At 50.5% G+C, this 207,153-nt stretch carries 185 protein-coding genes, 4 tRNA genes and 12 pseudogenes; 132 read left to right on the top strand and 69 right to left on the bottom strand.

Translation table 11 applies throughout. The features are described from left to right. The first annotated feature begins 83 nt into the window (after window positions 1-83). The 26 genes and pseudogenes from ABVN44_RS08695 to ABVN44_RS08570 all read left to right on the top strand — a co-directional run bounded on the left by ABVN44_RS08695 (window position 84) and on the right by ABVN44_RS08570 (window position 19,068). On the top strand, window positions 84-569 hold the full coding sequence (locus tag ABVN44_RS08695; protein ID WP_000929174.1) for a phage terminase small subunit P27 family: 486 nt from the start codon (window positions 84-86) through the stop codon (window positions 567-569). Between the two features lie 13 nt (window positions 570-582). Next, on the top strand, window positions 583-2,316 hold the full coding sequence (locus ABVN44_RS08690; RefSeq protein WP_000088161.1) for a terminase large subunit: 1,734 nt from the start codon (window positions 583-585) through the stop codon (window positions 2,314-2,316). 11 nt (window positions 2,317-2,327) lie between these two features. Next, the gene (gene ymfR, locus ABVN44_RS08685; RefSeq protein ID WP_000605606.1) at window positions 2,328-2,510 is read left to right on the top strand and encodes a protein YmfR; all 183 of its coding nucleotides are present in this window, start codon (window positions 2,328-2,330) and stop codon (window positions 2,508-2,510) included. Continuing rightward, the gene (locus tag ABVN44_RS08680) at window positions 2,510-3,751 is read left to right on the top strand and encodes a phage portal protein (protein ID WP_001514795.1); all 1,242 of its coding nucleotides are present in this window, start codon (window positions 2,510-2,512) and stop codon (window positions 3,749-3,751) included. The genes ymfR and ABVN44_RS08680 overlap by 1 nt, the downstream gene beginning before the upstream one ends. Further along, complete coding sequence (locus ABVN44_RS08675; protein ID WP_022630979.1) at window positions 3,729-4,388, top strand: HK97 family phage prohead protease; 660 nt, start codon at window positions 3,729-3,731, stop codon at window positions 4,386-4,388. Before ABVN44_RS08680 ends, ABVN44_RS08675 begins: the two co-directional genes overlap by 23 nt. A 14-nt stretch (window positions 4,389-4,402) precedes the next feature. Continuing rightward, complete coding sequence (locus ABVN44_RS08670) at window positions 4,403-5,608, top strand: phage major capsid protein (RefSeq protein WP_000257507.1); 1,206 nt, start codon at window positions 4,403-4,405, stop codon at window positions 5,606-5,608. 49 nt (window positions 5,609-5,657) lie between these two features. Beyond that, a pseudogene (locus tag ABVN44_RS08665) lies at window positions 5,658-5,857 on the top strand (hypothetical protein). Between the two features lie 2 nt (window positions 5,858-5,859). Beyond that, complete coding sequence (locus ABVN44_RS08660) at window positions 5,860-6,183, top strand: head-tail connector protein (protein ID WP_000927719.1); 324 nt, start codon at window positions 5,860-5,862, stop codon at window positions 6,181-6,183. Further along, window positions 6,180-6,590, top strand: coding sequence for a phage head closure protein (locus tag ABVN44_RS08655; RefSeq protein ID WP_000702388.1), 411 nt, complete (start codon window positions 6,180-6,182; stop codon window positions 6,588-6,590). Before ABVN44_RS08660 ends, ABVN44_RS08655 begins: the two co-directional genes overlap by 4 nt. After that, window positions 6,565-7,071, top strand: coding sequence for a hypothetical protein (locus tag ABVN44_RS08650; protein ID WP_022630978.1), 507 nt, complete (start codon window positions 6,565-6,567; stop codon window positions 7,069-7,071). The genes ABVN44_RS08655 and ABVN44_RS08650 overlap by 26 nt, the downstream gene beginning before the upstream one ends. Beyond that, window positions 7,068-7,628 (top strand): hypothetical protein, encoded by a 561-nt coding sequence (locus ABVN44_RS08645; RefSeq protein WP_000779279.1) that lies wholly within the window; start codon window positions 7,068-7,070, stop codon window positions 7,626-7,628. The genes ABVN44_RS08650 and ABVN44_RS08645 overlap by 4 nt, the downstream gene beginning before the upstream one ends. Before the next feature lie 8 nt (window positions 7,629-7,636). Beyond that, window positions 7,637-7,807, top strand: coding sequence for a DUF2635 domain-containing protein (locus ABVN44_RS08640; RefSeq protein WP_000497751.1), 171 nt, complete (start codon window positions 7,637-7,639; stop codon window positions 7,805-7,807). After that, on the top strand, window positions 7,791-9,287 hold the full coding sequence (locus ABVN44_RS08635; RefSeq protein ID WP_022630977.1) for a phage tail sheath subtilisin-like domain-containing protein: 1,497 nt from the start codon (window positions 7,791-7,793) through the stop codon (window positions 9,285-9,287). The genes ABVN44_RS08640 and ABVN44_RS08635 overlap by 17 nt, the downstream gene beginning before the upstream one ends. Continuing rightward, on the top strand, window positions 9,287-9,643 hold the full coding sequence (locus ABVN44_RS08630) for a phage tail tube protein (RefSeq protein WP_000090998.1): 357 nt from the start codon (window positions 9,287-9,289) through the stop codon (window positions 9,641-9,643). The genes ABVN44_RS08635 and ABVN44_RS08630 overlap by 1 nt, the downstream gene beginning before the upstream one ends. Continuing rightward, on the top strand, window positions 9,643-9,912 hold the full coding sequence (locus ABVN44_RS08625; protein ID WP_000661047.1) for a phage tail assembly protein: 270 nt from the start codon (window positions 9,643-9,645) through the stop codon (window positions 9,910-9,912). The genes ABVN44_RS08630 and ABVN44_RS08625 overlap by 1 nt, the downstream gene beginning before the upstream one ends. Before the next feature lie 141 nt (window positions 9,913-10,053). Continuing rightward, on the top strand, window positions 10,054-11,886 hold the full coding sequence (locus ABVN44_RS08620; protein ID WP_022630976.1) for a phage tail tape measure protein: 1,833 nt from the start codon (window positions 10,054-10,056) through the stop codon (window positions 11,884-11,886). 99 nt (window positions 11,887-11,985) lie between these two features. After that, window positions 11,986-12,480: a hypothetical protein gene (locus tag ABVN44_RS08615; RefSeq protein ID WP_001219112.1), complete on the top strand. Its 495-nt coding sequence runs from the start codon at window positions 11,986-11,988 to the stop codon at window positions 12,478-12,480. A 90-nt stretch (window positions 12,481-12,570) separates the two neighbouring features. Beyond that, a complete protein-coding gene (locus ABVN44_RS08610; RefSeq protein ID WP_000219913.1) occupies window positions 12,571-13,899 on the top strand; it encodes a DNA circularization protein in 1,329 nt (442 codons plus the stop codon). Then, complete coding sequence (locus ABVN44_RS08605) at window positions 13,896-14,975, top strand: phage baseplate assembly protein (RefSeq protein ID WP_000999499.1); 1,080 nt, start codon at window positions 13,896-13,898, stop codon at window positions 14,973-14,975. Before ABVN44_RS08610 ends, ABVN44_RS08605 begins: the two co-directional genes overlap by 4 nt. Continuing rightward, the gene (locus ABVN44_RS08600) at window positions 14,975-15,523 is read left to right on the top strand and encodes a phage baseplate assembly protein V (protein WP_022630975.1); all 549 of its coding nucleotides are present in this window, start codon (window positions 14,975-14,977) and stop codon (window positions 15,521-15,523) included. Before ABVN44_RS08605 ends, ABVN44_RS08600 begins: the two co-directional genes overlap by 1 nt. Further along, window positions 15,523-15,948 (top strand): phage GP46 family protein, encoded by a 426-nt coding sequence (locus ABVN44_RS08595; RefSeq protein ID WP_000424732.1) that lies wholly within the window; start codon window positions 15,523-15,525, stop codon window positions 15,946-15,948. Before ABVN44_RS08600 ends, ABVN44_RS08595 begins: the two co-directional genes overlap by 1 nt. Then, the gene (locus ABVN44_RS08590) at window positions 15,935-16,993 is read left to right on the top strand and encodes a baseplate J/gp47 family protein (RefSeq protein ID WP_022630974.1); all 1,059 of its coding nucleotides are present in this window, start codon (window positions 15,935-15,937) and stop codon (window positions 16,991-16,993) included. Before ABVN44_RS08595 ends, ABVN44_RS08590 begins: the two co-directional genes overlap by 14 nt. Next, a complete protein-coding gene (locus ABVN44_RS08585) occupies window positions 16,984-17,568 on the top strand; it encodes a YmfQ family protein (protein WP_000383548.1) in 585 nt (194 codons plus the stop codon). The genes ABVN44_RS08590 and ABVN44_RS08585 overlap by 10 nt, the downstream gene beginning before the upstream one ends. A 3-nt stretch (window positions 17,569-17,571) precedes the next feature. After that, a pseudogene (locus tag ABVN44_RS08580) lies at window positions 17,572-17,961 on the top strand (hypothetical protein); the annotation flags it as partial. A 189-nt stretch (window positions 17,962-18,150) separates the two neighbouring features. Continuing rightward, the gene (locus ABVN44_RS08575) at window positions 18,151-18,654 is read left to right on the top strand and encodes a phage tail protein (RefSeq protein ID WP_371047609.1); all 504 of its coding nucleotides are present in this window, start codon (window positions 18,151-18,153) and stop codon (window positions 18,652-18,654) included. A 6-nt stretch (window positions 18,655-18,660) separates the two neighbouring features. After that, on the top strand, window positions 18,661-19,068 hold the full coding sequence (locus tag ABVN44_RS08570) for a tail fiber assembly protein (protein WP_000006335.1): 408 nt from the start codon (window positions 18,661-18,663) through the stop codon (window positions 19,066-19,068). A gap of 196 nt (window positions 19,069-19,264) precedes the next feature. Here the strand turns inward: ABVN44_RS08570 and sopE are convergent, their stop codons facing one another. Next, window positions 19,265-19,987 carry an SPI-1 type III secretion system guanine nucleotide exchange factor SopE gene (gene sopE / locus ABVN44_RS08565; RefSeq protein ID WP_000161707.1) on the bottom strand — a complete coding sequence of 241 codons (723 nt, stop codon included), beginning with the start codon at window positions 19,985-19,987 and terminating at the stop codon, window positions 19,265-19,267. A gap of 210 nt (window positions 19,988-20,197) precedes the next feature. Here sopE and ABVN44_RS08560 point away from each other — a divergent pair. After that, window positions 20,198-20,290 (top strand): annotated as a pseudogene (locus tag ABVN44_RS08560) (DNA-invertase); the annotation flags it as partial. Window position 20,291: 1 nt separating this feature from the next. On the opposite strand, the pseudogene ABVN44_RS08555 reads toward ABVN44_RS08560, so the two are convergent. After that, window positions 20,292-20,423: pseudogene (locus tag ABVN44_RS08555) on the bottom strand (phage tail protein); the annotation flags it as partial. A gap of 88 nt (window positions 20,424-20,511) precedes the next feature. Between ABVN44_RS08555 and ABVN44_RS08550 the strand changes: the two are divergent. Continuing rightward, window positions 20,512-21,075, top strand: coding sequence for a recombinase family protein (locus ABVN44_RS08550; protein WP_000639149.1), 564 nt, complete (start codon window positions 20,512-20,514; stop codon window positions 21,073-21,075). A 143-nt stretch (window positions 21,076-21,218) separates the two neighbouring features. Here ABVN44_RS08550 and ABVN44_RS08545 read toward each other — a convergent pair whose 3' ends face one another. After that, window positions 21,219-21,467, bottom strand: coding sequence for a DinI-like family protein (locus ABVN44_RS08545; protein WP_001217553.1), 249 nt, complete (start codon window positions 21,465-21,467; stop codon window positions 21,219-21,221). Between the two features lie 61 nt (window positions 21,468-21,528). Further along, window positions 21,529-22,626, bottom strand: a complete 1,098-nt coding sequence (locus ABVN44_RS08540) for a site-specific integrase (protein WP_000332264.1) — start codon at window positions 22,624-22,626, stop codon at window positions 21,529-21,531. A gap of 88 nt (window positions 22,627-22,714) precedes the next feature. Here ABVN44_RS08540 and dusA point away from each other — a divergent pair, with 88 nt between their 5' ends. Together dusA and pspG are read left to right on the top strand one after the other, a co-directional pair. Beyond that, entirely contained in the window at window positions 22,715-23,752 is a 1,038-nt protein-coding gene (dusA, locus tag ABVN44_RS08535; RefSeq protein WP_048349013.1) for a tRNA dihydrouridine(20/20a) synthase DusA, read from the top strand. 167 nt (window positions 23,753-23,919) lie between these two features. Then, window positions 23,920-24,162, top strand: coding sequence for an envelope stress response protein PspG (gene pspG, locus ABVN44_RS08530; RefSeq protein ID WP_000891414.1), 243 nt, complete (start codon window positions 23,920-23,922; stop codon window positions 24,160-24,162). Window positions 24,163-24,336: 174 nt separating this feature from the next. On the opposite strand, the gene ABVN44_RS08525 is transcribed toward pspG, so the two are convergent. Continuing rightward, window positions 24,337-25,320, bottom strand: coding sequence for a quinone oxidoreductase (locus ABVN44_RS08525; RefSeq protein WP_000235555.1), 984 nt, complete (start codon window positions 25,318-25,320; stop codon window positions 24,337-24,339). 64 nt (window positions 25,321-25,384) lie between these two features. Here ABVN44_RS08525 and dnaB point away from each other — a divergent pair, with 64 nt between their 5' ends. The 6 genes from dnaB (at window position 25,385) to ABVN44_RS08495 (ending at window position 31,094) form a co-directional block, all read left to right on the top strand. After that, window positions 25,385-26,800 carry a replicative DNA helicase gene (dnaB, locus tag ABVN44_RS08520; protein WP_000918353.1) on the top strand — a complete coding sequence of 472 codons (1,416 nt, stop codon included), beginning with the start codon at window positions 25,385-25,387 and terminating at the stop codon, window positions 26,798-26,800. Between the two features lie 31 nt (window positions 26,801-26,831). Further along, entirely contained in the window at window positions 26,832-27,911 is a 1,080-nt protein-coding gene (gene alr / locus ABVN44_RS08515) for an alanine racemase (protein ID WP_001147296.1), read from the top strand. Between the two features lie 185 nt (window positions 27,912-28,096). Further along, window positions 28,097-29,290 carry an aromatic amino acid transaminase gene (tyrB, locus tag ABVN44_RS08510; protein ID WP_023231878.1) on the top strand — a complete coding sequence of 398 codons (1,194 nt, stop codon included), beginning with the start codon at window positions 28,097-28,099 and terminating at the stop codon, window positions 29,288-29,290. A gap of 186 nt (window positions 29,291-29,476) precedes the next feature. Continuing rightward, window positions 29,477-30,190, top strand: coding sequence for an acid phosphatase AphA (gene aphA / locus ABVN44_RS08505; protein WP_000724435.1), 714 nt, complete (start codon window positions 29,477-29,479; stop codon window positions 30,188-30,190). A gap of 128 nt (window positions 30,191-30,318) precedes the next feature. Next, a complete protein-coding gene (locus tag ABVN44_RS08500) occupies window positions 30,319-30,735 on the top strand; it encodes a secondary thiamine-phosphate synthase enzyme YjbQ (protein ID WP_000270392.1) in 417 nt (138 codons plus the stop codon). 2 nt (window positions 30,736-30,737) lie between these two features. Further along, entirely contained in the window at window positions 30,738-31,094 is a 357-nt protein-coding gene (locus ABVN44_RS08495) for an MmcQ/YjbR family DNA-binding protein (protein ID WP_000155665.1), read from the top strand. Here the strand turns inward: ABVN44_RS08495 and ABVN44_RS08490 are convergent, their stop codons facing one another. From ABVN44_RS08490 to uvrA, 3 genes are all read right to left on the bottom strand, one after another. Then, window positions 31,095-31,433 carry a hypothetical protein gene (locus ABVN44_RS08490; RefSeq protein WP_000146588.1) on the bottom strand — a complete coding sequence of 113 codons (339 nt, stop codon included), beginning with the start codon at window positions 31,431-31,433 and terminating at the stop codon, window positions 31,095-31,097. Beyond that, window positions 31,420-31,875 (bottom strand): hypothetical protein, encoded by a 456-nt coding sequence (locus tag ABVN44_RS08485; RefSeq protein WP_000432194.1) that lies wholly within the window; start codon window positions 31,873-31,875, stop codon window positions 31,420-31,422. Before ABVN44_RS08485 ends, ABVN44_RS08490 begins: the two co-directional genes overlap by 14 nt. Before the next feature lie 131 nt (window positions 31,876-32,006). After that, entirely contained in the window at window positions 32,007-34,832 is a 2,826-nt protein-coding gene (gene uvrA / locus ABVN44_RS08480; RefSeq protein ID WP_000357725.1) for an excinuclease ABC subunit UvrA, read from the bottom strand. Window positions 34,833-35,079: 247 nt separating this feature from the next. Here uvrA and ssb1 point away from each other — a divergent pair, with 247 nt between their 5' ends. From ssb1 to siiF, 7 genes are all read left to right on the top strand, one after another. After that, window positions 35,080-35,610, top strand: a complete 531-nt coding sequence (ssb1, locus tag ABVN44_RS08475; RefSeq protein WP_000168322.1) for a single-stranded DNA-binding protein SSB1 — start codon at window positions 35,080-35,082, stop codon at window positions 35,608-35,610. Between the two features lie 1,038 nt (window positions 35,611-36,648). After that, entirely contained in the window at window positions 36,649-37,281 is a 633-nt protein-coding gene (siiA, locus tag ABVN44_RS08470; RefSeq protein WP_000389243.1) for an SPI-4 type I secretion system auxiliary protein SiiA, read from the top strand. Further along, window positions 37,278-38,666 carry a MotA/TolQ/ExbB proton channel family protein gene (locus ABVN44_RS08465; protein ID WP_052908361.1) on the top strand — a complete coding sequence of 463 codons (1,389 nt, stop codon included), beginning with the start codon at window positions 37,278-37,280 and terminating at the stop codon, window positions 38,664-38,666. The genes siiA and ABVN44_RS08465 overlap by 4 nt, the downstream gene beginning before the upstream one ends. Beyond that, window positions 38,656-39,975 (top strand): SPI-4 type I secretion system protein SiiC, encoded by a 1,320-nt coding sequence (siiC, locus tag ABVN44_RS08460; RefSeq protein ID WP_001747443.1) that lies wholly within the window; start codon window positions 38,656-38,658, stop codon window positions 39,973-39,975. Before ABVN44_RS08465 ends, siiC begins: the two co-directional genes overlap by 11 nt. Next, window positions 39,972-41,249, top strand: a complete 1,278-nt coding sequence (siiD, locus tag ABVN44_RS08455; RefSeq protein ID WP_001081935.1) for an SPI-4 type I secretion system protein SiiD — start codon at window positions 39,972-39,974, stop codon at window positions 41,247-41,249. Before siiC ends, siiD begins: the two co-directional genes overlap by 4 nt. 16 nt (window positions 41,250-41,265) lie before the next feature. Further along, window positions 41,266-57,951, top strand: coding sequence for a non-fimbrial adhesin SiiE (siiE, locus tag ABVN44_RS08450; RefSeq protein ID WP_052908362.1), 16,686 nt, complete (start codon window positions 41,266-41,268; stop codon window positions 57,949-57,951). 39 nt (window positions 57,952-57,990) lie between these two features. Then, window positions 57,991-60,057 (top strand): SPI-4 type I secretion system protein SiiF, encoded by a 2,067-nt coding sequence (siiF, locus tag ABVN44_RS08445; protein ID WP_000358571.1) that lies wholly within the window; start codon window positions 57,991-57,993, stop codon window positions 60,055-60,057. A gap of 277 nt (window positions 60,058-60,334) precedes the next feature. Here siiF and ABVN44_RS08440 read toward each other — a convergent pair whose 3' ends face one another. Further along, the gene (locus ABVN44_RS08440; protein WP_000719058.1) at window positions 60,335-60,616 is read right to left on the bottom strand and encodes a YjcB family protein; all 282 of its coding nucleotides are present in this window, start codon (window positions 60,614-60,616) and stop codon (window positions 60,335-60,337) included. Window positions 60,617-61,178: 562 nt separating this feature from the next. Here ABVN44_RS08440 and ABVN44_RS08435 point away from each other — a divergent pair. Then, entirely contained in the window at window positions 61,179-62,780 is a 1,602-nt protein-coding gene (locus ABVN44_RS08435; RefSeq protein WP_023231875.1) for an EAL domain-containing protein, read from the top strand. Here ABVN44_RS08435 and soxS read toward each other — a convergent pair. Beyond that, window positions 62,768-63,091, bottom strand: coding sequence for a superoxide response transcriptional regulator SoxS (gene soxS / locus ABVN44_RS08430; RefSeq protein WP_000019483.1), 324 nt, complete (start codon window positions 63,089-63,091; stop codon window positions 62,768-62,770). The genes ABVN44_RS08435 and soxS overlap by 13 nt on opposite strands. Window positions 63,092-63,177: 86 nt before the next feature. Here soxS and soxR point away from each other — a divergent pair, with 86 nt between their 5' ends. The 4 genes from soxR (at window position 63,178) to ABVN44_RS08410 (ending at window position 68,090) form a co-directional block, all read left to right on the top strand. After that, window positions 63,178-63,636 carry a redox-sensitive transcriptional activator SoxR gene (gene soxR / locus ABVN44_RS08425; protein WP_129339487.1) on the top strand — a complete coding sequence of 153 codons (459 nt, stop codon included), beginning with the start codon at window positions 63,178-63,180 and terminating at the stop codon, window positions 63,634-63,636. 292 nt (window positions 63,637-63,928) lie between these two features. After that, window positions 63,929-64,597 (top strand): glutathione S-transferase family protein, encoded by a 669-nt coding sequence (locus tag ABVN44_RS08420; protein ID WP_001651253.1) that lies wholly within the window; start codon window positions 63,929-63,931, stop codon window positions 64,595-64,597. A 347-nt stretch (window positions 64,598-64,944) separates the two neighbouring features. Further along, the gene (gene ghxP, locus ABVN44_RS08415) at window positions 64,945-66,294 is read left to right on the top strand and encodes a guanine/hypoxanthine transporter GhxP (protein ID WP_000106907.1); all 1,350 of its coding nucleotides are present in this window, start codon (window positions 64,945-64,947) and stop codon (window positions 66,292-66,294) included. Between the two features lie 149 nt (window positions 66,295-66,443). Continuing rightward, entirely contained in the window at window positions 66,444-68,090 is a 1,647-nt protein-coding gene (locus ABVN44_RS08410; RefSeq protein WP_001536604.1) for a Na+/H+ antiporter, read from the top strand. 94 nt (window positions 68,091-68,184) lie between these two features. On the opposite strand, the gene ABVN44_RS08405 is transcribed toward ABVN44_RS08410, so the two are convergent. Beyond that, window positions 68,185-69,072 (bottom strand): LysR family transcriptional regulator, encoded by an 888-nt coding sequence (locus tag ABVN44_RS08405; protein ID WP_000354962.1) that lies wholly within the window; start codon window positions 69,070-69,072, stop codon window positions 68,185-68,187. Window positions 69,073-69,175: 103 nt separating this feature from the next. Between ABVN44_RS08405 and ABVN44_RS08400 the strand changes: the two genes are divergently transcribed. Together ABVN44_RS08400 and ABVN44_RS08395 are read left to right on the top strand one after the other, a co-directional pair. Beyond that, a complete protein-coding gene (locus ABVN44_RS08400) occupies window positions 69,176-69,586 on the top strand; it encodes a CidA/LrgA family protein (RefSeq protein WP_000257347.1) in 411 nt (136 codons plus the stop codon). Continuing rightward, entirely contained in the window at window positions 69,579-70,268 is a 690-nt protein-coding gene (locus ABVN44_RS08395) for an LrgB family protein (RefSeq protein ID WP_001067096.1), read from the top strand. The genes ABVN44_RS08400 and ABVN44_RS08395 overlap by 8 nt, the downstream gene beginning before the upstream one ends. Window positions 70,269-70,306: 38 nt before the next feature. On the opposite strand, the gene actP is transcribed toward ABVN44_RS08395, so the two are convergent. From actP to acs, 3 genes are all read right to left on the bottom strand, one after another. After that, window positions 70,307-71,956, bottom strand: coding sequence for a cation/acetate symporter ActP (gene actP / locus ABVN44_RS08390; RefSeq protein WP_000832536.1), 1,650 nt, complete (start codon window positions 71,954-71,956; stop codon window positions 70,307-70,309). Next, window positions 71,953-72,267: a DUF485 domain-containing protein gene (locus ABVN44_RS08385; protein ID WP_000999620.1), complete on the bottom strand. Its 315-nt coding sequence runs from the start codon at window positions 72,265-72,267 to the stop codon at window positions 71,953-71,955. The genes actP and ABVN44_RS08385 overlap by 4 nt, the downstream gene beginning before the upstream one ends. Window positions 72,268-72,512: 245 nt before the next feature. Beyond that, window positions 72,513-74,471, bottom strand: a complete 1,959-nt coding sequence (acs, locus tag ABVN44_RS08380) for an acetate--CoA ligase (RefSeq protein ID WP_000083877.1) — start codon at window positions 74,469-74,471, stop codon at window positions 72,513-72,515. A gap of 431 nt (window positions 74,472-74,902) precedes the next feature. Between acs and nrfA the strand changes: the two genes are divergently transcribed. The 7 genes from nrfA to gltP all read left to right on the top strand — a co-directional run bounded on the left by nrfA (window position 74,903) and on the right by gltP (window position 83,125). Continuing rightward, window positions 74,903-76,339, top strand: a complete 1,437-nt coding sequence (nrfA, locus tag ABVN44_RS08375) for an ammonia-forming nitrite reductase cytochrome c552 subunit (RefSeq protein ID WP_000101771.1) — start codon at window positions 74,903-74,905, stop codon at window positions 76,337-76,339. Window positions 76,340-76,450: 111 nt separating this feature from the next. Further along, window positions 76,451-77,017, top strand: a complete 567-nt coding sequence (nrfB, locus tag ABVN44_RS08370; RefSeq protein ID WP_023231874.1) for a cytochrome c nitrite reductase pentaheme subunit — start codon at window positions 76,451-76,453, stop codon at window positions 77,015-77,017. Beyond that, a complete protein-coding gene (nrfC, locus tag ABVN44_RS08365) occupies window positions 77,014-77,685 on the top strand; it encodes a cytochrome c nitrite reductase Fe-S protein (protein WP_023231873.1) in 672 nt (223 codons plus the stop codon). Before nrfB ends, nrfC begins: the two co-directional genes overlap by 4 nt. Next, window positions 77,682-78,638, top strand: coding sequence for a cytochrome c nitrite reductase subunit NrfD (gene nrfD, locus ABVN44_RS08360; protein ID WP_023231872.1), 957 nt, complete (start codon window positions 77,682-77,684; stop codon window positions 78,636-78,638). The genes nrfC and nrfD overlap by 4 nt, the downstream gene beginning before the upstream one ends. Then, a complete protein-coding gene (gene nrfEF, locus ABVN44_RS08355) occupies window positions 78,631-80,853 on the top strand; it encodes a heme lyase NrfEFG subunit NrfEF (RefSeq protein WP_023231871.1) in 2,223 nt (740 codons plus the stop codon). Before nrfD ends, nrfEF begins: the two co-directional genes overlap by 8 nt. Further along, entirely contained in the window at window positions 80,850-81,470 is a 621-nt protein-coding gene (gene nrfG, locus ABVN44_RS08350; protein WP_393954257.1) for a heme lyase NrfEFG subunit NrfG, read from the top strand. The genes nrfEF and nrfG overlap by 4 nt, the downstream gene beginning before the upstream one ends. A 344-nt stretch (window positions 81,471-81,814) precedes the next feature. Then, on the top strand, window positions 81,815-83,125 hold the full coding sequence (gene gltP, locus ABVN44_RS08345) for a glutamate/aspartate:proton symporter GltP (protein ID WP_000793278.1): 1,311 nt from the start codon (window positions 81,815-81,817) through the stop codon (window positions 83,123-83,125). Between the two features lie 157 nt (window positions 83,126-83,282). On the opposite strand, the gene yjcO is transcribed toward gltP, so the two are convergent. The 6 genes from yjcO to ABVN44_RS08315 all read right to left on the bottom strand — a co-directional run bounded on the left by yjcO (window position 83,283) and on the right by ABVN44_RS08315 (window position 89,301). After that, window positions 83,283-83,972: a Sel1 family TPR-like repeat protein YjcO gene (yjcO, locus tag ABVN44_RS08340; RefSeq protein WP_000771448.1), complete on the bottom strand. Its 690-nt coding sequence runs from the start codon at window positions 83,970-83,972 to the stop codon at window positions 83,283-83,285. A 176-nt stretch (window positions 83,973-84,148) separates the two neighbouring features. After that, on the bottom strand, window positions 84,149-86,296 hold the full coding sequence (fdhF, locus tag ABVN44_RS08335; RefSeq protein ID WP_077248396.1) for a formate dehydrogenase subunit alpha: 2,148 nt from the start codon (window positions 86,294-86,296) through the stop codon (window positions 84,149-84,151). A 354-nt stretch (window positions 86,297-86,650) separates the two neighbouring features. Continuing rightward, the gene (gene lpxO, locus ABVN44_RS08330) at window positions 86,651-87,559 is read right to left on the bottom strand and encodes a lipid A hydroxylase LpxO (RefSeq protein WP_000457033.1); all 909 of its coding nucleotides are present in this window, start codon (window positions 87,557-87,559) and stop codon (window positions 86,651-86,653) included. Window positions 87,560-87,816: 257 nt separating this feature from the next. Then, window positions 87,817-88,251, bottom strand: a complete 435-nt coding sequence (phnO, locus tag ABVN44_RS08325; protein WP_001549776.1) for an aminoalkylphosphonate N-acetyltransferase — start codon at window positions 88,249-88,251, stop codon at window positions 87,817-87,819. A 151-nt stretch (window positions 88,252-88,402) separates the two neighbouring features. Beyond that, window positions 88,403-88,846 (bottom strand): VOC family metalloprotein YjdN, encoded by a 444-nt coding sequence (yjdN, locus tag ABVN44_RS08320; RefSeq protein ID WP_023231869.1) that lies wholly within the window; start codon window positions 88,844-88,846, stop codon window positions 88,403-88,405. A 119-nt stretch (window positions 88,847-88,965) separates the two neighbouring features. Next, the gene (locus ABVN44_RS08315; protein WP_000056482.1) at window positions 88,966-89,301 is read right to left on the bottom strand and encodes a zinc ribbon domain-containing protein YjdM; all 336 of its coding nucleotides are present in this window, start codon (window positions 89,299-89,301) and stop codon (window positions 88,966-88,968) included. Window positions 89,302-89,768: 467 nt separating this feature from the next. Here ABVN44_RS08315 and proP point away from each other — a divergent pair, with 467 nt between their 5' ends. Beyond that, a complete protein-coding gene (proP, locus tag ABVN44_RS08310; protein ID WP_000919710.1) occupies window positions 89,769-91,271 on the top strand; it encodes a glycine betaine/L-proline transporter ProP in 1,503 nt (500 codons plus the stop codon). Between the two features lie 69 nt (window positions 91,272-91,340). Then, window positions 91,341-91,430: an LpxT activity modulator PmrR gene (gene pmrR, locus ABVN44_RS08305; RefSeq protein ID WP_000844399.1), complete on the top strand. Its 90-nt coding sequence runs from the start codon at window positions 91,341-91,343 to the stop codon at window positions 91,428-91,430. 7 nt (window positions 91,431-91,437) lie between these two features. Here the strand turns inward: pmrR and pmrB are convergent, their stop codons facing one another. The 7 genes from pmrB to melR form a co-directional block, all read right to left on the bottom strand. Then, window positions 91,438-92,508 carry a two-component system sensor histidine kinase PmrB gene (pmrB, locus tag ABVN44_RS08300; protein WP_001212189.1) on the bottom strand — a complete coding sequence of 357 codons (1,071 nt, stop codon included), beginning with the start codon at window positions 92,506-92,508 and terminating at the stop codon, window positions 91,438-91,440. A gap of 9 nt (window positions 92,509-92,517) precedes the next feature. Next, window positions 92,518-93,186, bottom strand: a complete 669-nt coding sequence (gene pmrA / locus ABVN44_RS08295) for a two-component system response regulator PmrA (protein ID WP_000697899.1) — start codon at window positions 93,184-93,186, stop codon at window positions 92,518-92,520. Continuing rightward, window positions 93,183-94,826 carry a phosphoethanolamine transferase EptA gene (gene eptA, locus ABVN44_RS08290; protein WP_001534544.1) on the bottom strand — a complete coding sequence of 548 codons (1,644 nt, stop codon included), beginning with the start codon at window positions 94,824-94,826 and terminating at the stop codon, window positions 93,183-93,185. Before eptA ends, pmrA begins: the two co-directional genes overlap by 4 nt. Window positions 94,827-94,959: 133 nt before the next feature. Further along, window positions 94,960-96,297 (bottom strand): arginine/agmatine antiporter, encoded by a 1,338-nt coding sequence (gene adiC / locus ABVN44_RS08285; RefSeq protein ID WP_000093130.1) that lies wholly within the window; start codon window positions 96,295-96,297, stop codon window positions 94,960-94,962. A 139-nt stretch (window positions 96,298-96,436) separates the two neighbouring features. Continuing rightward, a complete protein-coding gene (locus ABVN44_RS08280) occupies window positions 96,437-97,198 on the bottom strand; it encodes an AraC family transcriptional regulator (RefSeq protein WP_001217083.1) in 762 nt (253 codons plus the stop codon). 297 nt (window positions 97,199-97,495) lie between these two features. Next, window positions 97,496-99,763 (bottom strand): arginine decarboxylase, encoded by a 2,268-nt coding sequence (gene adiA / locus ABVN44_RS08275; protein WP_001538051.1) that lies wholly within the window; start codon window positions 99,761-99,763, stop codon window positions 97,496-97,498. Between the two features lie 232 nt (window positions 99,764-99,995). Beyond that, window positions 99,996-100,928 carry a transcriptional regulator MelR gene (gene melR, locus ABVN44_RS08270; RefSeq protein WP_000106992.1) on the bottom strand — a complete coding sequence of 311 codons (933 nt, stop codon included), beginning with the start codon at window positions 100,926-100,928 and terminating at the stop codon, window positions 99,996-99,998. Between the two features lie 268 nt (window positions 100,929-101,196). Here melR and melA point away from each other — a divergent pair, with 268 nt between their 5' ends. Next, complete coding sequence (gene melA / locus ABVN44_RS08265; protein ID WP_077248397.1) at window positions 101,197-102,552, top strand: alpha-galactosidase; 1,356 nt, start codon at window positions 101,197-101,199, stop codon at window positions 102,550-102,552. Window positions 102,553-102,635: 83 nt separating this feature from the next. Beyond that, the gene (melB, locus tag ABVN44_RS08260) at window positions 102,636-104,066 is read left to right on the top strand and encodes a melibiose:sodium transporter MelB (RefSeq protein WP_000028070.1); all 1,431 of its coding nucleotides are present in this window, start codon (window positions 102,636-102,638) and stop codon (window positions 104,064-104,066) included. A 97-nt stretch (window positions 104,067-104,163) separates the two neighbouring features. Here the strand turns inward: melB and fumA are convergent, their stop codons facing one another. From fumA to ABVN44_RS08235, 5 genes are all read right to left on the bottom strand, one after another. Continuing rightward, window positions 104,164-105,810 carry a class I fumarate hydratase FumA gene (gene fumA, locus ABVN44_RS08255; protein WP_000037196.1) on the bottom strand — a complete coding sequence of 549 codons (1,647 nt, stop codon included), beginning with the start codon at window positions 105,808-105,810 and terminating at the stop codon, window positions 104,164-104,166. 95 nt (window positions 105,811-105,905) lie between these two features. Beyond that, on the bottom strand, window positions 105,906-107,246 hold the full coding sequence (dcuB, locus tag ABVN44_RS08250; protein WP_000899149.1) for an anaerobic C4-dicarboxylate transporter DcuB: 1,341 nt from the start codon (window positions 107,244-107,246) through the stop codon (window positions 105,906-105,908). Between the two features lie 146 nt (window positions 107,247-107,392). Further along, window positions 107,393-107,659: a hypothetical protein gene (locus ABVN44_RS08245; protein ID WP_001530565.1), complete on the bottom strand. Its 267-nt coding sequence runs from the start codon at window positions 107,657-107,659 to the stop codon at window positions 107,393-107,395. A 316-nt stretch (window positions 107,660-107,975) separates the two neighbouring features. Beyond that, on the bottom strand, window positions 107,976-108,695 hold the full coding sequence (dcuR, locus tag ABVN44_RS08240; RefSeq protein ID WP_000611307.1) for a two-component system response regulator DcuR: 720 nt from the start codon (window positions 108,693-108,695) through the stop codon (window positions 107,976-107,978). Next, window positions 108,692-110,323, bottom strand: coding sequence for a sensor histidine kinase (locus tag ABVN44_RS08235; RefSeq protein ID WP_023137205.1), 1,632 nt, complete (start codon window positions 110,321-110,323; stop codon window positions 108,692-108,694). The genes dcuR and ABVN44_RS08235 overlap by 4 nt, the downstream gene beginning before the upstream one ends. A gap of 374 nt (window positions 110,324-110,697) precedes the next feature. Here ABVN44_RS08235 and ABVN44_RS08230 point away from each other — a divergent pair, with 374 nt between their 5' ends. From ABVN44_RS08230 to ABVN44_RS08215, 4 genes are all read left to right on the top strand, one after another. Next, window positions 110,698-113,127 carry a DMSO/selenate family reductase complex A subunit gene (locus tag ABVN44_RS08230; RefSeq protein ID WP_023231680.1) on the top strand — a complete coding sequence of 810 codons (2,430 nt, stop codon included), beginning with the start codon at window positions 110,698-110,700 and terminating at the stop codon, window positions 113,125-113,127. Between the two features lie 13 nt (window positions 113,128-113,140). After that, complete coding sequence (locus ABVN44_RS08225) at window positions 113,141-113,767, top strand: DMSO/selenate family reductase complex B subunit (RefSeq protein ID WP_023231679.1); 627 nt, start codon at window positions 113,141-113,143, stop codon at window positions 113,765-113,767. Further along, window positions 113,760-114,533: a DmsC/YnfH family molybdoenzyme membrane anchor subunit gene (locus tag ABVN44_RS08220; RefSeq protein ID WP_020839691.1), complete on the top strand. Its 774-nt coding sequence runs from the start codon at window positions 113,760-113,762 to the stop codon at window positions 114,531-114,533. The genes ABVN44_RS08225 and ABVN44_RS08220 overlap by 8 nt, the downstream gene beginning before the upstream one ends. Before the next feature lie 74 nt (window positions 114,534-114,607). Further along, the gene (locus ABVN44_RS08215) at window positions 114,608-115,201 is read left to right on the top strand and encodes a molecular chaperone (protein WP_001584224.1); all 594 of its coding nucleotides are present in this window, start codon (window positions 114,608-114,610) and stop codon (window positions 115,199-115,201) included. Between the two features lie 83 nt (window positions 115,202-115,284). Here ABVN44_RS08215 and ABVN44_RS08210 read toward each other — a convergent pair whose 3' ends face one another. Next, the gene (locus tag ABVN44_RS08210; protein ID WP_023231678.1) at window positions 115,285-116,685 is read right to left on the bottom strand and encodes a DUF1996 domain-containing protein; all 1,401 of its coding nucleotides are present in this window, start codon (window positions 116,683-116,685) and stop codon (window positions 115,285-115,287) included. Window positions 116,686-116,988: 303 nt separating this feature from the next. Here ABVN44_RS08210 and ABVN44_RS08205 point away from each other — a divergent pair, with 303 nt between their 5' ends. Next, on the top strand, window positions 116,989-117,894 hold the full coding sequence (locus tag ABVN44_RS08205; protein WP_023231677.1) for an SdiA-regulated domain-containing protein: 906 nt from the start codon (window positions 116,989-116,991) through the stop codon (window positions 117,892-117,894). A gap of 294 nt (window positions 117,895-118,188) precedes the next feature. Here the strand turns inward: ABVN44_RS08205 and ABVN44_RS08200 are convergent. Both ABVN44_RS08200 and ABVN44_RS08195 read right to left on the bottom strand, forming a co-directional pair. Continuing rightward, window positions 118,189-118,365, bottom strand: a pseudogene (locus ABVN44_RS08200) (hypothetical protein); the annotation flags it as partial. A gap of 65 nt (window positions 118,366-118,430) precedes the next feature. Continuing rightward, window positions 118,431-118,530: pseudogene (locus tag ABVN44_RS08195) on the bottom strand (hypothetical protein); the annotation flags it as partial. A gap of 19 nt (window positions 118,531-118,549) precedes the next feature. Between ABVN44_RS08195 and ABVN44_RS08190 the strand changes: the two are divergent. Then, the gene (locus ABVN44_RS08190; RefSeq protein WP_023231676.1) at window positions 118,550-118,732 is read left to right on the top strand and encodes an ATP-binding cassette domain-containing protein; all 183 of its coding nucleotides are present in this window, start codon (window positions 118,550-118,552) and stop codon (window positions 118,730-118,732) included. On the opposite strand, the gene rtsB is transcribed toward ABVN44_RS08190, so the two are convergent. The 3 genes and pseudogenes from rtsB to ABVN44_RS08175 form a co-directional block, all read right to left on the bottom strand. Beyond that, window positions 118,725-119,012 (bottom strand): transcriptional regulator RtsB, encoded by a 288-nt coding sequence (gene rtsB, locus ABVN44_RS08185; protein ID WP_001269916.1) that lies wholly within the window; start codon window positions 119,010-119,012, stop codon window positions 118,725-118,727. The two genes, ABVN44_RS08190 and rtsB, sit on opposite strands and share 8 nt — an antisense overlap. Continuing rightward, the gene (locus tag ABVN44_RS08180; RefSeq protein WP_023195838.1) at window positions 119,009-119,884 is read right to left on the bottom strand and encodes an AraC family transcriptional regulator; all 876 of its coding nucleotides are present in this window, start codon (window positions 119,882-119,884) and stop codon (window positions 119,009-119,011) included. Before ABVN44_RS08180 ends, rtsB begins: the two co-directional genes overlap by 4 nt. A gap of 265 nt (window positions 119,885-120,149) precedes the next feature. Continuing rightward, window positions 120,150-120,372: pseudogene (locus ABVN44_RS08175) on the bottom strand (hypothetical protein). 317 nt (window positions 120,373-120,689) lie between these two features. Between ABVN44_RS08175 and ABVN44_RS08170 the strand changes: the two are divergent. The 3 genes and pseudogenes from ABVN44_RS08170 to ABVN44_RS08160 all read left to right on the top strand — a co-directional run. Next, window positions 120,690-120,983, top strand: a complete 294-nt coding sequence (locus tag ABVN44_RS08170; RefSeq protein WP_023231675.1) for a DUF1778 domain-containing protein — start codon at window positions 120,690-120,692, stop codon at window positions 120,981-120,983. Then, a complete protein-coding gene (locus ABVN44_RS08165; RefSeq protein WP_023231674.1) occupies window positions 120,980-121,471 on the top strand; it encodes a GNAT family N-acetyltransferase in 492 nt (163 codons plus the stop codon). The genes ABVN44_RS08170 and ABVN44_RS08165 overlap by 4 nt, the downstream gene beginning before the upstream one ends. 214 nt (window positions 121,472-121,685) lie before the next feature. Next, window positions 121,686-121,934: pseudogene (locus tag ABVN44_RS08160) on the top strand (IS481 family transposase); the annotation flags it as partial. Between the two features lie 280 nt (window positions 121,935-122,214). Here the strand turns inward: ABVN44_RS08160 and ABVN44_RS08155 are convergent. Together ABVN44_RS08155 and ABVN44_RS08150 are read right to left on the bottom strand one after the other, a co-directional pair. Continuing rightward, window positions 122,215-122,561 (bottom strand): annotated as a pseudogene (locus ABVN44_RS08155) (Rpn family recombination-promoting nuclease/putative transposase); the annotation flags it as partial. Window positions 122,562-122,577: 16 nt separating this feature from the next. Then, window positions 122,578-122,721: pseudogene (locus ABVN44_RS08150) on the bottom strand (transposase); the annotation flags it as partial. 532 nt (window positions 122,722-123,253) lie between these two features. Here ABVN44_RS08150 and ABVN44_RS08145 point away from each other — a divergent pair. The 10 genes from ABVN44_RS08145 (at window position 123,254) to ABVN44_RS08100 (ending at window position 132,063) form a co-directional block, all read left to right on the top strand. Then, complete coding sequence (locus ABVN44_RS08145; protein ID WP_000370555.1) at window positions 123,254-123,559, top strand: PapB/FocB family fimbrial expression transcriptional regulator; 306 nt, start codon at window positions 123,254-123,256, stop codon at window positions 123,557-123,559. 201 nt (window positions 123,560-123,760) lie between these two features. Further along, on the top strand, window positions 123,761-124,591 hold the full coding sequence (locus tag ABVN44_RS08140) for a fimbria/pilus periplasmic chaperone (protein ID WP_023231671.1): 831 nt from the start codon (window positions 123,761-123,763) through the stop codon (window positions 124,589-124,591). Window positions 124,592-124,801: 210 nt separating this feature from the next. Continuing rightward, the gene (locus ABVN44_RS08135; RefSeq protein ID WP_031619421.1) at window positions 124,802-127,390 is read left to right on the top strand and encodes a fimbria/pilus outer membrane usher protein; all 2,589 of its coding nucleotides are present in this window, start codon (window positions 124,802-124,804) and stop codon (window positions 127,388-127,390) included. A gap of 19 nt (window positions 127,391-127,409) precedes the next feature. Continuing rightward, window positions 127,410-127,847, top strand: a complete 438-nt coding sequence (gene afaD / locus ABVN44_RS08130; protein WP_000191852.1) for an AfaD family invasin — start codon at window positions 127,410-127,412, stop codon at window positions 127,845-127,847. Between the two features lie 699 nt (window positions 127,848-128,546). Next, window positions 128,547-129,014 carry a hypothetical protein gene (locus ABVN44_RS08125; protein WP_023231669.1) on the top strand — a complete coding sequence of 156 codons (468 nt, stop codon included), beginning with the start codon at window positions 128,547-128,549 and terminating at the stop codon, window positions 129,012-129,014. 180 nt (window positions 129,015-129,194) lie between these two features. Continuing rightward, window positions 129,195-129,854, top strand: a complete 660-nt coding sequence (locus tag ABVN44_RS08120; protein ID WP_023231668.1) for a DsbA family protein — start codon at window positions 129,195-129,197, stop codon at window positions 129,852-129,854. A 54-nt stretch (window positions 129,855-129,908) separates the two neighbouring features. Then, the gene (locus ABVN44_RS08115; RefSeq protein ID WP_000091128.1) at window positions 129,909-130,481 is read left to right on the top strand and encodes a hypothetical protein; all 573 of its coding nucleotides are present in this window, start codon (window positions 129,909-129,911) and stop codon (window positions 130,479-130,481) included. 72 nt (window positions 130,482-130,553) lie between these two features. Further along, the gene (locus tag ABVN44_RS08110; protein ID WP_000063793.1) at window positions 130,554-130,766 is read left to right on the top strand and encodes a FaeA/PapI family transcriptional regulator; all 213 of its coding nucleotides are present in this window, start codon (window positions 130,554-130,556) and stop codon (window positions 130,764-130,766) included. Window positions 130,767-131,027: 261 nt separating this feature from the next. After that, window positions 131,028-131,189, top strand: coding sequence for a hypothetical protein (locus ABVN44_RS08105; RefSeq protein ID WP_001816720.1), 162 nt, complete (start codon window positions 131,028-131,030; stop codon window positions 131,187-131,189). Window positions 131,190-131,214: 25 nt separating this feature from the next. Next, entirely contained in the window at window positions 131,215-132,063 is an 849-nt protein-coding gene (locus ABVN44_RS08100) for an SdiA-regulated domain-containing protein (protein ID WP_000175393.1), read from the top strand. A gap of 131 nt (window positions 132,064-132,194) precedes the next feature. Here ABVN44_RS08100 and ABVN44_RS08095 read toward each other — a convergent pair whose 3' ends face one another. After that, window positions 132,195-132,947, bottom strand: a complete 753-nt coding sequence (locus tag ABVN44_RS08095) for a non-specific acid phosphatase (RefSeq protein WP_000842411.1) — start codon at window positions 132,945-132,947, stop codon at window positions 132,195-132,197. A 1,209-nt stretch (window positions 132,948-134,156) separates the two neighbouring features. Continuing rightward, entirely contained in the window at window positions 134,157-134,534 is a 378-nt protein-coding gene (locus ABVN44_RS08090; RefSeq protein WP_000916345.1) for an EthD family reductase, read from the bottom strand. Between the two features lie 71 nt (window positions 134,535-134,605). Here ABVN44_RS08090 and ABVN44_RS08085 point away from each other — a divergent pair, with 71 nt between their 5' ends. From ABVN44_RS08085 to ABVN44_RS08075, 3 genes and pseudogenes are all read left to right on the top strand, one after another. Beyond that, window positions 134,606-134,938, top strand: coding sequence for a MerR family transcriptional regulator (locus ABVN44_RS08085; protein WP_001165472.1), 333 nt, complete (start codon window positions 134,606-134,608; stop codon window positions 134,936-134,938). Window positions 134,939-135,028: 90 nt separating this feature from the next. Continuing rightward, a pseudogene (locus ABVN44_RS08080) lies at window positions 135,029-135,106 on the top strand (helix-turn-helix domain-containing protein); the annotation flags it as partial. 444 nt (window positions 135,107-135,550) lie between these two features. Further along, window positions 135,551-135,754, top strand: coding sequence for an AlpA family transcriptional regulator (locus ABVN44_RS08075; protein WP_023231667.1), 204 nt, complete (start codon window positions 135,551-135,553; stop codon window positions 135,752-135,754). A 25-nt stretch (window positions 135,755-135,779) separates the two neighbouring features. Here the strand turns inward: ABVN44_RS08075 and ABVN44_RS08070 are convergent, their stop codons facing one another. Together ABVN44_RS08070 and ABVN44_RS08065 are read right to left on the bottom strand one after the other, a co-directional pair. Then, window positions 135,780-136,046 (bottom strand): helix-turn-helix transcriptional regulator, encoded by a 267-nt coding sequence (locus tag ABVN44_RS08070; protein ID WP_023231666.1) that lies wholly within the window; start codon window positions 136,044-136,046, stop codon window positions 135,780-135,782. Then, window positions 136,043-136,888 carry a replication initiation protein gene (locus tag ABVN44_RS08065; RefSeq protein WP_023231665.1) on the bottom strand — a complete coding sequence of 282 codons (846 nt, stop codon included), beginning with the start codon at window positions 136,886-136,888 and terminating at the stop codon, window positions 136,043-136,045. The genes ABVN44_RS08070 and ABVN44_RS08065 overlap by 4 nt, the downstream gene beginning before the upstream one ends. A gap of 610 nt (window positions 136,889-137,498) precedes the next feature. Between ABVN44_RS08065 and ABVN44_RS08060 the strand changes: the two genes are divergently transcribed. The 7 genes from ABVN44_RS08060 to ABVN44_RS08030 all read left to right on the top strand — a co-directional run bounded on the left by ABVN44_RS08060 (window position 137,499) and on the right by ABVN44_RS08030 (window position 142,558). Further along, window positions 137,499-137,786: a hypothetical protein gene (locus tag ABVN44_RS08060; protein ID WP_023231664.1), complete on the top strand. Its 288-nt coding sequence runs from the start codon at window positions 137,499-137,501 to the stop codon at window positions 137,784-137,786. A gap of 3 nt (window positions 137,787-137,789) precedes the next feature. Beyond that, the gene (locus ABVN44_RS08055; protein WP_023231663.1) at window positions 137,790-138,065 is read left to right on the top strand and encodes a hypothetical protein; all 276 of its coding nucleotides are present in this window, start codon (window positions 137,790-137,792) and stop codon (window positions 138,063-138,065) included. Window positions 138,066-138,550: 485 nt separating this feature from the next. Continuing rightward, window positions 138,551-138,922, top strand: coding sequence for a hypothetical protein (locus tag ABVN44_RS08050; RefSeq protein WP_023231662.1), 372 nt, complete (start codon window positions 138,551-138,553; stop codon window positions 138,920-138,922). 207 nt (window positions 138,923-139,129) lie between these two features. Continuing rightward, window positions 139,130-139,351 carry a hypothetical protein gene (locus ABVN44_RS08045; RefSeq protein WP_023231661.1) on the top strand — a complete coding sequence of 74 codons (222 nt, stop codon included), beginning with the start codon at window positions 139,130-139,132 and terminating at the stop codon, window positions 139,349-139,351. A 3-nt stretch (window positions 139,352-139,354) separates the two neighbouring features. Further along, window positions 139,355-139,729, top strand: a complete 375-nt coding sequence (locus tag ABVN44_RS08040) for a plasmid mobilization protein (RefSeq protein WP_023231660.1) — start codon at window positions 139,355-139,357, stop codon at window positions 139,727-139,729. Next, on the top strand, window positions 139,726-141,198 hold the full coding sequence (locus ABVN44_RS08035) for a relaxase/mobilization nuclease domain-containing protein (RefSeq protein ID WP_023231659.1): 1,473 nt from the start codon (window positions 139,726-139,728) through the stop codon (window positions 141,196-141,198). The genes ABVN44_RS08040 and ABVN44_RS08035 overlap by 4 nt, the downstream gene beginning before the upstream one ends. Window positions 141,199-141,412: 214 nt before the next feature. After that, window positions 141,413-142,558 (top strand): TIR domain-containing protein, encoded by a 1,146-nt coding sequence (locus ABVN44_RS08030; RefSeq protein WP_023231658.1) that lies wholly within the window; start codon window positions 141,413-141,415, stop codon window positions 142,556-142,558. A gap of 112 nt (window positions 142,559-142,670) precedes the next feature. Here the strand turns inward: ABVN44_RS08030 and ABVN44_RS08025 are convergent, their stop codons facing one another. The 7 genes from ABVN44_RS08025 to aspA all read right to left on the bottom strand — a co-directional run bounded on the left by ABVN44_RS08025 (window position 142,671) and on the right by aspA (window position 149,927). Then, window positions 142,671-143,942: an integrase arm-type DNA-binding domain-containing protein gene (locus ABVN44_RS08025; protein ID WP_023231657.1), complete on the bottom strand. Its 1,272-nt coding sequence runs from the start codon at window positions 143,940-143,942 to the stop codon at window positions 142,671-142,673. 182 nt (window positions 143,943-144,124) lie between these two features. Then, window positions 144,125-144,200: transfer RNA gene (locus ABVN44_RS08020), tRNA-Phe, on the bottom strand. A 115-nt stretch (window positions 144,201-144,315) separates the two neighbouring features. Then, complete coding sequence (locus ABVN44_RS08015; RefSeq protein WP_001188509.1) at window positions 144,316-144,891, bottom strand: transcriptional regulator; 576 nt, start codon at window positions 144,889-144,891, stop codon at window positions 144,316-144,318. A gap of 36 nt (window positions 144,892-144,927) precedes the next feature. After that, window positions 144,928-146,631, bottom strand: coding sequence for a protein-disulfide reductase DsbD (locus tag ABVN44_RS08010; protein ID WP_023231656.1), 1,704 nt, complete (start codon window positions 146,629-146,631; stop codon window positions 144,928-144,930). Then, the gene (gene cutA, locus ABVN44_RS08005; protein ID WP_000887832.1) at window positions 146,607-146,954 is read right to left on the bottom strand and encodes a divalent cation tolerance protein CutA; all 348 of its coding nucleotides are present in this window, start codon (window positions 146,952-146,954) and stop codon (window positions 146,607-146,609) included. The genes ABVN44_RS08010 and cutA overlap by 25 nt, the downstream gene beginning before the upstream one ends. A gap of 120 nt (window positions 146,955-147,074) precedes the next feature. After that, on the bottom strand, window positions 147,075-148,376 hold the full coding sequence (dcuA, locus tag ABVN44_RS08000) for an anaerobic C4-dicarboxylate transporter DcuA (RefSeq protein ID WP_000637595.1): 1,302 nt from the start codon (window positions 148,374-148,376) through the stop codon (window positions 147,075-147,077). Between the two features lie 114 nt (window positions 148,377-148,490). Continuing rightward, on the bottom strand, window positions 148,491-149,927 hold the full coding sequence (aspA, locus tag ABVN44_RS07995) for an aspartate ammonia-lyase (RefSeq protein ID WP_000069440.1): 1,437 nt from the start codon (window positions 149,925-149,927) through the stop codon (window positions 148,491-148,493). 340 nt (window positions 149,928-150,267) lie between these two features. Here aspA and ABVN44_RS07990 point away from each other — a divergent pair, with 340 nt between their 5' ends. Continuing rightward, the gene (locus ABVN44_RS07990; RefSeq protein WP_001267291.1) at window positions 150,268-150,744 is read left to right on the top strand and encodes an FxsA family protein; all 477 of its coding nucleotides are present in this window, start codon (window positions 150,268-150,270) and stop codon (window positions 150,742-150,744) included. 58 nt (window positions 150,745-150,802) lie between these two features. Here ABVN44_RS07990 and yjeH read toward each other — a convergent pair whose 3' ends face one another. After that, window positions 150,803-152,044, bottom strand: coding sequence for an L-methionine/branched-chain amino acid transporter (gene yjeH, locus ABVN44_RS07985; RefSeq protein WP_023231654.1), 1,242 nt, complete (start codon window positions 152,042-152,044; stop codon window positions 150,803-150,805). 275 nt (window positions 152,045-152,319) lie between these two features. Here yjeH and ABVN44_RS07980 point away from each other — a divergent pair, with 275 nt between their 5' ends. From ABVN44_RS07980 to ABVN44_RS07965, 4 genes are all read left to right on the top strand, one after another. Further along, complete coding sequence (locus ABVN44_RS07980; protein WP_000027827.1) at window positions 152,320-152,613, top strand: co-chaperone GroES; 294 nt, start codon at window positions 152,320-152,322, stop codon at window positions 152,611-152,613. Window positions 152,614-152,656: 43 nt separating this feature from the next. Beyond that, window positions 152,657-154,303, top strand: a complete 1,647-nt coding sequence (groL, locus tag ABVN44_RS07975; RefSeq protein ID WP_000729126.1) for a chaperonin GroEL — start codon at window positions 152,657-152,659, stop codon at window positions 154,301-154,303. A gap of 1,093 nt (window positions 154,304-155,396) precedes the next feature. Then, window positions 155,397-157,094, top strand: coding sequence for a group II intron reverse transcriptase/maturase (ltrA, locus tag ABVN44_RS07970; RefSeq protein ID WP_023231653.1), 1,698 nt, complete (start codon window positions 155,397-155,399; stop codon window positions 157,092-157,094). 333 nt (window positions 157,095-157,427) lie between these two features. Continuing rightward, on the top strand, window positions 157,428-157,781 hold the full coding sequence (locus tag ABVN44_RS07965) for a DUF4156 domain-containing protein (protein ID WP_000558210.1): 354 nt from the start codon (window positions 157,428-157,430) through the stop codon (window positions 157,779-157,781). Window positions 157,782-157,828: 47 nt separating this feature from the next. Here the strand turns inward: ABVN44_RS07965 and ABVN44_RS07960 are convergent, their stop codons facing one another. After that, the gene (locus ABVN44_RS07960) at window positions 157,829-158,686 is read right to left on the bottom strand and encodes a YjeJ family protein (RefSeq protein WP_001229227.1); all 858 of its coding nucleotides are present in this window, start codon (window positions 158,684-158,686) and stop codon (window positions 157,829-157,831) included. Window positions 158,687-158,967: 281 nt separating this feature from the next. Beyond that, on the bottom strand, window positions 158,968-159,996 hold the full coding sequence (gene epmB, locus ABVN44_RS07955; protein ID WP_000940482.1) for an EF-P beta-lysylation protein EpmB: 1,029 nt from the start codon (window positions 159,994-159,996) through the stop codon (window positions 158,968-158,970). A 40-nt stretch (window positions 159,997-160,036) separates the two neighbouring features. Here epmB and efp point away from each other — a divergent pair, with 40 nt between their 5' ends. The 3 genes from efp to ecnB all read left to right on the top strand — a co-directional run bounded on the left by efp (window position 160,037) and on the right by ecnB (window position 161,052). Next, on the top strand, window positions 160,037-160,603 hold the full coding sequence (gene efp / locus ABVN44_RS07950; RefSeq protein ID WP_000257282.1) for an elongation factor P: 567 nt from the start codon (window positions 160,037-160,039) through the stop codon (window positions 160,601-160,603). Window positions 160,604-160,663: 60 nt separating this feature from the next. Beyond that, the gene (locus ABVN44_RS07945) at window positions 160,664-160,798 is read left to right on the top strand and encodes an entericidin A/B family lipoprotein (RefSeq protein WP_001670700.1); all 135 of its coding nucleotides are present in this window, start codon (window positions 160,664-160,666) and stop codon (window positions 160,796-160,798) included. Window positions 160,799-160,905: 107 nt separating this feature from the next. Continuing rightward, window positions 160,906-161,052 (top strand): lipoprotein toxin entericidin B, encoded by a 147-nt coding sequence (gene ecnB, locus ABVN44_RS07940; RefSeq protein WP_000239598.1) that lies wholly within the window; start codon window positions 160,906-160,908, stop codon window positions 161,050-161,052. 30 nt (window positions 161,053-161,082) lie between these two features. Here ecnB and ABVN44_RS07935 read toward each other — a convergent pair whose 3' ends face one another. Continuing rightward, window positions 161,083-161,670: a LuxR C-terminal-related transcriptional regulator gene (locus ABVN44_RS07935; RefSeq protein ID WP_000912959.1), complete on the bottom strand. Its 588-nt coding sequence runs from the start codon at window positions 161,668-161,670 to the stop codon at window positions 161,083-161,085. A gap of 256 nt (window positions 161,671-161,926) precedes the next feature. Between ABVN44_RS07935 and sugE the strand changes: the two genes are divergently transcribed. Beyond that, window positions 161,927-162,244, top strand: coding sequence for a quaternary ammonium compound efflux SMR transporter SugE (sugE, locus tag ABVN44_RS07930; RefSeq protein ID WP_000118469.1), 318 nt, complete (start codon window positions 161,927-161,929; stop codon window positions 162,242-162,244). A gap of 16 nt (window positions 162,245-162,260) precedes the next feature. On the opposite strand, the gene ABVN44_RS07925 is transcribed toward sugE, so the two are convergent. From ABVN44_RS07925 to frdA, 5 genes are all read right to left on the bottom strand, one after another. Then, the gene (locus ABVN44_RS07925) at window positions 162,261-162,794 is read right to left on the bottom strand and encodes a lipocalin family protein (RefSeq protein ID WP_001238398.1); all 534 of its coding nucleotides are present in this window, start codon (window positions 162,792-162,794) and stop codon (window positions 162,261-162,263) included. Between the two features lie 110 nt (window positions 162,795-162,904). Continuing rightward, window positions 162,905-163,264, bottom strand: coding sequence for a fumarate reductase subunit FrdD (gene frdD / locus ABVN44_RS07920; protein WP_000609650.1), 360 nt, complete (start codon window positions 163,262-163,264; stop codon window positions 162,905-162,907). Window positions 163,265-163,274: 10 nt separating this feature from the next. Next, window positions 163,275-163,670, bottom strand: coding sequence for a fumarate reductase subunit FrdC (frdC, locus tag ABVN44_RS07915; protein ID WP_000208749.1), 396 nt, complete (start codon window positions 163,668-163,670; stop codon window positions 163,275-163,277). A 10-nt stretch (window positions 163,671-163,680) separates the two neighbouring features. Beyond that, the gene (frdB, locus tag ABVN44_RS07910) at window positions 163,681-164,415 is read right to left on the bottom strand and encodes a fumarate reductase iron-sulfur protein (protein WP_000829509.1); all 735 of its coding nucleotides are present in this window, start codon (window positions 164,413-164,415) and stop codon (window positions 163,681-163,683) included. After that, a complete protein-coding gene (gene frdA, locus ABVN44_RS07905) occupies window positions 164,408-166,198 on the bottom strand; it encodes a fumarate reductase (quinol) flavoprotein subunit (protein ID WP_001192954.1) in 1,791 nt (596 codons plus the stop codon). The genes frdB and frdA overlap by 8 nt, the downstream gene beginning before the upstream one ends. A gap of 322 nt (window positions 166,199-166,520) precedes the next feature. Between frdA and epmA the strand changes: the two genes are divergently transcribed. The 3 genes from epmA (at window position 166,521) to ABVN44_RS07890 (ending at window position 169,611) form a co-directional block, all read left to right on the top strand. Further along, entirely contained in the window at window positions 166,521-167,498 is a 978-nt protein-coding gene (gene epmA / locus ABVN44_RS07900; RefSeq protein WP_023231652.1) for an elongation factor P--(R)-beta-lysine ligase, read from the top strand. A gap of 225 nt (window positions 167,499-167,723) precedes the next feature. Then, window positions 167,724-169,226, top strand: coding sequence for a glutamate/gamma-aminobutyrate family transporter YjeM (gene yjeM, locus ABVN44_RS07895; protein WP_023231651.1), 1,503 nt, complete (start codon window positions 167,724-167,726; stop codon window positions 169,224-169,226). Window positions 169,227-169,290: 64 nt separating this feature from the next. After that, window positions 169,291-169,611 (top strand): hypothetical protein, encoded by a 321-nt coding sequence (locus ABVN44_RS07890; RefSeq protein ID WP_001737341.1) that lies wholly within the window; start codon window positions 169,291-169,293, stop codon window positions 169,609-169,611. A gap of 136 nt (window positions 169,612-169,747) precedes the next feature. Here ABVN44_RS07890 and mscM read toward each other — a convergent pair whose 3' ends face one another. From mscM to rsgA, 3 genes are all read right to left on the bottom strand, one after another. Then, window positions 169,748-173,074: a miniconductance mechanosensitive channel MscM gene (mscM, locus tag ABVN44_RS07885; protein WP_001236755.1), complete on the bottom strand. Its 3,327-nt coding sequence runs from the start codon at window positions 173,072-173,074 to the stop codon at window positions 169,748-169,750. Window positions 173,075-173,092: 18 nt separating this feature from the next. Further along, a complete protein-coding gene (gene asd / locus ABVN44_RS07880) occupies window positions 173,093-174,061 on the bottom strand; it encodes an archaetidylserine decarboxylase (RefSeq protein WP_023231650.1) in 969 nt (322 codons plus the stop codon). 91 nt (window positions 174,062-174,152) lie between these two features. After that, a complete protein-coding gene (gene rsgA / locus ABVN44_RS07875; RefSeq protein ID WP_023231649.1) occupies window positions 174,153-175,205 on the bottom strand; it encodes a small ribosomal subunit biogenesis GTPase RsgA in 1,053 nt (350 codons plus the stop codon). Between the two features lie 106 nt (window positions 175,206-175,311). Between rsgA and orn the strand changes: the two genes are divergently transcribed. Next, window positions 175,312-175,857, top strand: coding sequence for an oligoribonuclease (gene orn / locus ABVN44_RS07870; RefSeq protein WP_001271546.1), 546 nt, complete (start codon window positions 175,312-175,314; stop codon window positions 175,855-175,857). 61 nt (window positions 175,858-175,918) lie between these two features. On the opposite strand, the gene ABVN44_RS07865 is transcribed toward orn, so the two are convergent. After that, a complete protein-coding gene (locus ABVN44_RS07865; protein WP_000727897.1) occupies window positions 175,919-176,659 on the bottom strand; it encodes an arginine ABC transporter substrate-binding protein in 741 nt (246 codons plus the stop codon). 275 nt (window positions 176,660-176,934) lie between these two features. On the opposite strand from ABVN44_RS07865, the gene ABVN44_RS07860 reads away from it, so the two are divergent. From ABVN44_RS07860 to ABVN44_RS07850, 3 genes are all read left to right on the top strand, one after another. Further along, window positions 176,935-177,010, top strand: a tRNA-Gly gene (locus tag ABVN44_RS07860). A 156-nt stretch (window positions 177,011-177,166) separates the two neighbouring features. Continuing rightward, window positions 177,167-177,242, top strand: a tRNA-Gly gene (locus ABVN44_RS07855). Between the two features lie 156 nt (window positions 177,243-177,398). Next, a tRNA-Gly gene (locus ABVN44_RS07850) sits at window positions 177,399-177,474 on the top strand. 269 nt (window positions 177,475-177,743) lie between these two features. Here ABVN44_RS07850 and queG read toward each other — a convergent pair. After that, complete coding sequence (gene queG, locus ABVN44_RS07845) at window positions 177,744-178,883, bottom strand: tRNA epoxyqueuosine(34) reductase QueG (protein ID WP_001670426.1); 1,140 nt, start codon at window positions 178,881-178,883, stop codon at window positions 177,744-177,746. Here queG and nnr point away from each other — a divergent pair. The 22 genes and pseudogenes from nnr to ABVN44_RS07735 all read left to right on the top strand — a co-directional run bounded on the left by nnr (window position 178,882) and on the right by ABVN44_RS07735 (window position 200,959). Further along, window positions 178,882-180,465, top strand: a complete 1,584-nt coding sequence (nnr, locus tag ABVN44_RS07840) for a bifunctional ADP-dependent NAD(P)H-hydrate dehydratase/NAD(P)H-hydrate epimerase (RefSeq protein ID WP_129339485.1) — start codon at window positions 178,882-178,884, stop codon at window positions 180,463-180,465. The genes queG and nnr overlap by 2 nt on opposite strands. Beyond that, on the top strand, window positions 180,437-180,898 hold the full coding sequence (tsaE, locus tag ABVN44_RS07835) for a tRNA (adenosine(37)-N6)-threonylcarbamoyltransferase complex ATPase subunit type 1 TsaE (protein WP_023231648.1): 462 nt from the start codon (window positions 180,437-180,439) through the stop codon (window positions 180,896-180,898). Before nnr ends, tsaE begins: the two co-directional genes overlap by 29 nt. Window positions 180,899-180,914: 16 nt before the next feature. After that, window positions 180,915-182,234: an N-acetylmuramoyl-L-alanine amidase AmiB gene (amiB, locus tag ABVN44_RS07830; protein ID WP_000640373.1), complete on the top strand. Its 1,320-nt coding sequence runs from the start codon at window positions 180,915-180,917 to the stop codon at window positions 182,232-182,234. A 9-nt stretch (window positions 182,235-182,243) separates the two neighbouring features. Beyond that, a complete protein-coding gene (mutL, locus tag ABVN44_RS07825) occupies window positions 182,244-184,100 on the top strand; it encodes a DNA mismatch repair endonuclease MutL (RefSeq protein WP_023231647.1) in 1,857 nt (618 codons plus the stop codon). After that, window positions 184,093-185,043 carry a tRNA (adenosine(37)-N6)-dimethylallyltransferase MiaA gene (gene miaA, locus ABVN44_RS07820; protein WP_001000737.1) on the top strand — a complete coding sequence of 317 codons (951 nt, stop codon included), beginning with the start codon at window positions 184,093-184,095 and terminating at the stop codon, window positions 185,041-185,043. Before mutL ends, miaA begins: the two co-directional genes overlap by 8 nt. A gap of 82 nt (window positions 185,044-185,125) precedes the next feature. Further along, window positions 185,126-185,434: an RNA chaperone Hfq gene (gene hfq, locus ABVN44_RS07815; protein WP_001051875.1), complete on the top strand. Its 309-nt coding sequence runs from the start codon at window positions 185,126-185,128 to the stop codon at window positions 185,432-185,434. A 71-nt stretch (window positions 185,435-185,505) separates the two neighbouring features. Then, window positions 185,506-186,786 carry a ribosome rescue GTPase HflX gene (gene hflX / locus ABVN44_RS07810; protein WP_000460338.1) on the top strand — a complete coding sequence of 427 codons (1,281 nt, stop codon included), beginning with the start codon at window positions 185,506-185,508 and terminating at the stop codon, window positions 186,784-186,786. A 214-nt stretch (window positions 186,787-187,000) separates the two neighbouring features. Further along, the gene (gene hflK / locus ABVN44_RS07805) at window positions 187,001-188,260 is read left to right on the top strand and encodes an FtsH protease activity modulator HflK (RefSeq protein ID WP_000312505.1); all 1,260 of its coding nucleotides are present in this window, start codon (window positions 187,001-187,003) and stop codon (window positions 188,258-188,260) included. A gap of 2 nt (window positions 188,261-188,262) precedes the next feature. After that, the gene (gene hflC, locus ABVN44_RS07800; RefSeq protein WP_001232417.1) at window positions 188,263-189,267 is read left to right on the top strand and encodes a protease modulator HflC; all 1,005 of its coding nucleotides are present in this window, start codon (window positions 188,263-188,265) and stop codon (window positions 189,265-189,267) included. 78 nt (window positions 189,268-189,345) lie between these two features. Further along, window positions 189,346-189,543: a DUF2065 family protein gene (locus ABVN44_RS07795; RefSeq protein ID WP_001089290.1), complete on the top strand. Its 198-nt coding sequence runs from the start codon at window positions 189,346-189,348 to the stop codon at window positions 189,541-189,543. 102 nt (window positions 189,544-189,645) lie between these two features. Continuing rightward, on the top strand, window positions 189,646-190,944 hold the full coding sequence (gene purA / locus ABVN44_RS07790; protein ID WP_023232269.1) for an adenylosuccinate synthase: 1,299 nt from the start codon (window positions 189,646-189,648) through the stop codon (window positions 190,942-190,944). A gap of 219 nt (window positions 190,945-191,163) precedes the next feature. Further along, on the top strand, window positions 191,164-191,589 hold the full coding sequence (nsrR, locus tag ABVN44_RS07785; protein ID WP_001177632.1) for a nitric oxide-sensing transcriptional repressor NsrR: 426 nt from the start codon (window positions 191,164-191,166) through the stop codon (window positions 191,587-191,589). A gap of 37 nt (window positions 191,590-191,626) precedes the next feature. Continuing rightward, a complete protein-coding gene (rnr, locus tag ABVN44_RS07780) occupies window positions 191,627-194,065 on the top strand; it encodes a ribonuclease R (protein WP_000076357.1) in 2,439 nt (812 codons plus the stop codon). A gap of 90 nt (window positions 194,066-194,155) precedes the next feature. Further along, window positions 194,156-194,887 carry a 23S rRNA (guanosine(2251)-2'-O)-methyltransferase RlmB gene (rlmB, locus tag ABVN44_RS07775; RefSeq protein ID WP_001293277.1) on the top strand — a complete coding sequence of 244 codons (732 nt, stop codon included), beginning with the start codon at window positions 194,156-194,158 and terminating at the stop codon, window positions 194,885-194,887. Window positions 194,888-195,019: 132 nt separating this feature from the next. Continuing rightward, window positions 195,020-195,424 (top strand): YjfI family protein, encoded by a 405-nt coding sequence (locus ABVN44_RS07770; protein ID WP_023232268.1) that lies wholly within the window; start codon window positions 195,020-195,022, stop codon window positions 195,422-195,424. Between the two features lie 14 nt (window positions 195,425-195,438). After that, window positions 195,439-196,137: a PspA/IM30 family protein gene (locus ABVN44_RS07765; RefSeq protein ID WP_000511974.1), complete on the top strand. Its 699-nt coding sequence runs from the start codon at window positions 195,439-195,441 to the stop codon at window positions 196,135-196,137. Continuing rightward, window positions 196,137-196,224 (top strand): annotated as a pseudogene (locus tag ABVN44_RS07760) (hypothetical protein); the annotation flags it as partial. The gene ABVN44_RS07765 and the pseudogene ABVN44_RS07760, both read left to right, overlap by 1 nt. Before the next feature lie 114 nt (window positions 196,225-196,338). After that, complete coding sequence (locus tag ABVN44_RS07755; RefSeq protein ID WP_072103668.1) at window positions 196,339-197,022, top strand: YjfK family protein; 684 nt, start codon at window positions 196,339-196,341, stop codon at window positions 197,020-197,022. A gap of 17 nt (window positions 197,023-197,039) precedes the next feature. Next, the gene (locus tag ABVN44_RS07750) at window positions 197,040-197,438 is read left to right on the top strand and encodes a DUF350 domain-containing protein (RefSeq protein ID WP_000547737.1); all 399 of its coding nucleotides are present in this window, start codon (window positions 197,040-197,042) and stop codon (window positions 197,436-197,438) included. Between the two features lie 9 nt (window positions 197,439-197,447). After that, a complete protein-coding gene (locus ABVN44_RS07745) occupies window positions 197,448-198,086 on the top strand; it encodes a DUF1190 domain-containing protein (protein WP_001085591.1) in 639 nt (212 codons plus the stop codon). Window positions 198,087-198,088: 2 nt separating this feature from the next. Further along, entirely contained in the window at window positions 198,089-199,252 is a 1,164-nt protein-coding gene (locus ABVN44_RS07740) for a glutathionylspermidine synthase family protein (protein ID WP_000943948.1), read from the top strand. Between the two features lie 84 nt (window positions 199,253-199,336). Beyond that, on the top strand, window positions 199,337-200,959 hold the full coding sequence (locus ABVN44_RS07735; protein WP_000118964.1) for an isovaleryl-CoA dehydrogenase: 1,623 nt from the start codon (window positions 199,337-199,339) through the stop codon (window positions 200,957-200,959). Window positions 200,960-201,003: 44 nt separating this feature from the next. On the opposite strand, the gene yjfN is transcribed toward ABVN44_RS07735, so the two are convergent. Together yjfN and bsmA are read right to left on the bottom strand one after the other, a co-directional pair. Then, window positions 201,004-201,279 (bottom strand): DUF1471 family protease activator YjfN, encoded by a 276-nt coding sequence (yjfN, locus tag ABVN44_RS07730; protein ID WP_001518964.1) that lies wholly within the window; start codon window positions 201,277-201,279, stop codon window positions 201,004-201,006. A 130-nt stretch (window positions 201,280-201,409) separates the two neighbouring features. Then, entirely contained in the window at window positions 201,410-201,739 is a 330-nt protein-coding gene (bsmA, locus tag ABVN44_RS07725; RefSeq protein WP_000586836.1) for a biofilm peroxide resistance protein BsmA, read from the bottom strand. A 183-nt stretch (window positions 201,740-201,922) separates the two neighbouring features. On the opposite strand from bsmA, the gene yjfP reads away from it, so the two are divergent. After that, a complete protein-coding gene (yjfP, locus tag ABVN44_RS07720; protein WP_000560304.1) occupies window positions 201,923-202,672 on the top strand; it encodes an esterase in 750 nt (249 codons plus the stop codon). On the opposite strand, the gene ulaR is transcribed toward yjfP, so the two are convergent. Both ulaR and ulaG read right to left on the bottom strand, forming a co-directional pair. Further along, the gene (gene ulaR, locus ABVN44_RS07715) at window positions 202,669-203,424 is read right to left on the bottom strand and encodes an HTH-type transcriptional regulator UlaR (RefSeq protein WP_000133618.1); all 756 of its coding nucleotides are present in this window, start codon (window positions 203,422-203,424) and stop codon (window positions 202,669-202,671) included. The genes yjfP and ulaR overlap by 4 nt on opposite strands. 104 nt (window positions 203,425-203,528) lie before the next feature. Further along, a complete protein-coding gene (gene ulaG, locus ABVN44_RS07710) occupies window positions 203,529-204,593 on the bottom strand; it encodes an L-ascorbate 6-phosphate lactonase (protein WP_000049161.1) in 1,065 nt (354 codons plus the stop codon). 362 nt (window positions 204,594-204,955) lie between these two features. Here ulaG and ulaA point away from each other — a divergent pair, with 362 nt between their 5' ends. The 3 genes from ulaA to ulaC are packed head-to-tail and all read left to right on the top strand — an operon-like array spanning window position 204,956 to window position 207,148. After that, window positions 204,956-206,353 carry a PTS ascorbate transporter subunit IIC gene (gene ulaA / locus ABVN44_RS07705; protein ID WP_023232267.1) on the top strand — a complete coding sequence of 466 codons (1,398 nt, stop codon included), beginning with the start codon at window positions 204,956-204,958 and terminating at the stop codon, window positions 206,351-206,353. Window positions 206,354-206,368: 15 nt separating this feature from the next. Further along, complete coding sequence (gene ulaB / locus ABVN44_RS07700) at window positions 206,369-206,674, top strand: PTS ascorbate transporter subunit IIB (RefSeq protein ID WP_000218362.1); 306 nt, start codon at window positions 206,369-206,371, stop codon at window positions 206,672-206,674. 9 nt (window positions 206,675-206,683) lie between these two features. Beyond that, window positions 206,684-207,148, top strand: a complete 465-nt coding sequence (gene ulaC / locus ABVN44_RS07695) for a PTS ascorbate transporter subunit IIA (RefSeq protein WP_000776531.1) — start codon at window positions 206,684-206,686, stop codon at window positions 207,146-207,148. Window positions 207,149-207,153 lie beyond the last annotated feature (5 nt).

Here is a 207,153-nt window from a genome sequence, read left to right as displayed (position 1 = left end):
CTGTGACCTGACGTCTTCCGGACTGCCCGCCCCATCGTTTTTTTATACCCGCGAAAAATGAAATTTAACCAGGAGTGCCGCATATGGCTGGAACGGCGGGGCGTTCCGGGCGTCGCCCCAAGCCAACGGCGCGCAAGGCGCTGGCCGGAAACCCCGGCAAGCGAGCCCTGAATAAAGATGAACCTGTTTTTACGCCCATCAAAGGTGTTGAGCCACCGGAGTGGTTCGCTGAAGAAGATCTCCCTCTCGCCACGATCATGTGGCAACTGACAACCAAAGAACTCTGCGGTCAGGGCCTGCTGTGCGTGACTGACCTGGCGGTACTTGAGCGGTGGTGTGTGGCCTATGAATTCTGGCGACGTGCCGTGAAAAATATTGCCAGACAGGGCAACACCATCACCGGTGCAATGGGCGGCATGGTCAAAAATCCGGAGCTGACCGCCAAAAAAGAACAGGAGTCCGAGATGAGCAGCACGGGGGCAATGCTCGGACTCGACCCCAGCAGCCGCCAGCGTCTGATTGGCCTGGCGGGGAAGAAGAAAGCCACTAACCCGTTTCTGACAATCTGAAAATCATCGAATCATGAGCCGGAAATCTTACCCCAACGTAAATGCAGCCAATCAGTATGCCCGGGATGTCGTGCGCGGAAAGATTGTTGCCTGCCAGTTTGTGATTCAGGCCTGCCAGCGCCATCTTGATGACCTGATGGCGGAAAAAAGTAAGTCGTTTCGTTACCGCTTCGACAAGGACCTGGCTGAACGGGCCGCGAAATTTATTCAGCTGTTGCCGCACACCAAGGGGGAGTGGGCATTCAAACGGATGCCCATCACGCTGGAGCCGTGGCAGCTATTTGTGATCTGCTGTGCGTTTGGCTGGGTCAATAAAGGCACCCGGTTGCGCCGCTTCCGGGAGGTGTACACCGAAATCCCCCGTAAGAACGGCAAATCAGCAATCTCTGCCGGTGTTGCCCTGTATTGTTTTGCCTGTGATAACGAGTTTGGCGCGGAAGTGTATTCCGGTGCCACGACAGAGAAACAGGCGTGGGAAGTCTTTCGCCCGGCGCGACTGATGTGTAAACGCACACCCATGCTGACAGAAGCGTTCGGGATTGAGGTTAACGCCTCAAACATGAACCGTCCGGAGGATGGCGCGCGGTTTGAACCGCTGATCGGCAACCCAGGTGATGGTTCATCACCCCACTGTGCCGTGGTGGATGAATATCACGAGCATGCCACCGATGCGCTTTATACCACAATGCTTACCGGGATGGGGGCGCGACGTCAGCCACTGATGTGGGCCATCACCACCGCCGGGTACAACATTGAGGGGCCGTGCTACGACAAACGGCGGGAAGTCATCGAGATGCTCAACGGCTCGGTGCCTAACGATGAACTGTTCGGGATCATCTATACCGTTGATGAAGGTGACGACTGGACCGACCCGCAGGTGCTGGAAAAAGCCAATCCAAATATTGGCGTGTCGGTTTATCGCGAATTTTTGTTAAGTCAGCAGCAGCGTGCGAAAAATAATGCCCGTCTGGCAAACGTCTTTAAAACAAAACACCTCAATATCTGGGTGTCGGCGCGTTCGGCGTATTTCAACCTGGTGAGCTGGCAGAGCTGCGAGGATAAATCACTGACTCTTGAGCAGTTCGAGGGGCAGCCGTGCATTCTGGCCTTTGACCTGGCGCGTAAGCTGGATATGAACAGCATGGCGCGACTTTATACCCGCGAGATTGACGGTAAAACGCATTACTACAGTGTGGCCCCGCGTTTCTGGGTACCGTATGACACGGTGTACAGCGTCGAGAAAAATGAAGATCGCCGGACAGCCGAACGCTTTCAGAAATGGGTGGAAATGGGCGTTCTGACCGTTACCGATGGTGCAGAGGTGGATTATCGCTACATCCTCGAAGAGGCCAAAGCGGCGAACAAAATCAGCCCGGTCAGTGAGTCACCCATCGACCCTTTTGGAGCGACCGGGCTGTCACATGACCTTGCTGATGAAGACCTGAATCCCGTTACTATCGTCCAGAACTTCGCCAATATGTCCGACCCGATGAAAGAGCTGGAGGCAGCGATTGAATCGGGACGCTTTCATCATGACGGCAATCCCATCATGACCTGGTGTATCGGCAATGTGGTCGGCAAAAACATGCCAGGTAACGATGATTTAGTGAAGCCCGTCAAAGAGCAGGCGGAAAACAAAATCGATGGTGCAGTTGCGCTGATTATGGCGGTTGGCAGAGCCATGCTGTACGAGAAAGAAGACACGCTGTCTGACCACATTGAGTCCTATGGGATCCGCTCGCTTTAACTGAGGTAATTATGATCATGCTGATTCTCGCGCCTCTGGTGGGCGTGCTGGGTGCGCTTTTGCTGGCGTATGGTGCCTGGCTGATTTATCCCCCGGCGGGTTTTGTTGTTGCCGGGGCGCTGTGCCTGTTCTGGTCGTGGCTGGTGGCGCGATATCTCGACCGTACACAGTCGTCTGTCGGCGGAGGTAAATAGTGTTCTTTTCGGGATTATTTCAACGAAAAAGTGACGCACCGGTGACCACGCCAGCAGAGCTGGCGGATGCCATCGGGCTGTCGTATGACACCTATACCGGAAAGCAGATCAGCAGTCAGCGGGCCATGCGACTGACGGCGGTTTTTTCCTGCGTCAGAGTGCTGGCAGAGTCGGTCGGGATGTTGCCCTGCAATCTGTATCACCTGAACGGCAGCCTGAAGCAGAGAGCCACCGGCGAACGTCTGCATAAACTGATCTCCACGCATCCCAATGGCTATATGACGCCGCAGGAGTTCTGGGAGCTGGTGGTCACCTGTCTGTGCCTGAGGGGAAACTTTTACGCCTACAAAGTGAAAGCATTTGGCGAAGTGGCTGAACTGCTGCCCGTCGATCCCGGCAGTGTGGTACCGAAGCTTAACAGTAGCTGGGAACCGGTCTATCAGGTCACATTCCCGGATGGCTCCACGGATGTACTGAGCCAGGAGGATATCTGGCATGTGCGTACGCTGACGCTGGACGGACTGGTGGGGCTGAATCCCATCGCCTATGCCCGCGAGGCAATATCGCTGGCGGCAGCGACCGAAGAGCACGGGGCCAGACTGTTCAGCAATGGCGCGGTGACATCGGGTGTTTTGCGTACAGAGCAGACGCTGTCGGATCAGGCTTATGAGCGCCTGAAGAAAGATTTTGAGGAGCGTCACACCGGGCTTGGCAATGCTCACCGCCCGATGATCCTTGAGATGGGGCTGGACTGGAAGTCGATGGCGCTGAACGCCGAGGACAGCCAGTTCCTGGAAACCCGCAAGTTTCAGCTTGAAGAAATCTGTCGTCTGTTCCGGGTGCCGTTGCACATGGTGCAGAACACCGATCGCGCCACCTTCAATAATATCGAAGAGCTGGGGCTGGGATTTATCAACTATTCACTGGTGCCGTATCTGACCCGCATCGAACAGCGGATCAACACCGGACTGGTACGAAAAAGTAAGCAGGGCGTTTATTACGCCAAATTTAACGCCGGGGCGTTACTGCGCGGGGATATGAAGTCCCGTTTTGAAGCCTACGCCACCGGGATCAACTGGGGAATTTACTCTCCCAATGACTGCCGCGACCTGGAAGATATGAATCCGCGTCCCGGTGGTGATGTCTATCTCACACCGATGAACATGACCACGAAACCCTCCGATGGCAGTAAAGCCGGTAAGCAGAAGGATAACGCCAATGCAGACGAAACAACGTCTTGATGTACCGCTGAGTCTGAAATCTGTCAGTGACTCCGGTGAGTTTGAAGGGTATGGCTCCGTCTTTGGTGTAAAGGACAGCCACGATGATGTGGTGATGTCCGGGGCATTTGCTGCTTCCCTGCGGGCGTGGAGTGACAGAAAAGCGTTACCTGCGCTGCTCTGGCAGCACCGCATGGATGAACCCATCGGTGTTTACACCGAAATGAAGGAAGACGATGTCGGGCTTTACGTCAGGGGACGGTTGCTTATTGATGATGATCCCCTCGCAAAACGCGCACATGCACACATGAAGGCCGGTTCGTTAACCGGCCTTTCTATTGGGTACGTCCTGAAAGACTGGGAATACGACCGGAGCAAAGAAGCCTTTCTGCTGAAAGAAATCGACCTCTGGGAAGTCAGCCTGGTGACGTTCCCGTCTAACGACGAGGCGCGGATCAGCGACGTCAAGAACGCACTGGCCCGCGGGGAAATCCCCGAACAGAAAAAAATCGAAAGAGTCCTGCGTGATGTCGGACTCTCCCGTACCCAGGCCAAAGCATTCATGGCCGGGGGCTATGGCGCACTGTCCCTGCGCGACGCTGAGGATGTGGGCTCTGCACTGAATGCACTGAATGCACTGAAAAATCTGAACTTCTAATCAGGAGAAATACGATGGCGGTTGATATTAAAGATGTCGAACAGGTCGCGCAGGAGCTGCAGCAGAAGTTTGACGACTTCAAAGCAAAGAACGACAAGCGCGTGGATGCGATTGAGCAGGAAAAAGGCAAGCTTGCCGGGCAGGTGGAAACCCTGAACGGGAAACTCAGCGAGCTGGAAAATCTCAAAAGCGACCTTGAAAAAGAGCTGCTTGAGCTGAAACGTCCGGCAGGTGGAGCGCAAAATAAACTGGCCACCGAGCATAAAGAGGCGTTTGTGGGCTTTCTACGTAAAGGCCGTGAAGACGGTCTGCGCGATCTGGAGCGTAAGGCATTGCAGGTGGGTACCGATGAAGACGGTGGCTACGCCGTGCCGGAAGAACTGGATCGCAACATTCTTAACCTGCTGAAAGATGAAGTGGTGATGCGTCAGGAAGCCACGGTGATCACCGTTGGCGGTTCCGACTACAAAAAACTGGTGAATCTGGGCGGTACGGCTTCCGGATGGGTGGGGGAAACGGATACGCGATCCCAGACTGCCACCTCCAGACTGGAGCTGATTGAACCTCTCATGGGGGAAATCTACGGCAACCCGCAGGCTACCCAGAAAATGCTGGACGATGCCTTCTTCAACGTGGAGGCCTGGATCAACAGCGAGCTGGCAACCGAATTTGCCGAACAGGAAGAAATTGCCTTTACCTCAGGCGATGGCACCAAGAAGCCGAAAGGGTTCCTGGCGTATGAATCCACTGATGAAACCGACAAGGTCCGGGCGTTCGGCAAACTTCAGCATATTGTATCCGGCGAAGCGACCGCGGTGACCGCAGACGCCATTATCAAACTGATTTACACGCTGCGTAAGGCACACCGCACTGGCGCGAAGTTCATGATGAACAACAACAGCCTGTTTGCCATCCGTCTGCTGAAAGACACCGAGGGTAACTATCTGTGGCGTCCGGGGCTGGAACTGGGGCAGCCGTCCTCTCTGGCGGGTTACGGTATCGCTGAAAACGAACAGATGCCGGATATCGCCGCTGATGCGAAAGCCATTGCATTTGGTAACTTCAAACGGGGTTACACCATCGTTGACCGTATCGGCACCCGCATTCTGCGTGACCCGTACACCAATAAACCGTTTGTCGGTTTTTATACCACCAAGCGCACCGGCGGGATGCTGGTCGATTCGCAGGCCATCAAACTGCTGAAGATTGCAGCGGCGTAATCACTCAGGGGCGCGGAACCGCGCCCCCTGTTCTGACGGGTGAAGAATCATGATCCTGAAACAAGATCTGAAATGGTCACCGGACGGTATGCGTGTTGAGGTCATTCAGGCCGGTGAGTATGACGACGGGGCGCTTCCTGCCCGGGTGCAGGAGATTGCACTTCAGGCCGGGTTAGCAGAGCGCGGAATCAGTGCAAAAAGCAGTAAAGCGGCAAAAGAGAAAAAGCCACGACCAGTAAAGAGGGCTGAGTATGCTTCTGACAATGGAAGAGATTAAAGCCCAACTCCGGCTGGATGAGGATTTCGATACTGATGACCGCCATCTGCAACTGCTGGCATGTGCGGCACAAAAGCGGACGGAAACGTATCTGAACCGGAAGCTCTATGCACCGGATGAAACCATTCCGGACAGCGATCCGGACGGGCTGCACCTGCCGGATGATATTCGTCTGGGGATGCTGATGCTTATCAGCCATTTTTACGAAAACCGCTCGTCGGTTACGGAAGTGGAGAAACTCGACATGCCGCAGAGTTTTGGCTGGCTTGTCGGCCCGTACAGGTACTTTCCGCAATGAAAATTCGTCAGGCGCAGACCAGCGCAACCTACATTCTGCCGGACCCCGGTGAACTGAATAAACGCGTCCTGATCCGCCTGCGGGTGGATATGCCCGCGGATAACTTTGGCGTGGAGCCTCAATACCCGGTTACGTTCCGGACATGGGCGAAGGTTATCCAGACCAGTGCCACCACCTGGCAGGAAACCGCGCAGACCGGGGACGCCATCACCCATTACATCACCATTCGTTACCGCCGGGGGATCACCGCTGATTATGAGGTGGTCTGCGGTGACAGTGTGTACCGGGTGAAACGTCAGCGCGATCTGAACGGGGCGCGGCGCTTTCTGCTGCTGGAGTGTACGGAGCTGGGCGAATGTAGGCAGAGTCACGGAGGCAACAATGACGACTTCCTTTTTGCACGTTGATTTTCAGCAGCCCGCGGAGATGCGCTTTAACCGCGCCCGTGTCCGGCGGGCGTTTGTCACGATTGGTCAGCGTCATATGCGTGATGCCCGTCGGCTGGTGATGCGCCGTGCGCGGTCGGCACCGGGTGAAAACCCCGGTTATCAGACCGGACGCCTGGCTCGTTCGATTGGTTACATGGTACCCAGAGCCAGTAAACATCGCCCTGGTTTTATGGCACGTATAGCCCCTAACCAGCGTAATGGAGAGGGAAACCGCCGTATCACCGGTGATTTTTATCCGGCTTTTTTGTTCTATGGCGTGAGGCGAGGGGAAAAGCGTCGTCGCAGCCATCATCGTGGTGCATCCGGTGGCAGCGGCTGGCGACTTGCTCCACGTAATAACTTCATGGTGGAAACGCTTGAAAAGAACCGCAGCTGGACACGCTATTTTCTGGCGCGGGAATTGCGTAAATCACTGAAGCCGGAGCGACGACACAGATGAAACTGACGCCTGTTATTGCTGCACTGCGTGCCCGCTGTCCGTATTTTGAAAACCGGGTTGCAGGCGCGGCCCAGTTCAAAAATCTGCCGGAGGTCGGAAAGCTGAAGCTCCCGGCGGCATATGTGGTACCGGGTGATGATTCTCCGGGAGAAAACAAAAGCCAGACCGACTACTGGCAGGAGCTGAAAGAGGGTTTCTCCGTGGTTGTCATACTGAGTAACGGGCGTGATGAGCGCGGTCAGTTTGCCTCGTATGATGTGGTGGACGATGTCCGGCAGATGCTCTTTAAGGCTCTGCTGGGCTGGAACCCGGAGGCGTGCGGTAACCCGATTACCTATGACGGCGGCACGCTGCTGGATCTGAATCGTCATGAGCTGATTTATCAGTTCGATTTTTCGGTCATCAGCGAGCTGACTGAAGACGATACCCGCCAGCAGGATGATCTGAACAGTCTGGATGAACTGCAAACGCTGGCGATTGATGTTGATTATCTCGAGCCCGGTAACGGGCCTGACGGCGATATCGAACATCACACCGAAATAACTCTTCCTTCCTGAGGATCCTCATGTTTGTCAAACCTGTTAAAGGGCGGTCAGTTCCTGATCCTGCCCGCGGCGACCTTTTGCCCGCCGAAGGGCGAAATGTTGACGAGAACAACTACTGGCTGCGCCGTGAAGCAGCTGGTGATATCCGGCGCGTGAATAAAAAGGTGAATACCGATGACGATAAGCTTTAACACCATTCCGTCGAATACGCTGGTTCCGTTGTTTTATGCGGAAATGGATAACCAGGCGGCGAATACTGCACAGGACAGCGGAGCATCGCTGCTGATTGGTCATGCCAATAACGGTGCAGAGATTGTTGCCAACAGTCTGGTACTGATGCCGTCGGCAGACTATGCACGCCAGATTTGTGGTGCGGGAAGTCAGCTGGCGCGTATGGTCGAGGCTTATCGCCAGACTGACCCGTTTGGCGAGCTGTATGTGATTGCCGTTCCTGAATCCACAGGCGCGGCGGCAACGGTTACGCTGACGGTGACCGGGGCGGCAACCGAAACCGGCACGGTGAATGTGTATGTGGGACGTACCCGCGTGCAGGCACCGGTGACTAACGGCGATAACGTCACGATGATTGCCAGCAGTATCCAGGATGCCATCAATGCCGTTCCGACCCTGCCGTTTACGGCTTCATCTTCGGCAGGCGTGGTCACACTGACCGCGCGTCATAAGGGGCTTTGCGGGAATGAAATTCCTGTCAGCCTCAATTACTACGGCTTTGGTGGGGGCGAAGTGCTGCCAGCGGGCGTACAGATTGCCGTGGCGACGGGTACCGCCGGAACGGGTGCTCCGGTTCTCACCGGCGCGGTGGCTGCAATGGCGGATGAGCCGTTTGATTATATTGGCCTGCCGTTCAACGACACGGCCTCCGTTAACACGCTGGTGACCGAGATGAACGATACCAGCGGTCGCTGGAGCTATGCGCGTCAGCTGTATGGTCATGTGTATACGGCAAAGACCGGCACGCTGTCAGAACTGGTGACCGCAGGTGACCAGTTTAACCAGCAGCACATTACCCTGGCGGGGTACGAAAAAGACACCCAGACGCCTGCCGACGAGCTGGCGGCAAGCCGTACCGCCCGCGCAGCGGTGTTTATCCGCAACGATCCGGCACGTCCCACGCAGACCGGTGAGCTGGTGGGTATGCTGCCTGCGCCGAAGGGGAAACGGTTCACGATGACCGAGCAGCAGACCCTGCTGTCTCATGGCGTGGCAACGGCGTATGTCGAAAGCGGGGTGCTGCGCATTCAGCGTGATGTCACCACGTACAGGAAAAATGCTTACGGGGTTGCGGATAACAGCTACCTCGACAGCGAGACGCTGCATACCAGTGCGTATGTACTGCGCAAACTGAAATCCGTCATTACCAGTAAGTACGGGCGTCACAAGCTTGCCAGCGACGGTACCCGCTTTGGTCCCGGTCAGGCGATTGTCACCCCGGCGGTAATCAAAGGGGAACTGCTGGCAACCTACCGTCAGCTTGAGCGTGCGGGGATCGTGGAAAACTACGAACTGTTTAAGCAGTACCTGGTTGTGGAGCGTGATGCCAGCGATCCGAACCGCCTGAACACGCTGTTCCCGCCTGACTATGTTAACCAGTTGCGTGTTTTTGCCGTGGTTAACCAGTTCCGTCTTCAGTATTCAGAGGAGTCTGCATAATGGCCCGTATCGGGGGAACCTGTTATTTCAAAATTGACGGTCAGCAGCTATCGCTGACCGGCGGCATTGAGGTGCCCATGAACAGGACGGTCAATGATGACATCATCGGCCTGGACGGTTCAGTGGACCGCAAGGAAACTCACCGTGCGCCTTATGTCAAAGGGACCTTCAAGGTGCCGAAGAATTTTCCGGTGAGCAAAATCACCTCGTCTGATGAGATGACCATCACTGCCGAGCTGGCGAACGGTCAGGTCTATGTATTGTCGTCCGCCTGGCTGCACGGAGAAGCGAACCATAATGCCGAAGAAGGCACGGTTGATCTTGAGTTCCACGGTGAAGAAGGGGATTACCAGTAATGAAAGAGCTTGAGTTAAAGAAACCGATTATCGCTCATGGTGAGACACTCTCCGTACTGGAGTTTGATGAACCCACCGGGAAGGATGTCCGCGAGCTGGGGTATCCCTACCAGATGAATCAGGATGAGTCCGTCAGACTTCTGGCGCATGTGGTGTCGAAATACATTGTGCGGCTGGCGAAAGTGCCGCAAAGCTCTGTCGACCAGATGTCTCCGGCAGACCTGAATGCAGCGGCGTGGCTTGTGGCTGGTTTTTTCCTCCAGGCCTGACGGCTGAATACCTCACTGATCGCTTCTTTGACTGCGCCAGCTACTGGCGCATTAATCCCTTCGAATTGCTGAGTATGCCGATCAGTGAAATTCCCTTGCTGGTCAGTCAGGCAAACAGGATAGAGCAGGAGAAACGCACACATGGCTGAATTTGAGCTTAAGGCGTTGATCACCGGTGTCGACAGGCTTTCTCCCGCGCTGTCGAAAATGCAAAAGAAAATCCGGGGATTTAAACGCCAGGCGGAAGAAGCGTCACAGGGTGGGCTGGCGCTTGGGGGCGGATTGGCAGCGGGTCTGACGCTTTCCCTGAAATCTTATGCCGATCAGGAAAACGCCGCCACCGGGCTGAAAGTCGCCATGATGGATGCGAACGGCGAGGTTGGAAAGAGCTTTCAGGACATCAATAAACTGGCTATTGGCCTGGGTAACCAGCTACCTGGTACAACGGCTGATTTCCAGAACATGATGCAGATGCTGGTGCGTCAGGGGATCCCGGCAGAAAACATTCTGGGTGGTGTGGGTAAAGCGACAGCTTATCTTGCGGTACAACTGAAAAAAACACCGGAAGCGGCTGCTGAGTTTGCTGCAAAGATGCAGGATGCTACCGGAACGGCGTCAGAAGACATGATGGGGCTGTTCGACACTATCCAGAAGGCGTTTTATCTGGGCGTTGACGATACCAACATGTTGTCCTTCTTCACTAAAACCAGTTCTGTTCTGAAGATGGTGAACAAGGATGGTCTTCAGGCTGCACAGAGCCTTGCCCCCATCAGCGTCATGATGGATCAGATGGGGATGAACGGGGAGTCGGCAGGTAATGCCCTGCGAAAAGTTATCCAGTCCGGATTAAGCGTTAAGAAAATCAGGGACGTTAATAAAGTTATGGCCCGCCAGAAACTCGGGGTACAGCTCGATTTTACTGACGGCAAAGGAAGTTTTGGCGGTCTTGATAACATGTTCAGGCAACTGGCAAAGCTGCGAAAACTGACCGACGTTAAGCGAACAGATGTACTTAAGGCAATATTTGGTGATGATGCCGAAACCATTCAGGTGGTCAATGCACTAATCGATAAAGGAAAGGATGGCTACGATCAGATCCAGCAGAAGATGAATAAACAGGCCAGCCTGAATAAACGTGTTCAGGCACAGCTTGGTACGCTGTCCAACCTGTGGGAGGCAATGACAGGGACCGCAACTAACGGCCTTGCGGCTATTGGCGGCGCATTTTCTGGTGACGCTAAAAATATCACACAATGGCTGGGGGAGTTGGGGGAGAAATTCACGAAGTTTGCGGATGAAAATCCCCGGGTTATTCGCGGCGTCGTCGGGCTTGCTGCCGGTCTTGCGATTCTGAAACTGGGATTGATGGGCGTGGGCAGTGCCATCAGTATTGTCAGCAGGATTATGTCGATGACGCCGATTGGCATGATTGCGACGGCGATTGCTCTGGCTGCGGGATTAATTATCACTAACTGGGATGTTGTCGGACCTTATTTCAAGAAGCTCTGGGAAACCATTGGTCCTTATTTTGAGGCAGGTTGGGAACTTCTGAAGAAGGTTTTTGCCTGGTCGCCGCTGGGGATGGTGATCAATAACTGGGGACCGGTTGTTAAGTGGTTTCAGGATATGTGGGACAAGCTGAAGCCAATTATTGAGTGGTTTACCGACAGTTTCGGTGACACGGTCGATGCCATTAACTCTGCGCAGTGGGGCGCGGGTGCTTATGATGCTTATGGGACGGGAATACCGGCGCGGGGATACACACCTTATCCGGCGGTGGATCCGGCTCAGTCAAACAACGCCTCCGATGCCACAGGCTCGAATCCCTTCATGATTAACAAAGCTTCTGTGCCAAAAGTTGATGGTGAGATCAAGGTATCTTTTGTGAATTCGCCTCCGGGTATGCGGGTTATGGAAACGCGATCCAGCGGTTTTGATGTCAGCCATGATGTTGGCTATACGCGGTTCAGGTAGTGTACAAAATGATTAATGTGTTTTTGTCTGGCATAATTTGGGTTTTCAGCTTTAAGTAGTTAATATAATCATTCCTTACAAATGATTGAAGGGATGATTATGCGTATCTTTGTTTTTTTTATATCTGCACTTTTATCTTTTAACTTGGCTGCGGAAGAGTGTAAGTTCAGCTTTAATGAGTCAGAATTAATCTCTTCTATAGGTATTGCACCAGTTAAGCAAGAGATAATAAAGGACGAAGGAATAACTAAGCGGCAATATGAATTCAGAAGAGAATTATCTTCTGAAGAAATGCTTAGTGATGACGCTGATGAAAAATATGAGCCGCAGTTTTATATATCTGTTTATAATCCATCATGCCCACAAAAGGTTATTGTTTGGTTTTTCAAAGACAATAAAAACACAATGGATTTAAGTAATGAGGTCCTTGCTGGTAGAGCGTTCAAGTATTTAACTGGTGTTAATGAAAGTATTTTTGAAAATAAAATGAAAAAGTTTTTAAAGGTACAGTCATTTGAATCTTTTGATGAAAGGACAGATTCTAAATTTATAAAGAGTGGTGATATTTATTCCATTGATGTTCAACTCAGATAGTAATTAAAAATATTAGGTTCCCGCCACATCTTCTGCGATGTAAATAACTGACAAAGCAGATTTGGCGGGTTTTTTGTATCCGGAGTTTATATGACGTGGAAAGACAGGCTTCAGGATGCGTCATTTCGCGGCGTACCGTTTAAGGTTGAAGAAGAAAGTGCGGGAACCGGTCGCCGTGTGGAAACACACGAATATCCGAACCGCGACAAGCCCTATACCGAAGATCTGGGAAAAGTCACTTTCCGCCCGTCCATCACAGCTTATGTGGTGGGAGATGACTGCTTTGACCAGCGCGATCGCCTGATTGACGCGCTGAATAAACCCGGTCCCGGCACGCTTGTCCACCCGACATATGGTGAGCTGAAAGTCTGTGTTGACGGGGAAGTTCGGGTCAGCACATCGAAAAGTGAAGGGCGTATTGTCCGCTTTGACCTGAAGTTTGTCGAAGCAGGAGAACTCTCTTACCCCACATCAGGTGCGGCGACGGCGCAGACGCTGATGTCATCCTGTTCTGCACTGGATGACTGCATCAGTGACAGCTTCAGCGGTTTCAGTATCGATGGTGTGGCGGATTTCGTGCAGAACGACGTTATCGGTAATGCCAGCATAATGCTGGGGTATGTTTCTGATGCGATGAAAGTGGTGGATTCTGCCGTATCGGATGCCGCCAGGCTGTTGCAGGGGGATATCTCGGTACTTCTGCCGCCGCCATCGTCAGGCAAAAATTTCGTTGAGCAGGTGCAGAAAATGTGGCGTACCGGGAAACGCCTTTATGGTAACGCCAGCGACCTGGTCACCATGATCAAAACGCTTTCCGGTGTCAGCCTCGGCAGCGATCTGCAACCGCGCGGCGTCTGGAAAACGGACAGTAAAACCACCGCCACGGCGACGCAGCAGCGTAACGTGGTTGCCAGCACCCTTCGTACGACCGCAATCAGCGAAGCGGCGTATGCCGTCACCCGATTGCCTGCGCCAACAACTTCCGCGGTGATGCAGAATTCCGCAGTGGGGCAGGCAACAACACCCGCGCAGAGCACTGGCTGGCCTTCCGTCACGCATCCGGCACTGAACAATGCACCGGCGGTGAAAAACACGGTTGACCTGCCGACGTGGGAAGAACTGACTGACATTCGCGACACACTGAATACGGCAATTGATAAGGAGTTGTCCCGTACAACCAGCGATGCGCTGTTTCTGGCGCTGCGCCGGGTGAAAGCAGATCTGAATGCGGATATCAACACGCGCCTTGAACAGTCTGCACGGATCATTCAGCGCACACCGGATGAGGTTTTACCCGCGCTGGTGCTGGCGGCGACCTGGTTTGATAACGCGGCGCGTGACGCGGACATTATCCGGCGTAATGCCATTACGCATCCCGGCTTTGTGCCGGTGATCCCTCTGAAGGTGCCAGTGCAATGAACGACAATGTCACGCTACGGGTAAATGGCCGGGAGTGGAATGGCTGGACATCGGTGCGCATCGGTGCCGGTATTGAACGGCTGGCGCGGGATTTCAGTGTGGAGATCACCCGCCAGTGGCCGGGAGATGAGGGTATCACCACGCTTCAGCCGCGCATTAAAAACGGTTCAAAAGTGGAGGTGCTGATTGGTGATGAGCTGGTGATCACCGGCTGGGTGGAGGCGACGCCCGTTCGTTACGATGCCCGTTCGGTCAGCACCGGTATTGCCGGACGCAGTCTGACCGCTGACCTGATTGACTGTGCAGCCGAACCGACACAGTTTAATGGACGATCGCTGGTACAGATTGCGCAGGCGCTTGCTGCGCCTTTCGGCATTGAGGTGGTGAACAACGGTGCGCCGTCGGGTGTTATTCCTGATGTCCAGCCTGATCACGGTGAAACGGTGATTGAGGTAATCAACAAAATACTCGGTCAGCAGCAGGCACTGGCTTACGACGACCCGCACGGCAGGCTGGTGATTGGCGGTATTGGCTCAACGCGGGCACATACTGCGCTGGTACTCGGGGAAAACATCCTTTCCTGCGATACGGAGAAGAGTATCCGGGAGCGGTTTTCTGTTTACCAGGTGGCGGGGCAGCGTGCCGGAAACGACGATGATTTCGGTGAGGCCACCACCACCGCGCTGCGGGCCCGCACAGAGGACGCATTTATTGCCCGTTACCGTCCGATGTATATCAGGCAGACAGGGCAGGCTACGGGGGCAGGCTGTATTGCCCGTGCGGACTTTGAAGCCCGACAACGGGCGGCGCGGACGGATGAAACCACCTATGTGGTGCAGGGCTGGCGACAGGGTAACGGTACGCTGTGGCAGCCCAACCAGCGGGTGATTGTCTTTGATCCGGTCTGTGGTTTCGACAATACCGAACTGCTTGTTTCGGAAGTCACGTTTACTCAGGACCAGAACGGCACCCTGACGGAAATCCGTGTCGGCCCACCTGATGCTTATCTGCCTGAACCCGAAGCCCCCGGCGCGCGGAAAAAGAAAAAAGCCAGAGTACAGGAGGACCCGTTCTGATGAGGACGATTGAAGCCATGCAGCGACAACTCCTCGGCCTGATTGGGCGGGCCGTGGTGAAAAGCATCAGTGCCGCCACGAAATGTCAGACCGTGGATGTGTCCCTGATTGCCGGTGAACCCAAAGCCGGGGTTGAACATCTTGAACCCTACGGTTTTACCTCAAGGGCAAACAGCGGTGCGGAAGCGGTGGTGTTGTTTCCGGATGGCGACCGTTCTCATGCGGTGGTTGTTACGGTGTCGGACCGGCGCTACCGCCTGAAAGGGCTGCAGACGGGTGAGGTGGCTGTCTATGACGATCAGGGGCAGTCCGTGACGCTGACCCGGGAGGGGCTCGTGGTGGACGGTGCAGGTAAAACGATCACGTTTCGCAATTCACCTAAAGCGCGTTTTGAAATGGACCTGGAAGTGACCGGACAGGTGAAAGACCTGTGCGATTCCGGCGGCACCACCATGTCAGCGATGCGGCTTGCCTATAACGGCCATCGTCACAGAGAGAACGGTCAGGGCAGTAACACCGACAAACCGGATAAAGCGATGGAGGCATGATGGAACTGTGGCTGACGGTGAACGGTAAACGCACCTGCGCCAGCGCACCGCTGGATCCGCTGACCCGCGCCGTGGTGATTTCCCTGTTCACCTGGCGGCGGGCGGAGCCTGATGATAATGCCGACGTCCCGATGGGATGGTGGGGGGATACCTGGCCTGCGGTACAGAATGACCGTTACGGCTCCCGACTGTGGCTGCTTCAGCGCAGCAAACTGACCAATCAGCTGGTGCAGACGGTAAGGGGGTATATCCGCGAATGCCTGCAATGGATGATTGATGACGGCGTGGTGTCCCGTATTGATCTGGATATCCGCCGCACCGGGATTAATGAACTGGGTAACAGTATCACTCTCTGGCGTCGTGACGGACCGGTAATGATTTCTTTTGATGATCTGTGGAGTGCGATAACGCATGGCGGACAGTGAATTTCAGCGCCCGACGCTGGCAGAAAATATCAGTATGCTCCGTAACGATTTATTCGCCAGGCTGGACGTCAGCGACACGCTCCGGCGCATGGATGAAGACGTGCGGGCAAAGGTGTATGCGGCGGCGCTGCATACGGTTTACGGTTACATCGATTATCTGGCAATGAACATGCTGCCTGACCTGTGCGATGAGTCCTGGCTGGCGCGACATGCTGCGATGAAACGGTGTCCGCGCAAGGAGGCCACGGCTGCCAGCGGGTATATGCGCTGGGAAGGTGTCAGCGATGGCCTGAAGGTGACTGCCGGGAGTGTTATTCAGCGCGATGACCTGGTTCAGTACACGGCAACTGCCGATGCAACCAGCTCTGGTGGTGTCCTGCGCGTGCCGATCGCCTGCTCAAGTGCAGGTGCGGTCGGTAACGCTGACGACGGTACGGCATTAATCCTGGTCACGCCGGTGAATGGTCTGCCGTCTTCCGGTGTGGCTGACACCCTGACAGGCGGATTTGATACTGAAGAGCTGGAAACGTGGCGCGCCCGCGTCATTGAGCGGTATTACTGGACGCCTCAGGGCGGGGCTGACGGGGACTATGTCGTCTGGGCTAAAGAAGTGCCCGGCATTACCCGCGCATGGACATACCGTCACTGGATGGGAACGGGAACTGTCGGTGTGATGATTGCCAGCAGTGACCTGATTAATCCCATTCCGGAAGAATCAACGGAAACGGCGGCAAGACAACATATCGAGCCACTGGCCCCGGTGGCAGGCTCTGATTTGTATGTGTTCAGGCCGGTGGCACATACGGTGGATTTTCATATCCGTGTGACGCCGGACACACCGGAAATACGGGCTGTCATCACCGCGGAGTTGCGTTCGTTCCTGCTGCGTGATGGTTATCCGCAGGGAGAACTGAAGGTATCGCGTATCAGTGAGGCGATTTCCGGTGCGAACGGGGAATACAGCCATCAGTTGCTTGCACCGGCAGACAATATCTCCATTGCAAAAAATGAACTGGCGGTTCTGGGGACGATTTCATGGACGTGACAAACGATGATTACATCCGTCTGTTGTCGGCACTGCTGCCGCCCGGTCCGGCGTGGTCAGCCAGCGATCCGGCGATTGCAGGTGCGGCACCGTCATTAACCCGTGTTCATCAGCGTGCGGATGCCCTGATGCGGGAGTTGGATCCGCGCACCACCACTGAACTGATAAACCGCTGGGAGCGTCTGTGCGGTCTGCCGGATGAATGTATTCCCGCAGGGACACAGACCCTTCGCCAGCGTCAGCAACGGCTGGATGCGAAGGTTAATCTGGCGGGCGGCATCAATGAGGATTTTTACCTTGCACAGCTTGCTGCCCTGGGCAGACCAGACGCCACTATCACGCGATACGATAAAAGTACGTTCACCTGCTCATCGGCCTGTACTGACGCGGTGAATGCGCCGGAATGGCGGTATTACTGGCAGGTCAACATGCCAGCCGCCACCAACACCACCTGGATGACATGTGGCGATCCCTGTGATTCCGCACTGCGTATCTGGGGCGACACCGTTGTCGAGTGCGTGCTTAACAAACTCTGCCCTTCGCATACCTACGTAATTTTTAAATATCCGGAGTAATCCATGCATCGTATAGACACGAAAACCGCGCAGAAGGATAAGTTCGGCGCGGGTAAGAACGGTTTTACCCGTGGTAACCCCCAGACCGGAACGCCTGCCACCGATCTGGATGATGACTACTTTGACATGTTGCAGGAGGAGCTTTGCAGCGTGGTGGAGGCATCCGGTGCCAGCCTGGAGAAGGGGCGGCACGACCAGCTGCTTACCGCGCTTCGTGCGCTGCTGTTAAGCCGCAAGAATCCGTTTGGCGATATCAAATCGGACGGCACGGTGAAAACGGCTCTCGAAAACCTTGGTTTAGAAGAAACGATAAATCGTGCCGCCGATGCGTTACAAAAATCACAGAACGGTGCAGACATTCCTGACAAGCCGCGGTTTGTACAAAATATCGGTTTAAAAGAAACCCTCAATCCAACAAAACGCGTGAGTATCGGCAATATCGGAACCGGCGTTTTTGACGGCAGCACACCGTGTATAAATATCGGTGACAGTGACAGTGGATTTATCGGCAGCGCGGATGGCGTACTGGATATTTACTGTAACGCTGCCAAAGTGGGTTATATCGATGGCAACGGATTACACATGCTCACCGATATTCATTTCGATAATGCGCGCATGACCACTAATGGTGACATTTTTGGTTCAGTGTGGGGGAATAACTGGCTGAGTATCTGGATTACTAATCAGCTAAATACCCGTGGAACGATTGACTGGATCAATAGTGAACTGGCAGTTCGTGACAACAACATCAACACCCGCGCCACATGGGATTATGTTAACCAGACTTTCGCCCGTAAAAATACCGGCAGCATTCAGGACTGGGGCTGGATTCTGGACGACAGCACCGGATTTATAATGCAGTGGGGAACACTTGGTAACTCAAACGGAACCTACAATTTCCCGCGCGCTTTCCCTGTTGGTTGCTTTGCCGTTTTTGTAACCAATACCAACGCTCAGGGCACCCAGGTGGATAACGCATTCGGATACCCGGTGAGCAACAGTCAGTTTTTTGCCGCCACCAAGTCATCAGGAATGGCCAATCTGGTCAATAATTTTCCTGTAGCCTGGCTTGCACTTGGGAGATAAATATCAATGAGCGAATATTATTACAGCTTTAAAGAAAAAGGTTTTTTCTGGCAACCGGATACCGAATCCGATAATTCCCCTGACGATTTAATTCCCCTGACAGATGAGTATTATCGCGAGCTGATGCAGGGCCAGGTGGACGGAAAATATATTGAGCACAGGAAAGGAGGCCCGGTACTGGTTGAGCATCGCGAATATACACCTGAAGAGCTGGTTGCACAGGCTGAAGCCAGAAAAGCGGAACTTCTTGCTGAGGCTGAGTCAGTTATTGCGCCACTGGCGCGGGCGGTAAAACTGAAAATTGCCACAGATGAAGAGATTAAACGGCTGGAAGCATGGGAACTTTATAGCGTAATGGTAAACCGGGTGGATACAGCTAACCCAGACTGGCCGGAGAAACCAGCTCAGATATAAAAATATAGATATGTAGTAGAGACTGCTGCTATATGTTATATAGCAGCAATGGCTATTTTTTTGATGGTTGAGTGTATAATTTTAGCACTGGTAAATGACGGTTTAGCTCCGGAGTTAGTTCCTGGGGAAAATTATGGATACTATTGGTTCATATTAATCAGGAAGAGGCTCCGCATATTTTTTGGTTTTTCAGTGTTCAGGGAGTGTTTTGTATATATTTATTAGCAATGTTTTCTAGTATCAGTTGGAATTGCTGTGGAGTCGGCATAGCACACTCATTAAACAGTGGTGCAACTTCTGTCATAATGATCTTCTCCGCATAGATTTTAAAGGATGCCTGCTGATGTTGATTGATAAACATACGTGGATACTTACTGTTTGCTGATGAAATCAACGGAGTTATAAAAGGATTGGCCCCTGCGCCGCTTGGCGTAAAAACGTCATTTTTGGTTGTTCCGGGCAGACCTGCATTTTTCGCTGCTTCGCCAATTTCCTGAAGAAAAGGCGCTATGTTGATCCCTTTGCTGATGAGCAAATTACAACACTGATCTTTATTCTTGCTGTAAACTGCCGATAGTATAGCTTCACGGGTCTGGCTGGCGTATGCGGGGTCTTTACTCGCACTACCTCTAATATCTATATCATTGAGCGTTTGAAGCATAAAATCTTTAACGACTTTATTTGTCAACACTGCCCGGCCCTCAGATGCGCTTCCTCGGTGAAAGTGTGTTGCAGAAGACTCAGTGTTCTTATGCGAAATAAAACGTTCCGATAATTTTGACCTTAATTCGATGAAGTGATTTTTTACTGCGAGAATACTTTTTGCTAAAGAATTTTTCTCGGTTGATTTTTCTTTTAGTAGTGTGGTTTCCTGTTTTTGGATTCTAAAATTTTGGGGAGATAAAGTTATTTTTGTCACGGTAATGATCCTTTTATATGTACATAACTCATTTATATATAGATAGCAGGAATACTTTTATTTTTTATAGCAAATGCTATGTCCATCTGATTGATGAATTAGAAAAAATCGGCTGATTCAATTAATGCTACAAATAGTACTATTTTTATTTTCCAGAAACTTTCAAAAAAAGTCCTTTTCGCTCAGGAGGAGCCTTGCCGTTCTGGCATTGAAATGGAGTGTGAGCTGATCGTTGAGCGTACCAGAGCCGGGTTGGAAGTGGTGCGTTCAAAAGGTCGTATTGGTGGCAGGCGTCCAAAGCTCAATCACCGATAGCGATGGAACTACCGCCCAGTGTGTTATTAGTATTCACGCCGAAGGAAGATGTCTGTGGCAGGGTTAACTTCCCGTTCATCTCATCGCCAGTTTTCTGGACTGCGCCCGCAGCCAGATTTATCGTTTCGCCTAAACCAACCTTTCAAATATTTTTCTGAATCAGGTGATATTTCGCCTCTTCTCCTGTTTTTACAACAGGAGAAGCACTCATGATTTACGGGTATGTTCGTGTATCAACAAATCATCAGGATACAGAGTTGCAACGTCTTGCACTTGAGTCAGCTGGCTGTGAGCGAATTTATGAAGAATATGCCAGTGGCAGAACAGCTAATCGCCCTGTGTTAAAGGAATTAATTACGGTGATGAAAAGTGGAGATGAGTTGATTGTCTGGAAGTTAGATCGGATAGGGAGAAATGTGCTGCATGCGCTATTGATGTTTCAAAATCTGCACGAAAAAGGTGTTAATTTTCGGAGTATTACAGATGGCGTAGACCTGAAAACAGCAAGTGGTCGCTATAATTTCCGTAATATTCTTTCTGCTGCGCAGTATGAATCTGATTTGAATAGCGAGCGAACTTTAGCTGGTTTGGCTATTGCCAGATCCAAAGGCCGGATTGGTGGGCGTAGACCGAAGTTTAGCGACGAGCAGTGGCAACAGATGGGAGCGCTCATAGCGGCAGGGAAATCACGGCGTTATGTTGCACGTATCTATAACGTTGGGCTATCAACCCTATATAAACGATTTCCTGTTACTGGCATTCAAACGAAATAATTTAAAAGCAATTTAAAGAGTTATTTGTCTAATGTTGGAAGCCGCAGCCACGTCGTATGCAAGAACGTGCTGCGGCTGGCTGGCAAACTTTCGATAGTGCGAGTATTGAATGATTTCCAGCCGTTACCGATTTTACGTGTTAATTAGTGAACAAACCACTCGTCAGCAGATTCCCAGGTATCTTTCAGAGTCTCCTGAACAAAAGTTTTTGCAGAATCCTTATCTGCGGTGCGTGTAACAGAAAGGCCATCGTTGCTGGTGGCTTTTACGATCACCTCTACATCGTCATAACGTTTACTGATGCGTCGGGTTAATTCTTCCTTTAACGCATCCACAGCACCGGTTGGCATTTTAGTCATTTTTTCTTTGGCTATGCAGATTTCAATACGCATAAAAGTCCCTCTATACTGTGTTTGTATACAGCATTATTTTTAACTGTATGGATAAACAGTGTCAAGAGGTCTTATTTCTGCTCCTTTGGAGCTCTTCAAAACGATTATGTAAAGATTTCGGATACAGTTCGGTATATACCTGCCATAGCACGTTTAATGAACGATGCCCTGTAACCTGGGCGACTTCCTCAATACTAAAACCAGCCTCAAATAAGCGACTTGCCCCTTCTCTACGCAAATCATGGTATCGCAGATCTTTAATACCTAATTTGCTTCTTACCCTCTGGAATCCCGCAGTAACAGAAGTGCTGTTATATGGAAAAATGAATTCTGATTTTTTGGGTTGTCGTTGGACGATATCCCAGGCTTCCCCAAGCAAGGCTACTTTCATATGGTTGCCTTCCTTTTTACGTGGATCTTTCCTGTCTCTTACGAGTATGGATTTTTGTTCCTGATCGAGATCCTCCCATCGTAATCGGCATACTTCACCGATTCGCATACATGACCACACAGAAAATTTGAGGATATCAACGAACGGAATTTTTGAGCATTTATGTGTAGATCGTTGTTGAAGACCTTCAATGAGCATGTCCAGTTCATCAGATGCCGGTCTACGATTACGACGATTTGATTTACCAATTAAACCAAGTTTAAGTAGATATGGACGAGCGGCTTTTGCTGGGTTTGATGTGTAATTAATTCCATATACAGGTTTGGCAGCATCCAGAACACTGCCAAGATAACTAACATCGTGGCTAACTGTAGCTGGACCTGCACCAGCGTTGTTTCTTAGCCTGCAATGTTCAATTACGTCATTTTCTGTCAGTTCAGATAGTTTGATCGCGGAGATGTCACTATCCATAAGCAGTTCCAGCACATATCTTTTAGTACGGCCTGCTTTACCTCCGGCATTTGGGTCATTTAAATATTTGTGTAGTAAGTCACGGACTGTAAGTCCGTCAACTGCATTTGATGATGGAATGCCATATAGATCTAATTCCATCACTTTCTGTGTGCCCCATGTTTTGGCATGAGCATGTTTAGGGAATGTTTTGCTTTCCCTGTAAGTGATAACACCTTTTTCTTTGATAATCACATTACAGCGATAGCGTGGTGTGCCATCGGATTTTAGTCGTTTCTCTATGTTATAGTACGCCATTACACGACCTCGTTATTTCGGGTTCCCATAAAACGTGGGAACCTGTGCGGGAACCTAACGCGAGAAAAATAGCCTGAAATGTTCAAAAATGCACGATAATCATGAAACAAAAAAAATTAATCAAACCAGCGTGATGCCTGAAAAAACTGGTGTTTACTGGAATTCTCGGTTTAGCATTGCTCCTATGCTCGACTGGACGGACAGACATTGCCGCTATTTCCTGCGTTTGCTGTCTCGCCAGACGCTGCTCTACACCGAAATGGTGACCACGGGCGCGATTATTCACGGTAAGGGTGACTATCTGGCTTATAGCGAAGAAGAGCATCCGGTCGCTCTACAGCTTGGTGGAAGCGATCCGGCTCAGCTTGCGCATTGTGCAAAGCTGGCGGAAGCGCGTGGCTACGATGAAATTAACCTCAACGTGGGGTGCCCTTCCGATCGCGTGCAAAATGGTATGTTTGGCGCCTGTTTGATGGGCAATGCGCAACTGGTCGCCGATTGTGTTAAAGCCATGCGTGATGTCGTCTCGATTCCGGTGACGGTAAAAACCCGCATTGGTATTGACGATCAGGACAGTTATGCGTTCCTGTGTGATTTCATTAATACGGTTTCCGGTCAGGGCGAATGCGAGATGTTTATTATCCATGCGCGCAAAGCCTGGCTTTCTGGCTTAAGCCCGAAAGAAAATCGTGAGATCCCGCCGCTGGATTACCCGCGCGTATACCAGCTAAAGCGGGATTTTCCGCACCTGACCATGTCCATTAACGGCGGCATCAAATCGCTGGAAGAGGCGAAGGAGCACCTGCGCCATATGGATGGCGTCATGGTTGGCCGCGAAGCTTATCAGAATCCGGGTATACTGGCCGCGGTGGATCGGGAGATCTTTGGCGCCGATACCACCGATGCCGACCCGGTTGCGGTGGTTCGCGCGATGTATCCCTATATTGAGCGTGAATTGAGCCAGGGAGCGTATCTGGGGCATATCACTCGCCATATGCTGGGGTTGTTCCAGGGCATCCCCGGCGCGCGACAGTGGCGTCGCTATCTGAGCGAAAACGCCCATAAAGCTGGCGCGGATGTTGCTGTACTGGAGCAGGCGCTAAAACTGGTAGCAGACAAGCGTTAAAAGTTCGCCAAAAATTAGTCAATCTCACCACGATCTGTGCAGTCTTGCAGGGCGTTTTCTTTATATATCAAAAACATAAATATTGGCATGATTTTTGTAATAGCTTACCTGACCAGACCCGGTAAGCGCCGTGCCGCCGGGCAATGCCATCTCTATGGGGAGCGACTATGCTGGAACTACTTTTTGTGCTTGGCTTTTTTCTGATGTTAATGGTGACGGGCGTCTCCTTGCTGGGCATTCTGGCCGCGCTGGTTGTAGCGACTGCCGTCATGTTCCTGGGCGGAATGTTCGCCCTGATGATCAAGCTGTTACCGTGGCTACTGCTGGCGGTGGCTGTGGTGTGGGTGATCAAAGCAGTAAAAACGCCAAAAATCCCACAGTATCAGCGCAATAACCGTCGGTTTTACTAAGGTATTGAGCGGTTCGTCACAACCTGGAACTTTGCCCTCACAGGCAAATAGGAATCGATTATTAAATCTGTCATTATTGCGCAGGTAACGAATTCATCGCGCTGTACCCTACATACAGCCGAACAAAAAAAGAAAGGGCTTCCCGGGTGGAAGCCCAATTTCTTTGCAGAGCTATTACGGAATCAGCAGGCTTGAGCCCTGTGTGGCCCGGCTTTCCAGCACCTCATGCGCGCGACGGGCATCTTTTAACGCATAGCGTTGATTTTCAGCCACATCAACTTTAATCACGCCGCTGGCGATCAATGAGAACAATTCATTGCTGGCTTCGGTCAGTTCTTCACGTGTCGTAATATACCCCTGTAGTGAAGGTCGCGTGGCATACAGGGAACCTTTCTGATTCAGAATACCTAAATTCACGCCAGTGACGGGGCCGGACGCATTGCCGAAACTGACCATCAGTCCCCGACGTTGCAGGCAGTCCAGTGAGGCTTCCCAGGTATCTTTCCCCACGGAGTCATAGACCACGCGGACTTTTTTGCCGCCGGTGATCTCTTTTACCCGTTCGACAATGCTTTCCTCACGGTAATTAATTACCTGCCAGGCGCCAGCGTCCAGCGCCCGCTGCGCTTTTTGCGCGCTACCGACGGTACCGATAAGCTTCGCGCCCAGCGCTTTCGCCCACTGGCAGGCGATCAGACCGACGCCGCCCGCAGCGGCATGAAACAGGAAGGGTTCGTCGGGTTTCACTTCATAGGTTTTGCGCAACAGGTAAAAAACGGTCAACCCCTTGAGAAAAGAGGCTGCCGCCTGTTCGAAGGAAATGGCGTCAGGTAAAATCGCGGCTTTATCTGCGGGGACGTTATGGACAGAACTGTAAGCGCCGAGCGTTGACTGCGCGTAGACGACGCGATCGCCCACGCGAATGTGCTCCACGCCGTTGCCGACTTTACTGACCACACCCGCAGCTTCGGTTCCCAGGCCCGCAGGCAACGACGGGGGTGGATAGAGTCCGCTACGGATATAGGTGTCGATGAAGTTGATACCAATGGCTTTGTTCTCAACCTGGATTTCGTGTTCCGCCGGTTCCGTTGGCGTAAACTCCACGGTCTGAAGCACTTCCGGACCACCATGCTTGTGAAATTCAATACGCGTTGCCATGCTTCCTCCAAAAGAAATGTGGTAATCTTTCGACCCAATCACTATCTCGGTAACTCCATTCACTATGGCAGGAAATAAACCCTTCAACAAACCACAGACTGATGCCCGCGACCGCGATCCGCAGGTTGCCGGGATAAAAGTGCCGCCGCACTCGATTGAAGCGGAACAGTCGGTGTTGGGCGGTTTAATGCTGGATAACGAGCGCTGGGACGATGTGGCCGAGCGCGTGGTGGCGGAAGATTTCTATACCCGCCCGCATCGCCATATCTTTACGGAGATGGGGCGCTTGCAGGAAAGCGGCAGTCCTATCGACCTGATTACGCTCGCGGAATCGCTGGAGCGGCAGGGCCAACTGGACAGCGTCGGCGGCTTCGCCTATCTGGCGGAGTTGTCTAAAAATACGCCAAGCGCGGCGAACATCAGTGCTTATGCGGACATTGTGCGCGAACGCGCCGTGGTCCGCGATATGATCGCGGTGGCGCATGAAATTGCGGATGCCGGTTACGATCCACAGGGGCGCAATAGCGACGAACTGCTGGATCTGGCGGAGTCGCGCGTCTTCCAGATCGCGGAAAACCGGGCCAACAAAGACGAAGGTCCGAAAAGCATCGACCAGATTCTCGACGCTACCGTGGCGCGTATTGAGCAGTTGTTCCAGCAACCGCACGATGGCGTTACAGGCGTGGATACCGGCTATCAGGATCTCAATAAAAAGACGGCAGGGTTACAGCGTTCGGATTTGATTATCGTCGCGGCGCGTCCCTCCATGGGTAAAACCACTTTTGCGATGAACCTCTGCGAAAATGCGGCGATGTTGCAGGATAAACCGGTACTGATCTTTAGTCTGGAGATGCCCGGCGAACAGATCATGATGCGTATGCTGGCCTCGCTGTCCCGCGTCGATCAGACACGTATTCGTACCGGTCAACTCGATGATGAAGACTGGGCGCGAATCTCCGGCACGATGGGCATTCTGCTGGAGAAACGCAATATGTATATTGACGACTCCTCAGGTCTTACGCCGACAGAAGTCCGTTCGCGCGCGCGGCGTATTTTCCGCGAACATGGCGGGTTAAGTCTGATTATGATCGACTACCTGCAATTGATGCGCGTGCCGTCGCTTTCTGATAACCGTACTCTGGAAATCGCCGAAATTTCCCGCTCGTTGAAAGCGCTGGCAAAGGAACTCCAGGTGCCGGTCGTGGCGCTATCGCAGCTTAACCGCTCCCTGGAACAACGCGCGGATAAACGTCCGGTGAACTCCGACCTGCGTGAATCCGGCTCTATTGAACAGGATGCCGACTTAATTATGTTTATCTACCGTGATGAGGTTTATCACGAGAACAGCGACTTAAAAGGCATTGCTGAAATTATTATTGGTAAGCAACGTAACGGTCCTATCGGTACGGTTCGTCTGACGTTCAATGGTCAGTGGTCGCGCTTCGATAACTATGCGGGACCGCAATACGATGATGAGTAACTCTCCGTCATTCTTTTAACAAGGAATTCAAATGCAAGCGGCAACAGTCGTCATTAACCGCCGCGCTCTGCGACACAACCTGCAACGTCTGCGTGAACTGGCGCCTGCCAGTAAGCTGGTTGCGGTGGTGAAAGCGAACGCTTATGGACACGGTCTTCTGGAGACCGCGCGAACGCTCCCTGATGCTGACGCTTTTGGCGTGGCGCGTCTTGAAGAGGCTCTACGTCTGCGAGCGGGCGGGATCACGCAGCCTATCCTGCTGCTGGAGGGTTTTTTCGACGCCGCCGATTTGCCTACCATTTCCGCGCAATGTCTGCATACCGCCGTACATAATCAAGAGCAGCTTGCCGCCCTGGAGGCGGTGGAGCTGGCGGAGCCGGTAACGGTCTGGATGAAACTGGATACCGGTATGCATCGTCTCGGCGTGCGTCCCGAAGAGGCGGAAGCGTTCTACCAGCGTCTGACGCACTGTAAAAATGTACGCCAGCCGGTGAATATCGTCAGCCATTTTGCCCGTGCGGATGAGCCGGAATGCGGCGCTACCGAACATCAGCTCGACATTTTTAATGCCTTCTGTCAGGGTAAACCCGGGCAGCGCTCTATTGCCGCGTCTGGCGGTATCCTGCTGTGGCCGCAGTCTCACTTTGACTGGGCGCGTCCGGGCATCATTTTGTATGGCGTATCGCCGTTGGAGCACAAACCCTGGGGGCCGGATTTTGGTTTTCAGCCGGTGATGTCCTTAACCTCCAGTTTGATCGCGGTGCGTGACCACAAAGCGGGCGAACCGGTGGGCTACGGCGGGACATGGGTGAGTGAGCGCGACACGCGCCTGGGCGTGGTGGCGATGGGTTATGGCGATGGCTACCCACGAGCGGCGCCTTCCGGTACGCCAGTACTGGTCAATGGTCGTGAAGTTCCGATTGTCGGGCGGGTGGCGATGGATATGATTTGCGTAGATTTGGGGCCAAACGCGCAGGATAACGCGGGCGATCCGGTGGTCTTATGGGGTGAAGGTCTGCCGGTTGAACGTATCGCTGAAATAACAAAAGTAAGTGCTTACGAACTTATCACGCGCCTGACCTCAAGGGTGGCGATGAAGTATATTGATTAAATACGCGGCGGGCCGGGTGGCGCTTGCGCTTATCCGGCTTGTATCGCGCATTGGCTGTAGGCCGGATAAGACGTTCATGCCGCTATCCGGTAATATGCGCATCCACCACAACATCCTCTCGATCTTCTCGTCCTTCCGGTTTATTGTGTTATTTCCTGCCATCTGTAAACCTGGAGAACCATCGCGTGTTTCAAAAAGTTGACGCCTATGCCGGCGATCCGATTCTTTCACTGATGGAGCGTTTTAAAGACGACTCCCGTCACGACAAAGTAAATCTGAGCATTGGCCTGTATTACAACGAAGACGGGATTATCCCACAGCTTAAAACGGTGGCCGAAGCCGAAGCCCGGCTTAACGCGCAGCCGCATGGCGCTTCGCTGTACCTGCCGATGGAGGGACTCAATACTTATCGCCATACTATCGCGCCTTTGCTCTTTGGCGCCGATCACCCGGTTCTTCAGCAACAGCGCGTGGCTACTATCCAGACATTAGGCGGTTCCGGCGCGCTGAAAGTGGGCGCGGATTTCCTGAAGCGTTATTTCCCCGACGCAGGCGTATGGGTGAGCGACCCCACCTGGGAAAACCATATTGCGATATTTGCCGGGGCAGGATTCGAAGTGAGTACTTACCCCTGGTATGACGACGCGACTAACGGCATCCGTTTTAACGATCTGCTGGCCACGCTGAATACGTTACCTGCGCGCAGTATCGTGCTGCTGCACCCCTGTTGTCACAACCCGACCGGGGCGGATTTAACGCCTTCGCAATGGGATGCGGTGATTGAAATAGTGAAAGCGCGCGATCTGATTCCGTTCCTTGATATTGCCTATCAGGGGTTTGGCGCAGGCATGGACGAGGATGCTTACGCTATTCGCGCCATTGCCAGCGCCGGGTTACCTGCGTTAGTCAGTAATTCTTTTTCGAAGATTTTCTCGCTGTATGGCGAGCGCGTCGGCGGCCTGTCCGTGGTGTGTGAAGATGCCGAAATCGCCGCGCGGGTTCTGGGACAGCTAAAAGCGACGGTGCGCCGAATTTACTCCAGTCCGCCGTGTTTCGGCGCTCAGGTGGTCGCTACGGTCCTGGGCGATGAGGTGTTAAAAGCGAGCTGGCTGGCGGAAGTCGACGCGATGCGTAACCGCATTATATCGATGCGCCAGACGCTGGTGAAGGAGCTGAAGGCGGAGATGCCTGACCGCAACTTTGATTACTTGTTACAGCAGCGCGGTATGTTCAGCTATACCGGGTTAAGCGAGGAGCAGGTCGAGCGGTTGCGCGATGAGTTTGGCGTTTACCTGATTGCCAGTGGCCGCATGTGTGTCGCCGGGCTTAATGCTTCAAATGTACACCGCGTGGCGAAGGCATTTGCCGCTGTCATGTAATATTCAGGCCGGACGGCGATAACAGTGCCCTCCGGCCTGACAATAGCTGTTGTGATCATCCTCTTTTTTCGTAACAAAACCGCAGATAATCCTTCCTTTTGACCGTTACTGGCGTTATGGTCAGATAGTTTTTTGAGCAAAGACTCACCTTAATAATTATAATATTTTGAATTTTAAGGGAAAAGTATGAAAAAAATAACCCTGGCGCTGAGTGCCGTCTGTTTGTTGTTTACGCTAAACCATTCCGCGAATGCGTTAGTATCTTCCCCTTCGACGCTCAATCCGGGCACTAACGTTGCAAAACTCGCGGAACAAGCGCCTGTCCATTGGGTCTCTGTCGCCCAGATTGAAAACAGCCTCACCGGACGCCCGCCGATGGCGGTCGGCTTTGATATTGACGACACCGTGTTATTTTCCAGCCCCGGATTCTGGCGCGGAAAGAAAACCTACTCCCCGGACAGCGACGATTATCTGAAAAATCCGGCCTTTTGGGAAAAAATGAACAACGGCTGGGATGAGTTCAGTATTCCAAAAGAAGTGGCCCGACAGCTCATTGATATGCATGTTCGTCGTGGCGACAGTATTTACTTTGTCACTGGTCGTAGCCAGACGAAAACGGAAACCGTGTCGAAAACGCTGGCGGATAACTTCCATATTCCGGCGGCGAATATGAATCCGGTGATTTTCGCCGGCGATAAACCGGAACAAAATACGAAAGTCCAGTGGCTGCAGGAGAAGAACATGCGTATCTTCTACGGCGATTCGGATAACGATATTACCGCGGCTCGTGATTGTGGTATCCGCGGTATTCGCATCCTGCGCGCGGCTAACTCCACCTACAAACCGCTGCCGCAGGCAGGAGCGTTTGGCGAGGAAGTCATTGTCAACTCGGAGTACTAAAAATCAGGAGAGCGACAGGCTCTCCTTTTTTGCATGATTTTTGCACAAACTTGCCCCGCTGGCTTTTACCTTTTCCAGACTTGCTGCACACTATTCAGGAGACGTTTGTTTTTAGGAAGGAGCAGCCTATGTGGTATCAGCGCACCATTACACTGAGCGAGAAGCCGCGCGGGTTTCATCTGATAACAGATGAAATTATCGATAAATTGTCTGGCTTACCGCCTGTCGAAACGGGTTTGCTGCATCTGTTGTTGCTACATACCTCGGCCTCGCTGACGTTAAACGAAAACTGCGATCCTACCGTGCGCGCTGACATGGAGCGCCATTTCCTGAAAACCGTTCCCGATAATGCGGCGTATGAACATGACTACGAAGGCGCGGATGACATGCCTTCGCATATTAAGTCGTCAGTATTGGGCGTCTCGTTGCTGCTGCCTGTACGCCAGGGGCGTTTACAGTTAGGAACATGGCAAGGTATCTGGTTGGGAGAGCACCGTATTCACGGCGGTCCACGTAAAATCATCGCGACACTACAAGGGGAATGATAATGACCATTTCGGAATTACTGCAATACTGCATGGCAAAACCTGGCGCAGAGCAGAGCGTCCACAGCGACTGGAAAGCGACGCAAATTAAAGTGGAAGATGTACTTTTCGCGATGGTAAAAGAAGTTGAAGGACGCCCGGCAGCCTCTCTCAAAACCAGCCCGGAACTGGCAGAGTTGTTACGCCAGCAGCACAGCGATGTACGACCGAGTCGGCACCTTAATAAAGCGCACTGGAGCACGGTCTATCTGGACGGATCGCTGCCGGATTCACAACTCTATTATCTGGTCGATGCCTCTTATCAACAGGCGGTAAATGCGCTGCCGGAAGATAAACGCAAGCAGTTGCCGCAGTCCTGATTATAGCGCGCCGACCAACAACGCCAGGGCGATATCAATGAGGCGGATAACCGTAGACCGGATACGGCTGCCGAGGGCGATTTGCGCATTATTGGCGCGTAGCCTGGCGAGGTCCCGCTGTCCTTCCAGCAGAATAATCATATCATCGTCGTCCAGCCAGCCGCGAGCATGTTCCTGAAGCGCGCGGGCGATAAACGCGGCGGACTCGCGGATACCGTCGTCGCTGTCTTCTCTTGCCTGCTTATACGTCTGGATAAACTCGGCAATCGCCGAGGAAGCTACAGGGTGTTCGGCCCGGGCGGTGGTCATCAGGTTATGTATTTCGTTAATAGACGCCATTTTCATCTCCCTGAGTGCAGCGAGCGCCCCAATGCAGACACTCACCCTGTATGGCTAATTTCCAGACCTGATTATTTTGCTGTTGGTATCTCTCTGCCTGGATGTGAGTAAGTGGTTGCTTACGTTGCATAACCCGCGCATAAAGACGCAAATAGTGATTTTTCAGCAGCGCCAGATTATCGAGTCGGTGTTTATCCCCACCTTGACGGGCGACCCGCTCAGCCTGAAAAAATGTCTGGCGGATATCGCGGTCATCCTTGAGCAGTGTCTCTTTTTGCCACGGTATTCGCGCCGCGTCCTGCAGGAAGCGGGTTGAGCGCGCTTGTAATAGCGTCAGTTGTTGAAAAGCCACGGCGCTAAAGCGGTCAGGCAGCGTACAGGCGGCTAAAAACAGGCATAGCAGTAGTGTGATTGCGTAGGGCAACTTCATGGTGTTTTCCATAACAGACCGTTTGCGCTATCACATGTCAGAGCTAGGCGGCACGCAAATCACAAATGCTCAACACGGAGACAATGAGGTGGGATGAGGAAAAATGATGCCGCTTCCCGGCGAATCGGAAAGCGGCGTGAAGGTTATTTGAGCATAGGTTTAAGGAAGCGGGCGGTATGCGACGCCTCGCACTCCGCCACGGTTTCCGGCGTACCGGAGACGAGAATTTCGCCGCCGCCGCTGCCGCCTTCCGGGCCGAGGTCAACAATCCAGTCCGCCGTTTTAATGACGTCCAGGTTGTGTTCGATCACCACGATGGTGTTGCCCTGATCGCGCAACTGATGCAGAACGTCAAGCAACTGCTGAATATCAGCAAAGTGCAGGCCAGTGGTCGGCTCGTCGAGAATATACAGCGTCTGCCCGGTGCCGCGCTTCGACAGTTCGCGCGCCAGCTTCACGCGCTGGGCCTCGCCGCCGGAAAGCGTCGTCGCCGACTGACCAAGACGGATATAGGTCAGCCCCACGTCCATCAGCGTCTGCAGCTTACGCGCCAGCGCCGGAACCGCATCAAAGAACTCACGCGCTTCTTCAATGGTCATATCCAGCACTTCGTGGATGGTCTTGCCTTTGTACTTAATCTCCAGCGTTTCCCGGTTATAGCGCTTGCCTTTGCACTGGTCGCACGGCACGTAAATATCCGGCAGAAAGTGCATTTCGACTTTAATGACGCCATCGCCCTGGCACGCTTCGCAGCGACCGCCGCGCACGTTGAAGCTGAATCGCCCTGGCGTGTAGCCGCGCGAGCGAGACTCCGGCACGCCAGCAAAAAGCTCGCGAACCGGGGTAAAGACGCCCGTATAGGTCGCCGGGTTGGAACGCGGGGTGCGCCCGATCGGACTCTGGTCGATATCGATCACTTTATCGAAATGTTCCAGCCCCTGAATATCCCGATACGGCGCCGGTTCGGCGATAGTCGCCCCGTTTAACTGACGCTGGGCGATGGGGAACAGCGTATCGTTAATCAGCGTCGATTTACCGGAACCCGAGACGCCGGTGATACAGGTAAACAGCCCTACCGGTAGCGTAAGGGTCACATCTTTCAGGTTGTTGCCGCGCGCGCCGGTGAGTTTGAGCACTTTTTCTGGATTTGCCGGCACGCGTTGTTTCGGCACTTCAATTTTGCGCTTACCGCTCATGTACTGGCCGGTCAGTGATTCCGGTACCGCCATAATGGCTTCCAGCGGGCCTTCCGCCACCACCTCGCCGCCGTGAACGCCCGCGCCGGGGCCAATATCAATCACATGGTCGGCGGCGCGGATGGCGTCTTCATCGTGTTCCACCACAATCACGGTATTGCCAAGATTGCGCAGATGAATCAGCGTACCCAGCAGCCGTTCATTATCGCGCTGGTGCAGACCGATGGACGGCTCATCCAGCACATACATCACGCCGACTAACCCGGCGCCTATCTGGCTCGCCAGACGAATACGCTGGGCTTCGCCGCCGGAAAGCGTCTCTGCCGAGCGGGAGAGCGTGAGATAGTTCAGGCCGACGTTCACCAGAAACTTGAGGCGATCGCCGATCTCTTTTAGCACTTTTTCGGCGATTTTCGCTCGTTGCCCGGAAAGCTTGAGATTAGTGAAAAAATCCATCGCATGGCCAATGCTCATATCGGAAATAGCAGGCAGCGGCGTATTTTCCACAAATACATGGCGCGCTTCGCGATTCAGTCGCGTTCCTTCACAGCTGGCGCAGGGGCGATTACTGATGAACTTCGCCAGCTCTTCGCGCACCGCGCTGGATTCCGTCTCTTTATAACGGCGCTCCATATTATGCAGCACGCCTTCGAACGGATGGCGGCGCACGGAGGTATCGCCGCGATCGTTCATATATTTAAATTCAATGTTCTCTTTGCCGGAACCGTACAGCACGACTTTATGTACGTTGGCGCTGAGGCTTGCCCACGGCGCATCTACGTCGAACTTATAGTGTTCCGCCAGCGACTTGAGCATTTGAAAGTAGTAAAAATTGCGACGATCCCAACCACGAATCGCGCCGCCTGCCAGCGACAGGTCGGGATTCTGGATCACGCGGTCCGGATCGAAATATTGCTGAACGCCGAGGCCGTCACAGGTCGGGCAGGCGCCTGCCGGGTTGTTGAACGAGAACAGACGCGGTTCCAGCTCGCGCATACTGTAGCCGCAAATCGGACAGGCAAAATTGGCGGAGAACAGAAGCTCCTCCGCTTTCTCATCGTCCATATCGGCAACAACCGCCGTGCCGCCGGATAATTCCAGCGCCGTTTCGAACGACTCCGCCAGGCGTTGGGAAAGATCGTTACGAACTTTGAAGCGATCGATCACCACCTCAATGGTATGTTTCTTTTGCAGCTCCAGCTTCGGCGGATCGGAGAGATCGCAGACTTCGCCGTCAATACGGGCGCGAATGTAACCCTGGCTTGCCAGATTTTCCAGCGTTTTGGTGTGTTCGCCTTTACGCTCTTTAATAATCGGCGCGAGCAGCATCAGACGTTTGCCTTCCGGCTGTGACAGTACGTTATCGACCATCTGGCTAACGGTTTGCGCCGCCAGCGGCACGTCATGGTCCGGACAACGCGGCTCGCCCACGCGGGCAAACAGCAGGCGCAGGTAGTCGTGGATCTCGGTAATAGTACCCACCGTAGAGCGCGGGTTGTGCGATGTCGATTTCTGTTCAATTGAGATCGCGGGCGATAACCCCTCAATATGGTCGACATCCGGTTTTTCCATGAGCGACAAAAACTGCCGCGCGTAAGCGGAGAGCGATTCAACGTAACGACGCTGCCCTTCGGCATACAGAGTGTCGAAAGCCAGTGAGGATTTGCCTGAACCCGAAAGCCCGGTCACGACAATCAGTTTGTCGCGGGGGATGACGAGGTTAATATTTTTGAGATTATGGGTGCGGGCGCCCCGAACTTCGATCTTATCCATTCACCTTTCCCGGTAGAGACTCGGATGCCTGGTTTGTTTGAAGGACAAACGGCAGAAACGGCTAATTATGACACAATTTAACCTGTTTGAATATACAGTATTGGAATGCATCTTCAGCTAAAGTATGCAACAATATGAGGTTCGCGCGAGTGACCTGGAACCTGCATCGCAGCTATTAAAATGCTACGTGGAAATGGTACACTCACGCGTTTACACTATTTATGAAACGTATTCAGGAGACTCAATTATGGCCAGCAGAGGCGTAAACAAGGTGATTCTCGTTGGTAATCTGGGCCAGGACCCGGAAGTACGCTATATGCCGAGTGGCGGCGCTGTCGCCAACTTAACGCTGGCTACTTCTGAATCCTGGCGCGATAAGCAGACCGGCGAAATGAAAGAGCAGACTGAATGGCACCGGGTGGTGATGTTCGGCAAACTGGCGGAAGTGGCCGGCGAATATCTGCGTAAAGGTTCTCAGGTGTATATCGAAGGTCAATTGCGTACCCGCAAGTGGACCGATCAGAGTGGCCAGGAACGCTATACGACTGAAATTAACGTTCCGCAGATCGGCGGCGTAATGCAGATGCTGGGTGGTCGCCAGGGCGGCGGCGCACCGGCAGGCGGCCAGCAGCAGGGGGGTTGGGGTCAGCCGCAACAACCTCAGCAGCCGCAGGGCGGCAACCAGTTCAGCGGCGGCGCGCAGTCGCGTCCACAGCAATCCGCGCCAGCGCCGTCTAACGAACCGCCAATGGATTTTGACGACGACATTCCGTTCTGATTTTTGGTAAAAAACTCAAAGCGTTATTTGCATTTTCGCTATAGTTCTCGTCTGCTGAAATGCCTGGTGTAAACCAGGCATTTTCTTACCTGGTATTATTGTCTTTGTATCCCTTTCAAAAAAGAGAAGCGCATATCTTACGGAAAAATGTCGCTTATCGCCTCTGGCCGACTCGCCTCGGCACATCATTATCCAGCCGAAGTTCATAAATGTACTGCAATAACCCGGATTGTCTTAAATATGAAAGAGAAAACTCATCTGCAAAATATATAATTTATAGCCATTTTTTGACAACAAAAAGATATTATAAAATAACGTTAGAGAATGGTCGGTATTATCAATAGTTAATTAAATGTTTGCTTTAGCTTGTGATGATCTCAAATATGATATGTGCATCTTGCTTTATTTTTAATTGCTGAAGATAAAGTTGTTACTTATAGCTGGCTTTATATAAAAAATGGTTTTATTTGTGTGTGTTTTTACGCAATTCTGATTTTTTACTCCCCACTTATTATATTTTTAATAATTTAAGTTATATTGAAGTCCCTATGACCCTATGTTTTAATTGTGAAAATTAATTTTATCCTCTGGAGGCAAATTTATTAAATACGTATGGTTATAACGCGTATTAAAAAGAAATATGTCCTTAAAATGATTTAGAGTTTCAATGATTAGCTAACAAATCTATTTATCGGCGGGTGGTTTTAATTTGCTGATGACTATTTTTTATTTATGAGTTGAGAGCTTATGCGATACCTATTATTGGGGAAGATATAGTTAGTGCAATAATTGATGTCTACCTAATTAAAAAATGAAGAGTGTTTTAATTAAAGCACTCATCTTTGTTGTGGGCGCATAAAAATGGCGTCGTTGTTTTTATTTTTCTGATTACGAGATGTAAGAAAACTGAACTCTATAAAGCGTATTGGTAGCAGGAAGCCAAGGGCGGTAGCGTTCACTTTCTGAATAAGTTGAGCATCCATTATCCTTTCTAATCCACAAAAACATTTTATTCACAATGTAATATCAGGAGACAACATGGAAGACGAAAGTAATCCGTGGCCTAGTTTTGTTGATACATTCTCTACGGTATTGTGCATTTTTATATTTCTTATGTTGGTGTTTGCACTTAATAATATGATTATTATGTATGACAACTCAATTAAAGTTTATAAAGCAAATATAGAGAGTAAGACTAAATCTACTGCTCAAAATAGCGGAGCCAATGACAATTCAAATGCTAATGAAATAATTAATAAGGAAGTGAATACCCAAGATATGTCGGACGGAATGACTACAATGTCAGGTAAGGAGGTTGGAGTATACGATATCGCCGATGGTCAGAAAACTGATATAACGTCTACAAAAAATGAGCTTGTTATTACGTATCATGGCAGGCTGAGAAGCTTTTCAGAAGAGGACACTCATAAAATAGAGGCGTGGTTAGAAGACAAAACCAATAGTAATTTATTGATAGAAATGGTTATTCCTCAGGCAGACATCTCTTTCTCTGACTCTTTACGACTGGGATATGAACGGGGAATTATTTTAATGAAAGAGATTAAGAAGATATATCCTGATGTAGTTATTGACATGAGTGTTAACTCCGCAGCATCAAGTACAACGAGTAAAGCTATTATCACGACTATTAATAAAAAGGTGTCAGAGTGAAATATATAAATCATTACCGCTATTTGTTTGTCTGTTTTTTCCTTGCCATACTCCCTTTTTTCGCTTTATCTTTTCCCGGTATAAGAGAGTATGTTTTTGATAACTTCATGGTTTCTGCAATTTACAATGGAGACATTATTGCCATTTATATTACAGGTTCTTTGTGTGCATTATTCACTATTCTTAAAAATATTTCAGCAAAAGACATATTAATAGCTCAGGACGCCAGTAGAAAAAATATCATTCTTTCTAACCTTAATCAGGTTTTGTTTGCCGGGGAACCCAAACAGTGTGATTTCAATTTGCTGATGGAATTAGATGACAATGTGTCTACCGCCCGTAATCAACGATTGTCATTTATTATGAGCTGTAGCAATGTGTCGACGCTTGTTGGCCTGTTGGGGACGTTTGCGGGTCTGTCTATTACGATTGGTTCAATCGGGAACTTATTGAGCTCGCCATCAGATGTTGGCGGTGATAATGCAAGTAATACACTCAATATGATCGTGACAATGGTAGCGTCGCTTTCTGAACCATTGAAAGGGATGAATACCGCATTTGTATCTTCTATCTATGGTGTTGTTTGCGCCATACTCCTGACCTCACAAAGTGTTTTTGTTCGCAGCTCCTATTCCCTTGTTTCTACAGAGATCAAAAAATTAAAAATCATAAGTAACAGATCCAATAATAAACAACGAAGCCTGCGGGTTGAATCAGAGACGCTTGTAGAATTTAAAGAGTTGTTTAAAGCGTTTTTTGATAACTATCTGTCAGTTGAAAATTTACGGACGCAGGATGAAGAAAAGAAACGAGAGATGCTATCAGATAGCTTTGTCACTTTGCAAAACCGACTATTGGATAACTCAGCAAAACTGGAACAACTTTCTACGCTGATTGATGGTTATCTGGTAAGCAGTAACGAAAATCTCAAAAAATTATCTGACGGTGTAATAACAATTACCTCTCGTTTATCTGAAGGTAATATCCTGCTTGCTGATAATAATGCACGACTGGAGGCAATGAGTACAATACAAAATATTATAGATAAAAAGAATGATTCAATAATGGCATCAGTTGATAAATGCTATCAGGAATCTCTTTCACATGGTAAGACCATAAACGATATTGCCGCTGGCAGTGCCGATATTTCTCATACTCTCGATGGGCTGAGAAAAGAAATGGATGAGGATATGAATAATGTTCATTTAGCGCTATCCGATCTATCGGCTACTGATAAAAAGATTATTGCCAATACTAAAGAGATTAGTGCTGAAATGGTTAGCTACCGTGATACCTATATGCCATTAATGGAAAAAATAACTTCTATGCATCAGGAAATAGTAAAGCAACGTTTGTTAAACAAGGAGGAAAAAAATGAAGATTAAGATGTTTTTTCTGACGACTGCTTTTATTACACAAAGCACATACGCCAGCGAGCTTCCGGTCATTCCTCTAAGAGATTTAGTTAATGCCGCATTAACTCATCAGCCCTCTGTTGCTGTTTCATATTATGAGACTGAAAAGAAAAACAGTGACTTAGATCTTTCACGGGCAGCACTTTATCCTACCCTGGATCTAACATCTGGCCTTAATAATAACAGAAAAGAGTCATCAGGTACCGAGAGAAACGTTGAAAATAAGGTGTCTTTATCATACCGAATAACGGATTTTGGAGTGAGGGGGGCTAATATCAGGAAATCTGAATACGAAAGAGATAATAGTAAAACTGACTATGAGAAAACAAAGAATATAGTGTCTCAGGAGGTTGTGACAACCTATTACAACATCAGTAAATATCGTGAAATGATTGATGGCGTAAATCTGGAGAAAGAGTTTTATAAAAAGATGCTGGAAACTTTTTCGCTGTTGGTATCTTCCGGTGTAGCGATGCAATCTGATATGCGTAAAGTACAAGTATCTATCGATGCATTAAATACCAGAAGCATTATGTATCAGTCGATGTTGGATGATGAAATGTATAAAATGCAGAATATGACTGGTCTGAATTTGTCACCAGATCAGATTCAAAGCGATGAAAAATTCAACCTCTTCAAAAAATATATCTTTGTCGAAAGCCCTGAAAAACTTATGGACATGGTGATGAAATACAACGATGACTATAAGATGCTTGTCAATACCCGAAAAGCCGCGACCGAAGATATTAATGCCGCAAAATCATCCTATTTTCCGACTGTAGATCTCGTGTCCAGCTATGTACAGAATAACCCGAGCGGTAGTGCCAAAAAAAGTGATTATGAAGATGAATTTAAAACGGGTATCAATGTCAGTTTCAACATTTTTAATGGGTTCAGAAATTCAGCCCAGGAAAGAAAAATGGTGGCAAGTTACTCGCAGGCTAAGCTGCAAATTGACGATTTTTTGATTAAAACGCGTTATAACATTGATTCACAACTTTCAAGATACGCCGCTGCAAAAGAGACTTACTCAGTGGCGGAACGTTCACATACAAACGCGTTACAGCTTACTAAATTATATGAGCAGGAGTTTCAGTTAGGGCAAAAAAGTTTGCTTGATTTAATTTCAAGCCGTAATGAAGCATTTCAGGCATATGTAAGCATGATCGACAGCAAATATAGCCTGTATATTTTAAAGTTACAGCAACTCTCATTGATTTTTCATTTAATGGATTATTTAAAAGGAAATACTGAAAGTGAGTTAAATGTAATGAAATGAATAGAAGACAAAGCGATCATCTCATGATGATAATTATTTCTTTGACGATCTTAATTATTATCCTTACCTACTTTATAGAAATTAATTCAGTGGTTCATGGTCAGGGCGTTATCACTACTAAAGATAATGCTCAGTTAATATCTCTTTCTAAAGGAGGGACGATACAAGATATTTATGTGGCCGAGGGTGATACTGTAAAAAAAGGAGAACTCCTTGCAAAGGTCGTTAACCTTGATCTGCAAAAAGAATATCAAAGGTATAGAACTCAAAAAGGGTATCTGGATAAAGATGTTAACGAAATATCTTTCATTCTTGATAAAGAAAATGAGAGTGGGTTGATTACCCTGGATGGTACCCGTTCTTTAAGCAATAAAGAGGTAAAAGCGAATATTGAATTAGTGCATAGTCAGATAAGAGCTAAAGAGTTAAAAAAAACCTCTCTTGATTCTGAGATTAGCGGATTACAAGAGAAGCTGAGTTCGAAAGAAAAAGAACTTGCATTGCTTGCCGAAGAAATAAATATTCTTTCTCCACTGGTAAAAAAAGGAATTAGCCCATATACCAATTTTCTTAACAAGAAACAGGCGTATATAAAAGTTAAGTCTGAAATTAATGATATTGAAAGTAGCATCACTTTAAAAAAAGATGATATTGAGCTGGTTGTTAATGATATTGAGGCGCTTAATAATGAATTGCGCTTATCTTTATCTAAAATAATATCTAAAAATCTTCAGGAACTTGAGGTTGTTAACTCTACATTAAAAGTAATAGAGAAGCAGATAAATGAGGAGGATATCTATTCACCGGTTGACGGTGTAATTTATAAAATCAATAAAAGTGCCACTACTCATGGTGGTGTGATTCAGGCGGCAGACTTACTTTTTGAAATAAAACCAAAAGTAAGGACTATGCTGGCCGATGTGAAAATATTACCCAAATACCGTGACCAAATATATGTAGATGAAGCCGTTAAACTGGATGTGCAGTCAATTATCCAACCAAAGATAAAATCGTATAATGCGACTATCGATAATATTAGCCCTGATTCCTATGAGGAAAATACCGGAGGAACAATTCAGCGTTATTATAAAGTAATTATTGCATTCGATGTTAATGAAGATGATTTACGGTGGTTAAAACCAGGTATGACTGTTGACGCTAGTGTAATTACCGGAAAACACAGCATTATGGAATACCTGTTATCTCCCTTGATGAAAGGCGTGGACAAAGCCTTTTCAGAACCAGTTAATACTAAACGATTAGATACACCTTGAGAGTGAATATAATATTATGGGAAATAAAAGCATACAAAAGTTTTTTGCCGATCAAAATTCTGTAATTGATTTATCTTCTTTGGGTAATGCCAAAGGCGCAAAAGTTTCTCTTTCCGGGCCAGACATGAACATTACCACGCCGCGTGGTTCAGTGATCATTGTCAATGGCGCTCTTTATTCAAGTATCAAAGGCAATAACCTCGCTGTTAAATTTAAAGATAAGACTATTACCGGCGCTAAAATTCTGGGCAGCGTAGATTTAAAAGATATTCAACTGGAGAGAATTGACAGCTCATTGGTTGATTCTGCTCAGGTAGAAAAGAAAGGTAATGGCAAACGACGAAATAAGAAGGAAGAAGAGGAATTAAAAAAGCAGCTTGACGATGCTGAAAACGCAAAGAAAGAAGCTGATAAGGCGAAGGAAGAAGCAGAGAAAGCTAAGGAGGCTGCAGAAAAAGCGCTCAATGAAGCGTTTGAAGTACAGAACTCGTCAAAGCAAATGGAAGAAATGCTCCAGGAATTTTTGGCTGACAATGTAGCAAAAGACAATCTGGCTCAGCAAAGCGATGCTTCCCAGCAAAATACACAGGCTAAAGCAACGCAGGCTTCTAAACAGAACGATGCTGAAAAAGTTCTTCCTCAACCTATTAATAAAAATACCAGCACTGGCAAAAGTAATAGCAGTAAAAATGAGGAAAATAAGCTCGATGCCGAGTCTGTTAAAGAGCCGCTTAAAGTCACATTAGCGCTTGCGGCCGAAAGTAACAGCGGTAGCAAAGATGATAGTATAACTAATTTTACTAAACCTCAGTTTGTAGGTAGCACTGCTCCCAATGCCACGGTCATTATTAAAATTAATGGTATTGCTGTCGGCCAGGCTGTAGCGGATAGTTTGGGTAACTTCACCTTCACTGCGCCTGAAACATTGACTGATGGAACATACAATCTGGAGGCAGAGGCCAAGACTGCTGATGGGAGCGGTAGCGCCAAACTTGTCATTACTATCGATTCCGTTACCGATAAGCCAACATTTGAACTTTCGCCTGAAAGTAGTGTGTCCGGTCATAAGGGCTTAACGCCGACCTTGACGCCTTCAATTGTTGGTACGGCGGAAGAGAATGCTAAGGTTGACATTTATGTAGATAATAAACTGGTTGCCAGCGTTGATGTCGATAAAGATGGAAACTGGAGTTATGAATTTAAGGATAATGAATTATCTGAGGGCGAAAATAGTATAAAAGTCGTTGCTGTAGATAAAGCAGGTAATAAAAACGAAACGACGGATAGTATCATAACCGACACCATTCCTCCGGAAAAGCCGACGATTGAGCTGGATGATAGTAGTGATTCCGGCATTAAAAATGACAACATTACAAATAGCACCCTGCCAACATTTATTGGTGTGGCGGAACCCGGTTCTACAGTCTCTATTTATCTTGGACTTAAGCATCTTGGTGAGGTCATTGTTGCTAAAGATGGGACATGGAGCTATACGCTTACTACGCCGCTCAAGGATGGCGAATACAATATAACAGCAACAGCTACTGATATTGCCGGGCATACCTCAGCGACGGCAAATCTGCCTTTTACTATTGATACACGTATCAGCTATTTCAGCGCTGAGATTGAAACGACGAATGATAGCGGTATTGTCGGAGATAACGTTACTAACAATACTCGCCCAACCTTTACAGGTAAAACTGAGCCAAATGCTATTATCAGTGTCATAAATAGTGAGACTGGCGAAGAGGTTATTTTTAAAGCGAATGACAAGGGCGAATGGACGTTCAATTTCACTTCCGACTCAGTGGAAGGGATTAACAATCTTACGTTCACTGTTGAAGATGTCGCTGGCAACAAAAAGGATTTTTCCTTTAGTTACGTTATTGATACTATTGCCCCTGTACCTCCGACGGTTTCTTTGGAGGATTATGTTGTTTTGCCGAATGGTATAATTTTATCAGGGAATGATTTACCGGCTTTAGTCGGTACGGCAGAGCCAAAGTCTACCATCTTATTGATGCGAGATGGTAAATTATATGACAGCATTGAGGTTGATTCAAACGGGACCTGGAATTATCAGTTTAGTAATAAATTTCTTCAGGGCGCCTATGATATTGAAATCATTTCTCAGGATGCCGCCGGCAATAAATCCTCTACTGTTAAATATTCTTTTACTATTCAAACTGAAGTTGTACCTCCAAAAGCGGAACTCGATGCCAGTGATGATTCCGGTGCAAAAGGCGACTGGATTACCAATAAACATAATGCTCTGACATTACTGGGAACAGCGGATAGGTTTGCTACCGTAAATATCCTTATTGATGGTAAAACGATAGGCGTGACGACTGCGGATGCAGACGGTAACTGGAATTTTGATATTTCCCGAAATCTGTCTGACAATGTTTATAAGATTACGGTTGAATCCATCGATCCTTTAGGAAGAACGTCATCTGTAGATTATCAGCTTACCATTGATAGCTTTACGCCGATCCCTACTGTTATGTTGCATGATAGCGCTGATTCTGGCGTTAAAGGCGATATGATTACTAAAATTAATACGCCGTTGTTTACCGGGATGGCTGAAGCTAATGCTAAGGTTTCCATCTATGTCGACGGTGTGTTAAGTGGCGAGGCTATTGCTGGCGATGATGGTGTATGGAATTTTCAATTTACCACAGCGTTATCCGATGGCTCGCATGACGTAACGGTAAAGGTAGAAGATATTGCCGGTAATACTGCCTCCTCATCAGCGTATAATTTCCAAATCGTAACGCAAACGCAAAAACCAACAATAGAGTTGGTCAACGATACGGGGGTTGATAATACAGACCATATTATTAATGAAAAGAATCCTGCACTGACAGGAACCGCTGCACCCTATTCAACGGTTAAACTCTATATTGATGGTGCACTGATCGCTGAGGTCAGAACAAATAAAGATGGCAGATGGGAGTATACCCTGAAAGCCGATCAAGGTTTGGTTGATGGCGATCATAGAATAACCGCTTCAGTTGAAGATATCGCTGGCAACATTGCCCATTCGGATCCTTTCTTAATTAGCGTCGATACTGCTATTTCAATACCGATAGTTTCATTGAGCCCGGATTCAGATTCGGGAATTTCAGATGATAATTTAACGAATATCGTTAAACCTACCTTGCACCTAAAAGATATTGATCCGGACATTATCAGTGTTCAGGTATGGGATGCCATGTCTGATACGCAGATCGGTGTTGCCACGCAACAACCTGATGGTTCATGGGCCTATACCTTTACTTCAGATTTAACGGAAGGCTTGCATCAGGTTTATGTCAAGGTTGAGGACATTGCGGGTAATAAAGCGAACAGCGCGGTATTCGATTTTACTATCGATACCACAGTATCAACGCCGGTGATTTCCCTGCTTTCTAAGGATGATACGGGGGTTACAGGCGATAACCTGACCAATATCAATAAGCCAGGTTTTGCTATTTCCGGTGTTGATGCCGATGCGCATCGGGTCGTCGTACAGGTGATGCACAATGGCGTGAGCGAAGAGATCGAACTTTCCCACCTCAATGGTAGTTGGTTATTTACACCAGGGAATACGTGGGCGGATGGCAGCTACACGTTAACGGTGAAAGTAGAAGATAAGGCAGGAAATACCAACTACTCAACGCCGCTGACGGTCGTTATCGATACCCAAATCGCCATTGATGGGGTGGAACTGGTCAACGATAGCGGCGTGAAAGGCGATAATATGACCAACGACGACCGTCCCCACTTTCGTGTGACGGTACCTACGGATGTCAATGAAGTCCGTCTGAGCATTGACGGTGGTCATTCGTGGGTTCAGGCAACTCCGGGCGTAGCAGGAAGCTGGGAGTATATCTGGCCGACAGACCTGGCAGATGGTCAATACACGCTAACGGTGGAAGCGACTGATAAAGCAGGCAATACAGTGACGAAGACCATCGATTTCGCGGTGGATTCCACGCTGTCAGTGCCGGTCATCGTACTGAATAACGCGGACGACACCGGCATCCAGGGCGATAATCTGACGAATCGCACCCAGCCGACATTTGCCCTGCAGCAAATTGATGATGATGCCGTTCGCGTTACGGTCAGCGTGGAGCATGGCGGCGTTACCACTACATTTGACGCCACGAAAGGCACAGGCGGATGGACCTTTACGCCGCCGGCATTATGGGCGGATGGTGATTATACCCTGAGTGTGTCAGTCGAAGATAAAGCGGGGAACACCAGCCATTCTGCATCGCTGACGGTGACGGTGGACACGCAAATCGCCATTAATAACATTGAACTGGTCAATGACAGCGGTATTCCCAACGATAATCTGACTAATAACGTGCGTCCGCAGTTCCAGGTGACGGTACCGACGGATGTCAACGTGGTGCGCCTGAGCATTGACGGCGGCAAGACGTGGTTCAACGCTACTCAGGGCGCGACGCCGGGCGCCTGGGATTATATCTGGCCGGATGATGTGGCCGACGGAGGCTATACCCTGACGGTAGAAGCGACCGACAAGGCGGGAAACCAGACGACGCAGGAACTTGATTTCACCATCGATACCACTCTGTCTGTGCCGACCCTCTCGCTGGACAGCGCAGATGACAGCGGCATCGCGGGCGATAATATCACCAATGTTAAAACGCCGGGCTTTACCCTCAACAATATTGATACCGATGTCAGCCGGGTGATAGTGGAGGTAATGCACAATGGCATTAAACAGGAGGTGCCACTGGTTCAGACCGGCGGACAGTGGCGCTTTGCGCCGACCAGCGACTGGGGGGACGGCGACTATATCCTGACGGTGAAGGTAGAAGATAGGGCCGGAAATGTGAAGCAGTCCGCGCCGTTGACGGTGACAGTGGACACGCATATCGCCATTGACCGTATTGAACTGGTTAACGACAGCGGTATCCCCGGCGATAATCTGACCAATGAAGCGCGCCCGCACTTTCAGGTGACAGTACCGGCGGATGTTAACGGTGTAAGACTGAGTATTGATGGCGGCAAAACGTGGTTTGACGCCACGCAGAGCGCGACGTCGGGCGTCTGGGATTATACCTGGCTGACGAATGTGGCTAACGGCCCTCACACCCTGATGGTGGAAGCGACCGACAAGGCGGGAAACCAGACGACGCAGAAACTGGACTTCATCATCGATACCCTGCTGTCAGAACCGACGATTACCCTGGACAGCGCGGATGATAGCGCCGCTGGCGATAACATCACCAACGTTAAGATGCCAGGCTTTACCCTCGGTAATATTGACGCCGACGTGACCAAAGTGGTGGTGACGGTGGCGCATGATGGTAAGAACCAACAGATAGAGTTGATTAAGAACGGCGGTGTGTGGCGCTTTACGCCGGGCGCAGCCTGGACCGATGGCGACTATACGTTGACGGTAAAGGTAGAAGATAAGGCGGGTAATACAAATTATTCTGCGCCGCTGACGGTGACTATCGATACGCAAACGTCTATTGATCGCATTGAGCTTCTTAATGACACGGGTATTGTCGGGGATAACCTGACCAATGAAGCACGTCCACAGTTTCATATTACGGTACCGACGGACGTGAACTCTGTGCAACTGAGTCTTGATGGCGGCATCAACTGGGTTAACGCAACGCTGACGTCTGACGGCGTTTGGGAGTATATATGGCCGACAGATCTGGTCGAAAATACGTATACCCTGACAGTGAAAGCAACCGATGTTGCAGGCAACACGGCGACGGAAACGCTCAATTTTATCATTGATACCACATTGTCGACACCGACCATCACGCTGGATAGCGCAGATGATAGCGGCACCGCCAACGATAATAAGACTAACGTTAAAACGCCGGGTTTTATTATCGGCGGTATTGATTCTGACGTGACTCAGGTCGTCGTGCAGGTGATGCGCGATGGTCACAGCGAGGAGGTGGAGCTGACGCAGACTAACGGGCAGTGGCGTTTTGTACCCGGCAGCGCGTGGACTGATGGCGACTATACGCTGACGGTAACGGTGAAAGATGAGGCGGGTAATATTCGCCACTCAGCGCCGTTGACGGTCACCATCGATACGCAAATCGCCATTGACCATATTGAACTGGTCAATGACAGCGGTATTCCCGACGATAATCTGACTAATAACGTGCGTCCGCAGTTCCAGGTGACGGTACCGACGGATGTCAACGTGGTGCGCCTGAGCATTGACGGTGGCAAAACGTGGTTTAACGCCACACAGAGCTCGACGCCGGGCGTCTGGGATTATACCTGGCTGGCTGATGTGGGAGAGGGGAAACATACCCTGACAGTGGAGGCGACCGACAAGGCGGGAAACCAGACGACGCAGCAACTGGACTTCATCATCGATACCCTACTGTCAGAGCCGACTATCGTGCTGGACAACACGGACGACAGCGGAACAAAAGGCGATAACCTGACCAACGTAAATAAGCCGACGTTTTTACTGGGTAATATTGACGCAGACGCGCGGTATGTCACGGTTGAGGTGCAGCATGGCGGCACGAAAGAAGTGCTGACGGCCACCAAAGACGCGACCGGCAACTGGAGCGTGACACCGACCGGCACATGGGCAGATGGCGACTATACGCTGACAGTGAGGGTGGAAGATGATGCGGGGAACGTAAAACACTCAGCGTCGCTGACGGTCACGGTCGATACCCAAATCACCATTGATGATATTGAACTGGTTAATGACAGCGGTACTAAGGGCGACAATCTAACTAACGACGCCAATCCACATTTCCGCATCACGGTGCCAGGGGATGTCAACGAAGTCAGTCTGAGCATTGACGGTGGCGTGACCTGGGTTAAGGCGACACAGAGCGTGACGCCGGGCGTCTGGAATTATACCTGGCCGGGCACCGTGCCGGATGGCGACTATACGCTGAATGTGAAAGCGACTGACAATGCGGGTAATACGGTGACGGAGACACTCCACTTCACTATTGATACCACGCTGTCGACGCCGGTCATCGTACTGGATAGCGCGGACGACACCGGCATCCAGGGCGATAACATGACCAATCGCACCCAGCCGACATTTAACCTGCAACATATTGATGATGATGCCGTTCGCGTTACGGTCAGCGTAGAGCATGGCGGCGTCACCACCACATTTGACGCCACGAAAGGCACAGGCGGATGGACCTTTACGCCGCCGACATCATGGGGAGCGGGCGATTATACCCTGAGTGTGTCAGTCGAAGATAAAGCGGGGAACACCAGCCATTCTGCATCGCTGACGGTGACGGTGGACACGCAAATCGCCATTAATAATATTGAACTGGTCAATGACAGCGGTATTCCCGACGATAATCTGACTAATAACGTGCGTCCGCACTTCCAGGTGAAGGTACCGACGGATGTCAACGAGGTACGCCTGAGCATTGACGGCGGCAAGACGTGGTTCAACGCTACTCAGAGCGCGACGCCGGGCGTCTGGGATTATACCTGGCTGGCTGATGTGGGAGAGGGGAAACATACCCTGACAGTGGAGGCGACCGACAAGGCGGGAAACCAGACGACGCAGAAACTGGACTTCATCATCGATACCATGCTGTCAGAACCGACTATCGTGCTGGACAGCACGGACGATAGCGGAACAAAAGGCGATAACCTGACCAACGCGAATAAGCCGACGTTTATACTGGGCAATATTGACGCAGACGCGCGGTATGTCACGGTTGAGGTGCAGCATGGCGGCACGAAAGAAGTGCTGACGGCCACCAAAGGCGCGACCGGCATCTGGAGCGTGACACCGACCGGCACATGGGCAGATGGCGACTATACGCTGACGGTGAGGGTGGAGGATGATGCGGGGAACGTAAAATACTCAGCGCCGCTGACGGTCACGGTTGATACCCAAATCACCATTGATGTTATTGAACTGGTTAATGATAACGGTATTCCCGGCGACAACCTGACCAATGACGTTCGTCCACACTTCCGCGTCACGGTGCCAGGGGATGTCAACGAGGTACGTCTGAGTATCGACGGCGGTAATACGTGGGTTCGTGCAACACAGGGCACGGCAGGGACCTGGGATTACACCTGGCCGAAAGATGTGACCGACGGGCTACATACCCTGACGGTAGAAGCGACCGATAAGGCGGGAAACCAGACGACGCAGACGCTCGATTTTACCATTGATACCCGGCTGTCAACGCCTACCATCGCTATGGATAGCAGGGACGATACAGGTGCCATTGGCGATCATATTACGAGCGTCAAAAGACCGGGCTTTACCATTGGCAATATTGACGCCGATGCGCACTCGGTCATTTTGCGGATCACACAGGGCGGCAATAGCCAGGAAGTGACACTAACCCAGGTTGGAGGACAGTGGCGCTTTACGCCAGATGCTGACTGGGCGGACGGTAGCTATACGCTAACGGTAGAAGTCCAGGATAACGCGGGGAATGTCCGCCAGTCCACGCCGCTGATAGTGACGGTAGATACGCAAACCAGCATTACTGATATTACATTGGTCAATGATCATGGCGTGCCTGATGACAATCTAACTAACAGTACCCGTCCGCAGTTTGAGATCACGGTGCCGGCGGATGTGAATTCTGTGCAACTGAGCATTGATGGGGGCGCAAACTGGGTGAGCGCGGCGCAGGGTATCGAAGGCGTCTGGGGCTATACCTGGCCAACGGATATGGGCGATGGAAAACACACCCTAACCGTCATGGTCACCGACAGAGCGGGCAATACGGCGACGCAAACGCTTGAATTTTTCATCGACACCCGGTTGTCGACGCCGACCATTGCGCTGGATAGCACGGATGATACCGGTACGCCTGGCGATGATATGACCAATCGCACCCGACCGACCTTTATTCTGCAGAATATCGATTCGGATGTTATCAACGTTACAGTCAGCGTCACGCATAATGGAACGACAACCTCGTTTACCGCGACACAGGGGGCTGGAGGATGGAGCTTTACACCGCCAGCGCCGTGGGGCGACGGTGATTATACGCTGACGGTGACAGTGGAGGATCGGGCGGGAAATACGCGTCCGTCTACGCCGCTGACGGTGACAGTGGATACGCAAATAGCCATTGATCGTATTGAATTAGTCAACGATAGCGGCGTCCCTGGCGATAATGTGACAAAACATGTGCGTCCGCAGTTCCAGATCTCGGTACCGGATGATGTGGAAAAGGTTCTTCTGAGTATTGACGGCGGCACGACCTGGGTTACTGCAATCAAGAGTTCGACGGCTGGCATTTGGGATTACACCTGGCCGACGGATATGCCAGAGGGACAGCATACCCTGACCGTGGAAGTGACTGACGGTGCGGGTAATAAGATGACGGAGACGCTCAATTTTACTATCGACATCACGTTGTTGACGCCAACCATTGAGCTGGCGCCCGATCAGGATACCGGACAGAATAAAAACGATAATCTGACCAGCGTCACTCAACCAGTATTTGTGTTGGGGAGTATCGATAAAGATGTTCGACACGTGGAATTGAGTATTGAGCATAACGGCACGTTTAAAACGGTAGTACTCACCGAATCAGCCGACGGCTGGCGCTATCGACCGGATTCTGCTTTGGCGGACGGTAGCTACACATTCACCGTGACGGTAACAGATGTGGCAGGCAACCAGCAAACATCCGCGCCTTTAAAGGTGACGATAGACGGTACGTTGACTACGCCGGTGATTGAGCTGGCGGCCGGCGAAGATAGCGGTACTGTTGGCGATCGCCTCACCAATCACGATCGGCCTGTGTTCGACATACGCCAGGTTGATTCTGACGTTACGCGCGTGATGGTCAAAGTAACTTACAACGGTAAAACGCACGAGGAAGCGGCGGTATTCACCAATGGTCAATGGCGCTTTACGCCTTCTGCGAGCTGGGCTGATGGCTCATATCAGTTAGCCGTTGTGGTGGAAGATCTGGCGGGGAATGTAAAAGAATCTGCGCCGTTAGAGGTGCGTATTGATACCACGACAACCATTAACAATATCGTATTGCTTAATGATACTGGCGTGCAGAATGATCAATTAACGAATGTTGCCAAACCGTCATTCAGAATTGACGTTCCCGGTGATGTCGTCCAGGTACGCGTAACCCTGGATGGTGGCGCTAACTGGAATGTGATACGCAAAAATGCCGACGGACAGTGGATTTTTGACAGCCCGAATACTCTGGTTGACGGCACATATACCCTTCGCGTAGAGGCCACGGATCAGGCAGGTAATATTGCGAATAAAGATTTAGTATTTAATATCGATACTAATATACAGGTTCCTACTATTGCTTTAGACGCAGGACAAGATACCGGAGCGAATACCGCCGATAATATTACTAATATTTCACGACCCACCTTTACGATTGGTAATGTTGACCCCGATGTTATCAAAGTCGTGGTGACGATTGATGGTCATGATTATAACGCGACTAAGGTTGGGGCTGGTTGGCAATTTACACCAGGCAATGCCATTCCGGATGGTTCTTATAATATTACCGTTACGGTTGAAGATAAGGCCGGAAATACCGCGACATCGAAACCATTACCTGTTGTGATAGATACGACGGCTGAAATTGAAAGCGTCACGTTGGTTACAGATAGCGGTGATAGCGATGTAGATAACATTACCAAAGTCGACAAGCCGCAGTTTAGTATTGTTACCGCTGATGATATTACCCATGTGCGCGTTAAAATCGATAACGCCGCTAATTGGATTGAACTCACAAAAGGAGGGGATGGCCGCTGGATATTTAATGTCGGTTCGGCATTACCTGATGGGCAACACACTCTCTTGGTTGATGTGACTGATATCGCCGGCAACGTTGCGCAAGAAACGCTGCAGTTTACGATTGATACGACTCTGCAAGAGCCGACAATTGTACTCGATCCCACCCATGATACTGGTGATGATACTAATGATAATCTTACCAGGATTAACAAACCGGTGTTTATTATCGGTAATGTCGATAATGATGTATCACACATTGTGGTTCATCTTGATGGTCGGGATTACACCATTGAAAACACAGGGGGGAATTTAACCTTTACGCCGGATCAACCGCTGTCTGACGGTCAGCATACGATCTCTGTTACCGTAACGGATATTGCTGGTAATACCAAAACATCGGCTGAACTGAAGATTGAAATCGACACGCAGGTTCAGATTGACAGTGTTACGTTAACAACAGATAGCGGCGTCAACGATCACGATAATGTCACCAATGCTACCCGTCCCTCTTTTGAAATTGCAACGCCTGATGATGTGACATCGGTGCTGGTTTCTTTCGATGGCGTAAACTGGACGCCTGTCAGTAAAAATGCGGCCGGGCAGTGGCAATTTACTGCAGGTAGCGCATTGTCTGATGGTCATTATACTCTCCATGTCCAGGCGACTGATCGGGCAGGGAATACGGCAAATTCCACGTTGGGCTTCACCGTGGATACGCAGATTGACGGCCTGAGCGTCGTGATGCTGGACGACGCCGGAAAGGATTCTACGGATGGTATTACGAATATTACCTCTCCACGTTTTGAAATTTCAGCCAGAGAACCGCTGCAGAGCGTGACGGTAATTTTAAACGGGAAATCCAGCACACTGACTCAGGGGGCAGGTAATAAATGGCTATTTACCCCTGATACACCGTTAGTGGATGGAACTTACAAAATAGAAATAGTGGCTGAAGATATCGCAGGTAATAAAATTAGCAAAGAGGTATCATTCACAATAGACACTGTTGTTTCTGATCCCCGTATTGATTTGCTGGATGCGGATGATACTGGCGAAAGCGCTGTTGATAATATTACGAGTGTCACTAAACCACGTTTCGTTATTGGCAATGTACCCGCCGATATTGATACTGTGGTAATCAGAATTAACGGCGTTTCTTATCCGGTTACGGCAAATGGCAATAACCTCTGGGAATTTCAGGTTCCCGTTGCGTTAAACGATGGCGTATATGAAGCCGTTGTTGTCTTCAGAGATATTGCCGGAAATACTTCTGAAACTAAGCTGCCCTTTACCATTGATACCACGACAAGCGTCAGTGTCAGAATGGAGCCAGCGTCTGATACCGGCAGCTCCAATAGCGATAACCTTACGAATAAGCAAAATCCCAAATTCGAAGGTACTGCAGAGCCCAATGCGAAACTGGTGATTACCATTGTTGACGATAAGTCAGGTCGGGAGGTTCTAAAACACACGATTACGGTTGGCGCCGATGGCAACTGGAGTGTGACGCCGAATATCCTGCCGGATGGCATGTATACCATCAACGTCGTCGCAACAGATGTCGCGGGAAATACTGCGCAAACGCAGGAAAGATTCACTATCGATACGGTTACGATCGATCCTACCATTCGCCTTTCGGATCCATCTATTGATGATCAGTATGAAGCAACCAGCCTGCGTCCTGAGTTCAAAGGGCTCGCCGAAGCGTTCTCGACGATTATGATTCAGTGGGATGGGAAAGTGGTCGGCTCGGCAAACGCCAATGCGAATGGCGAATGGAGTTGGACGCCGCCATCAGTATTAGCGCCAGGCTCCTATGTTGTGAGCATTGTTGCCAAAGATAAAGCGGGTAATGAATCGTCGCAGGTCGACTTTCCTGTCGTAATACCTGTTATTGATGTCACGCCTCCAACCATAAAGCTCAGCGAGGAGAGCGATAGTGGTGCCTTAGGAGACTTTACCACGAATAATAAAACGCCGACCCTGGTTGGGAACACGTTACCTAATGCGATTGTGAGTATTTATGTGGATGGCGTGAAGGTCGGCGAGGCGACAGCGGATACAGCGGGTCGATATACTTTCCAGTTATCGGAAATGAAAGATGGCCATTATGTCGTCCAGGTGGGTATCGTCAACCCTCGCGATAATAGCGAACTGCGTTCCACCGCCGTTGATGTCACTATCGATACCGAGGTTGCTGAACTGGTATGGAATATATCTGGAATGCATGAGGGCGGATATATCAATACGGTGACGCCGGAGATTGGCGGCACCAGTGAGCCAAACAGCAAAATCACTATCTTTGTGAATGGCGTTGAAAAAGCGATTGCTTATACGACAGGCGCAGGACACTGGGGCGTAGTATTACCCGCTTTGGGTAATGACGGTAATTATGAATTAACGTTTAAAGTTGAAGACGTTGCCGGCAATATCAGAGAGTTTGGTCCGCAGAATGTAATACTGGATACAGTAATTTCGCCGTTAACCGTGGTATTACGCGAAGCTGATGACAGTGGCAAAGTTGGCGACTGGATCACCAATAAATCTCATGTCACCATCGATGGTACTGCCGAAGCCGGAAGTACTTTAACCATCAGGAATCCGCAGGGGGGGGTTATTGCTACCCTGGTGGTAGGCAATGATGGTCGATGGAGCGCAGAATTAGATCTGCGTGAAGGTAGTAATGCCTTTGTCGTGGTATCGGAAGATAAAGCGGGCAACAGCCAACAAAAAGATATTCTGATAGAACATGATACGCAGATTGAAATCAGCGATATTTCATTAAGTCGGGATACTAATAGCGGTGATAAATATGATCTGATTACCAATAATAAGTCTCCGGTACTGGTTGCCATGACCGATCCCGGCGCGACGGTACAGGTTTATATTAATGGTGTGTTACAAGGCACAGTAGAGGCGAGCTCGTCAGGTAATATTAGCTATACCATGCCGGCAAATAGCGCCGACGGCGAGTATCAGGTGCAATTTGTTGCTACGGATACTGCTGGTAACCGGGTTGAGTCTGCGATTACAACCGTGACAATCGATTCTCAAATTGCTGTCTTTGACATTGATGAAGATTCATTACCGGCCCTCTCTAATAACCGGGCGTTGTCAGTCTCAGGTGTCGGGGAGGCTGGTTCTCAGGTCAGCATCTTTGTCGATGGTAAATTAGTCAACGTTGTTATGGTTGAGGCTGATGGCACATGGCGCGCGCCGATACTGCTGCAAGATGATGGTACGTTTAATATTCATTTCAGCATTACTGACGTTGCTGGCAACACTGAAGTGAGCAAGGATTATAGCGTGGATGTCGATTCATCAACCGACTTCCCAACGCTCAACCTTGAAGATGCAAGCAACTCTGGTTCACTTGACGATCTGATTACTAGTCACAACAAGCCTGTGTTAGTAGGCACCGCAGAAGCGGGAGCCACAATCCATATTTATGTGGATGAAAAGATCGTGGCAAATGTGCTTGTGCTGGAAGATGGAACCTGGTCCTATCAGTTTGATAATGCGTTAAAAGATGGTGAATATTCTATCCGAGTGGTTGCCGAAGACCCGGCAGGTAATACGGCAGAATCGCCTCGCTTACTCGTCACGATAGATACCAGTACGTTTATCGATAATCCTGTTATGATGGCAGGTTCTGATAACGGTATTTTCAGTAATGATAGTATAACGAGTCAGACCCGGCCTGCGTTTAGTATTTTTGGAGAAATGAACCAGAGTGTTCAGATTTTCATTGATGGGGTGTTAGTCGATACGATCACGGTGACGGACAGAAATCAAGTTTATCGACCTGAGTCACCGTTGGGCGATGGTTCCCATAGCATTTATTATGTTATCACCGATAAAGCAGGCAACACGGCTACCTCGAAAACGCTAAACTTTACTATCGATACCTTAAATACGACGCCTGTCGCCATTGATTCTATCGGCGGACAAACGTTAGCAGAGATGACCGGTAGTGATGGCAAAATATACATAACGGACACGACGCGTAACTTATTGTTTAGTGGCAGTGCCGAGCCCAATAGCAAAATAGAAATCATCATTAATGGCTTAAATGTGGGGGAAGTTTGGGTTAATGACAAAGGCCACTGGCAGATGCCGGTGAACCCGCTTTATTTCACAGAAGGCCAGCTGGATATCACTGTTAAATCTACGGACCGTGCTGGTAACGTCAATCAGGAAAAGTATTCCATTTGGGTCGATACGCATATCCAGGTATTTACCAGCGAGCTTGATGACAATAAATCATCATCGAAAACGGACTGGTGGAGTAATAGCTCCACTATTACCATGAGAGGTATGGGGGAAATTGGCGCTACGGTATCATTAATCGTGGCAGGGGTCACGTTGGCAACCGCTGTCGTTGCGGCTAATGGGCAGTGGGAATTATCGACCGATCAGCTTCCGGAAGGTAAATACGATATCACGTTGAGTATTGAGGATAACGCAGGCAACCGTAAGGAAGAGGTACATGAAATATTTATTGATCGAACGCCGCCAAACGCTCCGGTCGTAACTTATTCATATATTGTCAACGATCTAATTATTATGCAGGGAACGGCGGAAGCCAAATCTCAGCTAATAATAACCGATAGTAATGGGAATACTTATACGTTAACCGTTCCTGATAATGGTAAATGGAGTATGGCGATCCCGTATCCATCGGAAGGGAAGTTTACCATTACGAGTGTGGATGCGATTGGTAACCGGAGTGATGATGTCCCTCTCGATATCATGAAAGAGACTCCTGTTATTTCATTATCTCCAGACTCAGACAGTGGTACGGCGGGCGATAATATTACGCGAGATAATCAGCCTACCTTTATTATCGGGAATCTGGAAAGCGATGTTGTGGTCGTTCAGGTCGATATCAATGGGACCGTATATAATGCTGAAAAAAATGCCGATGGCGTTTGGTTCTTTACGCCAGGTACACCGTTAGCTGATGGTTCCTATACGATATCGGTAATCGCAAGCGATGCCGCGGGTAATCAGAAAAACTCGTTACCCATTACCGTTACGATCGACAGTACGCTGACCGTGCCGGAGATTGCGCTGGCAGCAGGTGAAGACAATGGCGCTTCAGACAGCGATAACGTGACGAATCACAATCACACCCAACCTAAGTTCACGCTGCAGCATATTGATGCTGATGTGACCGGGGTGACCGTAAACGTGACGCATAATGGCGTGACAGACATCTATCAGGCGACGCAAGGCGCGGATGGCTGGACCTTCACGCCGCCAGCCGCCTGGAATGACGGTACCTACACGCTGAGCGTGACGGTGGTGGATCGCGCGGGGAATTCACAGCAATCTGCTTCGCTGGAGGTGACGGTTGACTCAACGGTGACGGTAACAGCGGATAGCCAGCATAACGATGCGAGCGATGACGCCACGGCAATAGCGGTTACTCCACCGGAGTCTGAAACAGTGAATGCCGAAAGCGCTACGCATCTTCGAACTGTGCCGTCGGCGGCGGAAGAAAGCGTGGTGAAGGAGACAGCCTATAGTATTACATTGTTAAACGCTGACTCTGGGGATGAAATAGATCGTTCAATTAGTCAGACACCTTCTTTTGAAATATCAGTACCTGAGAATATTGTTAATGTCAGTGTTATGTTTGAAGGAGAAGAGTTTACTCTGCCGATAACTAACCAGAAAGCAATATTCGAAGTTCCGCTATCTTTGGAAGATGGTGAATATACTATGGACGTGAAATTCATTGATAAGGACGATGATTTCCTGATTAAGGAAAAAACATTCTCAGTCGATCACTCCTCGGCGGATATTGTGAACGCAATGAATGCAAGAGGAAAGACCGAGGATGATATTAATGATTCCCCTTCCACGAGTTCTGTAGGGCACAACAATAACGGCGCTATTGATGTTTTCGCCGTTAATGAAGTTACGCTACCTGTAGATAATCAAGAAGAACACGCATAATAACGGAGACCCCTCACCTTTGGGTGAGGGGGGTTACTTATGGATAAAAAACTAGAACCTTATTATTTAAGTGCGGAAACGGCATTATCTATAGTGTCTAAAAAATTCAACATAAAAATTGACATCAAAGAGGATGATATAAATTTAAGATTTAAAAAATACGACAGAAATAACACTGATGACTCTATACAAATGAAGAATTTCTTTTTGTCGTTAGGGCTTTCTCTACAGGATATATTATTTAATAATGGTGAGGATTTACTAAATGAGCCTATGCCGATTTTACTATTAACACCAGAAATGAAGTGGATGGTGTGTGTGAGCGGCGGGCAAAAAATAAAGTTGGTAAACGCGCGCGGTGAACTCTGTTATGTTGAAATTGAAGATGAATATTTAAAAGAGTTATCTGCATTTAGTATACTGCCTTTAAATAAAGTTGTTGATAGTATAAGAGTAAAAAATATCATAAAAAACTCTTTATCGATGAACAAGATTTTTTATACTAAATACTTCTTTTCATCTCTTTTTATGGCAATTTTTGCGTTAACTATCCCAGTATTTAGTAATCTGTTCTATGATAAGCTTGTTCCAAGTGCTTCGGTTTCATCTTTATTTGGCGTGGCTATAATTGTTGCTGTATTTATTGTTTTTGAGTTTATCCTTCGTACTTCGAAAGATATTTATCAGTCTATCACAGCAAGGCAGGATGACGTCGATATTGATATCGCATTTCTTGAAGCGGTCCTGTATAGTAAAAAGAAAAATGGCAGATCCATGTCATCAGCATTTGTGCTATGGAATGAGTTTCAGAAAATTAAACCCGTTTTATTAAACTCGATCTTTCAACGTATAGCCGATATTCCAATATTTATTATATTTCTCATTGTTATATATGTAAATTTAGGTCTGGTCGTTATTGTACCTGTTACCATGTTTATCGTCTCTATTATTATTTCCATCGTTAACCACCATTATACTAATGAGTTAATGAACAAACAAAAAGAAGGACAGAAGAACAGGAATATTTTCATCTCAGAAGTTTTCTTATCTATTAAAATGATCCATACCTTAAATAATCAAGGTTTACTTTTTGATTGGGTTAATACATCAAATGAACAGTCGTATCTTAACCTGAAGATAAGGAAATTAAATCTTATCTATCAATCTATATTGGGGAGTATGTCATCTATCACCCAAATAACCATTATGGTAATAGCCTTTTTTATGGTAATTAAGGGGGATGTTACCACTGGCGCAATTGTTTCATCTGTCATTGTCTCTGGTCGTATCTCCGGGATCATTTCGAATTTTTCTTCTACATTAATCTCTATTTTATCAGCAGAAAAAACCGGTAAGGATCTGCTTTCTTTTTTTGATGAAGATCAGGCAGAAAAAACACCGGCATTACAGTCCATATCAAAGTGCAATGGCGATATCTCTATCCGGGGCGTGAGTTATCAGTATGATGCTCAATCTCCGATGATTATTAACCGACTGTCTATAGACATACCTGCGGGGCAACGTGTCGCGGTGGTAGGCGAATGCGGAGCAGGAAAAAGCTCATTACTGGGAATGCTATCTGGCTACCTTTCGCCAACAGACGGTGCCATCTTATATGATGGATATAACTTAGGACATTTATCGCAGAACTTTTTTTCTCAGCATTTAAGTGTGGTGACGACACATGATGTTTTATTCACCGGAACCATTGAAAGTAATTTCGCGTTAAAACCGCAAAACGACAGGGGCCGGGTACTCAAGGCGCTTCATCTGGCGAACTGTGGTTTTATCTTGCAACATCCTATGGGGCTGAAGTTTCCGGTGAATTTTATGGCTAAAAACCTGTCATCCGGACAGCAGCAGCAGTTATTATTAGCACGTAGTCTGAGCAGTAACGCCAGCGTCTTTTTATGGGATGAACCAACATCAAATCTGGATGAGAATACCGAGAAGCAAATTTTTGATAACTTAGATGAGTTTATTCATGGGAAAACGTTGATCATGGTGACGCATCGTCGATATCTGATAAAGTATTTTGACCGGGTTCTGGTAATGAAAGGTGGAAAAATAATCCGTGATTGTTCTCCGGATAAATTATTAATGTAAAATAAGCAGCGCTTGTCGCTGTTATCAGGTGGTACTGCTTAATAAAAAAGACCCGTTGCACAAACGGGTCTTTTTTGTCATTTAACGAGTCGGCAATGTCTTCAATAAGTTTAGCTCGATTCTGTTAGGGCTATTCCACTTGCCATTTTTGGATAACCACACCTGGCGGCCCTCATCAACGGCTATGTGAGGGACGTGATGGTTCGCAAGGCTACCCCTGGCGCGCGATTCCGCGTTGAGATAACCGGTGGGCGGCTTCAGCGGCAGCGATAGCGTATCAGGTCAGCACCATCGGCCATTCTGGCGGGGTCTGGCTCATCGTTTCGACCATTACGGCTTCAATGTTATGCCAGATCGCAGCGAGATCCATCATGGTAATACCGAGTAAGCCGGTGGCAAACCAGCAGGCGGATACCACGCCCAGACCGCTACTGATCACCGCCAGACCAATATAATCTGATTTACGGAAACGGATATTGAGCGTGCTGGCTAAAAACATGAGCACGGCGCTCAACAGTTGCCAGCGGAGAAGAACGACACCAGTGGTTATGGCAGCCATGAAACATTTCCTCTGAATAGACCTTTGTCCAGGACAGCTCGGCGTTGTTCCCGGGAAACGTGGGACATTCTGGCTATCAACGGACGTCACATCAACATCGAATGAAACATTGTTTCTATTTCATTGTTTTTGTGAACTATATCACAAAAACAAGCTTGTTCGCCAGATCGGCAATGTATTTTTTGTGCGTTTTATAACCGTATTTTTTGTGTGACTTCTACGCGTCCGTAGAGAAACTGCCGGAAAGCAAAGATGTATTATTACTACTCTTTTATTTTTTTTCGTGAAATTCAGACCTGATAAAAATATCAAGTTATTTATCAAAAGAAAGGAGTAAAGATGTATACCCCATCGTTTACTTGAGTATAAATCTGATATTATCAAAAATATTTAGCGTCCTGCCTGGTATGCGAAAGAGATTGCGCGTAGTTATTAATGGTAAATGTTGATCGGTAAAAGTCTGTTGCTAATATTGATAAATTCATGCACCGTAAACCTCCGTTTGGTTCACGTCTTATTTTGCCAATAATAGTCACAAATAATGCAGGGAAATAGGCTGAAAATGAGTCAAAGCACACGACGCAAGGTGTTGAGATTTCTCGGAACGATCATTGTGGTGTTACTTCCTGTATTGCTGGCGATCTGGTTTGCTCATATCCGGGCAGTCTCTGAAACCAGAAATCAGTTACATTCATTTGCGCAGTTGGTATTAGATAAAACGGAGCGGGTTATCCTGCAAGCAGATTTAGCCCGCGATGCCGCTGAACAATATCAGGGGCAAGCCTGTACGCCAGCCCATCAACAGCGAATGCTGAATATTATCCGCAGTCGTTTGTACATTAATGAGTTGATTTATGCTAAGGGCCAGCGTTTTCTATGCTCTACGGTTATGACGCCAACAAGTCCTTATTTTATTCCCCGCGCTGACTATAAACGAAAGCCTGACATCGCTATTTATTACTATCGTGATACGCCTTTTTTCAACGGTTATAAAATGACATATATGCAGAGGGGAAACTATGTCGCGGTTATCAATCCCTTATCTTATAGCGAGGTGATGTCAGACGATCCGGCGTTGGCCTGGGGAATGTATGATACGGTGACCAACACCTTTTTCTCCCTGAGTGAACAGGCGCAGGCTGATCAGCTATTACCTTTGGTACGACGGAGTGAACCTGTGTTCCAACAGGGTGAGCGTTTTTATACTCTGGTTAAATCAGCAAAACGACCGGTTGCCGCGATTGTGTCAACCTCAAAGCAACGCTTTTACCAGAACCTCTTTCATCAGCTTACGTTAACGCTACCGTTAGGGATCATCTGTAGCATTATCGTCTTATTTATGTGGTCACGATCCCGGCAGGCATATTACTCACCGCGTCGATTGCTGCAACGGGCCATTACCAGGCACCAGCTTTGCCTTCATTATCAGCCGATCATTGATATCCGAAACGGGACATGTGTAGGTGCCGAAGCGCTATTGCGTTGGCCGGGCTATCACGGTCCGGTGATGAGCCCGTGCGAATTTATTCCGCTAGCGGAAAAAGAGGGGATGATTGAGCAGATCACCGATTATGTCGTCGAAGAGGTATTTAATGATTTAGGTGGTTTTCTGGCCGCGCACCCGCATCTTTATGTCTCTATCAATCTCTCTGCCGCCGATTTTCTCTCTTCCCGGCTAATTGTGATGATTCATGAAAAAACGCGTCAGCATTCAGTGCTTGCGCAACAGATAAAGGTTGAAGTGACCGAGCGCGGATTTATTGATGTGCCTAAAATGACGCCGATTATTCAGGCGTTTCGCCAGGCGGGATACGAGGTGGCAATTGATGACTTTGGTACCGGCTATTCGAACTTGCATAACCTGTACTCATTAAATGTCGACCTTTTAAAAATTGATAAATCTTTTGTCGACACGCTAACCACTAATAGCGCCAGCCATTTGATTGTGGAACATATTATTGAAATGGCGCAAAGTTTGCGGCTAAAAATCATTGCGGAGGGGGTTGAAACGGCTGAACAGGTTAGCTGGTTGCTAAAACGCGGCGTTCAGTATTGTCAGGGATGGCACTTTGCGAAGGCGTTGCCACCACAGGAATTCATCGCCTGGTTACAACAAACGCCCGCGCCTCTGACGATACGCGGGCAGACGCCCTACAGGCGGTGACGGTAATCGCTGGGAGTGCGATCGAACTCGCGGCGGAATACACGCGAGAAGGTTTGCTGCGATACATAGCCCAGGTCCATCGCGATATCAAAAATCGGGCGCTCGGTCGTTCGTAGCTCAACAGCCGCCAACAGGAGACGGCGCTGGCGAATATACTCGCCTAATGTTTGATGCGTTACCGTACGAAACATCCGCTGCAAATACCACTTGGAGTAGCCCGATTTTTTTGCCACCACATCAATGTTTAGCGGTTGGTCGATATGTTCATCAATCCATTCGATAAGGGTCTGAATTATCTGCTGATGCGACATATTGTTGCCTCTTAAACAGTATTCGATTCGTCGTTTTGTCTGCGGGCGAGTATAATTCCTCAAGTTAACTTGAGGTAAAGCGATTTATGGAAAAAAAATCTCCCCGTTTAAAAGCCTTACTGACGCCGGGGGAAGTTGCGAAACGTAGCGGTGTTGCTGTGTCCGCCCTGCACTTCTATGAAAGCAAAGGGCTAATTACCAGTATCCGTAATAGCGGTAACCAACGGCGATACAAGCGTGACGTGTTGCGTTATGTCGCGATTATCAAGATCGCCCAGCGTATCGGCATCCCGCTGGCAACTATCGGCGACGCGTTTGGTATCTTGCCGGAAGGGCATACGTTAAGCGCGAAAGAGTGGAAGCAGCTCTCATCGCAGTGGTGCGAAGAGTTAGACCGACGTATTCATACGCTGGTGGCGTTGCGCGATGAGCTGGACGGTTGTATCGGCTGCGGCTGTTTATCGCGTAGCGACTGTCCGCTGCGAAATCCAGGCGACAGGCTTGGCGAACACGGGACGGGTGCCCGGCTGCTTGAAGATGATTAACATGCACTCGGCCATCGGGCTGAGTCCACCTAAAACTAAAGCGCCGCTAAGGGCGCTTTAGTTTGTTTCCGGTCTTTGTCTTTCGCTCTATCCCGCTGATTACAGGAGGGTTTCCCCCGACGTCAACACCCCTCATATCGAGCACGTGGTGGAGGTTCCGGTTTGTGTTGATACTGTAAGTGTAAGCGACGACGCCCTGTTCGCCAGCGAAATGCTCATTTTTTAGCCGAAATTTTTACGGCAACTGCCATAATTTTCTATAGTTAGTTGGCATACCTTACAGGAGACAGCCATGCTGACGGTGCACCATTTAAATCAGTCTCGTTCGCAGCGCATCCTCTGGGCGCTGGAAGAGCTGGCGTTGCCTTACCAGATTGTGCGTTACCAGCGTGAAAAGACCATGCTGGCGCCGCCGACATTGAAAAAAGTGCATCCGCTGGGCAAGTCTCCGGTTATCGAAGATCACGGTATGGTTATTGCGGAATCGGGCGCCATCCTGGAATATTTGCAGGACACTTACGACAGTATCGGACGCTTTAAACCTGCGGATGCGCAGGGGAAACAACACTATCGATTCTGGCTACATTACGCTGAAGGTTCGCTCATGCCCTTGCTATTGATGAGACTGCTCTTTACCTCTCTGGGTAAACCGCCGGTACCATTGGGCCTGCGAACGTTGGGCGGCGTTATCGGTAAGGGCGCGCAAAAAGCGTACCTCAATCCGCAACTGGAAACCCATGCGCGCTTTATTGACGGGCATCTGGCAAATCACCCCTGGTTTGCCGGAGAGCAGTTAAGTATGGCGGATATCCAGATGAGTTTCCCGCTATTTGCGCTGCTTGCCCGAGGCGGGATCGCTCATCTCGACCATATCAACGCATGGAAAGCGCGGGTAGAAATGCGTCCAGCCTGGCAGCGAGCGATTCAGCAGGGCGGTCCGTTTACCATTCCTGGCGGATAATGGCGTTTTTGTGAGCAGATTGCGCAACGTATTTGCTAACAGCGATGCGAAAAATTGTTGCTGGATTGCGCAGGGACGATAACGTTTGCGCATCGTCTGGCTATTTATTGAGCATACTAAGCAGAAAAGCATAAAAAGCGGTAAAGTTCAGTTGAAAAAGCGTTGATGATCGCTGGATAATCGTTTGCTTTTTTTTGCCACCCGTTTTGTATACGTGGAGCTAAACGTTTGCTTTTTTTGCGGCGCCCCGGTTGTCGTAAATGTAGCACAAGGAGATAACGTTGCGCTGTTAGTGGATTACCTCCCACGTATACCGACGAATAATAAATTCTCAGGGGATGTTTTCTATGTCTACGCCTTCAGCGCGTACCGGCGGTTCACTCGACGCCTGGTTTAAAATTTCACAACGCGGGAGCACCGTTCGCCAGGAAGTCGTTGCTGGCTTAACCACGTTTCTCGCGATGGTTTACTCCGTCATCGTGGTGCCAGGGATGCTGGGTAAAGCCGGGTTCCCGCCTGCCGCCGTCTTTGTAGCGACCTGCCTGGTCGCAGGCGTCGGCTCTATCGTTATGGGGCTTTGGGCGAATCTGCCGCTGGCTATCGGTTGCGCTATCTCGTTGACGGCGTTTACCGCGTTTAGCCTGGTCCTGGGGCAGCATATTAGCGTCCCGGTCGCGCTTGGCGCCGTATTCCTGATGGGCGTACTGTTTACCGTTATCTCCGCCACTGGCATTCGTAGCTGGATTTTGCGTAACTTGCCACAGGGCGTGGCCCACGGAACCGGTATCGGTATTGGCCTGTTTTTGTTGCTGATTGCCGCCAACGGCGTCGGCCTGGTCATTAAAAACCCGCTGGATGGCCTGCCGGTCGCGCTGGGCGATTTCGACACCTTCCCGGTGATTATGTCGCTTGTAGGGCTGGCTGTTATTCTCGGTCTGGAAAAGCTGAAAGTCCCCGGCGGCATTCTGTTGACCATTATTGGCATTTCTATTGTGGGTTTGCTCTTCGATCCTAACGTCCATTTTTCCGGCATTTTCGCCATGCCTTCGTTGAGCGATGAAAACGGCAACTCACTGATCGGCAGCCTGGATATTATGGGCGCGTTAAACCCTGTCGTTCTGCCAAGCGTACTGGCGCTGGTGATGACGGCGGTGTTTGATGCGACCGGAACGATCCGTGCGGTCGCAGGGCAGGCTAATCTGCTGGACAAAGACGGACAAATTATCGATGGCGGTAAAGCGCTAACCACCGACTCCCTGAGTAGCGTTTTCTCCGGCCTGGTCGGGGCGGCGCCAGCCGCGGTGTATATCGAGTCTGCGGCCGGTACGGCGGCGGGTGGTAAAACGGGCCTGACGGCGATTACCGTGGGCGTGCTGTTTTTGCTGATCCTGTTTCTTTCGCCGCTCTCTTATCTCGTTCCCGTCTACGCAACCGCCCCGGCGCTCATGTATGTCGGTCTGCTGATGCTGAGTAACGTGGCGAAAATCGATTTTGCTGATTTCGTCGATGCGATGGCGGGGCTGGTAACGGCCGTATTTATTGTACTGACCTGTAACATTGTCACCGGGATTATGATCGGCTTTGCCACGCTGGTCGTCGGGCGTCTGGTTTCCGGCGAATGGCGTAAGCTGAATATCGGAACTGTCGTCATTGCGGTCGCGCTGGTCGCTTTTTATGCTGGCGGCTGGGCTATCTAGTTCTGCCTTCATTCTGAAAAACGGGCGGCGTTGGTCGCCCGTTTTCATTTTCAGGACACATCACGTTACCTTTTGCGTTAATCTGAAGAAGGTGAAACCGAGGCATGATGCCTTTCTCCATCATAAAAAACATCGCAAACAGGGAACGCATGGAAATTTTCTTCACAATACTCATCATGACCCTTGTGGTCTCGCTGTCGGGGGTATTTACGCGTGTATTACCCTTCCAGCTTCCTTTACCCCTTATGCAGATCGCCGTTGGCGCGCTGTTGGCGTGGCCGACGTTTGGTTTGCATGTGGAATTTGACCCGGAACTCTTCCTGGTGCTGTTTATTCCGCCGCTGCTGTTTGCGGATGGCTGGAAGACGCCGACCCGTGAATTTCTTGAGCATGGACGAGAGATTTTCGGGCTGGCGCTGGCGCTGGTCCTGGTAACGGTTGTGGGAATCGGCTTCCTGATTTATTGGCTGGTGCCCGGCATTCCGCTGATCCCCGCCTTTGCGCTGGCCGCCGTGCTGTCGCCGACCGATGCGGTAGCGCTCTCCGGAATTGTGGGCGAGGGGCGCATCCCGAAAAAAATCATGGGCATTCTGCAGGGAGAGGCGTTAATGAACGACGCCTCCGGTCTGGTATCGCTGAAATTCGCCGTCGCGGTGGCGATGGGGACGATGGTCTTTACCGTCGGCGGCGCGACGCTGGAATTTTTTAAGGTCGCTATCGGCGGTATTCTGGCGGGTTTTGTGGTCAGTTGGCTGTATGGCCGCTCGCTGCGTTTTTTGAGCCGCTGGGGCGGCGATGAACCCGCGACGCAAATTGTCCTGCTGTTTCTGCTGCCCTTCGCGTCTTACCTGATTGCCGAACATATTGGTGTCTCAGGCATCCTGGCCGCGGTTGCCGCCGGGATGACCATCACCCGTTCTGGCGTAATGCGCCGCGCGCCGCTGGCAATGCGTTTGCGCGCGAACAGTACCTGGGCGATGCTGGAATTTGTCTTTAACGGTATGGTCTTTCTGCTGTTGGGACTGCAATTGCCGGGTATTCTGGAATCTTCGCTGGCGGCGGCGGAAGCTGACCCGAATGTCGAAACCTGGATGCTCTTTACCGATATCGTGCTGATTTATGCGGCATTGATGCTGGTTCGCTTCGGCTGGCTGTGGACCATGAAAAAGTTCAGCCTGCGCTTTTTGAAGAAGAAACCGATGGAGTTCGCCAGCTGGACGTCGCGTGAAATTCTGATTGCCTCCTTCGCTGGCGTTCGTGGGGCGATCACCCTGGCTGGTGTGCTCTCTATACCGTTACTTTTGCCGGATGGCAGCGGATTTCCGGCGCGTTATGAACTGGTATTCCTGGCGGCTGGCGTCATTCTGTTCTCGTTGTTTGTCGGCGTGATCATGCTGCCGCTGCTGTTGCAACATCTGGAAGTCGCCGATCATGCGCAACAGTTGAAAGAGGAGCGTATCGCCCGCGCGGCGACGGCGGAAGTGGCGATTGTCGCCATTCAGAAAATGGAAGAGCGTCTGGCGGCGGATACCGAAGAAAACATCGATAATCAGTTGCTTACTGAAGTAAGCTCGCGTGTCATTGGTAACTTGCGTCGCCGTGCCGATGGGCGAAACGATGTCGAAAGCTCCATACAGGAAGAAAACCTGGAGCGACGTTTCCGTCTTGCCGCGCTGCGTTCCGAACGCGCCGAGTTGTATCATCTGCGCGCCACACGAGAAATCAGCAATGAAACATTGCAAAAGCTGCTGCACGACCTGGATTTGATGGAAGCGCTACTGATAGAAAATCAGTAGTCCTTGTGGCCCGGTGGCGCCATGCTTACCGGGCCTACAAGTAGGCCGGATAAGGTGCTTGCGCCGCCATCCGGCAAGGGTTTTAACCCATGGCTTACGGTTGTTTCAGCCAAAACCCTTCGCAACAGGTTAACCATGCCCGGGCGCTGTGCGACAGATACACGCCCTCTCGCCAAATCATGCCCAACTGCCAGCGGAGATCGCTTTCCAGCGGTAGCCAGCGCAGCGTGGCCTTATCCAGACGCTGACAAATTGGCTCCGGCAAAATGGCGATGCCGACGCCCGCTTGCACCATGGCGGCGAGAAAATCCCATTGCCCGCTGCGCACGGCAATCCGTGGTTTTACGTCATGCTGGCTAAATAAGGTCATCAACTGGCGGCTCAGGGCAAAGTCTTCGTTATAGATAAGAAGAGGATGCTCCGCCAGAGCTTCAGGCGCGATGGAGTCGCAGGTTGTCCACTGACCGGAACGGGGAACCAGCACGCACAGCGGATGACTGAACAGCGATAACGTCGTCAGCCCGCTCGCTTCTTCCACCGGGAGCGCGGTCATCGCAACATCCAGCTCGCCATTCATTACCGCCTGCTGTACCGTCAGGCCGCCAAACTCCGAAATTTTGAGTTCAACGCCAGGGTAGCGTTGTCGAAACAAACTGATTGGCCCGGCCATCAACATGCCGACCATCGGGGGAATACCCAGCCGCAGCACGCCCTTATTGAGATGGTTAATATCGCTCAACTCAGCCTCTAACTGGCGAAACTCAGCGAGGATCGCCAGACCGCGTTCAAACACCACGCGTCCGGTATCGGTCAGCAATAACTTACGTCCGTCGCGGATCAGTAGCGTACAGTTAAGCTCATCTTCAAGATTTTTCAGCATCTTGCTAATGGTGGGCTGGGTGACAAATAACTTCTCCGCTGCGCGGGTGAAACTTTGCTGGCGCACCACCTCGACAAAATAACGCAGCGTTCTGATATCCATGATTATTCCTTCCGACTATGCCTGCAATGATTTTAATTCATTTCTGCCCGTGACGGAGGTTCTCTATACTGGCGCTCCGTATTATTTTTCAGGACATTCCCTCATGGCTGTGGCGATAAGCCGCGTTACGCCTGCCGTTGTGCAACGACTCCAGGTACCGGTTCAGGTACTGCTCTATGCAGGTTTATTCATTTTTTCCCAATATCTTGTCTCCTGGCTGCACCTGCCGTTGCCCGCGAATCTGGTCGGCATGGTGCTTATGTTGGCGCTGATCGTTTGCCGGATTATTCCGCTTAGCTGGGTACGCGCAGGCGCACGCTGGCTGCTGGCGGAGATGCTGTTATTCTTTGTTCCCGCCGTGGTGGCGGTAGTGAACTATGCCCATCTGTTACTGGTGGACGGCTGGCGCATCTTCTCGGTGATAGCGATAAGTACCTTAATGGTACTCGGCGCGACGGCGTGGGTGGTGGATAAAGTGTATCGCTATGAGATGAGCAGGCTAAACCGTGAATAACGTTCAGTTAAGCGTACTGTGTCTGGTGATTACACTGGGGATTTACTTCGCCAATAAGCGTCTGTATCGCCGTTTTCGCAAACTGCCGTTGATGCCATTAGTGTTGACGCCGGCACTGCTGGTGTTAATGCTGGTGTTCGGTCATATCTCCTGGCAAAACTACATTGGTGAATCGCACTGGCTATTGTGGCTGCTCGGCCCGGCGACCATTGCCTTTGCGGTGCCGGTGTACGATAACCTCGCTATTATCAAACGTCACTGGATGTCGCTCACCGCGGGCGTAGTGACGGCGACGGTGGTGGCAGTCACCAGTTCCGTTTGGCTGGCGCGTCTGTTCACGTTATCGGATGAGATTCAGCGTAGTCTGGCGGTACGTTCCGTTACTACGCCGTTTGCGCTGGCGGCGGCAGAACCCCTGGGCGGGCAGCCGGATCTGGTGGCGCTGTTCGTGGTCGTCACTGGCGTGTTTGGCATGGCGGTCGGCGACGCGCTATTTTTGCGTCTCTCTATCCGGGAAGGCATGGCAAAAGGGGCAGGATTCGGCGCGGCGTCACATGGGGCGGGCACGGCGCGTTCCTATGAACTTGGTCAGCAGGAGGGCGTCGTCGCCAGTCTGGTAATGATGCTGTCCGGCGTGGTGATGGTGTTGGCTGCTCCGCTGGTGGCGAGGGTGATGTTCTGATTTTCCTCCGACCCACAGGGCCGGAGGAAACGGTAAGATTAATGCGCCCGCCCTTGTTGTACGCCGAATCCCGTTTGGGAGCGAATAAACTGAGCGCGGAACTGCTCACGTTCACGGTTGCCTTCTGCCGAGTTATCGGTGGCCGAGAAGAACCAGATCCCCAGGAACGCCACGCTGATAGAGAACAGCGCCGGATACTCATACGGGAAGATTGCTTTTTCGTGGCCGAGGATCTGCACCCAAATGGTAGGGCCAAGAATCATCAGCACCACCGCTGTCAGTAAACCTAACCAGCCGCCCAGCATAGCGCCGCGCGTGGTCAGTTTTGACCAGTACATGGAAAGCAGAATGATGGGGAAGTTGCAGCTCGCGGCGATAGCAAACGCCAGGCCCACCATAAAGGCGATGTTTTGATTTTCAAACAGGACGCCGAGGATAATGGCGATCACGCCCAGCACCAGGACGGTGATTTTCGACACCTTCAGCTCTTCACGTTCGGTTGCGCCTTTGCGGAACACGTTAGCGTACAAATCATGCGACACCGCCGATGCGCCCGCCAGCGTCAGACCGGCGACCACTGCCAGAATGGTGGCAAACGCCACTGCCGAAATAAAGCCGAGGAACAGGTTACCGCCTACCGCGTTGGCCAGATGTACCGCCGCCATGTTATTGCCGCCAATCAGCGCGCCCGCGGCATCTTTATAGGCGGGATTCGCCCCCACCAGCATGATAGCGCCGAAGCCGATAATAAAGGTCAGAATGTAGAAATAGCCCATAAAACCGGTGGCATAGAACACGCTCTTGCGCGCTTCGCGGGCATCGCTGACCGTAAAGAAACGCATCAGAATATGCGGCAAGCCGGCGGTGCCGAACATCAGTCCCAGACCCAACGACAACGCCGAAATCGGATCTTGCACCAACCCTCCTGGGCTCATAATCGCCGTGCCTTTCGGGTGTACCGCCATGGCTTCGGTAAACAGATTATTGAAGCTAAAGCCGACGTGTTTCATCACCATAAAGGCCATAAAACTGGCGCCAAACAGCAACAGGACGGCTTTGATAATTTGCACCCACGTTGTCGCCAGCATCCCGCCGAACAGCACGTACATCATCATCAGCACGCCGACCAGCACTACGGCGATGTGATAGTTGAGGCCGAACAGCAGTTCAATCAGTTTACCGGCGCCGACCATTTGGGCGATGAGATAAAGCGCCACTACTACCAGGGAGCCACAGGCCGAAAGAATACGGATTGGCCCCTGTTTCAGGCGATAAGAGGCAACGTCAGCAAAAGTATAACGTCCCAGATTACGCAGGCGCTCGGCAATCAAAAACAGGATGATTGGCCAGCCGACAAGGAAGCCCAGCGAATAGATCAGCCCGTCATAACCGGAGGTAAACACCAGCGCGGAAATGCCGAGAAATGACGCGGCGGACATATAGTCGCCGGCAATCGCCAGGCCGTTCTGGAACCCGGTGATATTGCCGCCAGCCGTGTAGTAGTCGCTACGGGAACGTACGCGTTTAGAGGCCCAGTAGGTAATACCGAGCGTAAACACGACGAAAATCAAAAACATGATAATCGCCTGCCAGTTGGTGGGCTGGCGTTCAACCGCGCCGCTAATGGCATCCGCCGCATGAGCGGCGAAGGGGAGTGCGGCGGCAAGCGCCGTCAGAACTCTCTTCATAATGCTTTCACCTCATGCAGTACGGCGTTATTAAGACGATCGAATTCGCCGTTCGCCCGCCAGATATAAATTCCGGTTAACACAAAAGAAATCACAATCACCCCGACGCCAATGGGAATTCCTCGGGTGACGCTGGTTCCCGCATGTAGAGGCGTGCCCAGCCAGCCAGGCGCGAAGGCGATCAGTAAAATAAAGCTGATATAAACCGCCAGCATGATAACCGACAGAATCGTGGCAAACCGTTGCCGTTTTTCAACTAATTCCCTGAAACGCGCACTGTCTTCTATCCGCTGATAAATTTGGTCATTCATCACAGAGCTCTCCAGAGGTCCCCCTGCGTCTTTCGCGCTACAGGCGCGTTGGCCGCACTCGCGCGCCCCGGCCACATAGTGAACTTGAACTATGCTGCTGAGGGTGTGCTCGCTTGCCGCCTTCCTGTAACACGAAATCCTTTGAGGGAGGTTTTTTTATATTTCCCTCTCCCGGTTTGAGAGAGGGCAGGGGTAGGGTCGTAGGCCGGATAAAACGCTTTCGCGTTGCCATCCGGCATTTATGGTTATGACGGCATCGCGATGGCCTGCTTCTCTTCGAGCAGTTTCTCCACCACGCCAGGATCGGCGAGAGTCGAGGTATCGCCCAGATTGCTGGTATCGCCCGCCGCGATTTTGCGCAAAATGCGGCGCATAATTTTGCCGGAACGGGTTTTTGGCAGTGAGTCGGTCCAGTGCAGCACGTCCGGCGTCGCCAGTGGGCCAATCTCTTTACGTACCCAGTTGCGCACCTCCGCGTACAGTTCTGGCGACGGCTCCTCGCCGTGGTTGAGCGTCACATAAGCGTAAATCGCCTGGCCTTTGATAGCGTGTGGAATACCCACCACCGCCGCTTCGGCGATCTTCGGATGCGCCACCAGCGCCGATTCGATTTCCGCCGTACCCAGACGGTGGCCGGAGACGTTTAATACGTCATCCACGCGACCGGTGATCCAGTAATAGCCGTCCTCATCGCGACGCGCGCCGTCGCCGCTGAAATACATATTCTTAAAGGTAGAGAAATAGGTCTGCTCAAAACGTTCATGATCGCCGAACAGAGTGCGCGCCTGGCCCGGCCAGGAATCGGTGATGACCAGATTGCCTTCCGTCGCGCCTTCTTGCGGATGGCCTTCGTTATCCACCAGCGCAGGCTGTACGCCAAAGAAAGGACGGGTGGCGGAACCGGCTTTCAGTTCGATAGCGCCTGGTAGCGGCGTGATCATAAAACCGCCTGTTTCAGTCTGCCACCAGGTGTCGACGACCGGACATTTTTCCTTGCCGATCTTCTTCCAGTACCATTCCCACGCTTCGGGATTGATCGGCTCGCCGACGGAACCCAGAATGCGTAGTGAAGAACGGTCGGTGCCTTCAATGGCTTTATCGCCTTCCGCCATCAGCGCGCGGATGGCCGTCGGGGCGGTATAGAGAATGTTGACCTGGTGTTTGTCGACCACCTGGCACATGCGAGCGGGCGTTGGCCAATTCGGCACGCCTTCAAACATTAAGGTGGTCGCGCCGCAGGCCAGCGGGCCATACAACAGATAGCTGTGCCCCGTCACCCAACCCACATCGGCGGTACACCAGTAAATATCGCCAGGGTGATAATCAAAGACATACTTAAAGGTGGTCGCGGCGTAGACCAGATAGCCGCCGGTGGTGTGCAGCACGCCTTTCGGCTTGCCGGTGGAGCCGGAGGTATAAAGGATAAACAGCGGATCTTCGGCATTCATCGCTTCAGGCTGGTGCTCAGGGCTGGCTTTTTCAATCAAATCGCGCCACCACAGGTCGCGGCCTTCTTGCCAGTCAATGTCGCTGCCGGTGCGCTTCAGGACGATCACATGCTCAACGCTAGTGACATTCGGGTTTTTCAGCGCGTCATCGACATTCTTTTTCAGCGGGATACTGCGTCCGGCACGTACACCTTCGTCAGCGGTGATCACCAGCCGCGAGCTGGAGTCGATAATGCGTCCGGCGACGGCTTCCGGCGAGAAGCCCCCGAAGATCACCGAATGCACCGCGCCGATGCGGGCGCAGGCCAACATTGCCACCGCCGCTTCCGGCACCATCGGCATATAAATCGCTACCACATCGCCTTTTTTAATGCCCAGATCCAGCAGCGTATTCGCGAAACGGCAGACATCGCGATGCAGTTCGCGATAAGAGATATGTTTACTCTGCGACGCGTCATCGCCTTCCCAGATAATGGCGGTGCGATCGCCATTTTCCTGCAAATGGCGGTCAAGACAGTTCGCCGCCAGATTCAGCGTGCCGTCCTCGTACCATTTAATCGACACATTGCCTGGCGCAAAGGAGGTGTTTTTCACTTTTTGGTACGGCGTGATCCAATCGAGAATTTTTCCCTGTTCGCCCCAAAACGTATCGGGGTCGTTAATAGACTGTTTATATTTAGTCTCATACTGCTCTGGATTTATCAGGCAACGATCCGCAATGTTGGCGGGAATGGCGTGTTTATGTGTTTGGCTCATGCTGTTGTTCTCCTTGTAGGATGTTAATAATATGTCGCATAAACGTTAAATGTAGGGTCTTAATAAGTTTTGTTTAGTATTTGGGCGACAGATCACGCAAAAAGGGAACTGTGCAAATAAGCAGCAATCTATTTTTTGATTGTGTCCCGCAAAATTAGATAAATTTTCGGGATAACATGACGTTATATGAAATTTTTTAAAAAAGTGATCCGTGTCCGGAAATCAGAAAAGAGAGGGAGTTTTGTCCAGGTTACTAACTCTAAAGTGGTATTTTACATACACTTACAATTGATTAAAGACAACATTTTAAGTGTGGTTATTTGTTACACATAGAGGAGATCAATGTAATAACAGTATTTGTGCGGTTGCTGTTATGGAAAACGATAAAAAATCGCCATTAAAGATAATGGCGCAATCTGGATGAGACCTCTATGGCAAGGAAAACACTACGCGCACGCCGTTTCTTCAGCCTTATATTTCCTTTTTTCTTCATTACCTCTGTTTACGCTGAGCAAACGCCTGAATCCGCAAAAACCGTTACTGTTGAAGCGAAAAATGAAATGTTCGCGCCTCAACACCCCGACCAATATCAGTCATGGAAAGCGACGTCAGAACAGTCTGCCCGTGAAGATGCGCTGGCGGAAGACCCTCGTCTGGTGATCCTGTGGGCGGGCTATCCCTTCTCCCGTGACTACAACAAACCACGCGGCCACGCGTATGCGGTAACTGACGTGCGCGAAACGCTGCGTACCGGCGCGCCAAAAACGGCGGAAGACGGCCCGCTGCCGATGGCCTGCTGGAGTTGTAAAAGCCCCGATGTCGCGCGCCTTATCCAACAAGAAGGCGAAGACGGCTACTTCCATGGCAAATGGGCGCGCGGCGGCCCGGAAATTGTCAACGATTTGGGCTGTGCCGACTGTCATAACACCGCGTCGGACGATTTCGCCCAAGGGAAGCCCGCGTTAACGTTGTCGCGCCCCTATGCTGAACGGGCGATGGAGGCTATCGGCAAACCGTTTGATAAAGCGGGTCGCTTTGATCAGCAATCGATGGTCTGCGGCCAGTGCCACGTGGAGTACTACTTTGACGGTAAAAACAAAGCCGTTAAGTTCCCGTGGGACGAAGGCATGAAGGTCGAAAATATGGAGCAATACTACGACACTATCGCCTTCTCTGACTGGACTAACTCTCTGTCGAAAACCCCGATGCTCAAAGCGCAGCACCCGGAATATGAAACCTGGAGCGCGGGCATTCACGGTAAGAACAACGTGACCTGTATCGACTGCCACATGCCGAAAGTACAGAACGCCGAAGGCAAGCTCTACACCGACCATAAAATCGGCAACCCGTTCGACAATTTCGCGCAAACCTGCGCCAACTGCCACACCCAGGACAAAGCGTCCCTGCAAAAAGTGGTCGCCGAGCGTAAACAGGCGATTCATGACCTGAAAATCAAGGTTGAAGATCAGCTGGTACATGCGCACTTCGAAGCGAAAGCCGCATGGGATGCGGGGGCGACAGACGCGGAAATGAAACCGATTCTGAACGATATTCGCCACGCGCAGTGGCGTTGGGATCTGGCGATTGCGTCACACGGTATTCATATGCATGCCCCGGAAGAAGGTCTACGGATGTTAGGCAGTGCGATGGATAAAGCCGCGGATGCCCGAACTAAACTGGCGCGACTGCTGGCGACCAAAGGCATTACCCATGAAATTCCGCTGCCGGATATTTCGACGAAAGAGAAGGCGCAGAAAGCGATTGGTTTGAATATGCAACAAATCAACGCGGAGAAGCAGGACTTCCTGAAAACGGTCGTACCGCAGTGGGAAGATCAGGCGCGTAAAAACGGTCTGTTAAGCCAATAACCTCACATGTGACAAATTTGCCGGATGACAGCGCAAGCGCTTTATCCGGCCTACAGAAGTCTTGTAGGCCTTAAAGCTGCGCGCCATCAGGCATTATGTAATGGAGTGAATATGAGCGTATTACGTTCGTTATTAACTGCTGGGGTGCTGGCGTCAGGCCTGTTCTGGAGCCTGAGTGGAGTTACTGCCACGCCAACGCCGCAGGAGTCGGATCAACGCTGGACGGTCACCCAGCAGCGTAATCCGGATGCTGCCTGTCTGGACTGTCACAAACCGGACACCGAAGGTATGCACGGTAAACATACGGGCGCTATCAACCCGAACAATAAATTGCCGATAACCTGTACCAACTGCCACGGTCAACCGTCGCTTCACCACCGTGAAGGGGTGAAAGATGTGATGCGTTTTAACGACCCGATGTATACGGTAGAGCAGCAGAACAGCGTCTGTATGTCCTGCCACTTGCCTGAACAACTGCAAAAAGCGTTCTGGCCGCACGATGTTCATGTTACTAAAGTGACCTGCGCCAGTTGCCATTCCCTGCATCCGCAGCAAGACACGATGCAGACGCTAAGCGAGAAAGGGCGGATCAAAATATGCGTGGATTGCCACAGCGATCAGCGTACTAACCCGCACTTTAACCCGGCGTCCGTTCCGTTGCTTAAGGAGCAGCCATGAGTTGCACCCGACGTCAATTTATTACCCGCGTCGGCGCGCTGGCGGTGGTCAGTGGGATGGCAGGACGCGTTGTAGCGAACACGTTGAATATTAATGGCGTGCGTTATGGCATAGTACACGATGAGTCATTATGCATCGGCTGCACGGCCTGCATGGATGCCTGTCGGGAAGTCAACAACGTGCCGGAAGGCGTATCGCGCCTGACGATTATTCGCAGCGAGCCGCAGGGGACGTTTCCTGATGTGAAATATCGCTTCTTCCGCCACTCGTGCCAGCATTGCGACCATGCCCCCTGCGTTGACGTCTGCCCGACGGGGGCATCATTCCGCGATGCCGCCAGCGGTATTGTCGACGTGAATCCGGACCTTTGCGTCGGCTGCCAGTACTGCATTGCCGCGTGTCCCTACCGCGTGCGCTTTATCCATCCGGTCAGTAAGACAGCGGATAAATGCGATTTCTGCCGGAAAACCAACCTGAAAGCGAGCAAACAGCCCGCCTGCGTTGAGTCATGCCCGACGAAGGCGCTGACGTTTGGTAATCTGGACGATCCCAACAGCGATATCTCCCGTTTGTTGCGGCAAAAAACCACCTATCGTTACAAGCTGGCGCTGGGCACAAAACCGAAGGTCTACCGCGTTCCCTTTAACTATGGGGAGGTGAGCCAATGACATCCGCTTCTGCATTTCATTTTGCATCACTGGTGTGGGACTGGCCCATCGCCATCTATCTGTTTCTGATTGGCATCTCCGCCGGACTGGTTACGTTGGCGATTCTGCTGCGCCGCTTCCATCCGGAGGCGGGCGGTTCGGACAGCACGCTGCTGCGCACTACGCTGGTGTTAGGGCCGGGGGCGATTATCTTCGGTCTGCTGATTCTGGTCTTTCACCTGACGCGCCCGTGGACCTTCTGGAAGCTGATGTTCCACTACAGCTTTACCTCGGTGATGTCGATGGGGGTGATGCTGTTCCAGTTGTACATGGTAGTGCTGGTGCTGTGGCTGGCGAAAATCTTTGAAAAAGAGGTGATTGCCCTGCAACAGCGTTGGCTGCCGCGGTTAGAGATCGTGCAGAAAGTGTTGGCGCTAATAACGCCGTTTCATCGCGCGCTGGAGACGTTAATGCTGGTGCTGGCGGTCCTGCTCGGGGCGTACACCGGCTTTCTGCTGTCGGCGCTGAAATCCTATCCGTTCCTGAATAACCCGATCCTGCCGGTACTATTCCTGTTCTCTGGAATTTCCTCCGGTGCGGCGGTGGCGCTGATCGTTATGGCGTTACGCCATCGTAGCAACCCGCACAGCACTGAGGCGCGCTTTGTACATCGCATGGAAACCCCGGTGGTATGGCTGGAGATCTTCCTGCTGGCGGCCTTTTTTATCGGGCTGGCGCTGGGCGATGACGGCAAAATGCGCGCGCTGGCGGCGGCGCTGGGCGGCGGATTCTGGAGCTGGTGGTTCTGGCTCGGCGTCGTAGGGCTGGGATTGATTATCCCGCTGCTGCTGAAACCCTGGGCAAATCGTAGCGTCACGTTTCACGGCGTGCTGGCCGTTTGCGGCGCCAGTTTGACCGGCGTGCTGCTGCTGCGCTTTTTCATTCTTTATGCGGGACAGCTAACGGTTGCATAATCTGGACATCTTCCTTCCTGAAGCCGGATTTCTGGCGCTGTTGTTGAGTCTCGGGGTCAACGTGCTGACCCCGCTGGCGACGTGGTGCGGGATGGGGCTGCACTGGCGCGGCGTCATGCGCCTGACGACCTGCGGCGCGTGGACGGCGTTCACGCTGCTGCTACTGGCGTTTGCGATTCTGGTTAGCTGTTTTCTGACCAGCGATTTTTCGGTCGTTTATGTTGCGCAGCATAGCCATAGTCAGTTGTCATGGGGACTGAAACTGGCGGCGGTATGGGGCGGTCATGAAGGCTCGCTCCTGCTGTGGGCGCTGCTTCTTTCGGGATGGACGGCGCTATTCGCCTGGCGCTCCCTGCATGAATCTGACGCGCTTTTTCCGCTGACCCTGAGCATCTTGTCCCTCATTATGGCTTCGCTGCTGCTATTTATTGTGCTGTGGTCCGATCCGTTCCTGCGTATTTTCCCTCCCGCCATGGAAGGGCGCGACCTTAATCCCATGCTGCAACATCTGGGGCTGATCTTACATCCGCCGCTGCTCTATCTGGGTTATGGCGGCCTGATGACCGCGGCGAGCGTAGCGCTGGCTTCGCTACTGTGCGGCGGCTTTAACGCGGCAACCGCCTGGGTGTGCTGGCGTTGGGCGTTACCCGGTTGGTGCGCTCTGACGCTGGGGATCATTCTCGGATCGTGGTGGGCGTATTGCGAACTGGGCTGGGGCGGCTGGTGGTTCTGGGACCCGGTGGAAAATGCCTCGTTGTTGCCGTGGCTTGCCGCCAGCGCGTTGCTGCACAGTCTGTATGTCAGCCGCCAGCGCGGGAGCTTCCGTCACTGGTCGTTGCTGCTGGCGATACTGACGCTGATCCTCTCGTTGCTGGGAACGCTGATTGTGCGTTCCGGCATTCTTGTTTCGGTACATGCCTTTGCGCTGGATAACGTGCGCGCGGTGCCGCTGTTTACCCTTTTTGCCGCGTTAAGTCTGGCATCGCTTGCTCTGTACGGCTGGCGGGCTCGGGAGCCGTATCCCACGACGCGTTTGGGCGGCGGAAAGTGCGAAACGCTCATTCTGACGACGCTGCTGCTCTTTAGCGCCGTCTTGTTGATCGTGCTGGTCGGGACGCTCTACCCCATGATTTATGGTTTGATGGGCTGGGGAAGGCTTTCGGTGGGCGCGCCCTATTTTAATCGCGTCACGCTGCCGTTTGGCCTGCTGATGCTGGTAGTTATCGTGCTGGCGACAATCAGAAGCCGCAAAGTCTCTGTGCGTTGTCAGCTTCCGGCATTGCTGGCGCATACGGGCGTATTTATCTTCGCCGCCGGGATCATGGTTTCCAGCGGTAGTCGGCATGAAATCAGCCTTAACCTCAGCCCCAGTCAGCAGGTAGTACTGGCGGGCTATACCTTTCGTTTCGAGCGTCTGGATCTGGAGGCCAAAGGCAACTACACCAGTGAAAAAGCGCTGATCACGTTGTGGCGGAATGAAAAACGCATTGGCAGCCTGCAGCCTGAAAGGCGCTTCTATGCCGCGCGTCGTCAACAGATGATGGAGCCGGGGATTCACTGGAACCTGCTACATGACTGGTACGCGGTGATGGGCGAAAAAACCGGACCGGATCGTTACGCCATGCGCTTATACGTGCAGACCGGCGTGCGCTGGATCTGGGGAGGGGGATTGTTGATGGTGTGTGGCGCGCTGCTGAGCGGATGGCGGGGGAGGAAGCATCCTGAGTTATTGCCTGATGGCGCTGCGCTTATCAGGCCTACGAGTGAAAAGCATGGTAGGCCGGATAAGGCGTTCACGCCGCCATCCGGCAAGACGATGTTACTTGTGGCTTTTCTGATTTTTCTGCCTTTTAGCACCCACGCCCAGGTGGTGGATACCTGGCGCTTTGACAATCCGCAACAGCAGGAAAAAGCGCTGTCTATTGCCGGTCAACTGCGCTGTCCGCAGTGTCAGAACCAGAATTTGCTGGAATCCAATGCGCCCGTGGCGGTCAGTATGCGCCATCAGGTTTACAGCATGGTGGCCGAAGGTAAAAGCGAAGCGGAAATCACCGCCTGGATGACCGAGCGTTATGGTGATTTCGTGCGCTACAACCCGCCGTTGAATGAGCAAACGCTGCTGTTGTGGGCGCTGCCGTACCTGCTGTTATTGCTGGTGGGTGTGGTGGCCTGGCGGGTGAGAAAGCGTCAGCACGCAGAAAAGGGGGAACAATGAGCCAGTCTGAACACTCCACTGCGCCGTTACGTCCCATGCCCGTAAAGCGTCTGGCGGCTGCGGCGGTGTTGATGGTGGCTGCCTGTGTCGGCGGCTATCTGTTGACGCCGAAATGGCAGGCTGTGCGTAGCGAGCAACAGCGTCAGGCCGATCCGCTACGTGACTTTACGAACCCGCAAACGCCAGAGGCGCAGCTTTCCAGGCTGCAAGAAAAAATCCGCGCCAATCCGCAGGATAGCGAGCAATGGGCGCGGCTGGGCGAGTATTATCTCTATCGCAATGCGTATGACAATGCGCTGCTGGCATATCGTCAGGCGTTGCGTCTGCGAGGCGATAACGCGCAGCTTTTCGCCGCGCTGGCAACGGTGCTGTATTACCAGGCCGGGCAACATATGACGCCTGCGACGCGTGAAATGATTAATAAAGCGTTAGCGCTGGATGCGACAGAAGTGACCGCGCAGATGCTGCTGGCGGCGGATGCGTTTATGCAGGCGGATTATGCGCAAGCCGTGTCGCTGTGGCAAACCTTACTGGATGCCAACTCGCCGCGAGTGAACCGCGCGCAGCTGGTAGAGGCCATTAATTTGGCTAAATTGTTACAAAATCGGCAGAAATAATTTTTTCTTTTTTGTGACTTTTGTCATGTGTGCTGTTTAAAAAAACGGCGAATGAGACACAAGTAAAAATTAATTACCTCAGTGTATTATTCGTTTTTGACGAAGTAAAAAACTTTCCATAACAAATAGTTATTCATCATTAACGCCATAAACTCGCGTTATTATGCATAAAAACAGCCAAAAGCCCTGTTATGAAAGGGTTGCGCAAGACGCTATGCAAATGATACTGATTATGCGCGTTAAAAAACTCTACAAACCAACGCAACACAAATCATACCCTTTCAGTATGTATTGCTCTCATGCTTTCGGCGGAGAGCAACGCTTCATCGAGGAAGTCTGTTGTTATGAAAAATTTGAAAGTCAGCCTGGCCTGGCAAATTTTGCTGGCTATGGTGCTGGGCATTCTGTTGGGCAGCTATCTGCATTATCACAGTGACAGTCGTGAATGGCTGATTGCCAACCTGCTGTCGCCTGCTGGCGATATCTTTATCCATCTGATTAAAATGATCGTCGTGCCGATCGTGATCTCGACTCTGATTGTCGGCATCGCCGGCGTTGGCGATGCAAAACAGCTAGGCCGTATCGGCGCCAAAACCATTCTCTATTTTGAACTGATCACTACGGTGGCGATTATCCTCGGCATTACGCTGGCGAATGTCTTTCAGCCAGGCTCAGGCATTGATATGTCGCAACTGGCGACCGTCGATATTTCGAAATACCAGAACACCACGGCGGAAGTACAAAGTCATGCGCATGGGCTGATGGGGACGATACTGTCGCTGGTGCCGACCAATATCATCGCATCGATGGCCAAAGGGGATATGCTGCCAATTATCTTTTTCTCGGTCCTGTTTGGGCTGGGGTTGTCGTCCCTGCCGGCAACGCACCGCGAACCGCTGGTGACGGTATTTCGTTCCATCTCTGAAACCATGTTTAAAGTCACCCATATGGTGATGCGCTATGCGCCAGTGGGCGTTTTTGCGCTGATCGCCGTCACGGTGGCGAATTTTGGTTTCGCGTCGCTGTGGCCGCTGGCGAAACTGGTGCTGCTGGTACACTTTGCCATTATCTTCTTTGCGCTTGTAGTGCTGGGCATCGTGGCGCGCCTGTGCGGGTTAAGTATCTGGATTCTGATTCGCATTCTGAAAGATGAATTGATTCTGGCGTACTCGACCGCCAGCTCCGAGAGCGTGCTGCCGCGCATTATCGAGAAGATGGAAGCTTACGGCGCACCAGCCTCTATCACCAGTTTCGTGGTACCGACCGGTTACTCATTTAACCTCGACGGCTCCACGTTATACCAGAGCATCGCCGCCATTTTTATCGCGCAGCTATACGGTATCGACCTGTCGCTGTGGCAGGAAATTGTACTGGTGCTGACGCTGATGGTGACGTCGAAAGGGATTGCCGGCGTGCCTGGCGTTTCCTTCGTGGTGTTACTGGCGACGCTGGGCAGCGTGGGCATTCCGCTGGAAGGGCTGGCGTTTATCGCTGGTGTCGACCGTATCCTCGACATGGCGCGTACTGCGCTAAATGTGGTGGGGAATGCGCTGGCGGTGCTGGTGATCGCCAAGTGGGAACACAAGTTTGACCGCAAAAAAGCGCTGGCTTACGAGCGCGACGTGCTGGGCAAATTTGATAAGACCGCCCAATAACGGATTGCCGGATGGCGCTTTGCTTATCCGGCCTACAGCGAAAGAGAATGTAGGCCGGATAAGGCGTTCACGCTGCCACCCGGCAACCTACTCCGGGTTGCCTGATGGCGCTACGCTTATCAGGCCTACAACGACTACGTTCATCCGACAATAAACATCAGCCATTTGTTAGCGTTTCGAACTCTTCGCAACCGGTATCAAACCCTTCCAGACAGCTTAGATTCAACCAGTGCAACGCCTTCTGCTTATTCTTTTCAATAAAGCCCGGTTCACCGTTTAAAAACATCATTCCCGCCCAGTATTCTGAATAGCCGGTACGGGAAATGGCGGAACTGCGTTTGAAATACCAGGCGGCTTTTTCATCATCGGCGGCAATGCCCACGCCGTTGGCGTAAATCAGGCCAAGCAACATTTGCGCATCCACCGCGGAGTCGTTATCCAGATCTTCAGAGGCCTTTTGCAGCAGCGAGATGGCTTTTGGGTAGTCCGGGCGCCCGGCCTGGGTGTTGACCAGGATCCGCGCCAGCGTAATTTCTCCCGCTTTACTGCCCGCGTTAGCCGCCTTTTCAGCCAGCTTTTTCGCGTCGGGATAATCCAGGCTTACCGGATTAGTGATTTTGATTTGCGCCAGTAGCGCGCAGGCGTCGGCGTCGCCACTGTCGGCGGCTTTTTGCGCCCAGTATTCAGCTTTGTTCAAATCGCCATAGCTCAACCAACTGTCGGCCAGAAAATATTGTGCGCGTTTGTCACCTGCCTCTGCTGCCTGCAAATACTGGCTACCCGGCTCAGGATCTGCGGCATGGGCAAAGAATGTCATAAACAACATCAATGCAAGAAGTAGTTTCATTTTGAATTTTATTTAGGGTACGGAAAAGACAGTATAAAGAGATCGTATGGATAAAAAAACAGCCTCCGGACGGAGGCTGTTATAGGGAAAATGCCTGATGGCGATGCTAATGCATCTTATCAGGCCTACAGTAGACGCAGGCCGAATAAAGCATTCTGATGCCGCCATCCGGCAGATCAACCCACTGCGCTTTCGCGCAGGCGGGTTTTCAGCTTGTTGTACTCATCAATCACATACTGCTCGGCGGCTCGCTGATCGGCGATCGGCTCAACGCGTACGGCGCAGTATTTGTACTCCGGCGTTTTGGTAATCGGGCTGAGGTTTTCAGTCACCAGCTCGTTACAGGCGCCAATCCACCACTGGTAGGTCATGTAAATCGCCCCTTTGTTTGGGCGATCGCTGACCTGCGCGCGGGTGATGATTTTGCCTTTGCGCGAATGAACCCACACCAGCGCTTCATCTTCAATGCCCAGACGCGCGGCGTCGGCGGTATTGATTTGCGCATAGCCCGGTTCATCGGCCAGCGCGGCCAGCGCCGCACAGTTACCGGTCATTGAGCGGCAGGAGTAGTGGCCGACTTCGCGCACCGTCGACAGTACCATCGGGTACTCTTCGGTGAGTTTATCGATAGGCGCTACCCAGTCGCAGGTGAAGAACTGCGCCAGACCGTTGGGGGTATCGAACTTCTCTTTAAAGAGGTACGAGGTTCCCTGATCGGCATCCGACGTGTCGCGGCATGGCCACTGGATATAGCCCAGTTCGCCCATCTTCTCGTAAGTGGCGCCGTAGAAATCCGGGCACAGATGACGCAACTCATCCCAGATTTCCTGGGTATTGTTGTAGTGCATCGGATAGCCCATCCGGGTGGCGATTTCACTGATAATCTGCCAGTCGGTTTTCAGGTCCCACTTCGGTTCAACGGCTTTAAAGAAGCGCTGGAAGCCACGGTCAGCCGCAGAGAAGACGCCTTCATGCTCGCCCCAGGAGGTGGAGGGTAAAATCACATCCGCCGCCGACGCGGTTTTGGTCATGAAGATATCCTGCACGATGACCAGTTCCAGATCCTCAAACGCTTTACGTACTGCAGAGAGTTCCGCATCGGTTTGCAGCGGATCTTCACCCATAATGTACGCCGCGCGCACTTCGCCATGCGCCGCACGGTGCGGCAGCTCGCTGATGCGATAGCCGGTATGCGCAGGCAGACTTTCTACGCCCCAGGCTTTAGCGAACTTCTCGCGGTTTTCCGGGAACTTAACGTACTGGTAGCCCGGATAAGTATCCGGCAGCGCGCCCATATCGCACGCGCCCTGAACGTTGTTCTGGCCGCGAACCGGGTTAACGCCCGCGCTTGGCTTGCCGAGGTTGCCGGTCAGCATCGCGAGGCTGGTCAGTGAACGCACGGTTTCCACACCCTGATAGAACTGGGTGACGCCCATACCCCACAAGATCGCTGCGCTTTTCGCGCTGGCATACATCCGCGCCGCCTGACGAATTTCCTGTGCGCTCACGCCAGTGATCTCTTCGACGGACTCCGGCGTATAGCCTTCGACAATCTTACTGTACTCTTCAAAACCTTCGGTACGGCTGGCGACAAACGCTTTGTCGTACAGGTTTTCTTCAATAATGACATGCCCCATGGCGTTGAGCAGCGCGATATTCGAGCCGTTTTTCAACGCGATATGCATGTCGGCAATGCGCGCGGTTTCAATTTTGCGCGGATCGCAGACGATAATTTTCGCCCCGTTGCGTTTAGCGTTAATCACATGATTCGCCACGATAGGGTGGGAATCCGCCGGGTTATACCCGAAGACGAACACTAAATCAGTGTTATCAATTTCGTTAATCGCATTACTCATTGCGCCGTTACCGACCGATTGGTGCAGACCTGCAACCGATGGGCCGTGTCAGACGCGAGCGCAGCAGTCAACGTTATTGGTACCAATAACGGCGCGTGCGAATTTTTGCATTACATAGTTGGTTTCATTTCCGGTACCGCGAGAGGAGCCGGTTGTCTGGATTGCATCCGGACCGTACTTCGCTTTGATGGCGCTCAAACGTTCAGCGACGTAATTGAGCGCTTCATCCCAGGAAACAGATTCCAGTTTGCCGCCACGCTGGCGACGGATCATTGGGGTTTTCAGGCGCGGGGTCAGGATCTGGGTATCATTAATAAAATCCCAGCCGTAGTAGCCCTTCAGACACAGGGTACCCTGGTTGGTTTTCCCCTGCGCCGCCTCAGCCCGGACGATTTTGCCGTTATCGACCACCAGATTGATTTTGCAACCTGATGCGCAATACGGGCAAACCGTGACGACTTTTTTCATCGGTTTCGCTCCAGTTAATCAAATCGCGCATACGCGCTGTCGCCCTCAGTATGCATGTTTTATGCCACTTTTTTAGTATGGGCTTTCCCTGATATTACGGGCGAATTTTGCTCAAAACCCTGACGAAAAACAGGCTATCGTCAGTTTTGACGTGTCGAAAGAAAATGCCGCATGACATTTATTATGGGGAGAAACGCTGAGCGCAGGCCAGATAAGGCGGAGCCGCCATCCGGCAATCTGCTCTGCCTGAAGTGGAAATTATCCGGATGGATAGATTCAAGGCCAGGGAACGCTTTGAGACTAACGCCAGGATAGAACAGGCCGCGGCAGGCAGTTTCATACCGCGGCCCGGCTTCAGAGGAGGCTGAAAAGGATTATCGCGGCAAAAATAGCGGCAATAACGAGATATTTCAGCGCGTAATAGAGAGTGCGGTTTTTCTTTTTCAGCCGTTGCCCGGCATCGCGTGCTGCGTGAACGTATTTAAAGATGCGATTAATCGCACCGGTGCGATCGTTCTCGTCGTTTGGCGAACTGGCGGCGGACATCAACGATGCGCCGACCCAGTGGTTTACGCTCTGCGCCCAGCGCCATTTCATTGGGCGCTCAATATCGCAAAAGAGGATAATACGCGTCTGCTCAGTTTTATTTTCCGCCCAATGAACGTAGGTTTCGTCGAAGATGACGGCTTCGCCGTCGCGCCAGCTATGGCGCTGTCGATCAACTTCAATAAAACAGCGGTCGTCATTCGGTGTGCTTAATCCAAGATGGTAACGTACTGAACCGGCATAGGGGTCGCGATGTTTTCCCAGATAGGCTCCGGGAGGCAACTCGGCGAACATCGCCGCTTTAATAGAGGGGACGCTGTTGACCAGCTTTGTCGTTATCGGGCATAACGTTTCCGCCGACGGGTGGGCATCGGAATACCATTTAAGGTAAAACCGTTTCCAGCCGCGCTTGAAAAAGGTGTTGAATCCGGCGTCGTTATTGGCCTGCGCGGCTTTTATGTGATGCTGAAGCCGTAGCGCCTCTTCACGAATCACCTGCCAGTTTTCCGTCAGCTTCTGCAGCTCTGGAAATGCCGTGGTATCAAAGTACGGCTGCTTTGCCGGTAACGTTGAGAAGCGAGTCATGAACATATTGATCGGCGCCATAAACGTCGAGTGGTCAAAGAGCTGACGGGAAAGTTTTTGTTTTTCCACACCGCGTGAATGCGCATAAATGACGCTGATAATAAAAATACCGATAATGATTGCTGCGAACATAACGTCACTGTCCTTCTAAGAAAACCTCATCCCGGGATTTTCAGGCAACCCTCCCGGTGATGCCAAAGAGAAAAGTGTAGTTCGTTGACAATAAATTTACATTTCTACAACTTAAAAGGGCCATTTTTGTTAAAGAAGCGAGTCAGCTCGTTTAACCTTTATCCAGGCTTGCCGACAGTAGAATTAAGATGGCTCCGCTACTTCACCCGGTGATGGCTGATTACGTTATGCCTTATCTCCCGATGACGGCTGCCAGATCACAATGCTTTCGTAAACCGAAAATGACTTTGCTTGTAACCTTCGCGAAGATAAAAACGGTGTGCATCGCGGCGTTTAATATTTGTGGAAAGCTCCGTTAGCTCGGCGCCCGCCTGACGTGCTTCTTCTTCTGCCCAGGCCAGAAGCTGACTGCCAACTTTTTGTCCCCGCATCTGCGGTAATACCACCAGCTCCTGAATTTCGCCAATCCAGTTGGCATGATGGAGATGAAACTGCATATGCAGGCTGATCATGCCGACTACCTCTCCGTTGCGCAGCGCTAAACGATAATGAACGTTGGGGTCCAGTAAATTAGCGGCAAATCCATCCCTGAAAGCCTGATAATCAAGCTCATTTTTAAGTAACTCACAGATAAGCGCGTAAACAGAATCGGTATCCTCTGTTGTCGCGTGGCGTAATTCACAGACTGGCATAATGTCCTCCCGACGCTTCATCAGGATCAACCATCTTTCGCCAGACTGTAGCAAACTACCGTCATTATTTATTCTATGGCAGTTAAACGGCGGATAACGTGCAGCCAAAGATCACTCTGATGGCAAGGGGGAGGGCGAGCCTCCCGGGGAGTTAGGTGGCAGGCTGATGTTTAACCACGTTAATCATCCACGGCACACCGAAACGATCGCTGACCTTGCCGAAACCCTGCGCCCAGAAAGTCTCCTGCCAGTCCATTTCGATTTGCCCTTGTGCGGCAAGGTTATCAAACCAGCGCTTCCCTTCTGCTACATCCTGGGTATCAAGCACCAGCGTAACGCCGGAATAATGCGCCCTTCCCGACGCGCTGGCATCACTCATCATGATATCGCTGCCGGCAATGCGCATGTTGGCGTGGGCGATAGCAGTATCGGGAAAGCGCATTCCTGACGGGCAGCCCTCTTCGTTATCCGCCGCCGAGGGGGGCATTTCACCGAAGCTGAGTTTATAAAGCAGTTCTGCGCCTAACGTTTGTTGATAATACGCGATGGCGTCGGCACAGTTGCCGGCAAAAGAGAGATAGGGACTTAACGGCATGATGGTTACCTCAGGTAAGAGATGCTCGTTAAGTGTAGTTCGAAATTGGCACAATATTGTCGGTGGCAGGGCCGCTCAGGCCCGGTAAGCAAGGCGCTACCGGGCAATGACACGGTAAATCAGTTCTTTTTCACGAACTCGGATTTCAGTTTCATCGGGCCAAAACCATCGATTTTGCAGTCGATGTTATGGTCGCCTTCAACCAGACGAATGTTCTTCACTTTGGTGCCGATTTTCAGCATGGAAGAGCTGCCTTTTACTTTCAGATCTTTCACGATGGTGACGCTATCGCCGTCCGCCAGCAGGTTGCCGTTGGCGTCTTTGACAATCAGTTCATCGCTCTCCTGAGCGGGTTCCGCATCGTTCCATTCGTGAGCGCATTCCGGGCAGATGAACATGCCGTTATCTTCGTAGGTATATTCGGAGTTACATTGCGGGCAGTGGGGTAATGACATGTTGGTATCCTCAAAAAGTCAGCGGGGGCAAACGCGCCCAAAAATGGCAGATCGCCGAAAAAGGCCGCAATTATACACAAAATCCTTAGCGTTGTCGGGACTATTGCCGCTTTTATAAAAGGGTCTGCGCCACGCCAGTCAGCAATGGTTTACACTCGAATAACCGCTTTTTTACTGTCACCACAGCGCATTAGGGCGTCCTTATTTACACCTTTTGACCGAATTGACATATATGTGTGAAGTTGATCACATATTTAAACCCTGTTAGGGTAAAAAGGTCATTAACTGCCCATTCAGGCGTCAACAGGTTCGGTTGTACAGTCCGTAACCGGACAGTGTAAGTAAACCTGCTACGCTTGTATGAGGGATAGCGTTCGCGCCCCTCCCTCCGCTCGACGGCGACGCTGGCGCGGTATGCCAGTGCCCGCCGTATATAGCGCTACAGGGCTTAGCCTATGAGGACAGCTATGCTGAAAAGGAAAAAAATAAAACCGATTACACTGGGCGATGTGACCATCATTGATGATGGTAAACTTCGCAAAGCGATTACCGCCGCCTCGCTGGGCAACGCGATGGAGTGGTTTGATTTTGGTGTTTATGGATTTGTTGCCTACGCGTTGGGTAAAGTCTTTTTCCCCGGCGCCGATCCCAGCGTCCAGATGATTGCCGCGCTGGCCACGTTTTCCGTTCCCTTCCTGATTCGTCCGCTCGGCGGGTTATTCTTTGGTATGCTCGGCGATAAATACGGGCGCCAGAAGATCCTGGCGATCACGATTGTGATTATGTCGATCAGTACCTTCTGTATCGGGTTAATCCCCTCTTACGCGACGATCGGTATCTGGGCGCCAATACTGTTGTTGCTGTGTAAAATGGCGCAGGGCTTCTCGGTTGGCGGGGAATATACCGGCGCGTCGATCTTTGTCGCGGAATATTCGCCGGATCGTAAACGCGGATTTATGGGAAGCTGGCTGGATTTTGGTTCCATCGCCGGGTTCGTGCTGGGCGCGGGCGTGGTGGTCTTGATCTCAACGATTGTCGGCGAGGAGAATTTCCTTGAGTGGGGCTGGCGTATTCCGTTCTTTATCGCCTTGCCATTGGGAATTATCGGTCTCTACTTACGCCATGCGCTGGAAGAGACGCCAGCGTTTCAGCAGCACGTGGATAAACTGGAGCAGGGCGACCGCGAAGGGTTGCAGGATGGGCCGAAAGTCTCCTTTAAAGAGATTGCCACCAAACACTGGCGTAGCCTGTTGTCATGTATCGGTCTGGTGATTGCCACCAACGTGACCTACTACATGCTGCTCACCTACATGCCGAGCTACCTGTCGCATAACCTGCACTATTCTGAAGATCATGGCGTGTTGATTATCATCGCCATTATGATCGGGATGCTGTTTGTGCAGCCGGTGATGGGGCTGCTGAGCGACCGTTTCGGTCGTCGTCCGTTTGTGATTATGGGCAGCATTGCGCTGTTCGCGCTGGCGATCCCGGCCTTTATCCTGATTAACAGTAACGTTATTGGCCTGATTTTTGCCGGTTTGTTGATGCTGGCGGTGATTCTGAACTGCTTTACCGGGGTGATGGCCTCGACATTGCCGGCGATGTTTCCGACGCATATTCGTTACAGCGCGCTGGCGGCGGCTTTTAATATCTCTGTATTGATTGCCGGTCTGACGCCAACGCTGGCGGCCTGGCTGGTGGAAAGCTCGCAGGATCTGATGATGCCGGCGTATTATTTGATGGTCATCGCGGTGATAGGCTTGATTACCGGTATTTCCATGAAAGAGACGGCCAATCGTCCGCTAAAAGGCGCAACGCCAGCGGCGTCGGACATCCAGGAAGCGAAGGAAATTCTGGGCGAGCATTACGATAATATTGAGCAGAAAATCGACGACATCGATCAGGAAATTGCGGAGCTGCAGGTCAAACGTTCGCGTCTGGTACAGCAACATCCGCGTATCGATGAATAAATTTCGCGCTTAAGGTTCGCTTAATCTCTCGCGGGCATACTCTCCTCCATACCTTTGGAGGAGAGCGTCATGAAAAGCTATATTTATAAAAGTTTGACGACCCTGTGTAGTGTGCTGATTGTCAGCAGTTTTATCTATGTGTGGGTCACGACGTATTAAACGCCTGTTATGCCTTTTTCAACAGCACCCAGGCACGGGTGCCTGTTCTTTCCGTACGGTTTTGCAGGAAAAACTGTCCCTGATGTAGCTGGGTGATGCGGCTGACGATACTCAGCCCCAGGCCAATTCCGCCATAACGGCTGTCCATCCGCACGAACGCTTCGCTTAGCTTCCCGCATTTGCTTTCATCAATACCCGGACCCTCGTCTTCGACCGCCATAATAGCGTCGGGGTCGGCGCTAATGTGGATAGTGATATGGGTTCCTTCAGGGCTATAGCGATGCGCGTTTTCCACCAGATTTCGCAACAGCATACGCAGTAATGTCGCGTCACCGCGCACCACCACGTCCGCCGCGCTTTCCGGCAGCAACAGAGTTTGCTGGCGCGTTTCCAGCATGGTGTTCAGCTCATCGTAGGAGGGGAGGATCACATCTTCCAGCAGTTTTACTTCCTGATAATTCCCGGAAGAGAATGACTGGCCCACGCGCGCCAGTTGCAGAAGCTGGGAGACGCTATCCATCATCTGGTCAAGACGGGCGATAAGCGGCGCGACATCAACATTGTGGGTTTTTGACAATAATTCCAGATGCAAACGCACCCCCGACAGCGGCGTGCGTAGCTCATGGGCCACATCGGCGGTAAAAAGGCGTTCATTGTCGAGCGTGGTGGTCAAACGCGTAACCAGTTGATTGATCGCCGAGACGACGGACTCAATCTCAAGCGTGGAGCTGTGAATGGCGATCGGCGCCAGATTATCCGCCGTCCGTGCTTCCAGCTCTTTTTGCAGTTCGGCGAGCGGACGGGTAATACGCCGTACTGCCTGGTAACAAATTAGCAGCGTCAGGCTAACCATAAATACGCCGGGGACGATCAGGCTGGCGACCGCCTCACGAATTTCGTGCATGATATGGCGATCGTTGTTGCGATTATCCCGCAGCGCCTGCTCGAACAATTGGATTTGCTCAGTGCTTTCATGCCATAACCAGAAGGTACTGATTAACTGGAACACCAGCAGAATAAGACCAATTGTCAGCATTAAACGCTGGCGAAGGGTCATCGCTCTTCGCTGAAAACGCATCAGGCTCACTTAGCTTTCCTCAGTGGCAACCAGCATGTAGCCAAACCCGCGAACCGTGCGAATGCGCGACTTGCCGACTTTGTCGCGCAAATTATGTATATGCACTTCCAGAGTGTTGGTCGAGGGTTCGTTATCCCAGTTGTAGATATCGTTATAAAGAATTTCCCGGTGCACCGGACTGCCTGCCTTGAGCATCAATCGTGAGAGCAGCGCGTACTCCTTAGGCGTCAGGGTCAGTTCCTGTCCATCCCTCCATGCCTGATGGCGGCCTATATTGAGCGTCAGATTGCCAACCGTCAGTTCACTTTCACCCTGATTATTATGGCGGCGCAGCAGCGCGCGGATGCGGGCGTGCAACTCCTCCAGGGCGAAGGGTTTAACCAGATAATCATCTGCGCCGACATCCAGCCCGGTAATGCGGTCATTGAGCGTATCGCGGGCGGTCAGAATGAGTACCGGCAGGGTGTATTTTTTCTGTCGGATTCGCGTCAGGAAATGCAGGCCATCCTCATCGGGCAGCCCTAAATCCAGCACCATCAGACTGTAATGACCAGACTCCAGACTATGCTCGGCGGCACGCGCTGTCGAAACGCCATCACACGCATAGCCTTCGGTTTGCGCGGCGAGTATTAACCCCTGTAATAATAGCGTGTCGTCTTCAACAATCAGTATCTTCATTCGCTTAGTCTCCTGCACGGTTGCAGAATATCATCTGCGGCCTGGTAATACGTCGTTTGTACGCCGGTTAATCCCAGCATGGTTGAGAAAAGATTGTCCTGTGAATAATCCAGCGTGCTCGCCCGTTTTTGCAGGCAGGCCTGATCCACCTGATAACGCTGTTGATAATCTTTAGAAAGCCAAATGAGCATCGGGACATGTTTTTGCGTATCCGGCGCAATGGAATACGGCAAACCGTGTAAATAAACGCCATTTTCACCCAATGATTCGCCGTGATCGGAAAGATAGACCAGGCTGGTGGTGAATTTATCCTGATGAGATTTCAGCAGGTTAATGGCTTTATCTACAATATAGTCCACGTACAGCACGGTATTATCATAGGTGTTGATCAACTGCTGTTGGGAACAGTTCTGAATTTCGTTAGTGTCACAGGTTGGGGTAAATTTTTTAAACTGCGGTGGATAACGGTTGTAATAGGTTGGGCCGTGGCTGCCGATGGTATGTAATACAATAACGCCATCGCCTTTCAAATGGTCGATATAGTCTTCCAGACCGTGAAATAACACTTCATCGTAGCATTCGCCGTCGATACATTGTCCGGGCAGGTTTAGCTCGGTGACATTTTGATGCGGAACGCGATCGCATGCGCCTTTACAGCCGCCGTCATTATCATTCCACAGTACGTTAATCCCCGCGCGCTGGATAATATCCAGTAGCCCTTCCTGGTGATGCGCCAGCTCTTCGTCATAATGTTTGCGCGGCATATCAGAAAACATGCAGGGAACGGAGATCGCGGTCGCCGTACCGCAAGAGGTGGTATGCGGGAAATAGATCACATCGTCTTTCGCCAGCCGCGGATTGGTGTCGCGCGGATAGCCGCCAAGAGAGAAATCATCGCCGCGCGAGGTTTCGCCAACAATAAGAATCGTCAGGTTTTTGCGATCGCCTTTCAGCATTAATGGATTGCGATGGGCATCCTCGCCAATGCGTACCAGCGGCAAATTCGCCAGCCGTTGATGCGAATACCATGACCAACTGGCGACAATACTGTTCGATGGGCTTAATGCTTTGATCAACTGTTTATTATTTCGAAATAGCGAGGCGTAATCTTTATAGAAAAAGGCGGCGACCAGAATAACTAATAAAATAGAGATCAGGACGCTGGCCAGGCGGTAAAGCCCGCTACGTAAGCGCGGCGTCGCCGGACGGATTTTGACCCAGAAGGCAATCACGGCTGCCAGAACGCCGCTTAATCCCAGAGTCAGCACCATTTGCGGCGTCATCAGCGCAAAGGTTTCCGCGGGCGTGGTATCCATCATATTGGCGATCATGGAGCGATCGATGATGATGCCGTAAGTCAAAATAAAATACTGCGCGGCAGCGCCGACCAGAATAAAAACGCAGGCCAGCAGTCGGTTTAGCCAAATAAATGAGGCCAGCGTCAGCACACTATTGACCACGCTAAACGCGACGACCGGCATGGAAATAAACACCAGTACATTGCGCGGCGAGTTTAACGGTAGGTCTTGTAGTACCTGCTTGTAGAACGCAATGTTCAGGCAGACGGCAATATAAAAGGAAAAAAGCAGAAGCCAGGCGATTTGCCCAAGAACAGGTCTTTTAAGAAAGCGCTTTAACATGTTGATGCGTCCATCGATTCGGTGACGCTAATCGTGACAAAGTAAAATTAAGTGAACCTTAAGAACTTAATGTTGGTGGCGGCCGGATAACCTGCGCTATCCGGCCTGTTGCGATAACATTAACTACACGTGGTCAATCCTGTTTAACCGGCGCATCCAGCGGATACGGGTTTTTGTGAATACGGTTGTAATTCAACGCATACAGCGCGGTGATCACCATCAACGTGACGAACGACCACATCACTTCTTTGGCGCCGGAACCGATGACCGCCCAGATGCAATACACAAACGCGACGAAGGTAATCAGCAGATACAGCGGGCGCGCTTTACCAAAGTGACCGTGGCCCAATAGCAACAGCGCGGCACAGGTGTAAAGATAAGGCACCAGGGTGAAGATAACCGACACGGAGGAGACCAGACCAAACTCTTTCGCGGCGTTCGGCGACATACTGCTGAACTGGAAGATAGTCATCAGCACGCCGACGATAAGCAACCCAGCCACTGGCGTACCGGCTTTATTAACCCGCGCGAAGATCGGCGGGAAGAGACCATCGTCCGCCGCCGCTTTTGCGGTTTGACCGGCAAGCAGCGTCCAGCCGCCGAGAGAGCCCAGGCAACCTGCTGCCGCACAGAAGGAAACAATAGCCCCTGCGGTATCGCCCAGCGCCATACGCGCCGCGTCACCGAAAGGCGATGCCGACACGCGCAGCGCCGCGTTGGGGATCATCCCCATAATCGCCGTTGTGGAGAGCACATAGCAGACGGCGGCGATCAGTACCCCGCCGATGGTGGCGATAGGCACGTTGCGTTTCGGGTTTTTGACCACACCGGCCGCAACGGAGGCGCTTTCTACCCCGATGAATGACCATAGCGTGACGTTCAACGTGCTTTGAATCGCGCCGAAGGTATTCATGCCGCTCACGTTCCAGGCCGCCATATAGGTTTCGCCTTTAAACCAGAACCAGCCGAAGACCGCAATCCCTACGATAGGCACCAGCGCCAGTACGGTGGCGACGGCCTGTACGCGGGTAATCATTTTCGGCCCGACGATGTTCAGCAGAACAAAAATCCACAGCACCGCGACGCAGGTAAGCGTTAATACCAGCGGATCTTTCAGAATCGGGAAGAAATAGCTCAGATAGCCGACGCCGATAACGACCATCGCGATATTACCGATCCAGCATGCCAGCCAGTACAGCACGTTCGTTTGATAGCCCAAAAACGGCCCGAAGCAGCGGCGTGCGTAGGCATAGGAACCGCCGGGACTGGGATCTAAGGACGACATTTTGGCATAAACCATCGACAGCGCCAGGGCGCCGATGATAGTGACCAGCCATCCGTAGATTGCAATCCCGCCAGTGGCCGCCAGGTTGGCAGGGAGTAAGAATACCCCTGAACCCATAATATTCCCCGATACCATTAAGGTGACGGGGATTAGGCCCACTTTGTGAGCATCAGCATCCGAAGACATAATTTGGACTCCTGAAAAGGTGACTTCGTTACGATAAATTACGTCGTATCATACCCCCTCAGAATGCCGCTGAATTATGTCGGAGACGGGTTATCGCCAATGCTGTTATTATCGTGTCTTATCGTTGAGTGTAGAAAAATTAGGCAGCCGATCGTTCCCGATGTTGGCTAACATAATGCAGGGGGGTCATACCATAAAACTCTTTAAACACGGAAATAAAGTACGATGTGCTGTTATACCCACACAGCTGTGAGACTTGAGAGATATTCTTTCCGTCCATTAATAATTGGTTTACGGCATAACGCATTCGGCAGGTCGTGATTATTTGGCTATAACTGGTATTCTCGTTTTTGAGCTTTTTCTTTAACAAGCTTGGACTCAGGCACAGGCAACTGGCAACGGCGCTCAGATTCCAGTCTTTATGAATATCGCTCTGAATGATGTGGTAAACGCTGTCACTGATGCGGCTGCGCAGCATGTGCATTAACAAAGAAATAAATTTTTTGTGGTCAAGAAAGCGGGATAAAACGGTGAAAAGGAGCGCACGGGTACGTTCACTAACAATTTCATCTGGTGTTTCCATCGCGCTGTAGCGGGCGGCGACCCTGAAGATATCCGGCGTCAGACAGTTGGCGGTCAATAAGGGATCGGCGTTGCGTTGCCAGACGGGAAGGTGTGAGAGATCTTTATTCAGGAATTGTAAATAGTCTTTAATATTATTGCGACTCACTTGTATTACTAGCACGCTATTTAATGATGAAATGTCAATAACGTTATTTTCACAAGCCAGAATGGCCATATAATTCGCTTTTAAACTGATTGGCTCCTTACCATTTACTCGTAACCATGTATCTTTTTCGGTTAATAACACTATGCAAGGCTCGTTGCTGCAAATCCTCATACCCGAACTCCTGGAATATGAACATAAAAGACCGGATCTCGCCAAACGGGAGAGATAACGGGGACTGAGTCAATTGTGTGATGAATTGAAACTGCACTAAAATAACTTTCCTGAATAATATTACAATATTTGTACGATGAATTAGGGTGTACAAAAAGTTGTACGCGAGTGGCAACTTGTCATTTTTGTATAAAAAAAGCGCGGGATGGGGCCCGCGCAAAAAGGTATGACAGTATTATTGTTTTGCAGCAATACTCAGGGAATACATGCCATCCTCAAAAAAAAGACTCTTTGTGATTAGGCTTTCACGCACATAACGTGATATACGCCATCAATAATTTCCGTGCCTTCGGTTTCATGCTCAAAGCCAGGGAAGTGATGATCCCAGGATTGCAGTGAGCGTAAGTAACCCACCTGCGGACTATTTTCATCGCCAAAGTTTTCGCCGGAGAGCAGCATCGGGATGCCTGGCGGGTAAGGAATAACGGAGTTCGCCGCAATGCGACCCGGTAGATTTTCAATCGCCACCATTTCAATATTGTCGTTCACGATCGCGTTGTAGGCGTCGCGCGGGGTAATCTCCGCAACCGGCAGGGTGGAATAGGCGGCGTTGAGACGGGCGCCCGGGTTATTTTCACGTAGCCAGGCAAACATTTTATCGCCCAGGTCATGAATACCCATGTTCGCGTAAGTGTCAGGATAATCCTGCACCAGTTCCGGCATCACCTGCGCCAGCGGCGTATTCGCGTCGTAATGATGTTTGAAGGAGCACAGCGTGTTGATCAGCGTTCCCCATTTCCCGCGAGTTACCCCCATAGAGAACAGGAACATAATCTGAAAGTCGGTGGTGCGGGTCGGCACGATACCGTGGCGGCCAAGCCATGCTGTGACCAGCGCAGCAGGTACGCCGGATGCTTCCAGTTCGCCATCGTCGCCCATACCCGGCGCCAGGATACTGACTTTAATCGGGTCCAGCATACTCCAGTTATCCGGCAGGTCTTTAAAGCCGTGCCAGGTTTCTCCGGGGCGCATGACCCAGCAGTTCTGGTCAGTGGCTAGCAGTTTTGCCGGCGCGTCGGCGAAGTCATACGTTTTACCGGTTTGTGGATCGGTGACGACGTCTTTATTCCACGGTTTAAAGAACCAGTCGCCTTCATCGGTAAACTCTTTATAAAGACGCGCCATCGCCTGACGGAAATCAACCGCTTCGTCAATCACCTCTTGAGTCAGGGACAGGCCGCTGTTACCGTCCATCATCGATACCGCCACATCGTTGGATGCGCAGATGGCATATAACGGAGAGGTGGTGGCATGCATCATATATGCCTGGTTGAAGCGGGAGAAATTCACCGCGCCACGGCCTTCACGGACGTGAATGTAGGAAGCTTGTGAAAGCGCATTCAGTAGTTTGTGCGTGGAGTGGGTGGCAAACACGGTCGGACCGTTATGGTCGCCTGGCTCGCCGCGCATCGCGTAGTGATCGCAATAAATCGGGTTGAAGCGCGCATAGCCGTACCATGCTTCGTCGAAGTGAATGCGATCGCTGGTTTTTGCCAGCAGATCCTGCGCCTCTTTGGCGTTATAGCATACGCCGTCATAGGTACAGTTGGTCACCACGCTGTAAGACGGTTTCTGTCCGGCTTTGGTTTTGGTCAGCGGGCTGGCGCTGATTTTTTTCTGCAAGGTTTCAGGCTGCATTTCCTGCGGGTAGATTGGCCCGATAATGCCGTAACGGTTACGGCTTGGCACCATATATACCGGTTTGGCCCCAGTGAGGATCAGCCCCTGTTCGATGGATTTATGGCAGTTACGATCCAGTACAACGACATCATTATCCGTCATACAGGCCTGCATAATAGTACGGTTAGAACCCGAGGTCCCGACAACCACGGACCAGGAGCGGTCAGCACCGAATACGCGGGCGGCGTTTTTCTCGCTTTCGCCAAACGCGCCAGTATGGTCGAGGAGTGAACCGAGCGTGGTACGCTCAATCCCCATATCGCTGCGGAACAGGTTTTCGCCATAATAATCGTGATAAAAGCGACCGGCAGGCGTTTTAGTGAAACCGACGCCGCCCTGGTGTCCCGGCGCCGCCCATGAATATTCATGAATGTCGCTGTATTTCATCAACGCGTTAAACAGCGGTGGTAACAGTTGCTGGCGATACCGGGTCATGGCGGCAACGGCGCGTCCGGCGATAAAGTCAGCGGTGTCTTCCAGAATCCAGGCGAATTCATCGACAAGCTCCAGCAGGTCGCGGTCCAGCGATGCCGTCGCTTTTTCCCTGTCGCCTAACAGGAAAACGGGCACGTTTTGCTGACGCTCGTGAAGCTTACCGATCAATTGCCTGACGCTCAGGTGCTCATCCGGTTGTTCCATTTGGTAGCTAAACATCAGACAGTCAATGGCTTCGTTCGCGGACAAGATGGCATAGCCGTCATCGAAGGATGTCGATTTAATGACGGTAACATTTTGTTGGCTCAAGGCATCCGCCAGACGCTCAACCGCGTTGCCAACCCAGGTGTCCTGATGCAGAAACTCACTTTCAACAATTAATACTTTCATCATCTTTTACCCGGTTGTGGAGGCCGTGCAATTTACGCCTTGCCGACCCGCCGTATGAATGTGACGTGGGCAAGTATTACCCCGTCAAATAGGGGGTGTAAAGTGATGGAATAATGGTCGGTTATTGATATTATTGTTTAATAAACAATGGGTTAATTATTGATATCGAGCGATTTCACCTGCCGTTTATCGACAGGTGAATTATTTTTTTGGCTGATAGTGGTATCCGGCTTTAGCCGGGCATCGTCTGGCGTCGTTGCTGACTTAGCTTGCGGTATTGTTGCGGCGACATACCGACAAATTTGCTAAAAGTACTGTAAAAACGGCTGCTGGATCGGAACCCGGCAGTCAGAGCGACATCGAGGATCGTTTTGTCAGTATCGCTCAATAAGGCACGTACGTGATTGATGCGCATCGCCGTGATGTACTGCTTCATCGTCAATTGCATAACCCGCTGGAATATTCCCATCGCGTAATTAGCATTGAGTTTGACATGCTCCGCGACGTCGTTAATGGTGAGCGCCTGATCGTAGTTATCGGCAATAAATCCCAGCATCTGGCTTACGTAAAACTGCGCATGGCGTGAGACGCTATTCTTGTGGGTGCGTGATGTTTTATTGAGCAAAATGGGCTGCCAGCCGGAAAGGCTAAAGCGTTTAAGCATCAGGCCGATTTCATCGATCGCCAACTGGCGAATTTGCTCATTCGGGCTGCTTGTTTCCTGCTGCCAGCGCAACACTTCAAAGGTGCTAAGCTGCTGGGTCGCCAGTGATTTAACCACCATCCCGTGCGTGACGTGGTTGATAAGATCGCGATCCAGCGGCCAGGAGAGAAACAGGTGCATCGGCAAACTGAAAATCGCCATCTGGCGGCAGTTGCCGGGGCGGGTAAGCTGGTGTGGCGTACAGGCCCAAAACAGGGTGATATGCCCCTGCTTTATCTGCACGACTTCATTGTTGATTAAATACTCCACATCGCCGTCAAACGGAACATTCACTTCTACTTGCCCATGCCAGTGACTGCTGGCCATTCTGTGCGGCGGCCTCAGTTCAACGTCCAGTCGTTGATATTCGGAATAGAGCGACAGCGGGCTACGGGTTTGCTTTTCATCGCCGTTGCACATGTGCGGGTCGGGCGGGAGGAGGGATATTGCTTGCGTACTCATCGTCACTCCATTTCCTGAATTATCAGAATTATGCCCCTTTAGCCGGGAGGAAACCGGGAATCCGGACACAGAATCCGTCGATATTGTAGAGCGTAGCCTGACTATCAGGCCGAATACTCTGCTTTTTACGCCATTTTGTCCCAAAAACTCAGATCTTCCGCGCGTCAGCATACGATCTGAGTTTTCGGGAATGCTCATCGGGGAAGACGGAGGTTTTCACCGGGAACGCGTGCCACCATGAAGGTGTTCACTACTGTTCTGGAGAGTCATGATGACGGCACCCAAAATTACCTTTATCGGCGCAGGTTCTACGATTTTCGTCAAAAATATCCTCGGCGATGTGTTTCACCGCGAGGCGCTAAAATCAGCGCATGTCGCCCTGATGGATATTGACGAAACCCGGCTGGAAGAGTCGCACATTGTGGTACGGAAACTGATGGACTCAGCGGGCGCTTCTGGCCGGATTACCTGCCATACCCACCAGAAAGCGGCGCTACAGGATGCGGATTTCGTGGTGGTCGCCTTTCAGATTGGCGGCTATGAACCCTGCACCGTGACCGATTTCGAGGTTTGTAAGCGTCATGGCCTGGAACAGACGATTGCCGATACGCTGGGGCCGGGCGGCATTATGCGCGCGCTGCGGACCATCCCGCATCTGTGGCGGATTTGCGAAGACATGACGGAAGTCTGTCCGAAAGCCACCATGCTCAATTACGTCAACCCGATGGCGATGAATACCTGGGCGATGTATGCCCGCTATCCGCATATCAAACAGGTCGGCCTGTGCCATTCGGTACAGGGAACGGCGGAAGAACTGGCGCGCGACCTGAATATCGATCCCGCCTCGCTGCGCTACCGCTGCGCCGGCATTAATCACATGGCGTTTTACCTCGAACTGGAGCGCAAAACGGCTGACGGGACTTATGTCGATCTCTATCCTGAATTGCTGGCAGCCTATGACGCCGGACAGGCGCCGAAGCCCAATATTCACGGCAATGAACGCTGCCAGAACATTGTGCGCTATGAGATGCTCAAAAAGTTGGGCTACTTCGTCACCGAATCATCAGAGCATTTTGCCGAGTACACGCCGTGGTTTATTAAACCGGGACGCGAGGATCTGATTGCGCGCTACAAGGTGCCGCTGGATGAATATCCGAAACGCTGCGTAGAACAACTGGCGAACTGGCATAAAGAGCTGGAGGAGTATAAAACCGCCGAGCGTATCGACATCAAACCGTCCCGCGAGTACGCCAGCACCATTATGAACGCTCTGTGGACCGGCGAGCCGAGCGTGATTTACGGCAATGTGCGTAATGAGGGGCTGATTGATAACCTGCCGCAGGGAAGCTGCGTGGAAGTGGCTTGTCTGGTGGATGCCAACGGCATTCAACCGACGAAGGTGGGGACGATCCCCTCTCATCTGGCGGCGATGATGCAGACCAACATCAACGTGCAAACGCTGTTGACCGAAGCCATCCTCACGGAAAACCGCGATCGCGTGTATCACGCGGCGATGATGGACCCTCATACCGCGGCGGTGCTGGGTATCGAAGAAATCTATGCGTTGGTTGACGATCTGATCGCCGCGCATGGCGACTGGCTTCCGGCCTGGTTACGCCGTTAATCTCCAGCCGCGCTGGACGGCAGATCCGGCGTTTCACCTCTACTAACAGAAGGCGGGCGCTGGTAACAGCGACCCGGTACCCTATGAGCATCTCTCTGACAACAAAGCTGAGTTACGGGTTCGGTGCGTTTGGTAAGGATTTCGCCATCGGCATTGTGTATATGTACCTGATGTATTACTACACCGATGTGGTGGGACTTTCGGTCGGCCTCGTCGGCACCCTCTTTCTGGTCGCGCGAATCTGGGATGCGATAAACGATCCCATCATGGGCTGGATTGTCAACGCCACGCGTTCGCGGTGGGGGAAATTTAAGCCGTGGATATTGATCGGCACCTTAACCAATTCGCTGGTGCTTTTCCTGCTGTTCAGCGCCCATCTTTTTGAGGGAACCGCGCAGGTTGTATTTGTCTGCGTAACCTACATCCTGTGGGGCATGACGTATACCATTATGGATATCCCATTTTGGTCGCTGGTGCCGACCATTACGCTTGATAAGCGAGAACGCGAACAACTGGTGCCGTTCCCGCGTTTCTTCGCCAGTCTGGCTGGCTTCGTCACTGCCGGTATAACGCTGCCGTTTGTGAACTACGTTGGCGGGGCGGATCGTGGGTTCGGCTTTCAGATGTTTACGCTGGTGCTGATTGCGTTCTTTATCGCCTCGACTATCGTGACATTACGCAACGTCCATGAGGTGTACTCCTCCGACAACGGTGTAACGGCGGGCCGCCCACATCTGACGTTAAAAACGATCGTTGGATTGATATACAAAAACGATCAGCTCTCTTGCCTGTTGGGAATGGCGCTGGCGTATAACATTGCCTCCAATATTATCAATGGCTTTGCGATCTACTACTTCACCTATGTGATTGGCGATGCCGATCTTTTTCCCTATTACCTTTCTTACGCCGGCGCGGCGAATCTGCTGACGCTGATTGTCTTCCCCCGGCTGGTGAAAATGTTATCGCGGCGGATATTGTGGGCGGGCGCCTCCGTGATGCCCGTTCTGAGTTGCGCAGGGCTCTTCGCGATGGCGTTGGCGGATGTCCATAATGCCGCTTTAATCGTGGCGGCGGGTATTTTCCTGAATATCGGGACCGCGCTCTTTTGGGTGCTTCAGGTAATCATGGTGGCGGATACGGTCGATTATGGGGAATTTAAGCTCAATATTCGCTGCGAGAGTATCGCTTATTCCGTACAGACGATGGTCGTGAAGGGCGGCTCGGCGTTTGCGGCGTTCTTTATCGCTTTGGTGCTGGGGCTGATTGGCTACACGCCGAACGTGGCGCAGTCTGCGCAAACCCTGCAGGGGATGCAGTTTATTATGATTGTCCTGCCGGTACTGTTTTTCATGATGACGTTGGTTCTCTACTTCCGCTACTACCGTTTGAACGGCGATATGCTGCGCAAAATTCAGATCCACCTGCTGGATAAATACCGGAAAACGCCGCCATTCGTCGAACAGCCGGATAGCCCGGCGATTTCTGTGGTAGCGACCAGCGATGTAAAAGCGTGAGCATGGTCTCTCGTGCAGGCCGGATAAGCCGGATAAGCGTAGCGCCATCCGGCAATTAACCGATAACGCGGCCCGGGAGAACACCGGGCCTGCCAGGTTATTTCGCGCAGTTAGCGCACTGTTTGCTGACAATCTGCTGGAAGAAATCGTTGCCTTTGTCATCCACCAGGATAAAGGCCGGGAAATCTTCTACTTCAATTTTCCAGATAGCTTCCATGCCGAGTTCCGGATACTCGACGCACTCCAGATGCTTAATGCTCTGCTGTGCCAGTACCGCCGCCGGGCCGCCGATACTGCCCAAATAAAAGCCGCCATGTTTTTTACAGGCATCCGTGACCTGCTGGCTACGGTTGCCTTTCGCCAGCATGATCATACTGCCGCCGTGGGATTGCAGTAGATCGACATAAGAGTCCATTCGGCCTGCGGTGGTGGGGCCTAATGAGCCAGATGGATAACCTGCCGGGGTTTTGGCCGGGCCTGCGTAATAGATGGGATGGTCTTTAATATACTGCGGCAGGTCTTCGCCGGATTCAATACGCTCTTTTAGCTTCGCGTGGGCGATATCGCGACCTACGATAATGGTGCCCGTCAGCGACAGGCGAGTCGAGACCGGGTACTGCGATAGCTGGGCGAGGATCTCTTTCATCGGACGGTTGAGATCGACTTTCACCGCGTCGCCTTCGCCCGCCTGACGCAGCGCTGGCGGAATATACTGGCCCGGATTGTGTTCCAGTTTTTCGATCCAGATGCCTTCGCGGTTGATTTTCGCTTTGATGTTACGGTCTGCCGAGCAGGAGACGCCCATCCCCACCGGACAGGAAGCGCCGTGACGCGGCAGGCGAATTACGCGAATATCGTGGGCGAAATATTTCCCGCCGAACTGGGCGCCGAGGCCAAGTTTTTGCGCTTCTTCCAGCAGTTCCTGTTCCAGGTGGAGATCGCGGAATGCCTGGCCGTGCTCGTTACCTTCCGTCGGCAGCGCGTCGTAATAGTGGGTGCTGGCGAGTTTAACGGTTTTCAGCGTGCTTTCCGCCGAGGTGCCGCCAATGACAAAGGCGATATGGTATGGCGGACAGGCCGCGGTGCCCAGCGTGCGCATTTTCTCAACGAGGAAGTTTTTCAGCTTGCCTGGGGTGAGCAGCGCTTTGGTCTCCTGATAGAGATACGTTTTGTTTGCTGAACCGCCGCCTTTCGCCACGCAAAGGAACTTGTACTCGTCGCCGTCGACGGCATAAAGATCGATTTGCGCTGGCAGGTTGCTGCCGGTATTGACCTCTTTGTACATATTCAGCGGCGCGTTCTGCGAGTAGCGCAGGTTATCTTCGATATAGGTATTAAACACGCCTTTGGAGAGCGCGGCTTCATCACCGCCGCCCGTCCAGACGCGTTGGCCTTTTTTACCCATGATAATCGCCGTGCCGGTATCCTGGCAGGTCGGCAGAATGCCTTTGGCGGCGATCTCGGAGTTTCTCAGGAATTGCAACGCCACATATTTGTCGTTTTCGCTGGCTTCGGGGTCATGGAGAATGGCGGCGACTTGCTGCTGGTGTTCAGGACGGAGCATAAAAGACGCATCATGGAAGGCCTGCTGAGCCAGCAACGTTAACGCCTGCGGCTCAACGTTGAGGATAGATTCTCCGTTGAATTCACTGACGCTGACATAATCGGAGGTGAGCAGATAATACTCTGTTTTGTCCTCTCCCATCGGGAAAGGCGCCTGATAGATAAACTCTTTTTTCGACATGTGCTTCCAGCCTAATAGTAAGAAAATGTATTAAGAGCCTCATGGGCCAGACTCTAAGTCGCGCGCCGCGCATAACCGGGCGGCGCGCGCGGCCATTACAGGAATCCGTACATTGCGGCAAAGATCCAGCCAAAGACGCAGGAGACGCTCACGCCAATCAAACCCGGCAGAATGAAGCTGTGGTTAATGACGAAGCGGCCAATACGGGTTGTGCCGGAACGGTCAAACTGAATCGCCGCCAGATCGCTTGGGTAGGTCGGCAGGATATAGTAGCCATAACATGCCGGCGCAGAGGCCACGATATACGCCGGATCGACACCGATAGCCAGCGCGACGGGAACAATCGCCGCCAGCGCCGCTGCCTGGGAGTTAACAAACTTGGAGACCAGCAGCAGAACGATGGCGTAGGCCCACGGATACTCTTTGACCATTTCGCCCAGCACGCCCTGAATTTCCGACATATGCGCGCCGAACATGGTTTCCGCCATCCAGGCGATCCCGTATACCGCGACAATCGCAATCATACCGGAACGAAAAACTTCGTTTTTTGAGATAGACGCAGGATTGGTTTTGGTCAGGATGATAATGAGCGCCCCGGTCAGCAGCATGAACATCTGAATGACCAGCACCATCGACAACGGTTTGCCGCCGAAGGTTGGACGTAAGTCGGAGTCCGCGCCCAGGAGAGCGACCACGGCAATCGCCGCCAGGAAGATCCACATCGCCAGCCAGTTGCTTTTCGGCAGTTTTTTATCCAGCAGCGTCGCGGTATCGCCGTACACGTACTGACGGTTTTCCGGTACGGAAATAAATTTCTGAAATGCTTCGTCTTTATCCAGATCTTTACCGCGGAACCAACTAAAAATACCGATTGCCAGGATACCGAGCAGGGTAGACGGGATGGTGATCGACAGCAGATCGAGGAACTCCAGATGTTTTCCGTCAAATGTCACGTTGCCCAGCATCGCTACCAGAGAAACAACGGCGACGGAAACCGGACTGGCGATGATGCCCATTTGCGCGCCGATAGAACTGGCCGCCATTGGACGTTCCGGACGGATATTATTCTTGATCGCCACATCATAGATAATCGGCAAAATGGTGTAGACCACGTGGCCTGTCCCACACAGAATCGTCAGGGTACAGGTGACGAACGGCGCCACAATAGAGACGTATTTGGGGTTGCGACGCAGCAGCTTTTCGGCAATCTGCAGCATCACATCCAGCCCGCCTGACGCCTGCAACGTCGCCGACGCGGCGACTACCGCGATAATGACCAGCATTACGTCAACGGGCGGTTTACCTGGCTGGAGATGGAAAACAAACACCAGAATGACCAGACCAATACCGCCCAACAACCCGAGCGCGATCCCGCCCTTTCGGGCGCCATAAAACAGACATATTAATATTATGAGAAGCTGTATACTAAATAACATTTTTATTTATCCTCGCGATAAACCCAGTCAATTTTGATAAATGGATCACAGCCATCTTCTGATTTGTGTGAATGAGCATCAGGAAATGGCGAATATTCAATGCGCCAGTGGCGACGATTAACGATTAAGCTTTTTACAGAGTTGCTTTAAGTAATTATTTTCTTGCGATGGTGATGTTCAGAGGGGAGTACCCTCTGGCGATGGGCAGGTGGAGTCAGCGAGAGCAGTAAATTATGATTTGTCTGTTTTAAAAACAGGCGTTTATTCTTTAATTTTTGTGTCTCGCCATCAGGTAAATCACGAGATAAAGCGAACAGAATGTGACTTATGTGATCATTGTCACGCCATTTTTTTAAATTATTAGTATGGCGTGTGGAGACGCGTATCTGCTCACCAATATACGTATTGTCCATAGGCGTAGCACAAGCTCCATTGCTACAAACATAATTTTATTTAAGTGTCAGGAAAATTCCGGACAAATCCCTTTTTTAATAAAAATACACACTCTCGGCATGGGATAATACTTAATTAACTTTTGTTAGCGTTTTGAAATTAAAAACAGCGCATAGCGCTGTAATAATAGAAAATAACGTTAACAGGCCTGGGTTGAGTATATTTGATCTGACACAATTTCCCAGGTTTGTTATTAATGTGATAGCGTTTTTATTGGCATTGTTATAATAAATGTTACCAGGATATAACGCTTCACGTCGGCTTTATGCGGTATCCTTACTGACAATATTGTTTCAGTAAAGAGTAATGTTCCGGCTGAACGCGGTAGCGGTAAACCGGCCTGCCGGTCACGCCGTAATGAATACTGGTAAACAAGATATGGCAATTCACCAGCCAGATGAGATATTTACGGCAGGAGACGCGCGAGATATTCACTTCGTTGGCCAACTCGTCGGTAGAAAATTCCTGCTCCTGATGCGCATCAATCCACTGGCATAAGGTGCGTAGCGTTTGCTGCGTCAGCCCTTTTGGCAGCCGACGAGGCTCCTGCTCGCTGGATGAATTACCGTGAATGAGCAGGTCAAGCTCAGACTGTTCGTAATACTGGCGTTTTTCCATCGCCGTTTTCTTACGTAGCCAGCCGGTCAACGCTTCTTCAAAGCGCGTGGCCTGAAAAGGCTTGATCAGATAATCCACCACGCCGTAGTGAAGCGAATCTTTAATGGTGGCGGCGTCAGCGGCAGAAGAAATGACAATAACGTCACTTTTGCAGCCTGCGCTGTGCAGGACAGGCAGCAGATCCAATCCGTTTTCCTGCTGCATGTAGATATCCAGCAGGATTAGGTCAATGTGATTTTCACTGTTGAAGATAAACTCTTTCGCTTTTTCCAGCGTCGAAGCGGTTCCACAACAATGAAAACCGGAGATTTGCGCGACATAGCGGCGATTTAACTCCGCGACCATCGCATCGTCATCGACAATTAATACATTGATCATAGGCTGGTCCTTTTTCCATCCCAGGGTAACTGTACAAAAAATTGTGTGAAGATCCCAGGCTCGGACTCCACGGAAATTACGCCGCCAAGCGCTTCAACCTGCTGTTTAACCAGCGCTAAACCGACGCCGCGTTCGGCGCCTTTCGACGAGACGCCTTTTTCAAAAATCGCCTCGATGCGCTCAGGTTCGATACCCGGACCGTCATCGCTCACTTCGCAATGCAGCCAGCCATGACGGTAGTGTAACGAGACGCTGATTTCGCCGCCGGATTCCTGGCTCAACGCTTCCAGCGCGTTTTCAATCAAATTACCCAGCGCCGTAATCAGCACCGTAACCTGATCTTCATTGTTATTATCCGGTAACTGGCTGTCGCTGCTTATCACCAGGCTGTGCCCGAAATCAGAGGCGCGAGTAATCTTACTGAGCAAAAAGCCAGCGATAATCGGCGACTTTATTTTACCCAGCAGCAAACCGATCTCTTCCTGATAGTTATTGGCCGTCTTGATAATATACGCTTCAAGCTGCTTATAACTCTTCAGGTGCAATAATCCCAGAATCACATGTAATTTGTTCATGAATTCGTGGGATCGTTCACGGAGCGCATCCGCGTAGTTCACCATCCCGTCCAACCGCTGCATCAGTTGGCGAACTTCTGTTTTATCCCTGAAGGTGGATATCGCGCCGATAATTTCGCCGTTGCTGCGCACCGGAACGGTATTCACCAGCAGCAGGCGGCCTTTGACGATGATCTCTTCATCGCGGCGCGGCGTACCGTCACGCAACACTTCGCTAATGTCCACCACCTGCGACCAGGCATGACTCAGGGTGGATAATCTGGCGTCATCCTGCGTTTTTCGATAATCGAGCAGCGCCTGCGCCGCATGGTTAATCAACGTGACTTCGCCGCTATCATCCACGGCGATAACGCCCTCTTTGATTGACTGCAGCATCGCCTGGCGTTGTTCAAACAGGGTTGAGATCTCATAGGGTTCGAGGCCAAACAGGATACGTTTTAGCACCTTGACCAGCGCATACGTGCCTAATAACCCCACCAGAGCGCCGAACAGAATGGACCAGATAATACTGCCGCGGCTATTGTTGATCTGCTGCGTAACGTGACTGAGTTCCAGGCCAATCGCTACCACGCCGATCTGCCGGTGATGTTCATCATAAACCGGTGTGAAAACGCGCAGCGCTTTGGCAAGAAAGCCGCGATTAATGGCAACGTTTTCCTTTCCCTGCAGCGCGAGCAGAATGTCATCGCCTTTGAACGGTTGGCCGATTCGCTGCGTTTCTGGGTGTGAATAACGGATGCCCTGCATGTTGGTCACCACAATAAACAAAAAGCCATTATGCTGGCTCACCGCTTCGGCGAGCGTCTGAATGCCGCTTTCCGCAGGCGGTTTTTTCAGCCCCTCGCGAATTGCCGGAGAGTCCGCCAGCGAGCGAGCCACCGCCAGCGCTTTATCTGCCAGCGCGTCGCGCGTCATGCTGCTGATTTGCGAAAAATAGATCAGATGGACCACAACGAGCACCGAAAACAAAACGGCGCTGACCATCAGAATGACGGTAGTGCCGAGTTTCATGGGGCGTTTGCGTAACGCCCGGCATGGCAGGGAGTGTTTCATAGTGGACCTGAGCGGACGAATCGTAAGGTTATTATCCCTGATGAGGCGTCTAATTCAAAGGCATAGGCGATGTTGCTCCAGTGTTGAAAAGCCCGTCTTGCCTTGCAGGGCGCGCTACCTGCTCATGTCGACTGGCAAACCTCATGTCGTTAATTAATATCGCCGGATACCGTGATGGGTAATTTATTTTCATCAGAATTACATAAAATAATTTTTCATTAATTTTTATAATAACGTATGCGGTATCACATTTTATTTTTACTGACGTTCAGAATGCGTTTGATCACAATCAATCAGCACAAATATTTAATCTATTATGATTAGTTTTCATTACATATTATTAATAATTATGGAAGCAATGTGAGAAATAAAAAATGGAAATAAAAAAATGGCTGAACACAACCATAACCCGACGTGATGCTATTGTCGCTACTGCAAAAGTAGGGGCGGCGGTGACGCTAAGCCAGGCGATTACGCTGCCTTTTGCTACCACTGCCCAGGCGCAGGATACCCCGATACCGAAGGATGCCAACGGCGAAACCGTCAGGCACAGCGCCTGTCTGGTCAACTGTGGCAGTCGATGCCCGCTTAAGGTTATCGTGAAAAATGATCGCATTGTGCGTATTGAGCCGGAAGACGCGAAAGATGACGCGGTATTCGGCGAGCATCAGATTCGTCCCTGCCTGCGTGGGCGTTCCAGTCGCTGGCGCGTCTATAGCCCGGATCGCATTAAGTATCCGATGAAAAGAGTGGGAAAACGCGGCGAAGGAAAATTTAAACGTATTTCATGGGATGAGGCTACGGCCTTTATTGCGGCGGAATTAACGCGTGTTAGCGAACAATATGGCCGGGAAGCTATTTATTATAATTATCAATCCGGGGCATATTATCATACGCAGGGATCGCCCGCATGGAAGCGATTGTTAAATCTCACCGGCGGCTATTTAAATTACCATAATACCTACTCGACCGCGCAAATCGCGACGGCAACGCCCTATATGCATGGTACCTATGTTGGTAGCCATTTTACGCAGATCGCGCATTCCGATCTGGTGGTGCTATTTGGCCTGAATCTCTCAGAAACGCGGATGTCCGGCGGCGGTCAGGTTGAAGAGCTGCGCCGGGCGCTGGAAACCTCGAAAGCCCGAGTCATTATTATCGATCCGCGCTATACCGATTCGGTGATTACCGAACACGCCGAATGGCTACCGATTCGCCCAACCACGGACGCTGCGTTAGTCGCCGGCATAGCGCATACGCTGATTACCGAACAGCTTCTCGACGAGGCGCTGGTAAACCGCTATTGCGTCGGTTATGACCGTAGCACCTTGCCGGACACGGCTGCGCCTAACGCCAGCTATAAAGATTATGTTCTTGGCACGGGCGATGACGGTATCGCGAAAACCCCGGAATGGGCGGCGGATATCACCGGAATTCCGGCAACGCGTATTCGCCAACTGGCGCGCGAAATCGCCTCGGCGCGCGCCTGCTATATTTGCCAGGGCTGGGGGCCGCAGCGTCATGCCAACGGCGAACAAACCGTGCGTGCTATTCAGACGCTGCCAGCGTTAACCGGCCACTTCGGGCGGCCCGGCACCAACAATGGCAACTGGCCTTACGGTACGCCGTATGGCGTGCCATTGTTGCCCGTCGGTAAGAATCCGATCACAACCTCTATTCCTTGCTATCTGTGGACGGACGCCATTCAGCACCCGGAGAAAATGACCGCGACGACAATGGGCGTGAAAGGCGCGGACAGGCTAAAAACCGGAATTAAGCTGTTTTTCAACCAGGCCGGTAATACTTTGCTGAATCAGCACGGCGAAACAAACCGCACCCGTCAAATTCTCGCGGATGAATCGCTGTGTGAAACCATTATCGTGATTGAAAACCATATGACGCCCAGCGCGATGTATGCGGATCTGCTGTTGCCGGAGACCAGCTATCTTGAGGCGGAAGACCTGGTGGACAGCTCCTATGCGGCGGGATCGCATAACTACATGATTGCGATTCAGAAAACCGTTAAACCGATGTGGGAAGTGCGCAGCACGTATGACATCTGCGCGGATATCGCCGGGCATCTTGGACTGCGCGAGCAATATACCGAGGGCCGAACTCAGGCGCAGTGGGCGGAGATGCACTATCAGCAGATCCGTGAAAAACGTCCATACCTACCGGAGTGGAGCGTGGCGAAAGAGATGGGTGTGATTGACCAGCGTATCGCTACCGAGCAGCAGAGCCTTGCGTTTGCCGATTTCCGCGCCGACGCCGAGGCTAATCCACTCTCCACGCCGTCGGGCAAAATTGAAATTTACTCCCAGGCGCTGGCGGATCTGGCGCAAACGTGGACTTTGCCAGAAGGCGAGCGAATTCCCGCATTGCCGGAATTTTGTCCGGCGAAAGAGTCGCACCTTAACAAAGCATTGACGGCGAAGTATCCGTTGCAGTTAAGCGGTTTCCATACCAAAGGGCATACCCACTCGACCTACAGCAATGTGCTGATGCTGCATGAGGCGGTGCCGGATGAAGTCTGGATTAACCCGATTGACGCCAGCGCCCGCCAACTGAAGTCCGGCGATCGGGTGCATGTATTCAATGACCGCGGCGTGGTGGAGCTTCCCTGTAAAGTGACCCAGCGCATTTTACCCGGCGTGGCGGCGATGCCGCAGGGCGCGTGGACGCGGCTTGACGGCAACGGCGTTGATGTCGGCGGCTGTATCAATACGCTGACCAGCCACCATCCTTCGCCGCTGGCGAAAGGCAATCCGCAGCATACCAATCTGGTTGAAATTAAACGCGCTTAAGGAGTGATGTACGATGAAACAGTATGGCTTTTATGTTGACTCCTCGCGCTGTTCAGGCTGTAAAACCTGCCAGGTAAGCTGCAAGGATAATAAAGATCTGGATGTCGGTCCGAAACTGCGCCGCGTCTATGAATATGGCGGCGGAAGCTGGGTGAAAGAGGGGGAAAGCTGGAATCACGACACCTTTACCTACTACCTCTCTATTGCTTGTAACCATTGCGATGAGCCGGTATGTGTCTCCGGCTGTCCGACCGGGGCGATGCATAAACGCAAAGAAGATGGTCTGGTCGTGGTGGATGACAGCGTATGCGTCGGCTGTCGCTATTGTGAAATGCGCTGCCCCTACGGCGCGCCGCAGTTTGATACGCAGGCGAACGTGATGCGTAAATGCGACGGTTGTCTTGACCGACTGGAGAACAATCTGCGCCCTATTTGTGTGGATTCTTGCCCGCAGCGAGCGCTGGATTTCGGCCCTGTCGATGAATTACGGGCAAAATATGGCACGGAGAATCAAATCGCGCCGCTGCCTTCAGCGTCGTTCACCCATCCTAACCTCATTATTAAACCGCATCCGAAAGCGAGACCCACGGGCGATACGGAAGGCGCAATCATGAACATTCGGGAGGTGCGCCATGCATGAGTTACCGCTGGTCTTTTTTACGGTCTTTACCCAGAGCGCGGTCGGCGCATTTATTCTGCTGCTGATTGGCGGCGCAATGGGGCTGGTCGCGCCGCGGCGCAAGGCTATTGGTCTGTTCTCGGTGATGTGCCTGTTTGGGCTTGGCGTCATTGTCGGCACCTTCCACGTCGGGCAACCGCTGCGTGCGCTGAATATGCTGCTGCGCGTCGGACATTCGCCGATGAGTAACGAGATTGTCTTGTCGGCGGCTTTTGCGGCGCTCGGCGGGCTGGGGGCGCTCGGTTTGTTGCTGAACCGGGCGACGCCGCTGTGTAACGCGTTGGTCTGGTTGGCGGCGATAGTCGGAGTAGTCTTCTTATACGCCGTTCCGCAGATTTACCAACTGCCGACGGTGGCGACCTGGCGTTCATCTTACACCACGGCAATGATGATATTGACGCCGTTGATTGGCGGCGGCGCGTTGGCGGCATTGTTTGGCGTGCGCCGTCTGGGGCTACTGGTCAGCGTATTGGCGATTTTGGTGAGCTTTTGTCTGCGCCCGGGCTATATGGCGACGCTGATGAGCGCCGATAGCGCTCTGACCGCTGCGCAACATAGCTGGTTTACCGCCCAGGCGATATTGCTGGCGGCGGGTGTGGTCGGGGTGGTGGTCTGCGCGCGCCTGAAATCGAGTGCTACGGTGCTGGCCATGACGGCTGTGGTGGTTATCGCGGCGGAGTTGGCGGGTAGGATTGCGTTTTACAATCTGTGGACGCTGCCAATGTAGTTTTTGCCCGGCTTGTGCCATGTAAGCCTGATCAGCGTAGCGTCATCAGGCGAAATATTTCAGGAGCTATTGCTATGCCTTCCCGTGCTGTTTTGCCGCGTATCCTCGGCGCACTGTTTTACTACTCCCCTGAGAGGCCGGAGGTGAAAGCGTTGTTCGATTGTTTGCCAACGTTGCCTGAGCTTTACCCCTGGCGCGATCGCGGACATATTGAATCACTGTGTGCGTCATGGTCGCTACCGGATGATGATGCGCTTACATGGCAATTTTCTGTGTTGTTTGAAGGCCAGGGAAAGATGCCCGTCCCGCCCTGGGGATCGGTCTATCTGGAAAAAGATAATTTGCTGATGGGGGAAACCACCGCCGATTATCGAGCTTTTTTACAGTCGCAGGGAATGGTATTCACTGACCGTGAACGCGAGCCGGAAGATCAGTTTGGCCTGATGCTATTAGCCTGTAGCGATCTGCTGGCACGAGGCGACAACGTGGCGGCCAACCGGTTACTGGAGGCGCATCTGCTGCCCTGGGGATTCCGCTATCTGGAATTGCTGCAACGCAATACCGTCAGCGCCTTCTATGCCCGGCTTGCCGTCGTAGCGACCTGTTATCTGCAGGATGTTCAGCAGCAACAGGGACTACAGCCTGAGAATAAACGGTTGTTTTTCTGAGGTATTGGTCGGGTTTTGATGGCGTGCCGTAATACTTGTGCCGCCATCGTGCCCGCTGTTGCGTCAGCGGGCACAGTTTACTATTACAGCTCCGGCGTCTTTTTGAAACCGGTCAGCATCAGCACCAGGCTCTGTTTTGAGTCCGCTGGCGTGAAGTCGTAGTGATTTCCCTGACGGTCGCCGCCGATATACCAGGATATTTCCGTTTTCCCTTCCGCCAGCGCTTTGCGCACCGCTTTATCGACATCAACCATGCGATACTCATGTGAATGGTCCAGATATAACACGGCATCGGAACGGTAGTTGATCGCCGGTTTATTGTTCCAGGACACGGTACTGACGTGCCAGTCACTGCTGGTCGGGTAAAAGAAAATTTGATCGGCGCCGTTCGCTTCCGTTTTGCCGCCAAAAAGGCGAATACGGTATTTGAATAGCGAAGCGTCCATATTGGCAGGCAGGGGCGGGATCTTAAATTTCACCAGCGTGAGCGTTTCCGGGTGCTGCGTGCGTCCGCCATTTGTCCAGTCATCCTGTACGTACAAGGTATCGACGCTGGCATGAGGCTTGTCGTCTTCGCTGCTTACCCAGGTATTTTCTTCCGCTTTACTGTAGGCGTAAGGAACCGTAGTGCCGCAATCCAGTCCCTGATTCATACACAGATCCGTCATAAACTGCGCGCCATCTTCCGTCCAGCCATTCATAAAATCGGCATGGGCGGTATAAAGACTTCCCCAGCGCTCTTCCCGGGTTTCGCCATGCATTACCGGGTCCATCGACAATTCCACTTTGGACGTATCCAGCGAGGAGATCTGCGGGAGTACCCAGGCGATGTTCATATTCACCGTCGGGATTTTGACCGGATAGTCTGCGGAACATTTCCCGTGGTCGGCATAGATAGCGTTATTGTGGCTATGGGTCGGTTTCAGGTTGACGCCATCCCAACAGTTGGGGAAAGCGATCCCGATATTAAACTGGACGGCATCGCCCGCTTTACGTAGGCCGCATATTTCGCCTACCTTGTTGGTGTAACCTTTGCCGTTGGCACATAAAAAGGTGATTGCGGAACTGGGGCCAGTACCGTGATGATCGCCTGCCAGTAACTCCAGCCCGGCCGGGAATGGATGGAGCGGATATTGCGCTATATTTGTGGATTGATAATAGGTCTTTTGGTAGGCCGGATTTACGATTTCACCATCAGGTAATTTCATGGACGGCGCCCAGTAAGCGGAGCTGTCGGCTTTATTATCACAGGTGGTATCGGGTTGCGCGCGCAACGTCTGGTAGGTAGAGACCGCGTCGGTGTGGGTGTTGCCAAAAAAGTCATGCCACATCGCCTGATTCGCTTTACCAAACATCATAATCGCGTCATCGCCCAGCGTGTGGTGATAGCCGCACACGACATGTGCCTGAGGACCGGCATGGGCCGGGAATGCGCCAGCGGCAACGAGCGTAGCCAGGCTGACGGTAATAAGGTTGAGTTTCATTTTTTTGCTGCCCGGTTGAATAGAAGTGGAAGCAGCAATAGCAGATCAGATTGCGGTGTTACATCTCATTAATTATCACTTTTTGTCATTTGCCCTGCATACAGGGGCGAATTTGCAGACGTACTATTTAAATAATTAGCCGAAACTACCCTCCTCTTGATTATGTCAATTTACAAAAAGGGTACGTTAGTGATTAAAATCGGGCTTTTTGTGATAACCCTCACTATTTCATTTTGCCTATGCTAATGGCGCTCGCCATAACCGAATAACGATTCTATCGGACATCGGCTTTATTTTTAAGAAATGCGTTACGACATCAGTCGTGACGCGATCTGCTATGGATTTTTTATGAGATTACTAAAACGCGTTATTGTGGTTGTACTCTTGGGCGTGATTTTATTTATGGTCAGGGACGATATACGCTATGTTTATCAACTGATCCTCAAATATGGTGATAAACCCTCGGCGCTGGCACTGAGTAGCTATAAAGCGGTTATTCAGCAAAAACCAGTCGCAGGAGTTAAGAGTAACCTTTCAGGTTTGACCTACTCCGCCGAAGACAGGATGCTTTTCGCCGTTATTAATAATCCCCCTGAACTGGTCTGGTTAACGACAGAAGGGCAGTTGGTAGGGCGGATGCCGCTCCAGGGCATCCACGACCCGGAGTCTATTGCATGGAGTGGGGGCAACCAGTTCCAGATAGGCAGTGAGAAAGATGGCGCGGTCTATAAAACACAGGTGGATATTCAGCGCGGCACCATGCAGATAATCTCCATGGTGAAGCTTGAGGGCTATGACAAAGCAAAAAATAAAGGGATGGAAGGTACGGCATGGGATGCGAAAAATGAGAGATTATATGCCGCAAAAGAAAGAAAACCCATAATGATCAAAGAAGTAGAGATGAGCAAAAATGGTATCACCAGAGCGTTGCCTTCTGCCATCACTGCAAGTGTGAGCGATGTCTCCGGACTTGAATACCATGCTCCAACGGATTCGCTGCTGGTGTTGTCGGACGAGTCAAAAATGATTCTGGAGGTCAGTTCCGAGTGGCGGGTGCGCGATCGATTGTTCCTGACGGCGGAGTGGTCAGGGCTCAGAGACGATATCCCCCAACCAGAAGGGATTGCCATGGATAATGAAAATAATTTGTATATTGTGAGTGAACCAAATCTGTTTTATAAATTTTCGTGTGATATACAGAATGACTAAAATCTATTTTTACTGTCACAGTATGCTAAAACAGAACAAGGTTATTAATACCATGATTTGACGATTGTTTGATTCGTTGATTCATTGTTGGGGATATTTATGTTTTACTTACCTCAGTAACGGATTACTTTGTGGTGTAGCGTAACGGTAATTGTCCTCCTCATATTTGCGGCAGCGTAGTCTGCCGCTTTTTTTTATAAATTAACTCTCCCTGTAATAATTAACAGACAATAAATATTACTCTGTTTTTTTCAGGAGGCCTTCGAAGAGACCTCGCAGGGTGATGTTTAGTTATCAGGCATAATATTCTTCATCAACACTTACCGAATGCCATGTCGCCTCGCTAAGTGAGATCATTTCATCTACGCCGGAACTCTTGTTAACCGGGGTTTCCGTCGGCGATGTACCTGTAAATGTTCCATTGGCGGTGGCGCTATTACCGGCGGGATCGTTGGCCGTAATGGTGTACTGATTTGCCCCCGACAGAATAGCGGATTGCGGAACAGAAACATGCCAGTTACCGGTATCGTTATCAACACTGGCGGAGTAGAGTCGATCGTCAGCCAGCCGATAGACAGCGAAGAATTACCCCATAGCGTTTGCGGAACGAACACTGATTGAACAGCTTTCATTCACTGCTGTTCCCGGAGATTTTATGGGTATTATCGGTACATCAGGTTCAGGTAAATCTTCTTTAATCAAAGCACTATCAAATTCCAGTCATTGCTATACGGGATCAGTTAAATCAAACAACGTAGATATCACACCGATCTCTGAAGATGAGATCCAGAATTGCCTTGCCTACCACTCTGGCAACATTTTAGAAAAAATTACGTAATATCGACTGATATGTAAAACTCATTCAGCATCAAATGGATTAATTCAACATCAGTAGTAATATCCATTTTTTTATAGGCTGATCTCTTTTGTGTTGAAATCGTTTTTATATTTCGATCTAATAAATTTGAGCAACTTTTAACAGATAATCCTGCTGCCACGTAATAAATAACTTTTTTCTCGCTCAACGTTAGATCGAATTTTTTAGCGAGCAACAAAATCCCATCTCTTATATTAATATGCTTTGCTTTGTTCTTATACTGCATTGTCAGATATCTCAATTAACATATTGATGACGAGAGGAAGATAAAAACGCTAAAAATTCCGATGGTGTAGTTTTGAAATGTTTTTTAAAAACGCATGTAAAATAAGAAGCACTATCATAACCACACATATAAGCCACTCGGGTAATATTATATTCACTATTGCGTAGAAGTTTTGTCGCTTTATTCATTCGCGCATTAAGGTAAACTTCGCTGAATGAGGTGTTCTCTTGTTTCAATTTCCTTTTTAATGTGGAACAACTCATATAGAGTGAGTCAGAAATATCCTTGAGCGCCCATTTTCGACTTATGTCGCTTATAATAATATTATAAATGTTTTCGGCTAATGTATTTTGCGATAGTTCTCTGAAGAGAGCAAATGCTTCGGGTTCATAGATGAACTCTGAAAGTAGAAATCTTATTAAATATTCCTTTTTATCTTGGGATAGTTTTTGGCTTTTATTTGAAGAGTGTAAGAGGTTGAATACTCTTGCTACGCCTGTTTCTATTGGCGCTAACAGATGTTTTGTCATCGGTTTTGTTAATGGGGCCGAAAAGTCTGCATGTTCATACAGAAAAAAATTATAAGCATTTTTTATTGACGCTGAATCTAATTCAATTAAATTATAATTTAACTGTTCATGAGTCTCTTCCATAGTGATATGAATAGTTTGATCTTTAGCTAAAAATATTAACATTGGCCCTGATGCCGTAATATACTCCCCGGACGATGTCGTAATTGAAATTTTACCCGTGGTGAGCTTGATGAGTACGGACTGCAGTAAATTTAATCCCTGAAGTGATAAGGATTTCCTCTGCCAGTTTTGTGCTGATTGTAAACATTCAATGCTCCCCACCTGGACAGGTGAGGGATTAAATACTTTTAGCATGATAATTTCCTTTTATTAAATGTGCGTGTAAATCAAAAATTATTCTGAAAAATATTTCAAAAGAAAACTAATATATAGCTATATAATTATTTGCGAACTTAAGGTATCAGGTGGCGATCTTTTCATTTTCTATGGAAAATGCTATTTTATATTGCATTTCTACATATTATAGTATCGTTAAAAAACTATGTCGCGTATAAAAAAAAGATGGAAATTTACAAGAATTGGCTCATGTTATTATCAAATTATCTCTTTAAAATTTGAATTAAGTAATAATTGCCTTTATTCTTTTAGAGAATAGCTCTTTAATTTCATGGAGGTAGTTAGCATGAGGTATAAGATCTGATGTTAATTTGTGATAAGGTTTATCCTGGAGGTAAATATTAACGCTCTCGGCCAGGAAAGGCATACAACGCGGTAAATATATACTGCGGCGGGTAGATGGCGTAGCGATATCCGGAAGTTTGAGGGGGAGGGGAAGCATTCAATCGTATGGTTGGCTTTATGAAAAACGGTGTAACACGTTATTGAGGTTCTTACTGTGCGTATCCGTTAGGTTTATGCTTTCTGGATTGTATAATGTTGCGTGTTTTGGCGCGGCAGTATTGAATCTTTTGCTGCGTCGGCCCCGAGGAGGAATCACTCACAGCGAATGCCAGCGCACAGCCTGGTCCTGAATCTCTAAATGAGTAGAAAACCTTTCGGTTTGATACTCCGGTTCTATTCCTTCTAAATTTATCGTAATGACATTTGCGTTACGCGTGTTGTATACTTAATATCCACAGAAGTACAAGAGGACAACACTATGCCAGCCGCAAACAGTATGGCGATGAAACGCGAAACCCTGAACCTGCGTATCAAACCCGCCGAGCGCGATCTTATTGATCGAGCGGCGAAAGCCAGAGGGAAAAACCGCACAGACTTTGTGCTGGAAGCTGCCCGCGCTGCCGCAGAGGAAGCGCTGATCGAACAACGCATCATTATGGCCGATCCACAGGCTTATCAGGAATTTCTCGCTCGTCTGGATCAGGCTCCTGTACCTAATGCCGCACTGCGTAAAACCATGCAGACCCCTGCGCCGTGGGAGCAGGAAAAATGATCTCCCCCCCTGAGCCGCTTCATGCCGGACATATTCTTACTCCGTTTTGCTGCGGTGTGGATTCTATGGATAACTGGCTGAAACAGCGGGCGATGAAAAATCAGGCCACTGGTGCGTCCCGTACCTTTGTGTGTTGTGGCAGCGATTCGAACGTACTGGCCTATTACTCGCTGGCGTCCAGCGCGGTCACGACGAATACCGCCCCCGGTCGCTTTCGTCGCAATATGCCTGACCCGATCCCGATTGTGGTATTGGGGCGTCTGGCGGTGGATAAATCGCTTCATGGGCAGGGCGTTGGTCGGGCGCTGGTACGCGACGCAGGGCTGCGGGTTATTCAGGTGGCGGAGACTATCGGCATTCGCGGGATGCTGGTTCACGCCCTGTCGGATGAAGCGCGGGAATTTTACCAGCGGGTGGGGTTTGAACCATCGCCGATGGATCCGATGATGTTGATGGTGACGTTGGGGGATTTGGTGGAGAGTGTTTAAACTCCAGAACGTATCCATTAACCTCACAGACACTTCAAGCTACGGATGAAAATTGCCCCTGAAATAAAAAATGAATTCAGTTTTGAACATTTTCCATCAAATTAAGTGGGTTTTCGTCGATATGCAGCGTCAAGTTGTACAAAAAATAGTTACGAAACACACCCTGGTCCTACGTTACTTATAAGAGTTATCGCTTGTTATTATGCAGCAGCGAGGTCAGCACAGAACCAGTAATGAGTTACGTAAACAGAGAGTCTTTATCTCCGGAAGCGGTGCCCGTTCTGTTTGGTTTCGCCATAACCTTGAGAACTTCAAAAAGCGCCTGAAAGCGCTGGAGCGTAGAGCCAGTGACGACGAGGCGTGTGGAGAAATCGAAACGGCGCATCCCGGTTATCTGGGTTCACAGGACATATTCTATGTTGGCAACCTGAAAGGCGTTGGGCGTATTTACCAGCAGACATTCTCGGCCAGACTGTGTGTTCTGTTCTTTTTGACGATCGGATGTCAGAAGATGATGGCTGCCGCCAGACTGACGATGTCTGTCCTGCTGCTCAATATCCCGTCCGGGGGCGTGATGATGCTGTCAGGTCTGCTGCCCGGTGGCCGCTGGTTTACGCAACTTTGTGTCCTGCACCTGACCGTTATCGGAGCCGTGTTATATCTCCCCTGATCATTCCTTTCCTGTCGAAAATTACACTGTCTGTTGTTTAATTATGTATTAACCCGGAGAGACTCTTTAACCTCATATAGTGTACCAGCGATATTACCTGTGATGAAGACAGATATCCGGCCAGCAAGATGGGAGCCAGCCGGTCACCAGTTCTGCCAAGTCCCGCTGATGAATATGTTCCTGCAATAAAGTCAGGGCGGCCATGCTACGGTGGCCGGCGATTTCATCATCCGGAATGACCGTAACGTCTACCAGCGGGAAAGCGCTGCTGTAGAGTTTGCCTGCCAGCGCCGTATCGTCAAATTCGTCCAGCCAGCGGGGGGAGTACGGATACGGGCTGCGTTTCCCCGTATAGAACAACACTGGTATCACCAGTGGCAGTTTTTTATGCCCTGCCTCCAGGTGGCACTGCATGGCGGCCTCCTCCGTGTTATCACGGCTTAACGGCCCGAAGCCATTTATAAAGACTGCGCGCCGACACGCCGGGCCGTTCAGATCCTTCAGCGATGGAATAGCCCCGCTCAGTTACCTGGCGGACAGCTTCTTCCTTAAATTCAGGGGCAAAATGTGGTGTGCCTATAGACTACTTCTGTGCTCAAACCATAGGGCAGATTTGTCTAAAGGCTCGGGGGACACTCCACTTCATACCTGAATGGTGGAAAGCAAAATCACGGCACACAGGCGAAAAAAAAACAGAAAATAGACGCCGGTTTAACCCCCCGGGGGTGGCAGTGTGCTGTTGTTAGTGCTTCAAGGATGTATACATTTAATTAAATATGTTAATTCTTTTTTGACTTTAGGCATTGTTTTTTCATGTTTTTTGCTATGGAAATATTCTGACAAAAAGAACCATAGCGATCTTTTTTTCTGCAATTCTTTTTTGTTTTGGATTTATGTGTTGACTTAATTAATAAAATTAGATTTTTATTCTTTGTTTGTGTTATTTGTTAGTTATTAAGATCGTTAAAATATACTTTTACAGCATTAATGATTGAAACTAGAATGGCGGCCAGATGAAAAGCAATCCGGCGGATAAATGCCATGACTGTGCATTTGGAGAGATAGTTATTTTTTATCGATAGTGACACATAGAATAAGTGGGATACTGTGGTATGGATAATAGTGTCATTCAGCGAAACAGAGTGAGCGATCTCATTAATAATGAGATCTCTTTCAAGAAAAAAAAGCACCATTCTTTTGGTGATATGTCGGAAAATCGTTTCTGGCTGTTGATTGAAATTTCACCCATTCACAGTGAAAAAGTGATTGCCGCGTTAAAAGATCATCTTGTGTTGGGCTACACAAGGCGGGAAGCATGTGAGCGCAATGGAGTGGCGGTTGGATATTTTTCATTAAGTCTGGCGAAAATTATTAGAATTGAAAATGCGGTTACATTACTGACCATGTTTCAGGAATGAACGCCATCAAGGCCTGGGAACTTTTATATTAGATAATCCATCTTGTGTGTGATTTTAATTAATCTCGCGCAATGAATTTCAACCGCATTGGTTTATCCGTGTAGTTGAATGCTTGACGTTTACAGGTGCAAATTAAAGGCTCACTTAAATTACTGAGTTATATTGCTCGTTAATTAATTCTGATGCACTAGGAAATTCATAATGCAAAATAAACAGTCATTGAATATCACGGAGTGTGGCATATTAAACGTTGTGACGCGTTATCAATTCTCAAAGAAAACAATGTTGCTGTTGATGACGTGGTGCATGTTGAGTATGTCTTCTTTGCAAAGTATTGCTGCGGAGAAAATAAAGGTTGAAAAAAATTCTCAGGAGTTTGGTGTTAAGTTGGGAGTTAGTCGACTTATTTATTCACCGGGTTCGATGGGGCAAAGCATATCGGTAAGTAATCCCAGGGATTACCCTATGCTGGTCCAGTCTCGGGTGTATACCGAGGATATGAAAAGCAAAGCCCCCTTTGTGGTGACACCACCTCTATTTCGCCTGGATGGATTGCAACAGAATAATTTACGTATTATCCGTACTGGCGGGGACTTTGCGAAGGATCGCGAGACACTCCAGTGGTTGTGTGTAAAGGGTATTCCTCCGAAAGCGGATGACTTATGGGCTAAAGATAAAGAAGGAAAACCCGCGGTAAATAAGGCTGTTTCATTGAACCTTAAATTATCTGTGGATAATTGTATTAAGTTATTTGTTCGTCCGGAGAGTATTAAGGGCCATCCTGATGATGTGGCATCATCGTTGTCCTGGGTTCGCCATGGTTCGCAGTTGAAAGCGGTAAATGATACGCCGTTTTATATGAATTTGTCATCTTTAAAGGTCGGTAATACTGATATTTCAGATATACACTACGTGCCACCATTTTCGTCATATATATTCGCTTTGCCCAAAGGAACTGCGGGCAAGGTTTATTGGACCGTTGTCACTGACTACGGTGGTGTGAGTAAAGTGTATCAGGCAGATATTAAGTAAATAGTATCGGTTTGTCTGTGGGTTAATTAAGCATCATATACAGCAGAGTGTAATTATTTAGATGTTGTTAATCAGCTAATTTAACGTCCTGAATCAGAACCATTGTTTCGGGAAGGTAATAAAATGGAATATGGCTTGATGAAAAAAATCTTCTCTAAAAAAACATCGGTTGTACGTTTGGTTTATAGTCCTGTAGCCCTGGCTGTTAGCATGGTTTTTATCTGTGGGATGTACAGCTCTGGTGTGGAAGCTAAATATTACACTTTCGATGCTTCTCAGTTAGATAAGGGTGGGAATGTTGATATTTCTTTGCTTGAGCAGGGCGCTCAGTTTCCCGGTACCTATCTGGTGGATGTGATGCTTAATGGTAAACGAGTTGACTCACGTGAGATGGCCTTTCATATCGAGAAAGATGCAAAAGGTAATCCGTTTTTACAGACATGTTTAACACGTAAGCAGTTGATGGATTATGGTATTAAGGTGGATAGTTATCCCGGATTATTTCCGGTCCTCAAGGGGGGGGATGGCAGTGGTGCAACTCGGGGGGCTGACTGTGCGCGGATATCAGCGATCCCCCAGGCCAGCGAAACCTATCAGTTCAACAATCAACAGTTGTTACTGAGTATTCCACAGATTGCGCTGCGTCCTCATTATACAGGTATCGCACCTCAGGCACTTTGGAATGATGGTATCCCTGCATTTTTGATGGATTACCAGGCGAGTTCTTTTCGTTCTAGCTATCGTAGTAATGGAGCAACATTAAACACAAACGGTATGGATGTTCAGTTATTGCCTGGCTTGAATTTTGGGGCGTGGCGTTTACGTAACCTGACCACCTGGCAGAAGCAGAACTCACAGAAGGGAAAATGGCAGACCTCCTATACCTATGCCGAACGTGGGCTGTATAGCCTGAAAAGCCGTTTAACTTTGGGTGACCGATTCACTCCATCCGATGTATTTGACAGCGTTCCGTTTCGCGGTGGGATGATTGGATCTGATGATTCCATGGTGCCCTATAGTCAGCGAGCATTTGCGCCGGTAGTGCAGGGAGTCGCCCAGACACAAGCACGTATTGAAGTTAAACAGAACGGCTATGTGATCTATAACACTACAGTGGCACCAGGCCCCTTTACTTTGTCGGACCTGCCTGGTGTTAATGGAGGTGGTGATTTGCAGGTAACGGTTTTCGAGGCGGATGGAACCCGTCAGATCTTTACCGTGCCCTATACCACGCCAGCGATTGCGTTACGCCAGGGGTACATGAAATACAACGTAATGATGGGGCAATATCGCTCTGCGGATACGTCGGTCGATAAAGTGCCTGTTGGTCAGGCCACAATCATGTACGGTTTACCCTGGAACTTAACGGCTTACAGTGGGGGACAATGGGCCAGTCATTACCAGGCGGGCACGTTGGGATTAGGGGTTTCCCTGGGGGCCTTTGGTGCAGTATCGGTGGACAGTACATTATCCCGCGGACAGAAGCGGAACCAGGATGTAGAGCGTGGGCAGAGCTGGCGTGTTCGTTATAGTAAGTCATTTGAAAGCACCAATACCGGGTTTACGCTGGCCAGTTATCAGTATGCGTCGCCAGGTTATAACACATTATCTGGGGTACTGGACTCTTATCGCTCGGGTGAGGTCTGGTCCTCAAAGGACTACTGGTATCCAGGGGCGGGGTATCAATCTTCCTGGAATAACAATAATTTTGCAGATAAACGAAAGTCACGTACCAGTGTGACGTTGAATCAGCCGTTGGGTGAATGGGGTGCACTTTATTTTAGTGGAAGTAGAGAAGATTACTGGAATCGCTCGCAGAGTCAAAATGAGGTGTCAGCACGTTACTCTGGCCCAATGATACAGGGCATTTCCTGGTCAGTAGACTGGACCCAACGTAAATGGAATTACTCCACCTATCGTGGAAATAACGACAATAAGACTGAGCAGTCTATTAACCTGTGGATTAACGTACCGTTAAATCGTTGGCTGGGAGGCAATACCAGTGTTTCTTACCAGATGCAAAACAGAACAAACCAAGGCACGTTACATAACATGGGATTGAATGGTTATGCCTTTGACCAGCGATTGTACTGGAATGTAAGTGAACAGATAGCACAGGGGGGGACAGGTAGCAACCAGAACAGCAGTGACCTGAACTTACGCTGGAATGGTACCTACGGTGAAATCAGTGGGGGATATGGCTACCGTAAAAACGGTAATCAGGTAAATGCCGGGGTTCAGGGAAGTATGGTTGTCCACCGGGATGGTGTGACGTTTGGGCAACGTCTGGGGAAAACGGCCGCCCTGATTAAAGCACCCGATGCCAGTGGTGTCTCGGTTATGAATGCTGCAGGGGTTAAAACAGATTTTCGTGGTTATACCACCCTGGGGAACCTGGCTCCGTACCAGGAGAATATCATCAGTTTGAATCCGGTAACTCTGCCAGCAAATGTGGCGATACCGCAAACAGATACCAGGGTAGTGCCAACAGAAGGAGCTATTATTCCGGCGAGTTTTGCGACACGGGTTGGTGGGCGTGCACTGATTACACTGACGCAGGTGAATGGTAAGCCTGTTCCCTTCGGGGCTGTAGCCAGCCTTGTGGGCCAGGGGGATACCCGGTGGGATACTGGTATTGTCGGAGATAGTGGTGACGTATATATGAGCGGTTTGCCCGAAAAAGGGCAACTTCAGGTGCTGTGGGGTAACGGGCAGCAGCAACACTGTCGGGCCGACTATCAGTTATTGAAAAGTGACGAAATTGCAGGTGTGTCAAATCTGAAGGCATTGTGCCGGTAAGTGACCAGGAGCTGATAAAATGACTCAGGGTGTAATAAAGAGGGGGATGGTAGCATTCGTTATCTTTGGGGCGGTATATGCTCATGCTAACGATGATGTGGACATCACGCTAAACAGTGCACTGAATTTAAATTCGCAAATCAGAGATGGTCAACTCATTGGCTATGGTCGAATCAGTACTCAGCAGGCGCACAGTGGATACCAGGTGTGGCTGAATGCTGAAAGAAATGGTGAGTCGCCAGATCGGTATGTGTTAACCGGGAAAAGTAACAGACAACATAAATTGTACGTAATAATTGGTCAGAATGGCTGGGTGCCGGATAATAAAGGGGGGGAGGGAATTATAAAACGAACCCGTGAAATGCAGGAGCAATTTGATATTGTGGCAAATGGTCATCAGAGTGTGCCAGTAGATACCTATGTTATTACGGTGCAGGGTCGTTATTTTGAACCGTGAATTTGTCAGGTGGCAGATAAAAACCTGTAAATAATGATGTGAAGTTTATAGTTAGCTCGGGTATGTAAATAGTGCGGAATGCGTCTGTTAATACCAGACGAAAATATCTTTTTTTGAGAAAATCCTTACGCTATGGTGTTTATACTATAACAATGAATCTAATAAAGTTATTTTTAATAATGTCATGTAGATATTGGTGATGAATAAATATGCCATAAATAACTGCTCCTTGAGAGCGTTTATTGCGCCAGCTTCGTTTAATTTTACTGCATCGATATGGGTTCTAATATAATTAAGGAGAGATAATGCGTGCTATATGGAAAGTTTTGTGCTGCTCATGCCAGTATACTGGTGGTTGCGGTAATATATCCCGAAACCCAATCACTGTTTTGTATGAGGTGAATTTAAGAAATAACGAAACAGGCTTATTTTCTGAATATTATCGTATGGTATGGGCAGGCTGGGCACCGAATTTAATGAACACGGGACCACCGGTGTGGTTGACTATCATCGGAAGATAGTATCTGCGGCTTTATTAAGCAAGCTTGTCGACACAGATGTACAATGTTACAAGTGCAGGCCTGTCTGTCCCGGAGGTTAAATGGGTAAGACGATTAATGTATTAAACGTGAATGAGACAGTTGTTCACGGATTAATTGAACTTGCTCGATTATTTATTACTTAAAAAAGGCATTATCAATGAAAAAGACTGCATTATTTTTAGCTCTCTCACTGGGTGGTATTTGTGCGGCTAACGCTGCTACACAGGCGACCTCAACCGTAACCATCTCGGGATCTGCCGTATATAGTATTGAAGCACAGCCTGCAAAGACTTTAGGTACCTATCTTGCGCAGGGGGCTACCGTAGGTGGATTCGTTGTTAGCAATGCGGGTCCGATCGAGGGTAAGGCGGAAGTGAGATTTGCTGATGCAAACATGTGCCGTTCTGAGAGCGCTACAAACCCGTGTTATATTGACCAGACCGATCCAACAAAAACCATTCTTCTCTATGCGGATGGACTGAACTGGGCTGAGGCTACCGGCTTTACTACCCCAGTGATTAAACCTGGTGCTACATCTATTATTAATATGAATGCAACGAAAGAACAAACGTTGACGCCTGGCGTATATGAGTTGACTGCGAACGTTCTGGTATCGACTAATTAATTTTAAGTAACAGCTGAGAGTAATCCATGCAGGGTGGCAGAACCACCCTGCATGTCGTGTGATTGTAAATTTCAGACAATTAAATCCGGTAATCATACAATGAATTTAATGTCAGCCATTGTAACATTTAAATATTATTACAGATGGCTGCCGTATTAATATTTTAATCGGGGCTGTAGAATGCGCCAATATAAGTTGGTTATTTTTCTGTATTTAGTATTAGCAGGAACAGCGTCATATGCGGCGGACAATACAACCTGTGTGGCACTGAACAAAACAGTGACCAGCGACGTGCAGGAAAATACCACGATTGTGGAGTTTTTCTCCTTTTACTGCCCGCCCTGTTATTTCTTTTCTCAGAAGCTCGGGATTGACAACGCTATCCGTGACAGCCTGCCGGCAGGGCAGAAGATGGTCAAATATCATGCCGGTTTTCTGGGGGAGTTGGGGGATGAACTGACCCGGGCATGGTCGGTTGCCATGGTGGCCGGTCTGGAAGAGAGGGTAGAGCCGTTACTGTTTGATGCCGTCATGGTTTCCCGGACGCTGAAAACGCCGGAAGATATCCGGGCGGTGTTTGTGAAGGCCGGGCTTTCTGCAGAGGAGTATGACCGGATGCTAACCAGTCAGGAAGTGGCCAGTATGACGGAAAAACAGAAGCGTCTGTTTAAGGAATATGGCGTGACGGGCACGCCGACGGTGTTTGTCAAAGGCCGGTACCGTGTTGAGAACGGCGCGTTTCAGGCGAACAGCCTGGAAGGGTTTCGTGATGCGTATGTGGCTGCAGTGAAAGGCCTGCTGAATGATCCGGTCACGGTTTGTACACCGGAGAAAAAATGAGCATCTGGCTGGCAGGCCGGTGAACTGGAGGAAGCTAAATAAGTGGAAAATGCCATGTCCCGTCGGAAACGCATACTGCTGACGGGGAACTGTGAATATGAACTGCTGGGGGTGTCACATCTGCTTGCCGGTATGGGGTATGCCGTGGTGCGACCGGAGATGTCACCTCCCGGGGCATATGACCTGGCCCTGGTGGCACTGAGTGCGGAGCCGCTGGTCGGCTGGGGACGGCATCTGCAGGGTATCAGAATGCTGCACGCGTCCAGTCCGGTTCCCATGGTTGTTCTGGTACCTTCGCGGCTGCAGGAAATGCGACTCCTGAGAGGAACTGCGCAGGTTATCAGTGGCCGGGACAGCCTCCTCCGGCTGCGTGACATGCTGCGTCAGGCGCTTAAGGGAAGAGCCGGGCCGGAAAGCTCAGGTGAACTGACTGACTTGCGAAAGCGGACTTTGATATCCCTGTGTACGGCCATAAACAGGAATGCCTCACTGAAGGCGGCATCACGCAAGGATTATTACCTCCGGGCCTGCCTGGTGGAGTATGCAGGGGTGGAGAATCTGCATGTACTGTGCACGAGCGGCCTGTTACCCGGGGTGATTACAGATGAGACCGGACAACGGTTCTGATATGTGAAGACCCGGGGCAGGTATTTCAGCTTCCGGGACACCATTGCTTCCCCGTAGTTACAGGAGAACAAAATGAGTAATGACGCTTGCGACAAAATTCTGTCTTTTATGCAGTCACAGGCAAACGGCAGGATAAATATACCGGTCAGGACCCGGAGTATTGCGGATGCGGCCGGGCTGACAATATACCAGGCCAGGGCTTATCTGGTTACGCTTGAGGACGCCGGCGTGGTGGAGAAAATGAATGCAGGTAAAGGCGTGTCCGGCCGATGGCGGCTGGTCTGACGGATATCCGGTAAAACAGGGGCATGGAGAGAACAAGTGGCCGGAACAGATATTGCGGTAACTGACTGATGAACTTTCTGAAGATGATTTATTACATCTGTATTTCTTTTGTCGTCATGATATCACTGGTGTTTTTTGTATCGGTATTTCTGTTACTGAATATTGAATGAATATAATCCGGGGCTGCATGACAGGCCTTACGGGAATAAAGCTCTTTTTATCCGGACATCTCCATACCGGTAATTCCCCGGAGAATTTTTTTTGCAGAAGGACAACATGCCGGATGACGAAAGACGCGCCGGGTATGGCGGGGGACGCTTTTCGCTCCGGGCGCTGATTTTACTGCTGCTGACCAGCGCTTTTATCTCCGGCTTCCTGACCGGAGCCCTGGCCATGCTCTGGTTTGTCATTGACTGCATGTAATGCGATGAACTGAACATCCGGAACCATGACTCTGAGACGTTTACTTAAACAAAAACCGGCACTGCTGGCTGGCGCTCTTCTGATGGTGGCCGGTGCGGCCACACTGTATTTTCCGGAAACCTGGTACCCGGAGGAAACGCAGTGGCAGCTTGCGACAGAAAAAGACATTCCCGGTATACAGGGCGGTCTCTCCGGCCTGACGTGGAACCCGGACAGCGGAACGCTGTTTGCCGTGACCGACCATCCGTCGTCGGTGGTGGAGCTGGACACGGACGGGAACGTGCTGCGGGTGATACCATCGGATGGCGACCATGATTTTGAGGCCATTGAGTACCTCGGCCGGAACCGCTATGTCCTGTCCCGGGAGCGGGGACGGATGCTCACCACCCACCACATTGGCAGGAACACGTCTGTCCTGCCGCCGGCGTCATACACCCTGACCCTGGATGTGGACAGAAAAAGCGACAATGCCGGTTTTGAAGGCCTTGCCCGTGGACGGGGAGAGAATGCACTGATAGTGGCGCAGGAAAAGAAACCGCTTCGTTTTTTAGAAACGGACCACAGCCATGACTCTCTGTCGGTCAGTGATTCACTGACACACCGGTTGTCCCTGCCGTGGTTCCTGAAGGATATCTCCGGCCTGCATTACGACAGGAAAAACAGGCGGCTGTATGTGCTTTCCCATGAATCAGCCCTGGTAATGGTGTCAGACCCCGAGGGCGGCTGGAGGGTGATGCCGCTGCGCCGGGGACACAGTGGTCTGGAGCGGGACATTCCACAGGCGGAGGGGATAGCTTCTGATGGCCGGAATTCGCTGTGGATAGTCAGTGAGCCAGACCGGTTTTACCGCTTCAGCCGGACAACGACGTCATGACGGTCTGGACGGACTGCAAACGGGTGGTTTGCGAATCGGGGAAACCAAAGGCGTTCTCCACGCCCGGTCGCCCCTACGCAGTTGCACTTCCTTTCATTTGCTGTGGCCAGTTTGCGGGAAGACTTTCACCTTCAGTAATTAAGTTTGGGGTGATCTTCTTTACTCAATAAATTATTTTTGTCGTTCAGCTCCTCACGAACTTTTGCCAGTGACTTCTGAAAAGCCGGGATTGTTTGTAGCCTTGCAAACTCTACTGCTCCCACATAACGGCCGGCATCAACATCGCTTTGCCAGTGAGCACCGCATATCACTCTGCTTTGCCCGAACTCCCATCCTCGTCTGGCGAGCTCCTGCGCGCGTTCCGGTCTGGCCTGGGATAATACTAATGCCAGAAGTGTACCATAAGCAGTATGCCCGGAAGGGTAAGAGCCATCTTTTCGTAAAGTATCCTCATCTTCAGGACGGCAGGTAGAATGATTAAATAAGACAAAGGGACGAGTACGCATATAATATTTTTTTGCCGAAGCAGTAGCGTAGTAGCCGCCCATTTTCAGAAGATTCTGTAACATATTCCAGGTTTCTGGCGTATCTTTGGGATTAATTTTAGCACCCACTACTGGCGAGAATATTCTGGCTATATTTTCCACGCTTACATCTGCATCCTCAGCAGCTTGTTTCCATCGCGGGGAACCCTTTATCGCATAGCCCTTAAAATAAGCCTCCTTATCATAGCGGAAAGCCGGATCATCATTACCTGGCGGTGGTGGTAAGTAGAACTGACTGTTCACTGATTCTTCAGGAGAATGAAAGGGTTGCACTGTTTCTGCTGATGTATATTTAGCTACGATCAGTGGTAGAAAAAATAGTAAATAACGACTTTTCATAAAGACTCACTCCGGATCAGGCAATAATAAACAGATGTAATCCTATAATGATTTATTGCAATGGTTATTCAACATACAGGTAAAAAAGCAGAACGCTGCACTGGTATTATTGTCTGTCCATACCGGACTGACTGCTGCGGACAACAGAACAATACCGGTACTTCCGGCTAACAGCATTTTGTTTAAATTTTCTCCCCGGTTGTTTTTTATCTGCGTGCCTGATTGACACGCATTAGGTTAAAATGTTTCCGTAATAACAAACTATGAATAAGTATTTTAAAGTATGTGCTCTGTTACCCCGGTAACTACCATCAGTCATGATGTGCTGAGTATTAATTTATGATTATGAACAAGAGTCGGAAACAGTATTTAAGAATAAAGAAGCCGACAAAGAAAAAATGCCAAAATTGGCGAAGGGATTATTGTTTTCAGTGATGAAAAAGTTCATGGCGGAGATATTGGATTCACTTGTCGGGGTTAGCGAACCGTCAGATGAAGTGATAGGCGTTATTACTGGTAATAATCTCCCTGTAGCTAAGTAAGCTTTCCTGACAGGCGTGATAAAAGTTCCGCGCGATAAAAAGGCTTGTACCTGGCATTATAAGACTCGCGTCCTGCAGAAACAGGGCAGGGAAGGGCGCGGCGGTTTTAATCAGGTATATCTGTTAAATCACATCCTTCAACTGGAGCAGCCTTTGTTTTAACCTTCCTCTCATCGGGCCGGAATGCTTCGCCTGCGTTGATGTAGCAGAAACCGGAGAAATCACGCCATCCGATTTCTTGCAAATATCAGGCGCAAAAAAACAGACTTGCGCTAACAAGTCTGTTCCTCAAGAGCCTTTCTTTTAACAACAAGTAACAGCGTTACATCGTGTTTTTACCGGCTTGCCTTTGTGTCCGTCAGCATTGCATCTTGCAAATCTGATCAACCGGCTTTGAATAGTGGTGCGGACTCGGAGTCATATTCACGATTAACGTGCTGTTTGTTATTGGTTTTGTTGGTATTTCTTACAAACAGCGCTCCCACGAAGGCCCCCATAAAAAATCGCTTTATTTTTGTGATGGTTATCACGAAAAATCGTTGTTTAAGGGTAGGGCTTCGTTATGTGTCCTGGTCCATATATAACGCCAGAATGAGTTGGTTTAAATTTTCACCAAAAAGTCGCTTCTGAATCGACAAATAGAGTAATTTTTCAACCCGTCGACTTTTCACCCAGAAATCACACACCGCTCCTCACCGTACCATAGCTGTGAACGCTCCAAATCCACGAATTCCCCCTCATCGTCAATAAGCTCCTGAAGGGCGCTTAATCCTTCTTCTGTTTTTCGGGCTGCAATATGCGATTCCAGACTGTCCCACCACAACTCGGCGCAACCATCAAAATCGACGGGCAATGAATTTCTTGTCTGCTGAAGCGCTGATTGCGCGGCACTGTTCGCCAGGGGAACTGTCTGGATGTACTTACGAATACCAAGACGTTCTGAGTGTTTAACCACCAGTGAGGCATGTTGGTTACGCCAGTAATGATCAAATTCTTCTCGCGTTAAATGGGCACGCCTTTTGACGCACATGACTAGTTTTAACATGTTGCTACTCCTGTCATTTCGGGAGTTCAAAGCTTACACTCTGACAGCGGTGTCAGAGTCAAGAGGACGTTATGCAGATTGGAAAACTGGCGGCATTGACTGGCGTTAGCATACGGATGCTTCGGTACTACGAGAGCGCAGGTTTGCTTCATCCTTCGCGAACCGATACGGGCTATCGCAGTTTCTCGTCAGAAGATGTGGATATTGTCAGACGGATACTTATTCTAAATGGTGCAGGCTTCACGTTACCGGTTGTGCGTAGTTTGCTGAACTGCGTACATGCAGGAACCTCACCTTGCGAGGAACTAAAAGCTAAAGTGCGAGAACAACTGGCACAGATAGACCGTCAGTTTGACGCGCTCTCGGAAAGCCGCAATCTTCTCAATAAGTTTCTTAATGACTAGCCCCTGACAATTTACCTTCTAACACCATGTGGGAAATGGATTCTACTCCTCCGATTGAACATTGTTCAAATTCACATTTGATATTGACCCTGGCCCAAAGGGGAAAAGCTGATCGCCGAAGCGCTGGGCGTTGCGCCAGAGAAAATCTGGCCTTCTCGTTATAGCTAGTCAGGCCAGAGATGGGAGCTACGGATTTCCATTCCCAGAAAAGCAAAAACCCAGCCATAGGCTGGGCTTTCTGAATAAGTGGTGCCGGACTCGGAATCGAACATTTGTGCAATCCTATGTTTTGTATAACAAAAATAAACACATATTTATTTTTACCAGCTAATATTTACCAACAAATCATAGATGTTGTCAATTTAAATCAATAAGTTACGTCATTGTTCGTTAGTAGACATCAGTAAACATCGGTTTTTAGATAGTGTAAACATCGTGTTGTCAAATAAAAGAGCACTTTTTGCTAAAATATATAAGCAATTGTTTTTAATTAAGTTATCTTCTTTTATCTCCGTTTCCATCCTAAAAAAATAAAAATGCTAAAAATAAGTGCTGATCGTCATAAGCGATATTCGAATGATACATTACATCAAATAACACAAGGAAAAATATATGAAAGAAAAAACAAAACTTATTCGTATTTCAGAAGTAATCGATCGTACCGGATTCTGTAGAGCTTGGATTTATCGACTGATTAAAAATAATAGTTTTCCAGCTCCCGTAAAAACAGGGGAACGGTCTATCGCATTTATTGAAAGTGAGGTTGATCAGTGGATTGATGAAAAGATTTTTTATTCACGCAATCAAGCTGCGTAAAACTAAATATAAGCCACAGAGTGGCCTATATTTGTTTTTCTAGTAATGCTAAGTATCTACGATAATATGCAATCGCACTATATTCGCTTGTATTCATTTTTTCAGCCACTTCTTTCCACTTTAGACCGGATGATCTTAAATTAAATGCAAGACAGCGTTTTTCTTCTGCTTCTTTTAAATAGTCTTCACGAGGAAGGGATATATAGTTTTTCACAGTAGAAACAGATACACCAAACTTTTCTGCCATTGCTTTTTGTGTCATTGGTCTTTTCATTCTTTTCTTTATAATCATAAATCCTCCAAAAAGTTTATTAATGATTTTGCTTTTCTTGTTTTTTTGGCTCTTGCTGATTGGATTGAAGAAAATCTTTCAGCCGTAAAATTTCTCCACGTCCATTTACAAATACTGTTATTGATCTGTTTTATTTCGCTGTATGTCAATGGATTGTTATGATTACTGTAATCATTCAGCATTGTAGCTTTTGAAAACATATCAAGATAAAAGTCATTATATGTTTTATTTGCTTTATATTTCAAAACTTCTTTATAAGCTATTATTCTCAGATCTTCAAATAAATTAACGTTGCGACCTAAACCATATATTTCACTTCTGCTTTTAATGTTTTTCGTCGTAAGAACATCAGGCACAAACTCAGACAAGTAAGTTAAATCATAGGTTTCACTCTCAGCCCACGTTGTACGCCATTCAGCTTCATTTAACGGGTTTTTTATTAAAATATCAGCATAAGCCTTATCAGCATCTAATCTTTCTGTAAAACCACATTGAACAACGGACGCAAGTTTTAAAGGTTTTATTCTTGCTGAGTCTGTTTTAAGAACTGGGCTTTTTAAAGCATACAACAAGTGTGCATGGCCATTTCTGGTATTCTGTATGATTATATTAGGTTTTGGCAAATCAGCTAGATCCCAAGCAATAGCGCCGTATTCGTGGTCTACATCGAATACAAGACCGTTAACGAAAGAGCGATTATTAAATCCAATATATTTCTTTAGTAATGCCTTTTCTTTAGGGTTTCGATACACACCATCATTAAAATCATCTGTGCTTAATACGTATTTTTGAATTTGACTTTTAAACTTATCTTCATTATATATATCTTGTTTTAAATACATTTAGCTTCCCTTAATAAATTAAACGCTCCTTTTTATAAGTTTCTCTGACTGGTAAAATAGGGGCTTTATTTTTTCTTTCACAACCAACATAGTTAGTCATACCTTGTATTTTTATATTTATTTTTAATATACAAAATAAATAATATATTTTAAGACTTTGTCAAGTAGATATTAGCCATATCAGATAGTATGTATTATTTGGTTATAAATATTACTCAGTGAAGCTATATTTATAGTCTAAAGGTGCCTTATTATTTTATGGCACTAATAAAATAAAACCATGCCTATAAGATATTAAAATATTTTCCGTGCCTTATAGCCCATCATAGACCTCTGCCGTTGTTTCCCATCGTCAGAATTCGAATCGGTAACAGATGATGATCGATATAAAAGATAGATAGCTAGATATTGATAGGTTTTAGTAATCAAAAGGCATTCAATCGATCGGTATTTAATTGGTTAAAACGATCGATTGTTTATTTGTGATAGTTTAAATCTATCGCTATGTGCTTTTCGATCGGTACAAACGATATGACTGGGCATGAAAATAATTGAATTCTAAGACGTTTACAGGTCGATCGTAGATCTGTGCCATTGGTGAGGAAAGGGTATGCGTAAATTTATGTTAGCGGCAGGTCTTGCCACCCTGCTAACGGGGTGCGGTGATGATGGGGTTTACGGCAACTATATCAATCAACAGTATGGTGTCAGGCTTGATATTCAGAAAGATGTGATCAAGTTTCGTGATGGTGTTTTTACCGTTAAAAGCTGGGATGAAAGCAAGAAACCTATCTATATCGCCAAAACACAAAACAAAGATCTTGGCTCTTGGACTTTTAAAATCGAAAAAGTCAAAGATGGCGTAGTCTATCAAGGTGCTTTTTTTAAAAGGAACTGAAAAATGGAAAACAACACAATCAAATGCCCTTTTTGTCTAAAAGAAAGTCAAAGAGGTGTTCAGGTATGCACGGGCTGCCAAGCGTCAGTTCTGTATGGAACATATCCCGGTTGGTATGCTTTCGTGGTTATATTATTGACCTTCGGCCTGTCGATACTGATCGGAATGTCTACAGGTATGGCAGGAGCTACTATTAGTTTACCAATAATAGCTATTGTCGGTTTCGTCGCAGGTAAGGCGATTTTCTCAGATAACATTATCTTCAGAAGAAGAATGTAAACCTGTCTTGCAAGGTGATGGCTCGCAGTGCGAACCATCACCTATCTAAATTTTTCCCTCCATAGCGTCATCAAGATCTAAATCGGAACCCACTTTGTGGGACCCCACGATTTAGCACTTGACGATTTTCCCCCGCTGCAAATTTTACTCAAAGCTACTTATTGCGCACAGCTACCAGAAGACAATATATTATTTACCCTATCTTTTATTTGCATTTTATTTTCCGTGTGGTGTATTTATTTATGTAGCCGCTATTGACTAGATCTTATTATCGGTTATTTATTTAAATACAGGTGTAGTTCAGCTTTGTTTTTTTGTTTTTCGGAAACTGAGGCAAGGTGTAATAGCGTATCCGCTATTTACCCAATCCTTCGGATTGCCCTATCTCGCTTTGCTCGTAGGGTTGAAAAAGATCTACCCTTCCGCCTGACCCTATCAAGGGTTGGCGGTAAACCATACAGTTTAATATTATAGGAGTATTTAAAATGAATGATGATTTAAATTTTATAAATAACATAGATGGGAAAATTTTATTTGAGCATTATCAATATTTAACTAATGCCATACTGGGTGATGATGACACAAAAAAAGAGTTTGTGAAATATGAATATTATGACTTGGATTATTTAAGGTATTATCTTGAAGCGAGTATCTATTTTTTAGGTGAGGCAAGAGATGAAGCAAATAGAGATGTTGAAATAAAAGATTTAAACGAAGTAGTGGAGATAATAAATAAATTATCAAATAGGGCTAAGGTTGCTTTAGCTGAAAATATTATATTATGGTTTGAAGATATTTCATTAGTAGGTTCTTATAATACACTATTTAGATTTTTAGTCAGGGAGAAAATAATATGATGATTATGTCTGTAGCAATGGTAATACTTTGTATTATGTTGGGAGGTTTTATGATCCGTAGCTGCACAGGAAAAACAAACTCTTCAAGCGAAGCAAAGCAAGCAATATCGGATGTTAGAAAAATGATAGATAAAAAATCACTGATTAAATACAAAAGGAACAATAGAATATGATTGATGATGACATAGAAAAACAAATGAGTTTAAAATGAAGTTTGAGGTATTAGCAAGATTTTTTTATTACATAGAACAAGATAAAGATATACCTTTTAGTGAAATAAATAGTGATGAGCAAAGGTTGTGCTATTTTGTAGCTCATAGATATATACAAGAAAATAAAGCTGATGACCTTCTAAAATCGTTGATTGATGAAAATGATGAAGACTATATAAAAGCTATAAGAGATTATATGTTTACAGGTGGAAAATAAAATATGGATACAGACAGAAAAAGAGGTCGTATAGAATTAAATCACGAAGAACGCAGAGATATATCTATACAGTTTAGAGTAAACAAAGTAGAGTTTGAATATTTAAAAGAACTTGTTGAGGCGTCCGGCCTTGAGAGGGGGCATTACATTAGAAAAGAGATTTTAAACTCTGAACCTATTGTTAAAAGAAAAATGCCTGAAGTAAATCAAAAAACATATATGCAACTTTCAGCAGTTGCCAATAACATAAACCAAGCAACAAAGAAACTAAATAGCAATGAGTATTTTGATAAAAACGAGGTTGATAAATTCAACTTTAATATAAAGCAGGTTGGTAGAAGGATAATAGAAATAAATAAAGACTTGGGGTATATATGAAAGGGAATGTGGCTAAAACGGGAAGATCATTTAAAAATAGAGTTGATTACATATTAAAAGATGAGCACGGTTTTATTTGTAGCAATATGTCAGCAGATAAAAATAACGTTAGTAATTTAACTGATGAGTTTAAAACTGTAAGCAGCTTTAGACAAGATATAAAAAAAACAGACTTTCATGCATTTTTATCTCTTCCAAAAGGTGAAAAATTAACAGATGAAAAATGGCAGGAGATAGCAAAAGACTATTTGAAAGAAATGAATATTGATATAGAAAAACATCAATATATTTGTGTGCGTCATAAAGATACAGATCAAGACCATATTCATATTGTAGCAAATAGGGTTGGTTTAGACGGTTCGGTATGGCTTGGGCAGCACTCAGCATTTAACACAATAGCAGCTTGTGAACGTTTAGAAGTAAAGCACGACCTGACTATCACACAAGGACTAAAAGGCTCTAAATCAGAGGTATCAGCACCAACCAAGAACGAGATCGAGCAAGCCCTCCGTACAGGTGAAAAACCAGCTCGTATCGTGCTACAGAACGCATTACAGGCGGCTATGTTGGGTAAACCAGATCTGCAGACGTTTATAGACAGAATGCAGGCCGTAGGCATTGAACCTTGGTTCAATGTTGCCAGCACTGGCAACGTAGCGGGTTGTTCTTTCAGTGTGGGAGATGTGGCATTTAAAGGCTCACAGTTGGGTAAAAAATACAGTTGGAACACAATTAAAACGAAGGTGAAATATGACAAAAATAGAGATGATGAACTCGTTAGAAGATTCTCAGCAAGAAAAGATGATGAACCAAATAGTATTGGACGATCATTTGTTGAATCAAATATCAATGACAGTAGAGCCATTGACAGAATCGATGATGATATTATCAGAATCAGTCAGCACAGCATTAAACCAGACGCAAAAGACATTAACCAGAGTGAACAACTCATTAGAAGCAACAAATACAGCTTTAAACTCAGCGAAAAATATAATAGACCAACAAGCCGTAAAGTTAGAAGAACAACACAGAAAACTGCACAAATACTCAACAGAGTTAAAAAACAATACAATAAAGAACCAATCAAGCCTTATAATCAAGGTAGCTTCAATAGTGGGAGTTCTAAATTTAGCAGCAGTTCTATCAGTAGGATACTTGATCATGCAGAAACAGCCACAACTGCCACCAATAAATTTAGACTCAAAGGCCGTGGCAAAATCAACAGCAGAGCAACTAAGATCGAAGAGATAAGGGAAAAGTTAAATATAAAGAAACCAGTTATTCAGCCAAAGAATAAAGAGAAAGTGATTAAAGAAGAAATAAAGAAAAAGCCATCCTACGTAGTTCAATACGAAAACAGGTTTAAGACTAAATTAAAATATAAAATTCAGCAATATGAAGAAAATAAAAAAGAAAAGGCAAAAAATTCAAATGTTGAAAAATTTAAAAATAATTTATTTTTAAATTAAAATGTATCAATGTGATGTGTTTTAATATTTTTTTCTAAAGCAATAATTGTTGTTTTTTCCTAATTCATTAACTTAAATATAACACTATCTTATATAAACTAAAATTAGTATGATGTGATCTTTGCCTGAATAAAATACTCTTGATTGGCAAGTGAAAAAATGCTTAAATAATTTTTTGAAAAAACAATCATAATCAAGGTGTTGAGGTAGAGAAATGAAGATTTTCTTGGCTCATGCAAAAGAAGATGAAGAAACGACAGAAGTAATATACGATAAGTTAAAAAATGACGGCTTTAATCCTTGGATGGATATAAAAGATATTCCAGCAGGTGTTGATTGGGACTATGAAATTCAGAAAAATTTTAATAATTCAAATCTTATTGTTCTAATACTAAGTAAAATCAGTATACAAAAAAATGGTTATATTAGACGTGAGATCAATGATGCTATTGAAAAATTAAAATACTACAAACCAGATGATATATTTGTAATTCCTTTGTTGATTGATGATTCTCAAGTTCCATCCTATATTTCCAATAAAATACAGTTTATCGATTTCAAGAGGAATGATGGTTGGGAAATATTCGATAGATCTTTAAGATTAGCAGCTTCACAGCAAAATTTAGAAATAGTGCAAGGTATTCAATTTGGTTTATTTACCTTTAAAACTAATATTTTAAAAGAAGAGTATAAACAAATCCCGGGGCATGATATAGAAATTAGCTACCCAGTGATTAATAATTCTAAAAATTCTAAGTCATCAGATACATTATCAAAGTATTTTGAAGGCCGAGCTGTACGTATCTTATTTAACAACAGAACATCCCCTTGGCCTCTAGAATTTGATTGGAATAAAGAATATAAGAGTACCTATACGGATTCTTATTATGAGAGTTATAATATAGCATTTTGTAATGACTCAGTGATAAGTATATTGCATACTATAAATTGGTATGGTGCAGGAGCTGCTCATCCAAATACAGCTTTTGAAGTTAGTAACTTTGTTATTACAGACAATGACTATTCATATAAATTTAGCATATATGATTTATTTAACAACGAGGACTCACAAGAAGCAATATCAAAGATTAAACGCAAACTTATTGAAGATGCACCACGAGTATATTGGGAAAGGACTGGAGAAAAAGCAGAACAATCAGATATGGATTGGTTTACTACAGGGGTTGAAAATAGTGATTTATCTAATTTCACATTAAATCAATCAGGGTTTACTTTCCACTTTCCTCCTTATGAACTTCACTGTTATGCATTAGGATCTTGGGAGTTTTTTATATCTTTCTTCGAAGTGATAGATCATTTAAAAAAAGATTCTATTTATCAACTGATAAAGGGAGAGTAATTTTATATAAAGAATAAAAAGTGTAAGATCAGGTATCAACACTTAAACATCAAGATGTTTTAGACTGCGATAAAAGAGGCTTTAAGCCTCTTTTATTGTTTTCGGTGATCAGTTAATTTATTCTGGCAAAATCAAACGGCATAATATGATTCTCTTTATTTGCATCTAAATAATCAGCCCACCATTGGATCATTAAACGACGCTGCGTAATATGCTTAGCTTTATGAGTATAAGCCGCACGAACGTTGTTTTGCTCTTTATGACTCATTTGCCTTTCTATAGCGTCTTCTGTCCATATACCGGACTCAACCAGACTACTACAAGCCATTGTGCGGAAACCGTGGCCGCAAATTTGAGTTTTAGTATCATAGCCCATTTGACGCAAAGCCTTATTTATGGTGTTTTCACTCATCGGTTTTTTATAATCGTGGCAACCAATAAAAATTAATCCTTCCCCGTCAGATATATCATAACTGATCTCTTTCAGCTCTTTTAATACATCAATAGCCTGATTGCTCAACGGTATATAATGCGGCATACGCATTTTAGAACCACGTTCTGAAAATCTGACATTTTTTATTTCTTCCCTCTCTGGCGGAATAATCCAGAGTTGGTTTTTAAGATCTATTTCAGGCCATCTGGCAAAGCGTAGTTCACTTGAACGTATGAATACTAATAAAGTGAGTTTTAAAGCTAATACAGTTAATCTACTCCCATTATAAGCATCAATACGAGCAAGTAGATCCGGTATCTGCTCAAGTTCAAGAGCCGGGTAATGATTGCGTTTAGGGGTTGTCAGTGTTCCGTCTAAATAATCGGCAGGATTTTGAGTAATCAGATCTTCTTGAACAGCATAACGCATAATAGCTGTAATACGCTGTTTCAGTCGTGAAGCTGTTTCATTTTGACCTTTAGCCTCAATTTTACGAAGAGGAAGCAGCAGATCGCGGGTTTTTAGCGTTTTAACATCTCGTGAGCCTATGGCAGTGAAAAGATGGTTAATGAGACTGTTTAAAACTCGTTCGCTATGCTTAGGTATCCATCGCTCACTAACAGCCATTTTTTTGTGCCATTCCCGCGCTACAGCTTCAAACGTGAAATCTCCGCGCTCCTCAGCTTTTGCAGCCTTTTTTTGCTGTAGTGGGTCAATACCATTAGCTAACAGAGATTTCATCTCCAAGAGGCTTGTACGAGCTTCTGAGAGCGATACAGAAGGGTAGGTGCCAATCGAGAACACTTTCTGCTTACCATCATAGCGATAAGCCGCTTGCCAGTATTTGGAACCATTTGGATGCACCAGCAGATACAGCCCCTTTCCATCCGATAGCTTGATCTGCTTGTCGGAAGGCTTGGCGTTTTTTACAGCAATATCAGTTAAACGCATAGCAAGCCTCCTGTGCAAATGTTGGTAAAAATCCCATCGAACTGAGATTACCAACATTTTTACCAACAAATAGGGGGCGCTGCCAGTAGATTTTAACGGACAGTAGTAGACAACTGGAAGGGGATAACTTGTTGACTTTATAAAGCAAAACGGACGTTAGTAGACGTCCGTTTCTAAATGATTGGTGCCCGGACTCGGAATCGAACCAAGGACACGGGGATTTTCAATCCCCTGCTCTACCGACTGAGCTATCCGGGCAACGGGGCGCATTAAACCGTAAAGGGGCGCGGTCGTCAACGGCTTTACACGAAAAAAGTGATAAAAGCGCGCTGACTGCCTGCTTTTCAGGCAAAATGCATAAAATCAGTACCCGTCAGGTGAGCGCGCCACCCTGACGGCACTGTGCAAAACGCAGAATATCTTCCGCCAACCGCTGAGCGGTATCTACATCAGCCTGACTGCGGTTGACCAGCATTCGGCTGAGACAACCTTCCAGCACCAGCTCCATCTGCCTTGCAACCATCGCCGGATCGTCAATTTCCAGCGTGGTCAGTAGCTCATGGGTAAAATCATGTGCCGCGCGTTTTTGTTGATTAGCCAGTTGGTGAATCGGATGGGTTGGATCGGGATAAAACGTACAGGCGGCAATGAACAGACAACCAGGATAACGGTTATTACTGACACATTCCGAAAGCGCGCTGTAGCGTGCCAGTAGCTTTTGTTCAGCAGAAAGCGTCTCATCAAGAAGAAGCTGGCGTCGCCAGATATCTACCTGCTGACTCAGATAACGTAGCGCGTCATATAAAATGGCTTCTTTATCTGGCCAGAAACGCTGTAATGTGTCGAGTGGGCGATTTACGCGCTCCGCCACCATTTCCAGCGTAGTATCGGCTATCCCTTGCGTCTCCAGTAATTTCAGGGCTTCTCCCAGAATATCTTCACGTTGCACGGTATTCTCCTCCGTCTTTGCTTTTGCAAGTGTCGCTCACGGTTGGCGATCGTGCAAATGCGCGCTAAAGGTGGCGGCGTCCATAAAGCCGGTGACTCGCGATTGCGGCTGTTCCTGGCCTTGGGCATTAAAGAACAGAATGGTGGGCAGCCCGAGGACTTGCAGATGCTTTAACAGCGCGACATCCTGCGCATTATTAGCGGTGACGTTAGCCTGCAAGAGCACCGTGTCGCCGAGCGCCTGCTGGACCCGCGGATCGCTGAAGGTATACTTTTCAAACTCTTTACAGGCCACGCACCAATCGGCGTAGAAATCCAGCATAACGGGTTTGCCTTTGGCCTGCGCCAGCGCCTGATTGAGTTCGTCCACGGTAGAAATAGCCGTGAAATTGAGGTGCGCTGGAGCTTGCGCGGATGGCGATCCGAACGCCCAATCCTGTAGAGGCCGCACGCTAATGAGCGCTGCCGCCAGCAGGATAATCTGTACGATACGCATCCACGCTCGTCTGGCCTGAAGGCTGGTGATAAAGGCCCAACCAAAGAAAGCGACGCCCAGCAGTGACCACAGACGTAAACCCCAAGCCTCGCCAATAATCCGCTCCAGTAAAAAGACCGGTAACGCGAGGATCACGAAACCAAAAGCGGTTTTAACATGCGCCATCCACGGGCCGCTTTTCGGTAGCAGGCGGTTGCCAAACACGGTGACCAGCATTAGCGGCAGACCCATACCTAATGCATACAAATACAGCGTACCGCCGCCCAGCCACATGTTGCCGCTCTGAGCGATATAAAGCAGGATCGCGCTTAATGGCGCTGTGGTACAGGGCGAGCAAATTAATCCGGCAATCGCCCCCATAACAAAAACACCGCCGGGCGAGCCGCCTTGCTGACGATTACTCATTAATGTCAGCCGGGTTTGCAGTGAGGAGGGGAGCTGTAGTGTGAACAGGCCAAACATCGACAACGCAAGCAGGGTGAACACGATGGCAAGGCCGATTAACACATAAGGGTGCTGCAGCGCCGCCTGAAACTGTAATCCCGCTGCGGCGACGACCAGACCCAGTGCGGTATAGGTCAGCGCCATCCCTTGTACATAGATAAAGGCCAGCAGCAGTGCGCGCCCCGTCGACAAACGTTGCCTTCCCCCCAGGACAATACCGGAAATCAGCGGATACATGGGTAAAACGCAGGGCGTAAAGGCGATGCCTATGCCGATCAGCAGTGCCCAGAGCGCGGAAAAAGGTAGCTGGGCGGCGGGTTTTGACGTCTCACTCGTCTGGGTGACAGCAGGCGTCGGCGTGGCGTCTATTGCCGCGCCGACTTCACTTAGCGGCACCGTTTTCGTTTCCGGCGGATAACAGAATCCCGCATCGGCGCACCCCTGGTACGTTATCGTTAATGTCGCGCCAGCCGCCGCCTGGTTAACCGTTACCGGAACGTTTAGCCGCTTACGGTAGATTTCGCTTTTTCCGTAGAACTCATCTTCATGCCAGACGCCTGCCGGGAGTTGGACTGCGGCGATATCCGCTTTCGTCGGCGTGATACTGATTTGTTTACGGTAAAGGTAGTAACCCTCTTTTACCTGCCAGGAGAGGGTAAGATCGTGTTGATTTTGCTGAAAATCAAAAACAAACGCCCGGTCGGCAGGGACGAACTGCGAGCGACCCGGCGCGTCGAATAATCCGGCGAAGGCGGATGTGCTGCACAGCAGCAGGATCAGCGTAAAGATGCGTTGAGCCATGAGAGGTAATCAGTATCTCCGTGAGTAACAGGTAAAACCAGAAGTTCAGGCGTTTGATACGGGTGATGAGACTTCAGGCAGTCGATAAGCGCTTGCTGATGTGAAACGGTGGTTTTTAAGATCATTTGAACTTCATACTCCTGCTCCAGTTTGCCTTCCCAGTAGTACAGCGATGTCGCGCCGGGGAGGAGGGTGGCGCAGGCAGCCAGTTTTTCCGCCAGCACTTTGGCGGCCAGATCCTGGGCGGTAGCTTCATCCGGGGCGGTACAAAGCACCACAACGGCCTCGGGGATGGAAATATCCTGACTCTTAACATCAAGCATAAACACCTCGAAAGAACAAAAAGACCCGCAAGTGAACGGTCACTATACAACGGACGAGGGCAGGATGTTAGTCAAAGGGCGGGAGAATGCGGGGCGTGATACGCCCCGCGGGTGAAACACTTACAGCATAAAGCTGCCCAGCAGGAAGCCGAAGCAGACAGCCAGAACGACGCCCAGGGTGCCTGGGATGAAGAACGGGTGGTTAAAGACGAATTTACCGATACGGGTTGTACCGGTGTCATCCATCTGTACCGCCGCAACCAGAGTCGGGTAGGTCGGCAAAATGAACAGGCCGGAAACGGCGGCGAAGGAAGCGACTGCCGTCAGCGGAGAGACGTTCAGCGCCAGCGCCATCGGCATCAGCGCTTTCGCCGTTGCCGCCTGAGAGTAGAGCAGCGCGGAAGCAAAGAAGAAGATGACGGCCAGCAGCCACGGATGGCCCTGGATGACGCTACCCGCAGTGTCTTTGATCCAGTCGATGTTAGCGGATACGAAGGTATCGCCCAGCCACGCCACGCCCAGAATACAGATACAGGCGCTCATCCCTGCTTTAAAGGTACTGGAGTTGAGGATGGCGTCAGTTTCCACTTTACACAGGATGGTGGTCAGCGTTGCGACGCTCAACATGATGATCAAAATAGCGTTGGTGGTGTTCATCAGCGGTTTCTCAACCAGGCCGAGGCTCGGACTGTTGACAATCGCATAAACAACCACGCAAATAACGCCCAGCAGGAACAGCCAGACGGAATTTTTTGCCATCGGTTTGATTTCAATCTGCTTTTCACCACGCAGTTCAATCAGCCCTTCTTCCAGACGCTTGCGGTAAATCGGGTCGTCCGACAGTTTGGAGTTGAACAGCATCGTGACCAGGAAGGACATCACCAGCACCGCCAGCAGCGTAGAGGGGATAACCACGGACAGCAGGTGAATGTAGCTAATGCCATGACCTTCCATAACAGAAGACATATACACCACGGCCGCAGAAATCGGCGAGGCGGTAATCGCAATCTGCGCGGATACCACGGCGGTCGAGAGCGGACGGCAAGGTTTGATTCCCTGCTCCTTCGCGACTTCAGCAATAACCGGCAGCGTTGCCAGGGAAATGTTCCCGGTACCAGCAAAAATAGTCAGGAAATAGGTCACAATCGGTGCGAGGATAGTGATGTATTTCGGGTTCTTACGCAGCAGTTTTTCCGTCTGGTTTACCAAATAATCCAGACCGCCCGCGACCTGCATAGCAGAGATCGCGGCGATAACCGCCATGATGATGGAAATGACATCGAATGGAATTGTCCCTGGCTTCACGCCGATGGCGGCAAGTACCAGAACACCCAGCCCACCTGCGAATCCAATACCGATGCCCCCAAGTCTGGCGCCCAAAAAGATTGCCAGCAAAACAATGATAAGTTCGACAACTATCATATTAGCCTTCCTTGTTGTTTAACAAGTTGATATTAAATTGTTGTTATTTGGTAACTTCTTGTAAGAAAAAAGGCACGTCATCGTGACGTGCCTCTTTGGTACTACCCTGTACGATTACTGTTCGCTTTCATCAGTATAACGTTTAGCTTTATAAGCCGGGTGCATCAAGTTCTGTACGGAGAAAATATCGTCCAGCTCGGCTTCCGTTAACAGGCCGCGCTCCAGCACAACTTCACGTACGCTCTTACCGGTTTCAGCACAGATTTTACCGACGATGTCGCCGTTGTGGTGGCCGATGAACGGGTTGAGGTAAGTGACGATACCGATGGAGTTATAAACGTACCCTTCGCACACTTCTTTATTCGCGGTAATGCCGTTAACGCATTTTTCCAGCAGGTTGTAGCACGCGTTGCTCAGAATGTGGATGGATTCGAACATCGCCTGACCGATAACCGGCTCCATAACGTTCAACTGCAACTGACCGGCTTCCGCCGCCATCGTAACGGTGGTGTCGTTACCGATGACTTTAAAGCATACCTGGTTTACGACTTCCGGTACTACCGGGTTCACTTTGGCTGGCATGATGGAAGAGCCCGCCTGCAGTTCCGGCAGGTTGATCTCGTTCAGGCCGGCACGAGGACCAGAAGAGAGCAAGCGCAGGTCGTTACAGATTTTGGACATCTTCACTGCCAGACGTTTCAGCGCGCTGTGAACCATAACATACGCGCCACAGTCAGATGTCGCCTCAATCAGATCTTCCGCCGGAACACAGGCGAAACCAGTGACTTCAGCCAGTTTTTTCACCGCCAGCGGAGAGTATTCTTTCGGCGTGTTCAGACCGGTACCGATTGCCGTTGCGCCAAGGTTGACTTCCAGCAGCAGCTCAGCAGTACGCTCGATGCTTTTCACTTCTTCTTTCAGCAGGATGCTGAACGCACGGAATTCTTGACCAAGCGTCATCGGTACGGCGTCCTGCAACTGGGTACGACCCATTTTCAGGATGTCCTGGAATTCAACCGCTTTACGTTCGAAACCTTCACGCAACTGGTTGATGGCATCGATCAGTTTGACGATAGAGGCGTAAACCGCTACACGGAAGCCTGTCGGATAGGCGTCGTTAGTGGATTGACATTTATTCACGTGGTCGTTCGGGTTCAGGTACTGATATTCACCTTTCTGATGACCCATCAGTTCCAGCCCGATGTTGGCCAGCACTTCGTTGGTATTCATGTTGACGGAAGTGCCCGCGCCGCCCTGGTAGACATCTACCGGGAACTGGTCCATGCACTTACCGTTGTTAAGGACTTCATCACATGCGGCAATGATGGCATTCGCCACACTCTTAGGAATGGTTTGCAGCTCTTTGTTGGCCAGCGCCGCCGCTTTTTTTACCATAACCATGCCACGCACAAATTCAGGGATGTCGCTGATTTTGTTATTGCTAATGTAGAAGTTTTCAATCGCTCTCAGAGTGTGAACACCATAGTAGGCTTCAGCTGGAACTTCCCTGGTACCCAACAGATCTTCTTCGATACGAATGTTGTTTGACATGTGAACCTTCTTTTTCAAGCTGCCAATGATTTTTACTTTAAAACACACAGGATATATGTGATTTCGAATGTTTTCTGACCGACGATTATCCCCTCCATCGGCCTGATAAACGAGATCATATGCTGGTTCAGAATTCCTACCGTAATCTGGATCACTTAAAGTGTGGGAATTTACCCCTTATTTATTATTTTGTGAAATAGGTCACCGCTTTAGTATTACTACCTAAAATAGGTGTACAAACCACTTGAAATTTTGCTACGCACCACCATATCGAATCGATGCGAATCGCAACCCCATTCAAATGGTCGTCGCAGACGGCCATGACTTACAGGAGAGTCCTTTGCGCTGGATACCCTTTTTAGCTGTCTTTCTCTATGTTTACATTGAGATTTCTATCTTTATCCAGGTCGCCCATGTGCTTGGCGTCCTGATGACGTTAATCCTGGTGATTTTTACGTCTGTTATCGGTATGTCGCTGGTACGTAACCAGGGTTTTAAAAACTTTTTGCTGATGCAACAAAAAATGGCGGCCGGTGAGAGCCCGGCGGCAGAAATGATTAAGAGTGTATCGCTGATCATCGCTGGCTTACTGCTCCTGTTGCCGGGATTTTTCACCGATTTTCTCGGCCTTCTCCTTTTGTTACCGCCAGTGCAAAAACATTTGACGCTGAAGTTGCTGCCGCATTTACGTTTTTCCCGGATGCCGGGCGGCGGGTTTAGCGCAGGTACTGGCGGTGGCGAAACATTTGACGGCGAGTATCAGCGTAAAGATGACGATCGCGATCGTATTGAACATAAAGACGATCGTCGGGATTAAAGGTAGAGACGTTGGTCGGATAAGTCGCGTAAGGCGTTATCCGGCCAGCGGATGCGTCTTACGCCATGCGTTTTCGCTTCGGTAAAAACAGCCATAATGCAGCCAGCATGATAATGGCATATAAGCTTTTCCACCCCAGCATTGCCAGCAATAACAGGCACAGTAGACAACCCGTCACCGCCAGTGCATAGCAACGCCCTTTCAACAGTCGACAGCCCGCCAGCATACAAAGCAGATAGAGCATAATAAAAATACCGTTAGCATAGACGATCAGCGCATTGAGGTTAATCTTCAGGGCGTAGACGACCAGGGAACTCACGCAACAACAGGCCAGAATAACGTTTAACGCGTGCAAGGGAAGGCGCCCGGGAGAGAGTTGAGCCAGATAGTGATCGGGCTGATATTGCATTTGCGTCCATACCAGACGCGCAAAACTCTGAGCATACACATTCAGGCTGGCAAAGCAGGTGAGATAACCAATAATGCAGGCTACCCACAACGCCTGGATACCGAAGAGATGAACAATAATAAGCGGTAGCGAGGCTGTTGCCGCTATCTTGTCGCTATAGACGCCAAAATGCAGCACCACGGCGGTACAGGTCCAATAAATGGCGCCAGCCAGCATCAGGCCAATGATCAATGCGCGCGGAAAATCACGTTCAGGATTTTTAAATTCAGACGACAAATGCGTAAAAGCCTCAATTCCCACAAATCCCCAGAACATGATCGCCAGGGCGGTACACAGGCGGGAAAAGGTGATTTCGTTTGCGGCTGGGAAGGTGATATCTGCAGGTTTAATCGCGCCTTTCCACAGAATGGCGGCAATAAGCGCGATAATTAATCCAGCGATAATGGCTTGCAGGTTGGCGCTGGAGCTGGCGCCGCGCGATCCCATAAACCATAGCAAACCTAGAGTACCCAGCTCCCCAAATAAGAGCTGTTCGCTTTGCCAGCCAAACAGCGCCTGGCCGAAACCCACCGCAATATGCAAGGCTGCGGGAAAACTAACAGGAATGACTGATAAAAACAGCCAACTGATCACCCGTTGCAGACGCGGGCCAAATGCTATCCCGACAAAATGCGCTACGCCGCCAGCGTGTGGAAAATGGCGCCCCAGCACAGCAAAGACAATCGCAATAGGGAAAATCAAAATAATGAGCAGCGGCCATGCCCAAAGGCTGATGTCGCCTGCCGCCAGTGCAGCCAGCTCCGGAAGCGCAAAAACGCCAGTCCCTAATAATGATGTGGTTAACAAGATAACGCCCTGAACCAACCCAAGCTCTTTTTTTAGTTCATTCATCAGCTCATTATCCGGCGGCATTGTAACGTCAGGTGACGACAGACATTTTTAAGCGTATCACACACGCCTTTTCTTATAGCAGGATGTTCTAAACCTTGGGTAAACGTGAGATAAGTAGCGTTTTTACCGCTTTTTTCGCTCAGAAGAATTTTTTTTCATCTCCCCCCTTGAAGGGGCAAAACCCCATCCCCATCTCTCTGGTCACCAGCCGGGAAACCGTTTACGGGCCGGCGTCACCCATAACTGATAATGACTTTCTCAAAGGAGAGCTATCAATGAGTATTCGTCCGTTACATGATCGTGTGATCGTCAAACGTAAAGAAGTTGAGTCCAAATCTGCTGGCGGCATCGTACTGACCGGTTCCGCAGCGGGTAAATCAACTCGTGGCGAAATCATCGCTGTCGGTAAGGGTCGCATCCTGGACAACGGTACTGTACAGCCGCTGGACGTGAAAGTTGGCGACATCGTTATTTTTAACGATGGCTACGGTGTGAAATCTGAAAAGATCGACAATGAAGAAGTGTTGATCATGTCTGAAAGCGACATTCTGGCAATTGTTGAAGCGTAATCCGCGAACGACACTGAACATACGAATTTAAGGGAAAGAGAAAATGGCAGCTAAAGACGTAAAATTCGGTAACGACGCTCGTGTGAAAATGCTGCGCGGCGTAAACGTACTGGCAGATGCAGTGAAAGTAACCCTCGGTCCGAAAGGCCGTAACGTGGTTCTGGATAAATCTTTCGGTGCGCCGACTATCACTAAAGATGGTGTTTCCGTAGCGCGTGAAATCGAACTGGAAGACAAGTTTGAAAACATGGGCGCGCAGATGGTGAAAGAAGTTGCCTCTAAAGCGAACGACGCTGCAGGCGACGGTACCACCACCGCGACCGTACTGGCGCAGTCCATCATTACCGAAGGCCTGAAAGCCGTTGCTGCGGGCATGAACCCGATGGACCTGAAACGTGGTATCGACAAAGCGGTTGCTGCGGCGGTTGAAGAGCTGAAGGCGCTGTCCGTACCGTGCTCCGACTCTAAAGCGATTGCTCAGGTAGGTACTATCTCCGCTAACTCCGACGAAACCGTAGGTAAACTGATCGCGGAAGCGATGGATAAAGTCGGTAAAGAAGGCGTCATCACCGTTGAAGACGGTACCGGTCTGCAGGACGAACTGGACGTGGTTGAAGGTATGCAGTTTGACCGCGGCTACCTGTCTCCTTACTTCATCAACAAGCCGGAAACTGGCGCAGTAGAGCTGGAAAGCCCGTTCATCCTGCTGGCTGATAAGAAAATCTCTAACATCCGCGAAATGCTGCCGGTTCTGGAAGCCGTTGCAAAAGCAGGCAAACCGCTGCTGATCATCGCTGAAGATGTTGAAGGCGAAGCGCTGGCTACCCTGGTTGTTAACACTATGCGTGGCATCGTGAAAGTGGCTGCTGTTAAGGCACCGGGCTTCGGCGATCGTCGTAAGGCGATGCTGCAGGATATCGCTACCCTGACCGGCGGTACCGTAATCTCTGAAGAGATCGGTATGGAGCTGGAAAAAGCAACCCTGGAAGACCTGGGTCAGGCGAAACGCGTTGTGATCAACAAAGACACCACCACCATCATCGATGGCGTGGGTGAAGAAGCTGCCATCCAGGGCCGTGTTGCTCAGATCCGTCAGCAGATTGAAGAAGCGACCTCCGACTACGATCGTGAAAAACTGCAGGAGCGCGTAGCGAAACTGGCAGGCGGCGTTGCGGTAATCAAAGTTGGCGCTGCGACCGAAGTTGAAATGAAAGAGAAGAAAGCCCGCGTTGAAGATGCCCTGCACGCGACCCGTGCTGCGGTAGAAGAAGGCGTGGTTGCTGGTGGTGGCGTTGCGCTGATCCGCGTTGCTTCTAAAATTGCTGACCTGAAAGGCCAGAACGAAGACCAGAACGTGGGTATCAAAGTTGCGCTGCGCGCAATGGAAGCTCCGCTGCGTCAGATCGTGCTGAACTGCGGCGAAGAGCCATCTGTTGTCGCTAACACCGTTAAAGGCGGCGACGGTAACTACGGTTACAACGCAGCAACTGAAGAATACGGCAACATGATCGATATGGGTATCCTGGACCCAACCAAAGTTACCCGTTCTGCGCTGCAGTACGCGGCTTCTGTGGCTGGTCTGATGATCACTACCGAGTGCATGGTGACCGACCTGCCGAAAAGCGATGCTCCTGATTTAGGCGCTGCTGGCGGCATGGGTGGTATGGGTGGTATGGGCGGCATGATGTAATGCGACGAGAGTCGCATTCCTCTGCGTAACTGGCTGAATAAAATAGAGAATTTTTCTCTTGCAGTTAGCTTGCGTGCCCGGTGAGCGGGGCTTGCCCCGCTCCCAAAACCCTTTAGCGTAGCATAAGGTGGAGTCGCTTCGGCGGTGGAATACGCTCCCGTAGTTTGGGTTACCTTTCAGTGATGAGCAGTAACGCGCCCATTACTTTCACTCAGTTATCTGCGGCAGTTTACTCTGCGCAGAATGCCCGTCAGGGCAGGCATCGGCTAATCCCATACCGATGTTACATCCTTAACGATTATGGCGCGGTTTGCCATACATCATCACTTCATCCTTTCATGGATTCATGAACAGGACGGGATCGTTTTGCTCGCGATCTTTACAAGAGGAATGCAGCGCAAGCTGTACGGGTGATTGTTCTGTCGCTATTTCTTGAGCAGAAATAGTGAAGAAGAACCCGTTGTTCAGCCAACGGTAGCCTAGGGATAGTGCGTCACTGGCAACGGTGGGGTGCGGAGCTTCCTGACAACGTACTCCCGCGCAAGCGGCGGTTGATATCCGTGAGGAAATTAACTGGATTGGTCTAACGACATGACCATGAGAGGCCAGGCTGTATCGTAAGGTTAACGTACGTGAACTGCTGTTAAACACCGTCAGCCGCATTGAGCGTAAGTCGTTGATACGCTTTGACCAAAAGGTGGGTGGACAGGTTATCTCTTTTACATCTGGGGATACGCTGATATGAGCGCCACCGGTGGATAGGCAGAACCTAACCGATACGTGTCATCTGTACGGAACTCGGTAAGCCCGTATATTCGCCTCGTTGAGGCAGGGGAGCCGTAAGGCGAACTGTTGGGTATGCGGGTAAGGGAGGTTGGAAAAAGCAAACGCTGCGCTGTAATGGCGTGGATAGAGGCATGAAACAGGGCCTCACCGGAAACGGGGCAGACTTCCAACTGGTCTTAAATCGTAATAAGGCTTGTAAAGCTTATTGAATGTAAAACCCCGAGGGGCGAAACGTGATTTCTCCCTCGGGGGGAATCCACGTTCGTCCTCAGGGTGCTCTCGACAGAGCATTCAGGAGGATAGCAAGGTGAATACCGAAACGCGAGTTGAATCGCAGGCGGTATCTGCGTCTTCCCGCCCGGAAAGGTGGCACGCCATTAACTGGCGTAAAACCTCAGAAGCGGTGAGAAAGCTACAGGTACGCATTGCGAAGGCAGCGCTTCAGCAGGAGTGGCGGCGGGTAAAAGCGCTGCAACGAATGCTGACCCGTTCGCTGGCGGCTAAGGCATTAGCGGTCAGGCGAGTCACGGAAAACCGGGGCAAGGATACCCCCGGAGTGGATGGAAAGTTATGGAGTACCCCGAAAACCAAATGGGAGGCCATCTTCGATATGAAGAGAACCGGATATCACCCTAAACCGCTACGGCGGGTGTATATCCCGAAGTCGAACGGCAAGTTGCGTCCGCTCGGGATACCGACCATGAGAGACAGAGCCATGCAGGCGTTGTATCTGCTGGCGCTGGAACCCGTGTCGGAAACAACAGCCGACCGCAACAGTTATGGTTTTCGTCCGATGCGTTCAACGGCGGATGCTATTGAACAGTGCTTTGTGGTGCTCAGTCGGGGCAACTCGGCGCAGTGGGTGCTGGAGGGCGACATCAAAGGGTGTTTCGATAACATCAGTCATGACTGGTTACTGGCGCATATCCCGATGGATAAGCAGGTGCTGGGTAAATGGCTGAAGGCAGGCTACATGGAGTCCGGTCATTACCATACAACCGGTGCGGGTACGCCTCAGGGCGGTATTATCTCACCGATACTGGCCAATATGGCGCTCGACGGGCTGGAAGCGGTGCTTGAATCCCGATTTGGGGTGAAGAATACCAAAGCCAGCTACAAGACCAAGGTCAACTATGTGCGTTATGCAGACGACTTTATCATCACCGGTATCTCGCAAGAGTTGCTGGAGAATGAAGTCAAACCTCTCGTTGAAGCCTTTATGGCGGAGCGGGGGCTGCAACTGTCGCCGGAGAAAACGGTGATAACGCACATTGAGCAGGGTTTTGACTTCCTCGGCCAGAACGTGCGCAAGTATCGCGGGAAAATGCTGATAAAGCCTTCCCGTAAGAACCTGCGAACGTTTCTGGCGAAAGTGAGGGACATTGTGAAGCGTCATCCGACGCAGCCGCAGGACTGGCTGATACATCAGCTCAACCCGGTATTGCGGGGCTGGGCGAACTATCACCGGCATGTGGTGGCGAAAGAAACGTTCAGCTATGTGGATTACCGTGTCTGGAAGCTGCTCTGGCGCTGGTGTTGCAGGCGGCATAAAAACCGCTACAAACGCTGGGTGAAGGCTAAATACTTTCATACGGTGAATAACCGGCGTTGGGTGTTTCAATGGCGGGAGGATAAGGAAAATCCGGTAACACTGGTCTGGGCAAAAGACACCGTTATTAAACGACACACTAAGATAAAGGCGGAAGCTAACCCTTATCTGCCTGAATGGGAACTGTACTTCGAGCAGCGCCTTGAGCGTCACTGGAAGGAAACCATGCAGGGCAGGAAGAAGTTGCTGGCGCTCTGGCTCAGGCAGGAGAAACGCTGCCCGCTCTGTAACCAGTTAATTACGATGGAAACAGGCTGGCACGTTCACCATAAGCACCAGAAGCATCTGGGCGGCGGTGACGAGCTTGAGAATCTGGTGATGCTGCATCCGGGCTGCCACATCCAGTTACACGTGAACGAGGAAAAAGATGTGCAACCGGTTCAACCCGTCGGTTGAACTTATTAAGGCTTGAGCCGTATGCGGGGAAACTCGCTCGTACGGTTCTTAGGGGGCGGCGGCGCAGTAATGCGCTGCTGCTACCCGACATTGCCCACACCCTGCATCCTTCAGGCTGCAGATGCGTTGGCTAACCCCAGTCACTTACTCAAGTAAGTGACTGGGGATTAACAAACTGGCCGCCTTCCTGCAACCAGAATGATTTGGGTGCTTATCTCCCAGAATTGAGAAACCCCCGGGCAGAAATGACCGGGGGTTTTTCTTTTAGTCATCTTTTTAGTATAAGATTCAGATACGGACAAAACGTCCAGCTCATTGATTATGGGGAATAACATGCACGTGAAATATTTAGCAGGGATCGTTGGCGCCGCGCTGCTGATGGCGGGTTGTAGCTCCAGCAACGAACTCACCGCTGCCGGCCAAAATGTACGCTTTGTCGAAGATAAGCCGGGCGCGGAATGCCAGCTTATTGGTACGGCAACCGGTAAACAGAGTAACTGGTTTTCAGGCCAGCACGGCGAAGAGGGTGGCTCAATGCGTGGCGCAGCGAACGATCTGCGTAATCAGGCGGCCGCGATGGGTGGAAACGTGCTGTATGGCGTAAGTAGTCCGTCGCAGGGCATGTTGTCCAGTTTTGTCCCGACGGCCAGCGAGATGAACGGCCAGGTTTATAAATGTCCGAATTGATATGTCTGAATCGTAACGCCCTCTGAAAGATTCAGAGGGCGATATGGTTAGCGTTTTTCCTGCGATGACGCCATGCGTAGATTATGCAACGCGCGCATGCATTGATCTTGCGTCAGACGCGCTGCTTTACCGGTTCCAAGCGTTCTGACAAAAACCTTACACGGTTTTCCTTCCAGCTTTTTAAGACGCGGGCTGAAATTCAGCAAGCGGCGTGATATCGCTTCAGCTTCTTTAGAGCCTGACTGACTACGGGTCTTAATGATGGTGCCGCAATCATGCGATTGTCCTGCCTCATCCGTATAACGATAAACGAGCGCTAAATAATGGTTATACAGATTATGTTTCCAGTCAGGCTGGTTATAGGTATCGAATTCGATATTACCGTTTTCCAGGCAGTCAGCATCGTATAATGGTAAAAAGTCCAGCATTGAAGAAATACGCAATGCGAGCTCACGCATTTCGGCATTATTAATGGCGTGAATAATAGCCATCACCAGAACTTCAACCTGCCACTCACCGACCTGTAAATCAAGATGGCTACCATTGTGCAGCTTTAACGTAAAGGTTAATACTTTTTCTGTATTATCGCTCAACGCTAAAGATTCAACACGCTGATTAACATCGGCGTTTTCCAGCTCTTCACGGAGTATTGCCGGAATATTCTCATGCATTTTAAGCACATGACTGCTTTTAGCTTTCTGGCGTTTTTCCTGCTCTTGTTCCGGCAGCGAGTGTTGTAAATAAAGCCGGTGTTCAAGGCCGATCAACAAGTCTCGCAGCGCGAGCACAGGAAAGAAAAGCAGTGTTTCTTTATTTCTCAGTGACTTCACCTTAAGCGCCAGCGCGATAAACTTATCATTGTGACGAATAACGCCGGTATTTAGTCCCTTAATCGTTAAGGCCATGTCAATTCTCCACAAATATAAAATAATTAAATGTTTTACTGCAATGTATTTGATATATAAATTGTTTATGCCGTCCTATAAAAAGGAGAACCAGTATAATTCGAAAATGCAGTACACGCTAAGCGAGTCCTAAAACGGACTTTATTGAAAAGAGAGGACCGGAAAGGTGTATTTAACGAAGGTTAGTTTATCCTCGCCAAAGGGTGAGGAGAATCGCGGGGGAGTCTCCTCGTAATATTGCGCGGTAATATTTTTCGTCGTCCCTGACGCGCCCGCGAGGATTAGCACTGCCGAAGCTGTAAATCCAGCGGTGTTTTGCTCGGTTCGCCGCCGATTTCACGCGCCAGTCTTGGCACCATATAGCCGGATACCAGCGTGAGCAGTTCGCGCATGATTTGCCGGGCTTCGTCATCGGTGACCATAAAATGCGCGGCGCCCTGCACTTTATCCAGCACATGCAGGTAATAGGGCATCACGCCGGCGTCAAATAGCGCGTTGCTCAGATTCGCCAGCGTTCGCGCGTTATCATTCACGCCACGCAGCAGGACACTCTGGTTGAGAAGCGTGACGCCCACGTGGCGCAGTTTCTTCATCGCCAGGCAGAACGCCTCGTCCACTTCATTAGCGTGGTTGATATGGTTCACCAACAAAATTTGCAGACGTGACTGGTCAAAGCGGGCGACCAGTTCGTCAGTAATGCGTGCCGGGATGACGATAGGCAACCGACTGTGGATGCGTAGCCGCTTGACGTGCTTAATGGCTTCCAGTTGCGTGAGCAGCCAGTCCAGCTCATGATCTTTCGCCATCAGCGGATCGCCGCCGGAAAAGATGATCTCATCCAGTTCCGGGTGTGCGGCGATATACTCCAGCGCGACTGTCCAGTTACGCTTATTGCCTTGATTCTCCGCATACGGGAAGTGACGACGGAAACAGTAGCGGCAATTTACCGCACATCCGCCTTTTACCAGCAATAGCGCCCGGTTTTGGTATTTATGCAATAATCCTGGCACCACGCTGTGTTGCTCTTCCAGCGGGTCGGTGGAGAAACCGGGGGCGACAATAAATTCATCCCGGGACGTCAGCACTTGACGTAAAAGAGGATCGTCAGGGTTGCCCTTCTCCATGCGCGCAATAAAAGCGCGCGGCACGCGGAGGGCAAACAAGCGCCTGGCGTCCTGTCCTGCCCGGAGGTTTTCATCAGCTTCAATCTGTAAAAGATGCAGCAGTTCGTCGGGATTGGTCACAACATCGGCAAGTTGCGCTAACCAATCTTCTCGCAATGGGGTATTTAGGGTTACAATATGCGCCATTTTGTGGCTTAGCTACCAGTTAACAATTTCAGAGGGCCTTATGGCGACTTACTATAGCAACGATTTTCGTTCCGGTCTTAAAATCATGTTGGATGGCGAACCTTATGCGGTTGAATCCAGTGAATTCGTGAAACCGGGTAAAGGCCAGGCGTTTGCCCGCGTTAAGCTGCGCCGTCTGCTGACCGGCACGCGCGTTGAGAAAACCTTCAAATCGACCGATTCCGCAGAAGGCGCGGATGTAGTCGATATGAACCTGACTTACCTGTACAACGACGGTGAGTTCTGGCATTTCATGAACAACGAAACCTTCGAACAGCTGTCTGCAGATGCCAAGGCTATCGGCGACAACGCAAAATGGCTGTTGGATCAGGCGGAATGCATCGTAACCCTGTGGAACGGTCAGCCTATCTCTGTCACTCCGCCGAACTTTGTTGAACTGGAAATTGTTGATACCGACCCAGGTCTGAAGGGCGATACCGCAGGTACTGGCGGCAAACCAGCCACGCTGTCTACTGGCGCAGTGGTTAAAGTTCCGCTGTTCGTGCAGATTGGCGAAGTGATCAAAGTCGATACCCGTTCCGGCGAATACGTATCCCGCGTAAAATAATTTACGTTATCGGGAAAAATGGTGCAGCGTATGCTGCGCCATCCTATTTTTCGCGCCTCAATGATGAAACGCTTTATCTGCCTTGTCGCGCTGGTTCTTCTTACCGGCACATTATTAACGGCATGTAATACCGCCCGCGGCTTCGGCGAAGATATTCAGCATCTTGGCCACGCCATCTCCCGCGCAGCCAGCTAATCGCTTCTCGTCTTCCTAAAATTAGTCGATCGCCCGTCATTTTCTGGGATGTTGTCTATTATTAAGTTGCTATACACAAACAACATTGGCTAGAAAAGGAAGACATTATGGTTAAAAAGACAATTGCAGCGATCTTTTCTGTTTTGGTACTTTCCACTGTATTAACTGCTTGTAATACCACGCGCGGCGTGGGCGAGGACATCTCGGACGGTGGTAGTGCGATCTCTGGCGCTGCAACCAGAGCTCAGCAGTAATCATCAACGGTACGGCATGGCGTCGTACCGTTAATCGATTTTCTCCGGAAGCATAAGAAAGGGAGAATACCGATTATCCATATGAAGTTTCATACGGATATTACGCTTATAGGTGTAAACCGTTTTCCCGTGAATGCCAAGCGCATACGCAATCTCTTTATTGCTGGTGCCTTCCGTCCACATCGCGAGCACTTTTTCCTCCTGCGGAGAGAGCAATGGCGTGGCGCTTTCCGGCGCTTCCTGCAGTGGATGAGTATATAGCGCTCCTTTAATTCGTTGTGCAAGCTCATGTAAAGGCGTGTGTTTAGATAACACCGCATGACTGGCATATTGCGGTCTGTACGGCATATTCCCTGACTGTAATAATACCAACGGCGTCATCCTGCAGGCGGCAAAAAATGCATTGATAGGCTGTTCGGGTAAGGCATCGTTGAGAAAACCATATAAATCAGCGATAACCAGATGGGGCTTCCATTGCAGAATATGTTCTTTCGCCAGTATAAGGTTATTCATCCCGGATACCAGCAGTGAAGAACTGAGCACATCAGTGTGATTAAGCCAGGCCTCCATGCCCGTACGGGTAAAGTGGCATCGGTCTATCACTAAAATTTTCAACATAGTTTTTTGCACCCGGAAGTAGATAAAGCACTTTCTTTCCCAGAAGGCGTTCCATCATAGAGAACTCCTGTGGGCGCTAAATGCGAAAACTACGCGGCTTAAAAGGGCCAATTCCCGCCTTTAGACGGAAAAAAATAAAAAGGTTGAAATTCATTTTCTCTCAGGCAAAAATGGCTTTTCATCCGTATACGTTACAGGACGACCTGTAAACGCTATTCTCACCGGGGACGGCCCCATTAATTATCTGGAGCCTGCTATGTCCTGGATCATTCTATTAATCGCTGGTTTACTTGAAGTGGTATGGGCTGTCGGCCTGAAGTATACCCACGGTTTTTCTCGTCTGACCCCCAGTATTATCACCATTACGGCCATGGTTATCAGTATGGCGTTACTTTCCTGGGCAATGAAAACACTGCCCGTTGGAACGGCGTACGCCATCTGGACCGGCATCGGCGCCGTCGGGGCGGCAATCACCGGTATCCTTCTGCTGGGCGAGTCTGCCTCACCGGCGCGTTTGCTCAGTCTTGGCTTGATCGTCGCGGGTATCATTGGGCTAAAACTCAGTGCGCATTAATTCGTCGCTGATATTGCTACGAACCTGATTGTTTTACCCAAATTAATTTATTGACGTCAAACCCCTCCCGGGTCGCGACGGCCAGCATTTGCTGTTTTATTTCCTCAGAAAGCGTTGGCGTGCGAGAGAGTATCCACAGATAGTCGCGATCCGGGCCGCACACCAGCGCATGACGGTATTCCCGGTCAAGCGCAATCACGTTATAGCCGCCGTAGAACGGGCCGAAAAAAGAGACCTTGAGCGCGGCGCGGTTTGGACTACCGGTAAAATACGCTTTGCCTTCTGTTTTTTGCCACATTCCCCGATCCGGGTTATAGCCTTTATTGATGACATTAATCCCGCCATCGTCACGCAGACTATAGGTGGCCGTGACTTGTTCCAGTCCACGTTCAAATCGATGATCGAGGCGTGCGATCTCATACCAGGTGCCGAGGTAACGTTTGGCATCAAAGTTATTTACCACGGTAACGCCTTTAGGCGGGGTAGGTGAACTACAGGCGACAACCAAAAATGCCGCAGTAACCGCAGCAACGACGGGCAGCAAGCGCATAAAATTTTCCTTCCAGTGTTTTTTCTAAGTGTAGAACCTGGCGGGAAAATGAGAGGCAGGAAAAGAAAAAACGCCCTCTTATCGGGTAGATAAGAGGGCGTCGTGGCAACTTAGAGAGTGATAACGCCAATCGCCGTCACAACGGTCAGGATTGCCGCCAGACCGTAGAAGACCCATTTGCCCGCGGGCACGTGGATTTTCAGGTCATGCATCGCGTGGTGCATACGGTGTAGGCCACACCATAGCGGCAGCACGATCATCAGGAACAGAAAAACGCGACCAATAAAGCTTTGGGCGAACGTCAGTACGCGCTCAAAACTCAGGGCATCGCCCGGAAATAGCCCCAGCGGCAGCATGATGCCAACCAGTAGCACGATCACCGGCGCGATGATCGCGCCCCACATACCGCCTGCGCCAAACAGTCCCCAGAATACGGGTTCATCAGAACGTTTTGGGTTTGGATTAATCATCCGGGACTCCTTACCAGAACAGGGCAACATACAGAATGACTACGGTGACTACCGCAGTGACCACCCAAAGCCCTTTGATGATTGGCTCTGGCCCCATTTTTTCGTCTTTTACAATGATATTGGCCGCCTTCGGCGCCAGTTCAAACCAGGTTTTGGTGTGCAGCAGCGCGGCCGCCAGGGTGATCAGGTTTAAGATCACTACCACCGGGTTTTGTAAAAAGCCGACGAATCCCATCCAGGATTCCGCGCCGTGTTTGAGCGCAAACAGACCGAAAATCAGTTCAATACTGAACCAGACTGCCGGCACCGCTGTGCCTTCGCGCAGCATATAAAAGCGATAAAACGGCAGTTTTTTCCACCAGGTGGACGTCATCGGCCGCACATAGGGTTTGCGTTTAGTCGTCATGTTGCACTCCTTAGCGTGGTTTCAGGGTGGCGATAAGAAAGTCTTTCGAGCTTTCCACTTTACCCTGCTGAATGGCCGCAGCCGGATCGACATGTTTTGGACAGACTTCGGAGCAGTAGCCCACGAAAGTACAGGTCCATACGCCGTTCGGACTGTTCAACTGCGCCATACGCTCCTTCTTACCGTGATCGCGGCTATCTTCGTTATAGCGATGCGCCAGCGTAATCGCAGCCGGTCCGATAAATTCAGGATTCAGACCGAACTGCGGGCACGCGGCGTAGCACAGACCACAGTTGATGCAACCGGAGAACTGGTGATACTTCGCCATTTGCGCCGGGGTCTGGACATTCGGCCCCTGATCTGGCGTGCGAGAGTTGCCAATAATGTACGGTTTGATCGCTTCCAGGCTTTCGATAAAGTGCGTCATATCGACAACCAGATCGCGCTCAATCGGGAAGTTCGCCAGCGCTTCCACCTTCATACCGTTGGTGTAATCGCGCAGGAAGGTTTTACACGCCAGTTTAGGGACGTTGTTGACCATCATGCCGCAAGAGCCGCAGATCGCCATACGGCAGGACCAGCGGTAGCTCAGGTCTGGCGACAGGTTATCTTTGATGTAGCCCAACGCGTCCAGTAGCGATGTTGTTTCATCATAAGGAACTTCATAGAAAGCACTGTGCGGCGCGGTATCGGTTTCCGGGTTATAGCGCACCACCTCAACTTTCAGGTTTTTCATCTCAGCCATTCGCCTTCTCCTTCTTATCGGCTGCTTCCGCTTCACCGCCGTAAACACGTTTGGCTGGCGGCAGGGTGGTGATTTTCACGTCGCTGTATTCCAGACGGGTCGTGCCATCAGCATCGCGGAAGGCGAGGGTGTGCTTGAGGAAGTTCACATCGTCGCGCTCGGTACAGCCTTCATCCAGACGCTGATGCGCGCCGCGGGACTCTTTACGCGCCAGCGCAGAGTGCGCCATACATTCCGCTACGTTCAGACCATGACCCAGTTCGATGGTATACAGCAGGTCAGTGTTGAACACGCTGGAGGTATCGGAGATACGTACGCGCTTGAAACGTTCCTGAAGCTCGGCCAGTTTATCAACGGTTTTCTGCATCAGTTCCGGGGTACGGTAAATACCGCAACCTTCTTCCATAGACAGACCCATCTCATCGCGGATCTTCGACCAGTTTTCGTTGCCTTCCTGGTTCACCAGATTTTTCAGACGCTGTTCAATATCGGCAACCTGGGCGTCGAGCGCGGCGCTATTTGCGGCGCCTGCCGTAGCAGCGCGTTCCATTGCTTGTTCGCCAGCCAGACGACCAAACACCACCAGTTCCGCCAGTGAGTTGGAACCGAGGCGGTTCGCGCCATGCAGGCCAACAGAGGAGCATTCGCCAACGGCAAACAGCCCTTTGACACGGCTTTCACAGTTCTGGTCGGTTTCAATGCCGCCCATGGTGTAGTGCGCGGTCGGACGTACTGGAATCGGTTCTTTAACCGGATCGACGCCGACATAGGCTTTCGCCAGTTCGCAAATGAACGGCAGACGTTCATGCAGTTTCTTCTCGCCGAGATGACGCAGGTCGAGGTGAACCACATCGCCGCGCGGCGTGGAGATGGTGTTGCCTTTACGCCATTCGTGCCAGAAAGCCTGGGATACTTTGTCGCGCGGCCCCAGTTCCATATATTTGTTTTTCGGCTCGCCCAGCGGCGTTTCGGGGCCCATGCCGTAGTCTTGCAGGTAACGGTAGCCATTTTTATTGACCAGAATACCGCCTTCACCGCGGCAACCTTCGGTCATCAGAATACCGGAACCTGGCAGGCCAGTCGGGTGATACTGAACGAATTCCATATCACGCAGCGGAACGCCGTGGCTCAGCGCCATGCCCATCCCGTCGCCGGTGACGATGCCGCCGTTGGTGTTATAGCGGTATACGCGGCCTGCGCCGCCTGTCGCCATGACCACGGCGTTGGCGCGGATTTGCACCAGCGTGCCTTCCATCATGTTCATTGCCACCAGGCCGCGCGCATGGTTGTCATCAACCAGAATATCCAGCACAAAATGTTCGTCAAAGCGCTGGATTTGTGGGAACTGCAGGGAAGTCTGGAACAGGGTATGCAGCATATGGAAGCCGGTTTTATCCGCGGCGAACCAGGTACGCTCGATTTTCATACCACCGAAGCGACGCACGTTAACGCTACCGTCCGGACGGCGGCTCCACGGGCAGCCCCATTGCTCCAGCTGCGTCATCTCAGTGGGACAATGGTGGACAAAGTAATCCACGACATCCTGCTCACACAGCCAGTCTCCGCCTGCTACCGTATCGTGAAAATGGTAGTCAAAGCTGTCATGATCCTGGGCGACAGCGGCTGAACCCCCTTCGGCAGCGACGGTGTGGCTGCGCATCGGGTACACTTTTGAGATCAGTGCGATTTTAGCATTGGGATTCGCCTGTGCGGCAGCAATTGCAGCACGTAATCCCGCGCCACCGGCGCCTATAATGGCAAGATCGGCTTGAAAGGTTTGCACGACATTCCTCCAGATTATTGTAATTTCACCCTCGCGCAGCCAGATAAAGCCTCTGGGTTCTGCGAAGTATGAATGCGTTTCCACTGCTCCTTTATGGGTACAACAGTATAGTCTCAGGGATGTGAGGGAAATTTGACGTGTTCGATTTTTTTAGCGTATCAGAGGGATGAATTATCATTGATTTTGATTAATTTAATTACTAAACCATCTGAAATCACTTTTTTTACCCTCCAGAAGGCGCCCGATACGCCTGCGCAAAATTTGTTTCGCCCGCGCGTTGCGAGTAGACTTCGTGACCTTGTCTTAAACTGGAGAAAGAATCATGAGCGAAACGGCAACCTGGCAGCCGAGCGCGTCCATCCCCAATTTATTAAAACGTGCGGCGATTATGGCGGAAATCCGTCGTTTCTTTGCCGATCGTGGAGTGCTTGAGGTTGAGACGCCCTGCATGAGTCAGGCGACGGTCACAGACATTCATCTGTTCCCGTTCGAAACGCGTTTCGTCGGACCTGGCCATTCCCAGGGGATGAACCTCTATTTAATGACCAGTCCGGAATACCATATGAAACGCCTGCTGGCGGCAGGGTGCGGCCCGGTTTTCCAGCTATGCCGCAGTTTCCGTAATGAAGAGATGGGACGACATCATAATCCGGAATTCACTATGCTGGAGTGGTATCGCCCGCATTACGATATGTACCGCCTGATGAATGAAGTGGATGATTTGCTTCAGCAAGTGCTGGATTGTCAACCCGCGGAAAGTCTCTCCTATCAACAGGCGTTTCAGCGCCATCTGGAGATTGACCCGTTATCAGCAGATAAAACGCAGCTGCGTGAGGCGGCGGCAAAGCTTGATTTAAGCAATATCGCCGATACGGAAGAAGACCGTGATACGTTGCTGCAACTGCTGTTCACGATGGGGGTTGAGCCGCATATAGGTAAAGAAAAGCCGACCTTTATTTATCACTTTCCGGCAAGTCAGGCATCGCTGGCACAAATCAGTACCGAGGATCATCGCGTCGCCGAGCGCTTTGAGGTGTACTACAAAGGTATTGAGCTGGCGAATGGTTTCCACGAACTGACGGACGCACGTGAGCAACAACAGCGCTTTGAACAGGACAATCGTAAGCGCGCCGCGCGCGGTCTGCCGCCGCAGCCGATTGACCAAAATCTACTGGATGCGCTGGCCGCCGGTCTACCGGATTGTTCCGGCGTGGCGCTGGGTGTTGATCGTCTGGTGATGCTGGCGCTGGGAGCAGAAAGCCTGGCGGACGTGATTGCTTTTACGGTCGATCGGGCGTAAATCTGAAATTCACTCTTTCGCGAGATAAAATGGCGCAATAAGCGCCATTTTGTAGCATATTTTTTCAATTATCCTCTGTTTGCCACAACATAAGGCTGGAACTTTGATGCCATTTAGGTATCAATCCTGTGTTGATTTTTTTATCGCTGACCTTCGTAAAAAAGAAGGCGGCGTCAATCGGTGAGCGGCGTCTGGCAAACGCGCTCGAGCGTAAGGGATGGTTGAATGACCCACACGATAAAAAAGATGAGCCTTATTGGGCTTATCCTGATGATTTTTACTTCTGTTTTTGGTTTTGCGAATAGCCCGTCGGCGTTTTATTTAATGGGGTATAGCGCAATCGCATGGTATATATTTTCTGCCTTGCTGTTTTTTATTCCATTCGCCTTAATGATGGCTGAAATGGGTTCCGCTTATCGCAAAGAAGAGGGCGGGATCTATTCGTGGATGAATAATAGCGTGGGGCCACGTTACGCGTTTATTGGCACGTTTATGTGGTTTTCATCGTATGTCATATGGATGGTAAGTACGGCGGCAAAAATTTGGGTACCGTTTTCTACTTTTGTTTTTGGCGCCGATATGACGCAGCACTGGCGTATTGCGGGGCTTGAGCCTACGCAGGTTGTCGGGCTGCTCGCCGTTGGCTGGATGATTCTGGTGACGTGTGTCGCCGCCAGAGGGATCAATAAAATTGCGCGAATTACGGCGGTCGGAGGTATTGCCGTAATGTGTCTTAATTTAGTTTTATTGTTAGTGAGTGTCGCTATTTTGTTATTAAATGGTGGGCATTTTGCACAAGAAATTAATTTTACCTCGTCACCGAATCCGGGTTATCACTCCGGCCTGGCAATGTTGTCATTTGTGGTATTTGCTATTTTTGCGTACGGCGGTATTGAGGCTGTCGGCGGACTGGTGGATAAAACCGAAAAACCGGAAAAGAATTTTGCGAAAGGCATTGTCTTCGCGGCCATTGTGATTTCAATTGGTTATTCTTTGGCGATCTTTTTATGGGGCGTCAGCACTAACTGGCAACAGATATTAAGTAATAGCGCCGTTAACTTAGGGAATATCACCTACATTTTGATGTCGAGTTTAGGCACGACATTAGGTAACGCGTTAAACCTTTCTCCGGAAGCTGCGATGACGGTGGGCGTCTGGTTTGCGCGTATCACCGGCCTTTCTATGTTTCTGGCTTATACCGGCGCGTTTTTTACGTTGAGCTATTCACCGCTGAAAGCCATTATTCAGGGGACGCCAAAAGCGTTGTGGCCCGCGCCGATGACGACACTGAACGCTAACGGTATGCCGGCGACCGCTATGTGGCTACAGTGCGTGCTGGTGAGTCTGTTTATTTTGCTGGTCTCTTTTGGCGGTGACACCGCATCGGCGTTTTATAACAAACTCACGCTGATGGCGAACGTCTCAATGACCTTGCCATACCTGTTCCTTGCGCTGGCATTTCCCTTCTTTAAAGCGCGTCAGGATCTGGAGCGGCCATTTGTTCTCTTTAAAACCAAAGCCTCTACCCTGGTCGCGACGGGTGTTGTGGTGCTGGTGGTGACGTTTGCCAACGTCTTTACCATCATCCAGCCGGTGATTGAAGCTGGGGATTGGGACAGCGCCTTGTGGATGATCGGCGGCCCGATCTTCTTCTCGCTGCTGGCGATGGCGATTTATCAGAATTACAGCAGCCGCATGAGCGCTGATCCGGAGTGGGCGGCGGAGTAAAGGCCGTAGGCCGGATAAGACCCCACGGGTCGCATCCGGCGTTTATTGCCCGATGGAGAACGTTATGAATGATAGTTCGAGAGACCCGATTATCACGGAAGATGAGGTTAGGGCACTCAATTTTACTCCGGAAGATATCCTTGAAATAGAAAAGGTTATTCTTTCTTCCGTTCATGTTGCACGTCGAAAGGTTGCGATGGTAGTAGGAATGACTATTGGCACGTTAAGGGATCGCGATGAGGATAAGTGGAAACATGTGTCGGATATTTATTGCGCGTATGTTATAAGATGCCTCGTATTTCGCGGAGAACTGGTGGGTTACGGCGATTTATTCCGAATGCGCTATAGCGAAATTAACCTGCCTGCTGCCGATCTGGACGCATAATAAGTCCGAAAATGTCTGTGAGCTGCGATGAAATGCCCGATGGCGCAAGCTTATCGGGCCTACAGATTAATTGCCGGCCCGTAGGCCGGATAAGACCCGACGGGTCGCATCCGGCATTTCTTGCCTGGATCATGCGCTACAAACTGCCCGCCGGGCGGCTGGTTTTACCCGCTGACGTTAACGTTCTCCCCGTTTGTTTACCTCCGAGACTCTCCAGACGCATCTGGAACGGCGGGAACGGCATATCAATACCGTGCTCGCGGAAGCCCGCCAGAATCAATTGGTGGATCTCATGGCGTAATGGCATACGGTGTCCCATTTCCGCGGCATAGATACGCAGTTCGAAAATTTGAATACCCTGCTGGAGATCCACCAGAAAGATTTCAGGCGGCGGGTTGTCCAGCACCAAAGAACAGCGCTGCGCCGCCGTCAGCAGAATTTGCGTCACCTCTTCGCTATTGGCATCCGCTGGCGCCGGGATGGTTAACACCACGCGCGTAACGGAGTCAGACAGCGACCAGTTGATAAACTGTTCGGTGATAAAGGCTTTATTCGGCACGATAATCTCTTTACGATCCCAGTCGCTGATGGTGGTGGCGCGGGTATTGATTTTGGTCACGCTGCCGGTGAGATCGCGAATGGTCACCGTATCGCCGATACGAATCGGCTTTTCAAACAAAATAATCAGGCCGGAGATAAAGTTAGCGAAAATTTCTTGCAGGCCAAAACCAAGCCCAACGCCGAGCGCGGCCACCAGCCATTGTAGCTTCGACCACTCAATGCCGATCATCGAGAAACCGACCAGTCCGCCAATCAGCATTAACAGATATTTGGTGATGGTCGTGATGGCGTAACCGGTACCAGGCGTTAAATCGAGATGCTGTAATAACGCCAGTTCCAGCAGCGCAGGCAGATTACGCACCAACTGCGTGGTGATAATAAAGACCAGAATCGCAATGAGCACCGCCCCGAGGGTAATCGGCTCCAGGCTTTCCACGCCTTGCACCGTAGAGGTGACATCCCACAGCGAAATATTCTCCAGGAAGCCGAATGCCGAGTGGATTTCCGACCACAGTACAATTACCGATAGCAAGGCGATAAGCATCAGAATTGAGCGGACCAGACGCAGCGACTGAGCGCTAATAGCGTCAAGATCGATTTCACTTTCATCGATGTCGACCGCGCCTTCCAGGCTGGAGGAGTGCGCCGGTTCTTCTTCGCCGCGCGCGCGCTGCGCCAGCATTTCCGCCCGACGATGTTTGGCGCGGTCAAAAGCCAGTCGGCGTCGTTGGATCAGCATCCAGCGGCGAATGACGTGATAAATGACCAGCAACAGGAACCAGATAGCGACCGAGGTTTCCAGTCTCGCCAGTAGCGCCTGCGCCGTGGCCAGATAACCCACCGCCGCCGCCAGAATCGCGATAAGCGGCGCGCCCATCAGCATATTCCACAGCAGGCTGTTGACCATGTTGTCGCCGTTGCCTTCTTTATCAAGATAGAGCGGGATGCCCGCTTTTTTCAGACTCAGCGTGACCAGCGCCAGCGCGCCGCATATCAGGATGAAGCAAAGGCGGCCCAACGAGCCGGAAAACTCCCGATCGTTAAGATTATCAAACATGATCACTGCCATAATGAGCGGCACGATCAGCCCAATGCTCATCAGGTAGTAGCGCATCGCTTTCGCTACCCGGTTTCGCGGCCAGCCGAAATGCGCCACAAACAGGCCATTAGGGCGGGCAAAAGCGGCGCAAATCATGACTACCCACAACAGCGGTACTGTCGCCGTCACGCCATCGCCGATGGCGACGGCCAGCGGATACGGCCAGGCTTCCTGCAGACCATAGCCGAGCGTCGCCCACAAGACCGGCAGCGGCGAGGCGACCAGAATCGACCAGAACACCGTTCGCAGCGTCAGCGAGAAGTGATCCTGGGTGACTTTCCCGACGCGCGAGGCCGAGCGCTCAAGGAACCGGTTGAAGTGTTGGCGTGAATAGAGGCTAAACCCGACCAGCGCCAGCGCGCCGAATAACGGCAGCAGCGTCTCTTTGCTGGTCAGCATCATGATGCTGGCTTTACCTAACTGATTAAACGTATCTAATGAGATAAGCCGACGTAAATCCTGAACCAAATCAACAGGCCAGGAGAGCGATAGCGGGCTAACGTCAGCGGTCCAGAACAGATAACGGTGGGTCGCTTCATTAACCTCTTTAAGCGCATCCTCCAGTTGGCTGTTGGAGACTTTCAGTTTGGTCAGCTCCAGGATCAGCGTATCGCCGCCCTGTAACAACGAGTTGAGCAGCTCGCGCTGAGTGCGAAGCTGGGCGTCAAGGATCTGGTTTTGCTCGGCGGTCAGCGGCTGTCCATTGGCCTGACGTATTTGCCGTAGCTGCGGCTGCTTATTGAGTAACTCTTCATAGCGCATACGGTGGACGCGTAGCTGCGCCATTTCCGTATCAAGCTGCTGCGGCTTAGGCATCTCTGGCAGACGGGCGACCTGCGCGCGCAGCGCTTCGCCAAGCATGTTGGACACGCCAAGCCATTGCGACTGCTCCCGCAGCGTATTGAGCGCCTGGCGCACCTGTAACGTTTGGCTGGTGGCCTGTCGCTGCTGCGAGGCGACCAGATCCATCCGCTGCGCTTGTTGATTGAGCGCCTGTGACAGCTCGCGGTTGACTTTAAATTGTTCGACGATGCCTTCCGGCAAACCGGCGCTGTTTTCCGCCAGCAGCTCAGTGCTTTCCAGCGCGCGTTCCGCTTCACGTTGACGCAGGCTATTGAGCTGATTGCGCAGCGCCTGAAGATACGCATCCAGTTGCTGACTCTGTTTTTCCGCCAGCTCGGAACGCAGACGAGCCAGTTCCTGCCGGTTGTTGGCGGACAGTTGCGCCAACTCCAGTTCGTCGACTAACGCTTTTAGTTTGGCGGACTCCGCCTGCATACTGAGACTTTGCGCCTGGCTAAGCGCGGCACTTCCGCCTGCGGCGCCGAGTCGTCGCTCAATCTCATTAAGCTGGCGGCGGGCGTCGTTTTGCTGTTGGGGAAGCTGGCTGAGCGAGTCGGCGATCTCCCTGACGCGCTCCTGCTCCTGTTGCGCCTCGCGGGTTTTATCCAGTAGCTGGCTGCTAACCTGCAAGATCTCCTGATTTAACGCTTCGGTGGACATCTCTGGCGGTACGCTGCGAGGTTCATCGCGCAGATTATTCAACTGGGCGCGCAAGGTGGCGGATAGCTTAGGGAAATTATCAATAACGTGTTGATATTGTTTCGCGCGCTCAAGCGAGCCTTTTCGCTCTTCAAGCGCGTTTAACGCAGTCTGGAGCGCCTCAACGGCTTCCGGCTGAGCGGGCTTCGCCGCTTTTGCCTGCTCCAGTTCCTGCGTGATTTGTTTGGCGTCGGGGGCCGTTGCGGCGAACGCCCCCGTGCTGAGGCACCAGGCCATCAGAAAAGCGATAATCAGGCGCACGTCAGCATTCTCTCTTGATTAGGTGTCGTCTTTTTTATTGTCAACCAGCGGGCTGGCGTCGTGTTCGGCTTTAATTTCTTCTGCCGGCAGCGGAGCAGGTTCTACCTCCGGCGCGACGAATGTTTCGGTCGACGTCGCCAGCGGTTGGCCAATTTTGGTAACGGACAGGCTTGCCAGCGACTCGATCAGATTCACTTTCCCCGGCGCAAATAAGTTGATGACCGTGGAACCCAGTTTAAAGCGTCCCATCTCCTGGCCTTTCAACAAGGCGACAGACCCTTCATATTCGCCTTCTGGCCAGGTCCAGCGCTTGATGATGCCTTCGCGCGGCGGGGTAATGGTCCCCGCCCAGACGGTTTCGATACTGCCGACAATAGTTGCGCCGACCAGAATCTGCGCCATAGGGCCGAACTCGGTATCAAACAGGCAGATAACGCGCTCGTTGCGGGCAAACAGGTTGGGGACGTTTTGCGCGGTCAGATGGTTAACGGAGAACAGATCGCCCGGTACGTAGATCATTTCACGCAGGATGCCGTTGCATGGCATATGCACGCGATGGTAGTCGCGAGGGGAGAGGTAAGTGGTCACAAACGTGCCGTTGCGGAACTTATCCGCCATCAGGTAGTTACCCGCCAGCAACGCCTCAAGGCTGTAATTATGGCCTTTGGCCTGTAAAATTTTATCTTCTTCGATACGACCCAACTGGCTTATCACGCCGTCAGCAGGCATCACCAGGATGTTAGGATCGGTATTGAGCGGACGCACGTCATCACGCAGCGGACGAACAAAGAAATCATTGAACGTACGATAGCTGGCGGTATCCGGTTTTTGCGCCTCGGTCATATCGACTTTGTAATACTTTACGAAGAGATCGATAACCAGTTTTGTCAGCCATCCTGCTCGTTTGCTTGCGCCCCAGCCCGCCAGGCGAGTGAGCCATAGTTTCGGCAGAATGTATTGTAGCGAAAGTTTAAATGAGTTTAACAAGGTAGCCTCCAGGCCATTGTTGTTCCTGAACCGGCAGTTATACCGGTATCCTGAAAAAAGTGGACGATTCTAACGACGCCTAGCGTATCTGTCAGTCGTCCGTATCAGAAAAGTTTTTACGCGTTTTTAACTGCGCCATACTTTCAAGAATTCGGTGATAATTTTCGAAACGGGTTTCCGCAATAGCGCCGTTCTCTACCGCTTCGCGAATGGCGCAGCCTGGATCGGCGTCATGCTTGCAGTCCCGGTATTTGCAATGTCCCAAATAGTCATGAAATTCGACAAAGCCCTGGGTGATTTGTTCCGGCTCCAGATGCCATAAGCCGAACTCGCGCACGCCGGGAGAATCAATGACATCGCCGCCATGCGGGAAATGATACAGACGAGCAGCGGTAGTGGTATGTTGACCCAGACCGGAGACATTCGACACATCGTTCGTCAGAATCTCGTTCTGTAAGCCGAGCAGAGCATTTAGCAGGCTGGATTTTCCGACGCCGGACTGCCCGGCAAAAATACTGATGCGACCGGTTAACGCTTCTTCCAGCGGTTTCAGACCATCCTGCGTATGGCTGGAGACCATCAGCACGCGATAGCCGATATTGCGGTAGATATCCATCTGCTCATTAACGAAGTCCATACCTTCGTCGTCCAGCAGATCAATTTTATTGAGTACGATAAGCGGCTCAACCTGTAGGGTTTCACAGCCGACCAGATAGCGATCGATGATATTCAGCGACAGCTCCGGCAAAATCGCGGAGACGATAACGATTTGGTCAATGTTGGCGGCAATAGGCTTCACGCCGTCGTAGAAGTCCGGGCGCGTCAATACCGAGGTGCGCTCATGCACCGCTTCAACGATGCCTTTTACGTTGACGCCCTCTGCGGCGGCTTTGCCCGGACGCCAGACGACGCGATCGCCCGTCACCAGCGAACGGATAGTGCGGCGGATATTGCAGCGGTGAACCTCGCCGTCAGCAGACTCCACATCGGCATGCATACCAAAACGGCTAATGACGATACCTTCTGCAGGCTCGCCAAACAGGTTGTCATCGTAGTCGGCTTTCTCCGCGGACGTTTTTAAACGACGCTGGTGATTGGCGTTCACACGGCGCTGCTGGCCTTTGGAGAGTTTATTTTTGCTCAATCGTACTGGCTCCTGGTCGCCCATAGTGGGCAAAACATCTATGATACACGCAATTGTAGATGAATATAGTCACAGTGAATGTGACCTCTGAAGGGTGGAAAATAGCATGAGTGCCGATGAAAACAACCTGATTTGGATCGATCTGGAGATGACAGGTCTGGACCCCGAGCGCGATCGCATTATTGAGATAGCCACACTGGTGACGGATGCCAGCCTGAACATTCTGGCGGAAGGGCCGACGATTGCGGTACATCAATCCGATGCGCAACTGGCGTTAATGGATGACTGGAACGTGCGCACCCATACCGGTAGCGGCCTGGTAGATCGCGTTAAGGCAAGTACGATGGGCGAACGAGACGCTGAACTGGCGACGATTGAATTTTTGAAAACGTGGGTGCCTGCGGGTAAGTCGCCGATTTGCGGTAACAGCATCGGTCAGGATCGTCGTTTTCTGTTTAAATATATGCCGGAACTGGAGGCCTACTTCCACTATCGCTATCTGGATGTCAGTACGCTCAAGGAACTGGCGCGCCGCTGGAAGCCGGAGATTCTGGCCGGCTTTACCAAGCAGGGCACGCACCAGGCGATGGATGATATTCGCGAGTCGGTGGCGGAGCTGGCTTACTACCGCGAGCATTTCATTAAGCTGTGAGGCGTAACATGCCGGATGGCAACGCCAGAGCGTCTCATCCGGCAGCTCTCCCGCCACTGAATTACTGCGTAAACCATTTCTCCTGCATTTGTGCATATTCCGGCGATGCTTTCACCTTGTCGAGCGCGGCATTAATTTCTTGCAATAGCGCGTCGTTGCCTTTGCGTACCGCAATGCCTAACCCTTTTCCGTAGTAGTCAGGATCGCTGGCGCGTTCATCCATGATGGCGTAATCCGGATTGTTTTTTAGCCATTTACCAATTGCGGCGACATCGCCAAACACGCCCTCAAGACGGTTGTTTTTCAGATCGGTAAAGGCGTTTAGATAGCTGTCATAGGCGACAGGCGTGATAGCTTGTTGTTTATCCTGCAAATAGCGCTGATGCGTTGTACCGTTTTCCAGACCGACTTTTTTGCCTTTCAGATCGGCAAAAGTGTGATAAGCCCCTTTACGCGTGACGACTACCGCCGATAGACCTTCGTAATAGGGTTGGCTAAAGGAGACCTGCTGCTCACGTTTGGGCGTCATATCCATACCGGCGATCACCGCATCAAACTTTTTGAAGCGTAGGCTGGGGATCAGACTATCAAAGCTCTGGTTAGTGAATGAGCACTCCGCTTGCATCTCTTTGCAGACCGCGTTGGCGACATCAATATCGAAACCAACAATTTTATTATCGGCATCGACAAACTCATAGGGCGCATAGGTGGCGGAGGTGCCAAAATGTAATGTTCTGGCGGAAACGGAAGCGGCGTGAACGGAGAGGCTGGCTAACAGCATGACAATAAGTTTTTTTTTCATCTTGATCCCTGATATCAATTGGATGTTGTGGTCACCGTGCTATTCTTTTTTTGGCGCAGGGTGCTATTCTGATTCTGTGCCTTTAGGCGTGGCGTGAAAAGTTTTTTGTTGCATAGCGCACGCTTTGCTCGTTTTTTGTCTTGTTTGGTGATTTAATCAGCATTCAAACAAAAATCGCGAAAAAATGCGTTCAGGGGCTTGCAGCTAAATGGATTTCTCGTATAATGCGCCTCCCGTAACGACGCAGAAATGCGAATTACGACAGCAACAAATTTGCGGGAATAGCTCAGTTGGTAGAGCACGACCTTGCCAAGGTCGGGGTCGCGAGTTCGAGTCTCGTTTCCCGCTCCAAAATTTGAAAGTACTTGTTAAGTACAGACCACCAATCGCAGGATTTCGAATTGCGACAAGGCGGCAACTGAATGAGTCCTCAGGAGCTTACTGAAGTAAGTGATTGAGGCGAGTGAAGGCAGCCAACGCAGTAGCGGTTCGAAAGACGAAGATTATGCGGGAATAGCTCAGTTGGTAGAGCACGACCTTGCCAAGGTCGGGGTCGCGAGTTCGAGTCTCGTTTCCCGCTCCAAAATTTGAAAGTGCTTGTTAAGCACAGACCACCAATCGCAGGATTTCGAATTGCGACAAGGCGGCAACTGAATGAGTCTTCAGGAGCTTACTGAAGTAAGTGACTCAGGCGAGTGAAGGCAGCCAACGCAGTAGCGGTTCGAAAGACGAAGATTATGCGGGAATAGCTCAGTTGGTAGAGCACGACCTTGCCAAGGTCGGGGTCGCGAGTTCGAGTCTCGTTTCCCGCTCCAATTCTTATCTACAGTAAAATTATCCACAACGAATATCGCGTTGGGGCACGTTTTGTTCCGCTTTCGTCAGATCCTTGTAAACAGACTTATCCACAGGGCGGCCCATTACTCCTGGAATGCAAAAAATTATACCTGACGCGTAGAATTTCTATAATTTACTGAAAAATATAGAAAAAATAAGATTTCAAAACGTTAGCTTTATTGACTATTCCTTTTTTCCCTCTTGAATCGCAATGTGTTTTTATTTTTATACACAGCCTGTGAATAATTCAGGCATCGCGCACCAGCCCTTTTTCAATCACCCTGACCAGACGCTGTTTTTTCGGTAGCTGCACTTCAATGATGCAGGCGTTGCGCTTTTCAATTTGTTGCGCAATCGCCCATTCGATATGCTCATCGAGAAGTGGATGCTCACCCTTGCGGCTTTCCAGCGCCGTAATGACGGCATTACTCCACGGCGCATTCCCCAGCGCGACGGCAACATTGCGCAGCCAGCGTAAATGACCAATGCGCCGAATCGCAGAACCTTCAGTGACTTTCAGAAACTGCGCTTCGCTCCAGCTAAACAACTCAAGCAAATCTGGATTATGCAGCGCCTTGCGTGGGCTAAAATCTGCTTCGTCGGTCAACTGAGAGTAACGATTCCACGGACAGATAAGCTGGCAGTCATCGCAGCCGTAAATACGGTTGCCTATCAGTGGGCGAAATGCTTCCGGAATAGCGCCTTCCAGCTCAATGGTGAGATAAGAAATACAGCGCCGCGCGTCCACCGTATACGGTTCGACGATCGCCCCGGTCGGGCAAATGGTCATACAGGCGACGCATTTGCCGCAACCTTCCTCGACCGGCTGGTCGACCGGCAGCGGTAAATCAATCAGCAGTTCCCCCAGGAAAAAGAATGAGCCCGCCTCCCGATTAAGGATAAGTGAGTGCTTACCCGTCCAGCCAAGTCCGGCTTTTTCCGCTAATGGGCGTTCAAGAATAGGCGCAGAGTCGACAAACGGTCTAAAATTCAGCGAACCGCAGTACTGCTGGATCTGCTCGCCCAGTTTTTTAAGGCGGCTGCGTAATAGCTTGTGATAATCACGCCCCAGCGCATATCGGCTAACGTAGCCCAGCGTGGGATCCTTCAACGTACTGGCAAACGCGGCGTTGGCGGGCAGATAGTTCATGCGCACGCTGATGACACGTAGCGTACCGGGTAAGAGTTCATGAGGCCGGGCGCGCATCATACCGTGGCGCGCCATCCATGCCATCTCGCCGTGGTATTGTTTGTCCAGCCACGCCTGCAGCGCAGGTTCGGATGCGCGCAGATCGGTATCAGTAATACCGACCTGCTGAAAGCCCAGCTCCAGCCCCCACTGCTTAATATTTTGCGCTAACTGATTGAGATCGAGGGGCTTTGACATGATGGACCATAACATGAAGAAAAACCCTGTAAGTATACCACACTCCATTTGGCCCGCCGATGACATCAAACGGCTGGAACGCGATGCGGCGGATGCCTTCGGACTCACACTCTATGAATTGATGCTGCGCGCTGGCGACGCGGCATTTCGGGTAGCCCGTGACAGTTATCCTGACACCCGACACTGGCTGGTGTTGTGTGGTCATGGCAACAACGGCGGCGATGGTTACGTCGTGGCGCGACTAGCGCAAGCGGCGGGCATTAGCGTAACGTTGCTGGCGCAGGAGAGCGACAAACCGTTACCTGAAGAAGCGGCGCAGGAGAGCGACAAACCGTTACCTGAAGAAGCGGCGCAGGCGCGCGATGCCTGGCTGAATGCTGGCGGCATTATCCATGCTGCCGATATTATCTGGCCGGAAGCGACGGATCTGATTATCGACGCGCTGCTTGGCACCGGCATAGCCCAGGCGCCGCGCGACCCGGTAGCCGGTCTGATTGAACAGGCGAACGCTCATCCTGCGCCGGTTGTCGCCGTCGATATCCCGTCAGGTCTGCTGGCGCAAACGGGCGCCACGCCTGGCGCGGTGATAAGCGCCGCGCATACGGTCACGTTTATCGCCCTGAAACCAGGCCTGCTGACCGGCAAAGCGCGTGACGTTACCGGCATATTGCATTATGACGCGTTGGGACTGGAAGGCTGGCTGGCGAGCCAGACGCCGCCGCTCCGGCGTTTTGACGCGACGCAGTTGGGGCAATGGCTAACGCCGCGTCGACCGACCTCGCATAAGGGCGATCATGGTCGTCTGGCGATTATCGGCGGCGACCAGGGAACAGCGGGCGCAATTCGGATGGCTGGCGAGGCGGCGCTGCGTACGGGGGCTGGGTTGGTCAGAGTACTGACTCGCGGTGAAAACATCGCGCCGTTGCTGACGGCCCGCCCGGAACTGATGGTACATGAACTCACGCCTCAGTCGCTGGAAGAGAGCCTGACCTGGGCTGACGTTGTGGTGATCGGCCCGGGGCTTGGGCAGCAGGAATGGGGCAAAAAAGCCTTACAGAAAGTAGAAAACGTCCGTAAACCTATGCTGTGGGATGCGGATGCGTTGAACCTACTGGCAATCAATCCTGATAAACGTCACAATCGCGTGATTACGCCGCATCCGGGAGAGGCTGCCCGCCTGTTAGGATGTTCTGTGGCAGAAATTGAAAGTGATCGCTTACTTTCAGCACAGCGTCTGGTAAAACGGTACGGAGGCGTGGTCGTGTTAAAAGGCGCAGGAACGATTATCGCCGCTGAACACCACCCTCTGGCTATCATTGACGCTGGTAATGCAGGGATGGCGAGCGGCGGGATGGGCGATGTCCTGTCCGGCATCATCGGCGCATTGCTCGGACAGAAGTTTACCCCGTATGATGCGGCATGTGTGGGATGTGTGGCTCACGGCGCGGCGGCGGACTTACTGGCAGCGCGTTATGGCGCTCGCGGCATGTTGGCGACCGATCTTTTTACTACGCTGCGGCGTATTGTTAACCCTGATGTGATTGACGTAAACCATGATGAATCGAGTAATTCCGCTACCTGACGAACAGGCGACGCTAGAGCTGGGTCAACGGGTAGCCAACGCCTGCGATGGCGCGACCGTTATTTATCTGTATGGCGATTTAGGTGCCGGTAAAACGACGTTTAGCCGGGGATTTTTACAGGCGTTAGGCCATAACGGTAATGTAAAAAGCCCCACCTATACGCTGGTAGAGCCTTATGCGCTTGATAACATGATGGTATATCACTTCGACTTATACCGTCTTGCGGACCCGGAGGAGCTGGAGTTTATGGGCATTCGCGATTATTTCGCCAACGACGCCATTTGTCTGGTGGAGTGGCCGCAACAAGGTAAAGGCGTTCTCCCCGACCCGGACGTCGAAATCCATATTGATTACCAGGCGCAGGGGCGTGAGGCTCGCGTAAGCGCGGTATCCTCATCGGGTCATTCGTTACTGGCGCGTTTAGCCGATTAGCTATAAAGGTGGCGGGATGATTTATCGCATCAAAAATGCCGTAATAGCAGTCTTAATCCTGCTGTGCGCGCAGGCGGGCGCCGCCAGTCTCTCTGATATTCAGGTGTCCAACGGCGAGCAGCAGGCGCGCATTACGCTGAGTTTTATCGGCGAGCCGGAATATGCTTACTCACAGGACGGTAAACGGACCGTGGCGCTGGATATCAGGCAGACCGGCGTGATTCAGGGGCTGCCGCTTCAGTTTAGCGGTAACAATCTGGTGAAAACGATCCGTGCCGGAACGCCGAAAGATGCGCAATCTTTACGGTTGCTTGTCGATCTGACGGAAAATGGTAAAACCGAGGCGGTGAAGCGGCAAAACGGCGGCAACTATACGGTCATTTTCACCATTAATGCCGATGTTCCGCCGCCGCCACCGCCTGTCGTCGCGAAACGGGTTGAAAGCGCGCCCCGCCCGACGGAGCCTGCCCGTAATCCGTTTAAATCTTCTGATGATCGCCTGACCGGCGTAACCAGCAGCAATACCGTTACGCGGCCTGCGGCGCGCGCGTCAGCAGGCGCTGGCGATAAAGTGGTGATTGCTATTGATGCCGGGCATGGAGGCCAGGATCCCGGTGCGATAGGCCCGGGCGGTACGCGCGAGAAAAATGTCACCATCGCCATCGCGCGTAAGTTACGCACATTGCTGAATAACGATCCGATGTTTAAAGGCGTACTGACGCGTGACGGCGACTATTTTATTTCGGTGATGGGGCGGTCTGACGTGGCGCGTAAGCAAAACGCCAACTTCCTTGTCTCTATTCATGCGGATGCCGCGCCAAATCGCGACGCCACCGGCGCCTCCGTCTGGGTATTGTCCAATCGTCGCGCGAACAGCGAAATGGCAAACTGGCTTGAGCAGCATGAGAAGCAATCCGAACTGTTAGGCGGCGCTGGCGATGTGCTGGCGAACAGTCAGTCAGATCCTTACCTGAGCCAGGCGGTACTGGATTTGCAATTCGGTCATTCGCAGCGGGTAGGGTATGATGTGGCGACGAACGTGCTAAGCCAACTGGATGGTGTGGGGTCGCTGCATAAACGTCGCCCGGAACACGCGAGCCTGGGCGTGCTGCGTTCGCCGGATATCCCGTCCATTTTGGTGGAGACGGGCTTTATCAGTAATCACGGCGAAGAGCGATTGCTGGCGAGCGACCGCTATCAGCAGCAGATTGCTGACGCTATATACCGGGGGTTGCGTAAGTACTTTGCAGCGCATCCGATCCAGTCTGCGCCGCAGGGCGGCCCAGGCCAGACGGCCAGTACCAACCAGCCTGGCGCCATAACCGCCGCGAATTAAGGAGATTTCATGCCGATTCAGGTTCTGCCGCCGCAGCTTGCGAACCAAATCGCCGCTGGCGAAGTGGTGGAACGCCCTGCGTCGGTTGTTAAAGAGCTGGTAGAGAATAGTCTGGATGCAGGCGCTACCCGCGTTGATATCGATATCGAGCGTGGCGGCGCGAAGCTTATTCGTATTCGTGACAATGGCTGCGGCATTAAAAAAGAGGAGCTGGCGCTGGCGCTGGCCCGTCATGCCACCAGTAAAATCGCCTCGCTTGACGATCTGGAAGCGATTATCAGTCTGGGATTTCGCGGCGAAGCGCTGGCCAGTATCAGTTCGGTCTCGCGTTTGACGCTAACGTCGCGCACGGCGGAGCAGGCGGAAGCCTGGCAGGCGTATGCGGAAGGGCGTGACATGGACGTAACGGTAAAACCCGCCGCGCACCCGGTCGGCACCACCCTGGAAGTTCTGGATCTCTTTTATAATACGCCCGCCCGGCGCAAATTCATGCGTACCGAAAAAACGGAATTTAATCACATTGATGAGATCATCCGTCGTATTGCATTGGCCCGTTTTGACGTCACGCTTAACCTGTCGCACAACGGCAAATTGGTACGGCAGTATCGCGCTGTCGCAAAGGACGGGCAAAAAGAGCGCCGGTTAGGCGCCATCTGCGGCACGCCGTTTCTCGAACAGGCACTGGCGATCGAGTGGCAGCATGGCGATCTGACCCTGCGCGGCTGGGTCGCCGATCCGAATCACACCACCACGGCGTTAACGGAGATCCAGTACTGTTATGTGAATGGCCGCATGATGCGCGACCGCTTGATCAACCATGCCATTCGCCAGGCCTGTGAAGATAAACTGGGCGCGGACCAACAGCCTGCGTTTGTGCTGTATCTGGAGATTGACCCGCATCAGGTGGATGTCAATGTTCATCCCGCCAAGCACGAAGTGCGTTTTCATCAATCCCGGCTGGTGCACGACTTCATCTATCAAGGGGTGCTGAGCGTTCTGCAACAGCAGACGGAAACGGCGCTGCCGCTTGAGGAGATTGCGCCAGCGCCGCGGCATGTCCCGGAAAACCGTATCGCCGCCGGGCGCAACCATTTTGCTGTACCCGCCGAGCCAACTGCGGCGCGCGAGCCCGCGACACCGCGTTATTCCGGCGGCGCATCGGGCGGCAACGGCGGGCGTCAGTCCGCAGGTGGTTGGCCGCACGCGCAGCCAGGTTATCAGAAGCAGCAGGGCGAGGTTTATCGCGCGCTTTTACAGACGCCGACGACGAGCCCCGCGCCGGAGCCGGTTACGCCTGCGCTTGACGGACATAGCCAGAGTTTCGGTCGCGTACTGACAATAGTCGGCGGTGACTGCGCATTGCTGGAACACGCGGGGACTATCCAGCTCTTGTCGCTACCGGTTGCGGAGCGTTGGCTGCGTCAGGCGCAGCTTACACCGGGTCAAAGTCCGGTTTGCGCGCAGCCGTTGCTGATTCCGCTGCGTTTAAAAGTGAGCGCCGATGAAAAAGCCGCGCTGCAAAAAGCCCAATCTTTGTTGGGAGAATTGGGTATTGAATTTCAGTCAGATGCGCAGCATGTGACCATTCGGGCGGTGCCTTTACCCTTACGACAACAAAATTTACAAATCTTGATTCCTGAACTGATAGGCTACCTGGCGCAACAGACCACATTTGCAACGGCCAATATTGCACAATGGATAGCGCGTAATGTGCAGAGTGAACATCCGCAGTGGTCGATGGCGCAGGCCATATCGCTGCTGGCGGATGTTGAGCGGCTATGTCCGCAGCTGGTAAAAGCGCCGCCGGGTGGCCTGTTACAACCTGTTGATTTACATTCGGCGATGAACGCCCTGAAGCATGAATGATGTAAGCAAGGCGAGCCTGCCTAAGGCGATATTTTTGATGGGGCCGACGGCCTCCGGCAAAACGGCGCTGGCGATAGAACTGCGTAAAGTTTTGCCAGTAGAGTTGATAAGCGTTGATTCCGCCCTCATTTATCGGGGAATGGATATTGGCACGGCTAAGCCGAATGCCGATGAGCTGAAAGCGGCGCCGCATCGACTGCTGGATATACGCGACCCGTCGCAGGCGTATTCGGCGGCGGATTTTCGCCGCGACGCGTTAGAGCAAATGGCGGAGATCACCGCTGCGGGGCGTATCCCGCTGTTAGTGGGCGGTACCATGCTGTATTTTAAGGCATTGCTGGAAGGCTTATCGCCGCTGCCTTCAGCAGATCCGGAAGTCAGATCCCGGATAGAGCAGCAAGCAGCGGAGCTTGGATGGGAGGCGTTGCATCAGCAACTTCAGGAGATAGATCCGGTTGCCGCCGCGCGAATTCATCCAAATGATCCGCAAAGACTTTCCCGGGCACTGGAAGTTTTTTTCATTTCGGGTAAAACTTTAACGGAGCTAACGCAAACGTCAGGAGACGCGCTACCGTACCAGGTGCATCAGTTCGCTATCGCCCCGGCGAGCCGTGAACTGCTCCATCAGCGCATTGAACTGCGTTTTCATCAGATGTTGGCTTCAGGTTTTGAAGCAGAAGTCCGGGCGCTTTTTGCCCGAGGAGATTTGCATACGGACTTGCCTTCCATCCGTTGTGTGGGATACCGCCAGATGTGGTCATACATTGAGGGCGAAATCTCATATGATGAAATGGTTTATAGAGGTGTTTGCGCCACGAGACAGTTGGCGAAGCGCCAGATGACCTGGTTGCGCGGTTGGGAAGGGGTGCGCTGGCTTGACAGTGAGAATCCCGATCGGGCGCGAAAAGAAGTATTACAGGTTGTTGGTGCTATCGCAGACTGAATGTGTACAATTGAGACGTATCGTGCGCAATTTTTCAGAATCGAAAGGTTCAAAGTACAAATAAGCATATAAGGAAAAGAGAATGGCTAAGGGGCAATCTTTACAAGATCCGTTCCTGAACGCATTGCGTCGGGAACGTGTTCCAGTTTCTATTTATTTGGTGAATGGTATTAAGCTGCAAGGTCAAATCGAGTCCTTTGATCAGTTCGTGATCCTGTTGAAAAACACGGTCAGCCAGATGGTTTATAAGCACGCGATTTCTACTGTTGTCCCGTCTCGCCCGGTTTCCCATCACAGCAACAATGCCGGTGGCGGCGCCAGCAATAACTACCATCACGGTAGCAACGCGCAGGGTTCTACTGCGCAACAGGACAGCGAAGAGACTGAATAAGTTCACGCGCTGTTTATCCATGTCGGGGGCGTCGGATAATCGCCCCCGCTGGTTATTAAGAGGGTTTACGCTTGTTTGACCGTTATGATGCCGGTGAGCAGGCGGTACTGGTACACATCTATTTTTCGCAAGACAAAGATATGGAAGACCTCCAGGAGTTTGAATCTCTGGTCTCTTCCGCCGGTGTCGAAGCAATGCAGGTGATTACCGGTAGCCGTAAAGCACCGCACCCGAAGTACTTTGTAGGTGAAGGTAAGGCAGTTGAAATTGCGGAAGCCGTGAAAGCGACTGGCGCAGCGGTCGTATTGTTTGATCATGCATTGAGTCCAGCCCAGGAGCGAAACCTGGAGCGTTTGTGCGAGTGCCGGGTTATCGATCGCACCGGTCTTATCTTAGATATTTTTGCCCAACGTGCGCGTACCCATGAAGGTAAGTTGCAGGTTGAGCTGGCGCAGCTACGCCATCTGGCTACGCGTCTGGTGCGTGGCTGGACCCACCTTGAACGTCAGAAAGGCGGGATTGGTTTGCGCGGTCCGGGTGAAACCCAGCTCGAAACCGACCGTCGTTTACTGCGTAATCGCATTGTGCAGATTCAGTCGCGCCTGGAGAAAGTTGAGAAGCAACGTGAGCAGGGGCGGCAGTCGCGCATCAAGGCCGACGTTCCGACGGTATCGCTGGTGGGCTATACCAACGCCGGAAAATCCACCCTTTTTAATCAGATCACTGAAGCGCGGGTCTATGCGGCAGATCAGCTATTTGCGACGCTGGACCCCACGTTACGTCGTATCGATGTAGCGGATGTCGGTGAAACCGTTCTGGCGGATACGGTAGGCTTTATCCGCCATTTACCGCACGATCTGGTGGCTGCCTTTAAAGCTACCCTGCAGGAGACGCGTCAGGCGACGCTGCTGCTGCATGTGGTTGATGCGGCGGATGTTCGTGTGCAGGAAAACATCGAGGCGGTAAACACCGTTCTCGAAGAGATTGACGCTCACGAAATCCCCACCTTAATGGTGATGAACAAAATCGATATGCTGGACGACTTTGAACCGCGTATCGACAGAGATGAAGAGAATAAACCCATCCGCGTTTGGCTTTCAGCGCAAAGCGGCGTGGGAATACCACAGCTTTTTCAGGCTTTGACGGAGCGTCTTTCCGGCGAGGTGGCGCAGCATACGCTGCGTTTGCCGCCGCAGGAAGGGCGTCTGAGAAGCCGGTTTTATCAGCTTCAGGCAATAGAAAAAGAGTGGATGGAGGAAGACGGTAGCGTCAGTCTGCAGGTACGAATGCCGATTGTCGACTGGCGTCGCCTCTGTAAACAAGAACCGGCGTTGATCGAATACGTGATCTAGACGCGAAGTCATTCAGGTCGTATTGAGGCGGTAGCTGAGAGAATTTCAGGAGCTCACAACGAAGTGACCTGGGGTAAAAAAGCCGCCACTCAAGACGCAGCCTGAAAGATGATGTCTGTAACGGCGGTTCGTCTGAAGCATGGAGTAATTTCGCCTTATCCTCTGAGGTCGAAAGACAACGGGGATCACCGCATAACAAATATGGAGCACAAACATGGCGTGGAATCAGCCCGGTAATAACGGACAGGACCGCGACCCGTGGGGAAGCAGCAAACCTGGCAGCAACTCTGGGGGAAATGGAAACAAAGGTGGCCGCGATCAGGGACCTCCCGATCTGGATGATATCTTCCGTAAGCTGAGTAAAAAACTCGGTGGTTTTGGGGGCGGTAAAGGCACCGGTTCCGGCGGCGGTAGCTCATCGCAAGGCCCGCGTCCGCAACTGGGAGGCCGTATTGTCGCCATCGCCGCGGCGGCAGTAGTCATTATCTGGGCGGCCAGTGGTTTTTATACCATTAAAGAAGCCGAGCGCGGCGTTGTGACGCGTTTTGGTAAATTCAGCCATCTGGTAGAGCCAGGTCTGAACTGGAAGCCGACATTTATTGACGACGTTACGCCGGTGAACGTCGAAGCGGTGCGCGAACTGGCGGCGTCAGGCGTGATGCTGACGTCTGATGAAAACGTCGTGCGCGTTGAAATGAACGTGCAATACCGCGTCACCGATCCGCAGAAATATCTGTTTAGCGTGACCAGCCCGGACGATAGCCTGCGTCAGGCCACCGACAGCGCGCTGCGTGGCGTCATTGGTAAATACACGATGGATCGCATCCTGACCGAAGGCCGTACCGTTATTCGTAGCGATACCCAACGCGAGCTGGAAGAGACTATCAAACCGTACAACATGGGGATTACCCTGCTGGACGTGAACTTCCAGGCTGCGCGCCCGCCGGAAGAGGTGAAAGCCGCCTTTGACGACGCGATTGCCGCACGTGAAAACGAGCAGCAGTACATTCGTGAAGCGGAGGCGTATACCAACGAAGTTCAGCCGCGCGCCAACGGTCAGGCGCAGCGTATTCTGGAAGAGGCACGCGCCTATAAAACCCAGACTATCCTGGAAGCGCAGGGTGAAGTCGCCCGGTTTGCGAAGATTTTGCCGGAATATAAAGCCGCGCCGCAGATTACACGCGAGCGTCTGTATATTGAAACGATGGAAAAAGTGCTGAGCCATACCCGTAAAGTACTGGTTAACGACAAGAGCGGTAATTTAATGGTGCTGCCGTTAGATCAGATGCTGAAAGGCGGGAATGCGCCGGCGGCAAAGAGCGACAATAGCGCCAGCAACCTGCTGCGCCTGCCGCCGTCCACAAAGTCTAACGCCAGCGGAGCAAGCAACACGTCGTCCTCAAATCAGGGCGATATTATGGACCAACGCCGCGCGAATGCGCAGCGTAACGACTACCAGCGTCAGGGGGAATAACGATGCGTAAGTCAGTTATTGCGATTATCATCATCGTGCTGGTAGTGCTCTACATGTCCGTCTTTGTGGTCAAAGAGGGCGAGCGCGGCATTACGCTGCGTTTTGGTAAAGTTCTGCGTGACGATGAGAACAAACCGCTGGTTTACGCGCCGGGTCTGCACTTTAAGATCCCGTTTATTGAATCAGTGAAAATGCTTGATGCGCGTATCCAGACGATGGATAACCAGGCCGATCGCTTTGTGACTAAAGAGAAGAAAGACCTGATTGTCGACTCCTACATCAAATGGCGTATCAGCGACTTTAGCCGTTACTATCTGGCGACCGGCGGCGGCGATATTTCGCAAGCCGAAGTGCTGTTAAAACGTAAGTTCTCGGACCGTTTGCGTTCTGAGATTGGTCGCCTGGACGTAAAAGACATCGTGACCGATTCTCGTGGTCGTCTGACTCTGGAGGTGCGCGACGCGCTGAACTCCGGTTCAGCCGGTACCGATGATGAAGTAGCGACCCCGGCGGCGGATGATGCGATTGCCGAAGCGGCGGAACGCGTCACGGCGGAAACCAAAGGTAAAGTACCGGTCATCAACCCGAACAGTATGGCGGCGTTGGGTATCGAAGTGGTCGATGTGCGTATTAAGCAAATCAACCTGCCGACCGAGGTTTCTGAGGCGATTTACAACCGTATGCGCGCCGAGCGTGAAGCGGTCGCGCGTCGTCATCGTTCACAAGGTCAGGAAGAAGCGGAAAAACTGCGTGCGGCTGCTGACTATGAGGTGACGAAAACTCTGGCGGAAGCCGAGCGTCAGGGGCGTATCATGCGTGGTGAAGGTGATGCTGAAGCCGCGAAGCTGTTTGCCGACGCGTTCAGTCAGGACCCTGATTTCTACGCGTTCATTCGTAGTCTGCGCGCTTACGAGAAGAGCTTCGAAGGTAATCAGGACGTGATGGTACTGAGCCCGGACAGCGATTTCTTCCGCTACATGAAGACACCGAGTTCGACGACACGCTAAAATAGCGTCAGCGGTTTTAGACCAGCAAAACCACCGCATCCAAAGGATGCCGGTGGTTTTCTTTTATAAGGGCGATAAATGAATTCAACAATCTGGTTGGCGCTTGCTCTGGTATTAGTCCTCGAAGGGCTGGGACCGATGCTGTATCCCGGCGCATGGAAAAAAATGGTTTCGGCACTGGCGCAACTGCCGGAAAATGTTTTACGCCGTTTTGGCGGCGGACTTGTGGTTGCGGGAGTTGTGGTCTACTACATGTTGAGGAAAACGATTGGCTGAACAAAAAGTGGTCGGATTTGCCGCAGATTGAGTGCAAAAAGTGCTGTATATCTGAAAAAGCGATGGTAGAATCCATTTTTAAGCAAACGGTGATTTTGAAAAATGGGTAACAACGTCGTCGTACTGGGCACCCAATGGGGTGACGAAGGTAAAGGAAAGATCGTCGATCTTCTGACTGAACGGGCTAAATATGTTGTACGCTACCAGGGCGGTCACAACGCAGGCCATACTCTCGTAATCAACGGTGAAAAAACCGTTCTCCATCTTATTCCATCAGGTATTCTTCGCGAGAATGTAACCAGCATCATCGGTAACGGTGTTGTGCTGTCTCCGGCCGCGCTGATGAAAGAGATGAAAGAACTGGAAGACCGTGGCATCCCCGTTCGTGAGCGTCTGCTGCTGTCTGAAGCCTGTCCGCTGATCCTTGATTATCACGTTGCGCTGGATAACGCGCGTGAGAAAGCGCGTGGCGCGAAAGCGATCGGCACCACCGGTCGTGGAATCGGGCCTGCTTATGAAGATAAAGTGGCACGTCGCGGTCTGCGTGTTGGTGACCTTTTCGACAAAGAAACCTTCGCTGAAAAACTGAAAGAAGTGATGGAATATCACAACTTCCAGTTGGTTAACTACTACAAAGCTGAAGCGGTTGATTACCAGAAAGTTCTGGATGATACGATGGCTGTTGCCGACATCCTGACTTCTATGGTTGTTGACGTTTCGGACCTGCTCGACCAGGCGCGTCAGCGTGGCGATTTCGTCATGTTTGAAGGTGCGCAGGGTACCCTGCTGGATATCGACCACGGTACTTATCCGTACGTAACTTCTTCTAACACCACTGCAGGTGGCGTGGCGACCGGTTCCGGCCTGGGCCCGCGTTATGTTGATTACGTTCTGGGTATCCTCAAAGCTTACTCCACTCGTGTAGGTGCAGGTCCGTTCCCGACTGAGCTGTTTGATGAAACCGGCGAGTTCCTCTGCAAGCAGGGTAACGAATACGGCGCCACTACCGGCCGTCGTCGTCGTACCGGCTGGCTGGACACCGTTGCCGTTCGTCGTGCGGTACAGCTGAACTCCCTGTCTGGCTTCTGCCTGACCAAACTGGACGTGCTGGATGGCCTGAAAGAGGTGAAACTCTGCGTGGCTTACTGTATGCCGGATGGTCGCGAAGTGACTACCACTCCGTTGGCAGCTGACGACTGGAAAGGTGTAGAGCCGATTTACGAAACCATGCCGGGCTGGTCTGAATCCACCTTCGGCGTGAAAGATCGTAGCGGTCTGCCGCAGGCGGCACTGAACTACATCAAGCGTATTGAAGAACTGACCGGCGTGCCGATTGATATTATTTCTACCGGCCCCGATCGTACTGAGACGATGATTCTGCGCGACCCGTTCGACGCGTAATTGATGGATGATGCCCGGTAACGCTACGCTTACCGGGTCTATGATGAGTACGCATTTGTTGGCCGGATAAGATGCTTTGCATCACCCTTCGGCTCAAATGCGTCATTGTTCCCCGCTTTTTTCCTTCCTGAACCGAAATAAATTAGCAGCCTGACAGGTGGCTGGTTTATCATCAATACAGATAAGTTATATCCCGTTTTCCCTTTTCCTGAGGTTGATGTGCAGTTAACGAGTTTCACCGATTACGGCTTACGTGCGCTAATCTATATGGCGTCGTTACCAGATGGACGAATGACCAGCATTTCTGAGGTGACAGAAGTCTACGGCGTGTCCCGTAATCATATGGTCAAAATTATCAATCAGCTTAGCCGGGCGGGCTTTGTCACCGCCGTTCGGGGAAAAAATGGCGGTATCCGCCTGGGTAAACCGGCTAATACTATTTGTATTGGCGATGTGGTGCGTGAGCTGGAACCCTTATCACTGGTCAACTGTAGCAGCGAATTTTGCCACATCACCCCTGCCTGTCGTCTGAAACAGGCGCTTTCTAAGGCCGTGCAGAGTTTTCTCAAGGAGCTGGATAACTACACGCTTGCCGATTTGGTTGAAGAGAATCAACCGCTTTATAAATTATTACTGGTGGAGTGAAGTAAACTTCATTAGAGATGACAATGGAGGAACCTCAATGTCACAAGATCCTTTCCAGGAACGCGAAGCAGAAAAATACGCGAATCCTATCCCGAGCCGGGAATTTATCCTCGAACATTTAACGAAACGTGAAAAACCGGCCAGTCGCGAAGAACTGGCCGTAGAACTGAATATTGAAGGCGAAGAGCAGCTTGAAGCCTTGCGTCGCCGCCTGCGCGCGATGGAACGCGACGGACAACTGGTCTTTACCCGCCGCCAGTGCTATGCGCTGCCGGAACGCCTCGACCTGCTGAAAGGCACCGTGATCGGTCATCGTGACGGTTACGGTTTCTTACGTGTCGAAGGCCGCAAAGACGATCTGTATCTTTCCAGCGAGCAGATGAAAACCTGTATTCATGGCGATCAGGTGCTGGCGCAGCCGCTGGGCGCCGATCGTAAAGGTCGCCGCGAAGCGCGTATCGTCCGTGTACTGGTACCGAAAACCAGTCAGATAGTCGGGCGTTATTTCACCGATGCGGGCGTCGGCTTTGTGGTGCCGGACGACAGCCGTCTCAGCTTCGACATTCTTATCCCGCCAGAAGACGTCATGGGCGCGCGGATGGGGTTCGTGGTCGTGGTTGAACTGACCCAACGTCCAACTCGCCGTACTAAAGCGGTAGGGAAAATCGTCGAAGTGCTGGGCGACAATATGGGCACCGGTATGGCGGTTGATATGGCGCTGCGTACCCATGAAATACCTTACATCTGGCCGCAGGCGGTAGAGCAGCAGGTCGCCGGGCTGAAAGAAGAGGTGCCGGAAGAGGCGAAAGTCGGTCGTGTCGATCTGCGCGATTTGCCGCTGGTCACTATTGATGGCGAAGATGCCCGTGACTTTGACGACGCGGTTTACTGTGAGAAAAAACGCGGCGGCGGCTGGCGTTTGTGGGTCGCTATTGCTGATGTGAGCTATTATGTACGGCCGCCAACGCCGTTGGATCGCGAGGCGCGCAATCGCGGCACGTCGGTTTACTTCCCGTCACAGGTTGTCCCAATGTTGCCGGAGGTGCTCTCCAACGGCCTGTGTTCGCTAAACCCGCAGGTTGACAGGCTGTGTATGGTCTGTGAAATGACCATCTCGGCGAAAGGTCGGCTGACCGGCTACAAATTCTATGAAGCGGTGATGAGCTCCCATGCGCGTCTGACCTATACCAAAGTCTGGCATATGCTGCAGGGCGATCAGGATCTGCGTGAACAATATGCGCCGCTGGTGAAGCATATTGAAGAGCTGCACAACCTCTACAAAGTGCTGGATAAAGCGCGTGAAGAGCGCGGGGGGATCTCGTTTGAGAGCGAAGAGGCGAAGTTTATCTTTAACGCCGAACGTCGCATTGAGCGTATCGAACAGACCCAGCGTAATGACGCGCATAAGCTTATCGAAGAGTGCATGATCATGGCGAATATCTCGGCGGCGCGCTTTGTCGAAAAAGCTAAAGAGCCGGCGCTATTCCGTATTCATGATAAGCCCACCACCGAAGCGATCACCTCATTCCGCTCCGTACTGGCGGAGCTGGGGTTGGAGCTGCCGGGCGGAAACAAACCGGAACCGCGCGATTATGCCGAACTGCTTGAATCGATTGCCGACCGGCCGGACGCCGAAATGCTGCAAACTATGCTGCTGCGTTCAATGAAGCAGGCGATTTACGATCCGGAAAACCGCGGGCACTTTGGCCTGGCGTTGCAGTCTTATGCGCACTTTACCTCGCCGATTCGCCGCTATCCGGATCTTTCTTTGCACCGCGCCATTAAGTACCTGCTGGCGAAAGAGCAAGGGAACAAGGGCAACACCACAGAAACGGGCGGTTATCACTACTCGATGGAAGAGATGTTGCAGCTCGGTCAGCACTGTTCGATGGCGGAACGCCGCGCTGATGAAGCGACGCGTGATGTCTCCGACTGGCTGAAATGTGACTTTATGCTGGATCAGGTAGGCAACGTCTTTAAGGGCGTGATTGCCAGCGTCACCGGTTTCGGCTTCTTTGTCCGTCTTGATGAACTGTTTATCGATGGGCTGGTACACGTTTCCTCACTGGATAACGATTACTATCGCTTCGATCAGGTAGGGCAACGTCTGATTGGCGAGTCCGGCGGGCAGACATATCGCCTGGGCGACCGGGTCGAGGTACGCGTCGAAGCGGTGAATATGGACGAACGGAAAATTGACTTTAGCCTGATCTCCAGCGAGCGCGCACCGCGTAACGTCGGCAAAACGGCGCGTGAAAAAGCGAAAAAAGGTGAAAGTAAAAACGCCGGTAAACGTCGTCAGGTAGGTAAAAAAGTTAACTTCGAGCCTGATAGCGCCTTCCGCGGCGAGAAAAAAGCGAAGCCGAAAGCAGCGAAGAAAGACGCGAGAAAAGCAAAAAAGCCATCGGCTAAAACGCAGAAAATAGCCGCAGCGACCAAAGCGAAGCGTGCGGCGAAGAAAAAAGCGGCAGAGTGAGCAATACCCTCTTCAAACAGAAGAGGGTGAATTATCTGTAGGCCGGGCAAGCGTAGCGCCCCCGGCAAAACGTAAACAACGAGTACATTAATGAGCGAAATGATTTACGGCATCCACGCAGTGCAGGCCCTGCTGGAGCGCGCCCCTGAACGTTTTCAGGAAGTCTTTATTTTAAAAGGCCGTGAAGATAAACGTCTGTTGCCGCTGATTCACGCCCTTGAGTCCCAGGGCGTGGTTATCCAGCTGGCAAACCGCCAATATCTCGACGAGAAAAGCGACGGTGCCGTGCATCAGGGTATTATCGCTCGCGTGAAACCAGGCCGGCAGTATCAGGAAAACGATCTGCCGGATCTGATCGCATTACACGAACGCCCCTTTTTGTTGATCCTCGATGGCGTCACCGATCCGCATAATCTTGGCGCCTGTCTGCGCAGCGCCGATGCCGCTGGCGTACATGCGGTAATCGTGCCGAAAGACCGCTCCGCGCAACTTAACGCGACGGCGAAGAAAGTCGCCTGCGGCGCAGCGGAAAGCGTGCCGTTGATCCGCGTCACCAACCTGGCGCGCACGATGCGCATGTTGCAGGAAGAGAATATCTGGATTGTCGGGACGGCGGGCGAGGCTGACCATACGCTGTATCAGAGCAAAATGCCTGGCCGCATGGCGCTGGTCATGGGCGCAGAAGGTGAAGGTATGCGTCGTCTGACCCGTGAGCACTGCGATGAGCTGATCAGCATTCCTATGGCTGGTAGCGTGTCGTCGCTGAATGTCTCTGTGGCGACCGGGATTTGTCTGTTTGAAGCCGTTCGCCAGCGAACCTGACGCTAATAGTATTTTTTAAGAAAATAACCATCCATAATCGGATGGTTTTTTTTTATCTTTGGCTGGTAATATAAAAAGCAAAACCTACCCTGTAACTCCCTTTATTTATAAAAAAGAGATAGAGATAATAATATGGTATGGACTCCACGGACGCTGGCGGATGCGTTAAACAACATCGCCGAATTAGATATTGATATAGAAAATAATGAGTCTTCATTAATAATAAAAATGAATGATTATGGCGATTTACCACTGGCGGTTTTATTTACCTCGCAACAAATAGTTATCGAGACTTATATCTGTCCGGTAAATACGATTAGAGATACCGCGGAATTTAATCTTTTCTTACTGAGAAATCAGAAGGTTTTACCGCTGTCTTCGGTCGGTATTACTCAGGTAAAACAGGAGGAATATTATGTCGCTTTTGGCGCGCTGTCGTTAAATTCGTCGCTTGCCGACGTGACGCTGGAAATCACCACGCTTGTAGAAAATGCGTTGGATATCGCTGAAATAACACAAGTCTATTCACAGGAATAATACAGGCGGCTTACATGGGAATTTTAAAAAGTTTGTTCACGTTAGGTAAATCATTCGTTGCTCAGGCAGAAGACGCCATTGATGAAGCGCAGGGTGTACGTATGCTGGAGCAGCATATTCGCGACGCAAAAGCCGAGCTGGATAAAGCGGGTAAATCCAGAGTGGATTTATTGGCGCGGGTGAAGTTAAGCCATGACAAGCTGAATGATTTACGTGAGCGTAAAGCCAGCCTTGAAACACGGGCGTTGGCGGCAATGAGTAAGAATGTCGACGCCGCTTTACTCAACGAAGTGGCGGAAGAAATAGCCCGTCTGGAAAATGCCATTCTTGCCGAAGAACAGGTGCTGACTAATCTGGAAGCCTCTCGCGATGCGGTGGAGAAGGCCGTAACGGCGACAGGCCAGCGGATTGCGCAGTTTGAGCAGCAACTTGAAGTGGTTAAGGCGACAGAAGCCATGCAGCGCGCGCAGCAGGCGGTGACGACCTCGACCGTCGGAGCCGCGTCGAATGTGTCTACGGCGGCGGAGTCGCTTAAACGTTTACAAACGCGTCAGGCTGAACGCCAGGCCCGGCTGGATGCCGCCGCGCAGCTGGAAAAAGTCGCCGATGGACGCGACCTGGATGAAAAACTGGCGCAGGCGGGTATTGGCGCAACCAATAAAAGCAATGCTCAGGATGTGTTGGCGCGTTTACAGCGTCAACAAGGCGAATAATGCTCTTTACGTGGATTGTCAAAACCTGCCAGCGTCATTTGTCCAGACTGACCTGGCCTGTTTATCGGGCAGTATCTGCTTTGTTATCGGTAGCGCGCTACCGTGCTGAGCTTCGTCGCTTTCATACGAGACGGCACATGAATGCGCGATCTCAAATGGCATTATGCCCAACGACAATCGCATTCTGGCTGAAGAGGTCGCATGGCAAGAGATAGAGGTTCCCCTATGATGCAATTTTTTCAGCGTTTGCTCGGTAAAACAAGCGCGCCAGCGCCGATTCGCGGACCATTAGGATTACATCTTAACGCCGGTTTCACGCTGGATACGCTGGCATTCCGGCTACTGGAGTCGTCGTTGCTGGTGGAGCTACCGGGTGAAAAATACACTGTCGCGGCAGCGAGTCGCATAGATTTAGGCGGCGGCAGTCAGATTTTTCGCTACTACACCTCTGGCGATGAGTTTCTACAAATTAACACCACTGGCGGCACGGATGTTGACGACATTGATGACATCAAACTTTTTGTATATGAGGAAAGTTTCGGTATTAGCGAGGAACGTCACTGGCGTTCAGCCATTGCGCCAGCGGCAATAGGGCCGATGACGCTCAACTGGCAAGAACGGCGCTGGCAGCGTTTTTTTAACCATGAAGAGCCGGGCAATATTGAACCTGTCTACATGCTGGAAAAGGTTGAAAATCAGCAGGCAGAGAAATGGGACGTTCACAATTTTACGATGGGCTTCCAGCGCCAGGTGACGGATGACGCCTGGGAGTATCTTCTATTGAACGGGGAAGAATCATTTAACGAGCGCGGTGAGCCTGAATGGGTGTTTTCACGCGCCCTCGGCGTGGATATCCCGCTCACTTCACTGACGGTTATTGGTTAAGCACATACAGGGAAATTATGCATATACTGGACGCATTACTGGCTTTCTGCGCCTATTTTTTTATTGGCGCGGCAATGGTCATTGTATTTCTTTTTATTTACTCAAAGATAACGCCGCATAATGAATGGCAGCTGATAAAAAATAACAATACTGCGGCATCGCTGGCCTTTAGCGGTACGTTGCTGGGCTATGTCATCCCCTTATCCAGCGCGGCGATAAACTCGGTCAGTATCCCGGACTATTTTGCCTGGGGCGGCATTGCGCTGGTGATTCAACTGCTGATTTATGGTTGCGTAAGGTTATACATGCCTACGCTGAGCGAAAAAATTATTCATCACAACGTGGCGGCGGGGCTATTTATGGGAACCGCAGCGCTGGCTGGCGGTATTTTTAACGCTGCCTGTATGACATGGTAACGGAAGATCATGGCAAAAAAACGAAAATCCAGAAGCACATCCGGCGTAGGCCATTCGGCAATAAGACGAATAGCCGAACCGGTCAATCCCTTTGAGCGGCAACGAAATCGCTACACGCCAAAATGCCTGACGCTGGCGATTATGGGTGGAGCGGCCTTTTTTCTCCTGAAAGGGTGCGGTGATGGCGGCAATAGTGACAACGACGGCGATGGGACGTTTTACGCCACGGTGAACGACTGTATTGACGATGGCAATAGCGCCAGCGTTTGCGCTGACGGCTGGAATAATGCGAAAACAGAATTTTACGCTAATGTGCCTAAGCAATTGACGCAGGAGCGCTGTCAGTCGCAGTTTGGCGATTGCTACTTTGATATCACCGAGCGGAGCTGGGTTCCGGTATTAAGCGGCTTTTTACTCAGCCGCGCGATTCGTCAGAACCGTGATGAACAATACATCTATAGCAGCGGCGGTTCATCTTATGTCTCCCGTCCCGTCTGGCGCACCACATCCGGCGATTATGCGTGGCGCAGCGGCACAGGGAAAAGCGATACCGTGACCAGCCCTGGTTATATCACACGGAAAGCGTCCACCGTCTCCCGCGGCGGCTATGGCCGTTCTTCCAGCGCCCGCGGGCACTGGGGAGGCTAACCATGCTACGACATAACGTACCGGTACGCCGGGATCTGGATAAGATCGCCTGCGATCACGGTTTTGACTTTCATGTTATCGATAACGAAATTTACTGGGATGAAAGCCGGGCCTACCGTTTTACATTACGGCAAATTGAAGAACAGATCGAAAAACCGACCGCAGAGCTTCATCAGATGTGTCTGGAGGTTGTCGAGCGGGCCGTCCGGGATGAGCAGATCATGCAGCAGCTGGCGATCCCGCCATTGTACTGGGATGTCATCGCCGAAAGTTGGCGCAGTCGCGATCCTTCGCTTTACGGGCGGATGGATTTCGTCTGGTGCGGCAAAGATCCGGTTAAATTGCTGGAATACAACGCGGATACGCCGACGTCGCTCTATGAGTCCTCCTACTTTCAATGGCTATGGCTGGAGGATGCTCGTCGTAGCGGCGCCATCCCGCGTGATGCCGATCAATACAACGCGATACAGGAGCGGCTGATCGCCCGCTTCAGCGAGCTGTACAGTCGGGAACCGCTCTACTTTTGCTGTTGTGAAGATACCGACGAAGATCGCACGACGGTGCTGTACCTTCAGGATTGCGCGCAGCAGGCGGGCCAGGAAACGCGATTTATCTATATTGAAGAACTGGGGCTTGGCGTAGGCGGCGTGCTGACCGATCTGGACGATAACGTGATTCGCCGCGCCTTTAAGCTCTACCCGCTGGAGTGGATGATGCGCGACGACAACGGCCCGCTGTTGCGAAAACGTCGTGAGCAATGGATTGAGCCATTGTGGAAAAGTATTCTGAGTAACAAAGGGCTGTTGCCGTTATTGTGGCGCTTTTTCCCTGGCCATCCGAATCTGCTGCCGGCCTGGTTTGAGGGCGAAAAATCGCTCGCAGCGCCAGGTGAAAGCAGCGTGCGGAAGCCGATTTATTCACGTGAAGGCGGCAACGTCACGATTTTTGACGAGCGGCAAAATGTTATCGATCATGCCGACGGCGACTACGCTGACGAGCCGATGATTTACCAGGCGTTTCAGCCTTTGCCGCGCTTTGGCGATAGCTATACGCTGATTGGCAGTTGGATCATTGACGATGAAGCCTCCGGGATGGGGATTCGCGAGGACAATACGCTAATTACCAAAGACACTTCCCGTTTCGTCCCACATTATATTGCCGGTTAATCATACTTTTGTGATCTTGCTCCGGCGTCAATGGCGCAGTCATGACCATACTTGACTTCAGCGCCATTGAAGGAGGGAGACACCATGTCCTGGCAAACACATACCGTTTTTAATCAACCAGCTCCGCTCAATAACAGTAACTTATTCCTGTCTGATGGCGCGCTGTGTGAAGCGGTTTCCCGGGAAGGCGCGGGATGGGATAGCGATCTTCTCGCCAGCATTGGCCAACAACTGGGAACGGCAGAATCACTGGAACTGGGGCGTCTGGCGAACGCGCATCCTCCTGAGTTGCTACGTTACGATCCCCAGGGACAGCGTCTGGATGACGTTCGCTTTCATCCAGCCTGGCACCTGTTGATGCAGGGGCTTTGCGCTAATCGGGTACATAACCTGGCCTGGGAGGAAGAGGCAAGGGCGGGAAGTTTTGTCGCCCGGGCGGCGCGTTTTGTATTACATGCTCAGGTAGAAGCGGGAACACTCTGTCCTGTCACGATGACCTTTGCCGCGACACCGTTGCTATTGCAGATGCTTCCCGCCACTTTCCATGACTGGCTGGCGCCGCTGCGCAGCGATCGCTACGATTCGCATTTGCTGCCGGGCGGGCAAAAACGGGGCCTGCTTATCGGCATGGGAATGACGGAAAAGCAGGGCGGATCTGACGTACTCAGTAATACGACCCACGCGGAGCGGCTGGCGGATGATTCATATCGGCTGGTGGGACATAAATGGTTTTTCTCTGTGCCGCAAAGTGATGCGCACCTCGTGCTGGCGCAGGCAAAAGGAGGACTATCCTGTTTCTTTGTGCCGCGTTTCCTGCCAGACGGGCAACGGAACTCTGTTCGTCTTGAGCGCCTGAAAGATAAACTCGGTAATCGATCTAATGCCAGCGCCGAAGTCGAGTTTCAGGATGCCGTCGGCTGGCGGCTGGGAGAAGAGGGCGAAGGGATTCGGCATATCTTAAAGATGGGCGGTATGACGCGTCTTGATTGCGCGCTCGGGAGTCATGGCTTAATGCGGCGCGCATTTTCAGTCGCCATTTACCATGCTCATCAGCGTCAGGCTTTTGGTAAGCCGCTGATCGAACAACCGTTGATGCGACAAACCTTAAGTCGTATGGCGCTATGCCTGGAGGGGCAGACGGCGCTTTTGTTTCGGCTGGCGCGCGCCTGGGAGCAACGTCGCGAGGCGAAAGAGGCATTATGGGCGCGATTATTCACGCCAGCGGCGAAATTCGCCATCTGTAAGCAGGGAATCCCTTTTGTGGCTGAGGCGATGGAGGTTCTCGGCGGGATGGGGTATTGCGAAGAGAGCGAACTCCCGCGCCTGTACCGTGAAATGCCGGTGAACAGTATCTGGGAAGGTTCCGGCAATATCATGTGTCTGGATGTACTTCGGGTGCTGACAAAACAACACGGCGTCTATGACGTATTGAGTGAAGCTTTTGCGGAAGTCAAAGGTCAGGATCGCCATTACGACCGCGCGGTACGCCAGCTACAGCAACGTTTACGCAAACCGGACGAAGCAATGGGCAGAGAGATTACGCAGCAGCTTTTCCTGCTGGGGTGCGGAGCGGAAATGCTGCGTCATGCCTCGCCGCCGCTGGCGCAAGCGTGGTGTCAGATGATGCTGGATACACGCGGCGAAATGCCGCTGCCTGCCCAGGTGCAAAATGATTTACTGTTAAGGGCGACCGGGGGACTGCGGTAACGTTTGACCTGTAGTACATGCCATCCGGCGCGAGCCACGCGGCATCAGGCATAGAGTATCGCCTGTACGCGCCAGTTATCCGACTGTTGTTCTTCATACATTTGAATAATTCTGTACCAGGACGCACCCTGTTCATCGGCTTTCAGGGCGATAATCCGCTCCACATCCTGTGGGTTTCCTGCAACATTACTGACCGAGATCAGGCCGATTTCATTCAGACCCGTTACGCAGTCAGCACTGGCGAATTCGGCAGACTGTGCCGTCGTACTCACCAGTCCGGCAGAAAGCAGCAGTGAGGATAAGGCAAGTTCTTGTTTCATCGTCAGCTCCTTATTACATACCCCGCATTTAACAGGACGCTCCATCACGGTAAACCTGTTTGTTTATTGTGCACAGGTAAACGCATAGGGACGCAAAGCAATGTAAAACTGACTAAAAATCAATCTACTGTTATTGACGATACAAAATGGCTTGTGAATACCACTGGCCGGTTACAACCGTTTCATCAACCATTAAGATAACGTAATAATCGGCTTTCGCAGCGACGGCTTTCGCTCTGATTTCATCTATTGCATCATCCGGGGAGCCCCGAACCAGCGCGCTTACGGTCCCCATCCGCTGTAGTCCTTGCGTTTGATCGCGACGGATTTCCTGCGGGTGATCGGCGACAGGCGGCGCAGGTTGCGGCGTACCCTGCAGCACGCTACACGCGCTTAATAACAGCGCTGCTATCAATGAAGCAAACCGACGCATAACTCTATCTCGTTTCCTGATAATCATAGTGTAATGCCTTATTGATTTCCCTTTAGGGGGAATGTTCCCGAAGTGTTACCTGTCACGCGATTTTCGAATGAAAACGTTGCGAAAGCGTAACCCAGTTCTCAAACATTATGAATTATTGCGCTATCCATAAACTTGCGTTAAGTATTTCTCCGTGGCATACCGGATAAAAAGGAGAGAATAATGATAGCGATTGAAACACGACAATTAGCCGGAGGCGTCGTACTACATGCCTTCCCGGAAGGGAAACGCGCCGTGCCGCTTCCCTGTGTGGTGTTCTATCATGGCTTCACCTCCTCCAGCCTGGTTTATAGTTATTTTGCCGTTGCCCTGGCACAGGCAGGATTCCGGGTAGTCATGCCGGATGCGCCGGAGCATGGCGCTCGCTTCGGCGGCGACTCACAGGGACGAATACACCGATTCTGGCAGATTCTGCACCAAAACATGCAGGAATTTACGACGTTACGTGCGGCGATTCAGGCGGAAAACTGGCTACTTGACGGGCGGTTGGCGGTGGGCGGCGCATCCATGGGCGGTATGACGGCGCTGGGCATTATGACGCGTCACCGAGAGGTAAAATGCGGGGCCAGTTTAATGGGGTCGGGCTATTTTACCGGGCTTGCCCGGACGCTTTTCCCGCCGTTATCCCCGCAGAACCCGGCACAGCAGGCGGAATTCGACAATATCATCGCGCCGCTACGTGAATGGGAAGTCACACACCAGTTAGAGCGACTGGCCGACAGGCCGCTTCTGTTGTGGCATGGTCAGGAGGATGACGTGGTGCCTGCTATCGAAACCTTCCGGCTCCAGCAGGCACTCGCCGGGGCGAAGCTGGATAAGCATGTGACCTGTTTATGGGCCGCAGGCGTGCGGCATCGCATTACGCCAGAAGCGTTGTCGGCGACGGTAGCGTTTTTCCGACAGCATCTTTAAACGCGGAGTATGCTTACACCCTGGGCTTCAAGCTGTTGCAAAACCTGCGGATTGGCATTTTTGCCGGTAATCAGCATAGCGATCTGATCGGCGCGGCTGAACAGCATTCCCGCGCGCTCGCCAATTTTACTGCTATCGACCAGCGCGACCAGTTTCCCGACGACGCTGAGCATTTTTTGTTCCGCCATGGCGGTTAGCATATCGGTCTTGTACAGGCCATCCGCGGTTAAGCCCTTTCCGCTGGTAAACATCCAGTGGCCCGCATAGAGACTGTTTTCGCTTCCCTGCGGGCTCAGGGTAATCGACTGGCTTTTGTTGTACTGACCCCCCATGATAATCACGCTGTCATGCTCTTGATCGATCAGATAATTCGCCAGCGGCAGATAGTTGGTAATGATTTGTACCGGCTTCCCGCACATTTCGCGCCCCAGCAGGAAAGCGGTGGAGCCGCAGTTAATCACTACGCTTTCACCCGGGTTTACCAGCTGCGACGCCGCTTTCGCGATGCGTACTTTTTCATCGTGGTTTTGCGCCTGGTGCAGATTCATCGGCGTCCAGCGGGGCCGCTGTTGGGTAATGGCCTCTGCGCCGTTGCGCACTTTTTTAAGTTTCCCGCTTTCGTCGAGCTTGTTGATGTCGCGGCGCGCTGTCGCCGGGGAGATCCCCAGACGCTCAATCACGTTTTCGACGGTAACAAAGCCCAACTGTGCCAGCATATCCAGCAGTATTTGATGTCTTTGTGCTTCAGTCATGAGCTATTCCGATACAAATTGATTTGAAAAGATGATATTTGAAATAGCCTGGAAATACTAAAGTAAATGGAAAAAATGCCGGGTAATCCCGGCATGATATCGACTCACAGGAAGGATTTGAACGGTAGATCGGGTTCAATGGTAAAGCAATCGTCAAACCCACGCGGATAGTGGTATTCGAAATTGTCTTTATCCAGCGGCCAGGTAAACTTGCCGCCAACCTGCCAGATAAACGGTTTAAAACCATACTTCAGGCGATCTTTCTTCATTTCCCATAGCACGCGGATCTCTTGCGGATCGGCCTGGAAGTTCGACCAGATATCGTGATGGAACGGGATCACCACTTTGGTATTCAGCGATTCCGCCATGCGTAAAATATCCGCGCTGGTCATTTTGTCCGTAATACCGCGCGGGTTTTCACCGTAAGAACCGAGCGCGACATCAATTTGATGTTCGTTGCCGTGTTTCGCGTAGTAGTTGGAATAGTGAGAATCGCCGCTGTGATAGAGATTGCCGCCCGGCGTTTTAAACAGATAGTTAACCGCGCGTACATCCATGCCGTCCGGCAGTACGCCAGCAGCTTTCTGATCGGCGGGCAGGGTGATTAATGCAGTGCGGTCAAAGGCATCAAGCGCATGAATTTCAATATCTTTCACTTTCACGACATCGCCCGGTTTTACCACGATGCAGCGTTCTTTCGGCACGCCCCAGCCAACCCACAAATCCACGCAGGTCTGCGGGCCGATAAACGGAACATCATCGGCGCAATTCTGCATTACGGCAGCCGCGACATTGACGTCAATGTGATCGTTATGGTCGTGGGTCGCCAGTACGGCGTCAATCTGACGGATAGCGAAAGGATCGAGAACAAACGGCGTGGTGCGCAGGTTAGGCTGTAATTTTTTGACGCCAGCCATACGCTGCATCTGATGGCCGGTTTTCATCAACGGATTACCGTGGCTCTGTTTACCGGTACCGCACCAGAAATCGACGCATACGTTAGTGCCGCCTTCAGATTTTAGCCAGATACCGGTACAGCCCAGCCACCACATAGCGAACGTACCCGGCGCGACCTGCTCTTGCTCAATCTCTTCGTTCAGCCAGCTTCCCCACTCCGGAAACGTGCTCAGAATCCATGATTCACGCGTGATGCTTTGTACTTTACTCATCGCATTTACCTTCATGTTTGTTCAAAATAGTTCAAAATGTGATTTGTTTTGATTAATCCTGACACTATTTTCTCAAGAAGGCAATGGGCTATTTTTTGACTTTTGGGTAGAGGAGAACGCAGCCAGAAGAAAATTTAATCTTTTCTGGCGTCATGGGGATGTATTCATCTTTATGATTTTACTTATTTTAATGAAGAAATGAGTTATTTATAAGTAAACCATGTATTAAGTGTGCTAATTATTTGCGCGCTACGTCACATTTAATCAAATTCAATCTTGTTGTGATTACTTTTGAAAATTACAGTGGAGGGACATTATTCTGAGCGCCTTTGACTCAGCAACCTTGTCTACCGGAGATCGTTATGGAGATCCTCTACAACATCTTTACCATTTTTTTTAATCAGGTAATGACCAATGCCCCGCTATTACTGGGTATTGTGACCTGCCTGGGCTATATCCTGCTGCGTAAAAGCGTCAGCGTGATCATCAAAGGGACGATCAAAACCATCATTGGCTTCATGCTGCTACAGGCCGGGTCCGGCATTCTGACCAGCACCTTTAAACCGGTGGTGGCGAAAATGTCTGAGGTCTACGGCATCAACGGCGCGATTTCCGATACCTATGCTTCGATGATGGCAACGATCGAACGGATGGGTGATGCGTATAGTTGGGTAGGCTACGCGGTGTTGCTCGCGCTGGCGCTGAATATTTGTTACGTCTTGTTGCGACGCATTACCGGTATTCGCACCATCATGTTGACCGGGCACATCATGTTCCAGCAGGCGGGGCTGATTGCGGTCTCTTTCTATATCTTCGGCTATTCCATGTGGACCACCATTATCTGCACGGCGATACTGGTTTCCCTGTACTGGGGTATTACCTCCAACATGATGTACAAGCCGACTCAGGAAGTGACCGATGGCTGTGGTTTCTCCATCGGTCACCAGCAGCAGTTTGCTTCCTGGATTGCCTATAAAGTCGCGCCGTTCCTGGGCAAAAAAGAGGAAAGCGTTGAAGACCTCAAACTGCCGGGCTGGCTGAACATTTTCCATGACAACATCGTCTCCACGGCGATTGTAATGACCATCTTCTTTGGTGCCATTCTGCTCTCCTTTGGTATCAATACCGTACAGGCGATGGCGGGTAAAACCCACTGGACAATCTATATCCTGCAAACCGGTTTCTCCTTTGCGGTGGCGATCTTCATCATCACCCAGGGCGTGCGTATGTTTGTCGCCGAGCTCTCTGAGGCCTTTAACGGTATCTCCCAGCGTCTGATTCCGGGCGCAGTACTGGCGATTGACTGCGCCGCTATTTATAGCTTCGCGCCGAACGCGGTGGTCTGGGGCTTTATGTGGGGCACCATCGGTCAGCTGATTGCGGTTGGCATCCTGGTTGCCTGCGGTTCCTCGATCCTGATTATTCCTGGCTTTATCCCGATGTTCTTCTCTAACGCCACTATCGGCGTGTTCGCTAACCACTTCGGCGGCTGGCGTGCGGCGCTGAAGATTTGTCTGGTGATGGGGATGATCGAAATCTTTGGTTGCGTCTGGGCGGTGAAACTCACGGGGATGAGCGCCTGGATGGGTATGGCGGACTGGTCGATTCTGGCACCGCCGATGATGCAGGGCTTCTTCTCCCTCGGTATCGCCTTTATGGCCGTCATCATTGTAATTGCACTGGCTTATATGTTCTTCGCTGGCCGCGCACTGCGCGCAGAAGAAGATGCAGAAAAACAACTGGCAGAACAGTCTGCTTAATAAGGAGTTTTGATTATGACCGTACGTATTCTGGCTGTGTGTGGCAACGGACAGGGCAGTTCCATGATCATGAAAATGAAAGTGGACCAGTTTTTAACCCAATCAAACATTGACCACACGGTAAACAGCTGCGCGGTTGGCGAGTACAAAAGCGAGTTGAGCGGCGCGGATATCATCATCGCTTCTACCCATATTGCGGGCGAAATCACCGTGACCGGCAACAAATATGTGGTTGGCGTGCGTAACATGCTCTCTCCTGCTGACTTCGGCCCGAAACTGCTGGAAGTGATCAAAGAACATTTCCCGCAAGACGTGAAGTAAGGATGCAACATGAAATTACGTGATTCACTGGCGGAGAATAATTCTATCCGCCTGCAGGCTGAAGCGAATACCTGGCAGGAAGCCGTCAAGATCGGCGTCGATTTACTGGTGGCTGCCGACGTGGTGGAGCCGCGCTATTACCAGGCCATTCTCGATGGCGTTGAGCAGTTTGGCCCCTATTTTGTGATTGCCCCCGGCCTGGCGATGCCGCATGGCCGCCCGGAAGAAGGGGTGAAGAAAACCGGTTTTTCGCTGGTGACCCTGAAAAAGCCGCTGGAGTTCAACCACGAAGATAACGACCCGGTCGATATTCTGATCACCATGGCGGCGGTTGATGCCAACACTCACCAGGAAGTGGGCATCATGCAGATCGTCAACCTGTTTGAAGACGAAGCTAATTTTGACCGTTTACGCGCCTGCCGCACCGCGCAGGAAGTCCTGGATCTCATTGACCGCACCAACGCGGCAGCTTAAGAAGG

This window comes from Salmonella sp. SJTUF15570 (assembly GCF_043357055.1).
Classification (GTDB): domain Bacteria; phylum Pseudomonadota; class Gammaproteobacteria; order Enterobacterales; family Enterobacteriaceae; genus Salmonella; species Salmonella enterica.
Note: the sequence above shows the minus strand (reverse complement) of the source record. Positions and strands in the feature narration are given on the sequence as shown.

Excerpts from the sequence above, each read along its gene's own strand:
- ABVN44_RS08695 (WP_000929174.1), top strand. The coding sequence starts at position 84 with ATGGCTGGAACGGCGGGGCGTTCCGGGCGTCGCCCCAAGCCAACGGCG.
- ABVN44_RS08690 (WP_000088161.1), top strand. The coding sequence starts at position 583 with ATGAGCCGGAAATCTTACCCCAACGTAAATGCAGCCAATCAGTATGCC.
- ymfR (WP_000605606.1), top strand. The coding sequence starts at position 2,328 with ATGATCATGCTGATTCTCGCGCCTCTGGTGGGCGTGCTGGGTGCGCTT.
- ABVN44_RS08675 (WP_022630979.1), top strand. The coding sequence starts at position 3,729 with ATGCAGACGAAACAACGTCTTGATGTACCGCTGAGTCTGAAATCTGTC.
- ABVN44_RS08670 (WP_000257507.1), top strand. The coding sequence starts at position 4,403 with ATGGCGGTTGATATTAAAGATGTCGAACAGGTCGCGCAGGAGCTGCAG.
- ABVN44_RS08660 (WP_000927719.1), top strand. The coding sequence starts at position 5,860 with ATGCTTCTGACAATGGAAGAGATTAAAGCCCAACTCCGGCTGGATGAG.
- ABVN44_RS08655 (WP_000702388.1), top strand. The coding sequence starts at position 6,180 with ATGAAAATTCGTCAGGCGCAGACCAGCGCAACCTACATTCTGCCGGAC.
- ABVN44_RS08650 (WP_022630978.1), top strand. The coding sequence starts at position 6,565 with ATGACGACTTCCTTTTTGCACGTTGATTTTCAGCAGCCCGCGGAGATG.
- ABVN44_RS08645 (WP_000779279.1), top strand. The coding sequence starts at position 7,068 with ATGAAACTGACGCCTGTTATTGCTGCACTGCGTGCCCGCTGTCCGTAT.
- ABVN44_RS08640 (WP_000497751.1), top strand. The coding sequence starts at position 7,637 with ATGTTTGTCAAACCTGTTAAAGGGCGGTCAGTTCCTGATCCTGCCCGC.
- ABVN44_RS08635 (WP_022630977.1), top strand. The coding sequence starts at position 7,791 with ATGACGATAAGCTTTAACACCATTCCGTCGAATACGCTGGTTCCGTTG.
- ABVN44_RS08630 (WP_000090998.1), top strand. The coding sequence starts at position 9,287 with ATGGCCCGTATCGGGGGAACCTGTTATTTCAAAATTGACGGTCAGCAG.
- ABVN44_RS08625 (WP_000661047.1), top strand. The coding sequence starts at position 9,643 with ATGAAAGAGCTTGAGTTAAAGAAACCGATTATCGCTCATGGTGAGACA.
- ABVN44_RS08620 (WP_022630976.1), top strand. The coding sequence starts at position 10,054 with ATGGCTGAATTTGAGCTTAAGGCGTTGATCACCGGTGTCGACAGGCTT.
- ABVN44_RS08615 (WP_001219112.1), top strand. The coding sequence starts at position 11,986 with ATGCGTATCTTTGTTTTTTTTATATCTGCACTTTTATCTTTTAACTTG.
- ABVN44_RS08610 (WP_000219913.1), top strand. The coding sequence starts at position 12,571 with ATGACGTGGAAAGACAGGCTTCAGGATGCGTCATTTCGCGGCGTACCG.
- ABVN44_RS08605 (WP_000999499.1), top strand. The coding sequence starts at position 13,896 with ATGAACGACAATGTCACGCTACGGGTAAATGGCCGGGAGTGGAATGGC.
- ABVN44_RS08600 (WP_022630975.1), top strand. The coding sequence starts at position 14,975 with ATGAGGACGATTGAAGCCATGCAGCGACAACTCCTCGGCCTGATTGGG.
- ABVN44_RS08595 (WP_000424732.1), top strand. The coding sequence starts at position 15,523 with ATGGAACTGTGGCTGACGGTGAACGGTAAACGCACCTGCGCCAGCGCA.
- ABVN44_RS08590 (WP_022630974.1), top strand. The coding sequence starts at position 15,935 with ATGGCGGACAGTGAATTTCAGCGCCCGACGCTGGCAGAAAATATCAGT.
- ABVN44_RS08585 (WP_000383548.1), top strand. The coding sequence starts at position 16,984 with ATGGACGTGACAAACGATGATTACATCCGTCTGTTGTCGGCACTGCTG.
- ABVN44_RS08575 (WP_371047609.1), top strand. The coding sequence starts at position 18,151 with ATGCTCACCGATATTCATTTCGATAATGCGCGCATGACCACTAATGGT.
- ABVN44_RS08570 (WP_000006335.1), top strand. The coding sequence starts at position 18,661 with ATGAGCGAATATTATTACAGCTTTAAAGAAAAAGGTTTTTTCTGGCAA.
- ABVN44_RS08550 (WP_000639149.1), top strand. The coding sequence starts at position 20,512 with ATGATTTACGGGTATGTTCGTGTATCAACAAATCATCAGGATACAGAG.
- ABVN44_RS08545 (WP_001217553.1), bottom strand. The coding sequence starts at position 21,467 with ATGCGTATTGAAATCTGCATAGCCAAAGAAAAAATGACTAAAATGCCA.
- ABVN44_RS08540 (WP_000332264.1), bottom strand. The coding sequence starts at position 22,626 with ATGGCGTACTATAACATAGAGAAACGACTAAAATCCGATGGCACACCA.
- dusA (WP_048349013.1), top strand. The coding sequence starts at position 22,715 with ATGCACGATAATCATGAAACAAAAAAAATTAATCAAACCAGCGTGATG.
- pspG (WP_000891414.1), top strand. The coding sequence starts at position 23,920 with ATGCTGGAACTACTTTTTGTGCTTGGCTTTTTTCTGATGTTAATGGTG.
- ABVN44_RS08525 (WP_000235555.1), bottom strand. The coding sequence starts at position 25,320 with ATGGCAACGCGTATTGAATTTCACAAGCATGGTGGTCCGGAAGTGCTT.
- dnaB (WP_000918353.1), top strand. The coding sequence starts at position 25,385 with ATGGCAGGAAATAAACCCTTCAACAAACCACAGACTGATGCCCGCGAC.
- alr (WP_001147296.1), top strand. The coding sequence starts at position 26,832 with ATGCAAGCGGCAACAGTCGTCATTAACCGCCGCGCTCTGCGACACAAC.
- aphA (WP_000724435.1), top strand. The coding sequence starts at position 29,477 with ATGAAAAAAATAACCCTGGCGCTGAGTGCCGTCTGTTTGTTGTTTACG.
- ABVN44_RS08500 (WP_000270392.1), top strand. The coding sequence starts at position 30,319 with ATGTGGTATCAGCGCACCATTACACTGAGCGAGAAGCCGCGCGGGTTT.
- ABVN44_RS08495 (WP_000155665.1), top strand. The coding sequence starts at position 30,738 with ATGACCATTTCGGAATTACTGCAATACTGCATGGCAAAACCTGGCGCA.
- ABVN44_RS08490 (WP_000146588.1), bottom strand. The coding sequence starts at position 31,433 with ATGGCGTCTATTAACGAAATACATAACCTGATGACCACCGCCCGGGCC.
- ABVN44_RS08485 (WP_000432194.1), bottom strand. The coding sequence starts at position 31,875 with ATGGAAAACACCATGAAGTTGCCCTACGCAATCACACTACTGCTATGC.
- uvrA (WP_000357725.1), bottom strand. The coding sequence starts at position 34,832 with ATGGATAAGATCGAAGTTCGGGGCGCCCGCACCCATAATCTCAAAAAT.
- ssb1 (WP_000168322.1), top strand. The coding sequence starts at position 35,080 with ATGGCCAGCAGAGGCGTAAACAAGGTGATTCTCGTTGGTAATCTGGGC.
- siiA (WP_000389243.1), top strand. The coding sequence starts at position 36,649 with ATGGAAGACGAAAGTAATCCGTGGCCTAGTTTTGTTGATACATTCTCT.
- siiC (WP_001747443.1), top strand. The coding sequence starts at position 38,656 with ATGAAGATTAAGATGTTTTTTCTGACGACTGCTTTTATTACACAAAGC.
- siiD (WP_001081935.1), top strand. The coding sequence starts at position 39,972 with ATGAATAGAAGACAAAGCGATCATCTCATGATGATAATTATTTCTTTG.
- siiE (WP_052908362.1), top strand. The coding sequence starts at position 41,266 with ATGGGAAATAAAAGCATACAAAAGTTTTTTGCCGATCAAAATTCTGTA.
- siiF (WP_000358571.1), top strand. The coding sequence starts at position 57,991 with ATGGATAAAAAACTAGAACCTTATTATTTAAGTGCGGAAACGGCATTA.
- ABVN44_RS08440 (WP_000719058.1), bottom strand. The coding sequence starts at position 60,616 with ATGGCTGCCATAACCACTGGTGTCGTTCTTCTCCGCTGGCAACTGTTG.
- ABVN44_RS08435 (WP_023231875.1), top strand. The coding sequence starts at position 61,179 with ATGAGTCAAAGCACACGACGCAAGGTGTTGAGATTTCTCGGAACGATC.
- soxS (WP_000019483.1), bottom strand. The coding sequence starts at position 63,091 with ATGTCGCATCAGCAGATAATTCAGACCCTTATCGAATGGATTGATGAA.
- soxR (WP_129339487.1), top strand. The coding sequence starts at position 63,178 with ATGGAAAAAAAATCTCCCCGTTTAAAAGCCTTACTGACGCCGGGGGAA.
- ABVN44_RS08420 (WP_001651253.1), top strand. The coding sequence starts at position 63,929 with ATGCTGACGGTGCACCATTTAAATCAGTCTCGTTCGCAGCGCATCCTC.
- ghxP (WP_000106907.1), top strand. The coding sequence starts at position 64,945 with ATGTCTACGCCTTCAGCGCGTACCGGCGGTTCACTCGACGCCTGGTTT.
- ABVN44_RS08410 (WP_001536604.1), top strand. The coding sequence starts at position 66,444 with ATGGAAATTTTCTTCACAATACTCATCATGACCCTTGTGGTCTCGCTG.
- ABVN44_RS08405 (WP_000354962.1), bottom strand. The coding sequence starts at position 69,072 with ATGGATATCAGAACGCTGCGTTATTTTGTCGAGGTGGTGCGCCAGCAA.
- ABVN44_RS08400 (WP_000257347.1), top strand. The coding sequence starts at position 69,176 with ATGGCTGTGGCGATAAGCCGCGTTACGCCTGCCGTTGTGCAACGACTC.
- actP (WP_000832536.1), bottom strand. The coding sequence starts at position 71,956 with ATGAAGAGAGTTCTGACGGCGCTTGCCGCCGCACTCCCCTTCGCCGCT.
- ABVN44_RS08385 (WP_000999620.1), bottom strand. The coding sequence starts at position 72,267 with ATGAATGACCAAATTTATCAGCGGATAGAAGACAGTGCGCGTTTCAGG.
- acs (WP_000083877.1), bottom strand. The coding sequence starts at position 74,471 with ATGAGCCAAACACATAAACACGCCATTCCCGCCAACATTGCGGATCGT.
- nrfA (WP_000101771.1), top strand. The coding sequence starts at position 74,903 with ATGGCAAGGAAAACACTACGCGCACGCCGTTTCTTCAGCCTTATATTT.
- nrfB (WP_023231874.1), top strand. The coding sequence starts at position 76,451 with ATGAGCGTATTACGTTCGTTATTAACTGCTGGGGTGCTGGCGTCAGGC.
- nrfC (WP_023231873.1), top strand. The coding sequence starts at position 77,014 with ATGAGTTGCACCCGACGTCAATTTATTACCCGCGTCGGCGCGCTGGCG.
- nrfD (WP_023231872.1), top strand. The coding sequence starts at position 77,682 with ATGACATCCGCTTCTGCATTTCATTTTGCATCACTGGTGTGGGACTGG.
- nrfG (WP_393954257.1), top strand. The coding sequence starts at position 80,850 with ATGAGCCAGTCTGAACACTCCACTGCGCCGTTACGTCCCATGCCCGTA.
- gltP (WP_000793278.1), top strand. The coding sequence starts at position 81,815 with ATGAAAAATTTGAAAGTCAGCCTGGCCTGGCAAATTTTGCTGGCTATG.
- yjcO (WP_000771448.1), bottom strand. The coding sequence starts at position 83,972 with ATGAAACTACTTCTTGCATTGATGTTGTTTATGACATTCTTTGCCCAT.
- lpxO (WP_000457033.1), bottom strand. The coding sequence starts at position 87,559 with ATGTTCGCAGCAATCATTATCGGTATTTTTATTATCAGCGTCATTTAT.
- phnO (WP_001549776.1), bottom strand. The coding sequence starts at position 88,251 with ATGCCAGTCTGTGAATTACGCCACGCGACAACAGAGGATACCGATTCT.
- yjdN (WP_023231869.1), bottom strand. The coding sequence starts at position 88,846 with ATGCCGTTAAGTCCCTATCTCTCTTTTGCCGGCAACTGTGCCGACGCC.
- ABVN44_RS08315 (WP_000056482.1), bottom strand. The coding sequence starts at position 89,301 with ATGTCATTACCCCACTGCCCGCAATGTAACTCCGAATATACCTACGAA.
- proP (WP_000919710.1), top strand. The coding sequence starts at position 89,769 with ATGCTGAAAAGGAAAAAAATAAAACCGATTACACTGGGCGATGTGACC.
- pmrR (WP_000844399.1), top strand. The coding sequence starts at position 91,341 with ATGAAAAGCTATATTTATAAAAGTTTGACGACCCTGTGTAGTGTGCTG.
- pmrB (WP_001212189.1), bottom strand. The coding sequence starts at position 92,508 with ATGCGTTTTCAGCGAAGAGCGATGACCCTTCGCCAGCGTTTAATGCTG.
- pmrA (WP_000697899.1), bottom strand. The coding sequence starts at position 93,186 with ATGAAGATACTGATTGTTGAAGACGACACGCTATTATTACAGGGGTTA.
- eptA (WP_001534544.1), bottom strand. The coding sequence starts at position 94,826 with ATGTTAAAGCGCTTTCTTAAAAGACCTGTTCTTGGGCAAATCGCCTGG.
- adiC (WP_000093130.1), bottom strand. The coding sequence starts at position 96,297 with ATGTCTTCGGATGCTGATGCTCACAAAGTGGGCCTAATCCCCGTCACC.
- ABVN44_RS08280 (WP_001217083.1), bottom strand. The coding sequence starts at position 97,198 with ATGAGGATTTGCAGCAACGAGCCTTGCATAGTGTTATTAACCGAAAAA.
- adiA (WP_001538051.1), bottom strand. The coding sequence starts at position 99,763 with ATGAAAGTATTAATTGTTGAAAGTGAGTTTCTGCATCAGGACACCTGG.
- melR (WP_000106992.1), bottom strand. The coding sequence starts at position 100,928 with ATGAGTACGCAAGCAATATCCCTCCTCCCGCCCGACCCGCACATGTGC.
- melA (WP_077248397.1), top strand. The coding sequence starts at position 101,197 with ATGATGACGGCACCCAAAATTACCTTTATCGGCGCAGGTTCTACGATT.
- melB (WP_000028070.1), top strand. The coding sequence starts at position 102,636 with ATGAGCATCTCTCTGACAACAAAGCTGAGTTACGGGTTCGGTGCGTTT.
- fumA (WP_000037196.1), bottom strand. The coding sequence starts at position 105,810 with ATGTCGAAAAAAGAGTTTATCTATCAGGCGCCTTTCCCGATGGGAGAG.
- dcuB (WP_000899149.1), bottom strand. The coding sequence starts at position 107,246 with ATGTTATTTAGTATACAGCTTCTCATAATATTAATATGTCTGTTTTAT.
- ABVN44_RS08245 (WP_001530565.1), bottom strand. The coding sequence starts at position 107,659 with ATGGACAATACGTATATTGGTGAGCAGATACGCGTCTCCACACGCCAT.
- dcuR (WP_000611307.1), bottom strand. The coding sequence starts at position 108,695 with ATGATCAATGTATTAATTGTCGATGACGATGCGATGGTCGCGGAGTTA.
- ABVN44_RS08235 (WP_023137205.1), bottom strand. The coding sequence starts at position 110,323 with ATGAAACACTCCCTGCCATGCCGGGCGTTACGCAAACGCCCCATGAAA.
- ABVN44_RS08230 (WP_023231680.1), top strand. The coding sequence starts at position 110,698 with ATGGAAATAAAAAAATGGCTGAACACAACCATAACCCGACGTGATGCT.
- ABVN44_RS08225 (WP_023231679.1), top strand. The coding sequence starts at position 113,141 with ATGAAACAGTATGGCTTTTATGTTGACTCCTCGCGCTGTTCAGGCTGT.
- ABVN44_RS08220 (WP_020839691.1), top strand. The coding sequence starts at position 113,760 with ATGCATGAGTTACCGCTGGTCTTTTTTACGGTCTTTACCCAGAGCGCG.
- ABVN44_RS08215 (WP_001584224.1), top strand. The coding sequence starts at position 114,608 with ATGCCTTCCCGTGCTGTTTTGCCGCGTATCCTCGGCGCACTGTTTTAC.
- ABVN44_RS08210 (WP_023231678.1), bottom strand. The coding sequence starts at position 116,685 with ATGAAACTCAACCTTATTACCGTCAGCCTGGCTACGCTCGTTGCCGCT.
- ABVN44_RS08205 (WP_023231677.1), top strand. The coding sequence starts at position 116,989 with ATGCGTTACGACATCAGTCGTGACGCGATCTGCTATGGATTTTTTATG.
- ABVN44_RS08190 (WP_023231676.1), top strand. The coding sequence starts at position 118,550 with ATGGGTATTATCGGTACATCAGGTTCAGGTAAATCTTCTTTAATCAAA.
- ABVN44_RS08180 (WP_023195838.1), bottom strand. The coding sequence starts at position 119,884 with ATGCTAAAAGTATTTAATCCCTCACCTGTCCAGGTGGGGAGCATTGAA.
- ABVN44_RS08170 (WP_023231675.1), top strand. The coding sequence starts at position 120,690 with ATGCCAGCCGCAAACAGTATGGCGATGAAACGCGAAACCCTGAACCTG.
- ABVN44_RS08165 (WP_023231674.1), top strand. The coding sequence starts at position 120,980 with ATGATCTCCCCCCCTGAGCCGCTTCATGCCGGACATATTCTTACTCCG.
- ABVN44_RS08145 (WP_000370555.1), top strand. The coding sequence starts at position 123,254 with ATGGATAATAGTGTCATTCAGCGAAACAGAGTGAGCGATCTCATTAAT.
- ABVN44_RS08140 (WP_023231671.1), top strand. The coding sequence starts at position 123,761 with ATGCAAAATAAACAGTCATTGAATATCACGGAGTGTGGCATATTAAAC.
- ABVN44_RS08135 (WP_031619421.1), top strand. The coding sequence starts at position 124,802 with ATGGTTTTTATCTGTGGGATGTACAGCTCTGGTGTGGAAGCTAAATAT.
- afaD (WP_000191852.1), top strand. The coding sequence starts at position 127,410 with ATGACTCAGGGTGTAATAAAGAGGGGGATGGTAGCATTCGTTATCTTT.
- ABVN44_RS08125 (WP_023231669.1), top strand. The coding sequence starts at position 128,547 with ATGAAAAAGACTGCATTATTTTTAGCTCTCTCACTGGGTGGTATTTGT.
- ABVN44_RS08120 (WP_023231668.1), top strand. The coding sequence starts at position 129,195 with ATGCGCCAATATAAGTTGGTTATTTTTCTGTATTTAGTATTAGCAGGA.
- ABVN44_RS08115 (WP_000091128.1), top strand. The coding sequence starts at position 129,909 with ATGTCCCGTCGGAAACGCATACTGCTGACGGGGAACTGTGAATATGAA.
- ABVN44_RS08110 (WP_000063793.1), top strand. The coding sequence starts at position 130,554 with ATGAGTAATGACGCTTGCGACAAAATTCTGTCTTTTATGCAGTCACAG.
- ABVN44_RS08100 (WP_000175393.1), top strand. The coding sequence starts at position 131,215 with ATGACTCTGAGACGTTTACTTAAACAAAAACCGGCACTGCTGGCTGGC.
- ABVN44_RS08095 (WP_000842411.1), bottom strand. The coding sequence starts at position 132,947 with ATGAAAAGTCGTTATTTACTATTTTTTCTACCACTGATCGTAGCTAAA.
- ABVN44_RS08090 (WP_000916345.1), bottom strand. The coding sequence starts at position 134,534 with ATGTTAAAACTAGTCATGTGCGTCAAAAGGCGTGCCCATTTAACGCGA.
- ABVN44_RS08085 (WP_001165472.1), top strand. The coding sequence starts at position 134,606 with ATGCAGATTGGAAAACTGGCGGCATTGACTGGCGTTAGCATACGGATG.
- ABVN44_RS08075 (WP_023231667.1), top strand. The coding sequence starts at position 135,551 with ATGAAAGAAAAAACAAAACTTATTCGTATTTCAGAAGTAATCGATCGT.
- ABVN44_RS08070 (WP_023231666.1), bottom strand. The coding sequence starts at position 136,046 with ATGATTATAAAGAAAAGAATGAAAAGACCAATGACACAAAAAGCAATG.
- ABVN44_RS08065 (WP_023231665.1), bottom strand. The coding sequence starts at position 136,888 with ATGTATTTAAAACAAGATATATATAATGAAGATAAGTTTAAAAGTCAA.
- ABVN44_RS08060 (WP_023231664.1), top strand. The coding sequence starts at position 137,499 with ATGCGTAAATTTATGTTAGCGGCAGGTCTTGCCACCCTGCTAACGGGG.
- ABVN44_RS08055 (WP_023231663.1), top strand. The coding sequence starts at position 137,790 with ATGGAAAACAACACAATCAAATGCCCTTTTTGTCTAAAAGAAAGTCAA.
- ABVN44_RS08050 (WP_023231662.1), top strand. The coding sequence starts at position 138,551 with ATGAATGATGATTTAAATTTTATAAATAACATAGATGGGAAAATTTTA.
- ABVN44_RS08045 (WP_023231661.1), top strand. The coding sequence starts at position 139,130 with ATGAAGTTTGAGGTATTAGCAAGATTTTTTTATTACATAGAACAAGAT.
- ABVN44_RS08040 (WP_023231660.1), top strand. The coding sequence starts at position 139,355 with ATGGATACAGACAGAAAAAGAGGTCGTATAGAATTAAATCACGAAGAA.
- ABVN44_RS08035 (WP_023231659.1), top strand. The coding sequence starts at position 139,726 with ATGAAAGGGAATGTGGCTAAAACGGGAAGATCATTTAAAAATAGAGTT.
- ABVN44_RS08030 (WP_023231658.1), top strand. The coding sequence starts at position 141,413 with ATGAAGATTTTCTTGGCTCATGCAAAAGAAGATGAAGAAACGACAGAA.
- ABVN44_RS08025 (WP_023231657.1), bottom strand. The coding sequence starts at position 143,942 with ATGCGTTTAACTGATATTGCTGTAAAAAACGCCAAGCCTTCCGACAAG.
- ABVN44_RS08010 (WP_023231656.1), bottom strand. The coding sequence starts at position 146,631 with ATGGCTCAACGCATCTTTACGCTGATCCTGCTGCTGTGCAGCACATCC.
- cutA (WP_000887832.1), bottom strand. The coding sequence starts at position 146,954 with ATGCTTGATGTTAAGAGTCAGGATATTTCCATCCCCGAGGCCGTTGTG.
- dcuA (WP_000637595.1), bottom strand. The coding sequence starts at position 148,376 with ATGATAGTTGTCGAACTTATCATTGTTTTGCTGGCAATCTTTTTGGGC.
- aspA (WP_000069440.1), bottom strand. The coding sequence starts at position 149,927 with ATGTCAAACAACATTCGTATCGAAGAAGATCTGTTGGGTACCAGGGAA.
- yjeH (WP_023231654.1), bottom strand. The coding sequence starts at position 152,044 with ATGAATGAACTAAAAAAAGAGCTTGGGTTGGTTCAGGGCGTTATCTTG.
- ABVN44_RS07980 (WP_000027827.1), top strand. The coding sequence starts at position 152,320 with ATGAGTATTCGTCCGTTACATGATCGTGTGATCGTCAAACGTAAAGAA.
- groL (WP_000729126.1), top strand. The coding sequence starts at position 152,657 with ATGGCAGCTAAAGACGTAAAATTCGGTAACGACGCTCGTGTGAAAATG.
- ABVN44_RS07965 (WP_000558210.1), top strand. The coding sequence starts at position 157,428 with ATGCACGTGAAATATTTAGCAGGGATCGTTGGCGCCGCGCTGCTGATG.
- ABVN44_RS07960 (WP_001229227.1), bottom strand. The coding sequence starts at position 158,686 with ATGGCCTTAACGATTAAGGGACTAAATACCGGCGTTATTCGTCACAAT.
- epmB (WP_000940482.1), bottom strand. The coding sequence starts at position 159,996 with ATGGCGCATATTGTAACCCTAAATACCCCATTGCGAGAAGATTGGTTA.
- efp (WP_000257282.1), top strand. The coding sequence starts at position 160,037 with ATGGCGACTTACTATAGCAACGATTTTCGTTCCGGTCTTAAAATCATG.
- ABVN44_RS07945 (WP_001670700.1), top strand. The coding sequence starts at position 160,664 with ATGATGAAACGCTTTATCTGCCTTGTCGCGCTGGTTCTTCTTACCGGC.
- ecnB (WP_000239598.1), top strand. The coding sequence starts at position 160,906 with ATGGTTAAAAAGACAATTGCAGCGATCTTTTCTGTTTTGGTACTTTCC.
- ABVN44_RS07935 (WP_000912959.1), bottom strand. The coding sequence starts at position 161,670 with ATGTTGAAAATTTTAGTGATAGACCGATGCCACTTTACCCGTACGGGC.
- sugE (WP_000118469.1), top strand. The coding sequence starts at position 161,927 with ATGTCCTGGATCATTCTATTAATCGCTGGTTTACTTGAAGTGGTATGG.
- ABVN44_RS07925 (WP_001238398.1), bottom strand. The coding sequence starts at position 162,794 with ATGCGCTTGCTGCCCGTCGTTGCTGCGGTTACTGCGGCATTTTTGGTT.
- frdD (WP_000609650.1), bottom strand. The coding sequence starts at position 163,264 with ATGATTAATCCAAACCCAAAACGTTCTGATGAACCCGTATTCTGGGGA.
- frdC (WP_000208749.1), bottom strand. The coding sequence starts at position 163,670 with ATGACGACTAAACGCAAACCCTATGTGCGGCCGATGACGTCCACCTGG.
- frdB (WP_000829509.1), bottom strand. The coding sequence starts at position 164,415 with ATGGCTGAGATGAAAAACCTGAAAGTTGAGGTGGTGCGCTATAACCCG.
- epmA (WP_023231652.1), top strand. The coding sequence starts at position 166,521 with ATGAGCGAAACGGCAACCTGGCAGCCGAGCGCGTCCATCCCCAATTTA.
- yjeM (WP_023231651.1), top strand. The coding sequence starts at position 167,724 with ATGACCCACACGATAAAAAAGATGAGCCTTATTGGGCTTATCCTGATG.
- ABVN44_RS07890 (WP_001737341.1), top strand. The coding sequence starts at position 169,291 with ATGAATGATAGTTCGAGAGACCCGATTATCACGGAAGATGAGGTTAGG.
- orn (WP_001271546.1), top strand. The coding sequence starts at position 175,312 with ATGAGTGCCGATGAAAACAACCTGATTTGGATCGATCTGGAGATGACA.
- ABVN44_RS07865 (WP_000727897.1), bottom strand. The coding sequence starts at position 176,659 with ATGAAAAAAAAACTTATTGTCATGCTGTTAGCCAGCCTCTCCGTTCAC.
- nnr (WP_129339485.1), top strand. The coding sequence starts at position 178,882 with ATGATGGACCATAACATGAAGAAAAACCCTGTAAGTATACCACACTCC.
- queG (WP_001670426.1), bottom strand. The coding sequence starts at position 178,883 with ATGTCAAAGCCCCTCGATCTCAATCAGTTAGCGCAAAATATTAAGCAG.
- tsaE (WP_023231648.1), top strand. The coding sequence starts at position 180,437 with ATGATGAATCGAGTAATTCCGCTACCTGACGAACAGGCGACGCTAGAG.
- amiB (WP_000640373.1), top strand. The coding sequence starts at position 180,915 with ATGATTTATCGCATCAAAAATGCCGTAATAGCAGTCTTAATCCTGCTG.
- mutL (WP_023231647.1), top strand. The coding sequence starts at position 182,244 with ATGCCGATTCAGGTTCTGCCGCCGCAGCTTGCGAACCAAATCGCCGCT.
- miaA (WP_001000737.1), top strand. The coding sequence starts at position 184,093 with ATGAATGATGTAAGCAAGGCGAGCCTGCCTAAGGCGATATTTTTGATG.
- hfq (WP_001051875.1), top strand. The coding sequence starts at position 185,126 with ATGGCTAAGGGGCAATCTTTACAAGATCCGTTCCTGAACGCATTGCGT.
- hflK (WP_000312505.1), top strand. The coding sequence starts at position 187,001 with ATGGCGTGGAATCAGCCCGGTAATAACGGACAGGACCGCGACCCGTGG.
- hflC (WP_001232417.1), top strand. The coding sequence starts at position 188,263 with ATGCGTAAGTCAGTTATTGCGATTATCATCATCGTGCTGGTAGTGCTC.
- ABVN44_RS07795 (WP_001089290.1), top strand. The coding sequence starts at position 189,346 with ATGAATTCAACAATCTGGTTGGCGCTTGCTCTGGTATTAGTCCTCGAA.
- purA (WP_023232269.1), top strand. The coding sequence starts at position 189,646 with ATGGGTAACAACGTCGTCGTACTGGGCACCCAATGGGGTGACGAAGGT.
- rnr (WP_000076357.1), top strand. The coding sequence starts at position 191,627 with ATGTCACAAGATCCTTTCCAGGAACGCGAAGCAGAAAAATACGCGAAT.
- rlmB (WP_001293277.1), top strand. The coding sequence starts at position 194,156 with ATGAGCGAAATGATTTACGGCATCCACGCAGTGCAGGCCCTGCTGGAG.
- ABVN44_RS07770 (WP_023232268.1), top strand. The coding sequence starts at position 195,020 with ATGGTATGGACTCCACGGACGCTGGCGGATGCGTTAAACAACATCGCC.
- ABVN44_RS07765 (WP_000511974.1), top strand. The coding sequence starts at position 195,439 with ATGGGAATTTTAAAAAGTTTGTTCACGTTAGGTAAATCATTCGTTGCT.
- ABVN44_RS07755 (WP_072103668.1), top strand. The coding sequence starts at position 196,339 with ATGGCAAGAGATAGAGGTTCCCCTATGATGCAATTTTTTCAGCGTTTG.
- ABVN44_RS07750 (WP_000547737.1), top strand. The coding sequence starts at position 197,040 with ATGCATATACTGGACGCATTACTGGCTTTCTGCGCCTATTTTTTTATT.
- ABVN44_RS07745 (WP_001085591.1), top strand. The coding sequence starts at position 197,448 with ATGGCAAAAAAACGAAAATCCAGAAGCACATCCGGCGTAGGCCATTCG.
- ABVN44_RS07740 (WP_000943948.1), top strand. The coding sequence starts at position 198,089 with ATGCTACGACATAACGTACCGGTACGCCGGGATCTGGATAAGATCGCC.
- ABVN44_RS07735 (WP_000118964.1), top strand. The coding sequence starts at position 199,337 with ATGTCCTGGCAAACACATACCGTTTTTAATCAACCAGCTCCGCTCAAT.
- yjfN (WP_001518964.1), bottom strand. The coding sequence starts at position 201,279 with ATGAAACAAGAACTTGCCTTATCCTCACTGCTGCTTTCTGCCGGACTG.
- bsmA (WP_000586836.1), bottom strand. The coding sequence starts at position 201,739 with ATGATTATCAGGAAACGAGATAGAGTTATGCGTCGGTTTGCTTCATTG.
- yjfP (WP_000560304.1), top strand. The coding sequence starts at position 201,923 with ATGATAGCGATTGAAACACGACAATTAGCCGGAGGCGTCGTACTACAT.
- ulaR (WP_000133618.1), bottom strand. The coding sequence starts at position 203,424 with ATGACTGAAGCACAAAGACATCAAATACTGCTGGATATGCTGGCACAG.
- ulaG (WP_000049161.1), bottom strand. The coding sequence starts at position 204,593 with ATGAGTAAAGTACAAAGCATCACGCGTGAATCATGGATTCTGAGCACG.
- ulaA (WP_023232267.1), top strand. The coding sequence starts at position 204,956 with ATGGAGATCCTCTACAACATCTTTACCATTTTTTTTAATCAGGTAATG.
- ulaB (WP_000218362.1), top strand. The coding sequence starts at position 206,369 with ATGACCGTACGTATTCTGGCTGTGTGTGGCAACGGACAGGGCAGTTCC.
- ulaC (WP_000776531.1), top strand. The coding sequence starts at position 206,684 with ATGAAATTACGTGATTCACTGGCGGAGAATAATTCTATCCGCCTGCAG.